Raw genomic sequence first — 227709 nt, 5'->3', positions numbered from 1 at the left:
CTTTAGGGTGAAAATAAATTTATTTTGGGCATAAAAAAAGGCCCGCACGGTGGCGGGCCTCGGACGTTGATGCTAAGAAGTTGCCTACTCGGCAACCACCACGCGGTTCTTGCCGGTCTGCTTGGCCTGGTACATGGCCTTGTCGGCCCGCTGCACCAGCTCGGTCTGGTCTTCGTGCGGGCGGCGCAGCGCCACGCCGGCCGAGAAGGTGATCAGCACTTTCTCGTTGTCGTGCATGAAGAAGTGGCGCGTCAGCTCGCGCTGCAGGCGCGTCATGGTCTGCGAGGCCGCCTCGATGGTGGTCTCGGGCAGCAGGATCAGGAATTCCTCGCCGCCGAAGCGGGCGATCACGTCCATCGAGCGCAGGGTGTCCTTGACGATCTTGACCAGGTGCTTGAGGGCGGCGTCGCCGGCGATGTGGCCGTAGGTGTCGTTGAGCTTCTTGAAGTCGTCCAGGTCCAGCACGGCGATGCACAGCGGCGTGCCGCGCCGGTCGGCGCGCGCGGTTTCGCGCTCGAACACGTCGTCCAGGCCGCGCCGGTTCAGGCTGCCGGTCAGCTGGTCTTCGCGCACCAGCTCGCTCATATGCTGCAGCTTCGCCTCCAGCTGGTGGATGCGGGCCTCGGCGTCCTGCACTTCCTGGCGCGCCATCACCATGTTGTCGCGCGCCTTGAGCGCCTCGCCCTGCACGATGCGGGTTTCCTTGAGCACGTCGTCCAGGATCTGGTTCAGCTCGGTGATGTTCTCGGCCTGGCTGATCTTGGCCGAATAGCCGCCGATCTTTTCGTGGAAGTCGCCGGTCGAGGCGGCCACCTGGCCCAGGCGGTCGATAAAGGTCATCATCATGTTCTTGACGGTGAGCTTGACGTCCGACAGGCTGTGCTTGAGCTGGCTTTGCTTGTAGATCACGTCCTTCAGGCTGCGCGTGGCGTCCTCCAGCGCGCGCTGGTCCAGCGGGCCGGCGATCAGGGACTGCACGGCGTCGATCTGCCCGCGCAGCCAGGAATCGTCGTCCAGCAGTTCGCTGACGTTCTCCAGCAGCAGGCGGAACAGGCGCAGCAGCAGTTCCTGCTGCTCGGCCGTGTCGCCGCTCTTCAGTTCGATCTGGTAGCACAGCTGCTTGAGGCGCAGCGCGATTTCCGACAGCGCCGCCTCGGTGTGGGCTTCCTTGGTGGCCGCGCCCAGCGCCTCGGCTTCGGCCACCAGCGCCGGCGTGCCGCTGAGCAGCGAGGCGACGGCAAAACTCAGCGTGCGGCTCAGCATTTCGCGCAGCGCCCTGGTGTGCTCGCCGTCCGGAATGTCGGCCACGTCGATGCCGCGCCTGGCCGCCAGCGGGCGCTCGGCCAGCTGGGTCAGGGTGCGCGCGTAGCCTTCCCAGTCGCGCGCCTTGACGGCGCGGCTCAGGCGGCGGCCGAAGTCGGCCAGGTCGCCGGGCTGCTCGCCGAGGCGGGCGGCGAACTGGTACAGCATCAGTTCCGGGCCGGCGTCGGCCGGCGCGGCAGTGCCGGCCAGCACCGGGGCCGACGCCGGCGCGCCGGACGGCCGTACCCCGGCGATCTCGTAGTAGATGTCGCGGTAAGCCTCCGGCGTGGGCGCGATGCGGCGCGTGGCCAGACGGCGGAAAGCTTCCCGCGCAATGTCGGCCGGATTCTGCTCCATCGCGGCGGGAGGGGACGATTTACTGGACATGTGACGTGCGGCCTCTTATCTGGGTTTACTGACTGGCTCCATGATAGTTCAGGCCGGTTGCCGCTTATGCGCGGATAAGCGGGCAGAACAGCACTTACTTTTTAGCATGAAACAATATCGAACCAGCAACAATCCTGCGGCGGCCTGCGCCGCCCTGCGCACTATTCGATCAGCTGGTTCTTGATCGCGTAATGGGTCAGTTCCGCGCTGTTCTTCAGCTTCATCTTGGCCAGCAGGCGGGCGCGGTACTCGCTGACCGTCTTCACCGACAGCGACAGTTCCTTGGCGATGGTGCCCACCGTCTTGCCGGAGGCGATCATGGTCAGGGTCTGGTATTCGCGGTCGGACAGCGTCTCGTGCGGCGGCGCCTCGTGGTCGTCGCCCACGTGGTTGGCCAATTCCTGCGCAAGGGCCGGACTGATGTATTTTAACCCGCCTGCGACCTGGCGGATCGCCGTCACTAGCTCTTTAGGAGCGCTTTGTTTGGTCAGGTAGCCGGCCGCGCCGGCTTTCAGCGAGCGGATCGCGTACTGGTCCTCGCGGTGCATGGACAGCATCAGCACGGCCAGCTCGGGCTTGTCCTTCTTGACCTGCTTGAGCACCTCGATGCCGCTGCGGTCGGGCATGGAAATGTCGAGCAGCATCACGTGGCAACCGGACTTGCGGAACAGCTTGACCGCGTCCAGGCCGTTTTCCGCTTCGCCGGCCACCACGATGTCGCGGGTGTCGGCCAGGATTTGCTTCAAGCCTTCGCGCACGATGGCGTGATCGTCGGCGATGAAGACCTTGATGAGGGCTTTGTCTGTCATGGATGCGCTGTGGCGCCGAATTATTTCATTGCGGCAATAAGTATCAAGAACCTATTGTAGCGCTGCCGGGCGCTGCGGGCGAGGGCGGCGCGGCCGTTTCGTGCGCGGCGTGGCGGTTTTCGCGCTTGATACGGATGGCGACCACGGTGCCGCCGCCCGGCGCGTGGCTCAGCGTCAAGGTGCCGCCCAGCGCGCGCGCCCGTTCGGCCATGCCGCGCAGGCCGAAGGATTGCGGCTTGGCGCGGTCGGCCGGCGCGATGCCGCGCCCGTTGTCGCTGATCTTCAGGCTGATGTACTGGCGCGTGCGGCCCAGCTGCAGCGCCACCTTGCTGGCGCGCGCGTGCTTGGCGATATTGTTGAGCGCCTCCTGCACGATGCGGAACAGGGCGCTGGCGCGGTCCGGGTCCAGCTCGATCTCGCCCAGCGCGCTGTCGAACACCACCTCGATGCCGGCCTGGGTGCCGAATTCCTTGGCCTGCCACTCCAGCGCCGCCACCAGGCCGAAGTCCAGGATGGACGGGCGCAGGTCGAGCGAGATGCGGTGCACCGCGTCGATGGTGCGGTCCACCAGCGAGTCCACGTAGGCGGCTTTTTCCTGCAGCGCGGCGTCGTCCTGCGGCAGGCGGCGGCTCAGCATGGCCAGCGCCATCTTGATGGCGGTCAGGTTGCCGCCCAGGTCGTCATGGATTTCGCGCGCGATGCGGGTGCGCTCCTGCTCCTTCACCGTTTCGATGTGGGCGGTCAGCTCGGCCAGGCGGGCGCGGCTCTGGCGCACTTCCAGCTGTTCCAGCTTGCTCTCGGTGATATTGGTCATGATGCCTTCCCAGCGCACCGCGTCGGCGCCGGGCAGCAGGTGGGGCGTGCAGCGCAGGTTGATCCACTTCACGTCCTTCCACGCATCAACCCAGATGCGGCCTTCCCAGTTCCAGCTCCACAGCGAGGCGGCCGAGGCCTGCATGGCGTCCAGGTAGGACTTGCGGTCCTCCTCCAGGATCAGCTCGAAGAAGCGCTCCGGCTGGGCGTGCAGCTCGGCGGCCGGCACGCCCAGCAGGGCCTGGCAGCCGTCGCTCAGGTAGGGGAAGGCCACGCTGCCGTCGGCGCGCCGCTCGAACTGGTACACCAGGCCGGGCGTGTTGCGCACGATGGCGTCGAAGCGCGCCTGCGCCTGCTGCAGCGCCTGCGCGATGGCGGGCGGCGCGGTGCCGGGCGAGGCCGGCGCCGCCGCTGCCGGCGCAGCCTGCTGCGCGTTGGCCATGCTCTTGTCCATGGTGCCCGAGGTGCCCGTGGTGCCCATGGCGCTCATGGCGCGCGGCGGCGCGCGCGCCACTGGGTGACGTAGCGGCGCAGCAGGCGCCACAGGCGGTTGCCGTTGCGCGCGTGCGCGGCCGGATGCAGGCGCGCCCACAACGCATGGCGCCAGGCGCGCGCGGCGGCGGCCAGCGCCGACACTTCCTGCCAGGCGCGGGTGGCGCGCAGGCGCCCGGTCCAGTCTTCCTTGAGCGCCATGAAGCGGCGGTGGCACCAGGCGAACCAGCGCAGGCACAGCAGGGCCGGCAAGGTCAGCGCATAGATGCGCGCCACGGCGGCCGCGCCGGCCAGCTTGGCCGCCACGATGGTGCACACGCCGGTGAACGCGTGGCCTTTGGCGATGGCCAGCAGGGCCAGGATCTTGACCGGGAACAGCAGCAGCCCGGGCAGCACGAACAGGCACAGCGCGGCCAGCGGGCCGAGGTTGGCGATCCAGCGCGCCAGGCGCGGCAGCGGCACCACGCGCGTGACGGCGGCCATGATGCGCGCGCCCACATCCCACAGCCACTCCTCGATCAGCAGGACAATGGCGGCCAGGTAGACCAGGGGCGCCAGCAAACGGCGCCTGAGTGTGTACAATCGCTTCATGAAGGCATGATACGTGAAAGTAGTCAGACAGTTATGAGTAAAGCATTCACCAAAGAAACCGACAACGACGATGACGACGACGCCGCGGCGCTGGCGCTGGCCATCCCGCCCGGCTCCAAGAACTACATCACGCCGGCCGGCTACCAGCGCATCAAGGACGAGCTGCTGCAACTGATCGACGTCGACCGGCCCGAGGTGGTGCGCGTCGTGCACTGGGCCGCCTCCAACGGCGACCGTTCCGAGAACGGCGACTACATCTACGGCAAGAAGCGCCTGCGCGAAATCGACCGCCGCATCCGCTTCCTGACCAAGCGCATGGATCTGGCCGAAGTGGTCAATCCCAGCGTCCATCATGGCAGCGACCAGGTGTTCTTCGGCGCCACCGTGACGTACAGCAACCCCAGCGGCGAGGAACGCACCGTCACCATCGTCGGTATAGATGAGCTCGATCCGCTGAAAGGCAAGATCAGCTGGATCTCGCCGGTGGCGCGCACCCTGACCAAGGCGCGCGAAGGCGATACCGTGACCCTGCACACCCCGAACGGGGTGGAAGAACTCGATATCCTGAAGGTGAGCTATCCTGCGCCTGCGGACGAATAGGCTGCGCCGCGCGCTGGCGGCGGCACTCGGCACGCTGCTGGTGCTGCTGCCCACCCTTGTGCCGGCGCGCGCGCCCGACGTCTACACCATCGACCACAACTTCAGCCGCGCCGACCTGCGCGACCGTTACACCTACCATCTGCTGACGGCGGCGCTGGACGCGTCCAGCGCGCAATACGGCCCCTACGAACTGCGCACCTCGCCGCTGGCCATGGAGCGCGACCGCCTGATGCAGGAAATGGTGCACGGCAAGCTGGTCAACCTGAGCGCGCAGATCACCTCGCCGGAATGGGAGAGCAAGCTGATTCCGATCCGCATCCCGGTCGACAAAGGCTTGTCCGGCTACCGCATCTCGCTGATCGACGGCCGCCGCCAGGCCACCTTCAGCGCGGTGCACACGCTGGAGCAGCTAAAGCGCATCCCGCTGGGCGCGGGGCGGCAATGGAGTTCGGCGGCGGTGTTCCAGGACACCGGCTTTTCGGTCGCGCTGGGCAATTCCACGGCGGGCCTGCACAGCATGCTGGCGGCCGACCGCTTCCAGCATTTCCCGCGCGGAATAGAGGAGGCGCTGTTCGAGCAGGCCGCCTACGCGCCGGCCTTTCCCCAGCTGGCGCTGGAGCGCAGCTTCGTCATCTACATGCCGCTGCCGCGCTATTTCTTCGTGGCGCCGGGCCAGGCGCGGCTGGCCGAACGGCTCGAAGCCGGCCTGCGCGCGCTGATCGCGGACGGCAGCTTCGACCAGATCTTCCACGCCTTTTACGACGAGCTGATCGAAAAGACGGGCTTGCGCAAGCGGCGCGTGTTCCGGCTGGAAAACCGCTTCCTGTCGCCGCAGACGCCGCTGCCCAACAAGGCCTACTGGTACGAGCCGCTGGACGCCAGGTAGGCCGGCGCCGGTCGCCTAGCTGCGCTCGCGCAGGATGCGGTTCACGCCGGCCACGCGGCGCACGTTGCGCAGCAGGCCGGCCAGGTGCACGCGGTCCTTCACCTGGATGGTGAAGCGCAGCTGGTGCAGTACGTGTTCCTTGTCCTCGTCCATGCCGACGAAGGTGATGTTGCCGTCCGATTCGCCGATCTCGGCCGCCACGCGCGCCAGGATGCCTTTTTCATTGTTGATGAGCAGCTTGATGCGGCTGTCGAAGCGGCGGTTGATGTCGGCGCCCCATTTCACGGCGATCCAGCGGTCCGGCTCCTTCTGGCGCTGGCGCTTGGCCAGCGAGCAGTCATTGGTGTGCACCAGCAGGCCCTGGTCGCGCCGCAGCTGGCCGATGATGGCGTCGCCCGGAATCGGCAGGCAGCACTGCGCCAGCTGCACCGACACGCCCTCGCTGCCGCAGATGGTGACCGGGTCCAGCTCGGCGGCGCTGTTGTGGTCCACCGGCGCGGCGGCCGACTCGCCGCCCAGCAGGCCGAAGATGTGGCGCGCCACCAGCGCCGCCATGCGCTTGCCGATGCCGATGTCGGCGTACAGCTCGTCCATGGACTTGGCGCTCGATTCGTTCAGCAGGCGCTCGGCCAGCGGCTCCGGCAGGTCCGGATCGATGCTGACGGCGGCCAGCGCCTGCGACAGCAACTGGCGGCCCAGCGCGATCGACTCGGGCAGGTTGATGGTGCGCAGGTGGTGGCGGATGGCCGAGCGCGCCTTGCCGGTGCGGACGAACGACAGCCAGCTCGGGCTCGGGCGCGACGAGGCGTCCGTGACGATTTCCACGATGTCGCCGTTGCGCAGCTCGCTGCGCAAGGTGGACGGCTCGCCGTTGATGGTGACCGACACCGTGTGGTCGCCGATGCCGGTGTGGATGGCGTAGGCGAAATCGATCGGCGTGGCGCCGCGCGGCAGCGCGATGATCTTCGATTTGGGCGTAAACACGTACACCGAATCGGGGAACAGGTCGACCTTCACGTGTTCCAGGAATTCGGCCGAGTCGCCGGTCTGCTGCTGGATGTCGAGCAGCGACTGCAGCCAGGCGTGGGTGCGCTGCTGCATGTCGCTCAAATTGATGTCGCCGGTCTTGTACAGCCAGTGCGCGGCCACGCCGGACTCGGCGGTGCGGTGCATTTCCTGGGTGCGGATCTGGAATTCCACCGGCGTGCCGTAGGGGCCGATCAGCGTGGTGTGCAGCGACTGGTAGCCGTTCAGCTTGCGGATCGCGATGTAGTCCTTGAACTTGCCCGGCATCGGCTTGTACAGCGAGTGCAGGGTGCCCAGCGCCACGTAGCAGTTGGGGAAGCTGTCGACCACCACGCGGAAGCCGTACACGTCCAGCACCTGCGAGAACGACAGGTGCTTGCTGCGCATTTTCTTGTAGATGCCGTACAGCGTTTTCTCGCGGCCGTACACCTCGGCCTCGATCTCCGCCATCGCCAGCGTGTTCTTGACCGACTCCAGGATTTTCTTGACCACCTCGCGGCGGTTGCCGCGCGCCGCCTTCACGGCCTTGGCCAGCACGTGGTAGCGCAGCGGGTACAGGTGCGAGAAGGAGATCTCCTGCAGCTCGCGGTAGATGTTGTTCAGGCCCAGGCGGTGCGCAATGGGCACGTACACTTCCATGGTCTCGCTGGCGATGCGGCGCTTCTTGGCCGGCGTCATCACGTCCAGCGTGCGCATATTGTGCAGGCGGTCGGCCAGCTTGATCAGGATCACGCGCACGTCGGACGCCATGGCCAGCAGCATCTTGCGGAAGTTCTCCGCCTGCGCCTCGATCTGGCTCTGGAACTCGATCTTCTCCAGCTTGGACAAGCCGTCCACCAGGTTGGCCACCGGCGCGCCGAAGCGCTCGATCAGCTCTTCCTTCTTGACGTCCTGGTCTTCCATCACGTCGTGCAGCAGCGCGGCCATGATGGCTTGCGCGTCCAGCTTCCAGTCGGCGCAGATTTCAGCCACCGCGATGGGGTGCGAGATGTAGGGCTCGCCCGATTTGCGCACCTGGCCCAGGTGCATCTCGTCCGAGAAACGGTAGGCTTCCTTGACCTTTTTCAGGTCGGCCGCCGTCATGTATTCGGACAGTTTTTCGGTCAGGTGGGTGACGGACGCAACGCCCGCCGTCAAAGTTGGAGTAGCGAGTGGCGAAGAGGTCACAGGTGGCGGTGCGGAGGGTGCAGAAGTGGGAACGCCCGGCTCAATCTTGGCCGGGCGCCTGGCCCGGCTGGCGGGCTTGCCTGTAACATCGGTGTCAGTCAGGTCCATACATGTCCAGTGTCGGTGTGCTTGGGCTTAAACCTCGAACTACACTGGGCGGGAAGCGCAGGCTCCCAAATTACATGGGGACCTTTTTCAGCATTTCCAGGCCGACTTTGCCGGCGGCGATTTCACGCAGTGCAACCACGGTCGGCTTGTCCTTGGCTTCCACTTTAGGGGTGTGGCCTTGCAGCAGCTGGCGGGCGCGGTAGGTCGCTGCCAGGGTCAGCTGGAAACGGTTCGGTACATTTTTCAGGCAATCTTCAATCGTGATACGGGCCATCTTAACTCCTAAAAATACGGCTAATGCTGGGTTATTCTGCGTGTTCGGCGTGGATGCCCAACTGGGCGAAGAGTGCTGCGCTGCGGGCCGTCTGTTGCGCAAACCGGCAACGGGCCGCTCTCACAATCGCGCTCAGCTCGGACAGGGCGACCGGAAAATCCTGATTGATAATAACATACTCGAACTCCGGCGCGTGTGCGATTTCGCCGCCGGCCGCCAGCAGGCGGCGCGTGATCACGTGCGGCTCATCCTGGCCGCGCTTGTGCAGGCGTTCTTCCAGCGCCGCGATGGACGGCGGCAGGATGAAGATGCCGAGCGCCTGCGGGAACTGCTTTTTCACCTGGCGCGCGCCCTGCCAGTCGATCTCGAGCAGGATGTCGGTGCCGGTGCGCATCTGTTCTTCCACGAAGATGCGCGAGGTGCCGTAGTAGTTGCCGTGCACTTCGGCCCACTCCAGGAATTCCCCCGCTTGCGCGCGCGCCACGAAGTCTTCCGGCGTGGTGAAGAAGTACTCGCGGCCGTGTTCCTCGCCCGGGCGCGGGGCGCGGGTGGTGGTCGAAATCGACAGCTTGATGGTCGGTTCCTGCGCCAGCAGCGCATTGACCAGCGTCGACTTGCCGGCGCCCGACGGCGCGGCCACCATGAACAGGCTGCCGGAGAAGGCGGTAGTTTGGCTCATGTTGTTCTTTCGAAAACGAATGTGGGGCGCAAGCAAATTCCATCGCCCAAAGGCGTATTCTACCAAGAGCCGTTGCCATCAGTCACCTGCCGCGTTACAGCAGCCCCAGCAGCGCCATCGCCGCGGCCGGGGCGCGCTCCTTGGCGCCGTTGATGAAGTAGATAAACACGTCGCGTCCGGCCGCCAGGGGTTTGGCCGCGCCGGCCGCGCCCGCCTTGTCCGCGTAGGGCAAGCCGTCCGGCTGCGCGCCCGCCTGCCACTGCGCCGCGCGCGCCGCCCACTGCTTGAGCTCCGGCTTGCCGTAGCCGGTGGCGATTTCGCTGCGCGCGCACATCAGCCGCGCGTAGACGAAGTCGGCGGTGGCGTCGGCGTAGGAGGGGTATTTGTCCGAGTCCGTGAACACGGTGGCCACCTTGTGCTTGCGCGCCAGCTTCAGGTAATCCTCGCACATGAAGCTGGCATGCCGCGTGTCGAGCACATGGCGCAGCTTGCGCGTGCCCAGCTTGGCGGGCAGCAACTGGAAGAAGGCCGCCAGCTCGTCCGCATCGAAGCGCTTGGTGGGCGCCAGCTGCCACAGGATGGGTCCCAGCTTGGGTCCCAGCTCGTCCAGGCCGCTGGCCATGAAGCGCTCGATGGACTCGCCGGCCTCGCCCAGCGCCTTGCGGTTGGTGCAGTAGCGGCTGGCCTTGACGGCGAACATGAAATCGTCCGGCGTCTGCGCGGCCCAGCCGGCGAAGTGCGCCGGCTTGGCGTTGCGGTAATACGTGCCGTTGATCTCGATGCTGGTGACCTGGCTGCTGGCGTATTCCAGCGCGCGCTTCTGTGCCAGCCCGGCCGGATAAAACGTCTCGCGCCATGGCGCGAAGTCCCAGCCGCCTATGCCCACCCTGATCTGTTTGCCCATGTGCACCTCCTTGTCTGGATGATAACAACAGATAGCGCTTGACTTCTAGACCGACCGGTCTATAGAATCCCATCATGACGACGCCAGCCCCCCATCCGCCGACCACCCGCGAGCGCCTGATCGGCGCCATGATCCACACCCTGCAGCACACCGGCCTGCACGGCGCCGGCCTGAGCGACATCCTGGCGCAGGCGCAGGCGCCCAAGGGCGTGCTGTACCACCATTTCCCCGGCGGCAAGAATGAGCTGGCCGTGGCCGCGATAGAAAGCACGGTGTCCTATATGTGCGCCATGCTGGACAAGCTGATGCTGAGCGAACCGGACGCGCGCTCTGCCATGAAGGCGTGGATAGGGCGCGCGCTGCGCGGCCTGGACGGCAGCGGCTTCGAGCGCGGCTGTCCGCTGGCGGCGGTGGCGCTGGAGTCGACCGCGGCCGACGTGGCGCTGCGCCAGGCGCTGGCCGAGGGCTTCGCCGCCATCCGCGCCCGCATCGCGGCCGCGCTGGTGGCGGCCGGCCACGGCGAAGCGCGCGCGCAAGGCTTTGCGGCGCTGATGGTGGCCGCCTACGAAGGCGGGCTGCTGCAGGCGCGCGTGGCGCACGACGCCACGCCCATGCTGCAAGCCACCGAAACCCTGCTGTCCCTGCTCGACGCCCAATTCTGACCAGCCCGAGGAATGCCATGAACGCCAAGCCTGCCGTCGCCGTACCGCCCGAACGCCTCACCCTGCACGCCGCCGACGGCTACGCGCTGACCGGGCTGCGCTACCGCAGCCACGGCCCGGAACGCGCGCGCCTGATCGTGGCCGGCGCCACCGGCGTGCCGCAAGGCTTCTACCGCCGCTTTGCCGAATACGCGGCCGCCTACGGCTACACCGTGCTAACGCTGGACTACCGCGGCATCGGCCTGTCCAGGCCGAAGACCCTGCGCGGCTTCCGCATGGATTACCTGGACTGGGGCCGGCTGGACCTGGCGGCGGCGGTCGAAGCGATGTCGGCGGCGGGTGGGGCGGGGCAGCAAGGCGATGCCGCCGGCCCCGGCCAGGCCGTGCCGCTGTACATGGTGGGCCACTCCTACGGCGGCCACGCTTTCGGCCTGCTGCCCAACCACGACAAGGTGGACGGCCTGTACACCTTCGCCACCGGCGCCGGCTGGCATGGCTGGATGCCGCTGCTCGAACGCGTGCGCGTGAAGATCATGTGGAACCTGGTCGGCCCGCTGCTCACGCGCTGGGAAGGCTGCCTGGCATGGAGCAAGCTCGGCATGGGAGAGGACTTGCCGCTGGACGTGTACCGCCAGTGGAAGCACTGGTGCCGCTATCCGCACTACTTCTTCGACGACCCCGCCATGCGCCAGGTGGCAGCCGGCTTCGAGGCCGTGCGCGCGCCCATCATGGCGGTCAACGCGGTGGACGACCTGTGGGCGCCACCCAACTCGCGCGACGCCTTCATGCGCGGCTACCGCAACGCGCCGTGGTTCGGCATCACCATCGACCCGGCCGCGTCCGGCCTCGGCAAGATCGGCCACATGGGCTACTTCCGGCCGCAGGCGCAGGCGCTGTGGGGCGCCGCGCTGGACTGGTTCGAAGGCATAGGCCGCGAGCGCGCCAGGCCGCATCCGCCGGTCTGAGCCGGTTCGGGTTGAACTGGCGGCGCGCATGCGCTACCGTGCAGCCATGAGCACACAATTCAAGGCAGTACACGGCGCCATGCAAGCCTGGGTGGACGCGCAGATCCTCGCGGGCGCCTCGTGCGCGCTGCTGGCCGGCACCCGCGTGGTGGACACGCACTGCGCCGGCTGGGCCGACAAGGAGGCCGGCATCGCGCTGCGCCAGGACCACCTGTTCCGCGTCTTCTCGAACACCAAGCTGGTCACCAGCGTGGCGGTCATGCAGCTGGTGGAGCAGGGCAGGCTGGCGCTGGACGAGCCGGTGGAGCGCTGGCTGCCGGCGCTGGGCGGACGGCGCGTGCTGCGCCCCGGCGCCACGCGGCTGGACGACAGCGAAGCGGCGCGCCGTTCCATCACCGCGCGCCACCTGCTGTGCCACAGCTCCGGCCTGAGCTATGGCTTTCTCGACCCCGGCAGCGTGATCTACCAGGCCTATAGCGCACGCCGCGTGATGCACGCCGACAGTTCGCTGGCAGGCCTGATCGACGCGCTGGCGCCGCTGCCGCTGACTTTCCATCCCGGCGAACAGTGGGAATACTCGATCGCCTCGGACGTGCTGGCGCGGCTGGTGGAAGTGGTGAGCGGCCAGCGTTTCGACCGCTACCTGGAGCAGGCTGTGTTCGCCCCGCTGGGCATGGCGGACACGTATTTCGTCATCCCGCCCGAGAAGCGGGCACGCCTGACCGCCTATTACGCCGGCGCCAGCCGCAACGACCCCACGGTGCCGGGCCTGCGACGCCTGGCCGGCTCGCCTTTCCCGGGCGCCTATCTGACGCCGGTGGCGCGCTATTCCGGCGGCGGCGGGCTGGTGTCCAGCCTGCCGGACATGGTGGCGCTGCTGCGCAGCCTGATGCCGGCTTCGCCCACGGCGCTGCTGCGGCCGGATACGGTGGCGGCCATGATGAGCAACCAGCTGACGGCCGGCGTCAGCATCGGCTTTCCCACCGTGGGCGCCGTGCCCGGCAAGGGCTACGGCCTGGGCGGCGCGGTCATCCTGCGGCCCGGCGCCGATGATCCGCCGGCCAGCGCCGGCGAATTCGAATGGGGCGGCATCGCGGGCACCCAGTGGTGGATCAACCCGCGCCACAACATCGCCGGCGTGCTGATGGCGCAGCGCCAGATGGGTTTCTGGAATCCCTACACCTTCGAGTTCAAGCGCCTGGCGTACCAGGCGCTGCTGGCTTAATAGGCCACGCGCAGCTGCACGTACGCCATGCGCGGCGCGCCCGCCATGCGGCCCAGGTTGCCGTCCACGTTGCGGGTGTAGTAGCGCTTGTCGGCCAGGTTGTTCACGCCGGCCAGCACCTCGTAGCCGGGCTTGCCGGCCAGCTTCCAGTTCACTTGCGCGTTCCACAGGCGGAAGCCGGGAATCCGGCCCACGCCGGCGTTGGCCGCTTCGGCCACGGTGTTGGCCGCGTCCGAGAACTGCTTGCTCTGATGGGTGCTGGACAGGTTCACGGTCCACGCGCCGATGCGGTAGCGCGCGCCCACGGTGTCGGTGTTGCGCGAGTAGAAGGGCACGTCCTTGCCGGCGGTGCTGCCCGACTCCTGGATCGCCTTGGTGTAGCTGTAGTTGGCAAACAGGTTCAGGCCCGCCAGCGCGCCGGCGTCGTCGAAGCTGTAGTCGATGGCCGTTTCCACGCCGTCATGCTTGGTGGCGCCGATGTTCTGGAATACCGGCGGCGTGGAGCCGGGTATCTGGATGATCTGGTTGTCGAACTTCAGGCGGAAGGCGGTCAGTTCGGCGCTCAGGGCGCCGGTCTTCCAGCGCGCGCCCAGTTCGGACGTCTTGGCTTCCTCCGGCTTGAGCGGGTTGGCGGCCGTCTGCGAGTTGAGCTGCGTGTTCTGCACCGAACCGAAGGAAGTCTGGTAGTTGGCGAACACGGTCAGCGCGCGGTTCACCAGGTAGGCCACGTTCAGCGACGGCAAGGCCTTGTCGTTGTCGGTGACGAAGCTGCGCTGGGCGCTCACGTCCAGGCGGTCCGAGCTGATGCGCTCGAAGCGCACGCCCGGGGTCACGCGCCAGGCGCCGTAGGCGATGCGGTCGTCCACATAGAGGGAGTGCGCGTCGGTGGCGTTGACGAAGGTGGAGACGGCGCCGTTGGCGCCGGAGGCCACGGTCTGGAGGTAGTTGTTGTCGTCGCCGCGCTCGCGCAGGTAGCGGTAACCCACGGTCAGGTCGTGCGTCAGGCCGGCGCCGATGTTCTGCGTAAAGCGCTGCGTGTAGCGCGGCTCGATACCCAGCACCTGGTAGTTGCGCGGCTGGTAAGTGATCTGCGTCCTGGCCGCGTTGATCAGCGCGCTGCGCCGGTCGCTTTCGTTGTAATACGCCTTGATCTCGAATTCCTGCGTGGCCGACAGCGCGTTCAGGTAGCCCACGTCCGCGCCCTTGCGCTCGCCGTCCCAGAAGTCGGTGGGGCGGGTGTTCTGGAAGGGATTGGCGTTGTACTGGACCACCGTCAGGCCGCCCGGCGTGAACGATTTCACGTCGAAGTAGCTCAGCTTGCCGTACACCTCGCTGTGCGCATCCAGCTTGTAGCGCAGCTTCAGCGCCACGTCGTTGACCTTCTCGTCGCTGCCGGCGCGCCATTCGCTGCCGTCCATGCCGGAGTACAGCAGGGCCACGCCCAGGCCGTTGTCCAGTTGCGAGCCGACGAAGGCGCTGTACTGCGTGTTATGGCCGCCTTCGCCGAAGTGGTTGTAGCGCACCGAAGCGTCGCCGCTCAGGCCCGGGGTGTCCGGCACGGCGCGGCTGCGGAAGTTGATGATGCCGCCCACGTTCTGCGGGCCATAGCGCACCGCGCCGCCGCCGCGCACCACGTCCACCGATTCGATGTTGTTCAGGCTGACCGGCGCGAACGACAGCTGCGGCTGCCCGTACGGCGCCACCGCCAGCGGGATGCCGTCCAGCAGCACGGTCGAGCGCGGCGAGTAGCGCCCGGTCAGGCCGCGCACGCCGATGTTCAGGGAGATGGTGCTGCCGGCGGTGCCGGAGTTGTCCGTGCTCTGCACGCCCGGGATGCGGCGCAGCACGTCGCCGATGCTGGCCGCGCCGGTGTTGTCGATGTCATCCTTCTGCAGCACGGTGCGCGCGCCGGCGAAGTTCTTCACGCTGTTCTGCAGGCCGGAGCCGAGCCAGCTGCCGGTGATCTGGATGGTTTCCAGCGGCGCCGCGGCGGCATCGCCCGCCTGCTGCGCGTACGCAGCCAGCGGCAGCGACGCCACGGCAGCGGCGATCAGGGAAAGGCGGAAGGGAAACGAGGAAGATGGAAAACGGGGCATGGTCGAAGCCGGCGCGAGCGCTCAAGTTGGCAAATAAATGAGAATGATAACACTTCTCATTTGCAAGCGTCGATTCCCCCGCCACGAAAAATGGGGTCAGGGTTAATTTTCCGGGAAATATTTCCCGGAAAATTAACCCTGACCCCATTTTCGGGGGCGGCTTTGTTACTCGAGGTTCTGGACTTGCTCGCGCATCTGTTCGATGAGCAGCTTCAGTTCCATGGAGGCGTCGGCCAGTTCCTTGACGGAGGCCTTGGCGCCCAGGGTGTTGGCTTCGCGGTTCAGTTCCTGCATCATGAAGTCCAGCCGCTTGCCGACCTGGCCGCCTTTTTTCAGGATGTGGCGCGTTTCGGTCAGGTGCGCCGACAGGCGGCCCAGTTCTTCGGCCACGTCGATGCGGATGCCGTACAGGATCACTTCCTGGCGGATGCGCTCCATCGCGTCCTGGCGCGACAGGCTGGTGTTGGAGCCCTGGCAGGCCAGGCCCAGCGCTTCCTGCATGCGCTCGACGGCTTTCTGCTGGAAGGCGGCCACCACCTGCGGGATCAGCGGCGTGATGCGCTTGACGATGGCTTCCATGGCTTCGATGCGGGAAATCAGCATCGCTTCCAGCGCCGCGCCTTCGCGCTGGCGGCTGGTGACGAAGGCGGCCACGGTGCGCGCGGTGAGCGCGGCCACGTCGGCCTGCAGAGTTTCCTGGCCGACCTGGGCTTCTTCCACCACGCCCGGCCAGCGCAGCAATTCGGCCACACTCATCACCGGGGCAGCGACGAAATGTTTGCCGACTTCCGCTTGCAGGCGGGCCAGTTCTTCCAGCAGCGTCGTGTTCAGGGCGGTGGCGCCGGCGCCGGCAGCCTTGCGGCCGAAGCTCAGGCGCAGCTCGACCTTGCCTCGGGTGATGGCAGCCATGATGGCACTGCGCAAATCGGGTTCCAGCGCGCGCAAATCGTCGTTTATTCGAAACTGCAAGTCAAGAAAAACGCGAATTGACGCTCTTGATTTCTATTGTCAGTGTCCCGGCCGCGCTTTCGCTGGTGGCAACCGCGTAGCCTGTCATGCTGGAAATGCTCAATGGATGTCCCCGATTTAAACTTTACAAAACAGTGATTTATCCACACAATCCGAATGTTGAAGCAAGGAAATCCTATGGCTGCACAGAACAACGCTCCACTGCCGGATGGGCTGGAAATTGCTGGATATCGCATTGTAAAGAAAATTGCGTCCGGTGGGTTCAGTATTGTTTACCTGGCGTATGACGCGGAAGGCAATGCGGTCGCGGTCAAAGAGTACCTGCCGAGCGCGCTGGCGCTGCGCCAGCCCGGAGAATTGGCCCCCTCCATAGCGAAAGCCAATCTGCCCGTGTTCCGCATCGGCCTGAAATGCTTCTTCGAGGAGGGAAGGGCGCTGGCACGGATTTCGCATCCGAATGTTGTAAGAGTGTTGAATTTCTTCCGTGCTAACGACACTGTCTACATGGTAATGGCCTACGAATCGGGCCATTCCTTGCAAGAACATATACAAAGGCAGCGCGCCAAGGGCAGCAAAGCGGGCGAAGCCTTTATCCGCCAGATCTTCACCCAGGTGCTCAAGGGGCTGCGCGAAGTGCACGCCAACCAACTGCTGCACCTGGACCTGAAGCCGGCCAATATCTACCTGCGTACCGACGGCACGCCCATGCTGCTGGACTTCGGCGCGGCGCGCCAGACCGTCAACAGCGACCTGCCCAAGCTGACGCCGATGTACACCCCCGGCTTCGCGCCGCCCGAGCTGTACGCCAAGACCGAGCCGCTGGGGCCGTGGACCGATGTGTACAGCATCGGCGCCTCGATGTTCGCCTGCATGGTCGGTTCGCCGCCGCAACCGGCCGACCAGCGCCGCAAGGAGGATAAAATGGAGGGGCATTTCGCCAAGCTGGACGGTTTGTACACGCCGGAACTGGTGGCGCTGGTGCGCCGCGCGCTGCTGCTGGACCCGCTGGCGCGGCCGCAAAGCCTGTTCGAGATGCAGAAAGTGCTGCAAACGCCGGTGGCGCCGCCGGCCGCGCCGGGCACGCTGGAGCGGCTCGGCGGGCAGGTGCGCGGCCTGCTGGGGCGCTTCGGGCGCAGCAACAAGAACGCGGGCCAGACCACGCAATCCTGACCGACCAGGACCATCCAGGGACCACCATGCAATTCTCCGTATATCAGGAAAGCCACATCGGCGGCCGCAAGGTCAACCAGGACCGCATGGGCTACAGCTTCACGCGCGACGCCCTGCTGCTGGTGCTGGCCGACGGCATGGGCGGCCATTTGCGCGGCGAGGTGGCCGCCACCCTCGCCATGCAGACCATTTCCACCCTGTTCCAGCAGCAGGCCACGCCCTATGTGAAAAAGCCGGAGCGTTTCCTGGAGGAGGCGTTCATGGCCGCGCACCAGGAAATCCACCGCTACAAGGCGCTGCACAACCTGCCCGAAACGCCGCGCACCACCGTGGTGGCCTGCCTGATCCAGCACAACGTCGCGGTCTGGGCGCACTGCGGCGACTCGCGCCTGTACTGGATGCGCGGCGGCCAGGTGCTGGCGCGCACGCGCGACCATTCGCACGTGGAAAACCTGATCGCCAAGGGCCTGGTGCCGGCTGCCGAGCGCGCCACCCATCCGGACCGCAACAAGCTGTACAACTGCCTGGGCGCCACCAGCCTGCCCAAGGTGGAACTGTCGCGCCGCGCCAGCATGCTGCCGGGCGACGTGATGCTGCTGTGCTCGGACGGCCTGTGGTCGGTGCTGGGCGACGCCGCCCTGGCGCAGCGCCTGGCCACGCAGACCGTGGTGCGGGCCGTGCCGGACATGCTGCAGGCGGCGGTGGCCATCGGCGGCCCCAGCGGCGACAACGCCACCGCGCTGGCCATCATGTGGCAGGGCAGTTCGGTGGCGGACGCGGCGCCCACCACGGCGGCCGGCATGTCCAGTATCATCTCGACCGAAATGCTGCCTGAGGACCAGGTCAACACCACCATCAGCCGCGCCGTGCAGCACGATGCCGGGGCGGCGCCGGCGGACGCCTTCGACGACGACGAGATCGAGCGCGCCATCGCCGAGATCCGCGGCGCCATCGAAAAATCGTCCCAACTACTTACACCGAAAGACTGAGCCATGACTTTAGATACCCGCCCCAGCGGCCGCCCCGTCGACGCGCTGCGCGCCATCCGCCTGACGCGCCAGTACACCAAGCACGCCGAAGGGTCGGTGCTGATCGAATGCGGCGACACCAAGGTGATCTGCACCGCCAGCATCGAAGAGAAGGTGCCGGGTTTCCTGAAGGGCAAGGGCCAGGGCTGGCTGACGGCCGAATACGGCATGCTGCCGCGCTCGACCCACAGCCGCATGGACCGCGAAGCGGCGCGCGGCAAGCAAAGCGGCCGCACGCAGGAAATCCAGCGCCTGATCGGGCGCTCGCTGCGCGCCGCCTTCGACCTGCAGGCGTTCGGCGAGCGCACCTTGAACCTGGACTGCGACGTGATCCAGGCCGACGGCGGCACCCGCACCGCCTCCATCACCGGCGCCATGGTGGCCGCCTACGACGCCTTCTCCACGCTGGTGGCGCGCGGCGCGATTCCCGCCGTGCCGGTCAGGCATTTCGTGGCCGCCATTTCGGTCGGCGTCTACAAGGGCGTGCCAGTGCTGGACCTGGACTACTTGGAGGACTCGGACTGCGACACCGACATGAACGTGGTGATGACCGACGCCGGCCACTTCATCGAAGTGCAGGGCACGGCCGAAGGCGCGGCATTCGACCGCGCCGGCATGAACCGCCTGCTGGATCTGGCCGAGGGCGGCATCCAGGAACTGGTCAGGCTGCAAAAGCAGGCCCTCGGCCTGGCCGCCTGACAAGCGGGGCGGCGGCGCCTGCCGCCAAGGCATACAATATAGGCACTATGAAAAAGTGGCTGTCGCTCCTGCTGCCGTGCATCATGATTGCGATGTGCCCGGCGTATGCCAGGGACCTGGACGTGGTCTTCATCCCGAAGTCGCGCGACCAGGATTTCTGGACCTTCATGCGGCAGGGCGTCGACCGGGCCGTGCAGGAGGAGGGCGGCGTCAGGCTGACCTGGCGCGGCCCGGCCCACAACGACGACATCGAGTCGCAGATCCAGATCGTGCGCATCTACAGCCGGCCCGGGGTCGACGCCATCGTCATCGCCTCGACCGACCGCGCGCGGCTGGCCGAACCGGTCAGGCAGGCCGTCGCGCAGGGCATCAAGGTGGTGGCGGTGGACTCGGCGCTGGACGGCAACGCGCACGCCAATTTCGTCACCACCGATAATGTTGCCGCCGGCAGGCTGGCGGCCGAGCGCCTGGCCGGCCTGTTGAACCGGCAGGGCAGCGTGGCGGTGCTGCGCACCGTTCCGGGCAGCGGCTCGACCGACGAGCGGGCCAACGGCTTCATCGACTACCTGAAGAAACACGCGCCGCAGATGACCGTGGTGGACGCCTACGGCGGCGGCACGCGCGGCAAGGCCACCCGCAGCGCGGGCAGGCTGCTGGAGCAATTCCCCCAGCTCGACGGCATTTTCGCCGTCAACGAGTCCAGCACGGACGGCATGCTGCGCGCGCTGCGGCAGGCCGGCCTGGCCGGCAAGAAGAAATTCCTCGGCTTCGACACCACCGATTTCCTGCTCGACGGCCTGCGCAAGCAGGAAATCCACGGCCTGGTGGTGCAGGACCCGCGCCAGATGGGCTACCTGGCGATGAAGGCGGCCGTGGCCGCCGCGCGCGGCACGGCCACCAAGCCGCAGCTGATCCTGACGGAGGCGGTCATGGTCACGCTGGAAAATTACCAGGAGCCGGAGATCCAGGCGCTGCTGATACCGTAGCGGGGAGCGCGGCGCGCAAAAGGATTACAATGGCGCGCTGTCATCAACGCACCGCCAGAATATCCATGACCCAACGCCTAGTCCTCGCCTCCAACAACGCCGGCAAGCTGAAAGAATTCAACGAGCTGCTGTCGACGGTTGGCTACTCCGTCCACGCCCAGGGCGAATTCAACGTCCCGGAAGCGGATGAGCCGCACCACACTTTTGTCGAAAATGCACTGGAAAAGGCGCGCCACGCGGCCCGCCTGACCGGCCTGCCGGCGCTGGCCGACGATTCGGGCGTGTGCGTGACGGCGCTGGGCAACGCGCCCGGCGTGTATTCCGCGCGCTACGCCGGCGAGCCGAAGTCGGACGCCGCCAACAGCGCCAAGCTGATCGCCGACCTGGCCGGCCACGCCGACAAATCGGCGTACTATTACTGCGTGCTGGTGTTCGTGCGCCATGCGGACGATCCGCAGCCGGTGATCGCGGACGGCCGCTGGAACGGCCGGATCATCGCCGAGGCACGCGGCAGCGGCGGCTTCGGCTACGACCCGCATTTCTTCATCCCGGAACTGGGCAAGTGCGCAGCCGAGCTCACCGCCGATGAAAAGAACCAGCTGTCCCACCGTGGCCAGGCCTTGCGCGCACTGGTAGAGAAACTGAAATGATCCCGATCAAGGTCGTCGGCGCCAAGTCCGCCGCAACATTGTCGGCCCCGTCGTCCGCCGCGCCGGGCCACAACGAGGCCGCCGCCGGCACCGCGCTGCATTACCTGCAGCCCGGCGCGCTGAACCTGGCCGCGCTGCCGCCGCTGTCGCTCTACATCCATTTCCCCTGGTGCGTGCGCAAGTGCCCGTACTGCGACTTCAATTCGCACGAGGCCAAGGGCGGCGGCTTCCCGGAAGAGGCATACCTGGCGTCGCTGCGCAGCGACCTGGAAATGGCGCTGCCGCTGATCTGGGGGCGCCGTATCCACACCATCTTCATCGGCGGCGGCACGCCCAGCCTGATGTCGGCGGCGGGCCTGGACCGGCTGCTGTCGGACGTGCGCACCCTGCTGCCGATGGACGCGGACACCGAGATCACGATGGAGGCCAACCCCGGCACCTTCGAGGCCGAGAAGTTCAAGTCCTACCGCGCCAGCGGCATCAACCGCCTGTCGATCGGCATCCAGAGTTTCAACGAGGAGCACCTGAAGGCGCTGGGCCGCATCCACGACGGCGGCGAGGCGCGCCGCGCGGTGGAGATCGCGCTGGCCAACTTCGACAATTTCAACCTGGACCTGATGTACGCGCTGCCGACGCAGACGCTGGAGCAGGCGCGCGAGGACATCGAAACGGCGATGTCCTTCAAGCCGCCGCACCTGTCGCTGTACCACCTGACGATGGAGCCGAACACGCTGTTCGCCAAGTACCCGCCGGTGCTGCCGGACGACGACGCCAGCGCCGACATGCAGGACATGATAGCCGAGATGACCGCCGCCCGAGGCTATGGCCAGTACGAAATCTCGGCCTACGCGCAGCCGGGCCACCGCGCCAAACACAACCTGAACTACTGGCACTTCGGCGACTACCTCGGCATCGGCGCCGGCGCGCATTCGAAGCTCTCCTTCCCGCACCGCATCCTGCGCCAGGCGCGCTACAAGCAGCCCAAGGCCTATATGGAAGCGGTAAAGGCGGGCAATCCGGTGCAGGAGGAATACGAGATCGGGCGCGACGAGATGGGCTTCGAATTCATGCTCAACACGCTGCGCCTGCACGAAGGCTTCGAGCCCAATCTGTTCACCGAGCGCACCGGCCTGTCCATCAGCGCCATCGACAAGCAGCTCAACGCGGCCGAGGCCAAGGGCCTGCTGTACCGCGACTACAAGCTGATCAAGCCGACGGAATTAGGGCAGCGCTTCTTGAACGACCTGCAGCAGATGTTCCTGACATCCTGATGCGTTGACTGCCGCCGTGGCCTTCCTCCAGCTTGAAGGAGGCGGCCACGCTGGCCAGGCTGGCGGCCTGCTCCTGCATGCTGGCCGCGGCGGCGGCAGCCTGTTCCACCAGCGCGGCGTTCTGCTGCGTGACCTGGTCCATCTGCGTGATGGCGCGGTTCACCTGCTCGATGCCGTGGCTTTGCTCGCTGCTCGATGAGCTCATCTCGGCCATGATGTCGTTTACGCGGCGCACGCTGGTCACCACCTCGCCCATGGTGGCGCCGGCCTGCTGGACCAGCGCGGTGCCGGCGTTCACCTGCTGCACCGAGTTGCCGATCAATTCCTTGATTTCCTTGGCCGCTGCCGCGCTGCGCTGCGCCAGTTGCCGCACTTCGGACGCCACCACGGCGAAGCCGCGCCCCTGTTCGCCGGCGCGCGCCGCTTCCACCGCCGCGTTCAGCGCCAGGATGTTGGTCTGGAAGGCAATGCCGTCGATGACGCCGATGATGTCCACGATCTTGCGCGCCGAGGCGTCGATGGCGCCCATGGTGTCGACCACCTGGCCGACGATGGCGCCGCTTTTTACCGCCACCTCGGACGCGGTCTGCGCCAGCCGGTTGGCCTGGCGCGCGCTGTCGGCGTTCTGCCGCACGGTGGCGGTCAGCTCCTCCATCGAGGAGGCGGTTTCTTCCAGCGAGCTGGCCTGCTCTTCGGTGCGGGTGGACAGGTCCATATTGCCGGAAGCGATCTCGCTGGAGGCGCTGGCGATGGCGTTGGTGCCGCTCTGCACCTGGCTCACCACGTTGCGCAGTGCGTCGTTCATGGTGTGCAGGGCCGTCATCAGTTCGCCGATTTCATCGCGCGCCTTGTCCTGGCTGAAGCGCATGGTGAGGTCGCCCTGCGCCACGGTGGCGGCCACCGCCACGGCCGAGCGCAGCGGCTGCGTGATGCTGCGCGAGATGATGTAGGCGGCCACGGCGCCGGCCGTCACCAGCAGCACGCCCATGATGGCCATCAGCGTGGTGCTGCGGCTGTTGGCCGCGTCGATGGCTTTGGCGGTGTCGTCGATGTCCTTGCGCTGGTGCTCCAGCAGGAACAGCACGCGCTTCTGGTAGGCCTCCGCCGCCGGCGTGAACACCTCCTTGAAGGCGCGCTCGGACTCGGCGGCGTTGCCGGCCTTCTTGGCGTCCATCACCTTGTTCTTGGCGTCCTGGTACTGGTTGCGCAGGCCGACGATGGTCTTCATGATTTCGCGCTCTTCGTCGGTGTCGAGCAGGTCCTCGATCTTCTTGATCAGCGCCGAGCCGCGCTTGGTGCTGTCGGCCACCACGTCGGCGAACACCACGGGCAGCTGCTCGTCGGTGGTGCGGGAGAACAGCGCGGTGCGCGCGATGGCCGAGTAGATCAGCACATACCAGTCCGACACCAGGCGCTCGGTGGCCAGCGGGTTGGCCATCATCTGCTTGGTCGCTTCGGCGTTGGCGCGCGCGTTTACCAGCGCGTAGCCGGTGGCCACCACGGACAGCGCCAGCACGATGGTGAAGCCGGCCGCGAGCCGGGTCGCGATCCGCATATTGGACAGAAAATTCATCGCATGCTCTCCCTCGTTCAGTTGCCATCCGGCAGGGATGAGTATGCGCCGACTGGCGGGGGCGGGCAATCGCCGCGCCGCGCGGCGGCGGCCTTTTACAACACTGTGTGAGCTTACTGAAATGATGAAGTTTGTGACAAGTCCGGCTTCTCGCTCCAGCGCGCGAAGGCTTCCGCCATGCGTTCGCTCTCGCCGATGGCGCGGGTCCAGTCGCGGATGCGGGTGTCGTGGTTCTGGCCGTAGAACTTGAAGTCGGCGCGGTCGGGCATTTTCCCGTTCGGCAGCCTGGACAGGAAGGCGGGCGAGGGCGACACCAGGATCACGTTTTCCAGCGCGCCATGTGGGCTGGCGCGGGCGCGGCGCCAGGGCATGGATTTGTCCAGCCAGCCGGGCACGATGTAGTCGCTGAAGTGCGGGTAGAGCACCAGGCCGGGATCGCGCTGGTAGGGCAGGTGCAGGTGGTAGTCGATCAGGCCGCCGTCCCAGTAGGCGCCGCCAGGCGCGCCGGCGATGCCGGACACCGCTTCCAGCACCATGGGGATGGAGCCGGAGGCCAGCAGCGCGTCGCGCAGGTTGTGCTCGGACAGGCCGACGAAGTGGTTGGCGAAGGCGTCGAATTCCTGGCGCAGCCAGTCCTGCCCGTCGCGCGCGTCGTGGAAGATCACGCGTTCCATGGCGCCGGCCAGGCGGCTGCGCGAGACGGCGTTGCCGGCCGCCGCGCGCAGGAAGCCGGCCAGTTCGCGCCAGCGGCTGCCGGCCGCCTGCGCCAGCGGACCGACGCCGCGCGCGGTGATGATGGACAGCGCGTAGTGCGGGTTGGCCAGCGCCTCGGCGCCGCGTCCGTCCAGCAGCTCGTCGAGCAGGGCGCGGCAGGTGTTGCTGACGTAGGCGGCGTCCACCTTGGCCGGATAGCGCTGGTGCGCGTACAGCTGCGCCAGGCGGCGGTGCGTGGTGTCCGGGTCGCGGCAGGCGGCAGCGGCCATGCGCCAGGCGCCGATGGAGGCGCCGATCAGGCGGCGCTGGCGCGGCGCCTGCTTCAGGAAATCGCCGAACAGCCAGCGGTCCAGGCCATGCAGGATCAGGCCTTTCGGCCCGCCGGCTGCAGCCGGGATGATGGCCACGTCGGCCGCCTGCATGCCCTCGGCGGCGATGCGCCGGCGCGCCCGCTGGCCGAGGCGGATGGTGATGGGGGAGGAGGTCATGGGAATATTCTACAGGGCGGCGTGGGGCGGGTCGGGCGCTGCGCACCGTAACCCGCCATGCCGGCGCCGCTACTTCAGCCCGCCGCCCAGCGCCCGGTACAGGTCGATGGCGCTGGTGGTGCGCAGCAGCCGCGCCTGCACCAGCGACTGCTCCGCGCTGAACAGCTCGCGCTGCGCATCGAGCACGTCGAGCGAGCTGGCCACGCCGTTTTCGAAGCGCAGCTGCAGCAGCTTGAGGCGGTCGGCCTGCGCATCCTGCACGGCGCGCTGCGCGGCCACCTGGTCGCCCAGGTAGGTGCGCGCGGCCAGCGCGTCGGCCACTTCGCGGAAGGCGGTCTGGATGGTCTTCTCGTAGTCGGCCACGGCGAGGTTCTTGCGCACCTCGCTCAGGTTCAGGTTGGCGCGGTTGCGGCCGGCGTCGAAGATCGGCAGCACCAGCTGCGGCACGAAGGACCAGCTGCCGGTGCCGCTGTCGAACAGGCCCGAGAAGTCCGGGCTGCTGCTGCCGATGGCGGCCGTCAGGCTGATGCGCGGGAAGAAGGCCGCGCGCGCCGCGCCGATGTTGGCATTGGCCGCCTTCAGGCGCTGCTCGGCGGCGCGGATGTCGGGCCGGCGCGCCAGCAGTTCGGACGGCAAGCCTTCCGGCACCGCGCTCATGGCGTCGATGGCGGCGTCGCTGGCCATGGCGCCGCTGGCGGCGGCGGCCGGCGCCTGGCCCACCAGCAGCGTCAGCGCGTTCTCGGCCTGCGCGCGCTGGCGCGCCAGCGTGAGCGCGGCCACGCGCGCCGTTTCCATCAGCGTTTCGTTCGAGCGCAGGTCCAGGCGCGAGGAGGCACCCACTTCCACGCGCTGCTGAGTGAGCTGGTAGGTGCGGGCGCGCGCTTCATAGGTCTGCTGCGCCAGCCGGTACTGCTCGGCAAAGGCGCGCTCGGTGAAGTAAGCCTTCGCCACTTCGGCCACCACGCTGATCTGCGCCGCCTGGCGCGCTTCGTCGCTGGCCAGGTAGGTGGCCAGGGCGGCCTCGTTCAGGCTCTTCACGCGGCCGAAGAAGTCCAGCTCGAAGGACGAGATGGACAGGCCGGCGTCGAAGCGGGTGCCGGTGATGTCGGCGCCGGTGGTGGACACGGAGCGCGGGGTCTTGGCGCGCGTGCCGCCCAGCGTGCCGTTCAGGTTGGGCAGGCGGTCGGCCGACTGGATGTTGTAGGCCGCGCGCGCTTCCTCGATGCGCAGCGCTGCGGTGCGCAGGTCGCGGTTGTATTCCAGCGCCGTGGCGATCAGCTGCTGCAGGCGCTGGTCGGGGAAGAATTCGCGCCAGCCGGTGTCGGTGGCGGGCTTGCCGGCCGGCGCAACGCCGCCGCTGCCGCCGGCGGCGGCCGGCACGGCGGGGTAGGTTCCCGCGACGGGCGCCTCGGGGCGCTGGTAAGTCGGCGCCATGGTGCAGCCGCCCAGCAGCACCGCTGCGGCGGCCAGCGCGCCGGCCGCCGCGGTGACGCGCGGTGCGCGCGGTGCGCGCGGTGCGCGCCGTGGCGGCGCGCTGTGATCATGCTTGGTCTTCATCATACTTTTTTCTCCGGGAGGTCGAGTTCGTGCGCGGCCAGGCGGCGCTGGCGTTCGCTTCCCTTGAATATCTTGCGCACCACGACAAAGAACACCGGCACCAGGAACACCGCCAGCACCGTGGCGGTGATCATGCCGCCCATCACGCCGGTGCCGATGGCGCGCTGGCTGGCCGAACCGGCGCCGGACGCGACCACCAGCGGCAGCACGCCGAGGATGAAGGCCAGCGAGGTCATGATGATGGGGCGGAAGCGCAGGTGCACCGCTTCCAGCGTGGCTTCGATCAGCCCTTTGCCCTGCGCCTGCAAGTCCTTGGCGAACTCGATGATCAGGATCGCGTTCTTGGCCGACAGGCCGATGATCGCGATCAGGCCCACCTTGAAGTACACGTCGTTGGGCAGGCTGCGGATGGTGGCGCCCAGCAGCGCGCCCAGCACGCCCAGCGGCACCACCAGCAGCACCGCCACCGGGATCGATTCGCTTTCATACAGCGCGGCCAGCACCAGGAAGGCGGCCAGCATGGACAGCGCGAACAGCGCCGGCGCCTGCGAGCCGGAGGTCTTCTCCTCCAGCGACTGGCCGGTCCACTCGATGCCGAAGCCCGGCGGCAGCTGCTGCGCCAGGCGCTCCAGCTCGGCCATCGCTTCGCCGGTGCTGCGGCCGGGGGCCGCGTTGCCGGTCAGCTTGATGGCGGGGTAGCCGTTGTAGCGCACCAGCTGCACCGGACCGTTGATCCAGCGCGAGGTGGCGAAGGACGACATCGGCACCATGGAGCCGGAGGCGGAGCGCACGTTCAGGCGCAGCAGGTCTTCCGGCTGCAGGCGCTGCGGCGCGTCGGCCTGCACCACCACGCGCTGCTGGCGCCCGCTGCTGGTGAAGTCGTTCACGTAGCTGGAGCCGAATGCCACCGACAGCGAACTGTTGATGTCGGCGAAGGCCACGCCCAGGGCGTTGGCCTTGTCGCGGTCGATGTCGATCTGCAGCTGCGGCGCGTCTTCCAGGCCCTCGGGGCGCACGCCCGCCAGGACTTCGCTCTTGCCGGCCAGGCCGAGCAGCTGGTTGCGCGCGGCCACCAGCGCGGCGTGGCCCTGCGAGCTGCGGTCCTGCAGGCGCGCCGTGATGCCGGTGGCGTTGCCCAGTTCGCGGATGGGCGGAGGGCTGAGCGGGAAGATGATGGCGTCGGCGATGCCCGACAGCGCGCCGAACGCGCGCCCTGCGATCTTCTCGGCCGAGTCTTCCGCGCCGCGTTCGCTCCAGTCCTTCAGCGGCACGAACACCAGGCCGGCGTTCTGGCCGTTGCCCGAGAAGCTGAAGCCGGCCACGGCGATGGTGCGCGCCACGCCTGGCTGCTTGGCCATGTATTCCTCGACCTTGTTCAGCACGGCCTCGGTGCGGCTCTTGGAGGCGCCCGGCGGCAGCTGCACGTTGGTGATGATGTAGCCCTGGTCCTCGTTCGGCAGGAAGGACGACGGCAGGCGCGCGTACAGCCAGCCCACCACGCCGCAGATCAGCAGGAAGATGATCATGTAGCGGCCGGTGCGGGTGAGGATCCTGGCTATCACGCCCTGGTAGCCGGTGGCGGTCTTGGCGAAGCCGCGGTTGAACCAGCCGAAGAAGCCTTTCTTCTCGTGGTGGTGGCCCGCTTCGACTGGTTTCAGGATGGTGGCGCACAGCGCCGGCGTGAGCGTCAGCGCCATCAGCGCCGAGAACACCATGGACGACACCATGGACAGCGAGAACTGGCGGTAGATGGCGCCCACGGCCCCGCCGAAGAAGGCCATCGGGATGAACACGGCGATCAGCACCAGCGTAATGCCGATGATGGCGCCGGTGATCTGCGACATGGCCTTGCGCGTCGCTTCGCGCGGCGACAGCCCTTCCTCGCTCATGATGCGCTCGACGTTTTCCACCACCACGATGGCGTCGTCGACCAGGATACCGATCGCCAGCACCATGCCGAACATGGTCAGCACGTTGATGGAGAAGCCGGCCACCTGCATCACGGCGAAGGTGCCCAGCAGGGCCACCGGCACCACGATGGTGGGGATCAGGGTGTAGCGGAAGTTCTGCAGGAACACGTACATCACGATGAACACCAGCAGCACCGCTTCCAGCAGGGTCTTGACCACTTCCTCGATGGAGATCTTGACGAACAGCGAGGTGTCGTACGGCACGGTGTAGCTCAGGCCGGGCGGGAAGAACTTGGACAGCTCTTCCATCTTGTTGCGCACCAGTTCAGCGGTGGCCAGCGCATTGCCGGTCAGCGACTGCTGCACGGCGATGGCGACGAAAGGCTTGCCGTTCAGGCGCGCGCTGATGTTGAAGTTGGCGCCGGCCATTTCGATGCGGGCCACGTCCGCCAGGCGCACGGTGGCGCCGGTGCCGCTGGCGCGCAGCACCACCTTGCCGAATTCCTCGGGCGAGGTGAGCTGGCCCTGCACCACCACGGGCGCGGAATAGGTCTGGAAGCGCGGCGCGGGCAGGTCGCCCAGGGTGCCGGCGGTGACCTGCGCGTTCTGCGCGCGGATGGCGGCGGTGACGTCGGCCATGGTCAGCTTGTAGCCCACCAGCTTGGCCGGGTCGACCCAGACGCGCATGGCGCGCTCGGTGCCGAACAGCTGGGCCTGGCCCACGCCGGGCAGGCGCTTGATTTCATTGACCACGTTGCGGGCCAGGTAGTCGCCGATGGCGGCCGGGTCCATCGAGCCGTCGGTGGACGAGGCGCCCACGAACATCAGGATGTTGGAGCGCGCCTTGTTGACCTGCACGCCCTGCTGCGTGACAGCCTGCGGCAGGCGCGATTCCACGCGCTTGATGCGGTTCTGCACGTCCACGGCGGCCAGGTCGGGGTTGGTGCCGGGCAGGAAGGTGACGGTGATCGTGACCGAGCCGTTGGCTTCGCTCTGCGATTCGACGTACTGCAAGCCGTCGGCGCCGTTCATTTCCTGCTCGATCACGCTGGTGACCGCGTCGTCCAGCACCTGGGCGGTGGCGCCCGGGTAGTTGGCGGTGATGACGATGGACGGCGGCGCGATGGTGGGGTACTGCGCCACCGGCAGCGTGGTAATCGCCAGTGCGCCACCCAGCAGGATGAACAGGGCGATCACCCACGCGAAGACGGGGCGGTCGATGAAGAATTTTGCCATCTGAGCTCCCGGTTACTTGCTGGCGGCGGCCGGGGCCGCCGGCGTTGCAGCGGCGCCGGCGGCGGGCGCTGCGGCAGGGGCGGCGGGGCCTGCGCCGGCCGGCGCCTGGGCGCCCGGCGCGGCTTCGACCGGACCTTTCCACGGCGCCGGGGTGACGGTGCCGCCCGGCTTGGTCTTCTGGAAGCCTTCCACGATCACGCGCTCGCCGCCCTTCAGGCCGGAGCTGACGATCCAGCTGCCGTTCTGCGCCGCGTCGGCTTTCACCGGCACCGCAGTCACCTTGTTGTCCGCGCCCACCACCATCACGGTCGAGCCTTCCGGTCCGCGCACCACGGCCTGCTGCGGCACTTGCAGCGCCGCTTCGTTGACTGCCTGTTCCAGCCGCGCCCGCACATACATGCCCGGCAGCAGGGTGCGGTTCGGGTTCGGGAACTCGGCGCGCATCGCCACCGAACCGGTGGTTTCATCGACCGCCACGTCCGAGAACAGCAGCTTGCCGGACTGCGGATACGGTTGACCGTCCTCGGTCACCAGCGTGACTTTGGCGGCGCCGTTGCCGGCGCCCTTCAGCTTGCCGGCCGCCAGCGCGCGCTGCAGGCGCAACACGTCGGTGGACGACTGGGTGATGGTGACGTAGATCGGATCGAGCGTCTGCACGGTGGCCATCGGCGTCGCCTCGCCCTGGCCCACCAGCGCGCCCTCGGTCACCAGCGCGCGGCCCACGCGGCCGGAGATGGGCGAGGTGACGGTGGCGTAGCCCAGCGTCAGGCCGGCGTTGGTGCGGGCGGCGCGCGTGGTGGCCAGGTCGGCGGCGGCCTGCTTCTGGGCCGTCACCGCGTCGTCGTATTCCTGGTTGCTGACGGCCTGCGCGGCCAGCAGCGGCTTGTAGCGCTTCACTTTCAGCTCGGCCTGCGCCAGGTTGGCTTCGGCCTTGGCCACGGCCGCCTGCGCGCTGTCGTAGGAAGCCTGGAACTGCGCCGGGTCGATGCGGAACAGCACCTCGCCGGCCTTCACGTCCGAGCCCTCCTTGTACACCCGCTGCAGCACGATGCCCGGCGTGCGCGCGCGTACTTGCGCCACGCGCGATGCTTCGAGGCGGCCCGGCAGTTCGGTGGTGAGGGTGACGGTGGCAGGGGCCACGGTGTAGACGGCGACTTGCGGTGGCGGCGGTGCCGAGCCGGCCTTGTCATCTTTCTTTCCGCAGGCAGCCAGCAAGGAGAGGGTGATGATGGCGGCGGCGACGGGAGTGCAGCGTGGGACTGATCTCATAGATGTCTCTGGATTAGTGTTGAGGTTTTCTAGGTGCTTGCCCTTAGCTTGTGTATTACAAAGGCAGTATCGGCCATTGTATAACAGTGTTAAATGTAACGTTTTGTACAGATTTCCGGTCTGAAATTAAAAAAGGCCAGGCGCACGTCGGTGGGCCTGGCCTGGTTCCGCGCGGCGGAAGATCAGCGCATGCCGGAGATGATTTGCTTCAGCTTGCCCGAGTCGGCGCAGAAGGCGCGGATGCCTTCTGCCAGCTTCTCGGTAGCCATCGCGTCTTCGTTCATCATGAAGCGGAAGGTTTTTTCATCCACGGCGATCTTGCCCACGTTGGCGTTGGCGCTGGCGTCCTCGCTCAGCTTGCGCTCCACCGGCGCGTTGCTGTCGGCCAGCGCCTGCAGCAGGTCCGGGCTGATGGTCAGCAGGTCGCAGCCGGCCAGTTCCAGGATCTGGCCGGTGTTGCGGAAGCTCGCGCCCATCACTTCGGTGTCGTAGCCGAACTTGCGGTAGTAGTTGTAGATGCGCTTGACCGATTGCACACCCGGGTCTTCCGCGCCCACGTAGTCGATGCCGGTGCTCTTCTTGAACCAGTCGTAGATACGGCCGACGAAAGGCGAAATCAGCTGGGCGCCCGCTTCGGCGCAGGCGATGGCCTGGCTCAGCGAGAACAGCAGCGTCATGTTGCAGCGGATGCCGTCCTTCTCCAGGATCTCGGCGGCGCGGATGCCTTCCCAGGTCGAGGCGATCTTGATCAGCACGCGTTCGCGCGGAATGCCGGCCTTTTCGTACAGCGCGATCAGCTCGCGGCCCTTGGCCACGTTGCCTTCGGTGTCGAAAGACAGCTTGGCGTCGATCTCGGTGGAGACGCGGCCTGGAATGATCTTCAGGATCTCGGTGCCGAAGGCGATCAGCAGGTGGTCGATGATCTCGCCGGTGGACGCGCCGGGATGGTCGCGCACGGCTTTTTCCAGCAGCGGCTTGTACTCGTCCTTCTGCACGGCCTTCAGGATCAGCGAGGGATTGGTGGTGGCGTCGCGCGGGGTGTAAGCCTTGATCGACTGGAAATCGCCGGTATCGGCAACAACGGTGGTGTATTGCTTGAGCTGTTCGAGTTGGTTCATGGTCGCACGTAAAAGAAGGGCAGAGATAGGGCAGAGGCCGGATAGCAGAACGATACATTGTACACAATCCGCGCGGACCCACCGGCGCGAAGAATGTTAAATAAATTTGGTGAGGATGTGTCAACTTAATGTAAGTGGGGTAATATTGCAGTCCCCTTAACCAGTGCCTTATCCACGAAAGGAGTTTTTTATGATTCACGCACGACTCAACACTTTCCCGATGGGCCTGGCATCACTGCGCGAGCGACTCTGATCCCGTAGTTTCTCCAGTGCCCATTTCCACGAAACATCAAATGGAAATACAGAATGGGCAAATTCATTCGTGTTGTATCCGAGCGCGCCCGCGTGGTCGCGTCGGAGGGCTTGTGGCTTGAGGATGCTGCCTTGCAGCAGCTCGCCATCGCGTCCCAGCTGCCCGGCATGCGCCGCGCAGTGGGCCTGCCCAATTTGCGGGCCGCGCACGGCTATCCTGCCGGCGCCGCCTTTTTCTCCAGCGGCCGTTTCTATCCTGCCCTGTGCGGCGCCGGCATCGGTTGCGGCGTAAGCCTGTGGCAGACCGGCCTGGCCATCAGCCAGGCGCGGGTGGACCTGCTCAGCCAGCAATTGCACCAGGCCGGCGACCTGCGCGCCGCGCCGGAAGCGGACGAGCTGGCACGCCTGCCGGCGCTGGACGCGGCGCTGCCGGCCGAACTGGCCGCGCTGGCGCAGCGCCTGGCGCAAGCCGGGCTGGCGCGCTCCTGGCTACGCGCGCTGGGCGCCGTCGGCGCCGGAACGCATGTGCTGGAATTGCAGGCGGCGGTGCAGGTGGACGAACCGGCCTTGTACGAAGGCGCCGGTCTCCTGGCCAGGCAGTTGCAGCTGGTGGTGGGGGACGGCGCCCAGGCCTTGGGGCAGCATGTGCTGGAGGCGCACCTGGCGGCGCACGGCCATGCCGGCCTGGCGCAGGGCACGCCGCAGGCGCAAGCCTACCTGCGGCAGCATGACGCCGTGCTGGCCTGGGCGCGCTTGCACCGGAAAATGATCGCCCTGCGGGTGGCACTGCGCCTGCGCTGCGAGGTGGCGCCGGTGCTGGACGTGCACTACAACCAGCTTTCCGCCGACTTCATCGACGGCGAAGCCGGCTGGCTGCACCGCCGCGACGCCTATCCGACGGACCAGGGACCGGTGCTGCTGCCCGGCCTGGACGGCGGGCACAGCTACCTGATCCGCCCCTTGCCGGTGGCCGACGGCGTCAGCCTGCAATCGCTGGCGCACGGCAGCCGCAAGGACGCCGTGCTGGACAGCATGGAAGGCGCCGGCCTGGCGCGGGTGATGGCGAAAAGCCGTCCGGTGCTGAGCTATGCAGCAGCCGGGTAACAACCCGGGCGACCACCCGGGTAACAACCCTGGTAACCGCGACAGCGGGGTGGATCAGCCCTGGCGGCGCTGGCGGCGCTGCGCCAGCAGTGCGCCGGCCAGGCCCAGGCCGAACAGCGCGGCAGTGCCCGGTTCCGGCACGTCGCCCACTGCGGGGGCGTTCTGGTCGGGGTTGTTATTGCCGCCGTTGGACACGTCGGCGAACTTCAGGCTGATGGTGGCGTATTCCAGCGTCAGCGCCTTGTTTGCCTGGCTGGGGGCGTTGTAGTTCAGCTGCAGTGCCAGGCTCAGCGTATTGCTGGCAGACCAGGTGCCGCTGGTGTTAAACAGCGGCAGCAGGCTGAACGTCGTCAGTTCCTCGCTGTTGCCGGTGCCAGGCAGCAGGGCGCCCAGTTGCGTGTTGTTCACCTTGATGAAGTCATTGGCGCCGGTCGCCTGGCGCGCGGAGACGATCAGCCAGGCTTCGGTGATGCTGCTGCCGGGCAGGCTGAAGCTTGGGTTGAACAGGAAATCCCAGCTGGCCGTGCCGATATTGTTGAAGTCGTGGTTGCTGGTGTTGAAGGTGGTCGTGCTCAGGTAGGTGGTGCTGGTGGACGTCACCGAGGTGGTGGAGGGGATCGTCACAGCCGATGCCGGCAGGGAGGCGACGAGCGCGGCGGTGGCCAGTATGCTTGCAGTAAATTTTTTCATGTTCCTGTCCATTCACAGTTGTTTAGTACACAGCATGCTAAGCAATCGTCATGCCAGAATTTAATTTGCATTAATAAACAGCAAGTTAAGTTCTCAAAGGGAAATTGCGTCGGCGGCCGCTGTAAGGAAAACCGACAGTCATAGGAGCAATTTTGTTAAAAACACCCGAGCCCCGCGATCCGCTTCTGTGAGCTGGCGCGCAGATGCCGCGCCGCTGCGGCGCTACGCTGTCTTATCCAGTCACGAACATAGGGAGGCGGCTATGACGAGCACGCACAGCGGCGACCCGGACCTCAATCCCGGCGACGAAGCCGCGCCGGGCACGCCGGGCACGGGCGAAGACGTTTGTCCCGCATGCCAGGGCAAAGGGACGTTGGCCAACGGCAATCCTTGCCCCGAATGTGGCGGCAGTGGAAAAATTACCGAAGGCATAGGCGGCGGCTGAGTGCGCCGCCGGCGCGGCGCTTTGCCGGTCAGCCGATGAAGGAGTCGAATTGCAGGTCGAATTCCTGCAGCGCTTTTTGCGCGTTTTGCATCTTCTTGCGGAACTCCGGGCCGCGCTGCAGGGCCAGGCCCACGGCCAGCACGTCGATCACCACCAGGTAGGCCAGGCGCGCCGAGATCGGCGTGTAGGGATCGATGTTGAAGATCAGGTCGATCGGGATCAGCACCGTGGCCAGCTCGGCCAGCGGCGTGCCGGACGGCGCCAGCACGATCACGTCCGCGCCGCCGCGCCGCGCCAGCTTCACCGAGCGCACCAGCGCCGGGCTGTTGCCGCGCTGCGAAATGGCCACCAGCGCGTCGCCGGTGCGCAGCAGGGCGGCGGCGATGCTGTGGATGGACGGGTCGGCGTAGGCCACGGTGGGCACGCCGGAGCGGAAGAATTTGTGCTGCGCGTCCGCCGCCACGATGCCGGAGGTGCCCTGGCCGTAGAACTCGATCTTGTTGGCGCGCTTGAGGATGTCGAGCGCTTGCTGGATCGCTTCCGGTTTCAGGTTGTTGCGCAGGTCCAGCAGGGTGTTGATGGAGCGGCTGCAGATCTTGTTGACCAGGTCCGCCGCCAGGTCATCCTGGGCCGGCTGCTCGTTCAGGCCGGGCAGGGCCAGGGCCAGGCCCTGCGCCAGCTTCAGCTTGAACTCGTGCCAGCCGTCGTAGCCCAGCGTGCGGCAAAAGCGCACCACGGTCGGCTCGGACACCTGCGCGGCGCGCGCCAGCGCGGTGATGTTCTGGTCGACGATCAGGTCCGGATGGTCCAGCACCGCCAGCGCGACCTTGCGCTCCGATTTGGAGAGCGAGTCGAGCTGGGTGCGGATGGAATCGAGTAGCACGGCTTGGTCTTCCTTAGTCTTCGGGCAGAGGTGCGGCAGGGGGTTTCGCGGTGCATTGCACCGCGCCTGCGGAACGGTCTGGCCATGCATGGCCAGACTCCTTGCGCTGTCATTATTAGTCTTCTGGCAGCGCTTCTTCGCGCCACTGCAGGCCGTCGCGGCCTATCAGCGCGCTGGCGGCGGCGGGCCCCCAGGTGCCGGAGGCGTACGGCGTCGGTGCGCTTTCGTCCTGCTCCCAGTGGTTCAGGATGGGTTCCACCCATTCCCATGCCGCTTCCAGTTCGTCGCCGCGCATGAACAGCGTCAGCTGGCCGCGCAACACGTCCAGCAGCAGGCGCTCGTAGGCATCCATGCGGGGCGTCTTGAAGGTTTCGCGGAAGTCCAGCTCCAGCTCGGCCGGTTTCAAGCGCATGCCTTCGCCCGGCGTTTTCGCCATCAGATTCATGCGCAGGCCTTCGTCCGGCTGCAGGCGGATCACCAGGCAGTTGGGCTGGAAGCTGTTGGTCGGCTGGTTGAAGATGGAGTGCGGAATCTGCTTGAAGCGCACCACGATCTCGGCCAGCGAATCGGCCATGCGCTTGCCGGTGCGCAGGTAGAACGGCACGCCGGCCCAGCGCCAGGTGTCGATTTCCGCCTTCATGGCCACGAAGGTCTCGGTGCGCGACTTCTGCGGCGCATCCGGTTCGTCGCGGTAGCCCGGCACGGGCTGGCCGTCCACATGGCCGGCGCGGTACTGGCCGCGCACGATGTTCTGCGCCAGCGTGGCGGGGGTGAACTTCTTCAGCGAGCGCAGCACCTGCAGCTTCTCGTCGCGCACGGCGTCCGGCGCGATCGAGGTCGGCGGCTCCATGGCCACGATGCACAGCAGCTGCAGCAGGTGGTTCTGCAGCATGTCGCGCAGCGCGCCGGAGGTGTCGTAGTAGCCGATGCGGTTGCCCACGCCGAGCTTTTCGGCGATGGTGATCTGCACGTCCGAAATCCATTCGCGGCGCCACAGCGGCTCGAACAGGATGTTGCCGAAGCGCAGGGCCAGCAGGTTCTGCACGGTCTCCTTGCCCAGGTAGTGGTCGATGCGGTAGATCTGCGATTCCTCGAACACCTGGCCCACTTCGGCGTTGATCTGCTTGGCCGAAGCGAGGTCGCGGCCGAGCGGCTTTTCCAGCACCACGCGCGAGTTCTTGGTGACCAGGCCGTTGTCCTTCAGGTTGTCGCAGATCTGCGAGAAGATGGCGGGCGGCGTGGCCAGGTAGTACACGCGGGTGACGGCGGGATCTTCGCGCAGCGACGCCACCAGGCCGCCGTAGGTGCCGGCGTCGGTGGCGTTCAGCGACACGTAGACGATGCGGGCGGTGAAGCGGGACCACGCTTCCGGCGTCACTTCCGGCGATTTGATCAGCGGCTTGGACGTGGTGTTGACCACGTTGATGAACTCTTCCTGGGTCGATTCCTGGCGGCCGACGCAGATGATGCGGGCGGTAGGTGGCAGGTCGCCGCAGACGTCGCGGGAGTACATCGCGGGCAGAAGTTTACGCATCGACAGGTCGCCGCTGCCGCCAAACAGAACCAGGTCAAAATCGGAAAGAGCCATAATATTTGTGTGATCGCAAAAGTTGTGCTGCAGGTTGTGAAAATTTACTACACAAAAAACGATAAATCAAGAAAATTTACTACATTGCGGCGGTTTGGCGGGTTACGCTGCGCTAACCCGCCCTACGGCTTCCCATCTCCCCCGTTTTACCCGCTGTAGGCTGGGGCGGGGAGGCCGGGGACTGCCATCCGCACTTGCAGCACGTGGCCGCTGAGCGGGTGCTGGGCCAGTTCTTCGGCCGGGCGCTTGCTGGCGCTGGTGATGTAGAGCGTTTTCAGGTCGGCGCCGCCGAAGGCCACCATGGTGGGGCAGCGCACCGGCAGCGGGATTTCGTCCAGCAGTTCGCCGGCCGGGGAGAGCTTGGCGATGCGGCCGCCTTCGAACATCGCTACCCAGTAGTTGCCTTCGCTGTCCACTGCCGCGCCGTCGGGACGGCCGCCGTAGTTGTTGGCCTTGTCGGCCGAGAACTGGTGCAGCACACGCGGGTTGGACGGCGTGCCCGTCGACAGGTCGTAGTCGTAGCGCGTGACGCGGTGCGCGGCGGTGTCGGCGTGGTACATGGCGCGGCCGTCCGGGCTGAAGCCCACGCCGTTGGAGTTGGTCATGCCGCCCGACCAGGCGGTGCGCACGGCGCCGCGCTCCAGCACGAACATTTCGGCGGCCTGCTTGTCGCGCGGCTCGTAGATGGTGCCGACCCAGAAGCGGCCGGCCGCGTCCACCTTGCCGTCGTTGAAGCGGGTGGTGGCGGTGTCGTAGGGGGCGGGCGCGATGGCGGTCAGCGTGCCGTCTTCGGTGTCCAGGTGCATGAAGCCGGCGCGCGTGGCGACCGCCAGGCCGCCGCCGGCGTGGATGGCCAGCGCGGAAGGCTCGCTGGCCATGGGCCACTTGCGGTGTTCGCCGGTGGCCGGCTTCTGGCTGTGGATGGCGAAGCCTTCGATGTCCACCCAGTACAGGGTCTGCTCGCCGTGGTGCCAGAGCGGGCTTTCGCCGACCAGCATGGTGCCGGTGCTGAATGCTTCTACGTGGTAGCTCATGGCGTCAACGCAGGTTCTGCGCGGCCTTGGCCAGCGCGATCAGGCCGTTGGTGGAGCTGTCGTGGCGCGCCGGCTGCGGCTCGCCGGTGAGCTCGGACTGGATGTTCTTGGCCAGCACCTTGCCCAGTTCCACGCCCCACTGGTCGAAGCTGTTCACGTCCCACAGCACGCCTTGCACAAAGGTCTTGTGCTCGTACAGCGCAATCAACGCGCCCAGCGCGGCGGGGCTCAGCACGTCGACCAGGATGGTGTTGGACGGGCGGTTGCCGGGGAAGGTCTTGTGCGGCGCCAGTTCGTCGATCTGCTCGGGGCGCATGCCTTGCGCTTTCAGTTCGGCGCGCACTTCGTCTTCGGTCTTGCCGGTCATGAAGGCTTCGGACTGGGCGAAGCAATTGGCCAGCAGCGCGTCGTGGTGGTCCGGCAGGTCATGCGTCGGGCGCAGCGCGGCGATGAAGTCCATCGGCACGATGTCGGTGCCCTGGTGCAGCAGCTGGAAGTAGGCGTGCTGCGCGTTGGTGCCGCACTCGCCCCACACGACCGGGCAGGTTGGCGTGTCGACCGCCGCGCCGTTGCGCGTGACGCGCTTGCCGTTGCTTTCCATGTCGAGCTGCTGCAGGTAGGCCGGGAAGCGGTTCAGGTCCTGGTGGTAGGGCGCGATGGACAGCGAGGCGCAGCCGAGGAACTGGCGGTTCCAGAAGCCGATCAGTGCCAGCAGCACCGGCAGGTTCTGCTCCAGCGGCGCGGTGCGGAAGTGCTCGTCCAGTTCGTGCGCGCCGGCCAGGAAGTCGCTGAAGTAGCCGAAGCCGACGGCCAGCGCCACCGGCAGGCCGATGGCCGACCACACGGAGTAGCGGCCGCCGACCCAGTCCCAGAACGGGAACATATTGTCGGCGTCGATGCCGAAGGCGGTGACGGCCTGCGTGTTGGTGGATACGGCCACGAAATGCTTGGCCAGTGCCGCTTCGGTGCCGTGCCGCAGGAACCAGTTGCGCGCGGTTTGCGCGTTGAGCATGGTCTCGGCGGTGGTGAAGGTCTTGGAGGCGACGATGAACAGCGTGCTGTCCGGGTTCACCTGGGCCAGAGTGGCTTCCATGTCGTGGCCATCCACGTTGGACACGAAGTGCATCTTCAGGCGCGGGTGCGAATAGGAGCGCAGCGCCAGGCAGGCCATTTTCGGGCCCAGATCCGAGCCGCCGATGCCGATGTTGACGATGTCGGTGATGGCCTTGCCGTTGTGGCCCAGCCAGGAGCCGTTGCGCACCTTGTCGGTGAACACGCGGATGCGGTCCAGGACCGCGTGCACGTCGGCCGCCACGTCCTGGCCGGCCACGCTCAAAGCCTTGCCGCGCGGCATACGCAGCGCCGTATGCAGCACGGCGCGCCCTTCGGTAGTATTGATTTTTTCACCGGCAAACATGGCGTCGCGGCGCTGCTCCACGCCGCGCGTGCGGGCCAGGTTGGCCAGCAGGGCGATGGTGTCGGCGGTCAGGCGGTTCTTCGAATAGTCGAGGTACAGGCCGGCGGCGTCCAGCGACATGCTGTCGAAGCGTTTGGGATCGGCAGCGAACAGCTGGCGCAGCGTCTTGTCCTGGATGTCGATGTGGTGGGCGGCGAGGGCCTGGTAGGCGGCGGTCGTGGTGAGGGCGGGCTGGCGCATAATGGTCGGCTCTGGGTTGCTGGGATATTGTCCATAATACAGTAAAAACAGGTAAATTCACTACAAATGTTCAAAAGGACGGGCTGCGGATGGGGATCTGCCGCCATCGCGGCGGGCCCGGGACCGCGCGTTTGGAGAAGAAAGGGCGTGCGCTTTGCTGATTTTGTAGTAAAATTTCAGGCAATTACTTCATAAGGAACGATCATGGCGGTGCATCCTGTACTTGAAACCGTAACTGCACGGATTATTCAGCGCTCCCGGCCTTCGCGCGGCGCTTACCTGGCCCACCTGGAGGCGGCGCGCGTGAAAGGCCCGCAGCGCGGCGTGCTGGCCTGTACCAACCTGGCGCACGGATTCGCCGCCTTCCCGGCCAACGACAAGCTGGCGCTGAAGGAGCTGAAGAAGCCCAGTGTGGCCATCGTCTCGGCCTATAACGACATGCTGTCGGCGCACCAGCCTTTCGAAGGCTTCCCGGCCATCATCAAGGATGCCGTGCGCAAGGCCGGCGCGGTGGCGCAGTTCGCCGGCGGCGTGCCCGCCATGTGCGACGGCGTGACCCAGGGCCAGCCCGGCATGGAGCTGTCGCTGTTCTCGCGCGACGCCATCGCCATGTCGACCGGCATCGCGCTGTCGCACAATATGTTCGACGCCGCCGTCTACCTGGGCGTGTGCGACAAGATCGTGCCGGGCCTGCTGATCGGCGCGCTGCACTTCGGCCACCTGCCTGCGGTGTTCGTGCCGGCCGGCCCGATGACCACCGGCCTGTCCAACAAGGAAAAGGCGTCCATCCGCCAGCGCTACGCGCAAGGCAAGGCCACCCGCGACGAACTGCTGGAAGGCGAATCCCAGTCCTACCACGGCGCCGGCACCTGCACCTTCTACGGCACCGCCAACAGCAACCAGATGCTGATGGAAGTGATGGGCCTGCACCTGCCGGGCGCCGCCTTCATCACGCCGAACACGCCGCTGCGCGATGCGCTGACCGCCGCCGCCGCCCAGCGCGCCGCGCAGATCACCGAGCAGGGCGAGTATCTGCCGGTGGGCCGCATCGTGGACGAGAAATGCATCGTCAACGCCGTGGTGGGCCTGCTGGCCACCGGCGGCTCCACCAACCACACGCTGCACCTGGTGGCCATCGCCAAGGCGGCCGGCATCGTGATCGACTGGAACGACTTCGACGAGCTGTCCAACGTGGTGCCGCTGCTCACGCGCATCTACCCGAACGGCGACGCCGACGTGAACCACTTCCACGCCGCCGGCGGCACCGGCTTCGTGATCCGCGAGCTGCTGGACGCGGGCCTGCTGCACGACGACGTGACCACCATCCTGGGCAAGGGCCTGCGCGCGCACTGCACCGAGCCGTTCCTGGACGAGACCAAGGGTGACGACAAACCCGGCGTGGTGTGGAAAGCCGCCGTGGCCGAATCGGGCGACGAGAAAGTGCTGCGCAAGCACACCAACCCGTTCTCGCCGGACGGCGGCATGGTGCTGGTGCAAGGCAACCTGGGCCGCGCCGTGATGAAGGTGTCGGCCGTGAAGGAGGAACACCGCACGGTGGAAGCGCCGGCGCTGGTGTTCAATTCGCAGGAAGAATTCATGGCCGACTACAAGGCCGGCAAGTTGGACCGCGACTTCGTGGCCGTGCTGCGCTTCCAGGGGCCGCGCGCCAACGGCATGCCGGAACTGCACGCGCTGACCCCGGCGCTGGCCAACCTGCAGGACGCCGGCCGCAAGGTGGCGCTGGTGACGGACGGCCGCATGTCGGGTGCGTCCGGCAAGGTGCCGGCGGCCATCCACGTGTCGCCCGAGATCCTGGCCGGTGGCCCGCTCGGCCTGGTGCGCGACGGCGACATCATCCGCGTGGACGCGTTCACCGGCACGCTGGAAGCGCTGGTGCCGAGCGAAGTATGGCATGCGCGCTCGCTGGCCACGGCCGACCTGTCGCCGAACGGCGTGGGCATGGGCCGCGAGCTGTTCGCCATGTTCCGCAACAGCGTGTGCGAAGCCGAGAAGGGCGCCACCACGTTCTCGCTGCCGTCGCCTATCCCCACCACCGTTTCCCTGCACGACGGGCACACCGTGGGCAACACCGTGCCCGGCTCCGATGAAGATTTCTCGATGAAGAAGGACTGACCATGACCCTGCTGGACATTATGCGCACCTCCGCCGTGATCCCCGTGATTGCGATCGACGATCCCGAGCACGCCGTGCCGCTGGCCAAGGCGCTGGTGGCGGGCGGCATCCGCGTGCTGGAAGTGACCCTGCGCACCAAGCACGGCCTGGGCGCGATCAAGGCCATGTCGGCGGTGGAAGGCGCCATCGTCGGCGTCGGCACCCTGACGCAGCCGGAAGAATTCGCCGCCGCGCGCGACGCGGGCGCCGTGTTCGGCGTGTCGCCGGGCCTGACGCCGGCGCTGATCGCCGCCGCCAAGAGCAGCGGCCTGCCGCTGCTGCCGGGCGTGATGACGCCATCCGAAGTGATGGCCGCGCGCGAGCAGGGCTTCCAGCAACTCAAGCTGTTCCCGGCCGTGCCGGCCGGCGGCGTGGGCATGCTGAACGCGCTGGCCGGGCCGCTGGGCGACATCACCTTCTGCCCCACCGGCGGCATCTCGATCGACACCGCGCCGCAGTTCCTGAAACTGAAGAACGTGGCTTGCGTGGGCGGCTCCTGGCTGACGCCGAAAGACTTGATGCAAGCGGGCGACTGGGCCGGTATCACCGCCCTGGCCAAGGCCGCCAGCGCACTGCGCTGATTTTCATCGTTGAGGTGGCGGGTTACGCCTTCGGCTAACCCGCCCTACGCCGCATGTGCGGCCACGCGGTTGCGGCCGGTGCGCTTGGCGGTGTAGAGGGCGCGGTCGGCCGCGCCGATCAGGGCAGGAACGTCGAACGGGTGCTGGGGGCTGTGCGTGGCCATACCCACGCTGACCGTGACCTGGCGGTTGCCGTCGGCCGCGTAGCGGTGCTCAAGGTCCAGCGCCTGCACCCGTTGGCGCAAGCCTTCCGCCATTAGCGACGCCTGTTCGGCATCCGTGTCCGGCAGGATGATGGCGAACTCCTCGCCGCCGTAGCGTGCCAGCAGGTCGGTCGAGCGGTGCAGCATGGACCCCAGCGCGGCCGAGACCTGGATCAGGCACTGGTCGCCTTGCTGGTGGCCGTAGTGGTCGTTGTAGGCCTTGAAGCAGTCGATGTCTATCATCAGCAGCGACAGGGTGCCGCCGTTGCGCTTGGCGCGCCGCTGCTCCTTGTCGATGGCCACGTCGAAGTGGCGGCGGTTGGCTACGCCGGTCAGGCCGTCGGAGAAGGTCTGCGAGCGCAGCACCATGGCTTGTTCGCGCAATACCTTTTCGCGGTTGGCGGCGATACTCACGTCGGTGATCTGGATCAGGCAGTGGCGCTCGGCGCCCGCCACTTGCACCGGCGTGACCGCGATGGCCTGTTGCAGCCGCTCGCCACGCAGCGCCGCGGCGCGGTCGGCGTGCAGCGGGAAGGGCGACTTGTTCAGCGTCTGCGACAGCAGCGAGGGGAAGTTGCTGGCCAGCGCCTGCTGGATCGCCATGCCGATGCGCTGGCTGCGCATTTCGGGGAACAGCGCGTAGAACTCGCGGCACAGCACCTCGCCGGCCGGCATGGCCGAATACTGCTCCATCCAGCGGTTCCACAGCACGATGCGGCCCGCGCCGTCCAGCACGATGGCGCCGACGTGGATCGCGCCCAGCACGCTTTCCAGCAGGCTGAGGCGGTTCGCTTCCAGTCCCATGGTCAGTTTTCGCCCATCACGCGGCGCAGGTAGAGATTGATCTGCTCCTTCAAGTCCTGCAGCGCCGATACGTCCAGGATGAAAGCGACATAGCCGTGGATTTGGTGCATTTCCAGGATGAAGTCGATGTGCAGCATCATCACCACCGAATTGGCCGCGCTGCCCGAGGCGCTCAGGATGTCTTCGCTGGTGCCCACGTGGTACACCGGCAGCGAGCCTTGCAGCTCCTGCTCGAAGATGTTGGCCAGGGTGCCGATGCAGGAGTTCAGGATGATGTTGCCGATCTCGCTCATGGCCTCCTGTTCCATTTCGGTCAGCTCGGACAGCGGCACCAGCTCGCCCACCATCAGGCGCACGATTTCCAGGCTTTTATCCTCGGGGAACATGAGGATGGCTTCGGTGGTGAACGCGCCCGCGTAGTGCTGGCTCACGCCGCAGATGCGCTGGCGCTGCTCGTCGCGGTGGCCCAGCAGGGCGGCGGCGTCGGCCCGGTTCAGGAAGCTGATCGAGGGCACCGACATCGTCACGGCCTCGTTGACGATGCCGCTCATGGCGGCGGCAGCCTGGCCGACGCCGATGTTGAAGATTTCCACCAGCGCGTCGTGTTCCAGCTCGGTCAGGGCGAAGGGCATGTTCATGCCTCCAGCGGTGCGACCAGCTGGGCGATGCGTGCCTCGGTAACGGGTTTTTCCATGAAACCGACGCCGATCTCGGCCGCGCGGCTGCGCGTGGCGGTCTGCACGTTGGCGGTCAGCAGCGAGATGTGGGCCTGCGGCAGGCGCTGGCGCAGCTGCTCGGCGGCGGCCAGGCCGCCCATGCCGGGCATGTTGACGTCGATCAGGACCAGGGCCGGCGTGAAGGACGCGATCTTCTCCAGCGCCTCCTCGCCCGAGGCGGCTTCTTCGACCACCCAGTCGGCATGCAGGCTGAGGATATATTGGCGCGCCATCAGGCGCGATACGCGGCTGTCATCGACGATCAGTATCTGTTTGACGGGCTCCATGAGCGATCCTGGCGGGCTATTGTCTGGGAGACCATTTTCGCATACCGGGTGGCGTTCTGCGAGTGATAGCGGTGCGATCCGCTAAAATAGCGGCAATCCGATTTTTCCCACTTATTTTTTTATCATGACCCAAGACGAACTGAAACAAGCAGTAGCCCGCGCCGCCATCGCCTACGTGGAAGGCGACATCATCGGCGTCGGTACCGGCTCGACCGCCAATTTCTTCATCGATGAGCTGGCCAAGATCAAGCACCAGATCAAGGGCACCGTGGCCTCGTCCGAAGCGACCGCCGCGCGCCTGGCCGGCCACGGCATTCCGGTGCTGGACCTGAACGACGTGGCCGAAATCGCCGTCTACATCGACGGCGCCGACGAGATCACCGAGCAGGGCGCCATGATCAAGGGCGGCGGCGCGGCGCTGACGCGCGAGAAGATCGTCGCCTCCGTGTCGAAGAAATTCGTCTGCATCGCCGACGGCTCCAAGCTGGTGGACGTGATGGGCGAGTTCCCGCTGCCGGTGGAAGTGCTGCCGATGGCGCGCAACGCCGTGTCGCGCCGGCTGGCCGCGCTGGGCGGCCAGCCCAAGCTGCGCCTGAAGCCGGGTACCGGGGAAGCCTTCGTCACTGACAACGGCGGCAACATCCTGGACGTGGCCGGCCTATCGATCACCGACCCGAAAGGGCTGGAAGCGCAGATCAACCAGATCGTGGGCGTGATCGCCGTCGGCCTGTTCGCCGCGCGCGGCGCCGACGTCTGCCTGCTGGGCACGCCGGACGGCGTGCGCACGCTGACCTACTAATCCTTGCCAGGACATCTATGAAACGCCTGCTGTTGCTGTCCGTGGTGATATTGAGTGCCTGTTCGTACTTGCCGTTCAATCAAAACAAGGACCAGGAAGCCGAAGCGGCGCGCCGCGCGGCATCGGCGCGCAAGCCGGCGGTATCGGCGCTGGCCAGCGACGGCAGCAAGCGCGTGATGGTGGATGGCGTGGAAATCGAGAAGGTGGCCTTCCGGGCCGGCGTCTCCTCAGCCACGGTGGAGCGCATGGCGCGCTTGGCCGGCTGCGAGAGCAACGGCGGCCCCGGCGCCGGGCTGATGTCCGAGCCCGGCCCGGTCGAGGTGTACCGCATGATGTGCAGCAACGGCACCGCCTACCTGGCCAAGTGCGAGCTGCGGCAGTGCAAAGCTTTGCGCTAGTTGTATGATCCATGTCTAGGCCGCGCGGGCATCGCCAGATTTATACTGGGAGCCTGACGCGGGAGGCATGATGGCCGACGTTTCTCGAGAAGAAATGGAAGCGAAGCTGGAGTCTGCTCAAAGCCGTCTCGACGCGCGCGTTGCCGAGGTCAACGCCAACGTCGAGCGGATACTTGCGCACATCGAGTTGTACGAGGAGCGCGCGGCGGCGCGGCACGCCGCCGAAACGGCGCGCATCGAGCATATCAACGCGGAAGCGTGGCAGCGTCTGGAAAAGCGGTCCGCCGACGACAACGCGGAAGCGTGGCAGCGTCTGGAGAAGCGGTCCGCCGACGAGCGCGCCTACCAGCAAGCCGAACTGGCCAGGGTGCAGGCCGAGCACGCCAAGGTGCAGGCCGAGCACGCCAAGGCACAGGTCGAGCTGGAGAAGATGCGTGCCGACCTGGAGAAAGTGCTGGCGGAGAATGCCAGGGCGCAAGCGGAACTGGAAGCGAGGGTGACGCTGGCCAAGGCGCACCAGCAAGCCGAGCATGCCGCCATGCTCGCGCGCCAGCAGGCCGAACACGCCGCCCTCGTCGCCCAGCTTGCGGGGCAGACTGAAGGGCAAAAGGCCGAGCATGCTGCCGCGCTGGCGAAACTACAAGCCGAGCATGCTGCAGCGCTGGCGAAACAGCAAGCCGAACACGCCGCAAATGCTGTCCGGCTTGCCGAGCAGACTGAACGGCAAAAAGCCGAACATGTTGCAGCGCTGGCTCAACAACAGGCCGAACACGCCGCCAACGCCGCGCAGCTTGCCACACAGCTTGCCGAGCAGACTGAGCGGCAAAAAGCGGAACATGTTGCTGCGCTGGCGAAACAGCAAGCCGAGCATGCCGCTGCGGCTGCGCAACAGCAAGCCGAGCATGCCGCTGCGGCCGCGCAACGGCAAGCCGAACATGCGGAGTGGGCTGCTCAGCAGAAAGTCGAGCATGCCGAGCGGGTTGCTCAGCAAAAGGCCGAGCATGCCGCTTTGACGGCCCGGCAAGCGCAGGAGTGGGCGCGGCGCGACGCCGAGCATGCGCGCGCTGTGGAGTCCATCCATGCCATGGCCGCCGCCAGCGATATCCGCGCGCAGGCGTTCAAGGATGATCTGACTTCACATATGAATCTGCTGGGCGAGAAAATGGCCGAGATCCGTGCCGGCTTCCGGTCCATGAAGATTACCTTCATCGTCACGGCGATGGCGTCGGTGCTGAGCATCGTGCTTGGTGTGGCCACGTTCAACGCCACCGTGCTGTCCAATATGCTGGCCGCCTTCGAATCCGGCCAGAACATGACGGCGCAGCAAATGGAGGTGCGCCGGCAGCTCGAGGCGACAGCCACCTTGCTGAGGCAAGTGCAGGAGGAAAACGCCAACAGGCGGCAGCAACAATAAAAAAGGCGCCGACGGCGCCTTTTTGGTCAGAACGGCAACTTATTCCGCTGGCGGCACGTAGCCGGCCGCAGCATCGGCGCCTTCGCCGAAGAAGTGCTTTTCCATTTGCGTGGCCAGGTATTTGCGCGCGCGCTGGTCGGCCAGGTTCAGGCGGTTCTCGTTGACCAGCATGGTCTGGTGCTTGAGCCAGGCGGCCCAGGCTTCTTTCGATACCGACTGATAAATCTTCTTGCCCAGTTCACCCGGGTACGGCGGGAAGTCCAGGCCTTCGGCTTCCTTGTTCAGTTTGATGCAGTGGACGGTGCGGGCCATCTTTGGTGCTCCTAAATGCGGTGGTGAAAGCGTGATTATAAGGTCTTAACCAGAACCTGGGATTTGCGCTGCCAGTTATACATGCGCTGGCGGTCCTTCGGCAGGGCGTCCACCGTGGCCGGCACGAAGCCGCGCTTGATGAACCAGTGCGCGGTGCGGGTGGTCAGCACGAACAGTTTGTTCAGGCCCAGCGCGCGGGCGCGGTTTTCCATGTGCTTGAGGATGCGCTCGCCGTCGCCCTGGGCTTGCACGTCGGGGTTGACGGTCAGGCATGCCATTTCGGCCATTTTCTGTTCCGGGAACGGGTACAGCGCGGCGCAGCCGAAGATCACGCCGTCGTGCTCGATGACGGAGAACAGGTCGATTTCGCGTTCGATCAGCTCGCGGCCGCGCTTGACCAGCGTGCCGTCCGCTTCCAGCGGTTCGATCAGCTTGATAATGCCGCCCACGTCCTCAATTGTGGCCTGGCGCAGCGATTCCAGGTTCTCGTGCGAGATCATGGTGCCCACGCCATCGTGGGTGAACAGTTCCAGCAGCGCCGAGCCGTCCATGGCGAAGGGCACGATGTGGGAACGGTCCACGCCGTTGTTGCAGGCCTTGACGCAGTGCTTCAAGTAGAATGCGGTGGCGTCGGGCAGGAAGCCGGCTTGCAGCACGGCTTCGGCCTGGTGCGAGGACAGCTCGCGGATTTCCACGCCGGCCGCGTCGGTCATCATCTCGGTTTCGGTGATGAAGATCAGCTTGTCGGCGTGCAGGGCGATGGCGGCGCTGCAGGCCACGTCTTCCATGGTCAGGTTGAAGGTTTCCCCGGTGGGCGAGAAGCCCAGCGGCGACAGCAGCACCAGGCCGTCCGAGCCGAGGATGGAGTGGATGGTTTCGGCGTCCACCTTGCGCGTGATGCCGGTCAGTTCCAGGTCCACGCCGTCGATTACGCCCAGCGGGCGGGCGGTGATGAAGTTGCCGGAAATGATGCGGATGGCGGCGTTGGACATCGGCGTGTTGGGCAAACCCTGGCTGAACGCGGCCTCGATATCCAGGCGCAGCTCGCCGGCCGCTTCCTTGGCGCATTCCATGGCGGCGGTGTCGGTAATGCGCACGCCGTTGTGGAAGCGGCCTTCCACGTTGCGCAGCGCGAGCTGTTCGGCCACCTGCGGGCGCGAGCCGTAGACCACGGTCACGTTGATGTCGAGTGCCTGCAGCAGCGACAGATCATGGGCCAGCACCGGCAGGGCGCCAGCCGATACGAGTTCGCCGGGGAAGGCGACCACGAAGGTCTTGCCGCGGAAAGCGTGGACGTAGGGCGCGACGGAGCGCAGCCATTGGACGAATTGGGTAGGGTTTTCCATTTGCCGCATTATAATTCGGTGCGCGGTTTTCGCGCCAAATACTAGTAAAAAACATGTCAGAAGCCAGCAAGAAGTCACCAGTTTCCCCCCCGCAGCAGCCAAGCAACGCTCCCGCCGCCGTTTCCGCCGCCCCGACGGGTGCGACGCCCGGCCAGCCGCGCCCCGCGCAGGCCGGCGAGGGACGCGCACCGAGGGAGGGCGGCGACGCGCGCCGGCCCCGCGCGGAAGGTGCAGCACGCGCACCGCGCGAAGGCGCCGTTGTGCGTCAGCCCCGCCCGGAAGGCGCGCCGCGCGCGCCGCGTACCGGCGGCGAGGCACGTCCGCCGCGTGCGGACGGAGAGCGCGCCGGCCGTGGTCCGCGCCTGACGCCGGAGGAAATCGCTGCGCGCCAGGCCGAGGCGGCGTTCCGCAATCCGATCCCGCCGATCACCTTCCCTGAAGACCTGCCGGTCTCCGGCCGCCGCGCCGAAATCGCCGAGGCGCTGATGAAGCATCAGGTCATCATCGTATCCGGCGAAACCGGCTCGGGCAAGACCACCCAGCTGCCCAAGATCTGCCTGGAACTGGGACGCGGCCGCAACGGCATCATCGGCCACACGCAGCCGCGCCGTATCGCCGCTTCGTCCACCGCCAAGCGCATCGCGCAGGAGCTGGGCACGCCGCTGGGCGAGAACGTGGGCTTCAAGGTGCGTTTCGCCGACACGCTGATGCGCGGCGCCTCGGTCAAGCTGATGACCGACGGTATCCTGCTGGCCGAAACGCAGACCGACCCGCTGCTCAAGGGCTACGACACGATCATCATCGACGAAGCCCATGAACGCAGCCTGAACATCGACTTCCTGCTTGGCTACCTGAAGCAGCTGCTGCCGCGCCGCCCGGACCTGAAGGTCATCATCACCTCGGCCACCATCGACGCCGACCGCTTCTCGCGCCACTTCGGCACGCCGGAGAAGCCGGCGCCGGTGATTGAAGTGTCCGGCCGCCTGTACGCGGTGGAAGTGCGCTATCGCCCGGTGGAGCGCGACCAGGTGCCCATGGGCGGCGCCAACGCCGCCAATCCTTCTCCGCAGCAGGGCAAGGCCGCCGCCGCGCGTGAAAAGCGCGACCTGATGGACGCGGTGATCGACGGCGTGGACGAAGTGTGCCGCATCGGTTCCGGCGACGTGCTGGTGTTCCTGCCCGGCGAGCGCGAGATCCGCGACGCCGCCGAAGCACTGCGCAAGCACCATCCGCCGCACGTGGAGATCCTGCCGCTGTTCGCCCGCCTGTCGGTGGAGGAGCAGGAGCGCGTGTTCCGCACCTCCAACGCGCGCCGCATCGTGCTGGCCACCAACGTGGCCGAGACTTCGCTGACCGTGCCCGGCATCCGCTACGTGGTGGACGCCGGCCTGGCGCGCGTGAAGCGCTACAGCTACCGCAACAAGGTGGAGCAGCTGCAGGTCGAGCCGATCGCCCAATCGGCCGCCAACCAGCGCGCCGGCCGCTGCGGCCGCGTGGCCGACGGCGTCTGCATCCGCCTGTACGACGAGCAGGACTTCCTGCAGCGCCCGAAATTCACCGATCCCGAGATCCTGCGTTCCTCGCTGGCCGCCGTCATCCTGCGCATGAAGTCCCTGCACCTGGCGGACGTGGAAACCTTCCCCTTCATCGAGCCGCCGCTGGCGCGCGCGATCGCGGACGGCTACCAGCTGCTGCAGGAACTGGGCGCGGTCGATGAATACAACCAGCTCACGCCCCTGGGCCGCAAGCTGGCCAAGCTGCCGCTGGACCCGCGCGTGGGCCGCATGATACTGGCCGCGCACGACAACGCCTCGCTGACCGAAGTGCTGATCGTGGCGTCCGCGCTGTCGGTGCAGGACCCGCGCGACCGCCCCGTGGAGCACCAGCAGGCGGCAGATGAGGCGCACAAGAAGTTCGCCGACGAGAAGTCCGAATTCCTCAGCTACATCAAGATCTGGCGCTGGTTCGAGAACGCCATCGAGCACAAGAAGACCAACCGCCAGCTGCAGGAAAACTGCCGCAGCAACTTCCTGTCGCAGGTGCGCCTGCGCGAATGGCGCGACGTGCACTCGCAGCTGCTCACCATCGTCAAGGAGCAGGGCTGGCGCATGAACGAGGCGCCCGCCACCTACGAGAACCTGCACCTGGCGCTGCTGACCGGCTTGCTGGGCAACGTGGGTTTCAAGGGCGAGGACGAGCCGGGCGCCGGTTTCCTCGGCGCGCGCGGCATCAAGTTCCATATCTGGCCGGGCTCCAACCTGCTGAAGAAGCCGGGCAAGTGGATCATGGCGGCCGAGCTGGTGGAGACCACGCGCCTGTACGCGCGCTGCGTGGCCAAGATCGAGCCGGAGTGGCTGGAGAAGGTGGGCGGCCACCTGCTGAAGAAATCGTGGGGCGAGCCGCGCTGGGAAAAGCGCAGCGCGCAAGTGACCGCGTCCGAGCGTGCCACCTTGTACGGCCTGGTGGTGTACAGCCAGCGCCGCATCAATTACGGCGCCTTCAACCCGGTGGAAGCGCGCGAGATCTTCATCCGCGACGCGCTGGTGGGCGGCGACTACGATACCCGTGCGCCGTTCTTCGCCCACAACCACAAGCTGGTGAAAGAAATCGAGAACCTCGAACACAAGTCGCGCCGCCTGGACGTGCTGGTGGACGATGAACTGATCGCGGCCTTCTACGACAAGCTGATTCCGGCCGACGTGGTGAACGGCGCCGGTTTCGAAAAGTGGCACAAGGAGGCCACCGCCGCCGAACCCAAGCTGCTGTACCTGAACCGCGATGAGCTGATGCGCCACGAGGCGGCTGGCGTCACCACGGACCTGTTCCCGAAAACGATGATGGCGGCCGGCCTGGAAATGGCGCTGACCTATCACTTCGAGCCGGGCAGCGTGCGCGACGGCGTGACGCTGGCGGTGCCGCTGTATGCGCTGAACCAGCTCTCGCGCGAGCGCTGCGAGTGGCTGGTGCCGGGCATGCTGAAGGAGAAGGTGCACCTGCTGCTGAAGTCCCTGCCGCAGAAGCTGCGCCGCCATTGCGTGCCGCTGCCGGATTACGCGGCCAAGTTCTGCGAGCGCGTGCAGGCCGCCGGCGCCTTCGGGCGGGGCGACCTGATCGATGCCATCATTGCCGACATCCGCAAGGAAATCACCATCGGCGTGCTGACCACGGACTTCAAGCCGGAAACGCTGCCTGCGCACCACTTCATGAATTTCAAGGTGATCGACGAGCACGGCCGCCAGCTGGACATGGGCCGCAACCTGGCCACGCTGCAGGCGGAATACGGCATGCAGGCGCGCCAGAGCTTCCAGAAGATGGCCGAGGCCACCACGCCGGCCGGCACGCAGCTGCGCGCCGGCGCGCTCGGAGCCGGCGCCGCCACCGCGGGCGGTGCCGCTCGTGCGGCCGGTGCGGCCGGCGCGGGCAAGCTCGCGCACGGCGGCATCGCTGCGGACGCCGCGCGCGGTGCGGTTTCAGCTGCGGCGCCGGGAGCAGGCCAGAGCGCCGCCGGCGGCAAGGGCGGCAAAGGCGGCGCGCAGTCCGGCGCAGCGAACGCTGCGGCCAGTGCCCCGGCCGTGCAGTCGGCCACCACCGGCATCACCGCCTGGACCTTTGGCGAACTGCCCGAGCTGCTGGAGATCGTGCAGGGCAAGCTGACGCTGATCGGCTTCCCCGCGCTGGTGGACAAGGGCACGCACTGCGACCTGGAAGTATTCGACGACCCCACCGTGGCGGCGCGCACGCACCGTGTCGGCCTGCGCCGCCTGTTCGCGCTGCAGATGAAGGACCAGATCAAGTTCGTGGAAAAGAGCATCCCCAACCTGCAGCAGATGGGCATGCAGTTCATGTCCATGGGCACGCAGGAGGAGCTGCGCGACCAGATCATCAACAAGGCGCTCGACATCGCCTGCCTGCAGGACCCGTTGCCGACCGATGCCGCCACCTTCGCCAAGCGCAAGGATGAAGGCAAGTCGCGCCTGGTGCTGCTGGTGAACGAGGTGGCGCGCCTGCTGTCGCAGGTGCTGACCGAGTTCCACGGCCTGCCCAAGCGGCTGCAGGGCATCAACGCGCAAGTGGCGGCGGACATGCAGGCGCAGTTGCAAGGCCTGGTGCACAAGCGCTTTTTGCTGGAAAGCGACTACGCGCAGCTGGCGCATTTCCCGCGCTACCTGAAGGCCATGAACGTGCGCCTGGAAAAGCTGCGCGCCGATCCCGCGCGCGACGCCAAGCTGATGGCCGAGTGGCAGAGCGCCGCAGCGCCTTACCAGCGCCTGATGCGCGACAAGACCGCCGGCCGCAACACCGATCCGAAACTGGTGGAGTTCCGCTGGATGCTGGAGGAGCTGCGCGTGTCGCTGTTCGCGCAGGAACTGCGCACGCCCATGCCGGTCTCGGCCAAGCGCTTGCAAAAGGTGTGGGAGTCCATGCAGCGCTAAGGCGCCGGCATGGTGTAGGGTGCGCGGCAGGGCGGCCAACGCAGTCCCACCTGCCGGCCACCCTGTTTTCCCCGCGCATGGCGGTTACTGCTGCATTCGGTACGGAAGTTTAATCTGCCATCCGGTGCGCTGGCGCACCGATGGGATGTCCTGCGTTCGGTATATTGCACTGCAACATATCGAGCAGGAGTGTCGCATGGCCAAGCCCATCTTTGGCGCACGATTGCTGCGCAGCATTACCCGCGCAGGCAAGTCGCAGCAGAAGTTAATGACCCAATTGTTCGGCGTGCCGGCCGTGAAGCCCAAGCCGAAAAAGGCTGCCGGCCAGGCGCGGCGGGTCGCCTCGGCGCCGGACGGCATGCCGATCCGCCAGCATGCGCGGCCGGATGTCTCGGTGCTGCCGGGACGCTGGCTTGCAGCGCATTTTGCTGCAATGCCGCAGGCCGGACAGGTGCCAAGCCAGCCCATGAGCTATTGGCTTTATCTCCCCCAGAATGTGCCGCAAGCCGCGGCGCGCCATGGCCTGCCGCTGATCGTCATGCTGCACGGCTGCCACCAGAGCGCCACGCAGTTTGCGCAAGGCACGCGCATGAATCGCCTGGCAGAGCAGAAGGGCTATGCGGTGCTCTATCCGCAGCAGCTGGCCAGCACGCAGGTGCACCGCTGCTGGCGCTGGTATGACAAGTCCACGCAGGAAGGCGGCGGCGACACCGCGTTGATCGCCGCCATCATCGGCAAGGTGTGCAGCGACTACGCCATCGACCGCAAGCGCATCTACGCCTGCGGCATTTCGGCCGGCGCGGGCATGGCCAATATCCTGGCGCTGAACCATCCCGAACTGATCGCTGCCGTGGGCCTGCATTCCGGCCCGGCGTATGGCGGCGGCCACAGCACCGTCGGCGCGCTGACCGTGATGCAGCACGGCGCCGGCCAGCAAGCCGCCGCCGCCATCCGGAATGTGCTGCGGCAGCGGCCCGGCTTCCCGGCCATGCCCACCATCCTGATCCAGGGCGAGGGCGACAAGGTGGTGCGCCCTGTCAATCAGGCGCAGCTGGTGCAGCAAAGCCTGCTGCTGAACCGCTTGCCGGCCGGGACCGAGGTGAAGGTGGTGGAGCGCGCGCGGCGCGGGCTCACGCGCAATGCGCATGAAATACGGGACTACAGCGCAAAGGGGAAAGTGCTGCTGCGCGTGGCGCGCATCGCGGACCTGGAGCACGCCTGGAGCGGCGGCGACCCGGCGTTGTCATTCAACGCCAAGGCCGGTCCGGACGCCAGCAAGATGATGCTGGACTTCTTCGCCAAGCACCGGCGCGTGGTGGCATGAGCACGCCGGCCCGGCCTAGCCGTCCGCCGGCTCCGGGCCGTCGCCGCTGCCGCTGCCACTGCTTTCCCCCTTGAGCTTCACGCCCCGGCGCGCCAGTCCCTCGCGCAGCAGGAACTCGATTTCCGCGTTCACGCTGCGCAGGTCGCGCGCCGCCAGGCGCTGGATCTCTTCCCACAGCGCCGGGTCGATCCGCAAGGGATAGGCTTTTTTACCTGGGCTTGCCATGCTGTTCTGCCGCTAGTTGTACAGGGTGCCGGTGTTGATGATGGGCTGGGTCTCCTTGTCCGAACACAGCACCACCAGCAGGTTGCTGACCATGGCCGCCTTGCGCTCGGCGTCCAGCTCCACGATATCGCGTTCGGCCAGGCCTTTCAGCGCGGCTTCCACCATGGTGACGGCGCCGTGCACGATCTTGGAGCGGGCGCTGATGATGGCGTCGGCCTGCTGGCGGCGCAGCATCACCTGCGCGATTTCGGCGGCGTAGGCCAGGTGGGTCAGCTTGGCGTCCAGCGTTTCCACGCCGGCCGCTTCGAAGCGCTCCTGCAGTTCCGTCTTCAGTGCGGTGGCCACCACGTCCATGCCGGCGCGCAGCGTGGTCTCGCCTTCCGTCAGATCCTCGCCATCGTCGTAGGCATATTGCGAAGCCAGGTGGCGCAGCGCCGCTTCGGCCTGCACCGACACGTAGCGCTCGAAGTCGTCCACTTCGAACACGGCCTGCGCGGTGTCGCGCACGCGCCAGACGATGGCGGCGCTGATCTCGACCGGGTTGCCGCGTTTGTCGTTGACCTTCAGCGTGGGGCAGTTGAAGTTACGCGCGCGCACCGACAGCTTGCGCTTGACGTAAAACGGGAAGGCCCAGCGCAGGCCGTCGTTGCGGTCGGTGCCGATGTATTTGCCGAACAGCGTGATGATGGCCGTCTCGTTCGGCTGCAGCATGTACAGCCCGGCGAAAGCGATCAGGCCGAGCAGGCCCGCGGTCACGCACAGGAGCGGATGCAAGCCGCTGCGCGCGCCGAAGCCTGCCAGGGCGATCAGTGCCAGCGCGCCGACCGCCGCCGTATAGCCGCTGACCGAAGAAAACGCCGTTTCACGGCGAATATGTGCTGCGTTCATGCTCGACTCCCTCGTGGTTGTGACATCAAAGTGATATCACTTTAGGATCACTTCGAGTTGAAGTCAAGAAATTTATCAAATAAATATGGTTCTAAATATGGTTCGCCTGCGACGCGGTCTCAGAGGAAAAAGGCCAGCGCCGCCACGGCGGTGGGCGGCAGGGCGCCGAGCAGCAGGCCGACGGCGCCGATGGATTCGTCCTGGAAGCCGCGCCGCAGCAGCGACACGCCGGCCGGGTTGGGCGCGTTGGCGATCACCGTCAGGCCGCCGCCGGCCACCGCGCCGGCCACCAGCATGTACTGCGCCTGTGGCGCCATGCCGTCGATCAGCGAACCGAGGTAAGTCAGGGCGGCGTTGTCGGTGATGGCGGTCAGGCCCAGCGCGCCGAAGAACAGCGCCACCGGCGCCAGGCTGGAGACGATGGGCTGCAGCCACCATTGCTGCATGCCGCCCAGCACCACCAGCCCGGCCAGGAAGAAGCCCACCAGCAAGCCTTCCTTCAGGATCAGCGGCTGCTGGTAGCGCTGGTAGGCTTGCGTGAAGCCAAGGAACAGCAGGAACAGGCCCAGGAACATCACCGGGTGGTGCGCCAGCAGCACCACGGCGGCCAGGAAGCCCAGGTGGATCAGCGATACCAATAGCGGCACCGGCACTGGCACCGGCGTCGGGCCGTTGCCGCCGGCGGCGCTGGCGTTGGCGTCCATGCCGCCTGGCGCGGCTTGCGGTTGCAAGTGGCGCTGGAGCAGGAAGCAGATGGCGGTGGCGTTCACCAGCACCGCCAGCGTGGCTTTCCAGCCGAACTGGCTGGCCATGAAGGCGCTGTCCCAGCCCCAGGTGGCGGCCACCATCAGCACCGGCGGCGCGGCGTAGGAGGTGAGCGTGCCGCCGATCGACACGTTGACGAACAGCACGCCCAGTGCGGCGTATTTCAGCCGTTCCGGCATGCCGTCGCGGAACACCAGCGGCGCCAGCGTGAGCGCGGCCAAGGTCATGGCGGCCGGCTCGGTGATCAGCGAGCCGGCCAGCGGCACCAGCGCCAGGCCCAGCCAGGCCAGCGCCAGTTCGGTGCGCATCGGCGCCAGCCGCGCCAGCGCCTGCAGGGCGCGCTGCACCGCGTTCAGCACCGGCCAGGAGGCCGCCACCACCATCACCACGAATACGAACAGCGGCTCGGTGTACTGGCGCGACTCGGCGTAGGCAATGGCGTTCTGGCCGCCGGCCGCGATGGCGATGGCCACGATCAGGATGGCGGCCCAGAAGCCGAACACCACTTCGACTTCGCCCAGCAGGTGCAGCAGGCCGGCGTGGCGCGGGTGGCGGTGGGCCAGGATCTCGAAGGATTTGGCAGCGAAGGTGTGCACCAGCGCCAGTCCGAACAGGATGGCGCCGATAAGCTGGATGGTGGTCATGGAGGCCCGGAAAGTATGGTGGCAATGTCTATCTTACAGCATGCGCAAGCTTTCCCTTCGGCACAAACCGCAAGTAGTCCTTGCCAAAACCGGGAGTAAATAGTACTGTGTATTTGTACAGTATTTGATTGAAAGCCATGCCCCCCACCGCCACTCCTGAAAGCCTGCATCCGTCGTTGTGGCTGGCCTCGCAGCTGGCGCACTCCGCCACGCGCTGCGTCGATACCGGCTACGCGGCGCTGTCGGCGCAACTGCCGGGCGGCGGCTGGCCGCTGGGCACGCTCACCGAGCTGATGCTGCAACAGCAGGGCATAGGCGAAATCCGCCTGCTGCGCCCGGCGCTGGTGGCGGCCTCGAAACGGCCGGTGGTGCTGCTGGCGCCGCCGCAAATCCCGCAAGGGCTGGCGCTGGCCGCGCTGGGCCTGCCGCCGTCGCAAATGGTGTGGATACGCAATACCGGCAAGAGCGGCGACGCGCTGTGGGCGGCCGAACAGGTGCTGCGCAGCGGCTGCTGCGGCGCGCTGCTGCTGTGGCAGCAGCAGATGCGCAGTGAAAACCTGCGCCGGCTGCACCTGGCGGCGCAAAGCGGCGACACCCTGTTCTGCCTGATGCGCCCGCTGGCCGCCGCGCAGGACGCCTCGCCGGCGCCGCTGCGGCTGGCGCTGCGCCCGGCGCCGGGCGGCATCCACATCGAATTCGTCAAACGCCGGGGACCGCAGCGCGACGCGCCGCTGTTCCTGCCCCTGCCACCTTCTTTGCTACAGCGTCATGCGTCTCTGGATCGGCCTCTACCTGCCACGGCTCCCGCTCGAAGTATTCTGCCCCAGCTGGTCGGAGGATAGCTGCAGCGTGGTGCTGGAGCAGGAGGGCGTGCTGGCGGTGTCGCCGCAGGCCCATGCCGCCGGCGTGCGGCTGGGCATGCGGCGCGGTGGCGCCTTGCTGATGGCGCCGGACGCGCAGCTGCACGAGCGCGCGCCCGGGCGCGAGCAGGAGGCGGTGCACGCCGTGGCCATGGCGCTGCTGCGCTACACGCCGCTGGTGGCGGTGGCCGAAGAAGCCACGTTGCTGATCGATATCGGCGCCAGCCTGCGCCTGTTCGGCGGCATCCGCAAGCTGTGCGCGCTGGTGAAGGACAGCATGCGGGCGCTGGGTTTTACCGCCGTGCTGAGCGTTGCCCCCACCGCGCGCGGCGCCTGGCTGCTGGCGCGCAGCGGGGGCGGGCGTGCCTTGAGCATCGAATCCATGACGCGGCGCCTGGCGCCGCTGCCCGGCAGCCTGCCGCCGCCGGCGCGGCCCTTCCTCAACTGGTTTGAAGGCATGGGCTGTTTGACGCTGGCCGACCTGCGGCGCCTGCCGCGCCCGGGCCTGCAGCGCCGCTGCGGACGCGCGCTGCTGGACATGCTGGACGAGGCGCACGGCGAAGCGCCCGAACTGTACGAGTGGGTGGAAGCGCCGCCCACGTTCAGCGCCAAACTGGAGCTGTTCGACCGCATCGAGCACGCGGACGCGCTGCTGCACGGCGCGCAGCGCCTGCTGCAGCAAATGGTGGGCTGGCTGTGCGCGCGCCAGTTCGCGGTGGAGCGCGTGAAGCTGCTGCTGGAGCATGAGCGCGGCAAGGTGGCGCGCCCGCCCACGGCCATCGAGATCGCGCTGGCCGAGCCGGCGTGGCGCGACGAGCACCTGCTGCGCCTGCTCAAGGAACGTCTGGCCAAGACCGAGCTGGTGGCGCCGGTGATCGGCCTGTGCCTGGAAGCGGCGCAGGTGCAGCCCATGCTGCCGCCCACCGATTCGCTGTTTCCGGAGCCGGGCGGCAGCAAGGAAGACCGCGAGCGCCTGTTCGAGCTGCTGGTGGCGCGGCTGGGGCCGGACAATGTGCTGAAGGCGTCGCCGCAGGCGGACTACCGGCCCGAGCTGGCCAACGCCTGGGTGCCGGTGCACGACAAGCTGCGCCCGGCCGACGTGGATGCGCGCATGCCGCCGCAAAGCCTGCCGCGCCCGGCCTGGCTGCTGCCCAAGCCGATCGCGCTGCTGATGCGCGACCACCGGCCGTTCTACATGTCGCCGCTGCGCATGGTGTCGAACGCCGAACGCATCGAGGCCGGCTGGTGGAGCGAAGGGCAGACGCGCGACTACTTCATCGCCGAAGGCGGCGACCACGCGCACTACTGGGTGTTCCGCGAGCGCCTGGGCGCCAAGGAGGGCGAGGCCGAGCCGCGCTGGTATCTGCACGGCTTGTTCGGCTAGACTGCGGGTATGGCCGTGTTCACGGCAAAACTCACGGAAATACATCATGCGAGCAGAACGACACGAATTCACCGGCGCCAGCGGCCACCGCCTGGCGGCGCGCCTGGACGCGCCGGACGGCGCCATCAAAGCCTACGCGCTGTTCGCGCATTGTTTTACCTGCGGCAAGGACGTGATCGCCGCCAGCCGCATCGCGCAGGCACTGACCGCGCACGGCATTGCCGTGCTGCGGTTCGATTTCACCGGCCTGGGCGCCAGCGAGGGCGAGTTCGAGAACACCAATTTTTCGTCCAACGTGGCCGACCTGGTGGAGGCGGCGGACTTTCTGCGCGAGAAGTTTGCCGCGCCGCACCTGCTGATCGGCCACAGCCTGGGCGGCGCGGCGGTGCTGGCGGCGGCGGTCAGCGTGCCGGAGGCGAAGGCGGTGGTGACCATCGCCGCGCCGGGCGAGCCGGCTTACGTGACCAATATGTTCAGCGCTCACCTGGAGCAGATTGCCGCCGACGGCGAGGCGCAGGTGCAGCTGGCGGGGCGGCCGTTCCGCATCAAGCAGCAGTTCGTGGAGGACGTGGGCGGGCACAGCCTGCGCGAACATATCGCGGGGCTGCGCAAGGCTTTGCTGGTGATGCACGCGCCGGGCGACGATACGGTGGCGGTGCGCAACGCGATGGACATTTTCATGGCGGCACGCCACCCGAAAAGTTTTGTCTCGCTGGATGATGCCGACCACTTGCTGACGCGGCGCGAGGACGCCGTCTACGTGGCCGACCTGATCGCGGCCTGGAGCAGCCGCTACCTGTAGAAATTACTCGTCGAATTCGGACGTCAGGTCCTTGAAGCCCTTGCGCACGGCGAAGGGCAGGAATTCGTCCGGCGTGTCGAGCACGATCAGTTTCTTTTCCTGGATTACCGGGTCGCCCGGCGCCAGGTCCGGCCCGGCGTAGCCCAGGCTGCGCAGGCGGGCGCTGATCTCGGCGATCAGTTTCTTGTCCTTGTGCAAGCCGTCGGATGCTGGCGCGGCCAGGTCCACGTACAGGTCGATGACGCCGTAGCCTTCGTCGAAAATGCGGATGGCTTTGATGTCGATGGCGCGGCCGGCGCCGTCGGTGGCCTTGAACGGGCCGCTGAGCTGGATGTCGGTGTCTTGGTTCATGTCGGCAGCATACACCAATTCGCTGGGCTAAGTGGCCACCCTGTCCCGGCCCTGGTGCTTGGCGCGGTACAGCGCCTGGTCGGCCAGCAGGTAGAGTTCGTCCCGCCCCAGGTCGGCGTCCGGCGCCAGGAAGGCGGCGCCGATCGACAGCGTGACCACGCCGCCGGGCGGATTGGCGCGGTGCGCAATGGCGTGTGCGGCCATGGTGGCGCGGATCTCGCCGGCCAGCGTCAGGCTTTCGCCGGTGCCGCTGCTGGTGTACAGGCAGGCGAACTCGTCGCCGCCGATGCGGAAGCACAGGTCGCCGGCCCGGTGCAGCGCGGCGCGCATGCTGTGCGCCACGGCCTTGAGCACGGCGTCGCCTGCCGGGTGGCCGTAGTAGTCGTTGTATTCCTTGAAGCGGTCCACATCCAGCAGCAGCAAGGTCAGCAGGCGGCCGTCGCGGTGGGCGCGCTGTTGCTCCTCGCCGAAGCGCATGTTGAAGTAGCGCCGGTTCTTCAGGCCGGTCAGCTCGTCGGTCACGCTGCTGTCCTCGGCGGCGCGGGTCTGCGTGATGTCGGTGGAGACGGCGCAGGTGGCATTCACCCGGCCGTGCTCGTCGTACAGCGGGAACTTCACCGTCATGTAAGTGTGCGGCGTCTTGTCGCGGTGGTACACCGTTTCCTCTTCCTGCACCGCGCGCTGCTCCAGCGCGGCGCGGCGGTCGTTGCGCCACAACTGGTCGGCTATCTCGGTCGGAAACAGTTCGAACACGCTGCGGCCGACGAAGTGGCTTTCATCATAGCCGTCCAGTATCTCGAAATAGCGGTTGGCCATGGTGACGCGGCCTTCCAGGTCCTTGGTGGAAATGAGCAGCGGGGCGTGGTCGAGCAGGGAGCGGAAAATACGGTCGCGGCCGCGCAGCGCGGCCAGTTCCTCGCGCAGGCGGCGGTTCTCTTCCAGCAAGGCGGGGCAGTTGACGGGATCGTCCATGGACGGTTTCCAGGCTATCGAGATAAACCCAGTATAACCGCAGTCCGGGACAGCATGAGCGTTGTCCCGGACAAAGTGTGCGCCGGCTTATTTCAGCGGCGACAAGATGGCTTGCAGGCGGTCCGGCGTGCCGGGGATGCGCTCCAGGCGCGGATACTTCAGGCCGCCGTGGTAGTCGAGCAGGATGGTGCGGTATTTCGCGCCCTTCTTGACCAGCAGTTCGATAGGCTTGTCATTGCTCTTGGCGGCGGTGACGGCCGCGCGCAGCACGTCGGGCTTGTAGGCCGTGCCGTTCACGGCCAGCACCGTGGTGCCGCCGCCGATGCCGGCCTTGAAGCCCAGGCCTTCCCATTGCAGCGCTTCGACCTTGCCTTCGCTGTTGAGCGAGAAGCCCAGCGAGTACTGGAAGTCGGCCGACTTGCTGCGCTCTTCCACCGTCTTCAGGTACGGGGTCTGGGTATCGGTGTAGACCAGCTTCCAGCCGGCGCGCGCGTAGCCGTCCAGCGGCGCCGGGCCGGTGCCGTCCAGGCGGGTGCGCAGGAAGGCGGCCCAGTCGAAGGGCTGGATGGCGTTGAGCGCTTTCACCACGTCCTCGAAGGTGTAGTGGTTGGCCGTGTAGGCGCCGTTGTCGATGCCGAAGAAGTTGCGCGCGAAGTTGTCCAGCGACTTGGTGTCGTTCGACATTTCACGGATCTTGGTGTCCACGTCCAGCCAGATCAGCGCGCCTTCGTTGTAGTAGTCCTCGCTGCGCTGCCAGTTGGTCCAGCCCAGCGGGCGGCGGCCGTTGATGATGGGGTCGTTCGTGGTGTCCTGCACCGGGCGCCAGCTGCGCCCTTGCATGTGGTCGTAGCGGGCGGCGTTGGCGGCCATGATGTCGCGCACGCTGTCCATTTTCTGCATGCCCGAGCGCGCCGACAGCACCTGGCCCCAGTACTGGGTCTGGCCTTCGTACACCCACAGCAGGCTGTTCTGCAGCGGCGTGTTGAAGTTGGGCACGTTCTGGTCGGCCGGGCGGCGGAACTTGCCGTTCCACGAGTGCGTGAATTCATGCGGCAGCAGGCCGCGCACGGACTCGGCCTTGTTCCAGTCGGTGAAGTAGTCGAGCTTGACGCCGTTCTCGCTGGACTGGTGGTGCTCGCGGCCCACGCCGCCGAATTCCTCGCTCAGCGCGAGCAGGAAATCGTAGTGCTGGTAGTGCTGCGAGTTGAACAGCTTGTAGGCCTGCTGCACCATGGCGCGGTGCAGTTCCAGCTGCTCCGGCTTGGCTTCCACCGCGTCGGCGGTGTCGGCCACCACGTTCATGTGCACCGGGATTTTCGCGCCCGGGTCGAGGTCGTAGCGCTTGAAGTAGCGGCCGGCGAACAGCGGCGAATCGACCATGGTTTCCAGGTCCAGCGCCTTGAACTGCACGGTGTCGCCCCGGCGTTCCACGGTCTCGAGCGCGCTGCCGTACTGCCAGCCTTCGGGCAGGGTCAGGCTGGGCTGCATCGTGATGCGGCGCGTGGTGTGGCCGGCCGGGTACAGCACCATCGAGTGCCATTGGATGCCCAGGATCTCGCTGGTGATGGTGGTGCGGCCCTGGTTGGGTTCGGTGGGCGACAAATACTGGTATTCCACTTCCACCGCCTTGGCCTCGCGCGGCACCTCGATGTGGAAGGCGTGCACGTTGACGGTGTCGCGCTTCCACGCCAGCGGCTTGCCGTTGGCGGTGAGCTTGAGGCCGGCGAGCTGGTTCAGCGGGCCGCTGGGGCCGTGGTTGGCCGGCACCCACTGCGGGTACAGCAGCGTCAGCTTGCCGGGCTTGGCCGGGATGGTTTCGGTGATGCGGAAAATCTGCTGGGACGTGTTGGACGCGTCCACCTTCAGCACGATGGTGCCGGGGTAGGGCTGGTCCAGCGGGACAGGGATGGTGTCGGCGTGGGCGGCCAGGGCGGTGCTGAGCAGCAGGGCCAGCAGGGTTTTGCGCATCGGAGTCATGGAACGGAACGGTGAGGGCTAAAGGGGCCGAGTGTAGCACGCAGGAAACACCGCTTTGTTTCAAATTGTGTCGCAAAAAAGTTGAAAACAGGCCCTTGAAAGGTCTGGGCGGCAACCGTATATCGGATGCACCGGTTGCCCAGAAGGGGACCGGAAGACCATATCGCTTAACCTTGAAAGGATATCTATCATGCGTACTTTTGACCTGACCCCACTGTATCGTTCCGCTATCGGTTTCGACCGCCTGGCCCAGCTGCTGAACGACGCCCAGCGCGGCGACGCCCAGCCCAGCTATCCTCCGTACAACATCGAGCTGGTCTCGGAAGACCAGTACCGTATCGTGATGGCGCTGGCCGGTTTCAACCGTTCGGAAATCGATATCACCACCGAGCGTGACAGCCTGCACATCGTGGGCCGCAAGCAACGCGACGGCGTGGAGCGCACCTATCTGCACCGCGGCATTGCGGCGCGTGATTTCGAGCAGCGCTTCCAGCTGGCCAACCACGTGAAAGTGACCGGCGCCTCCTTCGACAACGGCATGCTCACCATTGAACTGGTGCGCGAAGTGCCGGAAGCGCTGAAGCCGCGCAAGATCGTGATCGATGGCACTGAAAACGTCGCCGCGCTGGAGCAGCGTCAAGCCGCTTAAGCTGCGCTGCAGTTCAGTAGTACACACTGGCCGGGCAACCCGGCCAGTTGCACGTCTGGCGTGCAAGCCGCAGCGCAGGCTGTAACCGGAAGTAACCGCTCACCATATTAAGCGGCGCCTAAGTCTCTTCCTCCATATTGGATACATCGATTAACCACATTCAATCAGGAGTGCAGAAATGCAAAAACAACCTGTTTCCGTAACCATGAAACGTGGCGTAGCTGCGCTGGCCGTGCTCGGTGCTCTGGGCGCCGGCGGTGCGGTGGTGGTGCAACAGAATAACGCCGGCGCCGTGGCCAACCAGGCGCCGCAGGCTGCCGCGCCCGCTGCCGCCGCGCCCGCCATGCCGGTCGCCGCGCCCATGATTTCCATGCCGGACTTCAGCGTGATTGCCGAACGCAATGGCCCCGCCGTGGTCAACATCAGCGTGACCGGCAGCACCAAGACCGGCTTCGACGGCGTCCAGGGACGCGGCCGCGATCCCTTCGGCGACGATCCCTTCTTCGAATTCTTCCGCCGCTTCCAGCAGCCCGGCCAGCAGCGTGGCGAGCGCTCGGTGCCCACCCATGGCGTCGGCTCCGGTTTCATCATCAGCCCCGACGGCCTGATCCTGACCAACGCCCACGTGGTGCGCGACGCCAGCGAAGTGACGGTGAAGCTGACCGACCGCCGCGAATACCGCGCCAAGGTGCTCGGCTCCGATCCGAAGACCGACGTGGCGGTGCTGAAGATCGACGGCAAGAACCTGCCGGTGGTGCCGCTGGGCCGCACCAAGGACCTGAAGGTGGGTGAATGGGTGCTGGCCATCGGCTCGCCGTACGGCCTGGAAAGCACCGTCACGGCCGGCGTGGTGAGCGCCAAGGGCCGTTCGCTCGGCCCGGAAGACAGCTATGTGCCCTTCATCCAGACCGACGTGGCCGTAAACCCCGGCAACTCGGGCGGCCCGCTGTTCAACACGCGCGGCGAAGTGATCGGCATCAACTCGCAGATCTACAGCCAGACCGGCGGCTACCAGGGCCTGTCGTTCGCGATCCCGATCGACGTGGCGACCAAGATCAAGGACCAGATCGTTACCACCGGCAAGGTGGCGCACGCCAAGCTGGGTGTGACGGTGCAGGAAGTGGACCAGGCTTTCGCCGATTCCTTCAAGCTCGATACGCCGGAAGGCGCGCTGGTGGCCAACGTGGAGCCGGGCGGCCCTGCCGACAAGGCCGGCCTGAAATCGGGCGACGTGATCCGCAAGATCAACGGCCAGAAGATCATTGCCTCGGGCGACCTGCCTGCGGTGGTGGGTGTGGCCATGCCGGGTGATAAAGTGACGCTGGAAGTGTGGCGCCAGGGTAAAGCCATCGAACTGACCGGCAAGCTGGGCAACGCGGCCGACAAGGCGAACGGCAGCTTGGCCGATGCGGCGCGCGCTGATGACGGCGCCAGCAGCAAGGTCAAGCTGGGCTTGCAGTTGCGCCCGCTGGACCCGGTCGAGAAGCGCCAGTCCGGCATCAATTCGGGCCTGCTGATCGAAGGCGCGGGCGGCGCGGCCGCTTACGCCGGCGTGCAGCCGGGCGACGTGCTGCTGTCGGTGAACGGGCGCCCGGTCAACACGGTCGAGCAGGTGCGCGACGTGATGGCCAAGTCCGAGAAGTCGGTGGCCTTGCTGATCCAGCGCGGGGATGAGAAGATCTTCATTCCGGTGCGGATCGGTTAATCAATAACAAAGGAAATACCATGCGGCTGCTGCTGGTGGAAGACGATACGATGATCGGCGAAGTGGTGCTCGACCTGTTGCGGGCCGAGCACTACGCGGTCGACTGGGTCAAGGACGGCGACATGGCCGACACGGCCCTGCAGACGCAGACTTACGACCTGGTGCTGCTGGACCTGGGCCTGCCGCGCAAGGATGGCCTGGAGGTGCTGCGCTCCATGCGCGCGCGCAAGGAAATCACGCCGGTGCTGGTGGCCACGGCGCGCGACGCGGTGGACCAGCGCATCGCCGGCCTGGACGCCGGCGCGGACGACTATGTGCTCAAGCCCTACGACCTGGACGAGCTGCTGGCGCGCATCCGCGCGCTGCTGCGCCGTTCGGCCGGCCGCGCCGATCCCGTGTTCGAGCACAAGGACGTGATGATCAATCCGCAAACCCGCGAAGTGATTGCCAACGGCCAGAACGTGAGCCTGTCCGCGCGCGAGTGGGCGGTGCTGGAGGCGCTCATTGCGCGCCCCGGCATCGTGCTGTCGCGCGCCCAGCTGGAGGAAAAGCTGTACAGCTGGAAGGATGAAGTCAACAGCAACGCGGTGGAAGTGTATATCCACGGCCTGCGCAAGAAGCTGGGCAGCGAGCTGATCCAGAACGTGCGCGGCCTCGGCTACATGGTGCCCAAGGCATGAAAGTCTCTGTCGCGTCGATGTCGCAGTCGGTGAGCAAGTCGGTGTCGCGCTCGGTGTCGCATTCGCTGCGCGCGCGCCTGCTGTGGTTCCTGCTGGCGGCCATCGTGCTGGCCGCGATGGCGCAGGCGCTGATCGCCTACCGCAGCGCGCGCAGCGACGCCGACGAGATCTTCGATTACCACATGCAGCAGATGGCGCTGTCGCTGCGTTCCGGCGCGCCGCTGTCCAACCACGCCAACGATCCTGCCGCCGATCCCGGCAACGACGACATGGTGGTGCAGGTGTGGACCCCGGACGGCGTGCAGGTGTTCCGTTCGCTGTCCCGCGCCGAGCTGCCGCAGCGCGCCGTGCTGGGCTTTTCCAATGTGCGCGTGCGCGGCGCCACCTACCGCATCTTCTCCGTGCAGACCAGCAACCAGACCGTGCAGATCGCGCAGGACATGGCGGTGCGCCAGCGCATGGCCGGCGCGCTGGCGCTGCGCACCGTGGCGCCCATCGCGCTGATGGCGCCGCTCTTGATGCTGGTGGTGTGGTGGGTGGTGAGCGGCTCGCTGGCGCCGGTGTCGCGCGTGCGCAAGCAGGTGGCGGCGCGCCAGGCGGACGACTTGTCGCCCGTGTCCGAGAACGATTTGCCGGACGAGGTGAGGCCGCTGGTGCACGAGCTGAACCTGCTGTTCGGCCGCGTGCGCACCGCCTTCGAGGCGCAGCAGCACTTCGTGGCGGACGCCGCGCACGAGCTGCGCTCGCCGCTGGCCGCGCTCAAGCTGCAGGTGCTGAGCCTGGACCGCGCCGAGGACGCGGCCGCGCGGCGCGGTGGCCGTGGGCCGCCTGACGGCCGGCATCGAGCGCGCCACGCGGCTGGTGGAGCAATTGCTGGTGCTGGCGCGGCAGGAGTCCGGCGGCGCCGAGCAGAAATTCGACAGCGTCAACCTGGCCGACCTGGCCAAGCGCACCCTGGGCGACATGGCCGGCGCGGCGCAGGCGCGCGACATCGACCTGGGCTTGCCGCGCGCCGACGAGGCCAGCGTGGCGGGGCAGGGCGATGCGCTGCTGATCCTGCTGCGCAACCTGATCGACAACGCCATCAAGTACACGCCGCCTGGCGGCACGGTGGACGTGGAAGTCATCCAGGGCGAGCGCGGCCCGGTGCTGTGCGTCGAGGACAGCGGCCCCGGCATTTCGCCGGAGGAGCGCGAGCGCGTGTTCAGCCGCTTTTACCGCGTGCCGGGCAGCGCCGCCGGCGGCAGCGGGCTGGGACTGGCCATCATCAAGGCCATCGCCGAACGGCACGGCGCCGCGCTGGTGCTGGGCCAATCCGGGCGCCTGGGCGGTTTGCAGGTAAAAGTTGAGTTTCCCGCAACAGGAAAGGCTGCGCCCGGCTAGAATGTCGTTTTGACCTCGGCAGTGGAGCGGCGCATGAAGAAAATCGGCTTTTCGGGCACCCTGGACCCGATCACCAACGGGCATATGTGGGTGATAGGGGAGGCGCGCTCCATCGCGGACGAGGTGGTGGTGTTCCTGTCCGAGAACTCCACCAAGCAGCCCAAGTTCTCGGCCGAGCAGCGCAAGGCCATCATCGCCGAGAGCTGCGCCGAGCGCGGCTGGGACAATGTGCAGGTGCAGATCGTGAAAAGCGACTACACGGCGCGCGTGGCCAAGAAGCACGGCATCGACTACCTGGTGCGCGGCATCCGCACCACGGCCGATTTCGACTACGAGAACCTGATCCAGCAAACCAATGTGGACGTGATCGGCGGCGCCAAGACGCTGTTCGTGATGCCGCCGCGCGACCTGGGCTCGGTCAGCTCCAGCTTCGTCAAGGCGCTGGAAGGGCCGGTGGGCTGGAACTGGACCATGAAGAACTTCGTGCCGGCGCCGGCCTACAAGGCGTGGATCATCAGCTGGCTGCGCAAGGAATGGGACGCGCTGTGGCAGTCCGGCGCGGCCGCCGCCGCCCGTGCCGCCAATGCCGACGCCTGGTTCGAACGCCTGACCGGCGCCGGCGCCTACGGCGGCGCCGAGCGCCACTACCACAACCTGGACCACCTGGTGCACGGCCTGGCCGAAATCCGCACCTGGAGCGCCAACGTCGGCCCGTCCAAGCGCGACGCCGACATCGTGCGCGCCGCCTTCTGGTTCCACGACGCGGTGTACGACCACGGCGCCGGCGGCGGCGTCTCCAACGAGGAAGCCAGCGCGCAGCTGTGGCTGTCCAGCGGCCTGGGGCCGGACATCGCGGACGACGTGGCCGCGCTGATACGCTCGACCGACCACTTCCAGAGCGCCGGCGTGGCGCACCCGCTCAAGGAAACCATGCTCAGCGTGGACCTGGCCATCCTGGGCCAGGCGGAGGAGGTCTACCGCCACTACACGCAAGGCATCCGCGCCGAATACCGCCACGTCTCCGACGACCGCTACGCGCTGCAGCGCGGCCAGGTGCTGACCTACCTGCGCCACAAGGCCGAAGCCGGCACCCTGTTCGGCGACCCCTTCTTCGCCGACCAGTACAACGCCCAGGCCATCTTCAACATGAGCGACGAGATTTCAGCGCTGTAATTCGACTGCTTGTTAGCGCCGGGACCGGGGCGACGCGGCGCTGGATCAAGGCGCGGGGCATGAAAAAACGCCCGGCGCATGGCTGCGGCGGGCGTTTCGGGCTAGGCGGGGAGGCTTAGAACTTGACCCACAGGCGGCCGAAGTAGGAGGTGCCGTTCAGGCCGAACTGCACGCTCTCGTACTTGAAGCCGTTGTCGGTTTCGTTCGGGTCCTGCACGCTGGGATGCACGTTGAAGATGTTGCTCGCACCGAAGGTCAGCTTGGTGTTCTTGTTGAAGCTGTAGGTGAAGCCCACATCGGCCGAGGTCTTCGGCGCGTAGTGCTGGTTCGGCACGCCGGCCGCGGTGCCGCTCCAAGTGCCCAGGGTCTGCGGGCCGAAGTGGATGATCTTGAAGTCCGTCTCCAGCGCGCCGGTGGTCAGGTCGAAGCCCAGCGTGGCCTTGCGGCGCGGGCCGCCTTGTTCCAGGAACAGGCGCTCGCGCTCGGACAGCAGCACGTCCTCGTAGCCGTTCAGCGCGGCCGGGGCGTGGATGGCGTCCACTTCGGTTTTGCCGAAGTTCATGGCCAGGAAGGTGGTCAGCTTGTTGCCGGCGATCGCGCCGCGGTGCGAGGCGGTCAGGTCCAGGCCGCGGGTCTTGGTGTCGACCGAGTTGACGAAGAACTGCGCGCCGCCCACGCCCAGCGTGGCCAGCTTGGCCGCCAGCGCAGGGTAGTTGCTCTCGTCGAACAGGCCGGACAGCACGATGCGGTCCTTGATCTTGATCTGGTACAGGTCGGCCGTGACGGACAGGGCGCCGGTCGGCGTCCACGTCGCGCCCAGCGTGAAGCTGCGCGACTTCTCTTCCTTCAGCGGCGGCAGGCCGGCCAGCTGGCCCACGGCGCCCACGGCCGGGGTGATCGAAATATCGGTCGGCTTGCCGCCCACGAAGTCGGTGTAGGTGGACGAGAAGTGCGCCTGCTGCAGCGACGGCGCGCGGAAGCCGGTGCTGGCCGAGCCGCGCAGCAGCATGCCGTCGGCCACGCTGTAGGAACCGGCCAGCTTGCCGGTGACGGTGGAGCCGAAGTCGCTGAACTTCTCGTAGCGCACCGCGCCCTGCAGCTTGGTCTTCTTGTTCAGGTCCGCTTCCAGGTCCAGGTACAGCGCAGTGCTGTGGCGGCTGGAATTGGTGGCGTCGCCCGGCTGGAAGCCGGGGAAGCCCTGGCTGCCGGCATTGCCGCCGCCGGGGCCGTCCGCGTCGATGTAGGAACCCGGCTCGCCGGCGAAGATCTTGTAGGTCTCGCGGCGATATTCGGCGCCGAAGGCCACGTTCATGCCGTCGCCCATCATGCCGTCGAAGTAGCGGCTGGCGTCGGCGTTGGTGGTCAGCTGCTGGAAGGAGAAGCCGCCCGCGTCGAACTGGCTGGGGCTGATGCCCTTGTTGGCCGGCAGGTTGGCGATGGACGCGTTCAGCGTGTTGCTGATGTTGTACTTCAGGCGGTTGTAGCCGTAGGTCTGCGAGATGTCGGTGTTCCACTCGCCCACTTTGCTGCGGTAGCCGATGATGCCGTAGCGGTCGTCCAGGTCGCCGTTGATGAAGGGCACGAAGCCGTTCGGGTACATGGCGGCCGAGTTGCGGCTCGGCACGTCGTCCACGCCGTCGCGCGCCCAGGCGCCGCTGGAGGCGTCGCGCTGCTGCAGGCCGGCCGTGAAGTAGAACTTGCCGCCGGCGCCGGCCGGGATTTCGCCGTTCACATACACGGTCTGGTTTTGCGACTTGGAGTCGCCGATGGTGCGCGGGTTGCCCGGTTCGGCGCGGTTGGAGCGGCCGCGGTCCAGGTATTCGCCGGTGATGCCCACCGTGCCGCCGGCCATGGCGAAGCCGCAGTAGGCCGAGGCCAGCCAGTTCTTGCCGTCGCCGGCCGAGTACTGGCTGTAGCCGACCGACGATTCGCAGCCGACGTTTTTCTTCAGGCCGATGTCCATCACGCCGGCGATCGCGTCCGAGCCGTATTGGGCGGCGGCGCCGTCGCGCAGGATCTGCACGTCCTTGATGGCCATGGTGGGGATGGTGTTCATGTCGGTGCCGGTGCTGCCGCGGTTGCGCGCGCCGAAGATGTTCACCAGCGCGGCCGTGTGGCGGCGCTTGCCGTTGATCAGCACCAGGGTCTGGTCCGAGCTCAGGCCGCGCAGCGCGGCCGAGTCCACCAGGTCGGCGCCGTCGGCGCCGGTCTGGCGGGTGGAGTTGAACGAGGGCGAGATATAGGTCAGCGTCTGCGACAGGTCGAATTGGGCGCCTTGCTCGGCCACCTTGTTCATCGGGATCACGTCGACCGGCACCACGGTGTCGGTGGCGGAGCTGGTGGCGCGGCGCGAGCCGACCACGTTGACGGACTGGATGGGGGCGGCGCTGGCGCTGGTATTGGCCTCGGCGGTCTGGGCATGGGCGGCCGGCGCCATGGTCGCCAGGGCGGCGGTCCCGTACAGGCTGACGAGAACGGCGCGGCGGAGGGCGGTAATTGTGGGCACGTGTTTCTCCAGATGAAAGATTTCGCTGATTTTATAGGTCGGCGAAGCCATCTGAAAGTTACGCGCTGTAACTTGTTTCAATTTTCGCACACATACACTATTTCTATTGTGTTCGGCAAAAAATGGTGTATGTGGCATGTTTTCATGCTGGGACGGGCGGCAGGAAGTCGGCCGCGCCGCCGATTAATATGTGTTCGCCGTCCAGTTCGGTGCGCAGCACGCAGGGCTGGCCGACGTTGGCGCCCTGGTGCAGGGTGATGGCGCGGCCCAGGTGTACCGTCAGCGCGCCGGCCGCCACGCCGGTGGCGCTGTCTTCCAGCGCCGGGTCCAGGTGGTTGAAGTTGCGGCCGTCGAGACTGCCGTCTGCGCGCCGCGCATAGGCGTAGCAACCGCTCACTCCGTGCTGCTGGCTCCAAGCGGCGATGCGCGCCAGGTCGGGCTGCAGCGCCTGCAGGGCGGCGCTGTCGGGCAGTTCCAGCAGCAGCTTGGGGCTGCCGACCGAGGCGATGGCCGGCGGCGACGCCAGCCGCAAGCCCGCGCCCTGGTCCGGGCCTGCCTGGCCGAGCAGGGCGGCCGGCAGTTCCGGTGCGATGGACACCGCCGGCGCCGGCTGGCGCTGCAGGCGTACGAACACGTCCGCGCCGCGCTCGGACAAGTGCAGCAGCTGGCCGCGCATGGCGGTGCGCACTGTCAGCGGCGCGCCGTGTTCGCGCAGCAGCACGCGCGCCGCCGCCAGCGTGGCGTGCAGGCACAGCGGGCTGCGCGTGTGCGGATAAAAATAGTCCAGCACGAACGGCGCCTCGCCGGCTGCTGCGCCGATAAACACGCACGCGCTGCGGTTCTGTTCGCGCGCAAACGCCTGCCGTTCCGCCTCCCCGGACGCGTCCCCCAGCACCACCAGTGCCGCATTCCCCTCGCCGGGGCGGCTGCCAAAGCATGTCAATTCATGGACGGTGCGTTGCATGTTGTAGACCGGAAAGTTGCTGGGCCGAATAGCATAGCCGACCCTGTCCACGCGTGCACGATGCGCGTACAATACTGTGTTTATGTACAGTATGTTTTGAGCCATGCCGCCCCCCAATCCGTCGCCAGCCAGCAGCTTGCCAGCCTATGCGGAGCTGTTTTGCCTGACGAACTTTTCATTTTTGCAAGGCGCCTCGCATGCCGAGGAGCTGGTCGAGCGCGCCTTGCAGCTGGACTATGCCGCGCTGGCGATCACCGACGAGTGTTCGCTGGCGGGCGTGGTGCGGGCGCACGGGGCGGCCAAGCGCGCCACCGGGGAAGAGGCGCCGCCATTCCCGCTGCTGATCGGCAGCCATTTTCATTTAAGCAAGCCGGACGGCTCGCACGGCCTGTCGCTGCTGGCGCTGGCCACCAACCGCAACGGCTACGGCAACCTGTCCGAGCTGATCACGCTGGCGCGCATGCGCGAAGGCGTGGTCAAGGGCAGCTACAAGCTCTACCTGGACGACATCGCCGCGCCGCAGCCGGCCCAGGCGCACCTGAAGGGCTTGCCGGACTGCCTGCTGATCCTGCTGCCGCGCTACCCGTCCGACCAGCCGGAGGACGTGGACACCCTGCACTTGCAGGCGGCCTGGATGGCGGCCCAGTTCCCGGGCCGCGCGTGGATCGGCCTGAACCTGCTGCAGCACGCTTTCGACGAAGCGCACCGCATGAGCATAGACGAGGTGGCCTGGCAGCACGGCTTGCCGGTGACGGCGGTGGGCAATGTGCGCATGCATGTGCGCTCGCGCAAGCCGCTGCTCGACACCCTGACCGCCGTGCGCGTGGGCCGCCCGGTGGGCGAGTGCGGCTACGAGTTGGCGCAGAACGCCGAGCAGCATCTGCGCTCGCGCCTGCGGCTGGCCAACCTGTACCCGCGCGCCGCGCTGGACGAGACCTTGCGCATCGCGTCGAAGTGCACGTTTTCGCTGGACGAGCTGCGCTACGAATACCCGCACGAGCTGGTGCCCGAAGGCCACACGCCGGCCAGCTACCTGCGCCAGGAAACCTATATCAGCGCGCAGACGCGCTACCCGCACGGCATGCCCGAGCCGGTGCAAAAGCAGGTGGAGGAGGAACTGGAGCTGATCGCCGAACTGGGCTACGAGTTCTATTTCCTCACCGTGTACGACATCGTGCGCTATGCCCGCTCGCTGGGCATCCTGTGCCAGGGGCGCGGCTCGGCGGCCAATTCGGCCGTGTGCTACTGCCTGGGCGTGACCGAGGTCGATCCCGCGCACAGCAAGCTGCTGGTGGGCCGCTTCATTTCGCGCGAGCGCGCCGAACCGCCGGATATCGACGTGGACTTCGAGCACCAGCGGCGCGAGGAAGTGATCCAGTACATCTACACCAAGTATGGCCGCCACCGCGCCGCGCTGGCCGCCACCGTCATCTGCTACCGGCCCAAAAGCGCGCTGCGCGACGCCGGCAAGGCGCTGGGCGTGGACCTGGCCATCGTGGAGAAGGTGGCCAAGTCGCACCGCTGGTTCGACAGCAAGCAGGACTTGCTGGCCCGTCTGGGCGAAAGCGGGCTGGACCCGGAATCCAGGCTGGCGCACCAGTGGGCCACGCTGGCCTACCAGTTCCTCGGCATGCCGCGCCACTTGTCGCAGCACGTGGGCGGCTTCGTCATCGCGCAGGACAAGCTGTCGCGCCTGGTGCCCATCGAGAACGCCAGCATGGAAGACCGCAGCGTGATCCAGTGGGACAAGGATGACCTGGAGGAACTGGGGCTGCTGAAGGTGGACGTGCTGGCGCTGGGCATGCTGTCCGCGCTGCGCCGCTCGCTGGACCTGATCGGCGAGCGGCGCGGCATGCTGTTCCGCATGCAGGACATCCCGCGCGAAGACCCGCAGACCTACGACATGATGTGCGAGGCTGACACCATAGGCGTGTTCCAGATCGAGTCGCGCGCGCAGATGAGCATGCTGCCGCGCCTGCGGCCAAGGAAGTTTTACGACCTGGTGGTCGAGGTGGCGCTGGTGCGGCCGGGGCCTATCCAGGGCGGCATGGTCACCCCTATCTGCAGCGCCGCATGGACCCGACGCTGGTCGAGTACCAGCCGCGCCTGGAAGAAGCGCTCAAGCGCACCCTGGGCGTGCCCATTTTCCAGGAGCAGGTGATGCAGATCGCCATGATCGCGGCCGACTTCACGCCGGGCGAGGCGGACCAGCTGCGGCGCGCCATGGCGGCCTGGAAGCGCAAGGGCGACATCGACAAATACCAGAAGAAAATCGTCGAAGGCATGGTGCGGAACAAATACGACAAGGAATTCGCCGAAGCCATCTGCCAGCAGATCCAGGGCTTCGGCGAATACGGTTTCCCCGAATCGCACGCGGCCAGTTTCGCGCTGCTGACCTACGCCAGCTCCTGGGTCAAGTGCCACGAGCCAGCCGCCTTCCTGTGCGCCTTGCTCAACAGCCAGCCGCTGGGCTTCTACGGCCCCTCGCAGCTGGTGCAGGACGCCAAACGCCACGGCGTGATCGTGCGGCCGGTCGATGTCGCCATCAGCTGCTGGGACTCGGCGCTGGAAGAGGAGGCCGGCGCGCGCGGCCAGCCGGCGGTGCGGCTGGGCTTTTCCGTGCTACGCGGCATGCGCCCCGACAGCGCGGAACGGATCGAGCAGGCGCGCGCCGTGCGCGGCTTTGCCAGCGTGGCCGACCTGGCCCGGCGCGCCGACCTGGACCGCCACGACCTGCAGGTGCTGGCGGCCGCCAACGCGCTCGAAGGCCTGTCCGGCAACCGCCGCCAGGCCTTGTGGGAAGCCGCCGGCGCCGTGCCCGACAAGGACTTGCTGCGCCCCACCGAGCCGGACGAGGAAGCGCCGCAGCTGCGCCCGCCCAGCGAAGGCGATGACATCGTCAGCGACTACCGCGCGCAGGGGCTGACCTTGCGCCGCCACCCGCTGGCGCTGCTGCGCCCCACGCTGCTCGATCACCGCTTCATGCCGGCATCCACGCTGAACACCTACCGCAACGGCCAGCTGGCGCGCGGCTGCGGCATCGTCACCGTGCGCCAGCGGCCCGGCACGGCCAAGGGCGTGCTGTTCATCACCATCGAGGATGAAACGGGGAATGTGAACGTCATCATCTGGCCCGCGCTGGTGGAGCAGCAGCGCAAGGAAGTGCTGGGCGCCCAGCTGCTGGGCGTGTACGGCGTGTGGCAGCAGGAAGGCATCGTGCGCCACCTGGTGGCCAAGCGGCTGGTGGACATGAGCCACCTGCTGGGCAGCCTGCCCACCGTGAGCCGCGACTTCTGCTAGCCGTGCTTTCTGCTAACGAGGCGGCCCCACGTCCGCATCCTCGGCCAGCGCATACTCGCCGCGCTCATAGGCCGCCAGCGCCTCGCGCGCCTTGTACATGAATTCGTCCGGCACCAGGATGCGCGCGCCGCCGATAGCCGGCGCCCACAGCAGGTTGGCCTGCACCAGCTGGTCGTCGCACACCACGGCCGGCACCCCGGCCGCCACCAGGCAGCCGCACACCAGGTGCGCCTCGGTTGGAATGAGGAACTGCGCGATGATGCGGTAGTCGTTCTCCATGCTGCCTCCTGGCTGCTTGCGGGATGCCTTCACTATACCGATTCTGGCACAATGCGGCATGGAAAAAATGCTAATGCGTAAAGCAATACGGGAAGACGCCGTGGCCATCAGCGCGCTGATCAATGAGCTGATGCCGTTCATGACCTTGCAGCCCGACGGCGCGGGCGCCGAGCCGTTCATGATGAGCATGTCGCAGGGCGCCATCGAACGCTACGTGATCGGCGAGGAATACCAGTACTGGACCGGCTGGCTGGAAGGCGACCTGGCCGGCGTGGTGGCGCTGCGCCACGGCACGCATCTGTTCCACCTGTACGTGGCCCGGCGCTATCACGGCCAAGGCCTGGGGCGGCAGCTGTGGGAAACCGCGCGCGCGGCGGCGGCCGGGCAGGCGGTGACGGTCAACGCCTCCGTCTATGGCATGCCGATGTACGCGCATTTCGGTTTCACCGCCACCGGCCCGCGCGTCGAGCAGCACGGCATCGCCTACGTGCCGATGCGGCTGGCGCCGTAGGCCGGTCCATGCAAAACGCGCCCGTCAAAGCGGGCGCGTAGCTCAGGGCAGGGTGGCGGCGGGCTTAGCGCGCGGTGGTGCCGTAGTAGTTGTGGATCTCGGTGGCCCAGGCCTGGTTGGCCATGTTGGGCCAGTGGTCGGTGTCGAAGCCGGGCGCGTTGTCGATGCGCTCCTTGTCGATGTTCAGCGTGAAGCGCTTGTTGACCGTGTCCAGCGTCAGCGCTTCCCACGGCACCGCGAACAGGCGCTCGCCGAGCGTGAACACGCCGCCGCTGGCCATCACCGCATAGGCGATCTTGCCGGTGCGCATGTCCAGCATGATTTCCTTGATTTCGCCCAGGTGCTCGTTTTTCAGGTTGTGCACGTGGTCGCCGATCAGCGTGTCGGCGCCCATCAGTTCAGGGCCGGGACCCTTGTGGCCCCGGTCTACATACATGCCGTAGGCATCGCGTTCTTCGTAGCTCATGTCGTCCTCCTGTTGGAAAAATGTCATTATCCTGCAAGCATGCGGACGCCTCTGTACGCTGACCAACACTGGCGGCAATCTTGCCGTTTTGTTCAGGCGGCCCCGGCCGTCGGGGGATATTTCCCGCCGGGATGATGAAGAAATGCGCAATTTGCGCTATAATTTCAATTTCCCGCACGTGCCGTTCGGCACCGACCCGCAATGACCAAATATGTCTTCGTCACCGGTGGCGTTGTGTCTTCCCTTGGTAAAGGGATAGCCGCCGCCTCCCTCGCCGCGATCCTCGAATCGCGCGGCCTCAAAGTCACCATGCTCAAGCTGGACCCTTACATCAACGTCGATCCCGGCACGATGAGCCCCATGCAGCACGGTGAAGTCTTCGTTACCGATGACGGCGCTGAAACCGACCTCGACCTCGGCCACTACGAGCGCTTCATCTCCACCCGCATGAAAAAGGTGAACAACTTCACCACCGGCCAGATCTACGAATCGGTGATCCGCAAGGAACGCCGCGGCGAGTACCTGGGCAAGACCGTGCAGGTGATCCCGCACATCACCAATGAAATCCAGGACTACATCCGCCGTGGCGCGGAAGGCTACGACGTGGCCCTGTGCGAAATCGGCGGCACCGTGGGCGACATCGAGTCGCTGCCCTTCCTGGAAGCGGCACGCCAGCTGAGCCTGCGCGCCGGCCGCAAGAACACCGCCTTCGTGCACCTGACGCTGGTGCCCTACATCGCTTCGGCAGGCGAGCTGAAGACCAAGCCGACCCAGCACTCGGTGCAGAAGCTGCGCGAAATCGGCATCTCGCCGAATGCGCTGCTGTGCCGCGCCGACCGCGCCATTCCGGAAGACGAGCGCGCCAAGATCTCGCTGTTCTCCAACATCGAAGAGCGCGCCGTGATCTCGGTGTGGGACGTGGACACCATCTACAAAGTGCCGCAGATGCTGCACGACCAGGGCCTGGACGCCATCATCTGCGAAGCGCTGGACCTGAACCCGGCCCCGGCCGACCTGTCCATGTGGAGCAAGCTGATCTACACGCTGGAGCACCCGAAAGCGGAAGTGTCGATCGGCATGGTCGGCAAATACGTGGAACTGACCGAGTCGTACAAGTCGCTCACCGAAGCGCTGCGCCACGCCGGCATCCACAACGAATCCAAGGTCAACATCGAGTACATCGACTCGGAAGAGATCGAGACCACCGGCTGCGCCGAACTGGCCAAGTACGACGCCATCCTGGTGCCGGGCGGCTTCGGCAAGCGCGGCGTGGAAGGCAAGATCATGGCGGCCCAGTTCGCCCGTGAAAACAAGATCCCCTACCTGGGCATCTGCCTCGGCATGCAGGTCGCGCTGATCGAATACGCGCGCCACAAGGCCGGCCTGACCAACGCCAACTCCACCGAGTTCGAGCCGACCACCGACCAGCCGGTCGTGGCCCTGATCGACGAGTGGCAGGGCCTGGACGGCAAGGTGGAAAAGCGCGACGAGAAGTCGGACCTGGGCGGCACCATGCGCCTGGGCGCGCAAGCCTGCGCCGTCAAACCGGGCACGCTGGCATCGGAAATCTACGGCAGCGTGGTGACCGAGCGCCACCGCCACCGCTACGAAGCGAACAACCACTACCTGGGCCGCGTGGAAGCGGCCGGCCTGGTGGTGGCGGCACGCACCCCGACCGAAGACCTGTGCGAAATCATGGAACTGCCGCGCAGCGGCGAGAACGCGCACCCATGGTATATGGGCGTGCAGTACCACCCTGAATTCAAATCGACCCCGCGCGACGGCCACCCGCTGTTCACGTCCTATATCAAGGCGGCGCTGGCGCAAAAAGCGTCCAAGGGCCTGCATGCGGTTGAAAACCAGCTCCAAGGAGATGCAGCATGAAACTGTGCGGATTTGACGTAGGCCTCGACCAGCCATTCTTCCTGATCGCCGGCACCTGCGTGATCGAGTCGCGCCAGATGGCGTTCGACGTGGCCGGCGCGCTGAAGGAAATGACCACCGAACTGGGCATCCCCTTCATCTACAAGTCGTCCTTCGACAAGGCGAACCGTTCGTCGGGCACCTCCTACCGTGGCCCGGGCATGGAAAAAGGCCTGGAGATCCTGGGCGACGTCAAGCGCGAGCTGGGCGTGCCGGTGCTCACCGACGTGCACACCATCGAGGAAATCGACGTGGTGTCGTCCGTGGTGGACGTGCTGCAGACCCCGGCCTTCCTGTGTCGCCAGACCGATTTCATCAACGCCTGCGCCGAATCGGGCAAGCCGGTGAACATCAAGAAGGGCCAGTTCCTGGCCCCGGGCGACATGAAGCACGTGATCGCCAAGGCGCGCGCGGCGGCTGCCGCCAAGAACCTGCCTGAAGACAATTTCATGGCCTGCGAACGCGGCGCCTCCTTCGGCTACAACAACCTGGTGTCCGATATGCGCTCGCTGTCCATCATGCGCGAAACCGGCGCCCCGGTGGTATTCGACGCCACCCACTCGGTGCAGCTGCCGGGCGGCAACGGCGCCTCCTCGGGCGGCATGCGCGAGATGGTGCCGGTGCTGTCGCGCGCGGCCGTGGCCGTGGGCGTGGCCGGCCTGTTCATGGAAACCCACCCGACGCCGGCCACCGCGCTGTCGGACGGCCCGAACGCGGTGCCGCTGGGCCGCATGAAGGAACTGCTGTCCGTGCTGATCGAGCTGGACCGCGTGACCAAAAAAGCTGGCTTCCTGGAAACTAGTTTTAACTAAGCTCCACAGGCATGAATACCGGGCGGGCCGGGCGTATAGAACACATACGCCTGGCCCGCTTCCACATCCGGCCGCCGTCTGTTACCCTTGCTGCAATTTTGCGCGGCGAACGCGAGTGCGGGCCGCGCCAGCAACAGTTTTGCTTAAACTTTTGGAGTATGAAATGAGTGCTATCGTAGACATTATCGGCCGCGAAGTGATCGATTCGCGCGGCAATCCAACCGTCGAGTGCGACGTGCTGCTGGAATCGGGCGTGATGGGCCGTGCGGCCGTGCCGTCGGGCGCGTCCACCGGTTCGCGCGAAGCCATCGAGCTGCGCGACGGCGACCCGAAGCGCTACTTCGGCAAGGGCGTGCTGCAAGCCTGCGAAAACATCAACACCGAAATCTCGGAAGCCATCATGGGCCTGGACGCCAATGAGCAAGCTTTCCTGGACCGCACGCTGATCGACCTGGACGGCACCGAGAACAAGTCGCGCCTGGGCGCCAACGCCATGCTGGCCGTGTCCATGGCCGTGGCCAAGGCTGCCGCCGAAGAAGCCGGCCTGCCGCTGTACCGTTACTTCGGCGGTTCGGGCGCCATGCAGATGCCGGTGCCGATGATGAACGTGATCAACGGCGGCGCGCACGCCGACAACAACCTGGACATCCAGGAATTCATGATCATCCCGGTCGGCGCACCGACCTTCAAGGAAGCCATCCGCTACGGCGCCGAAGTGTTCCACACGCTGAAGAAGATCCTGCACAAGAAGGGCCTGAACACCGCCGTGGGCGACGAAGGCGGCTTCGCCCCATCGCTGGCCAACCATGAAGAAGCGATCAAGCTGATCATCCAGGCCATTGAAGAAGCCGGCTACGAGCCGGGCACCCAGATCGCGCTGGGCCTGGACTGCGCTGCCTCCGAGTTCTACAAGGACGGCAAGTACCAGCTGGACGGCGAAGGCATGAGCCTGACCGCCGTCGAGTTCACCAACCTGCTGTCGACCTGGTGCGACAAGTACCCGATCATCTCGATCGAAGACGCGATGCACGAAGGCGACTGGGAAGGCTGGGGCATCCTGACCGCCGCGCTGGGCAAGAAGGTGCAGCTGGTGGGCGACGACCTGTTCGTCACCAACACCAAGATCCTGAAGGAAGGCATCCAGAAAGGCATCGCCAACTCCATCCTGATCAAGATCAACCAGATCGGCACGCTGACCGAGACCTTCGCCGCCATCGAAATGGCCAAGCGCGCCGGCTACACCGCCGTGATCTCGCACCGCTCGGGCGAAACCGAAGACTCGACCATCGCCGACATCGCCGTGGGCCTGAACGCGCTGCAGATCAAGACCGGTTCCATGTCCCGTTCGGACCGCATGGCCAAGTACAACCAGCTGCTGCGCATCGAGGAAGACCTGGGCGACATCGCTTCCTACCCGGGCCGTGACGCGTTCTACAACCTGAAGTAATAGCACGACGCCAGCCAGGCTTGCCCTGGCTGGCTACCACCCTATGCGTTTGATTACCCTTGCACTGGCAGCCTTGCTGCTGTTGATACAGTACCCGCTGTGGCTGGGGAAAGGCGGCTGGCTGCGCGTGGCCGACCTGGAAGACCAGGTTGCCGTGGCCCAGAAAAAAAATGACGAGCTGAAAAGCCGCAACGCCAAGCTCGACTCCGAAGTGCGCGACCTGAAGGACGGCACCGGCGCCGTCGAAGAACGCGCCCGCTTCGAGCTCAGCATGATCAAGCAAAACGAAATCTACATCCAGATCCTCGGCAAAGGCCAGACCCAGCCTGCGGCCGACGCCCCCACGGCCGTCCCGGCCCCGAAATAATCCCGTTACGAAGCCTGCCATGCCCCCTGCCATGAAGCCTGCTATGGCCCTGCTACGCTACACCCTGGTCCTGGCTTGCCTGCTCTTGTCCGGCGTGCTGCCGGCCGGCGCCCGCCAGCTCTCGGACGCCGAGCAGCTTGCCGCAAGGATCGGCAAGACCGTCACCTTGCTCCGCTGCGATGAACGCACCGCGCCCGCCATCATGCGGCGCGCGCTGGACTTCGGTGCGGTGCGCGCGGTCACCGCCAACGAGCACGGTGTCATGGAGCGCACAGGCGTGGCCATGCGCGTGGAGCAAGGCCAGCCCGGAGGCGGCCCGGACAACGCCGCCGGCGGCTATCTGGGCGGCGAAATCGACCTGCGCTTCAACTTCGCCAACTGGCGCTACGCCTTCGCCGTCGAGCAGGCCGAGCCTGGCGGCCCAACCACGCGCAGCCTGCAATTTTTCGATCCCAGCGGCGCCGCCGTGCACCAGCTCTACCTGACGAGCGAAGCGGCGGCAGGCGTGTTCGACAAGCTGGTGGCGGACTTCCGCGCGCCGGACCAGCGCGCACCGCTGGACTTGGCCGGGACGCCGCCGCGCGAGCAGGGCGCGCGCCCTGTGCCGGAGAACATGGTCGCGTCCCTGGCGTCGGCGGCCATGGGCCAGCTGCTGACCCAAGCGGCACAGCAGAAACTGCCCATCATGGTTTTCCTGGGGAATGGTTCGGTGACGCAGATCTTCCGCGGCGCGATCGGCTATCCCGCCGCCGAGGGCGGCTGGCTGGACGTGCAGGATGCGGGCTTCAAACTGCGCCTGCACGAGCGCGCGGTCCAGGGCGGCTATGTGCTGCAGGGCGCGGGCGTGACGTCGGTCGAGTTCTTCGACCGGGACGGCGACCCGGTGGTGAGTTTCTCTAGCGTACGCGAGCGCGCCAAGCCCGAGTCGCCGGCCTGGCTGGCGCTGCTGCGCAGCCTGCCCAAGAACTGAACCGCAGGCCGGGGACGGACCCGATGGGGTGTCCCCGGCCTTGGCCGGTGTTAATGCTTTGCTTCCCCGGCCGGGATCAACACCTCGGCCGGCGCGCTGGTGGCGAACAGCTGGGCGCAGTCCACCTTGTCGTACTCGTAGTGCTGGCCGCAGAAATCGCAGTTGATGGCCACCGTGCCTTGTTCATCGAGTACGCCTTCCACTTCTTCCTGGCCCAGCATCTTCAGCATATTGCCCACCTTCTCGCGCGTGCAGCTGCAGTGGAAGGATGGATGCACCGGGTCGAACACGCGGATGGTCTCTTCCCAGAACAGGCGCTGCATCAGCACGTCGATGGTGGTGCTGAGGATTTCTTCCTGCTTCAGCGTCGAGCCCAGGATCACCGCGCGGTTCCAGGTTTCCAGCGCCTCGTCCTGCGACAGCTGCGCCGTTTCGGCCTTGCCGCCGTGGTGCGGCAGCTTTTGCAGCAGCAGGCCGCGCGCCACGTTGTCGTCGGCCGCCAGCCACAGCTTGGTGTCCAGCTGTTCCGAACGCTGCATGTAGTTTTCAATGACGGTGGCCACGTCGTCGCCGTCCAGCGGCACGATGCCCTGGTAAGGCTGCTGGCCCGGCACCTTGTCGGCCGGATCGAGCGTGATGATGAAACGGCCCTTGCCGTGCGCGTTCAGCAGCTGCATCACGCCGGCGTCGTCGGCGATGGCCGCGTCCGGGTTCAGCTTGGCCGTGGCGCGCAGGCGCAGGTCGGCGTCGCACTCCACCACCAGCAGGCGCACCGGACCGTCGCCGTGGATCTGCATGATGATGGAGCCGTTGAACTTCAGGTTGGCCGACAGCAGGGCGGCGGCCGCCACCATTTCGCCCAGCAGGCGCTTGACCGGCGCCGGGTAGTCGTGGCGCGCCTGCACTTCGCGCCAGGTGGCCGAGATGTCGACCAGCTCGCCGCGCACGGAGGCGTTGTCGAAGATGAATTTCTGCAGGGTGTCCTGGCCGGCGGCCAGTTCTGGGGTGATGCTCATTGTTTATCCTATTTTCTTGAGTTGCGTCGTGTACTGCCGGCCGCGCTGCACGTAGCCGTCGGCCGCGCCGCGCAGCTTGGCCACGTCTTCTTCCGTCAGCGTACGCACGGCCTTGGCGGGCGAGCCGATGATGAGCTGGTGGTCCGGGAATTCCTTTCCCTCGGTGACCAGCGCGCCGGCGCCCACCAGGCAGCCCTTGCCGATCCTGGCGCCGTTCAGGATCACCGCCTGGATGCCGACCAGCGAGCCGTCGCCGATGGTGCAGCCATGCAGCATGGCCTGGTGGCCCACGGTCACGTTCTTGCCCAGGGTCATGGGGAAGCCCATGTCGGTGTGCAGCACGCTGTTTTCCTGGACGTTGCTGTTCTCGCCGATGGTGATGCGCTCGTTGTCGCCGCGTATCGTGGTGCCGAACCATACCGTGGCGTTGGCGTGCAGGGTCACTTTGCCGATCACGGTGGCCGTGTCGGCAACAAAGGCGGTAGCATCGATCTCGGGCGCGTCTTCGCCCAGTTGGTAGATGGTCATGGAAAGCCCAGATGATTGTTTGTGGAAACTGCGGAATGGCGCTATTTTACGCCTGCCAGGCATCGGCTTGCTTCAGGTTTTGCGAACGATCGTGCTAATATCGAGGCTTGCGCCCGATCCAAGGCACCCATATTGCGCTCGCTGCGCTACTTTCAAGGCTGCAATCATCATGAAACCATCCCGATCCGAATTCATCAACGTGCGCGGCAACCGCACCCATATCCGCCACTGGGGCAGGGAAGGGGCGCCCAAGATCTTCATGGTGCATGGCTGGATGGACGTGTCGGCCTCGTTCCAGTTCGTGGTGGACGCGCTGCAGGGCGACTGGCACGTGATCGCGCCGGACTGGCGCGGCTTCGGCCTGACCGAGCGCCCGCGCGTGGATACCTACTGGTTTGTCGACTACCTGGGCGACCTGGACGCCATCCTGCGCCACTACCAGCCGGACAGCCCGGTCAACCTGCTGGGTCACAGCATGGGCGGCAACGTGGTGGGCCTGTACGCCGGCGCGCGGCCCGAGCGCATCCGCCGCCTGATCAACCTGGAGGGCTTCGGCATGAAGTCCACCACGCCGGACCAGGCGCCGGGGCGCTACGCCAAGTGGATGGACGAGCTGCTGGAGCCGCAGGAAATGCGCGGCTACGCCGACCTGGGCGAGGTGGCCAGACGCTTGCAGAAGACCAATCCGCGCCTGTCGGACGAGCGCGCCGCCTTCCTGGCGAGCCACTGGGCCGGGCAGAACGACCAGGGCGAGTGGGAAATCCTGGGCGACCCGGCGCACAAGCGCATCAATCCGCTGCTGTACCATGTGGAGGAGGTGATGGCGTGCTGGCGCGCGATCACGGCGCCGGTGCTGTGGGTGGAGGCCGAGCACACCAATATGTGGCTGTGGATGGGGCCGAAGGAGGAGGCGCGCGTGGAGATTGACCGCCGCCTGGGGCACCTGGCCAACGTCACCGCCAAGATGATGGACAACGCGGGGCATATGCTGCACCACGATCAGCCGGAGCAGCTGGCCGCGATGCTGGAGCAGTTCCTGGCCTAAGCCGTAACCCGCCGCCGCAGCGTACAATAAGGTTTCTATTAGCCCGAACAATACACTCCGCATGAATGTAGATTTGCACTGCCATTCCAACGTTTCCGACGGCGTGCTGCCGCCGGCCAAGGTCGCCAAGGTGGCGCGCGAGGCCGGAGTGGACGCGTGGGCGCTGACCGACCATGACGAGGTGGGCGGCATTCCTGCTGCGCGCGCCGCCGCCGCCGAGCAGGGCATGCGCTTTGTCACCGGCGTGGAAATCTCCATCACCTGGGCCGGCGAGACGGTGCACATCGTCGGCCTGCAGATCGACGAGAACAATGCCGCCCTGGTGCAGGGCCTGGAGCAGACCCGCTCGGGGCGCGACAGCCGCGGCCGCGAGATCGCCGCCCAGCTGGCCAAGGCGGGCATTCCGGACGCCTACGAAGGCGCGCTGAAATACGTCTCCAACCCGAATCTGATGTCGCGCACCCACTTCGCGCGCTACATCGTCGAGATCGGCGCCTGCCGCAACACGTCGGAAGTGTTCAAGAAATACCTGTGCGAGGGCAAGCCCGGCTATGTGGAGCACCGCTGGGCCACCCTGGAGCAGTCGGTGCAGTGGATACGCGGCGCGGGCGGCATTGCCGTCATCGCGCACCCGGGCCGCTACAAGTTCAGCGACACCGCCGAAGGCGTGCTGTTCGACGAGTTCAAGCAAATGGGCGGCGCCGCCATCGAGGTGGTCACCGGCAGCCATACGCCGGACCAGTACCCGGAATACGCGCGCCTGGCCAATGCCTATGGCTTCCTGGCCTCGCGCGGCACGGATTTCCACGCGCCCGGCGAGGCGCGGGTGGACTTCAAGCTGCTGCCGCCGCTGCCGGGCAATGTGACCCCGGTCTGGCACGACTGGTTCTAGGTCCGCGCTAAGCACTTGCAATTCCGGCTACCCGGCCATATCTTATGCTCGGGTAACTCTGCGGAGAAAGCAATATGAAACGTATCGTCCTCTTTATCGCCACCAACCTGGCCGTGATGCTGGTGTTGTCGCTGGTCCTGTCGCTGCTCGGCATCGGCCGTCCCACTGCGGGCGGACAGCTGCAGATGGGTACTTTGCTGGCGTTTTCGCTGGTGGTGGGCTTCACCGGCTCCATCATCTCCCTGCTGATCAGCAAGCCGATGGCCAAGTGGAGCACCGGCGCCCGCGTGATCGACGCGCCGGCCAACTCCACCGAGCAGTGGCTGGTGGCCACCGTGCGCCAGCTGGCCGAGCGCGCCGGCATCGGCATGCCGGAAGTGGCCGTGTACGACGGCGAACCGAACGCCTTCGCCACCGGCGCCTTCAAGAACTCGGCCCTGGTGGCCGTCTCCACCGGCCTGCTGCAGTCGATGAACCGCGACGAAGTGGAAGCCGTGCTGGGCCACGAGGTGGCCCACATCGCCAACGGCGACATGGTGACCATGACCCTGATCCAGGGCGTGGTGAACACCTTTGTGGTGTTCCTGGCCCGCATCGTGGGCTTCTTTGTCGACAATATGCTGCGCAGCAAGGACGACGAGCGCAGCAGCGGCAACGGCATCGGCTACATGGTGACCGTGTTCGTGTGCGAAATCGTGTTCGGCCTGCTGGCCTCCATCATCGTGGCCTGGTTCTCGCGCCAGCGCGAGTTCCGCGCCGACGCCGGCTCGGCCCAACTGCTGGGCAGCAGCGTGCCGATGCAGCACGCACTGGCCCGCCTGGGCGGCCTGGAGCCGGGCGCGCTGCCGCAGAACATGGCCGCTTCCGGCATCACCGGCGGCGGCGGCTGGTCCGCGCTGTTCTCGACCCACCCGCCGATGGAGCAGCGCATCGCGGCCCTGCAGCAACTGCCGCGCTAAGCCGACATGAGCCAATACTTCCAGATCCATCCGGTCAATCCGCAGCTGCGCCTGATCAAGCAGGCGGCGCAGATCATCCACGGCGGCGGCATCGTCGCGCTGCCGACGGATTCCTGCTACGCGCTGGTGTGCCACCTGGACGACAAGGGCGCGGTGGAGCGCCTGCGCCGCATCCGCGGCATCGACGAGAAGCATCACCTGACCCTGCTGTGCCGCGACCTGAGCGAGATCGGCGTGTACGCCCGCGTGGACAACAAGCAGTTCCGCCTGCTCAAGGCGGCCACGCCGGGGCCGTTCACCTTCATTCTGGAAGCCACGCGTTGCGTGCCGCGCCGCCTGAGCCATCCCTCGCGCAAGACCATCGGCCTGCGCGTGCCGGAGAACAGCATCGTCGAGATGCTGCTGGCCGAGCTGCAGCAGCCGCTGCTGGGCACCACCCTGATCCTGCCGGGCGACGACGAGCCGCTGACCGACCCCGAAATGGTGCGCGAGCGCCTGGAAAAGCAGGTCGACCTGATTGTCGACGGCGGCGCCTGCAGCTTCGAACCGACCACCGTCATCGACCTGAGCGGCGCGGAACCGGAACTGGTGCGCCAGGGCCGGGGCGACCCCGCCGTGCTGGGCCTGTAAGCGGCTGCCACCCTTCCCATTCCCCCACGCTCCAGGCCGCTCATCCCGGTCTGGTAGAATTTACCCATGACCGATTTCAACCAAGTAATCCAGACCATCGCCGTCTACGCGATTCCCGTCCTGTTTGCCATCTCCCTGCATGAAGCCGCCCACGGCTACGTGGCGCGCTATTTCGGCGACACCACGGCCGAGCAGCAGGGCCGCCTGAGCCTCAATCCCATCCACCACATCGACTGGTTCGGCACCGTGCTGCTGCCCATCATGCTGGCACTGAGCCCGCTGCACATGGCGTTCGGCTACGCCAAGCCGGTGCCGGTGGACTACAGCCGCCTGCGCAATCCCAAGAAGCAGATGGGCTTCGTGGCCGCCGCCGGCCCGGCCGCCAACTTCGCCATGGGCCTGGCCTGGACCATCGCGCTGGTGCTGATGTACCGCCTGGACGTGCATGAGCCCTTCCTGATCGAAATGGGCAAGGCCGGCATGCTGACCAATGCCGTCATGTGCGTGTTCAACCTGATTCCGGTGCCGCCGCTGGACGGCGGCCGCATCGTGACGGCTTTGCTGCCGAACGACCTGGCGTACAAATTTGCTAAGATAGAGCGCTATGGCCCGTATGTGTTCATCGGCCTGCTGGTGCTGATGTACACCGGCATCCTGAGCCCCATCCTGGCTGTCATGGTGCAGGCCTGCCACTCGCTGTTCATCACGCTGGTGCTGCCGCTTCGAATGTTGCTGGGCTAACTTGTATGTATCCCGATCGCGTCGTTTCCGGTATGCGCCCCACGGGCGCCATGCACCTGGGCCACTACCACGGTGCGCTGACCAACTGGGTCAAAATGCAGGCCGAGCTGCCCTGCCTGTTCTTCGTGGCCGACTGGCACGCGCTCACCACCCATTACGACGATCCCGAGCTGATCGAACGCAGCACCTGGGACATGCTGGTGGACTGGCTGGCGGCCGGCATCGACCCGTCGCAGGCCACGCTGTTCATCCAGTCGCGCGTGCCCGAGCATGCCGAGCTGCACCTGCTGCTGTCCATGGCCACGCCGCTGGGCTGGCTGGAGCGCGTGCCGACCTACAAGGACCAGATCGAGAACCTGGCTTCGAAAGACCTGGCAACGTACGGCTTCCTCGGCTATCCGCTGCTGCAGGCGGCGGACGTGCTGATCTACCGCGCGTCCGAGGTGCCGGTGGGCGAAGACCAGGTGCCGCACATCGAGATGATGCGCGAGATTGCGCGCCGTTTTAATCACTTGTACGGCAAAGAAAAAGGTTTCGAGCAGAAGGCGCAGGACGCGGTGAAAAAGCTGGGCAGCAAGCGCGCCAAGCTGTACAACGAGCTGCGCACGCAATACCAGCGCGATGGCGACGACGAGGCGCTGGAGCAGGCCAAGGCCATGCTGGACGATGCCCACAGTCTGTCGATGATAGACCGCGAACGCCTGTTCGGCTACCTGGAGGGCAGCCGCAAGCTGATCCTGGTGGAGCCGCAGGCCAAGCTGACCGCCTCCGGCCGCCTGCCGGGGCTGGACGGCCGCAAGATGTCCAAGAGTTACGGCAACACCATCGCGCTGCGCGAGGACAAGGACGCCGTGACCAAGAAGGTGCGCACCATGCCGACCGACCCGGCGCGCGTGCGCCGCAGCGACCCGGGCGACCCGGCGCGCTGCCCGGTATGGCAGTTCCACCAGGTCTATTCAGACAACGCCACCCAGGAATGGGTGGTCAAGGGCTGCCAGTCGGCCGGCATCGGCTGCATCGAGTGCAAGCAGCCGGTGATCGACGCCATCATCAAGGAGCAGGAGCCGATGCACGAGCGTGCCCAGCCCTATCTGGACGACCCCTCGCTGGTGCGCGCCATCGTTGCCGACGGCAACGACGTGGCCCGCAAACTGGCGCAAGAAACCATGCGCGATGTGCGCGAAGCAATGGGACTTTCCTATACATGAGTGAACAAGTTTCTTCCTGGGTGCAGCGTTTTGCGCCCCTGGTTCCGGGCGGCGAAGTGCTGGACCTGGCCTGCGGCACCGGCCGCCATGCGCGCCACATGGTGACCCTGGGCCATTCGGTGGTGGCGGTGGACCAGAACGCCGATTCGCTGGCGGCCGCCGCCGGCGACGGCATCGTCACGTCGCAGATTGACCTGGAGGCGGACGGCGCGGTGTGGCCGTTCGGCCCGGACCGTTTTGCCGGCATTCTGGTGACAAACTACTTGCACCGGCCGCTCATTGCGGACATGCTGGGGAGCCTGGCGCCGAACGGCGTGCTGATTTACGAAACCTTCGCGGACGGCAATGCGGAATTCGGCAAGCCGTCCAATCCGGCCTTCCTGCTGGCGCCGGGCGAGCTGCTGGAATGGGCCGCCAGGCATGAGCTGCGCGTGATCGCTTTCGAGGATGGCCGGGTGGAATCTCCAAAACCTGCTCTGGTGCAACGCATCTGCGCGGTGAAGCCGGAATTCCCGCGCGTTGCCGCGCTCTTGCCGTCCGATTGATGACGATTTCAGCGCAATTTAATATAGGATACTGTTCCGGGAAGCACCACAGACCCGGCCTATCGTCTACAATCGTTGTTTTAATTTCTTACTGTTTTGGTTAACTATGATTAAGGGCAGCATAGTAGCAATTGTCACCCCGATGCACGCAGACGGCAGTCTGGACTATCCGGGTTTGAACAAGCTGATCGATTGGCACATCGCCGAAGGTACGGACGGCATCGTCATCGTCGGCACCACCGGCGAATCGGCCACCGTGAGCGTTGAGGAGCACTGCGCCCTGGTCAAGGCCACCGTGGAGCACGCCAAGGGCCGCATCCCCGTCATCGCCGGCGCCGGCGGCAATTCGACCGCCGAGGCGATCGAACTGACCCGCTACGCCAAGGATGCGGGCGCGGACGCCGTGCTGCAGGTTGTGCCGTACTACAACCGTCCTACCCAGGAAGGCATGTACCAGCACTTCAAGGCCATCGCCGAAGCAGTAGACATTCCCGTAATCCTGTACAACGTGCCGGGCCGCACCGTGGCCGACATGTCGAACGAGACCATCGTGCGCCTGGCTGCCATCAAGAACATCATCGGCGTGAAAGACGCCACCGGCAACATCGGCCGCGGCCTGGACCTGCTGCGCCTGGCGCCGAAGGAATTCGCCGTCTATTCCGGCGATGATCCGACCGCAGTGGCCCTGATGCTGGCCGGCGGCAAAGGCAATATCTCGGTGACCGCCAACGTGGCCCCGCGCGCCATGCACGACATGTGCAAGGCCGCCATGGAAGGCGATATCGCCAAGGCCATCGAGATCAACAACAAGGTCTTCCCGCTGCACCAGAAGCTGTTTGTCGAGCCGAACCCGGTGCCTGTGAAATGGGCGCTGGCTGAAATGGGCATGATGCCTGCCGGCATACGCCTGCCGCTGGTGCCGCTGGCAGCCGAGTACCATGAGACCGTGCGCGGCGCGCTGCGCGAAGCCGGCCTGATCAACTAAGCCCCGTAAAACATGACTATTCGCAAGACAGCATCCATTACCCCGCAGCGCGGCCTGGGCTTAGCCGCCATTGCAGCCATGACCGTGACCCTGACCGGCTGCGGCATGATCAGCTCGGTCGTCGGCAATGACAAGGTCGACTACAAGTCGGCCAAGAAGGCCAGCACCCTGGACGTACCGCCGGATTTGACGCAATTGCAGGCGGATAACCGCTATTCGCTGCCGGACAGTACCCGTGGCGTGGCCACCGCATCGAGCTACCAGGCGCAGCGCGCCGGCGGCGGCGTGGCGGCGGCACCGGCCGGCGGCGGCAACCAGGTGGCGTCCACCGGCACCGACAGCGTGAAAGTCATGCGCGCTGGCAATCAGCGCTGGCTGGTGGTCAAGCAGACCCCGGAACAGCTGTGGCCGCAACTGAAGAACTTCTGGGAAGAGTCCGGTTTCACGCTGGCCGTGAACGAGCCCAAGGCCGGCATCCTGGAAACCGAATGGAACGAGAACCGCGCCAAGATCCCGCAGGATTTCGTGCGCAACACCATCGGCAAGGTATTCGATTCGCTGTATTCGAGCGGCGAGCGCGACAAATTCCGCACCCGCCTGGAGCGCCTGCCGGACGGCAGCACCGAGATCTACATCAGCCACCGCGGCGCCGAGGAAGTCATCACCGGCGCCCAGAAGGAAACCACGATGTGGACCGCGCGCCCGAACGACCCCAACCTGGAAGCGCTGTTCATCGCCAAGCTGATGACCAAGCTGGGCGGCGACAAGGATGAAGCCTCCGCGCGCACCGCCGTGGACGGCGCCATCGTGCAGCCGCAGCACGCCACCCTCAAGGGTACGGGCGCAGCGCGCCTGGTGGAAGTGGACGAGGGCTTCGACCGCGCCTGGCGCCGTGTCGGCCTGGCGCTGGACCGCGCCGGCTTCACCGTGGAAGACCGCGACCGCGTGCAAGGCATCTACTTCGTCCGCTATGTGGACCAGGACGCCGGCACCACCAAGGGCTTCTTCTCCAAGCTGTTCAGCTGGGGCTCGTCCGAGAAGGACAAGGAAGCGCAGCGCTACCGGGTGGCCGTCAAGGCCGGCGCGTCCGGCTCGACCAGCGACGTGACCGTGCTGAGCAACGACGGCAAGCCGGAAACCAGCGCCACCGGCGAGAAGATCCTGACCCTGCTGCACGAACAGCTGAAATAAGTTGTTACAATAAAAAAACCGGCTGCGGCCGGTTTTTTTACGCCCGGACCGCCGGCGCGGCTGGCGACAGACAAAAAAAAACCGGCCGAAGCCGGTTTTTCTTTTCCAACTGACTGATTACTTCGCAGCAGCGGATGCAGCAGCCGAAGCAGCCGAAGCAGCAGCCGAAGCAGCCGAAGCGGCAGCCGAAGCGGCGGTAGCGGCAGCAGCAGCAGCGTCAGCGGCTGGAGCAGCAGCTGGAGCGGCAGCGTCAGCAGCTGGAGCAGCTGGAGCTGGTGCTGGAGCAGCAACTTCTGGGGTTGCTACTGGAGCAGCAGGAGCTTCTTCTTTTTTGGAGCAAGCAGCCAGAGCAACAGCCAGCAGGGAGGCGATCAGCAGGGATTTTTTCATGGGTTTTCCTTAATTAATTCAAAAAATAAACAACAATGTTGCGATGAATAATTACCGGTAATTATCGCTCATTAGGGCGTCTTCGTAGGCCTTTCGTACCAAATGGTGCCTGCCAGACAACGGAAACTTCCTAACCGAATATTATAGCGATTTTTGGTGCGTCGCAATAGCATACAAGGCCGAAATCGCAACTATTTTGCGATAACGCAATAAATTGCTTCCTCGGCCATTTGCCTGCATTGGCAGCCATTACCGGCATACCTGTCGAACAGCAGCATTCTACATTGATAAAGCCTAGAGTCCAGTAGTGTCCGCACTCAAGCCGGGCACGGACTCGGCCCATATTCCCGTGAAACGCTCGCTGCAGACTTGCGTATCGGGTGCTGAATCATACACCGCTTCGCCGCGGAAGTGGTCCGAATGATAACGGCGTACCAGGTGTAACTGGTCGGCGATGCAGAAAGAGTCGGTCAACAGGCGCAGCGCCGGGCTGCTGCGGCGGCATTCGATGGCGTGGCTGTAATCGCGCAGCAGGCGCAGGAAGCGGGGCGCGTGGCGCTCCAGTTCCGCATGGCTGTGCGCGATCAGCGCCAGTTTGCCGTGGTTGGCAAGGAAATGGCGCAATAAGCCGTCCATTTCGCTGCTGCCCAGTTCCCAGATCGCGAAATCCGGGTCGAATACCTGCAAGGTCAGCCTGGCCCTGGAAATGCAGACCCGCAATTGCTCCTGGAATCCCGCGCGGGTATCGAAGGGCTGGATCTGCTTTTCCATGGTGGGCTCCTTATTTGCCGTCGGCCAGTTCCAGCCAGCCGTCCGCATACCAGGCGTACAGCGCGTCGATCACATCGTCGGATGCCGCGTCCAATGCGGCCGGGGCCAGCGCGCGGTCGTTGGCCAGCGCCACCAGCGCGGCCTTGTCGGCGCGGCCGATGGCGAACGATTCGCCGTTGATGAAGACGTGCGTGCCGCGGTAGAGCATCTGCGACTTGGCCGACAGCACCACGCCGCCTTTCTTGGCGGCGGCCTGCAGGAAGCGCTCCAGGGTCAGCGGCTTGTCCGGCGCGGTGAAGAACACATTGTGCTTGGGTTCGGACAGGTACTCGCCGAGGAAGATGGTGATGTCGTCCTCGGTGAAGCGCACCTTGTTCAGCTCGTCGATCACCGTGTCCAGCATGTGGCGCGGGATTTCGGCCGGCTTGGCGGTCGCTTCCAGTTCCGGGTCGGCGTAGCGGCCCGGCAGGTCGATGGAGTCCGCCATCCATTGCAGGAAGTTCTCGCCCAGTTCCTGGAAGGAGGGCGAGCGGAAGCCGATCGAGTAGGTCTGGCAGTCGCCGACGGCGGTGCCGTCGTGCGCGTAGTGCGGCGGCAGGTAGAGCATGTCGCCCGGCTCCAGCACGAACTCTTCCTCGGCCTGGAAGTCGGCCAGGATTTTCAGCGGCAGGCCTTCGATCAGGCTCAGATCCTTCTGCGCGCTGATGCGCCAGCGGCGCTGGCCCTGCGCCTGCAGCAGGAACACATCGTAGGAATCGAAGTGCGGGCCGACGCCGCCGCCATCGGTGGCAAAGCTCACCATCAGGTCGTCCAGGCGCGCGTCCGGGATAAAGCGGAACTGGCGCAGCAGGGCGTCGGCGCGGGCGTCGAACAGGTTTACGCCCTGCACCAGCATGGTCCATTCCTTGTCGTCGCGCGCGGGCAGCGCCGCCAGGGGACCGTGCTGCATGTCCCAGTTGCCGTCCACCTTGGTGATCAGGCGGGATTCGACGTAATTCTTGGTGGCCAGCTCGGCCAGCGCGTCCACCGTCAGCAGCGGCGTGAAGCCGGGGATGGCTTGACGGATCAGTAATGGTTTCTTGTGCCAGTAGTCGCGCAGGAATTGCGCGGGCGTGATATCGCCCAGGAGAGGTAATTTTTTCATGCGCCATTATACCAAGCACGCGGATGGGGGAATTCGGGGCAGGGTATAATCTGCCAGCTTAAATCTGAAAGGGAGCCATATGAAGATCGCCAAGAACACCGTCGTGACCGTGAACTACAAACTGTCCGACGCGCAGAACAACCTCATCGAAGACGGTCGCCAGCCTATGGTCTACCTGCACGGCGGGTACGAAAACACTCTGCCGAAAATCGAAGAAGAACTGGACGGCAAAGAGACCGGCTACGCGTCCACCATCCAGATCGAACCGGAAGACGCATTCGGCGACTACGACGCCAGCCTGGTCAAGGTTGAGCCGCGCAATCGCCTGCCGGAGCCGCTGGAAGTGGGCATGCAGTTCGAAGGCATGCCGGACGGCGACGAAGGCGAAGAAGAAGCCATGATTTTCACCGTGACCGAAATCGCCGACGACAAGGTCGTCCTGGACGGCAACCACCCGCTGGCCGGCATGGCCCTGCGCTTTGAACTGGAAGTGGTGGACGTTCGCGCCGCCACCGACGAAGAAATCGCGCACGAACACGTGCACGGCGCACATGGCCACCACCATGGTGAAGAAGATGACGGCGATGAGGGCGACGAGTTCCGCTCGCACCCGATTCACTAAGCCGCATCCGGCGGGTTACGGCGTGCCGCCTAACCCGCCCTACGCGGAGCGGAGATGCCGTGGCCCGTAAGGCGGGTTAGCGCGGAACGCGCGTAACCCGCCGCCGGCGCTACGGCGCAGCGTCCCCGCCCTCGGCCAGCGTAAACAGCGCAGCGCTGCCTGGCTGCACGCGCACCGCCTCCCACTCCACACCCAGTCCCAGATGCCCCAGGTTGCCGCGCCACGTAATGGCAGGCGCCGTCTTGCCGTCGCCCTGGTTATCGATCAGCAGCACCTTGCCTTTGAACTTCTCGGCCAGCGTACGCACCTGCTTGCGCACCTGCGTGAAGCCGTCCTGCTTTTCCGAGAAACCGCTCAGCAGTGAAAAACCTTGCTCCGCGTGCGCGCCCAGGTCGCCGTCCGAAAACAGCACGATGCCTTCCACGCCGCGCCGCTGCGCCAGCGTGAACAGGCGGTGCAGCCAGGCGCGGTTGGCCACCAGCCTGTCCTCGAACTCGCTGTTGCGGCCCGCCTCCAGCAGGAAGTGGTTGTTCTTGGCGGGCAGGTTCAGCGTGGCGAACAACACCGGGCCATATTCCCAGTATGCGTTCTCCGCGTAGCTGCGGAACTTGGCCGTGGCCGACAGCCGCGTCAGCGTCAGCGGCTGCGCGCCCAGCGACTGGTTACCGGGATAAAAGACCTCGCGGATACGGTTCAGGCGCTCGATGGCGTTGGAGCGTCCGGCCGAGTTGCGGCACGCGGTCCAGTCGCTGCCTGCCGGCGACACGATGATGGGGCGCGGCGATTCGTCCAGCACTTCCTTGCGCTGCGCATACAGCTTGTCGCTGCAAGGTTCGCCGGCCGACTTGATGCCGGTGGCGACGATGAACACCGGCTTTTCCTGGTTCACCTCGGCGATGGCGCGCTTGAGCAGCGCTTCGTCGGCGTCCGCCCTGAAAGTGTGGCCGATGGCGCCGAACTGGAAAGCGCGCGGATTCTTCGCCGCCGCGCCGTTATTGCCCGACGCCTTGCCTTCCACCTTGCCCGCAGCCGTGGTCCGTCCCGCCGCCGCGGCGGCGAAAGCCGGCGCGGCGGCCAGGCAGGCCGTCAGCAACAGGGCGGCGCGGCGCATCATGCCAGCGCAGGCTCCGCAAGGCGCTTCAGCTGGTACAGGCGCTCCAGCGCTTCGCGCGGCGTGAGCGCGTCCGGATCGAGGCCGTCCAGCGCGTCGAGCAGCGCGCGCATGGCGGGCGAGTCGGCGGCCTGGGCGCCCTCGGCGCCTGGCGCGTTGTGCGCGGCCTGCGGCTGCGGTGCCTCGTCGTCGTTTGCGTCGGCCGTTGGCGCGGCGAACAGGTCCAGCTGCGGCGTGGCGTCCAGCGCCTGCGCTTCCAGGCGCGCCAGGTGCTTGCGCGCGGCCTTGATCACCGGCTGCGGCACGCCCGCCAGCTGCGCCACCTGCAAGCCGTAGCTCTGCGAGGCCGGGCCGTTCTGCACCGCGTGCAGGAACACGATGGTGTCCTTGTGCTCCACCGCCGACAGGTGCACGTTGGCGGCGGTTGGATGGCTCTCCGGCAGCTGCGTCAGTTCGAAGTAGTGGGTGGCGAACAGCGTGAAGCTGCGGCTGGTGTCGATCAGGTGGCGCGCGATGGCCCAGGCCAGCGCCAGGCCGTCGAAGGTGGAGGTGCCGCGGCCGATTTCATCCATCAGCACCAGCGAATTGTCGGTGGCGCCGTTCAGGATGGCCGCCGCTTCCGTCATCTCCACCATGAAGGTGGAACGGCCGCCGGCCAGGTCGTCGGTGGCGCCGATGCGGGTAAACGCGGGTCGATCGGGCCGATCACGGCGCTGGTGGCGGGCACGTAGCTGCCCACGTAGGCCAGCAGCGTGATCAGCGCCACCTGGCGCATGAAGGTCGATTTACCGCCCATGTTCGGGCCGGTGATCAGCAGCAGGCGGCGGTCGTTGACGAAGCGGCAGTCGTTGGCGATGAAGCGCTCGATCTGGCCTTCCACCACCGGGTGGCGGCCTTCAACGATATTGATGCACGGCTCGGCCACCAGCTGCGGCGCGCACCAGTTGTGGCGCAGCGCGTGGCTGGTGAGGGCGGTCAGCGTGTCGATCTGGGCCAGCGCCTGCGCGATGGTCTGCAAGGTGCCGATGAACGGCGCCAGGTCGGCCAGCAGCTGGTCGTACAGGATCTTCTCGCGCGCCAGCGCGCGGTCCTGCGCCGACAGCGCCTTGTCTTCAAACGCCTTCAGCTCCGGCGTGATGTAGCGCTCGCAGTTCTTCAGCGTCTGGCGGCGGCGGTAGTCGTCCGGCACCTTGTCGGCCTGGCCGTTGGTCACTTCGATGTAGAAGCCGTGCACCTTGTTGTACTCGACGCGCAGGTTGGCGATGCCTGTGCGCGCGCGTTCGCGCGTTTCCAGGTCCACCAGGTACTGGCCGGCGTTCTCGGACAGGCCGCGCAGTTCGTCCAGGTCCGCGTCGAAGCCGCGCGCGATCACGCCGCCGTCGCGCACCATGGTGGCCGGTTCTTCCATCACGGCGCGGGTCAGCAGGTCCAGGCAATCGGACGGCGTGGCCAGCGCGTTGTGGATGGACGCCAGCAGCGTGCCGCTGTCCTGGCCGACGCTGCGCTCCATCGCGTGGCGCAGCATGGGCAGCTGCTTCAGGCCGTCGCGCAGGCTGGCCAGGTCGCGCGGGCGCGCCGACAGCAGCGCGATGCGGGTGGTGATGCGTTCAATGTCCGGCACTTGTGCCAGCGTTTGCGACAGGATGCCGGTGGTGTCGCTCTGCGCCAGCGCCGCGATGGCCTGGTGGCGCGAGCGCGCCACGCCCTGGTCGCGCCTGGCGTGGTGCAGCCAGTAGCGCAGCAGGCGCGAACCCATGGCGGTGCGGCAGTGGTCCAGCAGCGAGAACAGGGTAGGCGATTCCTGGCCGCGGATGGTCTCGGTCAGCTCCAGGTTGCGGCGCGTGGCCGCGTCCAGACCGATGAATTCGGATTCGGTTTCGGTCGACAGGCTGCGCACGTGCTGCAGGCCGCGGCCCTGGGTCGATTGCGCGTAGCGCAGCAGCGCGCCGGCCGCGCCGAAGGCCGCGCCCAGGTTGTCCGCGCCGAAGCCGGTCAGCGTGGCCACGCTCAGCTGGTCCAGCAGCGCCTTGTGGCCGCTCACCACGTCGAAGTGCCATTCCGGCACGCGGTTCACGTGGCAGGTGAAGGCATCGTCGAACAGTTCGGCGTCGTCGCCGCGCAGCACTTCGGCCGGCGAGATGCGCTCCAGTTCCTGCTGCATGCGGATGGCCACGGTGCGGCTGTCGCCCGAGAACTCCATCAGCTTGAGCGCGCCGCTGGCCAGCGACAGCCAGGCCAGGCCAGCCGTGACCACCTTGCGCTGGCTGATCATGCACAGCGCCAGCAGCGGACGCTCGGCCTTCTCCGGCAGCAGGTCCGAATCGGTCAAGGTGCCCGGCGTCACAACACGCATCACCTTGCGCTCGACCGGCCCCTTGCTGGTGGCCGGATCGCCGATCTGTTCGCAGATCGCGCACGACTCGCCAATCTTCACCAGCTTGGCCAGGTAGCCCTCCAGCGAATGGAAAGGCACGCCGGCCATCTTGATCGGCACGCCGTTCGACGAGCCGCGCGCCGTCAGCGTAATGCCCAGCACGCGCGCAGCCTTTTCCGCGTCCTCGTGGAACAGCTCGTAGAAGTCGCCCATACGGTAGAACACCAGCATCGACGGGTACTCCGCCTTGATGCGTAGATATTGCTGCATCATTGGGGTCACTTTTTCAGCAGGGCTGTTCTTGACGGCGGCGGCGTTGATTTCGCTAGGGATGGTGGTCATTGTTTCTTGGTTCGATGTGGCTGCGCGCGACGGGGCGCAATGGGGCAGTAAGGCCGACATTTTACCGCTTTCGCAACAATGTGCAGAGATTCGTGTGGCTTCAGCGGAGAAATGTCCTCCAGCAGTGTGCGCGAGATCGCCCGCAGGCCGGCCTGCCACCGTCGCGTGGGGAGTTAAAGAAAGACAGCGAGGTGCAGGTGCCGGACGACCACTAATCAGGTTTAGGGTAGAAGTCGTCATCCAGCAATTGCTCGACGCTGAAGGGCGGTTGCTGTGGAAATGCGGACGCCGGCAGTCCGGTCTGGCGGATGGCCTGGCGTAGCGCGTGCTGATAGCAGCCAGCCAAATTGCGCTGAACCGCGCTGCGCAGGCTTGGGCTGTCCTCGATGATCAGTTTGATCTGCCTGCGCTGCTCATCCACTGTGTTTTCCCAACTGTGCGTTTTGTGATCCGGCTGGAATTGGCATTTGAGGAGGTGGGCAATCAGCACTTCCAATCTCCGGTTCAGCTCGCGGCGGTCTCGATTGGCCATGGATAGAAGCTCGTCGATGAGGTTTTCGCGGTCCAGCAGCTCGAGGCGACCGGTACGCAGGAACGCGGCTTGCGACTCCAGCCAGAGGATGAAGTCGTCTTCATAGCCGGGAATGGCGTCGTCTTCGATGTCCAGCATGGTGCACCTCCTGTGCGTCACGGTAGCGAAGTCCCGCTGAACGTCCAGCGTACGCCTTTGCACGCGTGGAGGGCGTGCGTTAGGTCAAACTTTTTCGGGGCGGCTCAGCGGGCAGCGTCCTATCCAGCGCCGCCATGTGCGTGCGGCAGTAGGTCTTGTTGACCATGAGCCAGGGGGCGCGGGTGCGCAAGGTGGCGGCCCCGTCGTCGATCTGCATGGCGGCTCGCGCAGCTCGACCGCTTGCCCATGATAACTGTACCTGTCCGGTTCGCATACGACTGTACCGCTCCGGACCGGATCGGCGCGCTTACCATGGATACATGTTTGAGCCCCGTGGAGCCGCTGCAATGATCGTCCGTCCCCCTGTCAACTGGCTGCGTTTGCTGTTCGTGTGGCACGGCTCGGTGCTGCCGGCCATCCTGCCGCAATTGCTGCTGATGTTGTTTGTCAGCACAGTGGCGCTGGAAACGGACGGCCGCATCGCGGGCGCCAAGCTGCCGCTGGACACGGCGGCGTTTCCGCTGCTGGGCGTGAGCCTGGCCATCTTCCTGGCCTTCCGCAACAACGCCAGCTACCAGCGTTTTACCGAGGCGCGCCTGTGCTGGGGACAGCTGCTGATCGCCGCGCGGGCGCTGACGTCGCAGGCGATCAGCTGCTTTCCCGCGTCGCAGGCGTTCAACCACGCGCTGTTCCAGCGCCGCCTGATTGCCGCCATCTACGCGCTCAAGCACCAGCTGCGCGGCACCGACCCCATGCCCGAGCTGGCCCGCTTGCTCGATGAGCAGGAACTGGCGCTGCTGCGCGGCCGCACGTTCCTGCCGATCGCGCTGCTGGACGCGGTGCGCCAGATGCTGGTGCAAGCCGCGCTGCGGCCGCCGGCCAGCGGCGAAATGCTGATGGTACTGGACCGCCAGGTCAATGCGCTGGGTGCCGCGGTGGGCGCCTGCGAGCGCATCAGCTCCACGCCCATCCCGTATGGCTACGGCGTGCTGCTGCACCGCACGGTGTATCTGTACTGCTTCCTGCTGCCGTTCGGCCTGGTGGACGCGATAGGCGCGGCCACGCCGCTGATCACGGTGTTCGTGGCGTACACCTTCTTCGCGCTGGAGGCGATTGCCGAACAGGTGGCCGAGCCGTTCGGCACGGCGCCCAACTGCCTCGCATTGAATGCGCTCACGCGCCAGATCGAACGGTCTTTGTGCGAGCAAAGCGGCCGGCCCATGCCTGCGGCGCTGCAACCGGATGCGGGCTATCGCATCGACTGAATCAGGAGGATCACCATGCTTGAGAAAGAACCTGTCAAAGAAGCTGTTGCGCTGCATTGCGCGGTGCTCACCGTCAGCAACACGCGCGGCGCGGACGACGATACGGCGGGCGATCTGCTGTGCGGCGCGCTGCGCGAGGCGGGCCACCGGCTGGCGCGGCGCGCCATCGTGGCCGATGACGTCTACCAGCTGCGCAAGGCCTTCAGCGACGCCATCGCCGACCCGGAAGTGCAGGTGGTGATCAGCGCCGGCGGCACCGGCTTCGCGCGCCACAACTGCGTGCCCGAGGCGGTGCCGGTGCTGTTCGACCAGCACATCCCCGGCTTCGGCGAGCTGTTCCGGCAGCTGTCGTTTGCCGACGTGGGCAGCGCGGCGATCCAGTCGCGCTGCCTGGCCGGCATTGCCAATGGCACGCTGATCTTCTGCCTGCCCGGTTCGGAGCGCGCCTGCCGGCTGGCGTGGGACGCCATCCTGCGGCCGCAGCTCGACAGCCGCGTCAAGCCGTGCAACTTCGCGCCGCACCTGTGATGGCGGCGCACAGCGGTTATGAGACGCGCCCGGTGCGGCGCCGGCGCGCTGGCAGCGGCGGCCCCGGCACGGACAGCGTGGCGCAGGAGGCGCCGGTGGCGCTGGTGATCAACGGCATCTCGCACGCAGTCATGATGGCCACGCCCACGGACCTGGAACAATTCGCGGCCGGCTTCGTGCTGACCGAGGGCGTGGTCGGCTCGCGTTCCGACATTTACGACATCGAGGTGCGCGAGCATGGCGCGGGCTACGAAGTGGACTTGGTGGTGGCCCAGCAGTGCTTTATGCAGATGAAGGACAAGCGGCGCGCCATGGCCGGTCGCAGCGGCTGCGGCGTATGCGGCATCGAGAGCCTGTCCATGCTGGACCTGGCGCCGGAGCCGGTGGAGGCGCCGTGGCTGGGGCGTGACGTTGCGCCGGCCGTGGCAGCGGCCGCGCGCGAACTGGGCCGGCACCAGGAACTGATGCGCGCCACCGGCGGCGTGCACGCGGCCGCCTGGTGCGCGCCGGACGGGACCATCCAGCGTGTGTACGAGGACGTGGGGCGGCACAATGCGCTCGATAAACTGATCGGCGCGCTGGCCTTGCAGGGGCAGGATATGCGTGACGGTTTCGTTTTCATGTCCAGCCGCGCGAGCTACGAGCTGGCGCGCAAGGCGGCACGCATGGGCATCCCGATGCTGGCGACCATCTCGGCGCCCAGCTCGCTGGCCATCGACATCGCCACCCGGGCCGGCCTCAAGCTGGTGAGCTTCTGCCGCCAGGACGGCTGCGTGGAATACACGCTGTTGAGCGTGGACTAGGAGCCTAGCCACCCGCAGCTGCGCAACGACGAGGCGCATAAAAATAATTTGCACGCTAATGAATTGTGCGCTATAGTTCGATCCATGGCAGCACCGGACACGGGCAAACAGCCATAACAAACATAGTGCACTAACTATTAACGAACTACTTAATTTGGAGATTCACCATGCAAACCACGATCAAATCCGCTCTGCTGGCTTCCGCTGTCCTGTCCGCTTTCGCCGTTGCCGCAGCGCCGGCCCGTGCCGCCCAGCCGGCGCAAGCTGCCGACGACACCACCGTCGTGCTGGTGCACGGCGCCTTCGCCGACGGTTCCAGCTGGGATAAAGTGATCCCGCTGCTGCAGGCCAAGGGCGTGAAAGTGGTGTCGGTGCAGAATCCGCTGTCCTCGCTGGCGGACGACGTGGCAGCCGCGCAGCGCGTGATCGACGCGCAAACCGGCAAGGTGGTGCTGGTGGGACATTCGTGGGGCGGCGCCGTGATCACCCAGGCCGGCACCAGCGACAAGGTGAAGGCGCTGGTGTACGTGGCCGCGTTCGCGCTGTCCGAAGGCGAATCGCTGGCCTCCAGCGGCAAGGGCTACCCAACCCCGGCAGGCGTGCCGACCCTGCAGGAAGGTCCGGCCGGTTACCTGAGCTTGCCGGTGGCATCGTACGCCACCAACTTCGCGCAGGATCTGCCGGCGTCCACCACCAAGGTGCTGGCCGCTACCCAGGGCCTGTTCCCTGCCAAGAACTTCGCCGAGCCAGTGACCGTCGCCGCCTGGAAAAACAAGGCCAACTACTTCATCGTGGCCGGCAAGGACCGCATGATTGATCCTGGCCTGCAGCGCGACTTCGCCAAGAAGATCAACGCTGTCACCACCACCGTGCAAACCAGCCACGTGCCGATGGTGTCGCAGCCGAAGCAGGTTGCCGAGGTGATCCTGGCCGCCGTCAAGCGCTGAGCACCGGAACGGAATGACCCTGGCCCGCTATTCGTAGCGGGCCATGATGCGTTGCCAGGACGGATCGTCGCGCAGCTTGCGGATGACGGGCGCCAGCTGCTGGTACACCGCCGCTTTCCCGTGCGGCACCAGGAAGCGGCGTTCGGTTTGCCTGGAGGGCAGGGCGGTCAGCTGGAAGGCGTCGCCTACCGCGTGCACCTTCATGTAGTAGCGCGCCACGGACTCGGCCACCGCGACGCAGTCGACGCGGCCCAGCCGCAGCTTCTCCAGGTTCACTTCCTCGCCGATGGCGTCGTTGCGGACCAGTCCTTGCTGCTGTATCCAGCCGTCCAGCTCGGGATAGACGTAGCCGAGCACCAGGCCGAGCGAGCGGCCGCTCATGGAGCCGGGCACAGCGGGTGTCAGGCCGGACGCGGTACGCGTCACGGCCACAAAGCGGTCCAGCGCGAACGGCACGGTCCACAGGTATTTTTGCTGGGCAGCGTCGTCGAACCAGTGCGGCATCATGCCGATGACGATGCCGTCCAGGCGGTTCTCCTCCACCATCATTTGCAGCCGCTTGCGCGGCAGGTAGTTCAGCTTGAACCTCAGTTCCGGCAGGTTTTTCCGGTTCAGGTAGGCCACCAGGTCGGCATACACGCCGCCGTCGTCGCCCACCACCAGCGGGGCGAAATTGGCGCTGGTGTAGACCGTGACGGTTTCGGCGCGGGCGTATCCGAACAACATGCCGGCGCCAAGCAATGTCAGGATGAGCAGAATCTTTCTCATGAGATCAGGATATAGCATGCACGCAATTGTGCAAAGCGCGCGCTGGGCCGGCACGCCTGTATAATTTTATGCATGGAAAAACTGAGAGATTACGCCCAGATCGTTGCCGAAGCGCGGCGCGGCCAGCTGGTGTTTCCCACCAGCGTGAACGCGGCACTGCAGCTGCAGCAGGCGCTGGCCGATCCCGATTGCCACGTGGAGGACGCGATCCGCAAGGTGCTGGCCGAGCCGGTGCTGGCGGCGCGCGCGGTGGCGCTGGCCAATTCGGCGGTGTTCAGCCGCCTGGGCGGACCGGTGGTCACCAGTGCGCGCGGCGCCGTGGTGCGGGTGGGCTACCGTAATCTGTATTCGCTGGCGGCGGCCATGGTGGTGCGCCAGTTCGGCGCGCGCATCCGCCATCCGCAGCTGCGCTACCAGGCGGACCAGCTGTGGCAGCACTGCGCGCACGTGGCCTCGCTGTCACACTTGCTGGCGCGGCATCTGACGCGGGTTGATCCGGACACGGCGTTGTTTGCCGGCATCATGCACGAGGTCGGCGGTTTTTATTTGCTGTCGCGCGCGGACGACATGCCGGGCTTGCTGGAAGATCCGGACGCCCGCATTGGCGCGCTGCACGAGATCGTCACGCGCGAGTTGCTCTCCAAGCTGCTGGTGCCGGAGCCGGTGGCCGCGGCGATCGGCTCGCTGCGCGGCGGCGCCATCTCGGTTCCCCCCGGCGGCCTGCGCGACACCTTGCTGCTGGCCAAGCGCCTGGCGCCCCTGCGCTCCCCGCTGCCCTTGGCCGACGACACGGTGCTGGCCCGCACGGCGGCAGTGGACGCTTACCTTGCGGGCAACACGCTGATCGACGAGATCCTGCTTGAGTCGGCCGAAGAAGCCCGCTCCATGAGCGCCGCGCTGCTGGTCTAAGCCCAAGCCTCGCCGTTCAGGATTCGTTCTATCGGATACGGACAGTCTACCGGGAACGTCGGGCGCATGCGCCGCGCGGGGCGGACTCAGGCGGGGAGGGTGGCTTCGAGCAGGCGCACCAGGGACTGGATGCCTTCGGAATCGACCTCGTCGAAGCGGTTCGGCAGCGGACTGTCGAGGTCGAACACGCCGGAGATGGCGCCGTGCGCGAACACCGGCACCACCAGCTCGGAGCGCGAGTTCACGTCGCAGGCGATGTGGCCGGGGAAGGCGTGCACGTCCGCCACGACGATGGCGGCGCCTTTTTCCACGGTGGTGCCGCACACGCCGCGGCCCTTCTTGATGCGGATGCAGGCCGGCTTGCCCTGGAACGGCCCCAGCACCAGCTCATCGCCCTTGAGGAAATAGAAGCCGGCCCAGTTCAGTCCCGGCATGGTATTGAAGACCAGCGAGCTGAAGTTGGCGGTGTTGGCGATCACGTCGGTTTCGCCGGCCAGCAGGCCTTGCAGCTGGGAGCGCAGGTCGGCGTACATGGCGCGCTTCGCGTCCGGGGTGTCGGTGCCGTAAGCGGCGTCGCTGAGGGTAAAAGTCATAAGAGAACGCAAAATGGATGGCTGAGGGACGTTATCTTACGCCCCAGCGCCCATGTTTGCCCAACCATGCGCGGCTGACCGGGAAAAATTGGTAGTATGGAATAAATCTTACCAACTGAAGAATGCCGTCGTGACTGCCGCTATCAACATCCTCGTCGTGGACGACATCCAGCAAAACCTGGCCGCGGTCGAGGCCCTGCTGGCCCGGCCCGGCATATGCCTGCTGAAGGCGGCCTCCGGCGCGGAAGCGCTGGAACTGCTGCTGGTGCACGAGGTGGCGCTGGCGCTGATCGACGTGCAGATGCCCAATATGGACGGCTTCGAGCTGGCCGAGCTGATACGCGGCAGCGAGCGCACCCGCAGCATCCCGCTGATTTTCCTCACCGCCGCCACGCGCGAGCCGAGCTACAGCTTCCGCGGCTACGAGGCCGGCGCGGTCGATTTCATGTTCAAGCCTATCGACGGCCAGGCCTTGGTCAGCAAGGTCAAGGTGTTTGTCGAGCTGTACCAGCAAAAGCAGCAGCTGTCGGCCCAGCTGGAGGAGCTGCAGCGCGCGCTGCGCCTGAACGAGATGTTTACCGCCGTGCTGGGGCACGACTTGCGCACCCCGCTGTCGGTCGTGATGAATGGCGCCATGCTGCTGCCGATGATGACGGACCACCCGAAAGTGGCGGTCACGGCGCAGCGCATCCAGAGCAGCGCGCGGCGCATGGCGCAGATGGTGGACCAGCTGCTGGACCTGGCCCGCATCCGCTCCGGCGACATGCCCTTGCGCCTGGCCGCCGCCGACTACAGCGAGCTGTGCCGCGCGATCGCCGAGGAATTCCACGCCGGCGAGCAGGCGCAGCGCATCGATATCGCCAGCAGCGGCGACACCGCCGGCCAGTGCGATACCGGCATGGTGTCGCAAATCCTGTCGAACCTGCTGGGCAACGCGCTGCTGCACGGCGAGTCCGGCCAGCGCGTGCAGGTGGCGGTGGACGGCAGCGCCGCCGCCCACGTCGTGGTGCGCGTGGCCAATCGGGGCCTGATCGCGGCGCCGCAGCTGGGCTGCCTGTTCGAGCCTTACCAGCAGGGCTGCGACAGCCGGAAAAGCGGCCAGGGCCTCGGCCTGGGCCTGTACACGGCGCGCATGTTTGCGCGCGCCCACGGCGGCGACATCGCAGTACAGTCCGGCGTCGAGCAAGGCACCGTATTCACGCTGACCATGCCGCGTTCGCCACAGCCATCGCCCCCCACGCAGGAGCCGCAGTCCGCATGAATTCCCACAGCCATCCGCTCTCCGGCCAGCCGCCGCACAGCTACCAGCCGCACGGCGGCGGCGCCACCGGCCAGCTGGTGCGCGACTTCGACTGGAGCACCACCGCACTCGGCCCGATGGAGGGCTGGACGCCGGCGCTGCGCACCACGGTCGACATTCTGCTCAACAGCCCGGTTGCCATGGTGCTGATGTGGGGTGCGCAGCACGTGATGATCTACAACGACGCCTACAGCGTGATCGCCGGCGCGCGCCATCCGGCCATCCTGGGCGCCACCGTGCCGGCCTCCTGGCCCGAGCTGTGGGACTGGAACCGCGAGATCCTGGCGGACGGCTTCCGCGGCGAAGTGCGCAGCGTACGCGAAGCGCCGCTGACCGTGCTGCGCAACGGCGCGCCCGAGCAAGTGTGGTTCGACCTGTATTACACCCCGGTGCGCGACAGCTGCGGCGAGGTGGGCGGCGTGCTGTGCACCGTCAACGACGCGACCGCCCAGGTGCAGCAGCGCCTGCAGCTCGAGCGCGACAAGGCCGCCAGCGCCGCCACCGAGGAACGCCTGCGCATGGCGCAGGAAGCGGGCGGAATCGGCAGCTTCGAGTGGTTTCCGGCCAGCGGCGAGCTGATCGTCTCGGCCACCTTCCGCCGCCTGTGGGGGCTGGCCGAGAACCAGCCGGTGACGGCCGAATACCTGGTCGGCCTGGTCGACGAACGCGACCGCGTGGCGCTTGGCCCGGAGCGCATGGCGCAGCTCAATCCGCTGTCCTACGCCGAATACCGCGTGCGACGCCCGGATACGGGCGAGCTGCGCTGGCTGGCGCGCCAGGGCGAGGTGGTGGAAGGCGGCACGGCCGAGCAGCGCCGCTACGTCGGCGTGACCTTCGACGTGACCTTGCGCAAGCAGATGGAGCAGGCCCTGCGCGCCAGCCAGGACCGGCTGGCGGCCATCTTCGGCCAGGCGTCGGTGGGCCTGTCGGAACTGGACCTGAGCGGGCGCTTCCGCCGCGTGAACGGCGCGCTGTGCCACATGCTGGGCCGCAGCGAGGAGGACATCCTCGGCCTGCACATGGACGACATCATCCACCCGCAGGACATGGCCGAGAACCGCGCCCGCGTGGCGCGCCTGCTGGCCGACGGCGTGCCGTTCACGCTGGAAAAGCGCTACCTGAAGCCGGACGGCGACTGGGTCTGGATCTCCAGCAGCATGAGCCGCCTGGACGACGAGGCCGGCCAGCCGCTGGCGCTGATCGCCGTCAAGACCGACATTACCGAGCGGCGCCGCATCGAAGTGGCGCTGCGCGACTTGAACGACACGCTGGAGCAGCGCGTGGGCCGCGAGATCGCCGAGCGCGACAAGGCCGAGGAAGCGCTGCGCCAGTCGCAGAAGATGGAAGCGGTGGGCCAGCTGACCGGCGGCGTGGCGCACGATTTCAACAATGTGCTGCAGATCATCTACGGCAATCTGCACTTGCTGCAGCAGGACGTGCCGGAGGAAGGCCAGGCCCGCAAGCGCCTGGCGATGGCGATCGCCGCGGTCGAGCGCGGCGCCAAGCTGTCCTCGCAACTGCTGGCGTTCGCGCGGCGCCAGCCGCTGCAGCCGGTGGTGTCCAACCTGGGCCGCCTGGTCGGCAATATGGACGAGCTGCTGCGCCGCACCCTGGGCGAGACGGTGGAAGTGGCCACCGTCATCGGCAGCGGCCTGTGGAACACGCTGGTGGACCCGGGCCAGATCGAGAATGTGGTGCTGAACCTGGCCATCAACGCGCGCGACGCCATGCCCGGCGGCGGCAAGCTCACCCTTGAGGTGGGCAACGCGGTGCTGGACGAGTATTACGTGAACAACCTGCTGGACGTGCCGTCCGGCCAGTACGTGATGCTGTCGGTCACCGACACCGGCACCGGCATGCAGCCCGAAGTGCTGCGGCGCGCCTTCGAACCCTTCTTCACCACCAAGCCGGAAGGCGAGGGCACCGGCCTGGGCCTGTCGATGGCGTACGGCTTCGTCAAGCAAAGCCGTGGCCACATCAAGATCTACAGCGAGCCCGGCGAGGGCACCAGCGTCAAGATCTACCTGCCGCGTTCGCTCACCGACGAGACCCAGGAACTGCCCGGCCTGAGCGGCCCGGCGGTGGGCGGCGATGAAACCGTGCTGGTGGTGGAGGACGACCCCGGCGTGCGCGTCGTGGTGGTGGACATGCTGGTCGGCCTGGGCTACCGGGTGCTGCAGGCCGAGAACGGCGAGCAGGCGCTGGCCGTGCTCGAACGCGAGGCGGTCGACCTGCTGTTTACCGACGTGGTGATGCCGGGCGCGCTGCGCAGCCCGGACCTGGCGCTGGCCGCGCGCGGCATCCAGCCGGACATCGCCGTGCTGTTTACGTCGGGCTATCCGCAGAACGCCATCGTGCACGGCGGCCGCCTGGACGCCGGCCTGGAACTGCTGAGCAAGCCCTACCGGCGCGACGAGCTGGCGCGCAAGCTGCGCCACCTGTTCAACAACCGCAGCCAGGAAAAGCTGGCGCGCCAGCGCAAGCTGGAGGCGGCCAGCGACCTGCTGCCGCCGCCGCCGGCCATCGCGCGCAACAGCTCGCTGCGCATCCTGGTGGTGGAAGACAACCTGGATTCGCAGCAGATGGTGTGCGAGCTGATCGGCATGCTGGGCCACACGGTCAGCGGCGTGTGCGACGGCGAGCGCGCCTGGGAGCTGCTGCAGGCGCAGGACTTCGACATCCTGTTCACCGACATCAGCCTGCCCGGCATGTCCGGCATCGACCTGGCACGGCGCATGCTGGCCGAAGGGCGGCCGACCCGCATCATCTTCTCCACCGGCTACGGCAAGGAATCGCTGGAACAGCTGGAGTTCCAGGCCAGCGTGCTGCGCAAGCCGTATGACTTGATGGAGCTCAAGGCCGCGCTCGACAACTCTTAAGGCCGCTCCGCCTTACTCCTACGGATAAGGTAGGCGTCGTCCTATGGCGTCCGCGCCGCGCCCCGCTTACAGTGCTGGTAACCACTGAGAGGCGAAAACACATGGTAACCAGCAACAAGAGCGCCGCCCAGAAGCGGCGCGCGCTGCAACAGGCGGCGGCACGCAGCCGCCTGATCGGCGGCCTGCTGCGCCGCGTGTTCGGCGTGGAGCAGCTGCGCCCCGGCCAGCGCAAAGTGATCGACAGCGTGCTGGAAGGGCATAACACGCTTGCCATCATGCCTACCGGCAGCGGCAAGTCGCTGTGCTACCAGATTCCCGCCTCCATCCTGCCCGGCACGACGGTGGTGGTGTCGCCGCTGATCTCGCTGATGCAGGACCAGCTGGAAAAGCTGGAGGAGATCGGCATCCGCGCCGCGCAGGTCAATAGCAGCCTGCCGCGCGCCGAGGAACTGGAAGCGCTCGAGAGCATCCGCGCGCGCAGCAGCGACATCGTGTTCTGCACGCCGGAGCGGCTCGCCGTGCCGGAGTTCCTGGCCCTGCTGCAGGACACGCAGATCGATCTGGTCGTCATTGACGAGGCGCACTGCATTTCGCAGTGGGGCCACGATTTCCGCCCCGCCTACCTGGGCATAGGCGCCGCCGTGGCGGCGCTGGGGCGGCCGCCGGTACTGGCGCTGACCGCTACCGCCACCGCCGACGTGGTGGCCGACATCGGCCAGCAGCTCGGCGTGGCGGACCTGAACGTCATCAACACCGGCATCTACCGTCCCAACCTGCATTACCGCGTGGAGCAGAGCACCAATCCGGATGAAAAGCAGCAGCAGGCGCTGCAGCTGGTGCAGCGCACGCCCGGCGTGGGCATCGTCTACGCCGCCACCGTGAAGGCGGCCGAGGAAATGCATGCGCTGCTGGAGCGGGCCGGCGAGAGCGTCGCGCTGTACCACGGCAAGCTGGCGGCGCAGCAGCGGCGCGACAACCAGGAACTGTTCATGAGCGGCGAGCGGCGCGTGATGGTGGCCACCAACGCCTTCGGCATGGGCATCGACAAGCCCGACGTGCGCTTCGTCATCCATCTGCAGGTGCCGGCCAACCTGGAGGCCTACTACCAGGAGTCCGGCCGCGCCGGCCGCGACGGCGAGGACGCCGACTGCACGCTGCTGTACAACCAGCAGGACAAGCGGCTGCAGCAGTTCTTCCTGGTCAAGCACTATCCGGAAGCGAACGAACTCAAGGCCGTGTATGACGCGGCCTGCGCCTTGGGCGCCGACGGGCCGTTCAGCTTCGACAAGCTGAAGAGCACGCTGGACGGCGTGGCGGCCGGCAAGCTGCAGGTCTGCCTGAAGCTGCTCAAGGACGGCAAGCTGATGAAGCAGAACCGGCGCATGGCCTGGCAGACGGCGGCGGCGCCGGCGGCCGGCCAGTTCGACCGCCTGGCGCAGCTGTATGCGGACAAGCAGGAGCGCGACCGCGAAGCACTCGAGCAGATGGTGGGCTACGCGCAAAGCGGATACTGCCGCTGGAAGCTGCTGCTCGACTATTTCGACGACGCGGCGCCCGGCTTCGAGCGCTGCTGCCAATGCGACAATTGCCTGGCGCCGCCGCAGGTGGAGCTGGAGCCCGGCGAAGCGTTCGCGCCCGCGCCGGTGCCGGCGCCGGCGCATGACACGCCGCCGCCGGCCCACATCGCCGTGGGCAGCCGCGTCAAGGTGCCCAAGTTCGACATCGGCACCGTGCTGTCCGTGGCGGGCGACCGCGTCACCATCGAATTTCCTGAGAACACCACCAAGACATTCATGGCCGAGTTTGTCGAACCGGCATAGCCAGCCTGGGCCGCCTATGTGCGGAAGCGGACAGAAACGCCGTCAAAAGCTTCGCTACAATGACGCCATTCCGTCACAGGAGCGTAGCGATGTCCGATATGGTGATAGTCCGCAAGGAAGGCCTGTACTGCGTGCCCGGCGAGTTTTACATCGACCCGTGGCGCCCGGTGGCGCGCGCCGTCATTACGCACGCGCACTCTGACCACGCGCGCTACGGCCATGGCCACTACCTGGCCGCCGCACCCGGTGTGAACATCCTCAAATCACGCTTGGGCGACATCAATATCCAGGGCCTGGAATACGGCACCCAGGTGGTGCACAACGGCGTGCATATTTCGCTGCACCCGGCCGGCCACGTGCTCGGCTCGGCGCAGGTGCGCATGGAGCACCGGGGCGAAGTGTGGGTGGCCTCCGGCGACTACAAGGTGGAGGCGGACGCCACTTGCGCGCCGTTCGAGCCGGTACGCTGCGACACCTTCATCACCGAGTCCACTTTCGGTTTGCCGATCTACCGCTGGCAGCCGCAGGCGGAAGTCTATGCCGACATCAACGCCTGGTGGGCGCGCAATGCGGAGCAGGGCAGGGCCAGCATCCTGCTGGGCTATTCCTTCGGCAAGGCGCAACGCATGCTGAGCGGGCTTGACCCTTCCATCGGCGCCATCATCTGCCATGGCGCGGTGGAGCCGCTGAACCGGGTCTACCGCGAAGCCGGCGTGGCGCTGCCGGACACGCGCATGGTGACGGACGTGGCCAAGGCCGATATCCGCCGCGCCATCGTGCTGGCGCCGCCGTCGGCGGCAGGCTCGCCATGGATCAAGCGTTTCGGTGACTACAGCGATGCCTTCGCCAGCGGCTGGATGCTGCTGCGCGGCGCGCGCCGGCGGCGCGGCGTGGATCGCGGTTTCGTGCTGTCGGATCACGCGGACTGGCCGGGACTGATGTCAGCCATCAAGGCCACCGGCGCGCAGCGCGTCATCGTCACGCACGGCTCGATCCCGGTGATGGTGCGCTGGCTGTGCCAGAACGGTCTCGACGCCAGCGGCTTCGATACCGAGTACGGCGACGACGAAGCCGAAGACACGCTGCCGCCGGAGCCCACGGAGGCAGCGGAGGCAGCGAAGGCAGCGGAGGTGCCGCATGCGTGAATTCGCCCGCTTGTACGCCGAACTGGACGAAACCACCGCCACCAGCCGCAAGCTGGAAGCGCTGCAGTCCTACTTCGCCAGTGCGGCGCCGGAGAACGCGGCGTGGGCGGTCTATTTTCTCGCCGGCGGCAAGCCGCGCCAGGCGGTGCCGGTGAAGCTGCTGCGCCAGTACGCCACCGAGTTTGCGGGGCTGGACGAATGGCTGTTCGACGAGTGCTACCACGCCGTGGGCGACCTGGCCGAGACCATCGCCCACATCCTGCCGGCGCCGAACCGGCGCAGCGACGTGGGCCTGGCGGAATGGGTGGAGCAACGCATCGCGCCCTTGCGCGGCGCCGCGCCAGAGACCATACGCGCGGCCCTGTTCAGCTACTGGGATGAACTGGAAACGCGCGAGCGCTTCCTGCTCGCCAAGCTGATCGGCGGCGGCTTCCGCGTCGGCGTCTCGCGCCTGCTGGTGACGCGGGCGCTGAGCGCCATCGCTGCCGTGGACAGCAAGCTGATAGCGCAGCGGCTGATGGGCTGGACCGATGGCCGCGTCAGTCCTACGGCGCAGGGCTTCCTGCAGTTGATCAGCGCGCAGTCGGCGGACGAGCATGCGCAGCGCGGCGGCCAGCCCTATCCCTTTTTCCTCGCGCACCAGCTGCAGGCCGCGCCCGAGTCGCTCGGCGCGCTGGAGGACTGGCAGGTGGAGTGGAAGTACGACGGCATGCGCGCGCAACTGGTGAGCCGGGAAGGCAGGAACTGGCTGTGGTCGCGCGGCGAGGACCTGATCACGGACCGGTTCCCGGAGCTGGCGGCGCTGCGCCTGCCCGAGGGCACGGTCATCGACGGCGAAATCCTGGTGTGGCGCGGCGGCGAGGCGGCGGCCGCCCCGGCGCCGTTCGCGGAACTGCAAAAACGCATCACGCGCAAGTCCGTGTCGGCCAAGATGCAGGGCGAACTGCCGGCGGTGCTGGTGGCGTACGACCTGCTGGAGCTGGACGGCGCGGACCTGCGCGGCATGCCGCAGCGCGAGCGCCGCGCGCTGCTGGAGCGGATGGTGGCCCAGCTGTCGCTGCCGCAGCTGCGCCTGTCGCCGCTGGTGCGCGCGGCGAGCTGGCAGGAACTGGCGGAGATACGCGGCGAATCGCGGGCGCGCGGCGTGGAGGGGCTGATGCTCAAGGCGGCGTCCGCGCAGTATGGCGTGGGGCGCACCAAGGACATGGGCACCTGGTGGAAGTGGAAGATCGATCCCTACTCGGTGGACGCGGTGCTGATCTACGCGCAGGCTGGCCACGGCCGGCGCGCCTCGCTGTACACCGACTACACCTTCGCCGTGTGGGACGGCGAGGGCGGCGCCGAGGGCGAGCGGCAGCTGGTGCCGTTTGCGAAAGCGTATTCGGGCCTCACGGATGCCGAGATCGCGCAGGTGGACAATGCGATCCGCCGCACCACGATAGAGAAGTTCGGGCCGGTGCGCAGTGTCAAGCCCAGCATGGTGTTCGAGATTGGCTTCGAAGGCATCGCGCTGTCGCCGCGCCACAAGTCCGGCATTGCCGTGCGCTTCCCGCGCATCCTGCGCCGGCGCGACGACAAGACCATCGACGACGCCGACACGCTGGAAACGCTCAAGGGCCTGCTCGGCGGCGGCCCCGCATGAACGCCCCGCGACCGCGGCGCCTCCCCCCGCGCCGCCCGCCTGCAGCGGCAGTGCCGCCTGCCGAGGCGCGCCTCGCTTCGGCACGCGAGCCCTTGCCGGCCATGGCGGCGTCAGCGGCGCCAGCGGGGCCGATGAGCGTGGACGCGTGGTTCGCGCAGCGCGGCTGGAGCGTGTTCCCGTTCCAGCGCGAGGTGTGGCGCGCCGCGCTGGCCGGCGAATCGGGCCTGCTGCACGCCACCACCGGCTCCGGCAAAACCTATGCCGTCTGGTTCGCCGCCTTGCAGCGCGCCACCGCCACCGCAAGACCGCAAGCGCGCCGCAAAGCCGGCCTGCGGGTGCTGTGGATCACTCCCATGCGCGCCCTGGCGGCCGACACATTGCGCGCCCTGCAATCGTCCGCCGCCGACCTGGCTCCCGGCTGGGAAATCGACGCCCGCACCGGCGACACCAGCTCCAGCCAGCGCGCGCGCCAGGCCAAGCGCCTGCCGGACGCCCTGGTCACCACGCCGGAAAGCCTGTCCCTCATGCTCAGCAAGCCGGACGCCAGCGAACAGTTCGCGCTGCTGGACATGGTGGTAGTCGACGAGTGGCACGAACTGATGGGCAACAAGCGCGGCGTGCAGGCCCAGCTCGCGCTAGCGCGCCTGCGGCAATGGAATCCCGGCCTGCTGGTATGGGGCCTGTCGGCCACCCTGGGCAACCTGCACCGCGCCAGGGACGTGCTGCTCGGCGAGGGCAGGGGGGCCATCGTCGAAGGCCATATCCGCAAGGACCTCGTCATCGACACCCTGATCCCCGACCATCCCTCGCGCTTCCCCTGGGCCGGCCATCTCGGCATCCAGATGCTGCAACCGGTGATCGCCGAGATCGAGCAGCACGCTACCACCCTGGTGTTCACCAACACCCGCTCGCAATCGGAGCTCTGGTACCAGAACCTGCTGGACGCCCGCCCCGACTGGGCCGGACTGATCGCGCTGCATCACGGCTCGCTGGACCGCGAAGTGCGCGAATGGGTGGAGCAGGGCCTGAAGAGCGGCGCGCTGAAAGCCGTCGTGTGCACTTCCAGCCTGGACCTCGGCGTCGATTTCCTGCCGGTGGAGCGCGTGCTGCAGATCGGCAGTGCCAAAGGCGTGGCGCGCCTGCTGCAGCGCGCCGGCCGCTCCGGGCACGCACCGGGGCGCGCCTCGCGCGTCACGCTGGTGCCCACGCACAGCCTGGAACTGCTGGAAGCGGCCGGCGCCAGGCAGGCCGTGGCCGAACGCCACATCGAATCGCGCAACGCGCCGGACAAGCCGCTGGACGTGCTGGTGCAGCATCTGGTCACCGTGGCGGCGGGCGGCGGCTTCCGCTCCGAAGACCTGCTGGCCGAGGTGCGCAGCGCCTGGTCCTACCGCGCGTTGACGGAAGAGGAATGGGCGTGGGCGCTGGACTTCGTGGCGCGCGGCGGCCAGAGCCTGACGGTCTATCCCGAATACCGGCGCGTGCTGCAGGACGAGGACGGCGTCTACCGCGTGCCCGATGCGGCCATCGCGCGCCGCCACCGCATGGGCATCGGCACCATTGTTTCCGAGACCAGCATCCAGGTGAAATTCATGAGCGGCGGCCGCATCGGCACGGTGGAGGAATCGTTCATCTCGCGCTTGCACAAGGGCGACCACTTCCTGTTCGGCGGGCGCATCCTCGAATTCGTGCGGGTGCACGAAATGACGGCCTACGTGAAGCGCGCCACCGGCGGCAAAGGCGCCGTGCCGCGCTGGCAGGGCGGCAAGATGCCGCTGTCGTCCGAGCTGGCGCACGCGGTGCTGGAGCGCATGCGGCGCGCCACGCAGGGCCATTTCGACGGACCGGAGATGCAGGCCGTGCGGCCGCTGCTGGAAGTGCAGCAGCGCTGGTCGGCCTTGCCGACACCGGAGCGCACCGTGGTGGAAAGCATGCACAGCCGCGAAGGGCAGCATCTGTTCATGTATCCGTTCGCCGGCCGCGCCGTGCACATCGGCCTGGCCTCGCTGCTGGCGTGGCGCATGGCGCGGCTGCAGCCGGTCACGTTCTCCATCGCCGTCAACGACTACGGCTTCGAATTGCTGGCGGCCGATGGCGCAGGCGCCCCGGACTGGCAGGCCGTGTTCGGCGCCGCCGAGGGCAGCGACACGCCGCTGTTCACCACCGAGCACCTGCTGGAAGACGTGCTGGCCAGCCTGAACGCCACCGAGCTGTCGCAGCGCCGCTTCCGCGAAATCGCGCGCATTGCCGGCCTGGTGTTCCAGGGCTATCCCGGCCAGCCGAAAAGCGCGCGCCAGCTGCAGGCGTCGTCCTCGCTGTTCTTCGAAGTATTCCGCAAGCATGACGCCCGCAACCTGCTGCTGACGCAGGCGCAGCGCGAAGTGCTGGAGCAGGAGCTGGAACTGCAGCGGCTGCGCGAGACCTTGCAGGAGCTGCAGGCGCGCAGCGTGTCCTTCCACGCGGTGCAGCGCGCCACGCCGCTGGGCTTTGCGCTGATGGTCGAGCGCTTCCGCGAGAAGCTCACCACCGAGAAACTGTCCGACCGCGTGGCGCGCATGCTGCGCGAGCTGGAAAAGGCGGCCGGGCCGTGAGCGCGGCAGACAAGGCCTGCGCCATCGATCTGGCCGGCGAACGGGTACTGCTGCTGCCGGAGAAGGCGCTGTACTGGCCGCGCCTGCGCGTGCTGGCCGTGGCCGATATCCATTTCGGCAAGGCGGCTTCCTTCCGCGCGCTGGGCGTGCCGGTCCCGCGCGGCACCACGGCGGAAAACCTGGCGCTGCTGGACCTGCTGCTGGCGGCGCACGACGTCGCGCACATCGTCTTCCTGGGCGACTTCCTGCACGCCAAAGCAGCGCATGCGCCCGCCACGCTGGCCGCGCTGGCGCAATGGCGGCTGCGACATCCCGCGCTGCGGCTGACGCTGGTGCGCGGCAACCACGACCTGCGCGCCGGCGACCCGCCGCCGGAACTGGGCCTCGAACTGGCCAACGAGCCATACTTGCTGGCCCCGTTCGCGTTCTGCCACCACCCCGAGTTGCAGGCGGCCGGCTACGTCCTGGCCGGCCACGTGCACCCGGTCTTCCATCTGGCGGCAAGGCGCGATGCGCTGCGCCTGCCCTGCTTCCTGGTTGGCGGGCAACGCGCCATCCTGCCGTCGTTTGGCGCCTTTACCGGCGGCCACGCGGTACGGCCCGCCGCCGGCGAGCGCTTGTTCCTGGTGGCCGGCGACATGGTGCTGGCGCACGCAAAATTGACCCTCGGAAGGTAAGAAAAACTCAGTCACGAAATGCGGGACAGTTCCTACAGGTCCTGCTGCATGCGTCCTATGGGCGGTCCCAGGTCCTTGCACTACCATGAGTTTCCCTATCCATTATCAAGGAGACATATCATGGCTTCATCGAACCAAGGCAAGGATCAGGACAACAAAGGCTCCCAAGGCAGCAACCAGGGCAGCAAGCAAAGCAGCTCGCAATCGAGCAAGCAAAGCGGCGACACCAGCAACCGCGGCTTCGCTTCGATGGACCCGGAGCGCCAGCGTGAAATCGCAGCCGAAGGCGGCCGCGCCGCACATGAGAAAGGCACGGCCCACGAGTTCACTTCGGAAGAGGCGCGCCGCGCCGGCAGCATGAGCCACAAGAACGACCAGAGCAGCCAAAGCAGCTCGGGCAGCTCCGGCTCGCGCAGCGGTAGTGGTGGCGGTAACGAAGGTAGCAACCAGGGCGGCGGCTCGCGCGGCGGCTCTGGCGGCTCCGGCGGCAACCGCTAAGCCTCACGCTCCAGATTCAAGAATTACCTGATCCATACTTAGCCCTGCCTGGCACCGGTTCACCGGCGCCAGGCAGTTCTTTTTTGGGCGATGTAACTGCCGTGCAAAGGAACATATCGTAATGTAACAACTTTGCTACCGAGATTGACTCCGCAAATGATAATCATTATCATTCTCAGTCTCTAATGTCCCTGTCAAGAAAGCATATCAGTGAGCGCACCTTCCAACGCCGGCCGAGCCTTGTGGCTGAAGAACCTGCACCAATGGCATTGGATCAGTTCCGCGCTATGCCTGCTGGGCATGTTTTTGTTCAGCATTACCGGCATCACCCTGAACCACGCCTCGCAGATCGAAGCCAAGCCCAGCGTGGTGCGCAAGCAAGCCGCCGCGCCCGCCGCGCTGACGGCGGAACTGAAGAAGTTCGCCGAAGCGCACGACGGCGCCAAGGCCCCGCTGCCCGACACGGCCGAACGCTGGCTGCGCGCGACCTGGTCCGTCAAGGCGGGCGGGCGCAGCGCCGAATGGTCGGCGGACGAGGTCTACCTGCCGCTGCCGAAAGCGGGCGGCGACGCCTGGGTGCGCATCGGCCTGGAAGACGGGGCCGCCGAATACGAAAATACCGACCGCGGCTGGGTGTCCTGGCTGAACGACGTCCACAAGGGCCGCAACACCGGCACGGCCTGGAACTGGTTCATCGACATCTTCGCCGGCGCCTGCCTGGTGTTCTGCATCACCGGCCTGCTGATCCTCAAATTCCACGCCGCGAACCGGCCGTTCACCTGGCCCATGGTCGGGCTGGGCATCCTGATTCCCTTTGTCATCGCACTGCTGTTCATCCATTAAGAAGGCAACCCATGAAATTACGCTACTCCATCGCTGCCGCCATCCCCCTGCTCAGCGCCCAGGCCATGGCAGCCGACCTGGCGCTCAAGCTGGAAATTCCGCAACTGAACGTGGCGGAATACCACCGCCCCTACATCGCGGCCTGGCTGGAAAACGCGGACCAGAAAGTGGTGGCCAACCTGGCTGTGCTGTACGACACCAAGAAAAAGGACAACGCCGGCACCAAGTGGCTCAAGGACATGCGCCAGTGGTGGCGCAAGAGCGGGCGCGACCTAGCCATGCCGATGGACGGCGTGAGCGGCGCGACCAAGGCGCCGGGCGAACACACGCTGAGCTTCCCGCTGGCCAAGGACGGCCTGGACAAGCTGCCGGCCGGCCAGTACAACCTGCTGGTGGAAGTGGCGCGCGAAGCGGGCGGGCGCGAAGTGGTGAAAGTGCCGCTGACCTGGCCGCTGAAAGGCGCGCAGGTGGCCACCGCCAAGGGCAAGGAAGAAGTCGGCGCCGTTGCCGTTCAACTCAAATAACAAGAGAGCGCTCCATGAAAACAAGCAAACTGCTGCTGGCCGCCGCGCTGGCCGGCCTGGCCCTGAACGCCGCCGCCCACAAGCCGTGGCTGCTGCCGTCGTCCTCCGTGGTGGACGCGAAGGAACCGTGGGTGACGGTGGACGCCGCCATCTCCGAAGGCCTGTTCGACATCGACCACCAGCCGCTGAAGCTGGACGCCATCGTGGTCACCGGCCCGGACGGCGCCCGGGTGGACCTGCAGAACGCGAGCACCGGCCGCCTGCGCAGCACCTTCGATGTCAAGATGAACAAGCCGGGCACCTACAAGATCGCGCTGGTGCAGCAAAACGTCATGGGCAGCTACAAGCTGAACGGCGAGATGAAGCGCTTCCGCGGCACCGAGGAAACGCTGGCCAAGGACGTCCCGGCCGACGCCCAGGAAGTGAAGCTGACCCGCACCGCCAGCCGCCTGGAAACCTTCGTGTCCGCTAACGAAACCGACATGGCCGTCTTCAAGCCCACCGGCGTGGGCCTGGAGCTGGTGCCGGTGACGCACCCGAACGACCTGCGCGCCGGCGAGAAGGCCACCTGGCGCTTCCTGCTGGACGGCAAACCGGCCGCCAACCAGGCCTTCAGCCTGATCCCGGGCGGCGTGAAATACCGCGGCACCCTGGGCGAAGTGCGCCACACCACCGACGCCAAGGGCGAAATCACCTTCACGCTGCCGGAAGCGAATATGTACCTGGTCAGCGCCAGCTGGCCCGCCGCCGCCGCCCCGGCCCCCGGCCAGCCGCCGCAAATGCCGCCGCGCCGCGCCACCTACAGCGCCACCGTCGAAGTGCTGCCGCAGTAAGCCGCCAAGCCGCCTGCCCCCAAGCGGCCTGAGCCGCATTCGGGGTCAGACCCCGAATGCGGCTCAGGCCGCTTATGACCTATGACCTTGTGGCGGCTGCGGGCTGCCGTTTTCCTATGCGCCGTATTTTGTTGCCGCACCAGATCGCCGATCTTGCTCCGCTTGCGGGGAGCGCCGTTCATCGCTTCGGCGGCTTGAGCATGGGGACCAGCTGGTCGGTGCTGGTGGCGGCGCCTGCGGTGCCGCCGGGCTTGCAGGCGCTGCTGCAGCGGCAGCTCGATAGCGTGGTGGGGGAGATGAGCCACTGGGAGCCCGATTCGGACCTGGGGCGCTACAACCGCGCCGCGCCGGGCAGCTGGCAGCAGCTGCTGCCGGCCTTTTTCGATGTGCTGTCGTTTGCCATGGAGGTGGCGCGTCTGTCCGGCGGCGCGTACGACCCGTGCGCGGGCGCCATCGTCAACGCATGGGGCTTCGGTCCGGGCGGCGGGCATGACCAGCCGGGCTTTGCGGCGCCCACTGCGGCGCGCGTTGCCGAACTGCGCGCGCAGCGGGCCGGGCAGCAGGTGCTGCTGGAGGCTGGCCAAGCGCAGGCAGCGGCGCAGCGCGGGATGCAGGACGGCGGGCCGCGCGCGGGCGGCGGACGGGCGTACCAGCCGGGCGGGGTGCAGCTCGATTTGTCGGCCGTGGCCAAGGGCTATGGCGTGGACCGCCTGGCGCATTGCCTGATGGCGCAGGGCTTGCCGCACTTCCTGGTGGAGGTGGGCGGCGAACTGCGCGGCGCCGGCATGAAGCCGGATGGACAGCCGTGGTGGGTAGTGCTGGAGCCGCCGCCTGTGGAGGCCTCTGACGCCGCCGCGCCGGGCGAGATCGCGCTGGCGCTGCACGGCTTGTCGGTGGCCACGTCCGGCGACTACCGGCGTTACTTCCTGCGCGACGGCACGCGCTATGCGCACACCATTGATCCGCGCAGCGCCGCGCCGATCGACAACGGGCTGGCCTCGGTCACCGTGGTGCATCCGCACTGCATGGCGGCCGACGCCTGGTCCACCGCGCTCACCGTGCTGGGCGTGCAGCAGGGCATGGCGCTGGCCGAGCGGCAGGGCCTGGCCGCGCGCTTCGTGCTGCGCGGCGCCGCCGGCGGCTACACGGAACACCTCAGCAGCCCGATGCGGGCCATGCTGGACGATGATGTGAACTGAACATGATATTGACCAACGATCCTCTGCGCCTGGCCCTGACGGCGGCCTGTTTCATCAGTTACGCCCTGGTTTGCCTGGCGCCGTGGCTGCGCCAGCGCCGCAAGCGCCTGGCGCACGCGGCCGGCGACGCGGCGGCCGCGCTGGCACCGGGCTGGATCGTCGCTTACGCCAGCCAGACCGGCAACGCCGAGGAGCTGGCCGGGCAGACCGCCGAAACGCTGCGCCTGGCCGGCATCCCGGTGCGGCTGTGCGAGCTGTCCGGCCTGAAGGAGAAGGACTTGGCGGGCGCCGAACGCATCCTGTTCCTGGTCAGCACTTACGGCGAGGGCGATGCGCCCGACTCGGCTGCCGCCTTCGCCAGCCGCATCATGACGCGCAAGCTGCCGCTGGGCCAGCTGCACTACGCGGTGCTGGCGCTGGGCGACATGTCCTACGTCAACTACTGCGGCTTCGGCCGCGCGCTGGACCAGTGGCTGCGGGAGCAGGGCGCCAGCAGCCTGTTCGAGCGCGTGGAGGTGAACTGCAATGCGGCGCCGGCCATTGCCGCGTGGCGCCAGCAACTGAGCCACCTGGCCGGCACCAGCGACGCGCCGGACTGGGGGGCGCCGGCTTTCGATGGCTGGCGCCTGGCGGCGCGCCGCCAGCTCAACCCCGGCAGCGCCGGGGCGCCCATTTTCCATATCGAACTCGAACCGTTGAGCGGCGCACTGCCGGAGTGGCAGTCCGGCGACCTGGTGCAGGTAGCGGCGCCGTCCGACCCGTCGCGCGCGCGCGAATATTCGATCGCCTCGGTGCCGTCGGATGGCCGGGTGCACCTGCTGGTGCGCTTGCACCTGCATGCGGACGGCAGCCACGGCCACGCCTCGGGCTGGCTGTGCGTGCAGGCCAGGCCGGGCGAGACGGTGCAGCTGCGCGTGCGCCAGCACCGCCGCTTCCGCCTGGAAGGCAATGCCGGTCGGCCGCTGATCCTGATCGGCAACGGCAGCGGCATCGCCGGCTTGCGCGGCCACCTGCGCGCGCGCGCCGTGTCCGGCCAGGCGCGCAACTGGCTGCTGTTCGGTGAGCGCCAGCTGGCCCATGACTTCCATTACCGCGAAGAAATTGTAGCTTGGCAAGCCGCCGGCCAGCTGCCGGCGCTGGACCTGGCCTGGTCGCGCGACGGCGGCCCGCAGCGCTATGTGCAGGACTTGCTGCCGGCGCGGGCCGAACAGCTGCGCGCCTGGCTGGCGGACGGCGCTGCCATCTACGTGTGCGGCAGCCTGGAGGGCATGGCGGCCGGTGTGGACCATGCGCTGGCCACGCTGCTGGGCCGGTCCGCACTGGCGCAGCTGGCAGTGGAAGGACGCTACCGGCGCGACGTCTACTGACGTGATCTCATGCTAACGTTGCGAAAATAAGACAACTTGCGCGTATTTTCGTCAAATTGGCGGAACTTAATTTGGTCCGACCACAAGCAACCTGAATTATCTCCAATTCTCACACTTTTTGTAACTTTTTGGCAATCTTGCTATCATCTTTGCCATGACGTTCATGACAGTTGCATTACATAATCAGGTCTTCCGAGGGCAAGGCGGTTAACTATTTGTAAAAATTGCGTGCGTTTCGCGCGTATCCCTTGCGTTGATCCACGATGACAGGAGTAGTGCATGGTTTTGAAAGAGAAGATAGGCGTGCGTTCGGTACGCTGGGCATTTGCGGTCATGGCGGGTGCCGCCACGCTGGGCGGCAATGCCGTTGCTCAAGAGCAGATCCAGAAGGTGGAAATCACCGGTTCGGCCATTAAGCGCATCGCCGTGGAAGGCGCACTGCCAGTGCAACGCCTGTCGCAGGAACAGATCGCCAAGTCGGGCGCTGCCACCGTGGCCGACCTGATCCAGGCCCTGCCCTCCATGCAAGGCTTCACCATCGACGCCATCGCAGCCGGCACCAACTCCGGCGGCCGCGTGTCCGCATCCATCCACGATATCGGCGAAAGCTACACCCTGGTGCTGCTGAACGGCCGCCGCATCGCGCCGCAAGGCTCGGGCAGCGCCATCAACCTGAACGCCATCCCGATGGGTGCGGTTGAGCGCGTGGAAATCCTGACCGACGGCGCTTCGGCCCTGTACGGCTCGGACGCCATCGCCGGCGTGATCAACTTCATCCTGAAGAAAAACCTGAAGGGCGGCTCGATCGAAGCCACCTACAGCCAGCCGGGCGACAGCAGCCCAGGCTCGCAGTCCAACGTCAGCGCCACCTACGGTTTCGGCGACCTGGAGAAGGACCGTTTCAACGTGATGGCCTCGTTCCGCCATGACGAGCGCAAGCAGGTCAAGGCGCTGGACCGTGACTTTGCCAACACCGCGTACGTGAAGTTTGCCAACAATGGTCAAAACTACATCTACGACCGCACCAGCCCGGCAGCCATTCCTGCCAATGTGTCGGCCACCTTCAATGCGGCCGGCAGCCAGCCGATCGGCTTCAATCCGTACCAGAAGAAAAACGGCACTTGCGCGCCGATGAACCAGCTGGCGCTGAGCAACACCGCGCTGGTGCAGAACTGCGGCTTCGACTTTGTGCAGACCATCGAGATCGTGCCGGAAAACAAGCGCGACAGCTTCTTCGGCAAAGCCACCTTCAAGGCCACCGACGACCTGACCCTGTTCGCCGAAGCGGCCTACTCGCGCCTGGACCTGACCGCCCGCATCGCGCCTAACACCGCCTCCGTGTCGATCGCCAAGAACTCGCCGCTGTACAACAGCTACGTCAAGCCTTACCTGACCGCCGCGCAGGATGCGGACGTCAAGGCAGTGACCGCCAGCTACCGCACCTACGACTGGGGCACCCGCGACAGCCAGACCATCACCGATTCGAAGAACCTGGTGCTGGGCGCGGAAGGCGAATTCGGCGCCTGGACCTTCGGTTCCGGCCTGACCTGGTCGCAGAACGCGATCGACGAGCGCTATGTGGGCGGCTACGTGAAGAACACGGAGTTCCGCGACATGCTGGCCAAGAACCTGTTCAATCCCTTCCTGGGCATCGGCGAACAGACCGACTCCACCAAGCAACTGATCGCCAACTCGGTCTACAAGGGTTCGATCCGCGACGCGTCCACCACGCTGAAAGGCATCGACGCGCGCGCTTCGCGCGAGCTGTTCGCGCTGCCGGGTGGCCCGTCCGCCATCGCGCTGGGCGGCGACTACCGCACCTACCACTACGTGCAGACCCCGCACGCCACCAGCTCGGACATCTTCGGCTTCAGCGCTTCGCCGGCCTACGACCTGGAACGCGCCAACTACGGCGTGTTTGCCGAACTGAGCGCACCGGTGCACAAGACCGTCGAGCTGAGCGCCGCGGCCCGCTACGATACCTTCGACGCGGTCAAGAACGCGATCGCCAAGCGCGACATGGGTTCCAAAGAATCGTCCAGCACCTACAAGGTGTCGGCACGCTGGCAGCCTACCCAGACCTTCCTGGCGCGCGGCTCCTACGGCACCGGCTTCAAGGCGCCTAGCATGCTGGACATCGGCCAGCCGCTGGTGTCGGCCGGCTTCACCTCCTCGTCGTGGGATTGCCCGGCCAACCTGAAGGCCGAGAACGCCGACTATTGCCAGGTAGGCAAGCGCCAGTACAACGTGGTGTCGGGCGGTAACGAGAACCTGAAGCCGGAGAAATCCAAGCAGTTCACCGTAGGCTTCCGCTTCGAGCCGACTTCGTCGTTCTCGGTGCAGGCCGACCTGTGGGACGTGAAGATCCGCGACGCGGTGTCGAGCGTGAGCGAAGCGCAGATCTTTGCCGATCCGGTCAAGTTCCGCAATCTGTTCACCACCTTCGTCGATCCAGGCAACAACCAGACCTACTGGGCCAAGAAGACGCTGTCGATCAACATCGGCCAGACCCACAACCAGGGTATCGACTGGGAGACCACCTACCGTCACCGCTTCGCGATCGGCAACCTGACCACCGTGCTGAACGGCACCTACCTGATCAAGTCGGACTACACCCGTCCAGGTACGGATAACGACTGGGTCAACAGCATGAACTTCTTCGGCATCAACGATGCCGTGTCGTTCCGCCACATCATCCGCCTGGCCACCACGCTGGACACCGGCGCGTTCTCGAACACGCTGACGGCCAACTACCGCAACGGCTACACCGACGCGGAAGCGGAAAGCCGCAACGTGGCGACCAACAAGCTGGAGAAGTTCCGCATGGAAGTGCCGTCGCACCTGACGTTCGACTGGCAGGGCAAGTGGCAAGTGAACAAGCAGATCGGTCTGCGCGCCGGCATCAAGAACATCGCCGACCGCAACCCGCCGTTCTCGCTGCGCGCCTCGTCGGGCCACCAGGTTGGTTTCGACCCGCGCTATGCTGATCCGCTGGGCCGCACCTTCTACATGACCGGCAACTACAGCTTCTAATGGAAGAGCCTGGCCGCGCTGCGGCCAGTGCAAGCCAAGCCCCGCCCGGTGCCAACCGGCGGGGCTAATGAGATGGTCACCCTCCACCCTATAAGTTACTAAGCTTATAGGGTGTTTCATTTCCAGAGGAGATCATCATGGAATCCGTTACCCTCATCGGCATCGACCTTGGCAAACACAACTTTCACGTCCACGGTCAGGACCGGCAAGGCAAAGCGCTGCTGCGCAAGAAGTTCAGCCGCAAGCAACTGATCGAGTTCCTTGCCAATTTTCATCCGTGCACGATTGTCATGGAAGCCTGCGCGGGAGCACATTTCATGGCCCGGCAATTGGCCCGCTTCGGCCATGAGCCCAAGCTGATCTCGCCGCAGTTTGTGCGCCCCTTCGTCAAAAGCAACAAGAACGATTTCATCGACGCGGAGGCAATCTGCGAAGCGGCCAGCCGCCCAGCGATGCGTTTCGTCACACCAAAAAATGAATCCCAGCAAATGCTCTCAGCGCTGCACCGCGTGCGCGAATCGCTGGTGCGCGACAGGGTCAAGGCAAGTAACCAGATCCACGCCTTCCTGCTGGAGTTCGGCATCAGCCTGCCGGTTGGCCACGCAGCGATAAGCGGTTGCCTTCCGTGCTGGCGGAAGAACACCTGCCTGCACGGCTGATGAGGGTGCTGGAGCGGCTGCAAGTCCACTTCAAGTACCTCGATGAACAGAGTGCCGACATCGAGACAGAATTGAATCGTCAACTGGCCGAGGACGATCTGGGCCAGAGGCTCATGACGGTGCCCGGTATCGGACCGATCACGGCCAGCGTCCTCGCGGCTGAAGTCGGCGACGGCAAGCACTACCGCTGCGGTCGGGATTTTGCCGCCGCCGTCGGGCTGGTGCCGCGCCAGTACAGCACTGGCGGCAGAAACAATCTGCTCGGCATCAGCAAGCGCGGCGACAAAGGCTTACGGCGCCTGCTGGTGCAATGCGCCCGGGCTTATATGCAGCGCCTGGAGCGGCAGCGGGGACGGCTGGCGGAATGGGTGCGCTCCATGCTCACACGGCGCCATTCCAACGTGGTGGCCTGTGCCTTGGCGAACAAACTGGCACGTACCGCATGGGCCATCGCTGCCCATCACACGGAATTTGAAATGACAGAGGCCGTCATCGCGAAATGACGGCCTCCCTGGCTCACTTTTTAACGTACACCTACCTGGTTTTGCGACTGCTGACATTGGATGACGTGAACGGCACAACAGCCTGACGGATACCCTGGAATAAAAACCGGCTTGGCAAGGCCGAGGGGCTTTTAAGGACCGACAGGCGCGACTCTCATCGTGGCGCGGGGGTACGCATCCCCAATCAGACGCCGGATAGATTTAAGCAAGCCTACCTACATCATACAAAATCAGCTTGCAAAAAGGAGGGTGACCATAGATTTCTTTGCCCGCCGATCGACGGAGATGCGGACGTTTGCAGTTTTTTCCTTCCGGTTGGCAAAAGGAGTAACCTCCAGGCTGTTGTATTTTTGTATAAATGTAACTGGAAGTCCGTTGCAAATAAGCATCAACGAATGGCGCGCAACGCGCATATGTTTATGAGAACTTTGCTTTTGATGGCACAAAATACGGAATTTTTCGAGCTATTGAAATAAAGTTTCCCAATCCCGGCTTTTGGCGACTTTCGTACGGGAAGCGCGTATTTTTTCTTTCGTTTTGAAAAAAAACGCGCCCCGCAAATTTATTGTCTGTTCATTGACTTTCTTTAGGTCAAATGTTCAGATCGTCCCTTCGAAAAAACATTGAGTCTTTCGAAACAAGCCGTCGGCACAGATGGCAACCGGCATGCAAGCGCCGGCATAGTTCCATCCCCCCACTACAGCGGAGAAACTTTTGAACAATAAATTGGTCCTGAAGCAAAGCGTGATCGCTATTGCCCTGGCGCTGGGCAGCACCCAGTTCGCCATCGCTCAGCAAGCTGCTGAAGCCCCTGTCGCGAAAGTGTTCGTGACCGGTTCGAACATCAAGCGTTCCGACAAGGAAGGCTCCTCGCCGGTGCAAACCGTGTCTGCCAAGCAGATCGCGGCCACCGGCGCCAACACCGTGGCCGAACTGCTGCACTCGATCCCGGCCTTCGGCTCGGGCTCCTCGGTCGACGTGACCGACGGCGGTTTCTCGCGCGGCGCGGCCACCGCCTCGCTGCGCGGCCTGGGCTCGTCCTCGACCCTGGTGCTGCTGAACGGCCGCCGTATCGCGTCGTCCGCCTACGCCGACCCGAACCAGGGCAAATCGGCCGTGTACGACTTGAATTCGATCCCGCTGTCGGCTATCGACCGCGTTGAGATCTTCAAGGATGGCGCCTCGGCCGTGTACGGCTCCGACGCGATCGCGGGCGTGATCAACTTCATCACCAAGACCGATTTCACCGGCGGCGAAGTGTCGGCCAGCGTGTTCTCCAACGGCGACGGCGAATTCGGCCGCAAGACCATCAACGGCGTGATCGGCTTCGGCGACCTGGAGAAGGACCGCTTCAACGGCTTCATCTCCTTCGACCTGGCCAAGCGCGACGCGACCAAGATCGCCGACGCCACCGGCGGCATCGACCAGGCTGCCTACGCCTACATCCAGGGCCGCCTCAACCCGTATTCGAGCTCGCTGACCGATCAGCCGTTCTACTACCGTGAACGCACCCCGAACGGCCGCAATTTCGCCACCACCTACGCGCTGCGCGCCGACGTGATCAACCGCACCAATTGCGATCCGTCGCAGCAGCTGGTGGGCAGCATCGCCGACCACAACCTGACCGCGACCAGCGTGCTGGTGGGCCGCACTTTCTGTAACTTCAACCTGAACGACTTCAACGAAGTCCAGAGCGCCGGCAAGGATGCCAACATCCTGTCGCGCGGCACCTTCAAGGTCAGCGAAGCGGTCACCGCGTTTGCCGAGGCGTCGTACTCGCGCACCGAGCGCACCTACGCCGGTCCTCCGCGCACCGTGTCGAGCACCGCGTCGGTCACCGTATTCTCGGCCGACGGCAAAGCCGCGTCCCAGTTCCAGCCTATCCTGCCAATCGGCCACCCGGACAATCCGTTCACCGCAGCCAACGGCTTCACGCCGTCGCGCGCGGCCGTGGGCTTCCGCATGATGGGTCACCCAGGCGGTACCGAAAACATCAATGAATCGTACCGCGCGCTGGCCGGCCTGAAGGGCACCACCGGCATCTTCGACTGGGAAACCGGCCTGCTGTGGAACCGCAGCGAGCGTACCGAGCATTACTTCAACATGCTGTACCGCCCGGTCGTCGAGCGCCTGGTGACCGAAAACCGCACCATCGCCCAGACCATTGCCGATCCTAACTCGACCCGCAACCTGGAAAACAACGGCTTCTCGCAGGTCACGCAACTGGATGCCAAAGCGTCGACCACGCTGGGCAAGCTGCCTGGCGGCGACATCGGCCTGGCCTTCGGCGGCGAAATCCGCCAGGAAAAAATCGGCCTGACGCCGGACAAGGAAACCCAGGCAGGCAACATCGTCGGCCTGGCCAACTCGCTGGCGGACGGCCAGCGCAACGTGAAGTCCGCCTTCATCGAACTGCGCACGCCGTTCTTGAAGAACTTCGAGATGGACTTCGCCGGCCGCTACGACAAGTATCCAAGCGAATCGAGCTTCGTACCTAAAGTCGGCAGCAAGTGGACCGTGAGCGAGCAGATCGCCCTGCGCGGTTCCTACGCGCGCGGCTTCCGCGCTCCGGCGCTGACCCAGGTGTCGCCAGGCGGCGTGCAGTCCTTCCAGACCGTGACCGACACGGTGCGCTGCCCGGACGGCGTGCACCCGCTGGGCAACGCTACCACCGCCGATTGCGCGAAGAGCATTTCCAGCCTGTCGGCAGCCAATCCGCAGCTGAAGCCTGAAAAGTCGAAGTCCGCTTCGCTGGGCCTGATCCTGCAGCCGACCAAGAACCTGGACGTGCTGGTCGACTTCTACCATATCAAGCTGCGCGACGAGACCGTTCTGCTGAGCGCGCAAGGCGTGGTTGACCATCCTAGCCAGTACCCAGGCGCGACCGTGGTGCGCGACACCAGCGCCGCCAACCAGCTGGTACTGGAAAACGGTACCGTGGTGCCGAATTCCGGTCCTATCCTGCAGGTGAACCGTTCCTACATCAACCAGGGCAGCACCGAAGTCGGCGGCGTGGATCTGGAAGTTACCCTGCGCAACTCGCTGGGCGACTGGGGCCGCCTGAGCAGCACCCTGAACTGGAGCTACCTGAACACCTACAAGCGCGCCATGCTGCCTGGCGACACCGCGCATAACACCGCCGGTTCGAATGGCGGCCTGTCGGACTGGGCGATTACGGCTGGCGACAACCCGCGCAACCGCGCGTCGTTCTCGACCAACTGGACCTACGGCGTGCATAGCCTGACCGGCCTGATCGATTTCGTCGACCACGTGTCGCTGCTGCGCCGCTACGACAATGCCGACGTGTATGCAGTGCCGTACTGCCACTACGGCGTGGGCCAGCCGTCCTCCGCTTACCAGCTGGGCGGCCTGCCGAAATACACCAGCTCGAACTGCGAAGTGGCTAGCTGGACCACCTTCGGCGTGAACTACTCGTACTCCGGTATCAAGAACCTGACCCTGTCCCTGAACATCAAGAACCTCCTGGACAAGCAGGCTCCGTACGATCCACGCTACGGCACCGCCACGCAGTTTGAAGGCTACAACACCCAGCTGCACAACGGCATGGGCCGTACCTTCCGCGTCACCGCGAAGTACGCCTTCAAGTAATCCTGTCCGCAGGAACTTAAAACCCCCGCCGGTGCGAGCCGGCGGGGGTTTTTTTATGCAAGGTCGGCTTCTGCCAGCCCGCGCGCCAGGCTGGAGGCGCTGGGGTTGTCGATGAACACGCAGCGCTTGCCGGTGCGCTTGCAGAAGTCCTTCACGCGCCAGTAGGCGCTGTGGCTGATGCAGCCGGTCTGGCAGATCACCAGGTCGGCGGCGGCCAGGCTGGCTTCGAGCTTGTTGGCGCTGTCTTCCAGGCCGCCGTCGTGGTGTGCGAACTGCGCGCCCACGCGCTCGATCAGCGCGCGGTAGGTGGCCACGTTGCCGGTGCGGCCGCCCACGCACAGGATGCTGCGGTCGGCCAGGCGTGCGGGCATGCGGATCACGTGTTCCGTCACGCCGGCCTCGCCGCCGGGCAGTGCGACGCTGCCGCCCGCGTGCTGGCTGCCATGGGCTGCTGGAGGCGCCTGCCCGGCCTGCGCAGGCTGGACCGGCTGGACAGGCAGCGTCGCCAAAGCGGCCTGCGCGCGCGCCAGTTCCTGCTTCAGTTCGGCCACCTGGTTGCGCAGCGTGCGCTCGCGCTCGTCCACCTGGCTCAGGCGCTGCGCCAGGCGGTCGCGCGTGTCCAGGCCGGGGATGGAAGCGCGCAGCTGTTCGAGTTCGTGGCGCAGCGAGTCGGCCAGGCTGTCGCGGCCCACCAGCTGGGCGCGCAGCTGCATCAGCTGGCTGGCGTGCTGGTCGAGTTCGGCGTTGCGCTCCAGCTGCATGGCGGCGTTGCGCTGCTGCAGCCGCGCCAGTTCGCGCGTCATGCGCGAGTTTTCCTCCAGCACCGCGTGGAAGCGCGTGATGTCTGCGCGCGCGCAGGCGCCGGCCTGGTGCTGCACCATGTGCAGGTCGCGGCACATCTGTTCTTCCAGCTCGGGCGTGCAGCGCGCGTGCGTCAGGCCGGCCCAGAAGGCGCCGGCCACGTCGCCGTTGGCCACGGCGGCGCGCCACAGGGCCGCCACGGCCCCGCTATCCTTGGCGCTCTTGAAGCGCAGCAGCACGCCGGCGTAGCGCCGCTCCAGTTCTTTCTGCAGCGCTTCGGACAGGCGGTTGCGCGTGCCGCACTCGGTCACCACGCCCACGTGCACTTCGTAGTCGTCCGCCACCACGGTGCCGCCGGTGACCTTGCCCACCAGCTTGCGCAGCGCGGCCAGCGGCATGCCCACCCCCACCAGCGGGCAGTGGCAGGCGTGGCCCAGTTCCCACAGGCGGCGCCGGCGCGAGGCGTGCGCGGCCGGCCTGGCCAGATGTTGATCGCACATGGCCCCGCCTCACGCCGCCTGTTCGCCGCTGCGCGTGCGGGCCATCAGGCGTTCCAGGAAGTTGTGCTTTGCCGGCGCCGGCATGGCGCGCTCGACGACGCCGGCCCATTGCTCGGACAGCTGCTGGCAGGTGGCGCTGAGCACCGGCGCCAGTTCCGGCAGGCTGGCCAGCGCCTTCAGGTGGCGCTCGATGACGGAGGCCAGCTTCAGGCAGGCGCCGCTCTCGCCGGCGTTGGCCGTGTAGTGCGACATCAGGTGCAGCACCGCCGACAGCATCAGCTCGGGGCGCTGGCCGCTGTGGTGGGTGGTCAGGAAGATTGGATCGGTACGGTCGATGATAGCCATCAGGCACTCCTCGCAAGGTCAGGGTGGCTGGCTACCGCGCGCTGCGGATGGCTGGCGGGGAAAGAATGGGGCAGGCGGTCAGGCGGTCAGGATCAGCTTGCCAAGCTGGGTGATGCGCAGGCGGTAGATTTTATTGCCGTGTTCGATTTCGACTTCGCGCTGATCCTGCATCAGGCCGGCACTAGTCAGGCGGCGGATGGCGGGCGCGGGGCTGCGGGCTGGAGCGGGAAGGGCGGCGCCGGCCGGGGCCAGGCTGGATTTCTCTGCATGCATATTGGACACTCCATTAAATGAGAACGATTCGCATTTGCATTATTGTTCAAGGCTGCTTAATTTGCAAGAACAATTTGCATGGCGTGCGCGCATGAAAAAAGGCCCGCACGCGGCGGGCCAAACTGGGGTAATGCCTGGGGAAATCGTCAGACGGCGGCGTACAGCGGCTGGCTGGCCGGCGCGGCGGACAACGGGGCCGGGGCCGGGGCGGGCGCCGCCGCAGCCACGGCCTGCTTGGCGCGCGTGCCGGGCTGGCGGCCGCGCGCGCGCGACGGCGGCAGGCGGCGCAGGTTCTTCAGCGCTTCCGGGTCCTTGATGCCGATGGTGCGCTGGTCCACGCTGATCAGGCCGACTTCGTTGAAAGCCGACAGCGTGCGGCTGACCGTCTCCAGCGTCAGTCCCAGGTAGCTGCCGATTTCGTGGCGCGTCATGCGCAGGTTGAACAGCTTGCTGGAATAGCCCATCTGCGCGAAGCGGTCCGACAGCGCCACCAGGAAGCGCGCCACGCGGGCCTCGGCGCTCAGGGCGCCCAGCATGCCTATCATGGCCTGCTCGCGCACCAGTTCCCGGCTCATCACGCCGTACATCATGTTTTCCAGCTCGATATGCACGCGGCCCAGCGCGGCCAGCTTGCGGAAAGGCAGCAGGATCAGGTCGCAGTCCGACAGCGCCACCGCCTCGGACGAGTAATGGCGGGTGTGGATGCCGTCCACGCCCATCATGTCGCCCTTCATGGGGAAGCTGAGCACCTGTTCGTTGCCGAACTCGTCGATCAGGACGGTTTTCAGGAAACCCGAGTTGACGATGTACAGCATGTCAAAGGGCTGGCCTATGGTGTGGATGCGCTGGCCGGTCTTGAACTGCACGTGCTGGAACAGCAGTTCTTCCGAGTGGGCGATGTTGACTGGAGGGATGTGCAGCAGTTCGCAGACTTCCTTCAGGTTCGACCACAGCCGGCCCTGGCGCTGGCGCCCGGCTTCCAGGCCGGACGGTGGCACCGCCGGCGCGCCGGGGCGAAATTCGGTGCTTTGCGTAGACTGCATGCTTTTCTCCTTGTAGCAGTTATGACCATCTGGCAACTTCTGATGTGTGATTTCAGTATGCCAACATGGTCTTGCCATAGATATCAGCCGAGGCTGATTGTGGGCGTAGGAGTAAGCGCCCAGCCGTAGGAGTAATCCTACGTTTTGAAGGGGGACAGCAGCCGGTGCGCGACCGCGTACTGCACCATCTCCGAGAGGGAATTCATGCCCATTTTCTGCATGATGCGGGTCTTGTGGGTGCTGACGGTCTTGACGCTCAGGTGCAGGCCGTTGGCGATATCGGTAATGGATTTGCCCGCCACCAGTAGCGAAAAAACCTCGAATTCGCGGTCCGACAGCTGTTTATGCAACAGGCTTTCGTTCGGCATCATGATGTTCAGGGCCAGCTGTTCGGCCACTTCGGTGCTGATGTAGGGGCGGCCGGCGGCCACGCGGCGGATGGCGCCCAGCAGCTGGGTGCCAGCGCTTTCCTTGGTCAGGTAGCCTTGCGCGCCGGCGCGGATGGCGCGCACCGCGTACTGTTCTTCCTCGTGCATGGTGAGGATGAGGATGGCCAGCTTGGGCGCCTCGCTCTTGATCTGGCGGATCAGCTCGACGCCGCTGCGGCCCGGCATCGACAGGTCCAGCAGCAGCAGGTCGAAGCCGCCCTGGCGGATGTGGTTCAGCACGTCGAAGCCGTCGACGGCTTCGCCTACGATATCGATGTCGGGGGCTCCGTCGAGAATGCGCTTGAGGCCTTCGCGCATGATGGTGTGGTCGTCGGCTATGACAATTCTGATCATGGATTGCGGTGGTGTTGGTGCATAAGGAATAGAAAACCGGGGTGGCGCGCGGCGCCACCCGCGGGCGGCGCTCAGTCGGGCAGCGGCTCTTTCAGCAGGCGGTGTACCAGCACCGGCAGCTTCGAGTGCGATAGCACCTTGTTGGTGACGCTGCCCAGCAGCAGCTGTCCCCAGCCGCTGCGGCCGTGCGAACCCATGAAGATCAGGTCGCAACCTTGCTGGGCCGCCACGTCAACGATCTTCAGCGCGGTGCTTTCGGCAAAGGCCGTCATGCCCTGGCACTCCAGGCCTTTCTTGCGGCACGCGTCGAGGATGGGCTGGACGTGCTCGGCCCCGGCGCGCTGCATGGCGGCGCGGTATTCCTCTTCGCTGGGATAGCTGGGAGGGATGATTTCGACGTAGATCGGATACTGGTACTCCGGCGCGACGAACAGGGCCAGCACTTCGGCGCCCATTTGCTGGGCGAACGACACGCCGGCGCAGGCCGTCATCTTGGAGACGGCCGACCCATCGGTGGTTATCAGGATTTTGCGGTACATATGCAGCTCCTTTTCTGTGAAATCCGCATCGCTACACGGTGCCCATGCTTCATTGTAGCCCCGATTCCGTCCATTATTAGGATGGAAAGACTTGATATTTATCAAGAAACAGGCGCTCCCACAGGGAAACGACCTGCTGTCCTGGACGGATATTTTTCGCCAGAGGGCGGTATTTGTTCCTCTGGGGCATATCCGGCCAGCCCCTGGCGATGTTAGTATCTCCAAATACATCCAAATACAACAGTAAACTTCGTTTTCGCGATACTGCGGAGCAGGGCGGCGCAGCCCGCGATTGAACAACCGGGCAGCGCCCTGCTACACTCGCGTAAGCGGACTGAATATTGCCGGACGTCATCACAAAGGACGCCATGGCGCGCAGCATGCAGCAATTTGACAAATTATGGAGAAGCAGGGATATGACCAACGCCGCTGATGATTTCGACGCACTATTTGATGAAGTGTCCGCGCAACGCGCTACAGAACCTGCACCCGCATCCGCACCTGCAACGACTGCCGCTCCCGCCGCGTCCGCCGAAGACGACCTGGAGAGCCTGTTCGACCAAGTCTCCGCTGCCGCCGCCGCCCCGGCGGCCCCCGTGGCGGCCCCGGTCGTGTCTGCGGCCGCCGAGCCGGCCGCCGCCGTCGACCACGGCGACAATCCGATGTTTGAGCGCCTGGGCGGCATCGTGCGCCTGCTGCACGATTCGCTGCGCGAACTGGGCTACGACAAGGCCTTGACCGAAGCGTCGGCCCAGATCGGCGACGCGCAGGACCGCCTGGAATACGTGGCCACCCTGACCGAACAGGCCGCCAACAAGGTGCTCAACACGCTGGACGACGGCATGCCGGCGCAGGACGTGCTGTCCAAGCAATCCAGGCAAATGGAAGACCGCTGGGCCGCGCTGTTCGAGGGCAAGCTCAGCCTGGACGAATTCAAGACCCTGGCCGGCGATTCGCGCGCCTTCGCGCAGGCCGTGTCGGCCGCCACCGAGGCGGAAAAAGCCCGCCTGCTGGAAATCATGATGGCGCAGGACTTCCAGGACATCACCGGCCAGCTGATCAAGAAAGTGGTGGGCATCACCAAGACCGTGGAAGCCGAGCTGGCGCAGCTGCTGAAAGACAATGCGCCGACCGAAGTGCGCGAAAAGATTGCGCAAAAAGAGGTGTCGCTGATGTCCGGCCCCTCCGCCCCGGCGGTGGCGCTGAACCAGGACAGTGTCGATGACCTTCTTGCCGATCTGGGATTCTAATGGACGATATGCTCAAGGAGTTCGTCGTCGAGGCGATGGACCTGGCTGTAAATGTTGAAGAAAACCTGCTGCGCCTCGAACGCGACCCGGAAAACAAGGAAACGCTGAACGCCGTCTTCCGCGCCTTCCACACCATCAAGGGCGGCGCCGGCTTCATGAGCCTGGGCGCGCTGGTGTCGGCCTGCCACCTGACGGAAAACCTGTTCGACGCGCTGCGCACCGGCGCCGCGCCGGTGACCCCGCTGGCGATCGAGGCGGCGCTGATGGCGTCCGGCTTCGTGGCCGACCAGCTGACCGAACTGAACAACGGCGGTGCGCCGGAAGACCTGCCGGCCATGCCGGCCGACCTGGAGGCGATCCTGAAGGACGCCATCGAGGGCAAGGCCGGCGCGCCGGCCAAGGCCGCCCCGGCCGCCGCTGCTGCCCCGGCGCCAGCCGCCGCGCCTGCTGCAGCCGCTGTGGCCGCAGTCGCCGCCGCCCCGGCCGGCGCCGCGTCGGCGGACGGCCTGGACTGGGAAGGCATGTATATCTCCGTGGTGCCGGAAGGCACGTACACGCGCAGCGCGCCGGCCCCGGCTGCCGCAGCGGCCGTGTCCGAAGGCGTGGCTGCCGCCATCGCCGCCGCCGGCGGCACGCCGCCCGCGGTACTGGCCGAAGTGCACGCCGAAGCCGCGCCCGCCGCCGCCCGCGCCCGTCCGGAGCGCGACGACAAGGTGCACGCCGCGCCGGCCAAGGAAGAAAGCATCCGTATCGACGCGGTCAAGCTGGACGCGCTGCTGGAAGTGGCCGGCGAGTCGGTGCAGGCGGCCAACCAGGCCGCCGTGCTGCTGGAGCGCCTGCAGCAATTCAAATTCGAAGGCCAGGCCGCCAGCCTGATGTCGGCGCTGACCGAAACGCTGGAACGCGCTTCGCGCTATTCCAGCGAGCTGCAGCGCGCCACCCTGGCCACCCGCATGCAGCCGGTGGGCCGCCTGTTCCAGAAATTCCCGCGCCTGGTGCGCGAGCTGGCCAAGGACCTGGGCAAGGAAGTCGAACTGACCATCGAAGGCGCGGAGACCGAAGTCGACCGCGTGGTGGTGGACAGCCTGTACGATCCGCTGGTGCACATGCTGCGCAACGCGCTGGACCACGGCGTGGAATCGCCGGACGTGCGCGTGGCCGCCGGCAAGCCGTCCAAGGCCTACATCTCGCTGAAAGCATGGCAGGAAGCTAACAGCGTCATGATCGTGCTGCAGGACGACGGCAAGGGCATGGACCCGATCGCGCTGCGTAAAAAAGCGGCGGAGAAGGGCTTGATCTCGCCATCTGCTAACATGACGGACGACGAATCGTACCAGCTGGTGTTCCTGCCGGGCTTTTCGACCAAGGAAGTGGCGTCCAGCGTATCCGGCCGCGGCGTCGGCATGGACGTGGTGAAGACCGCCGTGGAAAAGAACCGCGGCGCCATCCACATCGAGTCGGCGCTGGGCAAGGGCACCAAGTTCGCCATCCGCCTGCCGATCGAGCTGTCCATCGTGCCGACCATGCTGGTGTCGACCTCGGGCGCGCTGCTGGCGCTGCCGATGGCCGTGGTGCAGCGCGTGGTCGAACTGCCGGAAGAGTTCATGGAAGTGGGCGGCGCGCCGGTGCTGAAGGACCAGGGCCGTCCGCTGCCGGTGCGCACGCTGGCCGGCGCGCTGGGCTACGCGCCCGCGTCGGAACGCGTGGGCATCGTGGTCAACGCGCCGCAGCCTTACATCCTGGCCGTGGAAGCGGTCGATGGCACGGCCGACCTGGTCATTAAACCGATGACTGCGATTTCCGTCGAAGGCATTACCGGCACCGCGCGTTCCGCAGAGGGCGAGCTGGTGCTAGTAGTAGGCCTATCGTTCCTGATGGACGGATGCAGGGGTAGTGTACGCATGGCGGCTTAAAAAACCGCCGGCAGCAAGAAAACACAAAAGCCTGCGAGATCCGCAGGCTTTTTTTTCAAAGGGCGTCATACAAGGTGGATCGGAACCTGAAGCCGCATCGGCTCACGAGGCGGACAGACGGGCTTGGTTTTGCATTGCACAAATATGGCATAATCAAAGTGAAATTCTCACACGGGCAGTAGCAGCAATCATGAAGACGCTTTACGACAAACTCTGGGAATCCCATGTGGTGCGCACCGAAGATGACGGTACGTCCATCCTCTATATCGACCGCCACCTGGTGCACGAAGTAACCAGCCCGCAGGCATTCGACGGCCTGCGCGCCGCCGGCCGCCAGCCGTGGCGCATCTCGGCCAACCTGGCCGTGGCCGACCACAACGTGCCGACCACCGACCGTTCGCACGGCATTGAAGACCCGGTCTCGCGCCTGCAGGTCGAAACGCTGGACAACAACACCAAGTCGGTCGGCATGACCTACTTCAACATGAACGACAAGCGCCAGGGCATCGTGCACGTGATCGGGCCGGAGCAGGGCGCCACCCTGCCGGGCATGACGGTGGTGTGCGGCGACTCGCACACCTCCACCCACGGCGCTTTCGGCGCACTGGCGCACGGCATCGGCACCTCGGAAGTGGAGCATGTGCTGGCCACCCAGACCCTGCTGCAGAAGAAATCCAAGGCCATGCTGGTGCAGGTGGACGGCGCGCTGCCGGCCGGCGTCACCTCCAAGGACATCGTGCTGGCCATTATCGGCAAGATCGGCACGGCCGGCGGCAACGGCTACGCCATCGAGTTCGGCGGCTCCACCATCCGCGCGCTGTCGATGGAAGGCCGCATGACGGTCTGCAACATGGCGATCGAGGCTGGCGCGCGCGCCGGCATGGTGGCCGTGGACGACACCACCATCAACTACGTCAAGGGCCGTCCCTATTCGCCCGTCGGCCCGCACTGGGACCGCGCGGTGGCCTACTGGCGCACCCTGCATTCGGACCCGGGCGCGAAATTCGACCTGGTGGTCACGCTCAACGCGGCCGAGATCAAGCCGCAGGTCACCTGGGGCACCTCGCCCGAGCAGGTGGTGTCCATCGACGGCCGCGTGCCGGACCCGGACCACGAAAAAGACGCCGTCAAGCGCGACGCCATGGAAAAAGCCCTGGTGTACATGAACCTCAAGCCCAACACGGCCATCGAGGACATCCGCATCGACAAGGTCTTCATCGGCTCCTGCACCAATTCGCGCATCGAGGACTTGCGCGCGGCCGCCGCCGTGGTGCGCGGCAAGCAGCGCGCCTCCAACGTCAAGCTGGCGCTGGTGGTGCCGGGCTCCGGCCTGGTCAAGGAACAAGCCGAGCGCGAAGGCCTGGACCGCATCTTCCGCGACGCCGGCTTCGAGTGGCGCGAGCCGGGCTGCTCCATGTGCCTGGCCATGAACGCCGACCGCCTGGAGCCGGGCGAGCGCTGCGCTTCCACCTCCAACCGCAACTTCGAAGGCCGCCAGGGCCAGGGCGGACGCACCCACCTGGTGTCGCCCGCCATGGCGGCGGCAGCCGGCATCGCCGGCCACTTCGTCGACGTGCGCAAGGTGCACTGAACTTTTTTACTTTTTTAGACTACGAGAATCCCACCATGAAAACGCTAACCACCCTGATCCTTGCCACCCTCGTGCTGACCGGCTGCAACACCATTTCCGGCATCGGCAGGGACGTACAAAAGGCCGGCCAGGTCGTGACCAGCGCCGGCGGGAAATAACAGCCGCATGCCGGCGCAGCGCGCACGCGCGCCGGTCTGCACTATGCAGAAAACATCATGGAAAAATTTACGATCTACGAAGGACTGGTGGCGCCCCTGGATCGGGCCAACGTCGATACCGACGCCATCATCCCGAAGCAATTCCTGAAGTCCATCCACCGCACCGGCTTCGGCCCCAACCTGTTTGACGAGTGGCGCTACCTGGACCATGGCGAACCCGGCATGGACAACAGCAAGCGTCCGCTGAACCCGGACTTCGTGCTGAACGAGCCGCGCTACCAGGGCGCCTCCATCCTGCTGGCGCGCAAGAACTTCGGCTGCGGCTCCTCGCGCGAGCACGCGCCGTGGGCGCTGGACCAGTACGGCTTCCGCGCCATCGTGGCGCCCAGCTTCGCCGACATCTTTTTCAATAACTGCTACAAAAGCGGCTTGCTGCCCATCGTATTGAGCGAGCAACAGATCGATCATCTGTTCAATGAAGTCAAGGCCTTCCCCGGTTATCGCCTGGTGGTGGATCTTGAGCAGCAGCGTATTTCCACCAGCAACGGCAGCGTCTCCTACCCCTTCGAGATCGACGCCTTCCGCAAATACTGCCTGATGAACGGACTTGACGATATCGGCCTGACGCTGCGCCACGCAGACGACATCCGCGCCTTCGAAGAGCGTCATCTGGCGAACCAGCCCTGGCTGGCCAACGTCATCTAAGAACTCATATGAAAATTGCTATCCTCCCGGGCGACGGCATCGGCCCGGAAATCGTGGCGCAGGCAGTCAAGGTACTGAATGTGCTGGACGAGAAGTTCGAACTGGAAACCGCCCCGGTCGGCGGCGCCGGCTATGCCGCGCACGGCCATCCGCTGCCGGAAGACACGCTGGCGCTGGCCAAGGCGGCCGACGCGGTGCTGTTCGGCGCCGTCGGCGACTACCAGTACGACAGCCTGGAGCGCGCGCTGCGCCCGGAGCAGGCCATTCTGGGCCTGCGCAGAACCTCGGCCTGTTCGCCAACCTGCGTCCCGCCATCCTGTACCCGGAACTGGCCGGCGCCTCCACGCTCAAGCCTGAAGTGGTCTCCGGGCTGGATATCCTGATCATCCGCGAACTGACCGGCGACATCTACTTCGGCCAGCCGCGCGGCGTGCGCGAGTGCCCGGACGGTCCCTTCAAGGGCCAGCGCGAAGGCTACGACACCATGCGCTACGCCGAAGGCGAAATCCGCCGCATCGCCCACGTGGCCTTCCAGGCTGCGCAAAAGCGCGGCAAGCGCCTGACCAGCGTGGACAAGGCCAATGTGCTGGAAACCTTCCAGTTCTGGAAAGACATCGTCATCGACGTCCACCAGGAATACCCGGACGTGGCGCTGGAGCACATGTACGTCGACAACGCCGCCATGCAACTGGTGCGCGCGCCGAAGAAGTTCGACGTCATCGTCACCGGCAATATGTTCGGCGACATCCTGTCGGACGCGGCCGCCATGCTGACCGGTTCGATCGGCATGCTGCCGTCGGCCTCGCTGGACGCCAACAACAAGGGCCTGTATGAGCCGTCGCATGGTTCCGCGCCGGACATCGCAGGCAAGGGCATCGCCAATCCGCTGGCGACCATTCTGTCCGCAGCCATGATGCTGCGCTTCTCGCTGAACCGCGCCGAGCAGGCCGACCGCATCGAGAACGCCGTCAAGAAGGTGCTGTCGCAAGGCTTGCGCACCGTGGACATCTATGAAGCCGGCACCACGAAGGTCGGCACGGAACAAATGGGCGATGCAGTGGTTGCAGCGCTGTCTCAATAAATTCAAGGGAAAGCAAAATGAAACTCGTAGGTCTGGTAGGTTGGCGCGGCATGGTCGGTTCGGTCCTGATGCAGCGCATGCAGGAAGAGGGCGATTTCGCCCACATCGAACCGGTGTTCTTCACCACCTCGAACACTGGCGGCAAGGCGCCGGCCATGGCGAAGAATGAAACCGTGCTGAAGGACGCCACCAATATCGACGAACTGAAGCGCTGCGAGATCATCATCTCCTGCCAGGGCGGCGACTACACCTCGGAAGTGTTTCCGAAACTGCGCGCGGCCGGCTGGAACGGCTACTGGATCGACGCCGCTTCCACGCTGCGCATGGAAAAGGACGCCGTCATCGTGCTGGACCCGGTCAACCTGAACGTCATCAAGGACGCGATGGCCAAGGGTGTGAAGAACTTTGTCGGCGGCAACTGCACCGTGTCCTGCATGCTGATGGGCCTGGGCGGCCTGTTCAAGCACGACCTGGTGGAATGGATGACCTCCATGACCTACCAGGCGGCCTCGGGCGGTGGCGCGCAGCACATGCGCGAACTGCTGACCCAGTTCGGCACCATCAACGCCGCCGTGCGTCCGCTGCTGGACAATCCCGCTTCGGCCATCCTGGAAATCGACCGCCAGGTGCTGGCCACCCAGCACGGCTACTCGCCGGACGAGATCAAGCAGTTCGGCGCCCCGCTGGCCGGCAACCTGATCCCGTGGATCGACAAGGACCTGGGCAACGGCCAGTCCAAGGAAGAGTGGAAGGGCGGCGCCGAGACCAACAAGATCCTGGGCCGCGGCCTGGACTTCGGCAGCGCGCCGATTCCTGTCGATGGCCTGTGCGTGCGCATCGGCGCCATGCGCTGCCACTCGCAGGCGCTGACCATCAAGCTGAAGAAGGACGTGCCGCTCGATGAAGTGAACGACATCATCGGCAGCGACAACCAGTGGGTCAAGTTCGTGCCGAACACGCGCGAAGCGTCGGTGCGCGACCTGTCGCCGGCCGCCGTGACCGGCAGCCTGACCATCCCGGTCGGCCGCGTGCGCAAGATGAGCATGGGCGGCGAATACCTGTCGGCCTTCACTGTGGGCGACCAGCTGCTGTGGGGTGCGGCCGAACCGCTGCGCCGCATGCTGCGCATCGTACTCGACAAGTAAGCTTCCGCACCGCGTTCAAAAGGGCAATTTCATAGGGAAATTGCCCTTTTTTCTTTGCATCAAACTATGAATTCAGCGCGGAGGTGACAGAAGCGGCGGCAAAGCTTGCATGCTCCTGTGCATGGTGATATGTTGGTATATCTCGGAAAGCAACTTTTCCGCTCACTTAGACGCCATCGACACTATGCATGTAAATCGCCGCCCCAAGACCGTTACGTTCGCGTTGAAAACACTCGCCAGTGCTGTTGTCTGTGCGGTGCTGCTGTCCCCGGCAGCCAACGCGGCCGGACTGGGCAAGCTGACCGTGCTGTCGTCGCTGGGGCAGCCGCTGCGCGCCGAAATCGAGCTGACCTCGGTCGGCGCCGACGAGGCGGCCGGCCTGGCCGCCAAGCTGGCCCCGGCGGACGCCTTCCGCCTGGCCAATATCGAATTCAACCCGGCCCTGCTGTCGCTGCGCTTCGAAGTGGACCAGCGCGGCGGGCGCCAGTTCATCCGCGTCACCTCCAGCCAGCCGGTCAATGAACCCTTCGTGGACATGCTGCTGGAACTGAGCTGGACCGGCGGCCGCCTGGTGCGCGAATACACCTTCCTGCTGGACCCGGCCGAGCTGCGCAGCACCCAGCCGGCCCAGGTGGCCGCGCCGGTCGACGTGCCGGGCCGCGCCGCCGCTGCCGCTGCCGCTGCCACGCCGTCGCCGGCCGCGCTGGCCGCCGCCGCGCGCGCGCAGGCCCAGCAGCAGGCAGCACAACAGAGCCAGCCGCAGGCCGCCGCGCCGGCACCGCGCCCGGCGCCCGCGCCGCGCGAACCGTCCACCGACGGCGAGAAGGAATACCGCGTCAAGCAGGGCGACACGTTGGGCCGCATCGCCGCCCGCCTGAAGCCGGCCGACGTGTCGCTGGACATGATGCTGGTGGCGTTGTACCGCGCCAATCCCGAAGCCTTTGTCGGCAACAATATGAACCGCCTGAAGTCGGGCCAGATCCTGGCGGTGCCAGACTCGGACGCCATCAAGGGCGGCGCTAATGAGGGCGAGGCGCACGGCGTGGTGATCGCCCACGCGGCCGACTTCAACGCCTACCGCAGCAAGCTGGCGGGGCAGGTGTCGGCCAGCACGCCGGCCAAGGCGCCGGAAAGCAGCCAGAGTGCGGCCGGCAAGATCACCGCCAAGGTCGAGGAGCGCCCGACCGCCGTCACCGAATCGAAAGACCAGCTGAAACTGTCCAAGGCCGCCGGCGTGCCGGCGGCCGGCAAGACCGCCGTGGCGGGCGAGGAAGACAAGATCGCGCGCGAGAAGCAGGTGGCCGAAGCGAACGCGCGCGTCAAGGAGCTGGAAAAGAACGTCGCCGACCTCGAAAAACTGATGGCGGTGAAGAACAAGGCCATGGCCGAGAAGCAGCACGCGGCAGGCGCGCCGGCCGCGTCCGCCGCCGCGCCTGCCGCCTCGGCGCCTGCCGTGGCCGCTACGCAGGCCCCAGGCGCGCCCGCGCCCAAGGCCAAGCCGAAGGCGCTCGTGGCGCCGCCGCCGGTCGCCGAGCCGGGCGTGATGGACATCATCATGGACAATATCCAGGCCATCGGCATCGCGCTGGCGGCCTTGCTGGCCGGCGCGGGCTACATCCTGGCGCGCCGCCGCAAGCAGGAACAGACGAGCGTGCTGGGCAGCCGGCCGGAAATCAGCGTGCTGGGCGACCCGGGCGCGCAGGCGCAGCCGCTGATCGCCGAAACCGGCGGCCAGAGCGTGGACACCAACAACAGCGTGTTCAATTCCAATTTCGCCCCGTCTGCCAGCCAGCTGGACACCAACGAAGTCGATCCGGTGGCCGAAGCGGACGTGTACATCGCCTACGGCCGCGACGCGCAAGCCGAGGAAATCCTGAAGGAAGCGCTGCGCACCCATCCCGAGCGCCACGCCGTGCGCCTGAAGCTGATGGAGATCTACGCCAACCGCAAGGATGCGCGTTCGTTTGAAGCCCAGGCCAGCGAGCTGTACGCCATGACCAAGGGCGAGGGCGAAGAGTGGGCGCAGGCAGCACTGCTGGGCCTGGCGATCGATCCGCAGAATCCGCTGTACGCCAGCGCCTCGGGTTCCGGCGCCGGTGCCGCAGGCGCGGCCGCAGCGGCCGGTGCTGCCGGCATGGCCGGCGCTGCCTTTGCCGCCGCCGGCGAGCCCACCGCCGACGACTTCGCCAGCATGTTCGCCGAGCCGCCAGCAGCCGCGCCAGCCACGCAAGCGCCATCGGCTGCCGATTTCAGCGGCCTGGACCTGGATCTGAGCCTGGACGCGCCCACCGCCGCGCCAGCCACGGCAGCAGCGGAAGCGGCGGCCGAATCGAACCTGATGGACTTCGACCTGGACCGTGACGCCACCGCGCTGCCGGATTTCGACGCGCCGGCCACCACGGCGCCGACGCCCGCCTCGGTCGCTGCCGCCGCCGACGCCGACCACTTCCTGGACTTCGACCTGGGCGGCCTGAGCTTTGAGCCGGTAGCCGCCGCCACCGCGCCAGCCATCGAAATGCCGGCTCCGGCCGAAGAACCGGCCATCGTGGCCGAAGCGCTGGAACCGAAAACCGAGGACAGCGCCGCCGAGCCGTTCGATTTTGCCTTCGACCTGGAACCGCCGGCCGCCAAGGCCGCGCCGGAACCGGCTGCGGACAAGGCCGCAGGGCTGGCAGCCCCGGCCGCGCTGTCGGCCGATGATTTCAGCATGGACTTCGGCCTGGACTTGCCGGCCTCGGCCAGCGCCCCCACCCCAGCCCCGGCGCCAGCGCCGGACCCGCTGGCCGAACTGGACATGATGGACTTCAAGCTGCCTGACGAGCCGGCCCCAGCCCCGGCACCGGCCCCGGCCAGCGCCGAACTGTCCATGGACGACTTCGACATACCCGGCCTGGGCGACGCCACCGCCACCCCGGCGCCGGCCGTCGCGCCGTCCGCCCCTGCGGCGCCCGAGTTCGACTTGTCCGGCATCGACCTGGACCTGCTGGGCAGCGCGGCAGCCAAGGCGCCGGCCGGCGGCGACGATGAAATGTCGGCCATGCACATGGAAATGGACACCAAGCTGGACCTGGCGATCGCTTACCAGGAAATCGGCGACAAGGAAGGCGCGCGCGAGCTGCTCGATGAAGTCATCCGCGGCGGCAGCGACGACCAGGTGGCCCGCGCCAGCTCCATGCGCGCCTTGCTGGGCTAAGGGGCAGGGCAGCCGCCCCTTGCCCCGGCGGGTATAATGCGCCGAGGCACACAACATACAGAGCAGCAATTGAAACGCATCGCATTAGGAGTCCAGTACGACGGCACCGCCTGGCAAGGCTACCAGACCCAACCCTGCGGCAACACCGTGCAGGACCAGCTGGAAAAGGCGATCGAGCGTTTCGCCACCGTGCCGCTGGCCACCACCTGCGCCGGCCGCACCGACGCCGGCGTGCACGCGCTGGGCCAGGTGGTGCACTTCGATACCGAGCTGAACCGCGAAATGCACGCCTGGGTGCGTGGCATCAATGCCTTCCTGCCCGATTCCATCGGCGTGCGCTGGGCCAGGGAGCTGCACGAGGTGGTGCCGTACGACCCTGCGGCGGAGGCGGGCAACCCGCCGCTGCACACCGCGCAGGACTTCCACGCCCGCTTCAGCGCGCGTTCCCGCACCTACCACTACCTGCTGCACAACCACCAGGTGCGCTCGCCGCTGCTGGCCGGCCGCGCCGGCTTCACGCACCGCCCGCTGGACGTGGAGCGCATGCGCGCCGCCGTGCCCGCGCTGATCGGCGAGCACGACTTCACCACCTTCCGCGCCGCGCACTGCCAGGCCAAGACCCCGGTCAAGCAGATGCACGAAATCCGCATCGAGCGGCATGGCGACCTGATCGTGTTCACCTTGCGCGCCAGCGCCTTCCTGCACCACATGGTGCGCAACCTGGTCGGTTCGCTGGTCTACATCGGCGCCGGGCGCGAGGAGCCGGAGTGGCTGGGCCAGCTGCTGGCGCTGAAGGACCGCTCGAAAGCCGCGCCCACCTTCATGCCGGACGGCCTGTACCTGGCCGACATCGAATACGACCCCAAGTGGGACTTGCCGCAGGAAAGCGCGCGCCCGCTGCCGTGGTTCTGAAAGGATAAAGCCATGCACCGCACCCGCATCAAGATCTGCGGCCTGACCCGCGAAGAAGACCTGGCCGCCGTGGTGGCTGCCGGGGCGGACGCCGCCGGCTTCGTGTTCTACGACAAAAGCCCGCGCTACGTCACGCCGCAGCGCGCCGCCGAGCTGATCGCGGGCCTGCCGCCCTTCGTCACGGCTACTGGCCTGTTCGTCAACGCGACGCCGGAGCAGGTGGCCGAGACGGTGCGCATCGCCCCGGTGGGGCTGCTGCAATTCCACGGCGACGAGACGGCCGAGCAGTGCGCGGCGGCCGCCGAACTGGCCAACCGCCCTTATTTGCGGGTATTTCGCGTCAAACCCGACACTACGCCGGACGATTTGCTAGAATATGAAACACAATGCCGTGCATCCAGCAGGCTGTTTTCGGGCCTGTTGCTCGATACCTGGGTGGATGCCTACGGCGGCGCTGGAAAGGTTTTCGATTGGTCACTCGTTCCAAAAGATCTCGCGCATCGGGCCGTTTTGAGTGGTGGCTTGAGCGTACTCAACGCGACTGGCGCGGTGGCTCAGCTACGCCCCTACGCGGTTGACATCAGCAGTGGTGTCGAAGCGTCCAAGGGCATAAAAGACGCCCACAAGATCGCCGCCTTCGTGCGCGCGGTGCGTGCGGCCGATGCCACCATTGAGAGAGATCCGCACCATGAAAGACCAAGTCCCTAATTCGCTGTTCCACGCCTCCGAATACCACCTGCCGGACGCCAGGGGCCATTTCGGCCCCTACGGCGGCGCCTTCGCCGCCGAAACCCTGACCTTTGCGCTGGCCGAGCTGAACGCCGCCTACGAGCACTACAGCAAAGATCCGATCTTCCTGGACGAATTCCGCTACGAACTGAAGCACTTCGTCGGCCGCCCCTCGCCGATCTACCACGCCAAGCGCTGGTCCGAGCAGGCCGGCGGCGCGCAGATCTATTTCAAGCGCGAAGACCTGAACCACACCGGCGCGCACAAGATCAACAACGTGATCGGCCAGGCCCTGCTGGCGCGCCGCATGGGCAAGAAGCGCATCATCGCCGAGACCGGCGCCGGCCAGCACGGCGTGGCCACGGCCACCATCTGCGCCCGTTTCGGCCTCGAATGCGTGGTCTACATGGGCAGCGAGGACGTCAAGCGCCAGGCGCAGAATGTGTACCGCATGAAGCTGCTGGGCGCCACCGTGGTGCCGGTGGAGTCCGGCTCCAAGACGCTGAAGGACGCGCTCAACGAGGCCATGCGCGACTGGGTGACCAATATTGAAAACACCTTCTACATCATCGGCACCGTGGCCGGCCCGCACCCGTACCCGATGCTGGTGCGCGACTTCCAGTCGGTGATCGGCGAGGAATGCCTGGTGCAGATGCCGGAAATGACCGGCCGCCAGCCGGACTACGTGGTGGCCTGCATCGGCGGCGGCTCCAACGCCATGGGCATTTTCTATCCCTATATCGACCAGAAAAGCGTGCAGCTGGTGGGGGTGGAAGCGGCGGGCGAGGGCCTGGACAGCGGCAAGCACGCAGCCTCGCTGACCAAGGGCTACCCGGGCGTCTTGCACGGCAACCGCACCTACCTGCTGCAGGACGACAACGGCCAGATCATCGAGACGCATTCGGTATCGGCCGGCCTGGACTATCCGGGCGTGGGGCCGGAGCACGCTTACCTGAAGGACAGCGGGCGCGCGCAGTACGTGTCCATCACGGACGAGGAAGCGCTGCAAGCCTTCCACGACTGCTGCCACATCGAGGGCATCATTCCTGCGCTGGAGTCGTCGCACGCGCTGGCCTACGCGGCCAAGCTGGCGGCCACGCTGCCGAAGGACAAGATCGTGCTGGCCAACCTGTCGGGCCGTGGTGACAAGGACATGCATACGGTAGCGGAGCGCATGGGGCTCAAGTTCGGCTGATGCCGGATCGCCCCACGCACGCCCACTACTTATAAGGAAATAATTATGTCCCGTATTGCCCCAACTTTCGCCGCCCTGAAAGAACAGAAAAAAACCGCCCTGGTCACCTTCATCACCGCAGGCGACCCCGGCCCCGAGCAGACCGTTCCGCTGATGCACGCGCTGGTGGCGGGCGGCGCCGACATCCTGGAACTCGGCGTGCCGTTCTCCGACCCCATGGCCGAAGGCCCGGTGATCCAGCGCGCCTGCGAACGCGCGCTGGCGTTCGGCGTCGGCATCCGCGACTGCTTCAACTACGTGCGCGAATTCCGCAAGACCAACCAGGCCACGCCGGTGGTGCTGATGGGTTACGCCAACCCGATCGAACGCATCGGCCAGCAAGCGTTCATCGCCTCCGCGCTGGAAGCGGGCGCCGACGGCGCCATCGTGGTCGACTACCCGCCCGAGGAGTGCGAGGAGTTCTCCGCGCAGATGCGGACGGCCGGCCTGGACCTGATCTTCCTGCTGGCGCCCACCTCGACCGAGGAGCGCATCGCCCAGGTGGCCAAGGTGGGCGGCGGCTTCAGCTACTACGTGTCGCTAAAAGGCGTGACCGGCGCCGGCAATATCGACACCGTGGAAGTGGCCGAGCGCCTGAAAGGCATCCGCAAGCACGTGCAGCTGCCGATCGGCGTGGGCTTCGGCATCCGCGACGGCGCCACCGCCCGCGCGGTGGCCGAGGTGGCGGACGCCGTGGTGATCGGCAGCCGCATCATCCAGGAGATTGAAAACGCGCCGAAAGGCGGCGCGGCGACGGCCGTGCAGGCCTTTGTGTCGGGCATCCGCAGCGCGCTGGACGCCTGAAAATCTCACGGTCGTGCGTAAAGTTGTCCGAGTGTAAAGTTCGACAGTGGCGGCTAAAACGGCTACACTGCCGCCACTGAATTGTGCATTAGGAGAAATTTATGAGCTGGTTGGAAAAATTGCTGCCACCGCGCATCCAGCGTTCCGAAGCTGCCGCACGCAAGACCATGCCAGAAGGCCTGTGGGTCAAATGCCCGTCGTGCGAAGCCGTTTTGTACCGTACCGACCTGGAATCGAACCTGCACGTCTGCCCCAAGTGCGACCACCATATGCGCATCCGCGCGCGCGAGCGGCTGGACGGCCTGCTGGACGCCGGCGGCCGCTATGAAATCGGCCAGGAAACCCTGCCGGTCGACACGCTGAAGTTCAAGGACAGCAAGAAATACCCGGACCGCCTGAAACAGGCCATGGAAGCGACCGGCGAGACCGATGCGCTGATCGTCATGGGCGGCGCCATCATGAGCCTGCCGGTAGTCGTGGCCTGCTTCGAATTCGAGTTCATGGGCGGCTCCATGGGTTCCGTGGTCGGCGAGCGCTTTGCGCGCGGCGCCCAGGTGGCCCTGGAACAGAAAGTGCCGTTCATCTGCATCACCGCCACCGGCGGCGCGCGCATGCAGGAAGGCCTGCTGTCGCTGATGCAGATGGCCAAGACCACCTCCATGCTGACCAAGCTGTCCGAGAAGAAGCTGCCATTCATCTCGGTGCTGACCGATCCGACCATGGGCGGCGTGTCCGCCTCGTTCGCCTTCATGGGCGACGTGGTGATTGCCGAACCGAAAGCGCTGATCGGCTTTGCCGGCCCGCGCGTGATCGAGAACACCGTGCGCGAGAAGCTGCCCGAAGGCTTCCAGCGCGCCGAGTTCCTGGTGCAGAAAGGCGCCGTCGACATGATCGTCGACCGCCGCAAGATGCGCGAAGAAATCGCCCGCCTGCTGGCGCTGCTGCAAAGCCAGGCCGTCGAAGTCCTGGCCTAAGCGCTCATGTAACACCCCCGGGGTCAGTTCCGGCATCAAGACACGAGCTGTGCCGTAGCCGCATGCTACAGCCGAGTTCGTGGCAGAATGCCGGATCTGACCCCGCTGTTTTTCGCCTGGAAGTCCTGCCTGATGTCTACTCTCCCGACTACTTTGCCCGAATGGCTTGCGCTGATCGAATCGCGCCACGCCGTCACTGAAATCAACATGGGCCTGGACCGCGTGCGCGCGGTCAAGGAACGCATGGCGCTGGCCTTCAGCTGCCCGGTCATCATGGTGGCCGGCACCAATGGCAAGGGCTCGACCTGCGCCATGCTGGAATCGATCCTGCTGCGCGCCGGCTACAAGACGGGCTTGTACATCAAGCCGCACTTCCTGGACTTTAACGAGCGCGCGCGCGTCAATGGCGACCTGGCCAGCGACGAAGCGCTGGTGGCCAGCTTCAACGTGGTGGAAGCGGCGCGCGGCGAGACCATGCTGACGTATTTCGAGTTCACCACGCTGGCCATCATGCACTTGCTGGCCAACGCGGGGCTGCAGGTCGTGATCCTGGAAGTGGGCCTGGGCGGCCGCCTCGATGCGGTCAACGTGATCGACGCCGACGTGTCCATCGTCACCAGCGTGGATATCGACCATACCGATTACCTGGGCGACAACCGCGAGCAGATCGGCTACGAGAAGGCCGGCATTTTCCGCTCCGGCAAGCCGGCCATCTGCAGCGATCCGGTGCCGCCCAAGTCGCTGATCGACTACGCCGAGGGCATCGGCGCCGACCTGTGGCTGATGGGCCGCGATTTCAACTACTCCGGCGACAAGCAGCAGTGGAACTACGGCGGCCGTTCGCAGCGCCGCAATTCGCTGGCTTACCCCAGCCTGCGTGGCGCCAACCAGCTGCTGAACGCGTCGGCCGTGCTGGCCGCGCTGGAAGCGCTGAAGATCGAACTGCCGGTGGGCGCGCAGGAAGTGCGCACCGGCCTGGTGACGGTGGAACTGCCGGGCCGCTTCCAAGTGCTGCCGGGCCGCCCGACCGTGATCCTGGACGTGGCGCACAATCCGCACGCGGCGTCCGCGCTGAACCAGAACCTGGGCAATATGGGCTACCACCCGTACACCTTCGCGGTATTCGGCTCCATGCACGACAAGGATATCGACGGCGTCATCAAGGCCATGTCCGAGCACGTGGACCACTGGTGCCTGGCCACGCTGCCGTCGCCGCGCTCGGCCAGCGCATCGGAACTGGCCGCCAAGGTGCAGCTGATCCAGGAAGACAAGCCGGAACGCACCGTGAATATATTCGACGATCCGGCACAAGCTTTTGCAAATGCGATGAGCCGTGCCAGCGAGAATGATAGAATTGTGGTCTTCGGATCTTTCCTGACCGTTGCCGGCGTCATGGCAGCGCGAAAATCCGCACTTCACTGACACCACCGACTGAAAATCACGCATGGGCTTGTTCTCGAAACTCAGTAAAAACAAGCAGGAAGCCGCTGGCCAGGACAGCGGCTATTACACCAGCGCAGCCGACACCGCCGCGCTGGAGCGGGCCAAATCCAAGCGTGCCAGCGCCGCCGACCGCAATGGCGACGGCGCGCGCCGCACCCGCGCCCAGGATACGGCGGCCGATCCCGTCTTGCCGGAAAAGAAACGCGCGCGCCGGCGCCTGGTGGGCGCCATTTTCCTGGCGCTGACCGTGGCCGTCGGCCTGCCGATGCTGCTGGACTCCGAGCCCAAGCCGCTGGCGTCCGATATCGCCATCCAGATCCCTTCCAAAGACAAGCCGGCCGCCGCTGCGCCGGTTGCCGCACAGCCGTCGCGGGTGGACGCGGCCGATGCGCTCGACAAGAGCGAGGAAATTGTCAAGGATGTGCCCGTTGCCAAGCCGGCCACACCGGCCGCACCCGCGGCGCATGCCGCCACCCCGGCGGCACTGCCGGCCGCCGCCCCGGTGGCCGCGCCGCAAGTGGCCGAGCTGAAACTGCACGCCGACCCGGCCAAGCCGAAGGACAGCGTCAAGGAAAGCCTGAAGGAAAGCAGCCGCGCCGCCGACGCCAAGCTGGAAGCCGAGGCCAAAGCCAAGGCGCGCGCCGAGGAAATCAAGCACGCCAAGGCCGAGGCGGACGCCAAGGCGGAAGCGAAGGCCAAGGCCGACGCCAAGGCCAAAGCCGAGCAGGAAGCCAAAAAGCTGGCCGAGGCCAAGCACACCGAGGCCAAGCCCAAGACCGAAGACGCCGCGCGCGCCATGGCCATCCTGGAAGACAAGCCGTCGGATACCAAGTACCTGGTGCAGGTGGCCGCGGTGGCCACCCAGGAAAAGGTGGACGAGCTGCAAGGCAAGCTGAAGGAAGCGGGCATCAAGTCCTTTACGCAGAAGGTGACGACGGCCAGCGGCGCCTTGACCCGCATCCGCGTCGGCCCGTTCCCGAACAAGGAAGAAGCTGAAAAAGTGCGCGCCAAGCTGAGCAAGATCGGCCTGAGCAGCAGCCTGGCTACTTCCTGACCCTGACCGCAGGCCTGTGCTGACGTGACGCTATTCGATTACCTGGTGATATTCGTGCTGATCGCCTCCGTTGTCATCAGCACCATGCGCGGCCTGGTCAAGGAAATGATTTCACTGGCCAGCTGGATTGTCGCCTTCGTGGTGGCCAACGCCTACGGCGCCGAGCTGGCGAAGCTGCTGCCGGCCATGGTGCCGGGCGAGGTGGTGCGGCTGATCCTGGCGTTCATCGTCTTGTTTATCGGCGTGCGCATCCTGATGGGACTGCTGGGCGTGGCAGTCGATGCGCTGATCAAAGCGGGTGGCCTGAGCCTGGCGGACCGGGGCCTGGGCGGCCTGTTCGGCCTGGGGCGCGGCCTTGTAATTGTGCTGGCCGCCGTCATATTGTGCGGGATGACCACGATACCGCAGCAGGATTTCTGGAAGAATGCGCTATTGAGTCCGCTTGCGGAGACCGGAGCGCGCACCGTGAAACCTTTCCTGCCCGCTGCCTTCGCGCAGCATGTGCAATTTTAGAATTCTTTAAATCCGCAGTACCAGTCCAGGAGCACTACCATGTGTGGCATCGTCGGCGTCGTATCCCATCAACCCGTCAACCAAATGCTGTATGACGCCTTGCTGCTGTTGCAGCATCGCGGTCAGGACGCGGCAGGCATCGCGACCAATCACAGCAGCATGTTTTCCATGCACAAGGCCAACGGCCTGGTGCGTGACGTCTTCCGCACGCGCAATATGCGTTCGCTGCAGGGCAACTCGGGCATCGGCCACTGCCGCTACCCGACCGCCGGCTCGTCCAGCGAAGAGGAAGCGCAGCCGTTCTACGTCAACGCGCCGTTCGGCATCACGCTGGCGCACAACGGCAACCTGACCAACTGGGAACAGCTGAAGCAGGAAATGTTCAAGAACGACCGCCGCCACATCAACACGGACTCCGACTCGGAAGTGCTGCTGAACGTGCTGGCGCATGAAATCCAGACCGCCACCACCGGCCTGAACCTGGACCCGGACGCCATCTTCAAGGCCGTCACCGTGCTGCACCGCCGCGTCAAGGGCGGCTACGCCGCCGTGGCGCAGATTGCCGGCGTCGGCTTGCTGGCCTTCCGCGACCCGAACGGCATCCGTCCGCTGTGCCTGGGCATCAATGAAACGCCGGAAGGCACGGAGTACCTGATCGCCTCCGAATCGGTGGCGCTGGAAGGCATGGGCTTCCGCTTCGTGCGCGACGTGGAGCCGGGCGAAGCGATCTTCATCGACGCCGACAAGAAACTGCACGCGCGCCAGTGCGCCGACAATCCGCAGCTCAATCCTTGCGTGTTCGAATTCGTCTACCTGGCCCGTCCGGATTCCGTGATCGACGGCGCATCCGTGTACGCCACCCGCCTGAAAATGGGCGAGTACCTGGCCGACAAGATCAAGCGCGAAATCCCGGACGGCGAAATCGACGTGGTGATGCCGATTCCGGACTCCTCGCGTCCTGCGGCCATCCAGCTGGCGCTGCGCCTGGGCGTGGAATACCGCGAAGGCTTCATCAAGAACCGCTATATCGGCCGCACCTTCATCATGCCGGGCCAGGCGGCGCGCAAGAAATCCGTGCGCCAGAAGCTGAACGCGATTCCACACGAGTTCAAGGGCAAGAACGTGCTGCTGGTGGACGATTCCATCGTGCGCGGCACCACCTCGCGCGAGATCGTGCAGATGGCGCGCGATTCCGGCGCCAAGAAAGTGATCTTCGCGTCCGCCGCGCCGCCGGTGATCTACCCGAACGTGTACGGCATCGACATGCCGACGCGCGACGAGCTGATTGCCTACGGCCGCACCACCGAGGAAGTGTGCAAGGAAATCACGGCCGACTACCTGGTGTACCAGGACATCGACGCGCTGAAGCAGTCCATCACCGACGTCAATCCCAAGCTGACCAAGTTCGAGGCCTCCTGCTTCGACGGCATCTACGTCACCGGCGACGTGTCGCCGGACTACCTGGACAAGCTGGAATACAACCGCCACAACCCGAAGCCGGCAGCGGCGGAGGATACCGGCCGGACTCAGTTGAATTTGAACGCAGCGACCGCCGAAGGCTGATGTCGCAGCCCGGTGCCTGACGGCGCCGGGCTTTTTTTTGACCCGAGATCATGACAGAAAAGAAAAATTACGGTTTCACCACCACCATCCTGCACAACGACCGCCAGAAGGGCATCGAGCACGGCTCGCTGCACAAGCCGGTGCACACCTCGGTGGCCTTCGGCTACGGCGACGCGCGCCAGCTGGCATCGGTATTCCAGGGCAAGGAGCCGGGCTTCCGCTACGGCCGCCAAGGCAATCCGACCGTCTCCGCGCTGGAAGACAAGGTGAACAAGATGGAGCAGGGCGTGGCGACGCTGTGCTTCGCCACCGGCATGGGCGCCATCGGCGCCGTGTTCCAGGCGCTGCTGCGCGCGGGCGACCACGTGGTGTCGTCGTCCTTCCTGTTCGGGAACACCAACTCGCTGTGGCAGACCGTGGCCGGGCAGGGCGTGGCGGTCGATTTCGTCGACGCCACCGAGGTGGCCAACGTGGCGGCGGCCATCCGGCCGAATACCCGCATCGTGTTCGTTGAAACCATCGCCAACCCGCGCACGCAGGTGGCGGACCTGAAGCGGATCGGCGAGCTGTGCAAGGAGCGCGGCATCCTCTACATCGTGGACAACACGATGACCACGCCTTACCTGTTCCAGCCCAAGGCGGTCAATGCCGGCCTTGTCGTCAACGCGCTGACCAAGTCGATCTGCGGCCACGGCAACGCCCTGGGCGGCAGCCTGACCGACACCGGCGCCTACGACTGGACTCAGTTCCCCAACATCTTCGAGAACTACAAGAAGGCGGCGCCGGCGCAATGGGGGATCACGCAGATCCGCGCCAAGGGCTTGCGCGACTTCGGCGCGTCGCTGGGGCCGGAGGCGGCGCACCACATCGCGGTGGGCGCCGAGACGCTGGCGCTGCGCATGGAGCGCACCTGCGCCAACGCCAAGGCGCTGGCAGAGCTGCTGGAATCGGACGAGCGGGTGGCGGCAGTGTACTACCCGGGCCTGGAGTCGCACCCGCAGCACGCCATCTCGGCGGAACTGTTCCGCGCGCACGGCTCGCTGCTGAGTTTCGAGCTGAAGGACGGCATCGACTGCTTCGATTTCCTGAACCGCCTGAAGCTGGCGATTCCGGCGTCGAACCTGGGGGATACGCGCACGCTGATCATCCCGGTGGCGCACACCATCTTCTACGAGATGGGCGCGGAGCGCCGCGCCTCGATGGGGATTGCGGAGTCGCTGATACGCGTGTCGGTCGGCATTGAAGACACGGCGGATCTGCTGGAAGACTTCGGCTGCGCGCTGGAAGCCTGCTAATTAGTTTCTTTTTGGTTGTGTTTGTTGGTGGTGCGTATATGATGTCTTTTTCCAAACTTCTTGGAGCGGACGGATGAAGAGATACGTATTGGGCGTCATGTTCGCCGCGCTGGCGGCCGCTGCGTTGGCGGACCCGCTGGCGGACGCCAACAAGCTGCTGGAAGCCAAGTTGTATGCCCAGGCGCTGAAGCTGTACACGGAGCTGGCCGCCACCGGCAACAGCGAGGCTCAGTTCCATCTGGGTGAAATGTATTGGTATGGCGAGGGCGTTCCCGCCAGCGACGCCACGGCGGGGACATGGTTCGCCAAAGCGGCCGGCGCCGGCCACCAGGGCGCGGCGGCGGCGCTGGGCGTCATGAAAGAGCGCGTGCTGCGCAAGGCGGACATCGAGTATTACGTCAACAAGTACGACGGCGCCGACTTGGCGCTGGACAAATTCCATTGCGTGGACCCCGTCATCCCCGCCGTCTCGACCACCAATGCCGACATCAAGGCGGTTTCCGGCAGCATTGCCAGCTGGATGGAGTGCTACAACGGCTTTGTGCAGAACATGAGCGCCATGCAGCCGCCGGGCAAGGCTATTCCTGCCGATGTGGCCAAGCTGATGAATGAAACTGAATGGAGCGAGGCCAGTGCGCGCATGGACCAGGCTTACGGCACGGTGATTGCCGCCGCCAAAGGCAAGGCGGACGGCATCGTTGCCGCCAACGCGGCGTGGACCGACAAAACCAGTGAGTTCGTCAAGCAGGAATCGGCGCGCCAGAAGGAGCAGCGTGCCAAGTTCGACCAGATGGAACGGGACCGCATGCGCAATATGTACGAGTCGGACATGGGCCGCACGCGTTCCACGACAACTTCGCTGCCGGGCAAGTAATTACCAGGGTTGTGCGCTTTCCATCTTGTAGGGATGGCGCCAGCCTGGCAGGGCTGCGATGCGGTCCAGCCAGGCCTGCACGCGCGGCGGGTAGCTGACGTTGGCCTGCTCGGGCCAGTACATATAGCCGCAGATGGAAAAGTCGGCCATGCTGACGTGATCGTCGAGCAGGAAGGCGCGGCCGTCGGACAGTTCGTCGTCCAGGCGTTCGATATCGGCGTTGAAACGGTTGCGGAACCAGGGCAGCACGGTGCCGGCATAGGCTGCCGGATCGAACTTCTGGCCGTAGCGCAGGTGCGCCATCGAAAATCCGATGCGGTTCGCTTCCCAGAACAGCCATTCGCGCACGCGCTCCAGGCGCTGACGGCTCTCTCCGCCGAACGCCTGCAGGTGTTCCGCCAGGTGCAGCAGGATGGCGTTCGATTGCACATAGGGCTGGCCGTCATGCACCAGCAGCGGCACTTCGCCGTATTTGGCCAGGCTGCGGAACGGTTCGGGGCGCTCGGCGCGCTCCAGGCGCAGATCAATCTCTTCATACGCATGCGGCACCTGGGCCACTTCCATGGCCAGTTTCACCTTGTAGCTGTGGCCAGACTCGCAGTTTCCGTAGAGTTTGAATACGCCCATGCCGTTCTCCGCGCTCAGTGCCAGCTGCGCAGCAGTCCAACCGCCAGGCCTTCCAGCGCGAACTCTTCCGCTTCCGGATCGACGGTGATTACTTTGAAATCCGGATTTTCAGGAAACAACTCGATGGTCGAGCCGGTCTTCTTGTAGCGCTTGACCGTTACTTCGCTGCCGATGCGGGCCACGACGATCTGGCCGTTCTTTGCGCTGTCGACTTTTTTCACGGCCAGCAGGTCGCCGTCCATGATGCCGACGTCGCGCATCGATTCGCCGCGCACCTTCAGCAGGAAGTCGGGTTTGGCCGAGAACAGGGCAGGGTCCACGCTGTAGCTGGTTTCCAGGTTTTCCTGGGCCAGGATGGGGGAACCGGCGGCGACGCGGCCGATCAGCGGCAGCGACATCATATTGGACGCGGCGGCAGCGGCCGCTTGCGCGACCTTGGTGGCCGCCGATTCGGCGTGCGCGCCCAGCAGGCGAATGCCGCGCGAGGTGCCGGCCGCGATTTCGATGGCGCCCTTGCGCGCCAGCGCTTGCAGGTGCTCCTCGGCGGCATTGGCCGACTTGAAGCCCAGCTCGTTGGCGATCTCGGCGCGGGTGGGCGGGAAGCCGGTATTGTCGATGGCATCCTTGATCAGATTAAGGATTTGTTCCTGGCGTGCGGTGAGCTTGATCATGGTGCTTTTTCGCTCTGAGAGCTGTGGATATAGACAGACTGTATTTTTGTACAGTGTGAGCGCTAATGCAAGGGATTTTGTTGAAGTGAGCGAAATATTTTCAGTGTTTCGGTTGAATCAGCTCGCCCAGGCTGGCTGCCAGCAGAATTTTGTCTTCCAGGGCCGTTAATTCCGCCGGCTGTGCCTGGGCGAGGAATTGTTCCGCGTGCTGCGGAAGCGGCCCGAATCGCAGCTGCAGCAATTTGTGCACGACCGCGCGCCGGCCTTCCTCCCGGCCTTGCTCCCGGCCTTCCTCCCGGCCTTCCTGCAGCCCCTCTTTGCGGGCCTTTTCCCTGGCCATCTTCATCATGAGGTTTTCAAATGGCATTTCCTTACTCCTGTTCAGTTCATCGATCCGTTCGGCCAGCCGGTCTTGCAGGTGGCCGGGGATCTTCATCATCCAGTCTAGTACATTGAATAAATCGAGCACGCGCTGCGCGTTCCAGTCCCGCTCGTACAGCAGGGCGGTCAGCATGGCCTTGAATTCGAAGCGCTGTTGGTCCTGTCCGCGCGTGCGCAGCGTCATCAAATGGGCGGCCGTCAGCAGGGCAAAAACATTGTGACTGGTCAATAACCGGTCCAGATGCGGCCAGAAGTCCAGCAGCTTGACGACGGGGAAGATGATGCTGGTCTCGCATCCGTGGGTATCGTAGCGGTAGCAATCGGGCCGCCAGCCCGGATTCGGATCAGCCAGGATGACCAGCGTGCTGACAGGGCTGTGGAATCGGTCGTAGAGCCGGTAGTGGTAGGTGAAAATACGCTCGGCAAAATCTCGTTCCCGGCTGCGCTGGATCTCGATGTGGATGTACAGAGTCCTGGCTTCGCCATCCCTGCCGGTCACACGCACCAGCTTGTCCAGCCGGCGCCGGCCGAGGCGGGCGTCGCGCACTACCTGCGCCAATTCCTGGTCAAGGAAGCTGGGCGGCTGGCGCCAGTCGATGGTGTCGTGGGCCTGCGGAAAGTAAAACGCCATGAATTCGCGGAAATAGCGCATCACGGCGTCTTTCCATGGCGTGTCGTAGTCGTCGGCGGGCTGGTCCATGGACTGTAGCATGCCCGCGGCCGGGGCGGGCGGCTTTGCGGCGGATCAAGGCGGGCTGTTGCTTGATTTTTCAGCGGAAAGGCGCTATAGTCGCGGGCTTACCTCTTCCCACACCCGTCTTGACGCCGGGGTGGGCTATATTCACAGTCCTTAAGGGAGTTTTCATGCGTCACTATGAAATCGTATTTATCGTCCATCCGGACCAAAGCGAGCAAGTGCCCGCGATGATCGAACGTTACAAAGCCAGCGTGACCTCGCGCGGCGGTAACGTACATCGCGTGGAAGATTGGGGCCGCCGTCAAATGGCTTACTCGATCCAGAAACTGGCTAAAGCACACTACATCTGCATGAACATCGAGTGCGACAACGAGACCCTGGTCGAGCTGGAAACCGCATTCAAATTCAATGATGCCGTGCTGCGTCACCTGACCGTGAAAATGAAGAAAGCGGAAACCGCTCCTTCGCCGATGATGAAGTCGGTACAACGTGAAGACGCGGCCAAGAGCCATCGCGCCGAAGCCCAAGCAGCTGCAGCGGCCTAATCGCCCTGTTGAGTATTGACCAGGATCTGAACTGAACCAGCTACAGGTAACCGCCCTCATCACCGAACGGGACACCATCAGGTACACCCCGGCCGGCATGCCGATTGTCACTGCAGTCTTGCAGCACAGTTCGCAGCAGATGGAGGCAGGCATTGCCCGCCTCACCGAATTCGAAGTCCCGGCCCTCGCGGCAGGCGACCTGGCAAAACGGTTCGAAGCGGCGCCACTGGGCGGTGTCTATCAGTTCACAGGATTCCTGGCCAGGAAAAACCGCAATAGCAGAAGCCTGGTGTTTCACATCATTGATTTTAGTTTATTAGATACAGGAGCCTAAAATGGCATTCGGTAAAAAGTTCGACAAAAACAAGCTCAAGCTGAAAGAAAAGCGCAAGCAACAGAACCCACTGTTCAAACGTAAGAAGTTCTGCCGCTTCACCGCTGCAAACGTTGAGCAAGTGGACTACAAAGACGTAGACACGCTGAAAGATTTCGTCCAGGAAAACGGCAAGATCATGCCAGCACGCCTGACCGGTACCAAGGCGCACTACCAGCGTCAAGTTGACACCGCGATCAAGCGCGCTCGCTACCTGGCCCTGCTGCCGTACACCGATCTGCACCACGCTTAATTAGCGCCGTCAGATTAGAAACTGGAGAGAACTATGCAAATCATTCTGTTGGAAAAAGTTGTTAACGTCGGCAACCTGGGCGACGTGGTTAAGGTCAAGGACGGCTACGCACGTAACTTCCTGATCCCGCAAAAGCTGGCCCGCCGCGCCACCACCGCCGCTGTGGCTGAATTCGAAGCCAAGCGCGCTGAACTGGAAAAAGCTGCTGCCGTTAAGCTGGCTGCTGCTCAAGCCCAAGGCGAGAAACTGAACGGCATGACCGTGACCGTTTCGCAAAAAGCTGGCGTGGACGGCCGTCTGTTCGGCTCCGTGACCAACTTCGACATCGCCGAAGCGCTGACCAAAGCTGGTTTCGCTGTTGAAAAGGCTGCCGTGCGCATGCCTAACGGCCCGCTGAAAGTCACCGGCGAGCACGCCGTTTCGGTATCGCTGCACACCGACGTCGTGGTCGACGTGACCGTTGCCGTCGTTGGCGAAGCTGCCTAAGTTTTGTTGTAGAGAAATCTACAGCTAGACTGTTGTACATATAAAAAAGCCGGGCTTGCCCGGCTTTTTTATTTTTTGCCCTTGCACCGAAGCAGGTATAATTCGCGCCATGAACACCCCCTCCGATCCACAGGTAGATTCGCTACGCATTCCGCCGCATTCCATCGAAGCAGAACAGTCCGTCATCGGCGGCCTGCTGCGCGACAATGCCGCGTTCGACCGTATCGCGGATTTCATGAATCCCGACGACTTCTACCGCTATGATCACCGCATCATCTTCGAACAGATCGTCCGCCTGATCAACGGCTCCAAGCCGGCCGACGTGCTGACCGTGTTCGAAGCGCTGTCCATGCTGGGCAAGGCGGACGAGGTGGGCGGCATGGCCTATCTGAACGCCATGGCGCAAAACACGCCATCGGCCGCCAACATCCGCCGCTACGCCGAGATCGTGCGCGACCGCGGCATCCTGCGCCAGCTCATCACCGTGGCCGACGAGATTTCCGGCCAGGCCTTCAGCCCGCAGGGCAAGGAGGTCAAGCAGATGCTGGACGAGGCCGAGTCGAAGATTTTCGCCATCGCCGAACAGGGCGCGCGCGGCGCGCAGGGCTGGCTCGCGGTGCAGCCGCTGCTGACCCAGGTGGTCGAGCGCATCGACGAACTGTATTCGCGCGACAACCAGAGCGAAATCACCGGCGTGCCGACCGGCTTCATCGACCTGGACCGCATGACCTCCGGCCTGCAGCCAGGCGACCTGGTCATCGTGGCCGGCCGTCCGTCCATGGGCAAGACCGCGTTCTCGGTCAACATCGGCGAGAACGTGGCGGTCGACGCCGGCCTGCCGGTGGCCATCTTCTCGATGGAGATGGGCGGCACCCAGCTGGCCATGCGTATGCTGGGTTCGGTGGGCATGCTGGACCAGCACCGCCTGCGGACCGGCAAGCTGAACGACGAGGACTGGCCGCGCCTGACCAACGCCATCCAGAAAATGAACGACGCCCAGGTGTTCATCGACGAAACGCCGGCGCTGAACCCGATCGAGATGCGCGCCCGCGCGCGCCGTTTGTCGCGCCAGTGCGGCAAGCTGGGCCTGATCATCGTCGACTACCTGCAGCTGATGCAGGGCAGCAAGCCGGGCGACAACCGCGCCTCCGAGATTTCCGAAATCTCGCGCTCGCTCAAGGGCCTGGCCAAGGAACTGCACTGTCCCGTCATCGCGCTGTCGCAGCTGAACCGCTCGCTGGAACAGCGCCCCAACAAGCGCCCCGTGATGTCGGACTTGCGCGAGTCCGGCGCTATCGAGCAGGATGCGGACGTCATCATCTTCCTGTACCGCGACGAGGTCTACAACCCCGACTCACCCGAAAAAGGCACGGCCGAGATCATTATCGGCAAGCAGCGTAACGGCCCGATCGGCGCAATACGTTTGACCTGGATGGGGATGTACACCAAGTTCGGCAACTACAGCGGTGCGCTGACGACCTACCAGGGCGACTAAGTTTTACTTTCCCGCAGTACCCGCAATAATTTCTGAGGCCGCCGCCTGGCGGCTGCCTGCAGTAACGATGAATCATGATTGGAGAATGATATGTTTGGACGCTTGATGCCCACCGAGGGCAAATTTTTTGACCTGTTCAACCAGCACGCTGAACTGTGCGTCAAAGGCGCCAAGGAAATGCTGGCCCTGATGACCAACTTCGACGACCTGGAAAACCGCGTGCACGCCATCGAAGGCATCGAGAAACAGGCCGACAAGATCACCTACGCCACGGTGGACCTGCTGCACAAGACCTTCATCACCCCGATCGACCGCGACGACATCCACAAGCTGATCACCAAGATGGACGACATCCTGGACCTGATGGAAGACGCCGGCCAGACCGTGTCGCTGTACGACCTGCACTCGGTGACCCCGGAAGCGAAGCGCCTGGCCGAACTGGTGCTGGCCTGCACCGAGAAGGTCAAGGATGCCGTGGCCCTGCTGCACAACATGGACAACTCGCGCCAGATCGTCGCCATCTGCGAAGAGATCGACCGCCTGGAGTCGGACGCCGACCACGTGATGCGCGCCGCCATGTCCAAGCTGTTCCGCGACGAACCGGACGTGCGCAACCTGATCAAGATGAAGGCCATCTACGAAATCCTGGAAACGGTGACCGACCGTTGCGAAGATGTGGCCAACATCATCGAAGGCATCATCGTCGAAAACGCGTAATCGCCACCAAGAAAAAGAACAATCCATGAATAGCGTACAAATGAGCATCTACGTGCTGGGAGTGCTGATCTTCCTGGCGCTGGTGTTTGACTTCATGAATGGCTTCCACGATGCGGCCAACGCCATCGCCACCGTGGTCTCCACCGGCGTGCTCAAGCCGCAGACCGCCGTCGCCATGGCCGCCTGCTTCAACTTCATCGCCATCTTCGTGTTCCACCAGCTGACCGTGGCCGCCACGGTGGGCAAGGGCACCATCGATCCTGGCGTGGTCGACCAGTACGTCATCTTCGGCGCGCTGATGGGCGCCATCGTGTGGAACCTGGTCACCTGGTACTACGGCATTCCTTCCTCGTCCTCGCACGCGCTGATCGGCGGCCTGGTGGGCGCGGCGGTGGCCAAGTCCGGCACCGGCGCGCTGGTGTCGGCCGGCCTGATCAAGACCGTGCTGTTCATCGTGCTCTCGCCGCTGCTGGGCTTCATCTTCGGTTCGCTGATGATGCTGCTGGTGTCGTGGATCTTCGTGCGCACCACGCCGCGCAAGGTCGACACCTGGTTCCGCCGCCTGCAGCTGGCCTCGGCCGCCGCCTACTCGCTGGGCCACGGCGGCAACGATGCGCAAAAGACCATCGGCATCATCTGGATGCTGCTGATCGCGGCCGGCTACTCGGCGTCCACCGACGTGTCGCCGCCGCTGTGGGTGATCGTGTCCTGCTACACGGCGATCAGCTTCGGCACGCTGTTCGGCGGCTGGCGCATCGTCAAGACCATGGGCCAGAAGATCACCAAGCTCAAACCGGTGGGCGGCTTCTGCGCCGAAACCGGCGGCGCCATCACGCTGTTCACCGCCACCGCCCTGGGCGTGCCGGTGTCCACCACCCACACCATCACCGGCGCCATCGTCGGCGTCGGCTCGGCGCAGAAGATGTCGGCCGTGCGCTGGGGCGTCGCGGGCAACATCGTGTGGGCCTGGATCTTCACCATTCCCGCGTCGGCCTTCGTGGCGGCGATCTCCTGGTGGATCGGCAAGCACATTCTGTGACGTTCGACAGGGAGCTTCGGCTCCCTTTTTTTTCGGCTGTTAAAATACGGCCATGTCTTCCATCCCCGCACTGCTGCGCCGCCTCCGGCCCGATAACTTCACGCTTGCCCTGCTGCTCACGGTAGCCATCGCCAGCATCCTTCCTTCCACCGGCCGCGTGGCCGCAGGTTTCAGCGCCGTCACCACGGTCGCCATCGGCGCGCTGTTCTTCCTGCACGGCGCCAAGCTGCCACGCGAAGCCATCGTGGCCGGCATGACGCACTGGCGCCTGCACCTGCTGGTGCTGTGCTGCACCTTCGTGCTGTTCCCGCTGCTCGGCCTGCTGCTCAAGCCGCTGGCGCTGACCATGCTCACGCCCGACCTGTACATCGGCATGCTGTTCCTGTGCATGCTGCCGTCCACGGTGCAGTCGTCGATCGCCTTTACCGCTGTGGGGCGCGGCAACGTGGCCGCCGCCGTGTGCAGCGCCTCGGCCTCCAATTTCCTCGGCATCTTCCTCACGCCGCTGCTGGTAAGCGCGCTGGTGGTGCACGGCCCGGCGGGCAAGTCGTCGATGGATGCGGTGCTGTCCATTATCCTGCAGCTGCTGCTGCCGTTTATCGCCGGGCAGCTGATGCGGCGCTGGATAGGCGCGTGGGTGGACCGCCACAAGCCGATGCTCAAATACGTGGACCAGGGTTCCATCCTGCTGGTGGTGTACACCGCCTTCAGCAAGGCGGTCAGCGAAGGGCTGTGGCTGAAGGTGGGCGTGCCGGCGCTGCTGGCGCTGACCGTGATGTGCTGCGTGCTGCTGGCCGTGGTGCTGACCCTGACCGGCTGGCTGAGCCGCCGTTTCGGCTTTTGCAAGGAAGACGAAGTGACCATCGTGTTCTGCGGCTCGAAAAAGAGCCTGGCCAGCGGCGTGCCGATGGCCAAGGTGCTGTTCGCCACGTCGTCGCTGGGCGTGGTGATCCTGCCGCTGATGCTGTTCCACCAGATCCAGCTGATGGTGTGCGCGGTGCTGGCGCAGCGCTTCGCGCAGCGCGCGGACAAGGCTGCCGCCCGATGAGCGGCCCGGCAATCGCCGCGGTGCGGGTGCAAGCCTGCGATCCGGGCGCGCCGGAGGCGCAGCTGCTGATGGCGGAGTTGTCGGCGGTGCTGGCCGCCATCACGGGCGACAGCGGGCAATCGTCGTTCGATGCGGACGACGTGCGCGGGCCGCTGGCGTGTTTCGCGGTGGCGCGCAACGCGCGAGGCGAGGCGGTGGGCTGCGGCGCGTTCCGGCCGCTGGAGGAGGGCATCGCGGAGATCAAGCGCATGTACGCGCGGCGCGGCCACGCAGGCGCAGGTGAAGGTGAAGGTGCAGGCGGGGGCATAGGCACTGCCGTGCTGGCGTTCCTGGAAAAAGAAGCCGCAGCGCGGGGCTATGTCGCGCTGCGGCTTTCAACACGCCGCGTCAACGCCCTGGCGGTTGCGTTCTACGCGGCGCGCGGCTACACGGTCATTTCCAACTTCGGCCGCTACGCCGTCAAGCCCGAGTCAGTCTGCTTCGAAAAGCAGCTCTGACCCGGGGCGTGCTCCATCAGTTGATGGTGATGTTGCCTATCGAGGTAGTGCCCCCCGGCGTGATTACAGTCACCGTCAGCTTGCCCCGCGACGTAAGCGAGGGGCAGCCAACTGTGATTAGATAGGATGGAGGGATGATGTTGCCACCCACTGGCCGCACGACGTTCGGGATTTTCAGGCTGCTTGGTGAGACGGGGGCTCCGGTAATGCCGAACAAGGCTGCCATGCTTACGTTGGTACCGGCCGGCATGATGTTGCCCATCACATCTTTTACAGTAACCATGATGTCGGCGGTCAGGTTAGCGTTGCACACTGGCGCGGCCGGGAAAACACGATATTTGCCTCGCTGCCGGAGAAAATCTCGCCGAGTTGCGCCGATATATATTGCACTTGCGCGCTGGGCGTGCGCGGCGAGCGCAACACGCCGTTGTACACGCCATCGCCGGGGGAGCTGCACTTTCCATTCAGGTTCGGCCCGATGCATGGCTCGCCGGGCGTCCACAGGTTGTTCTCGTCGTCGTCGCGGAATATGTCGAGGCTGAGGTCGGTGAAGCTGTCCCCGTTGTCATACATATTGTTGCCATTCGCATCGAACAGCGTTTCCTCTCCCAATGCATAGGCAAGCACGACGAGTTTGCCGCTCGGATTGCGCGGTGCGCCGGAGCGGAGTTCGACGGTACAAGTACCCGACCCGGGACCGACGCGGGAGTTGGTGGTTTGCGAGGTGCCGGGCGAAACGCCAGGCACGACGTTATCGGGCGTGGCGCCCGGCGGCGGCAGCGAACCGGTGACGCACGACGCGCCTATGGTGCCGTTGTTTGTCGTGAAATTGACAGCGGTGCCGTCCGGTGCTGGATTGCCGAAATGGTCTCCCAGCGCGGCCGTGATGAAGGTGCAATGCTGGTCGATGTCTCTGCCTTCGCAATTGCCGGTGGAGGTGGACAGGGAGATGTGCTTCTGGTCGGGTACGCCGGTGGAAATTACTAGGATGTTGGACAGCGTGGTGATCGTCGTGCCGCGCACGGTGGCGACTACGCGTATCGAAGTGGGGATGGTGCCGGCGGTGACCAGCGTGGTGACCGTGCCGTCCGCCGCCGAGGTGGCCGATGAGGGGCTCAAGGTCAGGCCGCCGACCGTATCCGTTCTCATCGTGTCGGCGAATAGAAAGTCGATCTGCTTGCCGGACACGGGATTGCCGGTCACGTCCATCACCTGGAAGGTGAGCGTGGAGAATTCCTGGCGCCCGAAGCCGCCGGTTCCCTTCAGCGAGATATTGGTCGTGTTGGCAGTGAGGAACTTTAGCGAGCCGGCAGCGGCGGGCAGTACCGTCAGAGTACCGGTCTTGGTGACAGTGGTGCCGCCTAGCGTCACGCTGGCGGTAATCACGTCGGCCACGCCGCAGCCGCGATCCGAGTAGCTGGCCGTGGCCACGCCGTTTTGCGTCAGCACCGGCGAGCCGATGACGGCTTTGCCTGCAGTGACGCACGGGGAGGTGAAGGCGACCGGCAGCACCGGCTGGTAAGGTGCGCCGTCACTGAGCACCGTCACCGTGACGCTGGCGTTGCCGCCAGCCGACAGCGTGGACGGTGTCGTGGACATGGTGCTGAGCGAGAGCGCCTTGAACGCGACGCTGTAATTCAGCGTGGCCGACGACGGCACGCTGCCCAGGTTGGCGGCGGCCTGCGCCGTGTAAGCACCCGCTTGGGTGCCGGCCAGCAGGCCGACCTTGGCCACGCCGCTGGCGTTGGTCAGCGCGGTGCCTGAGGGCGGGTCCATCACAGCGGTCTTGTCTCCGCTGGTAAAGGTGACAGCGACGTTCGGCTGCGGTACGCCAGTATTATCCTTGACGGTGGCTGTCAGCACGCCGCTGCGCTCTGGCGAGATCGAGGTGGTGGCAGCGCCGGCCGTGTCGGCCAGGGTAAGCGCGACCAAACTGGCCGGTGCGCTGACGGCGTAGCTGAGCTGCGCGGTCAGGGTTCCGGTGCCAAGAGCGGCGGTCGCGGTGGCGGTGAAGGCGCCTGCCTGGGAACCGGCGTTCAGGCCGATCTTGGCGACGCCGCTGGCGTCAGTGAGCGCGCTGCCGGCTGCGGGGCTGAGCACAGCCGACTTGTCGGTGGTGGTGACGGTGATTGTGACGTTGGGCACGGCGACGCCGCGCGCGTCTTTCAGCGTCAGCACCAGGGTGCCGCTGCGCTGCTGCGAAATGGAGGTGATGGCGGTGCCGCCCGAGTCGGCCAGCGCCATGGTCAGCGTGGAGGCGGTGCTCGGCGTGGCGCTGGTGGTGCCGCCGCAGGACGGCAGCGCGGGGTCGCGTCCGGCGTCCAGGTTGACGCAGCCCCCGCCAGGGCCGCCACCGCCGCCGCCGCAGGCGGTCAACACGCTTGCCAGGACGGCGGCAAGCAGGAATTGTGCTGGTCGTATATACCTCGTTAGGTCTCGCATGTGCCACCCCGATGTGGTTGGAATTGTGGTTGTGGTGTTGGTTGCTGTTGCCGTTAGCCGCTGTTGTTATCCGTCGCTGTTGCCGCTACTCGCCGCTGCCGGCGCCGAGCGCGGCCAGCAGCGTGGCGGCGTCTTCTGCGCTGGCCAGCTGGGCTGGCGCGTCCTTGCCCAGCACCAGGCGCAGTTCGCTGCGCGTGCGCGGCCCGGCGTCCTGCAGCGTGGCCCGGCCGTGCAGCGCGGCTTGCAGGTCGGCCGCTTGCTGGCGGTAGCCGGGACGGTATTCGATGACGGTGGCTTGCTGGCGGTAGGGCTTCTCGTTGCTCAGGCGTCCGACCGGGATGCCCAGCTGCGCCAGGGCGCGGCGGAAGCGCTTGGCCAGGCCGGGCGCGCCGTTGCCGTTGGCGATCTCGATCTGGGCCAGCACAGGCGCGCCGGTGGTTCGCGTCGCGGGCAGGGGAGCTGGAGGCAGGGCGGCAGGTGCCGGAGTCGGGGCGGGGGCAGGCAGCGGATGGGCGGCCAGGTTGCTGGCGGCGGCCTCGGCTGCCGCTTTCGCGGCGGCGGCAGCTTCGCTGGCAGCATGGCGCAGCTGAAGTTCGCGCAGTTGTTGCTGGACCTGGCGCAGCTCGGCGCGGGTGGGAGGTGCCAGGCTGGCCTCGGCTGCTTCGGCGGCCGGCGACCGGGCGTTCACGGCCAGGGCAGGCACGGCAGACGCGGCAGGCACGGCAGGCGCGGCAGGCACGGCAGGCACGGCAGACACGGCAGGCACCGCAGACGCGGCAGGCAGGGCGGATACGGCAGGCACGGTGGACAGGGCAGGCGCGGCAGGCGTGACGGGGGCTGCGGCCAGCTGCGCGCTGCGGGCGCCGGCGGCGGCAGCCGCTTCGGCCAGGCGCAGGTTGTCCTGCGCGCGGGTGCTGGCCGCGTCCAGCGCCAGCGCGCGGCGCAGCATGGCGATGGCGGCTTGCTGGTCGCCCATCAGGTGGTAGACATAGCCCAGGTTGTTGCTCAGCTGCGCTTGCGCCGGATAGTCTTCCACCAGCGCCAGCAGGGCGTCGCGCGCTTCGGCCAGGCGGCCCTGGCGCGCGTCGATGGCGGCCACCGCCATGCGCGCGTCAAGCTGGCGCCCGTCCATTGCCAGCGACTGGGCATAGGCGCCCATCGCCAGGCCGATTTGCCCGCGCTCCTGGTGGTACTTGCCGAGCCGGTACCAGGCGGCCGCGCTCTGGTCGCTGCTCTGCTGCATGCGCAGCAGCGGCTGCACCGCCATCGGCATCGGCTGCGGCGGCGATGCGCAGCCCAGCAGCAGTACGGCGCCGCAGCTGGCCAGCAGCGGGGTGTGGAGGTAGGAAGTGCGCATGGCGCGCGGGGCAGACGGAGTGCGGACTGGGCAAGACATGGAAGACTCCTTTTATTGGCTGCTCATGCCGGGCAGTAGCACCCGGTAGATCTGGATGAATGCCGGCCCCATCAATACCACCAGCAGGGAGGGGAAAATAAAGAAAATCAGCGGGAACAGCAGCTTCAGCGCGATCTTGGCGGCCGCTTCCTCGGCGCGCTGGCGGCGCTTGGTGCGCAGCGTTTCGGACTGCACCCGCAGCGAATCGGCCACGCTGGTGCCGAAGCGCTCGGCCTGGATCAGCATGGCCACCAGCGCGTCCACGTCGTCCACGCCAGTGCGCAGCGCCAGGTTGCGCAGCGCGCGGTCTTTCGGATTGCCGGCCCGCAGTTCCAACGTCACCAGCTTCAATTCCTCGCTCAGCACGGTGCTGCGCAGGCTGATTTCCTGCGCCACCCGGCCCAGCGCGGCGTCGATCGCCAGGCCCGCTTCCACGCACACCGTCATCAGGTCCAGCGCGTCCGGGAAGCTTTCGAAGATCTCGCGCTGGCGCTGCTTGACGCGGCCGCGCAGCAGCTGGTTGGGCAGGTAGTAGCCGGCGGCGGCAGCAACGAGCAGCCACATCAGCAGCGAGTTGCCCTCCAGCCGGCCGGCGCCCACGTTCAGCCCCAGGTACAGCGCCAGTGGCAGCGCGATGGCCAGCGCCGTCTTGGCCGCGAAATACAGCGTGGGCGCGGTCGGATGGCGCAGGCCGGCGTTCATGAAGCGGGTGCGGATGGCCGAATTTTCCCAGCTGTTTTCCGGCGCCGACAGCTGGCCCAGCGCGGCCGCCCAGCGCGTCACGCGGGCGCTCCACGGACCCGGCGCGCGCCGTTTGCGCTCGACCGTGTCGCCGACTTCGGCCAGGCGCTGCTGCACCGGGTTGCGCGACAGCCGGCTCAGCACCAGCAGCACGCCGCCGAACACGGCCACGAACAGCAGGGCCAGGGTGGCTAATTGAAATGGACTCATGGCGGGCTCCCGGTTCTACACTCGGATATGGATCATCTTGCGCATGACGAAAAAGCCCAGCAGCATCTGGCCGCCTGCAAAGCCCAGCATCATGCGCCCGGCCGGGTCGGTGAACAGCACGTTCAGGAAGGCCGGATTGGCCACCTGTATCATGGCGGCCGCGCCGAAGGGCAGCAGGCCCAGCACCCAGGCCGACATGCGCCCCTCGGCCGACAGCACGCGCACCTGGCCGAGCAGCTTGATGCGCTCGCGGATGATGTTGCTGATGTTGTCGAGCAGCTCGGCCAGGTTGCCGCCGGTCTCGCGCTGGATGGTGACGGCGATGACGAAGTAGCGCAGGTCGGTGCTGGGCACGCGGGTGGCCAGGTTCATCAGCGCGTCCTGCATGGCGATGCCGAAGTTGACCTCGTCGAAGGCGGTGGCGAACTCGCCGGCGATCGGGTCGCGCATCTCGTTGCCCACCATGTTCAGCGCGGTGGGGAAGGCGTGGCCGGCGCGCAGCGCGCGGCCGATCAGGTCCAGCGCGTCCGGCAGCTGCTGGTCGATTTGCTGCAGGCGGCGGCGCTTGCGGCGCGCCACATACTGCAGCGGCAGCAGGCAGCCGGCCGCGCCTGCGGCCAGCGCCAGCATGAGCGGCAGCCCCAGCCACAGCGCCGCGCCCGCCACCGGCAGCACGCACAAGCCCATCATGGCCAGCAGGCGCGACACGCTCCAGCTCAGGCCGGACTGTTCCAGCAGCCGGTCGAGCTGGTGCGCGCGCGGCATGCCCATCAGCAGGCGCTGCATGAACGGCGATTGGCTCAGCAGGCGCTGCTTGATCATCGAGCTGCCCTGGCCGTTGGCGCCGGCCGACATCATGCGCAGGCGCCGCGCGATGCGCTCGGCTTCCGGGCCGCGGGTGGCGTTCCAGCCCAGGAACAGGCCTTCCACCGCCAGCACCACGGCGATGAAGATCAGGATGCCGAAGATGTAATAAAGATAGTCCATGATGTCCCCTCAGGTTGCCGTACGGCGGCTCAGCCCAGATCGCGGCTGGGATCGAACAGTGCCTCGTCCACTTCCACACCGAAGCTTTTCAGGCGCTCGCAAAAGCGCGGCCGCACGCCGCTGGCGCGAAAGGCGCCGAGCACCTTGCCGCCCTGGTCCACGCCGCTCTGCTTGAAGCTGAACACTTCCTGCATGGTGATGACTTCGCCCTCCATGCCGGTAATCTCGGCGATCGACAGCACCTTGCGCTTACCGTCGGTCAGGCGCGCCACTTGCACCACCACGCCGATGGCCGAGCTGATCTGCTGGCGCATGGCTTTCACCGGCAGGGTGGCGGCGGCCATGCTGATCATGTTCTCCAGCCGGGTGAGCGCCTCGCGCGGGTTGTTGGCGTGGATGGTGGCCATGGAGCCTTCGTGGCCGGTGTTCATGGCCTGCAGCATGTCGAGCGCCTCGCCGCCGCGCACCTCGCCCAGGATGATGCGGTCCGGCCGCATGCGCAGCGCGTTGCGCACCAGCGCGCGCTGCGTCACCTCGCCCTTGCCTTCGATATTGGGCGGACGCGTTTCGAGCCGCACGATGTGGGGCTGCTGCAGCTGCAGCTCGGCCGCATCCTCCACCGTGATGATGCGTTCGGTGTGGCTGATGAAGCCGGAAATCACGTTCAGCATGGTGGTCTTGCCGCTGCCGGTGCCGCCGGAAATGAGGATGTTGACCTTGGCCCTGCCCAGCCCCTGCAGGATGGTGGCCATGCCGCCGGTCAGGCTCTGGAATTCCACCAGGTCGGCCAGGCGCAGCGGCTCGGCGGCGAAGCGCCGGATCGACATGATGGGGCCGTCGATCGCCAGCGGCGGAATGATGGCATTGACGCGCGAGCCGTCCGGCAGGCGCGCATCGACCATGGGGCTGGACTCGTCGATGCGGCGCCCCACGCGCGAGACGATCTTGTCGATGATCTTCATCAGGTGGGCGTCGTCGGTGAAGCGCACCTCGCTCAGCTCGAGGCGCCCGCCGCGCTCCACGTAGACCTGGCTGTGCGTGTTGACCAGGATGTCCGACACCGTGGGGTCGCTCAGCAGCGGTTCCAGCGGGCCGAAGCCGAGCACCTCGTACTGGATGTCGCGCGTCAGCGCGCGCCGCTCGGCGTCGTTGATGACCACGGTGTCCTCGTCCAGCAGGCGGCTCACCAGCACCGCCAGTTCGTCGCGGATCTGGCCCTTGCTCAGTTGCTGCATGCCCTCCAGGTCCACCCGGTCCAGCAAGGCCTGGTGGGTGCGGTGCTTCAGCGCTTGATAGGTGTTGCTGTCCACGCCGCCCCCCTTGGGCAGGGCGTAGGGCGTGCTGCTGCCGAAGGCCGAGCCGCCGTTGGTGAGGCGATCGCGCAGCGATTGCGATTCAGTGGTCATGGTGGGCTTCTCCTGTCGTGGGCGATGGAATTCGGGGCGGCTGGGGCTCAGGTTCAGGCGCGCTTGAGCATGCGCGAGAGCCAGCTGCGCGATTCCTCGGTGTTATCGCCCACCAGGGTGCGCGCCATTTCCAGCAGCGCGCGCGAGACCGGGCTGGTGCGCGCCAGCTGCAGGATGGGCACGCCCTGGTTGACCGAGGCGGCGGCCGCCTCGTAGTGGTTGGGCACGGTCTTGTACATGGGCGAGCCGAACGCCTCCTCGCAGTCGCTCAGGCGGATCTCGCCGCTGGCGGCATAGCGGTTGACGATCAGGTGGATCTTGTCGCGGCTGTAGTCGAGCGAGCGGAACAGGCCCAGCAGGCGCTTGCCGTCGCGGATGTAGGGCAGGGTCAGCTGCAGGATGGGGAAGATCATGTCGGCGTGGTCAAGCGCCCGCACGCTCACCGCGTCCAGGCTGCGGCCGATGTCGAGCAGCACGAAGTCGTAGTGCAGGCGCGCCAGCTGCAGCAGCTGCTCGGCGTGCTCCGGCTTGACGTCGTTGGCCTGGGCCGGGTCGTCCGGCGCGGCCAGCACGTGGAAGTTGGGGCACACCTGCACCATGGAGGCGGCCAGGAAGGACGCGTCCAGGCGGTGGATCTGCTGCGCCACGTGCGACAGCGTGGCCAGCGGCTTGCGGTCGGACACGAACAGCGAGGCGTCGCCGAACTGCAGGTTCATGTCCAGCAGCGCCACGCGCTTGTTCTCCTGCGTGGCCAGCGCGTAGCCCAGGTTGGTGCCCAGGAAGGTGGCGCCGCTGCCGCCCTTGCAGGAGATGAAGGCCAGCACCTTGCCCAGCGAGCGGTTGCTGGCGCTCAGCTTGTCCTCGATGCGGCGCATGGCCGCCTGCAGCTGGGACGGATCGAGCGGCGCGGCCAGCACTTCGCGCACGCCGCTGCGCATGGCGCGCAGCAGGAATTCGGCCGGCTGCGGCTGGCACACCAGCACGATGGCCATGGCCGGGTTGCGGCTGCTGAGCACTTCCAGCTGCTCCAGGTCGGCCGAGTCCAGCGTGGCCTGGTGCAGCAGCAGCACGGCCGCGCCGCGCGGCTCCTGCAGCCGGCCCAGCGTGCCGGCCACCACGTCGATTTCGTCGGCCGCGCTGCGCTCGCGCAGCAGCCGGGCGATTTCCAGCAGATGTTTTTCCGCTTGTGACACTACGATGATACGCATGATGCTACTCCTTCCGTGGGGGAAGCCCCCCTCAATCGCACATCGGGTTGGCGATGCCATCGATGGTGCTGCGCATGCTTTCGCGCGGCAGCGTGGTGCTGAACGCCGGCAGCGTGAGCGCCAGCGGGACAAAGGGGATGTAGGTGGCCACCGAGGTGCCCGGCAGCACGCTGACCGTGACGCTGGTGCAGGTGTTCAGGTTGCAGCCGCCCGGCTCGTACACCACGCTGACGCTGGCCGCGGGCAGCAGGCCGAGTATGTCCTGCATGCGCGTCTTGACGGCGCTGTCGTCGACGTCGCACACGGCCGCCACGCGCGCGCCCAGGCGGGTCGCCTCGGCCGCCGCGTTCCAGTAGTACAGCACGCGGCCCATTTCCATCATGCCCAGCAGCATGACCAAAAAGATCGCCACCACGATGGCGAATTCGACTGCGGTGGCGCCGCGCTGGCGGACGCTGGAGTTGGGCGTTTTCATAGGATCTGCCGCATGGTGGTGCTGATGTCGCTGAACGTCAGCGTGCTGCCGCTCAGGTTGGTAAAGATGGGCAGCGGCACCACCGGGGTGAAGGTGTAGCCGGTGATGGTGACGGTGACCAGGTTGATCACGCCGCTGCCGGTGGCCTGGTTGGCGTGCGTGCCGGCGCAGCTGACGCTGTCGCACACGGTCACCATGGCCGTGGTCAGGCCGGGCAGCAGCGTGGTGCCGCTGCAGGTGCGCTTGCCGTACACGGCGAGGCACTGGGCGATGGCGATGTCGGTGGCGTCGCCCGGCGCCTGGCCGGACAGGTAGCGCGCCGCGTCGCGGGAGGCCTTGATCAGCGAGTTGTACTGGTAGATGGCGCGGCCCAGTTCGGTCACGCCCAGGGTCAGCGGCACCAGCACCGTGGCCAGGATGGCCAGTTCGATGGCGGCCGTGCCGGCCTGGCGGCGCAGCGTGCGGGAGCGGGCAAGTATGCGCATGGCCGCTCCTATTGCACCAGGGCCGGCACCAGCGGCCCCATGCTGGTCGGCCCGCCCACGGCGCCGGAAGTGGCGCAGGGGCTGGTCAGGTCGGTGGACTTGCCGCGGTACTCGAGGTAGACCTCGTCGTCGTCCTTGCCCATGGGGGCCAGCATCAGCACGCAGGCGTAGCCCAGCACGGGCACCTGCTGCGAGCCGGTGCCGCCGGCCCAGGCCGCGCAGTTGACCACGGGTGCGGTCACCAGGCGGCGGTCGGCGCCGTACTGCTGGTGGTTGGCCGCGCTGGTGGCGGTCGGGTTGCCGGTGATGTTGATGCCGGCCGCGCTGTCGCCCTGGTAGGGCTTGAACTGCGCGCGCGCGGTCTGGAAGTTGGCCGTGGTGCCGCTGGTGCCGGCGTAGGCGTTGGACTTGGATGGCCAGGTCGTGGGCGTGTAGGCGAAGCCGGTGAAATCCGGCGCGGCGCTGGTCACGCTTTCGCTGCCCTGGTACAGGCCGAAGCGCGTGTTCCAGGCCTTGGCCAGGCTGGCCTTGTTGCCCTGCTCGCCCACATTGCTGGAGCCGGACGTGCTGCATTGGCCGGTGCCCTTGAGCAGGTCGGCCAGTTCGCTGGCGCCGCCGCCCGGCGGCGTGAAGTCGATCCAGTCGAAGCTGCCGGTGGCCGAGGAGCTCAGCTTGCTGGTCACCCACTGGCCCACGCTTAGCCCGTTAAAAGGATTGCCGGAGGTGCCGGTACTGGTCATGCACATGCCGATCGGGATGGCGCAATTGGACTGGGCCGGCGTCAGCGTGGCCACCGCCGAGGCGTTGATCGCTTGCGCGCCCACGCCCAGCACCTGCATGAACCAGGGCAGCACGCCGGTCTGGTGCGGCTGGCAGCGCACATACTTGGAGGCGGCGCTGGCGCCGGCCGCGCGCGACAGGTAGGACGAGGCCGGCCCGTAGGTGGTGCTGAACTGGATGTCGGCGGCGGTCAGCTGGGCCGAGCCGAGCGGACCGCCCTGGAAGTCGATGCGGTTGCGCCCGGCCACGGCCAGTCCGGCGTTTTCCGCGTTGATGAGGAAACTGGCGGCGCAGGCGCCGGCCGTCGGGTCGCAGGTCAGTTCGCGCGAGGCGGCCAGCGCGCAGGCGTCGGCCGCGTTCTGCAGCTCGGTCTTTTGCATGTACAGCCGGCCGCCGTCCAGCGCCAGGCCGGCAAAGCCGATCAGGATGGGCAGGGCGATGGCGGCGATGACCGCCACGGCGCCGCGCTGGCGCCGCCGGACTGGGAGCAGGAAGGGAGCCATGGCTGCACCTATTTGCCTTTGGCCGTGCCGCCGCCGATGCCGATGGTGAACGCTTGCGGCTGCGGTTCCGGCGCCTGGAAGGACTTCTGGTACTGGGCGTAGGCGCTGGCGGCGGCGCGCCCGTCGATGCCGTCCGGCGGCGGCGCGTTGCGGGCGGCGCCCGGATTGCGCACCTGCTGCACGGTGAGCAGGCGCACGGCCTGTTCCATCTGGGCGTCGGTGCGCGGCGACTGCTGCGCGCAGGCGGCCAGCAGCGGCGCGAGCGCGGCCAGCAGGGCCAGGCGGAGCGTGGTGGACTGGTTCATGATGGACTCCTATTTGAGGTCGAAGCCGCCGGGGGCGGCCGCGGTGGCGGAGGGCGAGAGCGCGGCGGGCGGCGCCTTGCCTTCCAGCTTGCCCTGCAGGAAGAACTCGCCCCGGCTGGGCTGGATGTAGCCGTCGGTGGGCAGCTTGTAGTCGACCGGCAGCGGCTGCACCAGGCGCGGCGTGATGACGAACACCAGCTCGCTGCGGTCGGTCTGGAAGTCGCTGCTGCGGAACAGCGCGCCCAGCACCGGGATCTCGCCCAGCACCGGGAAGGCCTTGACGTTGGTGGTCACGTTGTTCTTGATCAGGCCGCCGATCGCGAAGCTCTGGCCGTCGCGCAGCTGCACCGTGGTGGTGGCGCGGCGCGTGGTGAACGAGGGCAGGATGGCGGTGGTGTTGACGCCGGTGGCGGTGATGCCCACGCCTTCCTTGTTCAGGTCGGACACCTCGGGCGCCACCTTCAGGTTGATCAGGCCGCCGGCCAGCACGGTGGGCGTGAACTTGACCGCCACCCCGAACTCCTTCTCCTCCAGCGTGATGGTCTGCTGGCCGCCGTTGTTGTTCTGCGCCACCGGGATGAAGATCTTGCCGCCGGCCAGGAAGCTGGCCTCCTGGCCGCTGATGGCCATGATGGTGGGCTCGGCCAGCACCTTGATCAGGCCGTCGCGCTTTTGCGCGTCCAGCGTCAGGAAGTTGCCGTTGCGGTTGTTGAAGCCGTCCACCACGGCCGGATTGTTGCTCAGCAAATTGGTCAGCATGGTGTAGGTCCAGGAACCGATGGTGCGGCTCATGCCCAGGCTGGCGCCGAGCTGGTCCACCAGCGTCTTGGACACCTCGGCCACCTTCACCTCCAGCATCACCTGCTGCGGCGCGGCGATGTTGAGCATGTTGACCACCTTGGGCACGGTGCCCTGGCCCTGGCCTTCGCCCTGGCCACCCTGGCCGCCCTGGCCGCGCCCGCGCTGCAAGTGGGCGTTGGCCAGCGCCAGCACCTGCTCGGCCTGCACCACATCGGTCACGGTGCCGGACACGATGATGGTGTCGCCGGCCGGCGTGATGCGCAGCGACTCGCCCACTTTTTCCGGCAGCATGGCGTAGCTGGCCTTGAGCACGGACGTGTCCATGGCCACCGTCACGTCCAGGATGCTGGCGTCGCCCTGCTGGTTCCACATGATGACGTTGGCCGCGCCGGGACGCTTGCCGATCAGGTAGAGCTGGTTGGGCTGGATGTATTTGGCGTCCAGCACGCAGGGATCGCTGACGAACAGGCGCGCCACCGGCCCGTCGAGCGGGCGCAGCACCGAGCGTCCCTCGGCCAGCGCCACCGCCGTGGTGAGCGCCGGGCCTTTCGCCGGCGGCAGGCGGCGCGGCGCCTCCTGCGCCTTGCCCGCCTCGGGCGGGGTGGTCACGCCTTCGCAGCCGGCGGCGGCGGCGGCCAGGGCGGCCGGGCAGGCCGCCGACAGGATGGCCGCCAGGCAGGCGGCGCCGGCCAGTTGGTGCCTGCGCGCGGCGGGCGTCCTCGGGCTGTTGGGTTTCATGTGATGGTCTCCTGTGGCTGGCCGAAAGGGCTGCTCAAATGCGTTCAAGGACGTTCAAGGACGTTCAAGGAAGTTCAATAGCGTTCATAGCTGACTGCGGTGCCGCGCATGACTTCCACCATGTCGCTGCGTTCCAGCGGCTGCGCCGGACGCGGCCGGGCCTGCGCCACGGCCCGCACCGCGGCCGGCGCTGCGGCCGGCATGACGGCCATTTTCGCGTCCAGCAGGCTGGCCTTGGTGGCGCCGTCGGTGCGCACCGGGTCGGGGTCGGCCTGGTTGCGCAGCACCAGCGACAGGGTGCCCACGCTGCGTGCCAGGTCCAGCCGTTCGGCCTGCTGCGGCGACAGTTCCAGCGTCACCGCGTTGACCACCTTGGGCTTGGTTTCATCGCGCCCGGCTTCCTGGGCGATGGCCAGCACCAGTATCCGTTCCAGCACGATCTTGGATATGCTGGCGTCCTTCGCCCCGGCGTTGCGCGGCCCGTCTTCCTGGGTGTTGACCAGCACATCGACGAAGTTGCCGGGCAGCGCGAAGCCGGCCACGCCCACCACGTCGTTGACCCGCACCGTCATGGCGCGCTTGCCTTCGGCCACCACCGCCGACAGCCCGCCCTGCGTGCCGGGCGGCGCCAGCTTGCCCTCCATCAGCGGCTCGCCGCGCTGCAGGCTGCTGCGCGTGACGCGCGAGGCCAGCAGCTTGGGGTCGCTGATGGCACCGGGCGGCATGGCGTTGGCCGGCCAGTCCACCAGCCGCACCATGTCCGGGTTCAGGCGCGAGCCGAGCGCGATGTCGACCAGCGCCACCGCCACCTTGCCGGTGCCGGCCGTGGCCGCCTGGCCGTTGATCCAGCGGGCCGCTACCAGCACGGCGCCGCCGGCCAGGATGATGGCGATCAGCATCATCACCAGTGCGCGAGTGTTTCTCATGGTTGTCTCCTCTGCCTTGCGGGCGTTGCGCCGGGTTCAGGCGCCAGTGAAATAATTGTTCCAGGCCCAGTCCAGCACCTGCGGTCCAAGCTGCGGCGCGCAGCCCTGGTAGCGCGCCAGGTCGAGTACCTGGCCCAGGATGTCGCGCGGATAGCAGGCCATCAGCGGGCGCTGCTGCGGGCCGTGCAGCTGCTCCAGCAGATAGCGGAAGTGCTCCTCGGCGTAGGGGATGGCCAGCTGCTCGCACTGCTGCTGGAACACCCGCCGGTACTGCGGTTCGGTCAGTGCGCCGACATGGATCTTGTAGCCGAGCCGGCGCAGGAAGGCTGCGTCGGCCAGATCGGCCGGCGCCAGGTTGGACGAGAACACCACCGTCACGTCGAACGGGATGGGGAACTTGTAGCCGCTTTGCAGCGCCAGGAAATCGAGGTGGCGGTCCATCGGCACGATCCAGCGGTTCATCAGTTCGCTGGGCGAGCAGCGCTGGCGGCCCAGGTCGTCGATGATGAACACGCCGCCGTTGGCCTTCAGGTGCGGCGGCGCCAGGTACAGGCGCGAGCCGGTGTCGAAGCGCAGGTCCAGCATGTCCAGCGTCAGCTCGCCGCCGGTCAGCACCGCCGGGCGGGCGCTGCGCAGCCAGCGCTGGTCGCGCGGCGCGCGGCGGTCGAACATGCCGGGCGGCGGCAGGCCTTCCTCTATCATGCTGTGCACCAGCGGGTCGTACAGCGCGATCACGGCGCCGTCCACCATCAGCGCGTAGGGCAGCGTGATCTCGCCCTGCAGCAGCAGGCGCAGGCGCTCGGCCAGGTAGGTCTTGCCGCTGCCGGCCGGGCCGTGCACGAACATGGCGCGCCCGGAGTTGAGCGCGGCGCCCAGCTGGCCCAGCAGCTCGGGGCTGATCACCAGCTGGCCCATGACGTCGTGCATGCGTTCGCGCGTGATGCCGATGTGGCGCACGCTGTCGAGCTGGACCTGGGTCGCGTAGTCGGCCAGCGTGACCGGGGCCGGGCCGGCGTAGGCATCGCGCCGCAGCACGTCCAGCGCGCGCAGGCGGCCCGCTTCGGTCAGGTTGTAGTACAGGTCGGCGTCGGTGCCGCTGGCGCCGCGGCGGCCGGCGTCGACCAGTTTTTCAGTGCGCATAAAGGTCAGCAGCGGGTCCAGCACGCTGGGCGGCAGCTTGCTCAGCGCGGCCAGTTCGGCCAGCCGCAGCTGGCCGCGCAGCGCCAGCATCTTGCCCAGCAGTTCGGTCAGGAACAGGAAGGGCAGGCCGGTTTCCTCCACCGTGCGCGGCGCCGGCTTGCGCGGCGCGGCCTTGGGCTGCAGCGGCCGCGCTGGCTCGGCATGGACGGCTTGGTCGTTTTCGGCTGGCATGGCGCACCTCGTCTCAGAACAGCAGGGGAATCAGGCGATACTTGACCCGGTCCATATAGCCCAGGTACTGCACGTCGCGCGCCAGGAATCGTTCTTCGCGCACGATGCGGGCCATCAGCAGCGCCACGCCCAGCAGCACCAGCAGGCCGTTGGCCAGGCTGGTATTGACCAGCAGATAGCCGGCGTACATCAGCAGGTAGCTGGCGTACAGCGGGTGGCGCACCACGCGGTACAGGCCGCCGGTCTTGACGGTGCGGCGCGCCGCCACCAGGCCGAAGCTGCGGTTCAGCGACAGCAGGCCGGCGATCTGCAGCACGACGCCGGCGGCGATGAGCGCCGCGCCGGCCGGCAGCAGGCCGCTGCCCACCGGCGTGAACAGCATCGGAGTGGCGGTGCCGGCCAGGGCCAGCAGCCAGTCCAGCGGCGCGTCCGACACGGCGGCCGGACGGTCGCGCAGCAGGAACAGCATGGCCACCAGCGATTCGGAGGCGGCGAACAGCAGGTAGCTGAATTCGCCGTCGTGCTGCCAGGCCAGCAGGTGGCTGTAGCAGAACATGATCCACACGCTGGCCAGCAGCAGGGCGCCGGCGGCGTGCAGCAGGCGCGAGGTGCGCAGGGTGCGCAAGGTCGAGGTCGTGGTTTTCATAGCAGGTCGCGCCAGGCAGGGACATCGGCCAGCAGCAGTTGCAGCGCGGTGCCGGCCGCAATGGCGATGGCATACGGCAGCTGGCCGGTGGGGGTGGGAGGGGCGTCCACGCTGACGCGGCCGCCGCCGATGCGGCGCAGCACGGTCGACAGCAGCATGGTGCGCAGATTGTTCCAGACGCGGGCCAGGTCGCCGCGCTGCATGGCCACGGCCAGGCCCAGCACGCCGCCAGCCAGCAGCGCCAGCAGGCCGGCGCCCAGCACCTGCTGCGGACCGAGGAAGGCGCCGGCCATGGACAGCAGCTTGACGTCGCCGGCGCCCATGGTGCCCAGCATATACATGGGCAGCAGCATGGCCAGGCCGAGCGCCATGCCGGCCAGGCCGGCCAGCACGCCGAGCGCGCCGAAGGGCGTGGCGTACAGGCCGGCGCCGGCCGGCAGCACCCCTTGCAGCGCCAGCCCGGCCAGTGCGCCGGGCAGCACCAGGGCGTTGGGGATGCGGCGTGCGCGCACGTCGTGCCAGACGGCGGCGGCCATCAGGCCGAGCAGCAACGCCAGCGGCAACAGGGCGCGCGGATCGGCCGCCAGCCTGGCGCCGATCTCGGTGGCATGGTGTGCCATGGCGCTGGTCCAGGTATCAGCCATGGCCAGGCTCCCCTGCAGGCAGCGCCCGCTGCAGCCAGCCGCTCAGCTTCCACAGCAGCACCGCGCCGATGGCGCCCACATAGCCGTCCACCGCGTAGTGCCAGCCGAGGTGCACCGAGCCGGCCATGATGAGCAGCGCGAACAGCGTCAGCGCGAGGCCGGCGGCGCGGTTCAGGCGCCAGCCCGCCAGCGCCATCAGCACCGAGCTGGCCACGTGCATGCTGGGCATGGCCGAGATCGCCATGCCGGAGATATTGCTGCCCTGGCGGTAGTCCTGCCACAGCATTTCCTGCACCCGCAGCGCCAGCATCGGCAGCTCGCGGTCGGCCTGGTACAGATACTGCATCTGGGCCGCGTAAGGGTTGGCGCCGTCCAGCACGTAGCCGTAGTAGCACGGGCCGGCCGAGGACATCAGCACCGCCAGCACATTGCCCAGCAGGGTCCAGGACAGCACGAAGCTGAACAGGAACTGCATGCGCAGCGCGGCGCGTTCGATGCTGAAGATCAGCCAGTACATCAGCGCGAACATGATGAAGAACCACAGGTGGTAGGCCAGGTTCAGCGCGGCCGTCAGCAGCGGGTGGCCGAACACGGCCTGCAGCCAGACCCAGGGCGCGGTGCCGCCGTGCAGCAGCAGGTCCAGTTCGGCCAGGCGGCGGTCCAGCGCGAACGGCTGGATCAGCGTGACGGCGGCCTTCAATTCGGTGAAGCTGCCCGCGAACAACGACAGCAGCAGCATGGCCGGCAGCGCGAACAGCACGCGCTCGCGGCTCAGATAGCCGCGCAGCTCCTGGCCCAGGTGGCGCAGCAGTTGGCGGGGACGGATGAACAGCATGACGTACAGCGCATAGCCGGCCAGCGCGAACAGCGGGCCGACCAGCAGCGAGGAGGCGTAGCCGGCCAGCAGCGTGCCCAGCCCGGCGCCGCTGTGGTAGCGCGTCCGGACGGCGGCGGCGGCCAGCGCATGCACGGCCACGGCCAGCGCCAGCCAGCGGTGCGCGCGCAGCGCGGGGGCCAGCTCCTGCCGCAGTGCGCGGACGGGCTGTGCCTGCCTTGCAGCCGGCGCCGGTGTGGTTTGGAGGCTCATTGCAGGGCAAGGACAATCAAGTCCCTGGCGTAGATGTACATTTGGCCGAGCGCATCGCCGAAGGCGGTGGCGCCCACGATGACCACGCCGGCAATCAGGGAGGCCAGCAGCGCGTATTCGATTGCGGTGACAGCCGAGTCGCTTTGGAAGAAGCGGAGGATGCGGCGTTTCATGATGGTCCTCGCTGTGTCTGGTATCTGGTGGGGAACACTGGTGCGGCGCCAGCCGCGCCGGGAACGGGCGGACCCGTTCCGGGCCGTGGTCTCTGCTCAGCTCGCTGGCGTGACGCCGTTGATCTTGGTGCTGATGTTGGTGAACATCGTGTTCAGCTTGGTGCCCACCGCAGTGACGCCAACAATGATGGCAACCGCGATCAGCGCGGCAATCAGGCCGTATTCGATCGCGGTGACACCGTCTTCTTGCTGGATGAACTTTTGGATCGCTTGCATGATGACTCTCCCTAGGTTGATGAAATGCACCCCGATGTGAAACCCTCTGGAACCGTGGTGCGCCGGTTCAGATCCCCTTGCCCAGCGCCAGCAGCACGATGATGCAGACCACGCTCACCAGTGCCGCCAGCAGTACTGCTTCGTAGAAGGTGGCGCCGTGTTCGCTGCCGAGGAAGCCCCGCGTGGAGACTGGCTGACTGTCTGGTGCGTGCATGCTGTTCTCCTTGCGGGGCTCGCTGATGTCGCCGCCATGGAAACAATATATTCCTGGGGGCATTGAGCTACATCAGACGAATGTCCTTTTTCGCGCATGACACACTGCCTATTTAAATTTCCAACAGGCAGGACATTTGTCATGGAAGCACGTAACGGTGCGGCTTTCAGGCCGATAGCCTGAGAATGAAAACGTGAAATTTCACGCGCTTTGCCGTGACAATGTGTGAGAAAGTGGCGAAAAACAACAGTCGCGCAGCGCGCTGTGTCAACCGTCGTGGCGGCCGTGCGGCGGGGTGGTGAGGAAGATGTACAAGTCGAGGCGGTTGGTCACGCCCAGCTTGTGGTAAATCGCGGTCAGATGGTTGCGCAGCGTGTGTTCGGAGATGTAGAGCTGCTCGGCCAGCGCCTTGTTGACGGCGCCGCCGCCCTCGGCCAGCAGTTGGCAGATCTTGCGCTCCTTGAGGGTCAGGCTGGCCAGGCGGTCGACCTCCTGCGGCGCGTGGTGGGCCGGGTTGCGCATCTCCTCGAAGATGCGTCCCAGCATGCCGTGTTCCAGCCACAGCTCGCCCTCGTGCACCTTGCGGATGGCTTTCAGCATGATTTCCGGCGCGGCGTCCTTGCCCACCACGCCGCGCGCGCCGCGCAGCACGGCCTGGTCAAGCTGTTCGCGGTCGCGCGTGCCGCTCAGCACCAGCACCCGCGTGCCGGGTGCGGCCGCCAGCGTGGGCAGGATTTCCAGCGAATTGCTGCCGTTCAGGTCCAGGTCCAGCACCACCACGTCCGGCGCCAGCTGCGCCGTCAGCGCCAGCGCGCCGGCGATGTCGGAGGCCGCGCCCACCACTTCCATGCCGTCCGCCTCGCTGCCCACCAGCCGGTCCAGGCCCCACAAGATGGTCTTGTGGTCGTCGACCAGCAGCACGCGGATGCGCGCTGGGGAGGGAGGCGGGGCGGGGGCTGTCATGGGCGCTTACACCGGGATGACGACTTCGATCGCCGTGCGGCGGCCGGCGCCGGCGTGCACGCGCGTGCTGCCGCCCAGCGCGAAAGCGCGTTCGGCGATCGATTGCGGCAGGAAGTCGGGCTGGGTCACGCTGCGGCAATCGTTCTCGATGCGCACCCGCAGCTCGCCCTTGACGCAGGCCAGCGTGACGGCGCCGTTGCGCGCCTCGGTGTGCTTGCGGATATTGCTCATGCCCTCGTTGACGATCTGGAACACCTCGGCCGCCAGGCGGTCGTTGACGGCCAGCTGGCCGGTGCTGTCGACCGTGATGTCGATGCCGTAGAACTGCTTGACCTGGCTGGCCTGGCGCCGCAGCGCCACCAGCAGTTCCGGCTCGCGCGGCGCCTCGCCGCTGCGGAAGGTTTGCGCGTAGCGGCGCAGGTCGACGATGACCTGGCCCATCATCTCGAGCAGCGCATCCAAGTCCGGCAGCAGCGGGTTGTCCGGCGTGGCGCGCTTGCGCATGGCGCTCACGCCGTGGCGCAGGCCGATATACGGCTGGATGGTGCTGTCGTGGATGTCGCGGGCGATGCGCTCGCGTTCGCGCAGCACCGCCTCGGACGCCATGCGGTCGAGCAGGGCGATGTTTTCGATGATGGGGAAGGCCTGGCCGGCGATCTGCAGCAGGAACAGCGCGTCCTGCTGGCTGTGGTCGCGCCGGGAGGCGATCATCAGCCAGCCTTCGCCCTGGCGCAGCGGCACTTGCACTGCAATCAGCGAGATGGCGTCCAGCAGCTCGGCCAAGCGGCCGGCCGGGCCGGGATCGACGCGGCTCCAGTTGCGCGTGATGCGCTGGCATTCGTGCGCTTCGTGGCCGCGCCGCAGCCAGCGCCACAGCGGACGCTGGTACAGCAGCACCTGGCCGCTGCGCACGCACAGCAGCGGCTCGGCCGCCTCCGCGCCCAGGCGCTTGGCGTGCAGCGCGTGGTCCGGCGCGGCGGCGGTGGCGGTGCGCAGCATCCACTCGTTGGTGTCGGTGTCGCGCAGCAGCAACAAGCAGGTATCGGCGCCGTAGAAGCGGCAGGTCTTGTCCAGCACCGAGGCCACCGTATGGTCGACACCGAAGCGCGGGTTGGACTGCTGGCTGACCTCGTGCAGCAGTTCCAGGCGGCGCCGCTGCGACACCACCATGCCGCCCCAGTGCGAAATCATATAGCCCAGCGCCAGCATGAAGGTCGAGCGCAGCAGCACCCGCGCCAGCTCGGCGTCGCTGGAGGCGAAGGCGGCGGTGCTCGCGATCAGTACCGTAGACGCGATGGTGATGCGGGCGCCGGCGGCCAGGCCGAAGGTGAAGGCCGCGCTCAGGATGCCGAAGAAGAAGAAGGGATAGAAAAAGCTGCTGGTACCGCCCGTGCTGAGCACGATCAGGTAGAACCATGCCACGTCGGCCCAGGCCACGATGCGCGCCCAGCGGCGCGCCCGGCTGTAGTCCAGCGCCAGGCTGTAGACCAGAAACGCCGCAAACACCGGCGCCGTGTAGCGGCTGGTGTAGCCCATGGCGATCGGATCAACGTATAGGGTCAACAGGCAGGACGCCGAGAGCAGCGAGCGCATCCGGTTGACCATGGACGCGTCGGCAGGGTCCTGCCAGGACTGGATAGCACTTTCTTCGCTCACTGGAAACCCCCGTGCATGTGCAAACCAGGCGATGCGGCAGTACGACTCGGGTTCAGTGTAGCGTTGCGCCGGACGCTTGTCCATTCGCAAATGCTATTTTCGCAACAGGCGCTACAACTCCACTTCCAGTCCCTCGTACGCCAGCACCACCTGCAAACCTTGCGGCAGCGGCGCGCGGCGCGCCATCACTTCGGCGAACACCGCTTCCAGTTCGTCGTCGCTGCGGGTCGGTTCATGATGGGTGCAGTACAGCTGCTTGGCGCCGGCCTTGATGGCCATGTCGAAGGCCGAATCGAAGGTGCCGTGGCCCCAGCCCTGCTTGGCCGGATATTCCTCGCGCGTATAGGAGCAGTCCACGATCAGCGCGGTCACGCCGCGGATCTTGTCTTCCAGCGCGCGCGCGCGTTCCTCGATGTGCTGCTGGTAGGCCGCGTGCTCGGGGTGGCTTTCCGGATAGATGTTGTAGTGCGGCTCGTGGTCGCCGGTGAAGAACACCGACTTGTCCTTGCAGTCGATGCGGTAGCCCAGGTCGATCACCGGGTGGTTCATCACCACGTTCGACACCACCGCGTCGCCCACTTCGATGGCTTCGCCCACCGCCAGTGTGCGGTATTCGATGGTGGCGTCCATCTGCGTTTCGCTGACCGGGAAATAGCTGTTCTGCAGCTGCACGCCCATCACGTGCTCGATGCCGTTGCCGGTGTCCGGGTCGGTGGTGCCGTGCAGGCGCACGCGGCTGCCCTTGATGAACAGCGGCGTGAAGAAGGGCAGGCCGTGGATGTGGTCCCAGTGGCTGTGGGTGATGAAGATATTGGCCTGTACCGGGGTTTTCTTTTGGGCGATCAGCGATTGCGCCAGCGCGAACAGGCCGGTACCGCCGTCGATGATGATCAGCGTATCGTCGTCGCTGCGCACTTCGATGCAGGTGGTGTTGCCGCCGTAGCGCGTGGTGCGCGGACCCGGGGACGGGATGGAACCGCGTACCCCCCAAAATTTGAATTTCATGCTCTCTACCCTTAACTCGGCCCGCTCTCGTTCTGTCACTGCCGCCCTTCTGTTGACTATTCAATACGTACCATGATTGAACAGGCAAGTGGCGATCCCATTCGGATGATAGCCTTTTTTTCATCAATTCTGGGCCAAAAGTTGTGAAATTGAGCGATGCGCGGGACGCTGCGGCGCGGCGCGGGGATTTCGGCGCATTTCCAATGTACAGGCGCTTGCGCTGCGGCTACACTTCCACTACCCGTCCGTGCTTTAAAAAGATTATAAAAATTACCATGCAAGAGCTGAACCACATACAAATCGCGCAAAGGCTGGATCAGCTGACCGAACTGAGCGTGGCCCTCGGCGCCAGCCATGAAACGGACGAGCTGCTGGAGCGCATCCTGATGGTGGCCAAGGCCCTGACGCACGCCGACGGCGGCACCTTGTACCGCCCCAGCGCCGACGGCACCAGCCTGTGCTTCCATATCTCCATCAACGACACGCTGGGCATCCGCCAGGGCGGCGCCGACGGCGACCGCATCGACATCCCGGCCGTGCCGCTGTTCGACGAGCAGGGCGACAAGAACCTGTCCTCGGTGGCGGCATACTCGGCCAACTTCCGCCTCTCGGTCAACATCGAGGACGTGTACCAGGCCGACGTGTTCAACTTCTCCGGCATGCGCTCCTTCGACCAGTTGCGCGGCTACCACTCGAAGTCCTTCCTGACGGTGCCGATGACCGACCACGAAGGCGAACTGGTGGGCGTGCTGCAGCTGGTGAACGCGAAAGACCCGGCCACCGGCGCCATCCGCGCCTTCTCGCCCACCGACCAGCGCTTCATCGAGGCGCTCGCCGCGCAGGGCGCGGTGGCGCTGACCAACCAGCGCCTGATCCAGCAACTGGAAGACTTGCTGGAAGCGCTGGTCAACCTGATCAACATCGGCATCGACGAAAAATCGCCCTACACCGGCCGCCACTGCCAGTTCGTGCCCGAGCTGACCATGATGCTGGCCGAGGCGGTGCACAACACCGAATCCGGCCCGCTGGCCGATTTCCGCATGAACGACGGCGACCGCAAGGAGCTGTGGCTGGCCGGCCTGCTGCACGACTGCGGCAAGATCACCACGCCGGTGCACGTGGTGGACAAGGGCACCAAGCTGGAAACCATCTTCGACCGCATCCACATGGTGTCGACCCGCTTCGAAGTGCTGATGCGCGACGCGGAAATCCGCGCGCTGAAGGCCAAGCTGGCCGGCGGCGACGCGGCGGACCACGCCGCCATCGATGCCGCGCTGGCCGAGGAGCTAGCGCAGCTGGAAGCGGAGCGCCAGTTCCTGCGCGCGGCCAATGTGGGCGGCGAGGGCATGAAGCCGGAAGACCAGGACCGCGTGCGCAGCATTGCCGGCCGCCGCTGGACCGGCCCGCGCGTGTTCAAGAAGGAGCCGGGCGCGGAGGAGCCGCCTTTCGTGCGCGAGGAGCAGGACTTCCTCACCGCCGAGGAAGTGGAAAACCTGAACATCCGCTTCGGCACCCTGACCGAGCCGGAACGCAAGGAAATCAACAACCACATCGCCGTCACGATACGCATGCTGGAATCGCTGCCGTGGCCCAAGCACTTGCAGAACGTGCCGGAATATGCCGGCGGCCACCACGAGCGCATGGACGGCAAGGGCTATCCGCGCGGGCTGACCAAGGACCAGATGTCGGTGCAGGCGCGCATTATGGCCATCGCCGACATCTTCGAGGCGCTCACCGCGCGCGACCGGCCGTACAAGAAAGGCAAGCCGCTGTCCGAGTCGCTGCGCATCCTGGGCAATTTCAGCCTGAACGGCCATATCGATCCGGACCTGTTCGACATCTTCATCCGCTCCAAGGTCTACCTGGAGTTCGCGCGCAAGAACGTCGACGCGCGCCAGCTCGATGAGGTGGACGAGTCGAAAATCCCCGGCTACACCCCGTAGCCGTGCGCAAGCTCCTGCTCAAGTACGGCGCGCGCTGGGTCCTCGGCCTGCTGCTGTGCGCACTGGCCATCCTGCACACGGCCAACGTGCTGCACGTGGACACGCTGGAGCGCATGGACACGTTCATCTCCGGCCTGCGCATGCGGCTGGAAAAGCCGGTGCTCGATCCGCGCGTGGTGATTGTCGACATCGACGAGAAAAGCCTGGCCGAAGTGGGGCGCTTCCCGTGGAGCCGCAACGTGATGGCCAGGCTGGTCGAGCAGCTCACCGTCAAGTATGAAGTGGCGGCGGTCGGCTTCGACGTCTCCTTCCCCGAGCCGGACACCAGTTCCGGCTACGACGTGCTCAGGCAGCTGGCGCAGGGCGAACTGCAGCAGGTACCCGGCTTGCAGGGACAGCTGGCGCGCCTGCAGCCGCAGCTTGATTACGACGGCCTGCTGGCGCAGGCGATCGAAGGCCAGCCTGTGGTGCTGGGTTACAGCCTGTCCGGCACGCAGGCCAAGGGCAAGCTGCCCAAGCCGGCCTTCACCGAGGACAGCCTGAACGGACGCACCCTGAACGCCTACGAGGTGGCCGGCTATGAAGGCAATATCGCACGCCTGCAGGACGCGGCGGTCAGCGCCGGCATCTTCACCGCCATGCCGGACCGCGACGGCGTGGTGCGCTCCACCGCGCTGCTGCAAAAGATCGGCAAGGGCTACTATCCCACGCTGTCGCTGGCCACCGCCGCCGTGGCGCTGCGCGCGCGCTCGATCGCGCCGCTGTTCGAAGGCACGGTGGACACGCTGTCCGACGCCGAGCGCGCCAACGGCGGCCTGGACGCCATCGCCCTGTTCCACCAGGAAGGCAATATCCGCATCCCGGTGGGCGAGGGGCTCACCACCACGGTGCAGTACCGCGGCCCGGGCGGCCCGCACGGCGGCGGCTACCGCTATGTGTCGGCGGCCGACGTGCTGCGCGGCGCGGTGCCGGCCGAACTGCTGTCCGGCGCCATCGCCCTGGTCGGCACCACCGCGCCCGGCCTGAACGACTTGCGGGCCACGCCGGTCAACGCCCAGTATCCCGGGGTGGAAATCCACGCCAACATGATCAGCTCCATCCTGGACGGCAGCTTCAAGTTCCGGCCGGACTACGCGTCCGGCGTGGAAGTAGGGCAGCTGGTGGTGCTGGGCGTGCTGCTCACGCTGGCGCTGCCGGTGCTGGCGCCGGCCTGGTCCATCCTGCTGTCGCTGCTGGCCATAGCCGCTGCCGGAGCCGTCAACTTCTACTTCTACAGCGCGCACGACCTGGTGTTCAACGTGTCGTCCATGCTGGTGCTGGCGCTGGCGCTGTTCATCCTGAACGTGGCCTGGGGCTATTTCTTCGAAGTGCGGCGCGGCCGCGCGCTGGTGTCGCGCTTCGGCGAATACGTGGCGCCCGAGCTGGTGGCCGAGATGGCCGAGAACCCCGAAAAATACAATATGGACGGCGAAAGCCGCGAGCTGTCCGTCATGTTCGTGGACGTGCGCGGCTTCACCACCATCTCCGAGGGCCTGACCCCGAAAGCGCTGCGCGAGTACATCAATCTGTACCTGACGGCCATGTCGACCGACATCCGCGACAGCCACCGCGGCACGCTGGACAAATACATCGGCGACGCCGTGATGGCTTTCTGGGGCGCGCCGGTGGCCTTCCCCGACCACGCCAGCCGGGCCGTGGCCACGGCGCTGCTGATGCAGGCCAGCGCACAACGCCTGAATCAGGATTTCCTGCAGCGCGGCTGGCCCGAGCTGAAAATCGGCATCGGCGTGAACACCGGCCAGATGCACGTGGCGACATGGGGTCGCAGATCCGGCGTGCCTATACCGTCATGGGCGATGCGGTCAACCTGGGTTCGCGCCTGGAGGGCATCACCAAGGTGTACGGCGTGGGCATTGCCGTGGGCGCGGCCACGCGCGCCGAAGCGCCCGAATTCGCCTACCGCGAGCTGGACCTGGTGCGGGTCAAGGGCAAGAACGAGCCGGTCGCCATCTTTGAGCCGCTGGCGCGCGAGGCGGAACTGGGCGAGGCGGCGCGCGCGGAACTGGCGCGCTGGCATGCGGCGCTGGCACTGGTGCGCAGCCAGCAGTGGGACGCGGCGCAGGCTGCGCTGGAGGCCCTGCAGGCGGCCTCGCAGCACGGCCTGTACCAGCTTTATCTGGAGCGCATCGCTTACTTCCGTGTGCATCCGCCGGCAGAGGATTGGGATGGCGTAACGACCTTTGACACAAAATAATATTGATACAAAGTATCTGTGCGGAAATGCATCAGATCGTTAAAAAAAGCGGACGAACGCCACAATTCGGACTAAACTGAGAGTAACAATTATTTCTCTCGTGTCAAGTCCGGGCGGAGGCCATCATGCGATGCCGCGTCGTGCAACTGCTTGCCGGAGCGGCCATGGCCGCTGCCGCGGGCGCGGCTTTTGCCGGCGGGCAGAGTACGATGGACGGCGCGGCGGAGAAACCGGCGGACAAGGCCGGCCTGAGCGCTTCCGTCAGCCTGGACAACAGCGGCAACGGCCCGGACGGCCGGCTGCGCGGCGGCGTGCGGCTGGACTACCGGCTGCCGGCGTCTGCCCAGGGCGACACGCTGGACCTGTACGGCGGCTACAACCAGACCGACTATGGATGGCGGGACCGGGCCTGGCCCGAGGGCGGCAAGGGCGCCATGCTGGGGGCGCGCTACAGCCAGCTGCTGGCCAAGGGGGACGGCCATGAATCGCGCCTGAACTTCGGCGCCGGCATCAAGGCTTTCCGCGCCGACGGCTGGCAGCAGGATAGCGAGCCTGGCAACGACGTCACCGTGCACCCGCTCAGCCTGAATTACAGCGGCAACTGGCTGTTCGACCGCGGCGAAGTGAACGGCTCGGTAACGGTGTTGCGCAACCTGGCCGGCGGCCCGCGCGGCGGACAGGACGATTTCACCCGGGCGCGTCCCGGTGCGGAAGCGGGCTACAGCATCGTGCGGCTGGCGGCCAGCCTGACGCGGCAGCTGCCGCGCGACTTCCAGGTGCGCGCGTCGGTGAACGGCCAGTACACGCGCGACGTGCTGGTGCCGGGCGAGCAGGTCGGCGTGGGCGGCGGCGCGCAGGTGCGCGGCTTCAGCGCCCGCGACCTGGCCAATGACAGCGGACTGACCGCCAATGTCGAGCTATACTCGCCTCAGTTGTGCGGCACGGCGCGCTGGCAGTGCCGGGCGCTGGTGTTTTATGACAAAGGGCTGGTCAAGCTGAACCGCGAGCAGAACGGCGAGCTGCGCACCAAGTCGATCGGCAGCGTGGGCGTGGGCATACGTGTCAACATCTCGCGCGACGTGGATATGCAAGTGGATTACGGCCATGTGCTGCGTTCCAGCCAGATGCCGCAACAGGATAAAAATCGCCTGCACGTCAGGGTAGACCTGAGCTGGTGACTCGCAAACGCACAATGAGGTATGCACGATGATGACAGGTCCGGTTCACCAGGGAATGCGGCGCAAGCTGCTGGCGGTGTTGGTAGCAGCATGCTACGGTTCCGCATACGGCAACCCCAGCGCGCCGCAAGTGGTGGCAGGGCAGGCCAGCTTCCTCCAGCAAGGTAATCTGTTCACGATTACCAACACCCCGAACACCATCATCAACTGGCAGAATTTCTCGGTCAACGCGAACGAGATCACGCGCTTCATCCAGCAAAGCGGCGACAGCAAGGTCCTGAACCGCATCGTCGGCCAGGACCCGACCCAGATCCTGGGCGCGCTACAGTCGAACGGCAAGGTCTTCCTGATCAACCCGAACGGGGTCTTGTTCGGCAAGGACGCGCGCATTGACGTGAACGGCCTGGTGGCCTCCAGCCTGGCCATCAGCAATAGCGACTTCCTGGCCGGGAAGCACAGCTTCAGCGGCGACGGGGCGGGCAAGGTCGTCAACCAGGGCAGCATCACCACGCCCGGCGGCGGCCAGGTCTACCTGATCGGCTCGAGCGTGGAAAACAGCGGCGTGATCACCTCGCCGCAGGGCGACGTGGTGCTGGCGGCGGGCAAGAGCGTGCAACTGGTGGACTCGGCCAACCCGGACGTGCACGTGGTGGTGTCGGCGCCGGCGGACCAGGCGCTGAACCTGGGCCAGGTGCTGGCGGCCGGCGGCAAGGTCGGCATCTATGGCGCGCTGGTGAACCAGCGCGGACGCGTGAACGCGGACAGCGCGGTGGTCGGCGCGAACGGCAAGATCGTACTGAAAGCCAGCGGCACCACGCTGCTCGAAGCGGGCAGCCGCACCAGCGCCAACAACAGCGCAGGCCAGGGCGGCGAGATCCAGCTGCTGGGCGAGCGCGTGGGCCTGACGGGCGACGCGGCGGTGGACGCCAGCGGCGCGGCCGGCGGCGGCACGGTGCTGATCGGCGGCGACTATCAGGGCAAGAACGCGGCCGTGCAGAAAGCGCAGCAAACCCACATCGCGGCTGGCGCCAGCGTGCGCGCCGACGCGACCGCGTCCGGTGACGGCGGCAAGATCATCGCCTGGAGTGACGGCGCCACCCGCGTGTTCGGCAGCCTGTCGGCGCGCGGCGGCGCGCAGGGCGGCAACGGCGGCCTGGTGGAGACCTCCGGCCACTACCTGGACATGCAGGGCAAGGTCGATACCCGCGCGCAGGCGCCGGGCGGCAAGACCGGCACCTTGCTGCTGGACCCGAGCGACATCTACATCGCCTACGATTCCCTCGCGGCGTTTTACGGCGGCATGCTGAACGGCGCGCCTGAACTGGGCGACGCGGCTGGCCTGTTCCTGCCGTCCGGCGCCGTGCACGATTCGCTGCTGACGACTGGTGCGCTGCAAACCGCACTGCTGACCAATAACGTCACCATCAAGACAGCCAATGCCGCCGGCACCGGCGACGGCTCCATCCACGTGATCAGCCCGCTGGCCTGGGCCACCAACCGCAGCCTGACCCTGGAGGCCGACCGGGACATCCGCCTGAAAGCGGCCATTGCGGCGCCTGATGCCGCCATCAGCCTGAAGGCGGGCGGCACCATCGTCCAGACCACCAGCCCGGCCGATGGCATGACTGCAAAAAGCCTGGGCGCGCTGGCGGCCGGCGACATCGTGCTGGACAACGGCGGCAACACCATTTCCGGGGCCGCCACGCTGGCCTCCGGCGGCGGCAACGTCACGCTGAGCGGCGCCAGCATCAACCTGGGCAACAGCAGCGCCAGCGGCACGCTGACGGCCAGCGCAGCCAACGGCAACCTGGCCGTCACCGGCACCGTCAACGCCGGTGGCAACGTGGTGCTGTCCACGCAGCGCAGCGGCGACTACCGCATCACCAACACCGGCAGCGTCACGTCCGGCGCCGGCATCGAACTCAAAAGCGGCAAGATGACGCTGGCCGGCGGTTCGCTGACGGCGCAGTCGGTGCTGCTGGAGTCGGGCAACGGCATCAACCTGGGCGCCACTGGCAATCCGGCCGACACGCTGGCGCTGACAGGTTCCGACCTGGCTTCGGTGCACGCGGGCCAGCTGCAAGTTGCGGTCGCCGCCAACCACATCGGCGACGGCGACATCGTGGCCAGCGCGCCCGTCTCGTTTGCCGGCACGCTGGCGCTGACCGCGCAACGCAATATCGACCTGCAGGCAGGCATCGCCACCGGCGGCCTGACACTGAGCGCGCCGAATTCCATCAGCGCCGGCGGCGCTGTCGCAGTCGACGGCACCTTCAACCTGCTTAGCGGCCAGTGGAGCCAGAGCATAGCCACGCTGCCGTCGTTCAGCGCCAAGGACTTCCGCCTGAGTGGCGGCTCCTTCCTGCGCACGCGCGGAGGCAACGGCAGCGGCGATACGCCGTTCGCGCTGGTGGACATCTACGGCCTGCAAGGCATCGCCACCCTGGCAGCGTCCAATTCCTATGCACTGGACAACAACATCGACGCCAGCGGCACCAGCCTGTGGAACGGCGGCGCCGGCTTCAAGCCGATCGGCAACAGTGACTACACTTACACCGGCGCCTTCAAAGGCAACGGCAACACCGTCACCGGCCTGGTGATCAACCGGCCCGACATCGACAATGTCGGCCTGTTCGGCTACTTCGCCGGCAGCGTCAGCGACCTGAAGCTGTCCGGCGGCAGCGTGCGCGGGCGCATGAACGTGGGCGCGCTCGTGGGCAGCACCAACGGCGCCGACGGTTACATTTCCAATGTGCAGACCAGCGTGCCGGTGTCCGGCATCGGCAACGTGGGCGGCCTGGCCGGCTATAGCGGCGCGCAGATCGTCAGCGCCAGCAGCAGCGGCGCTGTGACGGCCGGCTTCGCGGTGGAGAGCGCCTCCAATATCGGCGGCTTGGTGGGCTACAACTTCGGCAGCATCAGCGGCTCGCATTCGAGCGCCAGCGTCACCACGACGGGCCAGGGCTATGCCGGCGGCCTGGTGGGCGCCAACTACTCCGTCGCAAGCGGCAGGGGCAGCATCGACGGCTCCTACGCCATCGGCAACGTCAGCTCCAGCGGGGAAATCATCGGTGGACTGGTGGGCGACAACGTGGGCGGCGCGATCAGCGAGTCCTATGCGTCCGGCAGCGTGCAGGGCGGGCGCAACGTGGGCGGCCTGGTGGGACGCAACACGTCCGGCTACGCCGGCGGCGGCACCCTGCAAGACGTGTACGCCAGCGGCGCAGTCAGCGCGCACGCCAACCCCGATCAGGCGCTGCAACACGCGAACATGGGCGGCCTGCTGGGTGAAAACTTCAGCGGTACCGTGGTGAATGCCTTCAGCAGCAGCACCATCAACGGCAGCGGCTTCAGCAGTGTCTATGGCCTGATCGGCTCGGCTACCGGCGGCACCGTCACGCATGGCTACTTTGATTCGGTCAAGGCCGGCACCAGCAGCGACGCCGGGGGGCTCGCCGGCGGCAAGCCGCTGACGACGGCGCAGACCATGCAGCAGTCCAGCTTCGAGGGCTTCAGCTTCACCACCTCGCCGGTATGGCGCATCTACGAAGGCCACACCACGCCACTGCTGAAAGGCTTGCTGAAACCGCTCACGGTTGCCGTGACCGGCAGCGGCGCCACCAAGGTCTATGACGGCAACAGCGCGGCCTTCACCGGTAGCGGCGCCTACACCGGCCTGCTGGACGGCGACACGGCCGCCAGCGGCACGCTGGGCTGGGACGGCGCCAGGAACGTCGGCACCTACGGCATTGGCGGCCTGTGGTCGACCAAGTACGACATCAGCTACACCGGCAGCGCGCCGCTGACCATCACGCCGCGCACCGTCACCGCGCAAGTGGGCGGCAGCAAGGTCTACGACGGCAACACCACGCTGAGCGTGGCCAAGCAGTCGGTGACGTTCGCCAACGCCATCACCGGCGACGACCTCGGCGCGACCTTCACGGCGCTGTTCGCGGACAAGAACGCAGGGAGCGGCAAGCCGCTCACCGTCAGCAACGGCGCGCTGACCGGCGCCAGCGCCGGCAACTACGTGCTGGGCGGCGCCACCAGCGCCGGCGCCGAGATCACGCGCGCGCCGTTGACGGTCAGCGGCATCAGCGGCGTCACGCGCGTCTACGACGCCACCGTGGCCGCCAGCATCAGCGGCACACTGGTCGCCAGCGGCGTCAGCGGCGATGACATCGGCGCCGCCCTGGCCGGCAACTACACTTTCAACAACAAGAACGCGGGCGAAGGCAAGGCAATCAATGTTCCGCTGACCCTGAGCGGCGGCGACGCAGGCAACTACCTGCCCTACACCACGGCTCACGGCAGTATCACGCCGGCCATGCTGGGCATCACGTCGATCAGCGGCGTGAGCCGGGTCTACAACGGCACCGACACTGCCCAGGTGGCCAATGCCGTGTTCAGCGGCGTGTACAGCGGCGACACCGTGCAAGCAGGCACCGCCAACGCCAGCTTCAACAACAAGAACGTAGGCACCGGCAAAACCATCACCTTGTACTCCATGTCGCTCGGCGGCGCGGATGGCGGCAACTACTTCGTGAACACCGAGTCGGCACCGGCCATCACGGCCAGCATCACGCCGGCCGCGCTGACGGTGGGCGGCATCAGCGCCAACTCGCGCACCTACAACGGCGGCACGGGCGCCTCGCTGTCATTCATGGAAGGCGGCTACCTGGTCGGCGCTTTCAACGGCGACTCGGTGGCGCTCAATGCCGGCAGTGCCAGCGGCGCCTTCGCCGACAAGAACGTCGGCACCGGCAAGTCCGTCACGGTCTCCGGGCTGGCACTGACCGGTACCGACGCGGGCAACTACACGGTTGCCGCACCGGCCCTCAGCGCTGACATTTCGCAACTCAATTCGGTGAGCTGGATAGGCGGCGCCACCGGCCTGTGGAGCGACGGCGCCAACTGGTACGGCGGCGCCGTGCCGGACGGCGGCAACGTGCTGAACGTGATCCTTGGCGGCGGCAGCGGCAGCGTGGTCACCTACGATGGCGGCACCACCCTCCTGCGCAGCCTGACGGCCAGCAACGGCCAGGGCCTGACGATCGCCGGCGGCGCGCTCACGCTGGGCAAGCAGAGCGGCGACGCATCCGCCGTGTCCGGCACGGTCAGCTTGAACAGCGGCAGCCTGAACCTGGCCGGCTCGCTGGGCGCGGGCAGCTACGTGCAAAGCGGTGGCGCGCTGGGCGGCAGCGGCAACCTGGCGGCCAGTGCCTTCAACATGAGCGGCGGCACCATAGCCGGCCTGGGCACGCTGGCCGTGGCCACCCAGTACACGCAGACCGGCGGCACGATCGCCACGCCGGGCAATATCATCATCAGCCAGGCCAGCGGCAACCTGTCGGTGGGCGCCATCTCGGCGCTGGAAGCGATTTCGCTCACCGCGCAAGGCGGCGCCATTACGCAGACCGGTGCACTGAGCACCAACAGCCTGCACACGGTATCGGCCAGCGGCACGGCGCTGGACAACAGCGCCAATCATGTGCGCAACTTCAGCGGCAGCAACGGCGCCAGCGGCGGCATCAGCCTGCATAATGTGCTGAGCGGCAGCGACGAGCTGGGCGTCGGCAACCTGAATACGGTGGGCGGCGGCATCGGCATCGACAACGTGGGCGGCATCCACACCACGGGCGACCTGCGTGCGCTGGGCGGCGCTGTCTCGCTGGCGGCGCATAGCCCGGTCCTGGTCAGCCATGAAATTGCCGCCGACAGCATCAACCTGTCGGCCAGCACCGGCATCACCCTGGCCGGTTCGTCCGAACTGCTGGCCACGCATGATATCGGGCTGAGCGCGGGCACCGGCGTGCAATTGGGCGGCGTGCTGTCCAGCACGGCCGGCAGCATCGGCGTGACCACGCAAAGCGGCAATATTACGGCAGCCAGCGGCACCTCTGTGTCTAGCAGCGGTCCGGTGCGCCTGACGTCGCTGACCGGCAGTGTCAGCGTGTCCAGCAGCGCGTTCGCAGCCGGCACCGTGCCCACGATTTACGACGGCGCCGCAGCGGCGGCGGAAGCAGCGGCCAAGGCGGCTGCCGAAGCAGCAGCTAAGGCAGCAGCCGAAGCGGCAGCCAAGGCGGCAGCCGAAGCAGCGGCTAAGGCGGCGGCCGAAGCGGCAGCCAAGGCAGCGGCGGAAGCGGCGGCCAAGGCGGCGGCCGAAGCGGCAGCCAAGGCGGCGGCGGAAGCGGCAGCAAAGGCGGCAGCCGAAGCGGCGGCCAAGGCGGCGGCGGAAGCGGCAGCCAAGGCAGCGGCGGATGCGGCGGCCAAGGCGGCGGCAGATGCGGCAGCCAAAGCGGCGGCCGATGCGGCAGCGGAAGCGGCAGCCAAGGCAGCGGCGGATGCGGCGGCCAAGGCGGCGGCAGATGCGGCAGCCAAAGCGGCAGCCGATGCCGCGGCGGAAGCGGCGGCCAAGGCAGCAGCGGAAGCGGCGGCGAAAGCAGCGGCGGACGCGGCTGCCAAGGCGGCGGCAGATGCAGCAGCCAAGGCGGCAGCGGATGCCGCGGCCAAGGCAGCGGCGGATGCGGCGGCGGCCGCAGCGCAGAACAACCCCACCCAGCCGGTGGGCCAGGCGATCAATTCCACGGTCAACATCATCAACGCGTCCACCTCGGGCACCAGCGCCTCCAACTCGGCGCCGCCGCTCCCGGCCAGCACGGCGACTGACAAAACCAGTTCGAGTTCCGGCGGCACGGCGACAACTCAAGCCGGCGAGAGCAAGAAGGATGACGGCAAGAAGGAGGAGGGCAAGGATAGTTCCGCGCTTGTCACCGCCCAGAAAGAGCCTGCCAAGAAAATGTATTGCAACTAAACATACTGCAGAAACCATGGCAGCCCACACTCGCCGGCGCGCGGCGCGATGTTTCGGCCGGATCGCGCCCCGCGCGCTGCTCGCCGCCGTTGCCGCGCTGGCTGCCGCATACGGGGCGCCGTCCGCGATGGCCGGTCCTGTCGCAGGCACAGTGGTGCAGCTGAGCGGCGCCATGGTGGCGCAAAAGCCGGATGGCACGCTCAAGCCGCTGGCGGTCAAGTCCGAGGTGGAAAGCGGCGACACCCTGCGCACCCAGGCCGGCGCCTACGCGCTGCTGCGCCTGATCGATAGCAGCGAGATCACGCTCAAGCCATCCACCGCGCTGGTGGTCGAGCAGTTCGCTTTCGCGCGCGGCAAGCAGGCCGACGACCAGGCCAGCTTCCAGCTGCTGAAAGGGGGCATGCGCTCGGTGACTGGCCTGCTGGGCAAGCGCAGCAAGGAAAAATTCTTCATCAAGACCCCCAGCGCCGAGATCGGCATCCGCGGCACGGACTTCATACTGGAATACCTGGACGGCACCGAGCAGCAGCAGGCCGCCCCGGCGGGCGCCGGCATCGCGCTGGTTCCCTCCGCGCCGCTGCCGCCCGGCGGATTGCCACCCGGCTTGCACGTCTATGTGAGCGAAGGCGGCATTTCCCTGGTCAACCGCAGCGGCCAATACCAGTACGACCCCGGCCAGTTCGGCTACATCAAGGACGACAATACCAAGCCGGTCAAGATGAGCAGCAATCCCGGCATGCAGTTCACCGTGCCGGCCTCCTTCGCGCCGCCGCCGGCGCCCCCGGTCGATACATATTGAAAGCAATATTTGTTTCAATAGAGCATTAAGTTGCCAAACCGTGCTAGCATTTCGGCATCCGCGCACGGGATGTGTCATCTGGAACAAAAAAATCTTGATTTTGTTGCAAAATCAGGAGGGAAAGCTTTGGTCCTGGGTAATAATCGCAAGTGCGCAGCGCCATGCCGGGAGACCCGGGCCGCACAGCACCAGACCAGCATCAGCACCAGAACAACTCCAAGAGCCTATATGACATTGAAATTAGCGCGCTTTTTTGCGGGCACCCTGTTAGCCGCCGCCGTCAGCACCGCCTGGGCCCAGGAGGCCAACGGCGACATCCGATTCGAGATCAGCCGCTTCGACGTGAAGGGCAACACCCTGCTGCCCCAGACCGAAGTGGAACGCCTGCTGGCCCCGTTCGCCGGCCAGCGGCGCGACTTCGGCGATGTGCAGCGCGCGCTCGAGGCGCTGGAAGCGGCCTATCACGCGCGCGGCTACAACGTGGTGACGGTGGAGCTGCCTGAGCAGGAGCTGAACCAGGGCGTGGTGCTGCTGAAAGTGGTGGAGGTCAAGATCGGCCGCGTCAAGGTGCAGAACAACCGCTACTTCGACGAAGCCAACATCCGCCGCAGCCTGCCTGCCCTGCAGGAGGGCCGCACGCCCAACCTGAACGAGGTGTCCAACAACCTGCGCCTGGCCAACGAGAATCCCTCCAAGAAGGTCAACCTGAAGCTGCAAAGCAGCGACACGGACGGCGAAGTGGACGCCAGGCTCGAGGTGGCTGACGAGAGCGCGTGGAAAGCCATGCTCAATGCCGACAACACCGGCACCGGGCAGACCGGCAAGACCCACTTGGGCTTCGTGCTGCAAAATGCCAACCTGTGGGGGCGCGACCACGTGGCCAGTCTGCAGTACACCACCACCGCCGAGGAACCGGGCCGCGTGAAGGTGTACGGCGTGGGCTACCACATTCCGCTGTACAGCCTGGGCGATTCGATTGACTTCTTCGGCAGCTATTCCAACGTCGATTCCGGCACCGTATCGGCCGGCATCTTCGACCTGGCGGTGAGCGGCAAGGGCGCCGTGTTCGGCGCGCGCTACACGCAGGGCCTGGCCAAGCGCGGCAAGCTGGAATCGCGCCTGGTGTACGGCGTCGATCACAAGGCCTTCAAGAACAGCGTGGTGCTGTTGGGCGCGGAACTGGGCAACGACGTGACGGTGCATCCGCTGAGTGTGAACTACTTGGCCAACTGGAGCAGCGAGATCGGCGAACTGGGCGGCTCGGTCACGCTGGTGCATAACGTGTCGGGCGGCGCACGCGGCAGCCGGGCCGACTTCACGCTGTCCCGCATTGGCGCCAAGCCCGATTACAACCTGCTGCGCCTGTCGGGCAGCTACAGCCGCAGCCTGCCGCAGGACTGGCAGTTGCGCGCCATCGTCAACGGCCAGTACACGCCGGATGCGCTGATACCGGGCGAGCAATTCGGCGCCGGCGGTGCCAGTTCGGTGCGTGGCTTCTCGGAGCGCGAAATCTCCAACGACAAGGGCGTGGGCGGCAATCTCGAGCTGTACACGCCGAATTTCTGCGGCAGCGAGCGCTGGCAGTGCCGCGCCCTGGCTTTCTACGACACCGCTTACGTGAAGCGCAACCATCCGCTGCCCAGCGAACTGGTCAGCACCGCCATCGGCAGCACCGGACTCGGCCTGCGCGTGCTGATGGCGACCTCCCTTAACCTGCAGCTCGACTACGGCCATGTGGTCCAGGCGGGCGCAACAGGGCGCGGCAGCGCCAACCGGCTGCACGTGCGGCTGGGACTGTCTTACTGAACGAGTCGAACGATGCGAGATTTTCCAAGCCACTTGAACCTGAAGCGCAAGCTGCTGGCCGCCACCGTTGCCGCCTGCTTTGGCGCAGCCGCGCACGCCTCGCCTTCGTCGCCGCAAGTGGTGGCGGGCCAGGCGCAGTTCAGCCAGCAGGGCAATGTGTTCTCGATCACGAACACGCCCAACACCATCATCAACTGGCAGAGCTTCTCCATCCAGGCCGCCGAGATCACGCGCTTCATCCAGCAGAGCGGCGACAGCAAGGTCCTGAACCGCATCGTCGGCCAGGACCCGACCCAGATCCTGGGCGCGCTGCAATCGAACGGCAAGGTCTTCCTGATCAACCCGAACGGGGTCTTGTTCGGCAAGGATGCGCGCATCGACGTGAACGGCCTGGTGGCCTCCAGCCTGGCCATCAGCAATAGCGACTTCCTGGCCGGCAAGCACAGCTTCAGCGGCGAGGGCGCCGGCAAGGTCGTCAACCAGGGCAGCATCACCACGCCAGGCGGCGGCCAGGTCTACCTGATCGGCTCGAGCGTGGAAAACAGCGGCGTGATCACCTCGCCGCAGGGCGAGGTGGTGCTGGCGGCGGGCAAGAGCGTGCAGCTGGTGGACTCGGCCAATCCGGACGTGCACGTGGTGGTGTCGGCTCCGGCGGACCAGGCGCTGAACCTGGGCCAGGTGCTGGCGGCCGGCGGCAAGGTTGGCATCTACGGCGCGCTGGTGAACCAGCGCGGGCGCGTGAACGCGGACAGCGCGGTACTGGGTGCGGACGGCAAGATCGTACTGAAAGCCAGCGGCACCACGCTGCTGGAAGCGGGCAGCCGGACCAGCGCCACCAACAGCGCAGGCCAGGGCGGCGACATCCAGCTGCTGGGCGAGCGCGTGGGCCTGACGGGCGACGCGGCGGTGGACGCCAGCGGCGCGGCCGGCGGCGGCACGGTGCTGATCGGCGGCGACTTCCAGGGCAAGCACGCGGCCGTGCAGAACGCGCAGTTCAGCTTTGTCGGCAAGGACGCCGCCATTTCGGCCGACGCCACGGCGTCCGGCAACGGCGGCAAGATCATCGTCTGGGGCGACCAGGCGGCGCGCGCGCACGGCACGCTGTCGGCGCGCGGCGGCCAGGGCGGCAACGGCGGCCTGGTGGAAACATCGGGCCATTTCCTGGACGTGGACGGCGTGCGCGTGGATACGCGCGCGCAGGGCGGCAAGGCCGGCCTGTGGCTGCTGGACCCCGAGTACATCACCATCGCCACCGGCGGCACCGCCAGCCGCGAGGATGTGGCCAATTTCGGCGCCGGCGCGGCCAGCGGCATCACGTCGATTTCCCCGGAGACCATCAATGCCGCCACCACCCATGTGGCGCTGCAGGCGCGCCGCGACATCACCTTCGTGGATGCGGTCAGCATCGCGGCGCAAGGTGTGGGCGTGTCGGCGCAGGCGGGCGGCAGCATCAACGTCAACGCGGCGCTGACCACCAATGGCGGCCCGGTTATCCTGCAGGCCAACCTGGGCGACACCGCCACCGGCTCCGGCGCGGTGAATGTGAACAGCGCCTTGAACACCAACGGCGGCAACCTGGTGCTGAGCGGCGCCGGCGTGGCGCTGAACGCGGCCGTGCGTGTCGGCCTGGGCGACGCGGACCTGCGCGTGAACAAGGCCGGCGGCAGCATCGCCATCGGTGCGAACGGCAGCCTGGCCGGCAGCTCGGACGCCAGCTATTCGCCGCTGTTCTCCTTCATGGCGGACAATGTCAGCCTGTTGGGCAATGTGGACGGCGGCGGTGCGGGCGAGGGCACCTCGGTATCCTTCGTGCCGTTCTCGGCGGACCGCGCCATCCTGGTGTCGAACACGCAGGACGCGGGCAAGCTGACGCTGGCCCCGGCCGACCTGGGGCGCGTGTCGGCGCTGAACCTGAACATCGGCAGCAGCGGCGCCAGCGGCGTGGCCGTGGCCGACGCGCTGGAGCTGGGCAAGGTGCGCAACGTCTTCTTCGAAAGCGCGGGCGACATCGGCATTAACAATACGGTGCAGGCCAGCAGCACCAATGGCACGATTTCTCTGGGCACTTACGGCAGCGCGGCGGGCATCGTGTTCGGCAGTGGCGGCAAGCTGGCTGCCCACGATGTGCTGCTGCGCTCGGACAATATGGCACTGGGCAGCACCGCAGGCGCCATTACCGCCACCGGCCTGGCCAGCCTGGCCAGCTACAGCGATACCGCCGGCATCCGGCTAGGCGGCAGCAGCAGCGCCACCGGCGCGCTCGCGCTGTCGGCTGCGGAACTGGCTGCCATCCAGGCCGACAGGCTGCAGCTGGCCACGGCGCAGGATGTTTCGGTGGCGGGCGACGTGCTGTCCGGCGCCGGCACGCTGGTGCTGAAGGCTGCCAATATCGTCAACGGCGGCGGCAAGATCACCGCCAACGCGCTGGACATGACTGCCAGCGGCAGCATCGGCATGGCGGACAAGGCGCTGTCGACGGTGGTGTCGCAACTGTCCGCGCAGAGCACGGCCACCGGCGGCAACCAGTCCATCTCCATCAGCAACGTCAATTACGCTGCCAATCCGGTGACGTCGCAGGCCGGCCAGCTGACCATCAAGAAGCTCGTGCTGGCCAGCGGCAATGGCGGCGCCATCACCTTGAACAATACGGGTGCCACGGTGCTGGACGCGCAGGGCGTGGTGAGTTCGGATACCGGCAAGGTCACGCTGGCCGCGCACAGCCCGCTGACCATTAACGGCGCGGTGCGCACGGTGTCGGGCGATATCGAACTGGTGGCCGGTTCCAGCGGCTCCGCCGGCGACGTGCTGAGTTTCGGCAGCGGCGCCCTGGTGAGTTCTGCCAGCGGCAACGTCACGCTGGCTGCCGGCGCGTCCATCCAGGGCCTGGGCAGCGGCACGGTGCAGGCAGCGCCGGGCAAGCTTGTGACGCAACCGAATCAGAATCCGCCGGTGACGCCGCCGGTAACGCCGCCGGTGGAGCCGCCGGTGACTCCGCCCGTTACGCCTCCTGTGACGCCGCCGGTCGAACCGCCGGTCACGCCGCCCGTAACGCCGCCAGTGACGCCACCCGTGACGCCGCCAGTCGAACCGCCCGTGACGCCGCCGGTGACGCCCCCAGTGACCCCGCCGGTCGAACCGCCGGTCACGCCGCCCGTAACGCCGCCAGTGACGCCACCCGTGACGCCGCCAGTCGAACCGCCCGTGACGCCGCCCGTGACGCCGCCGGTGACGCCCCCAGTGACCCCGCCGGTCGAACCGCCGGTGACGCCTCCCGTCACGCCACCCGTGACCCCGCCGGTTGAGCCTCCGGTGACGCCGCCTGTTACGCCCCCGGTGACGCCGCCGGTCGAACCTCCGGTGACGCCGCCTGTTACCCCGCCCGTCACACCGCCTGTCACCCCGCCGCCGAGCGCGGACATTTGCACCATCGCGCCGAATTCGGCGCTGTGCCAGGTGCTGTCGCCGCCGACCGCGAGCGAACCGGTGAAACCGGTGCAGTTGGCAAGCAATGAAGTCATCAAGACCGTCAACGCCACTGCGCCGCGTTCTGACGCCGGCGGCCCCGCGTCCACCAGCTCCACGCCGGGCGACGCAAAAGACAAGACGGACACCAAAGAACTCGCCTCAAACGACAAACCGGGAACGAAAAATGAGCCAGCTAAAAAAATGTACTGCAACTAAAGCCTTGCTGCTGCTGGTCTTGTGGTGCAGCTGCGCCCTGGCGCTGGCGGCGCAAGTGGCAGGCACCGTGGTGCAGCTGAGCGGCCCGCTGATGGCGCGGAAGGCCAGCGGCGCGGTCAAGATCCTGTCGCTCAAGTCCGAAGTCGAGAGCGGCGACACCCTGGTGACCGAGAAGAACACCTACGCGCTGGTGCGTTTCATCGACAACAGCGAGATGACGCTCAAGCCGTCCACTACGATGAAGATCGATAACTACGCCTTCGACAACGCCAAGCCGGACGGCGACGCTGCCAATTTTAGCCTGGTCAAGGGCGGATTGCGTTCGGTGACCGGCCTGCTGGGCAAGCGCAACAAGGAAAAGTTCGAGCTGAAGACGCCAAGCGCCACCATCGGCATTCGCGGTACCACCTTTATCGCCGAGTACGTCCCGGCGGAGGAAGAGCGCGCCCTGGCGTCGCTGCAAGCCTGGCTCAACGCCAGCACCGCCGCGTTGGGCGACAGTGTGATGCCGATCGCGCCGCTGCAGCTGGCGCAGATTCCGGGGCCTAAGCCCCTGTCGCCGCCGCCGGGCCTGATGCCGGGCTTGTACGTGCATGTGATCGACGGCCTGATTCATGTCACCAACCCGGCCGGCACCAGCAACTTCAGCCCGGGCCAGTTCGGCTTCACGCCGAGCCCCACGACGCCGCCGGTCATCATTCCGCGCAATCCTGCCTTGCAGTTCACGCCGCCGGCGTCCTTCAGCAGCCCGCCGCAAAGCTCGCAGGCGGGACCGGGCAAGTCCAACGTGATCGAGTGCGAAGTCCGGTAAAGCATGAATATCGGCCAAGCCGCGCAGGCATCGGGCGTCACCGCCAAGATGATCCGCTACTATGAAAGCATAGGGCTGGTCAGCCAGAGCCGGCGCAGCGAGGCCGGCTACCGCATCTACGGCGAAAAGGATTTGCACGCGCTGCGCTTCATCAAGCGCGCGCGCAAGCTGGGTTTTTCGCTGGAGCAGATCCGCGACTTGCTGTCGCTATGGCAGGACAGCGGCCGCGCCAGCGCGGACGTGAAGAAGATCGCGCTGGCGCACGTGGACGAACTCAATCAGCGCATCCGCGAACTGACCGAAATGCGCGACACGCTGGCCACGCTGGCAGCCTGCTGCCAAGGCGACCAGCGGCCCGACTGCCCCATCCTCAAAACGCTCAGCGAATAAACATCCACACGGTCAGCGCCGCGCCGACCGCCACCACGAAGCCCCGCATCAGCCTTTCCGGCATGCGGTGGATCAGCCACGAACCGCACAAGCCGCCCGCAATGCCGCCCGCGCACAGCGCCAGCGCGGCCGGCCAGCTGATCATGCCGGAAAAGGCAAAGATGGCCGCGGCCGAGGCGTTCATGGCCATCGCCAGCATGTTCTTGGTGGCCGTCGCCATGCGGATCTGCTGGCCGGCGATGGTGAGCGCGGCCAGCATCAGGAAGCCGATGCCGCCGCCGAAATAGCCGCCGTAGACCGCGATGCAGCTCTGGATTGCCACCAGTGCGCCGGTGGGCAGGCCGCTCACCGCGTGCAGCGGCTGGGTGCGGAAACTGCCCCACGCGAATACCGAAGTGGCGAACAGCACCAGCCAGGGCACCAGCCTGGAAAAGAAGGTTGGCGGCGTCACCATCAGCAGGATGGCGCCGATCACGCCGCCGCCCACGCTAATGGCGAACAGCTGCTGGAAACTCAGCCCGCCCACGCCGCCCACCAGTTTGCGGCCCGCGATGGCGGAAGTGGTCTGGCTGGGGAACATGGCGATGGTGGAGGTCATGTTCGCGGCCACCGGGTTCAGGCCCGCCAGCAGCAGGGTGGGGAAGGTGATGAAGGAGCCGCCGCCGGCGAGCGCGTTCTGCACGCCGGCAAACAAGCCGGCGGCAGCGATCAGGAGGACGGTGTGGAGTTCGAGTGGCGGGACGGGAGACATGCCCGATTATAGCCGGGCGCGCCGCGCGGCGTAATTCGGGCATCATGGGCGCATCGTTACCTGCGGGAGAGCGCGCGATGGAATATGAACTGTATTACTGGCCCACCATCCAGGGCCGTGGCGAGTTCGTGCGGCTGGCGTTGGAGGAGGCGGGCGCCGCCTACAAGGACGTGGCGCGCGGCAAAGGCGGCATGAAGCCCACCGAGGCCAGCATCGATCCCGGCTCCGAGCTGCGCGCCGCGTTCGCTCCGCCGGTGCTGCGCGCGGGCGAACTGCTGATCGGCCAGACCGCCAATATCCTGCTGTACCTGGGCCGCCGGCATGGCCTGGCGCCGCGCGCCGAGGCGGGCTGGCTGTGGGCGCACCAGCTGCAGCTCACCATCGCCGACATCGTCAACGAAGCGCACGACACGCACCATCCCGTGTCCACCAATCTGTACTACGAAGACCAGAAAAAGGAAGCGAAGAAGCGCGCCGCCGATTTCACGGCCGAACGCATCCCCAAGTTCCTGGGCTACTTCGAGCGGATCCTGCAGAACAACGGCGGCCGCTTCATGGTGGGCAAGCGCCTGAGTTATGTTGACCTTTCGATCTTTCAGCTGATCGAAGGCCTGCGCTACGCTTTTCCCAAGGCGATGGCGAAACTGGAGCCGGGCTGGCCCGGCCTGGCGGCGCTGCACGACATGGTGGCGCAGCGCCCCCACGTCGCCGCCTATCTTGCCTCGAAGCGCCGCATCCCCTTCAACGAGGACGGCATCTTCCGCCACTACCCCGAGCTGGAATAAGGCTTACTGCGATAAGGCTTACTGCGCCGCGCTGACCGGGAAGCCCGCGTCCGCGATGGCCGCCGTCACGGCCTCCAGGGGCACGCCGGACTGCACCTTCACCTGCTTGGACGCCAGGTCCACCTCCACGCTCGCCTGCGCATCGAGCGCCTTCACGGCCTTCGTTACGCTAGCCACGCAATGCCCGCAACTCATATCTTCCACTTGCAGCTGATACATATCGACCTCCTTGTTATGATGCCTTCACTGTATTCCTTCCCACGATGGGAAGGTCAAGGCAAAAAAGGGGTCAGGGTTAATTAATTTGGAAATATTTCCAAATTAATTAACCCTGACCCCTTTTTGTACTGCGGTGGCGTTGTTACAGCACGTCGCTGGCGTGGTCGGCCAGGCGCGAGCGTTCGCCGCGCGCCAGGGTCACGTGGCCGCTGTGCGACCAGCCCTTGAAGCGGTCCACCACGTAGGTCAGGCCGCTCGAACCCTCAGTCAGGTAAGGCGTGTCGATCTGCGCGATGTTGCCCAGGCAGAGGATCTTGGTGCCCGGACCGGCGCGCGTCACCAGGGTCTTGACCTGCTTGGGCGTCAGGTTCTGCGCCTCGTCGATGATCAGGAACTTGTTGACGAAGGTGCGGCCGCGCATGAAGTTGAGCGACTTGATCTTGATGCGCGAGCGGATCAGGTCTTGCGTCGCCGCGCGGCCCCATTCGCCGCCATCGCTGTCGGACTTGTTCAGCACTTCCAGGTTGTCGTCGAAGGCGCCCATCCACGGCGACATCTTCTCTTCCTCGGTGCCTGGCAGGAAGCCGATGTCCTCGCCCACCGGCACCGTGACGCGGGTGACGATGATCTCGTTGTACAGCTTGGTCTCCAGCACCTGCGCCAGGCCTGCGGCCAGCGCCAGCAGGGTCTTGCCGGTACCGGCCTGGCCCAGCAGCGTGACGAAGTCGCACTCGGGGTTCATCAGCAGGTTCAGCGCGAAGTTCTGCTCGCGGTTGCGCGCGGTCACGCCCCACACGCTGTTCTTGTTGTGGCTGTAGTCGCGCAGGGTTTGCAGCACGGCGGTCTTGCCATTGATCTGCTTGACCTGGCCGTAGAACGGCGCCTCGCCATTGGCCGGCTCCAGGAACACGAACTGGTTCACCAGCAGGGTAGGGATGACCGGGCCGGTAACGCGGTAGAACGTGGCGCTCTGGCCGTTCTTGTTTTCCTGCCAGGACTCCATGTCCTTGCCGTGCTTGTTCCAGAAGTCGTCCGGCAGCTGGACGATGCCCGAGTACAGCAGGTCGGTGTCTTCCAGCACGTGGTCGTTGAAGTAGTCTTCCGCCGGCAGGCCCAGCGCGCGCGCCTTGATGCGCATGTTGATGTCTTTCGACACCAGCACCACGGCGCGGCCCGGCTGCTCGTCTTCCAGCGAACGCACCACGCCCAGTATCTGGTTGTCGGCTTTGCCTTGCGGCAGGCTCGATGGCAGTTCGGCGATCTGCAGCTTGGTCTGGAAGAACAGACGGCCCTTGGCGTCCTTGTTGCCCAGCTTGGACAGCGGGATGCCGCTTTCGATGGCGTCGTCGTCGGTGCTGCCAACCAGCGCGTCCAGCGTGCGCGAGACCTGGCGTGCGTTGCGCGCCACTTCCGTCATGCCTTTCTTGTGGTTGTCCAGCTCTTCCAGCGTCATCATCGGCAGGTAGACGTCGTGCTCCTCGAAGCGGAACAGCGACGATGGATCGTGCATCAGCACGTTGGTGTCGAGCACGAACAGCTTGGTGCTGCCTTCCTGGTCGGCATGGCGGCTGGTGGAGGACTTGATGGTCACTTCCACCGGCTTGTGCTTGGCGGGATGCGGCGCTTCCACCAGCACCGGCGCGGACTTGCCGCGCGGCGCCTTGGCTTTCGGCGCGGCCGGTGCGGCAGCAGGAGCGGCAACGGGTGCCGGGGCAGGCGCGGCCTGCAGCAGCGCGGCTTTCTTCGCAACCGGTTTCGCGGCGGCGGTCTTGGCGGGCGCCTTGGCGGCCGGTGCCACGGCGATCGGTGCAGCGGGAGCGGCGGGCACGGCGACGGGCTTGGCGGCCTTGGCCGCAGGCGCCGGCTTGGCAGCTTTTTTCGGCGCCGCGGCAGGCGCCAGTTCAACAACGGGCAAAGGCTGTGGACGAACGCCGCTGGCCTTCGGGTAATCTTTTGCGAGCAACAGGGTTGCTGGCTTGGTAGGCAGTTTTGGCAGTGGCATCAGGATCTCGATCTAAAAAATGCTGGAAGGGTCCGCCCATTGGACACGCCGCGCAGATAGCGGCGCATGGGGTGGATGCTGACGAAAAGAAATATAAGAACTGCCGCGGGCGGGTAACGCCCGTTGAATGTACCGGTTGGTGGCCGCAGCCACCTGGTACAGTTGGTGGGAGAACTTTGCAGACTCAAAATCGAATGTTGGTGCGTCAGTTTGGTGCGCTCTAGGATTTAACAAATTCCAGTACTTCATCGACGTGACCAGGAACCTTCACGCCTCTCCATTCTTTCACCAATCGGCCGCTACCGTCAATGACAAACGTGCTGCGCTCGATGCCGCGCACGGTCTTGCCGTACATCTGCTTCATCTTCATGACGCCGAAGGCCTGGCACACCGCCTCGTCCGGGTCGGAGATCAGCTCGAAGGGCAGGCCCAGCTTGGCCTTGAAGTTCTCGTGCGACTTCAGCGAATCGCGGCTGACGCCGTACACCTCGGCGCCGGCGGCCTGGAACTGCTCGTGCAGGTCGCGGAAGGCCATATTTTCCGTCGTGCAACCAGGTGTGTTGTCCTTGGGATAGAAAAACAGCACGGTGTGCCGGGCCGGGCGGCCGGACAGCTGGAAGGTCTGGCCGCTGGTCATGGCGGCGGAAAAGTCGGCGATGGTTGCTACGGATGGGCTATCAGCCACAGGTGCTCTCCTGGACGGTGGCGCTGGTGCGTGGGCATGGTGGATGCTGGCAGCGTACCCAGCGGCGTTTAGGTGGGGACGAAAGTTTGTTATTCAAGCTATTTTTCGATGATCAGCGCCAGCGTCACCTTGCGGCCTTCGGCCATCAGGATGTTGTAGGTGCGGCAGGCGGCGTTGGTGTCCATGCACTCGACGCCGATGTGCTTGCCCATCAGCGGGGCGGTCAGCCTGGGGTGCACGAAGCGCTGGCGCTCGCCGGTGCCGAGGATAACCACGTCCGGCGCATCGGCCAGCAGTTGCTCGAAATGTTCAACGGTCAGTTGCTCGAAGCTGGCCACCGGCCAGGCGCGCGGCGGGGTTTCCGGCAGCACGATCAGGCTGTAGTCGAAAGGCTGGGCGTTGATTTCCACGCCGCCGGCGAAGTAGCCGGTGACGGTCTGGTAAGCCTGGGTGCTGTTGGGGTGGAGCTTCATAATAAAGTTTATGCGTAAGTATCTGTACGTAAAGTGGCGTAAAGGGACGCGATTCAGACCGTTATTGTAACGTTTTCCCTTGATCTGCGGCCCGCGAAGGTTGATTTAATGAAGCGACTTCGGCAGAATGGGTCTTTTCGCAATGCACCATTTGCGCGCCATGCCCGCCACGGGCTCCGTTATCTCGATAGGATTAGATTTTGCGACCGATTAACAAGTCGAACAAGCTGGCCGAAGTTTGCTATGAAATCCGCGGTCCCGTGCCGGAGAAGGCGCGGCAGATGGAAGAGGAAGGCCACAAGATTACCAAACTGAACATCGGCAACCTGGCGGTGTTCGGCTTCGATCCGCCCGACGAAATCGTCCACGACATGATGGTCAACCTGCATGGCGCGGCCGGCTACACCGATTCCAAGGGCATGTTCGCGCCGCGCAAGGCGGTGATGCACTACACGCAGGGCAAGAACATCGCCGGCGTGGGCATCGACGACATCTACCTGGGCAACGGCGCCTCGGAACTGATCGTCATGTCGATGAACGCGCTGCTCAACACCGGCGACGAGGTGCTGGTGCCGGCGCCCGACTACCCGCTGTGGACCGCCGCCGTGAGCCTGTCCGGCGGCACCCCGGTGCACTATGTGTGCGACGAGCAGCAGGACTGGTTCCCGGACATCGAGGACATGCGCCGCAAGATCACCAGCAACACCAAGGCCATCGTCGTCATCAACCCGAACAACCCCACCGGCGCGCTGTACCCGGTGGAGGTGCTGCAGCAGATCATCGAACTGGCGCGCCAGCACCAGCTCATCATCTACGCCGACGAAATCTACGACAAGGTGCTGTACGACGAAGCCCAGCACACCTCGATCGCCTCGCTGGCGGACGACGTGCTGATGGTCACCTTCAACGGCCTGTCGAAGAACTACCGCGCCTGCGGCTACCGCGCCGGCTGGATGGTGGTGTCGGGCGAGAAACGCCATGCAAAAGATTACATCGAGGGCCTGAACATGCTGGCCTCGATGCGTTTGTGCGCAAACGCGCCGGGCCAGTTTGCCATCCAGACTGCGCTTGGCGGCTACCAGAGCATACAAGACCTGGTCGGCCCCGGCGGGCGCCTGTTGAAGCAACGCGATCTGGCCTACAAGCTGCTGACCGATATCCCGGGCGTCACTTGCGTCAAGCCGAAAGCGGCGCTCTACATGTTCCCGCGTCTTGATCCGAAGATCTACCCGATCGCGGACGACCAGCAATTCGCCTACGACTTGCTGGCAGAAACCAAAGTACTGATAGTCCAGGGCACCGGATTCAACTGGATTGCGCCCGACCACTTCCGCGTCGTGTTCCTGCCGAACACGGACGACATGACGGAAGCGTTCGGACGCATCGCGCGCTTCATGGAAGGCTATCGCAAGCGCCACGGCAGCCCCATCTGATAATCACAGCGCCGCGCCGGCGCCGCCGGCCGCGCTGCAAGGAACTCACCAAATATGAAACCCATCAAAGTAGGCCTGTTAGGTGTCGGCAACGTCGGCTCCGGCACGTTCAACGTACTGGAACGCAACCAGGAAGAAATTCGCCGCCGCGCCGGACGCGGCATTGAAGTGGTGGCCGTCTCGGCCCGCAACCTGGAACGCGCCAAACAGCGCACTGGCGGCAAAGTGAAAGTGGTCGCCAATCCGTTCGACATCGTCAACGATCCGGAAATCGATATCGTCGTCGAGCTGATCGGCGGCTACGACGAAGCCAAGGCGCTGGTGCTGCAAGCCATCGCCAATGGCAAGCACGTGGTCACCGCCAACAAGGCGCTGCTGGCCGTGCACGGCAACGAGATCTTTGCGGCGGCCCAGGACAAGGGCGTGATGGTGGCGTTCGAAGCGGCCGTGGCCGGCGGCATCCCCATCATCAAGGCGCTGCGCGAAGGCCTGACCGCCAACCGCATCGACTGGTTCGCCGGCATCATCAACGGCACCACCAACTTCATCCTGTCCGAGATGCGCGACAAGGGCCTGGACTTCGGCACCGTGCTGAAGCAGGCGCAGGAACTGGGCTACGCCGAAGCCGACCCCACCTTCGATATCGAAGGCGTGGACGCGGCGCACAAGGCCACCATCATGTCCGCCATCGCCTTCGGCATCCCGGTGCAGTTCGACAAGGCGCACGTGGAAGGCATCTCCAAGCTGAACGCGGTGGACATCAAGTACGCCGAGCAGCTGGGCTACCGCATCAAGCTGCTGGGCATCGCCAAGCGCGCCAAGGTCAACGGCACCGAAGGCATCGAGCTGCGCGTGCACCCGACCCTGATCCCGGCCAAGCGCCTGATCGCCAACGTGGAAGGCGCGATGAACGCCGTGCTGGTGCAGGGCGACGCCGTCGGCGCCACGCTGTACTACGGCAAGGGCGCCGGCGCCGAGCCGACCGCCTCGGCCGTGATTGCCGACCTGGTCGACATCACCCGCCTGGCCACGGCCGATCCGGAACACCGCGTGCCGCACCTGGCTTTCCAGCCGAACGCGATGACCGACATCCAGATTTTGCCGATGGCCGAAATCACCACCAGCTACTACCTGCGCCTGAACGTGGTGGACCAGCCGGGTGTGCTGGCTGACCTGACCCGCATCCTGGCCGACGGCGCCATCTCGATCGACGCCATGCTGCAGAAGGAGCCGGCCGAGAACGAAACCCGCACCGACATCATCATCCTGACCCACCAGACCCAGGAGAAGAACGTCAACGCGGCCATCGCCAAGATGGAAGGCCTGTCCACCGTGGTGGGCAGCGTCACCAAGATCCGCCTGGAAAACCTGAGCTGATTCCCGGGCGGCGCTGCGGCGGATTACGCACTGCGTGCTAATCCGCCCTACGGAGGCAAGCGACGCAACGACGGCAACAGGTAGGGCGGGTTAGCGCCAACGGCGCGTAACCCGCCGCGCCACCAAGCAATAATCAGCAACTCGATCATCGGCCGCCCGCCGCCGATGCTACTCTTGGCGCTCTCACCGGAGTCCGCCTTGAAGCCCATCATCCTCGCCCTGCTTGCCGCCGGCCACGCCAGCGCCGCCACCTATTACGTCTCCCCCACCGGCAGCGACGCCGCCAGCGGCACCCAAAGCGCCCCCTGGCAATCGATCGCCCGCGCGCAAAAAGCCGCCGCGCCCGGCGACACCGTCTACTTCCGAGGCGGCCGCTACGCCTACACCGTCGCCGCTACCGCCTGCGCCAGCCGCACCGCCGTGGTGGATGCCATCACTCTCAACAAAAGCGGTAGCGAAGGCGCCCCCATCCGCTACTGGGCCTATCCGGGCGAAACGCCGGTGTTCGACTTCTCCGCCATGAAAGACGACTGCCGCGTCAAAGGCATCAACGTCTCCGCCCACTGGCTGCACCTGAAAGGCCTGGAAATCACCGGCGCGCCGCAGCAGCCGGAAAACCGACTCAACCACGAATCCTGGGGCTTGTGGATCAAGGGCAGCCACAACGTGTTCGAGCAGCTCAACGCCCACCACAACATGGGTCCCGGCGTGTTCATCGCCGACGGCAGCCACAACCTCGTGCTCAACAGCGATTCCCACCACAACTACGACCCCTACACCTCCAACGGCGCAGGGCAGAGCGCGGACGGCTTTGGCGCCCACATCAAGGCCAACCAGCCCGGCAACGTGTTCCGCGGCTGCCGCGCCTGGGCCAACACCGACGACGGCTTCGACCTCATCAAGGCCTACTCGCCCGTCACCATCGAATACTCGTGGGCCTGGCAGCACGGCTATTTGCCCGGCACCACGACGCCGCTGGCGGCGGGCAACGGCAACGGCATCAAGGCCGGCGGCTACGGCGGCGTGTACGCGGCCAACGCGGTCAAGCACACGGTGCGCTTCTCGGTCGCCTTCAACAACAAGGCCGCCGGCTTCTACGCCAACCACCACCCGCTGGCGCTCGACTTCACCAACAACACCGCCTTCGGCAACGGCGCCGACTACGACATGCGCGGCATCGCCCCGGACGGCGCGCCGGCCAGCTTCGGCACCCTGCGCAACAATATAGGCCGCACCGTCCGCAACGCCGCCGGCGCCGACCAGGCTCACAACAGCTGGACCCTGCCGCTCACGGTCCGCGACAGCGATTTCGACAGCGTCTCCGCCGAGGGCTGGGATGCGCCGCGCCAGGCCGACGGCAGCTTGCCCGTGCTGCCCAACTACCGTCCGCGCGCCGGCAGCGCGCTGGCCGGCCTGGGCGCGCTTGAACCCGCCGCGCAGGCAAAAACGCAGGCAAAAAAATAGCCGGGCTACGCAACACGCGGCCCGGCGAAAAGGTCTTACTCTGGGTAGGTACTACAACATCAACTGCGGGTGCTACAAAAACGGATTACTTGCTGGCGACGGTCAGTTCGCTTTTCACTTCCTTCACGCCTTCAACGGCGGAAGCGGCCTGGATGGCTTTGGTGCCGATGTCGGTGTTGGCAACCTGGCCGGTCAGCGTGACCACGCCCTGGGCTGCGGTGACGCCCACGCCTTTGTAGTCGGACAGCGCAGCCTGGACTTTCTTGCTCAGCGCGCTATCGGTAGCGGTGGCGGCAGTGCCGACACCCGCCATGGCGCCTTCTTGCTGTGGCACGGCGTAGGCGGCGGTCATCGAAGCGGCGGTCAGGGTTGCGGCGGCCAGCAGGCGGGAGATCATTTTGGTATTCGTCATGTTTGCTACTCCATAAAAGTTTTCTAAGGTTTCTAACGGAACGCCTTGTGACGTTATCCTCCCTATTGCAAGCGGTGTGCCAGCTTCAGAAAATCCAATAAAATCAATGGCTTGGAGATTTCACTCAGATTAACTTTCCGACAAGCAGCAATTTGAGACAAGTTTTGTCGTGATATGGCGACACGATTCGCGTCTCATTTGCCAAGTCACTGAAAACACAGGGTTTTTTTCTGTCGCCTTGTGACGACATGCCAACATGAGCTGCAAGCAGCTACTCGGCAGCGCCGTCGGCGCGGAACTGCGCGGCGTTGAGGTCGTATTTCTGCAGCAGGCGGTAAAACTCGGTGCGGTTGCGGTCCGCCAGCCGCGCTGCGTCGGCCACGTTGCCGTCGGTGAGCTTGAGCAGTTGCACCAGGTAGTTGCGCTCGAAGCGCTGCTTGGCCTCGGTATAGCTGAGCACTTCCAGCGACGGCACGCGCAGTGCGCGCTGCACCAGCGTCAGCGGCACCAGCGGCGCTGTGGCCAGCGCACACACGTGCTCCACCACGTTGTACAGCTGCCGCACGTTGCCGGGCCATGACGCGCGCGTGAGCGCCTCCAGCGCGCCGGGCGCAAAGCCGCTTACTGTCTTCTGGTACTTGGCCGCCAGCGCATGCAGGAAGCGCGTGGCCAGCAGCGCCACGTCCTCGCGCCGCTCCGACAGCGGCGGCAAGGTCAGCGTGATGACGTTCAGCCGGTAGTACAAGTCTTCCCTGAACTGGCCTTCCAGCATGGCCGCGTCCAGGTCGCGGTGCGTGGCCGACAGGATGCGCACATCCACCGGCCGGCCCTGGTCGGAGCCAAGCTGGCGCACCACGCGCTCCTGCAGCACGCGCAGCAGCTTCACCTGCAGCAGCAGCGGCATGTCGCCGATCTCGTCGAGGAACAGCGTGCCGCCGTCGGCTGCCTGCACCAGGCCTTCGCGGCTGCTCACCGCGCCCGTGTACGCGCCTTTCACGTGGCCGAACAGTTCGGACTCCAGCAGCTGCTCCGGGATCGCGCCGCAGTTGACGGCAATGAAGGGCGCTTTCGCGCGCCGGCTGGCGCGGTGGATGGCGCGCGCCAGCAGCTCCTTGCCGGTGCCGCTCTCGCCGCGTATCAGCACGCTCGCGTCGGACGCCGCCACCAGCTTGGCCTCGGCCAGCAGTTCGGCCATGGCCTGGCTGCGGCTGATGATTTCGGCGCGCCAGCTGTCGTCGCCGCCGCCGTGCACCGGCGCGGGCGCCGTCAGGCTCAGCGCCTGCTCGATGCGCTCCAGCAGCACCTTGGCGTCGAACGGCTTGGTGAGGTAGGCGTAGGCGCCCAGCGTGGTTGCCTCCACCGCGTCCGGGATGGTGCCGTGCGCGGTCAGCAGGATCACCGGCAGCGCCGGGTACTGCGAGCGGATTTCCTGGAACAGCGCCATGCCGTCGCGGTCGGGCAGGCGGATGTCGCTCACCACCAGCTGCGGCAGCTCGATCGACAGCCGCGCCAGCGCCGCTTCCGCGCTGCCTACCGCCGTCACGCGGTAGCCGTTCGCCGTCAGGCGCAGCGACAGCAGGCGCAGCAGGTCCGGGTCGTCGTCGACCAGCAGGAGGTGGGCGCCGGCCATCAGCGGCCTCCCTGCGAAGACGACTGCGGCGGCGGCCGCACCGGCAGGTTGCGCTCGATGGCCTTCAAGCCTTCCAGCATGTCGTTCAGCTGATCGGTCTTGCGCTGGTTTTCCTTCAGCTGCGCGATCAGCTTCTCGTTGTGCTCGGACAGCCGGCGCGCCTCCGCGCAATGGCTAGACAGCAGCTGCGCCAGCGGCTTGAGCGACTGCGCGGCCTGCTCGCTGGAGCTGGCCACGCTGTCGAACTGCGCCTGCGCGCGCGCCAGGTCGCCGCTGCCGCGCGTGAGCATCAGGATCATGCCGATCTGCAGCGACAGCTTGGGCGTGGACTGCTGCAGGCTCAAGCCGCTCAGCTCCTTGAGCAACTCGCCCTGCTGCATGCGGCGCAGGCTCTGGTGGTAAGCCAGCAGCGGCGCCGCCTCGTCCTGTGGCGACACGTGCGTGAGCGGCGTCTGCGCCAGCGGCGCGACCGGGGGCGCCGGCATCACGGCCGGCTGCGGTGGAGGCGGCGTCGGCGTCATGCACGCGCCCAGCAACAGGGCGGGCAGTACCGGCAGCAGGGACAGCAATCTAGTGGTCATAAGGCAGTTCAATCCGAAAATGGGCTCCCGCCTGGGAGGGAAGCAATTGCAGGCTGCCGCCGTGCGCTTGCACGTATTCGCGCACGATGGACAGGCCGATGCCGTTGCCGCGCCGTGCGCCCGGCGGCTGGCGTTCGCCTTGGTAGAAAGGCTCGAAGACGCGCTCGGCGTCCTCCGCCGCCACGCCTGGCCCCTGGTCGCTGCAGTCGATGCGCAGCATGCCCTGGTGCTCGTCCAGCGCGAAGCGCAGCGTGCCGCCGTGCGGACTGAAGCGCAGCGCGTTCGACAGCAGGTTGCCCAGCGCGACGGCCATCTTGTCATGATCCATCGGCAGCGCGCGCGGCGCGCCCTCGACCAGCACCACCAGGCCGCGTGCCTGCAACTGCAGCTGCTGGTTGGCGATCACCTCGCGCAGCAGCGCGGCCGGCTCGCACGGCGCGCGCAGCAGGTGCTGGGCATCGAAATTGGCCGCGTTGTAGCGCAGCAGATCCTCGATCTGGTTCTGCAGCGAGGCCGTGTTCTGGCGCAGGATGGCCGCGATCTCGCGCTGCTGCGGCGAGAGCGCGCCCAGCACCTGGTCCTCCAGCAGCGCCACCCCTTCCACCAGCGCCGCCAGCGGCGTTTTCAGCTCGTGCGAAATATGGCGCAGGAAACGCGACTTGTCCGCCTCCAGGTCGGACAGGCGCTGGCGCAGCCAGTTCAGCTGCTGGCCCAGGCGGCGCAAATCGTTCGGCCCCTCGACGGCGATGGCGTCGCCGTAGCGGTTCTCGCCCAGGCGGTGGATGGCTTGCTCGATCTGCTTGAGCGGGCGCGACACCCAGGCGCCGAAGCCTACCGCCAGCAGCGCCGCCACGGCAATGGCGGCCGCCACCTGGCCGGTCAGCACGCCGCGCCGCTGGTCCAGCTCATCGAGCAGCAGCTGGTTGCGGCGCTCCACCTCGCGCTTGACCTCATCCTCCAGCGCCTGGCTGATGGCGGGCAGTCCCGTCAGCGCCTGGTTGAGCGCCTGCTGGCGGTTGATGCGGCGCCCACGCGGGCTTTGCAGCACGGTCCAGGCCGCCTCGCTGCGCTGGTTCCAGTCGGCAAAGGTTTGCGGCGGCGCGCCGGGCAGGCCGGCGGCCACGGCGGCCAGCGCCGCCTGCGCATCGCGCCAGGCCTCGGCATAGCGTTCGCGGAAGGCGGGATCGTCCAGCACCAGGAACTGGCGTGCGCTGCGCTCCATGGCCACGCTGCGCTCGGCCAGGCGCTGCGCATTCTCCGTCAGCGCGATGGCGTGCTGGCCCGCCTCGCGGCTATGGGCGGCAAGGCGGTCCAGGGTCAGCAGGGCATGCACCGACGTCGCGCTCAGCAGCACGGCGATCAGCAAGAACACGCCCAGCAGCAAATGGCGGAATGACAGCTTGGGAAACATAGGAAAAGAGGGGCCGGACGGCTCAGCAACGTACCCGCGCATCATAGGGGAAAAGCAGGAAACTCCGCGTCCGATTGGCCGTCCCCGCCCGAAGCAGCCTGAGCCGCATTCGGGGACTCGGCGTCCCCGTCAGACCCCGAATGCGGCTCAGGCTGCTTCTTGGCGGAATCAGGCGGGGAAGGCGACGCTGACGTGCAGGCCCTGGTTGCGGGCGCCGTGGCCGAGGGTGATGGTGGCGCCGTGCAGGGCGGCAATGTCGCGCACGATGGCCAGGCCCAGGCCGGCGCCGCCGGGGTTGCGCTGCATGGAGGCGGCGGCGCGGTAGAAGGGGGAGAACACGCGCTCGCGCTCGCTTTCCGGGATGCCGGGGCCGCTGTCTTCCACTTCCAGCACGGGGCCGCGCCCGGCCAGGCCCGGGCGCACGCGCACGGTGACGCTGCCGCCGTCGGGCGTGTAGCGCAGCGCGTTGTCGACCAGGTTGGCCACCATTTCATGCAGCAGCAGCGCCTGGCCGGGCACCAGCGCGTCGTGCTCGGCTTCCAGCGCCAGGTCGATATTGCGGCTCACGGCGGGCACCGCCAGCTCCAGCGCCACCTGCTGGGCCAGCGCGCGCAGCTCGACCGGCACCGGTTCGGCGCCGCCGCTGTGCTCGATGCGCGCCAGCATCAGCAGGCGGTTGGCCAGGTGCACCGCCGAGTCGGTGGTGTTGGCGATGCTTTGCACCATGCTGCGCAGCGCCGCCGCGTCGCAGGCATCGCGGCCGGCTTCGCGCAACGCCAGCTCGGACTGGGTCTTGAGCACCGTGAGCGGCGTGCGCAGCTGGTGCGAGGCGTCGGCGATGAAGCGGCGCTGGCTGGCGATCAGGCCCTGGATGCGCGACATCGAGCCGTTCATCGCTTCCACCAGCGGCCGCACTTCCTTGTGCACCAGCGCGGGGTCGACGTCGGACAGGTCGGACACGCTGCGCGTTTCGACTTCTTCCTTCAGCCGCATCAGCGGCTTGAGCACCAGCCGCACGGCGAACCACACCAGCAGGCCGGTGGCCAAGATCAGGCCGGCCTGCCACAGCAGCGTGTCGAGCAGGATCTGGTTGGACAGGCCGCGCCGCGCGTCCAGCGTTTCGGCCACCTGGATCAGGGCGATGCCGCGCATGCTGTCGTCGTACACGGGCTGCAGCAGCGCGGCGATGCGCACCGGCTGGCCGTTGTACTTGGCGTGATAGAAACGCACCAGCGCGGGGTAGGCTTCCGAGCGCGGCACGTTGGGCGGCACCGGCGGCAGGTCGTCGAAGCCGGACACGGTCTCGCCGTTGATGCCGCTGACCTTGTAGAAGATGCGCCCCAGCGTGTCGGTCTCGAAGCTGTCCAGCGCCACGTAGGGCACATCGGCCACCACTTTGCCGTCCTGTACCGAGACGCGCTCGGCCAGCGCGCGCGTGGAGGCCAGCAGCGAGCGGTCATAGGCCATGTCGGCCGCGTCCAGCGCGTTGCGGTAGACGGAGACCGCGTCCAGCGCCATCAGGCAGATCAGCGGCACCAGCAGCCAGCGCAGCAACTGGCCGCGCAGGCTGCCCAGCGGGGCGCCGGGCGCGCCGTTTGCTGCGTGGTCCGGCGCGGGTTCCATCAGGCGGCCGGTTCGCGCGGCTGCAGCAGGTAGCCGATGCCGCGCAGCGTGGTGATGGCGGCGGCGCCGGGCTGGTTGCTTTCCAGCTTTTTGCGCACGCGGTGGATGTACAGGTCGATGGCGTCCAGGTTGGCGTCGTCGGCCAGCGCGAACACTTCGTCGAACAGCTTGTCCTTGGAGACGGCGCGCCCGCTGCGGCTGATCAGCGCCTCCAGCACGGCGTGCTCGCGCGGGGTGAGCGCCAGCGCGGCGCCGTGGTAGCTGAACATGCGGGTGATGGTGTCGAAACTGAGCGCGCCGCAGGTGTGCACCAGGGCTTCGTTGCCCACGCTGCGGCGCAGCAGCGCTTTCACGCGCGCTTCCAGTTCGGCCAGCTCGAAGGGCTTGGCCAGGTAGTCGTCCGCGCCCAGGTTCAGGCCTTGCACGCGTTCTTCCAGGCCGCCGCGCGCGGTCAGGATCAGCACCGGCGTCTTGCCGCGCGGGCCGCCGCGCGCGCGCAGGCGCTTGAGCACCTCCAGCCCATCCATGCGCGGCAGGGTGAGATCGAGGATGACCAGGGCGTAGTCCTGGGTGTGCAGCAGGGCGTCGGCGTCGGCGCCGTTGTCCGCGCATTCCACCGTCAGGTGGGAGTCGCGCAGGGCCTTGGCCAGCCAGTGCTGCAGTTCGGTGTGGTCTTCGACGAGGAGGATGCGCATGATTTTCGTGTTGCCAGGTGTATGCTCAGGCCTGCATCTTCCTCGCCGCGCCGCCAAAAGTAAATCTTTGTGGTGACATGGCGACAAGATTGCCGGTGAAAGCGCAGTGAAAGAGAATTGAAAGGAAGTGAAACCTATAGTGGAGGCCTGATTTCAGTGATCAGGCATATCACCAACAATTATATCTATAGGAGACACCCATGAAGAAGTCCACTTTGACGATGGCAGTATCGGCTGCAATGGCGGCATGCGCGCTGGGCGGCGCGGCCCATGCGCAGTCGAACGTGCAGGTCTATGGCCTGATCGACGCCGGCGTCGAAAGCGCTTCCCACGCCACGCCTGGCGGTGGTTCGAAGACCAGCGTGATCTCCGGCGGTATGAACACTTCGCGCTGGGGCCTGCGCGGCACCGAGGACCTGGGCGGCGGCCTGAAAGCCGTCTTCCAGCTGGAAGGCGGCATCCTGCTCGACACCGGCGCCCAGGACGGCCCGCTGTTCAAGCGCCAGGCCAACGTCGGCCTGGAAGGCAGCTTCGGCCGCCTGGTGCTGGGCCGTTCCTTTACCACCGTGTACGACACCGTGATCTCCTACGATCCGATGGGCTTCGCACCGTATTACTCCTGGGCAACCAGCGGTCCTGCCACCGGCCCGAGCAAGTACGGCTTCACCACCGCCTTCGACAACCTGATCAAGTACTCCGGCAGCACCGGCGACTTCAAGTATGGCGCCACCTACGGCATGGGCGAGCAGACCACCGGCCAGTCCGACAGCCGCAAGATGGCGGGCAACGTGGCCTACGCCGCCAATGGCCTGGGCCTGATGGCGACCTGGGAGCGCATCAACGGCAACACCGTGGCCGCCACCGGCAACCGCGACGAGAACACCGTCTACCACCTGGGCGCCACCTACGAAACCGGCCCGCTCAAGTTCTACGGCGTGGTGCGCGACTACAAGCTGGTGGCCGGCAAGGCCGCCACGCCGGACGTGAAAGCGACCACCTGGTGGGCCGGCGTGGCCTACAAGGGCATTCCGAACACCACCCTCACCGGCGCCGTGTACCGCATCAACGTGAAGAACGTCCTGGCCGGCAAGGACGCCGACCCCACGCTGTACGTGGCGCGCTACCGCTACGCGCTGTCCAAGCGCACCGACGTGTATGTGGCCGCCGCCTACGCCAAGTCCAAGAACGGCCAGCTGACCGGCCTGTCGCGCGATGACGCCGGCTTCGACACCAACCAGCGCGGCGTGGTCACCGGCATTCAGCACCGCTTCTAAGCACGACTAAGCACGAGCAACCGCCATGAAAGCCCTGCCAACCTTACTGTTCCCGCTTGCCATGCTGCTGGCGGCGCCGGCGGCGACTGCCGCGCCGGCTGCGGCGGGCCGGGTCGAGTGCATTGTGCCGTCCAAACCGGGCGGCGCGATGGACCTGACCTGCAAGCTGGCGCAGAAGGGGCTGCAGGCGCTGTCGGGCGGCGCGCCGCGCGACGTGCATATCAGCTACGTGCCCGGCGGCATAGGCGCGGTGGCCTGGCATTCGCTGATGACGCAGCGCCGCGCCGACCCGAACACCCTGGTGGTGTTCTCCGGCGGCTCGCTGCTCAATCTGGCGCAGGGCAAGTTCGGCAAGGCCAAGGCGGACGACGTGCGCTGGGTGGCGGCGCTGGGCGCGGACTACGGCATGATCGCCGTGCGTTCCGATTCGGCCTACAAGACCCTGGGCGACCTGGTGGCGGCGCTGAAAAAGCATCCTGAAAAAGTGCTGATCGGCGTGTCCGGCACCATCGGCAGCCAGGACTGGCTGAAGATCGCGCTGGTGATGCGTACCGCCGGCGTGGACCCGAAAGTGCTGCGCTTCGTGGCGCTGGAAGGCGGCGGCGAAGCCTTCACCGCCATGGACGCGGGCTATGTGCACGTGGTGTCGGGCGACGCGTCCGAGGCCACGCTGTACGCGGCCAACGGCAAGACGCGCGTGCTGGCGGTGCTGTCCGAACAGCGCCTGCCCGGCGTGCTGGCGGCCGTGCCCACCGCCCGCGAGCAGGGCGTGGACGTGGTGTGGCCCATCATCCGCGGCGTGTGGATGGGGCCGCACGTGCCCGAGGCGGACTACCGCCAGTGGGTGGGCGTGTTCGAGCGCATGATGGCGACACCGCAATTTGCCCAGGCCCGCGCAGCCTATGGCCTTTATCCCTTTGCATTGACCGGCGACGCGCTCGCCGACTACGTACGCAAGGCCGTGGACGACTACGGCAGGCGCGCCAGCGAATTCGGCCTGGTGCGCTAAAACAAGCTACAAAAAACGCTACTTAACTGGAGACTTACATGTTCATCAAATCGACCCTGGCCGTCGCGGCCGCCCTCGTTGCGTCCGCAGCTCTTGCCCAAGTACCGGCCGGCTATCCAGCCGACTACCAGAAGCTGATCGACGGCGCCAAGAAAGAGGGCAAGCTGGTGGTCTACGGCGCTACCGACAGCAAGGCGACCCAGCCCCTGATCAAGGAGTTCAACGCCATCTACCCCGGCATCACGGTTGAGTACAACGACATGAATTCCACCGAGGTGTACAACCGCTTCATCTCGGAAGCGGCGGCCGGCGGCAATACCGCCGACGTGATGTGGTCTTCCGCGATGGACCTGCAAATGCGCCTGGCTTCGGACGGCCACGCGCTGAAATACAAATCGGTGGAAGCGTCCAAGATCCCCGGCTGGGCGATCTGGGACGACCAGGCTTACGGCACCACCTTCGAGCCGGCCGCCATCGTCTACAACAAGCGCCTGGTGGACGCCAAGGAAGTGCCACAGACCCACGCCGACTTCACCAAGCTGATCCAGCAGCCGAAGTTCAAGGACAAGGTCACCACCTACGACATCGAAAAATCCGGCGTCGGCTTCATGTTCATGACGCAGGACGCGAAGGAGAATCCGAAGTTCATCGACATGGAAAACGCCTTCGGCGTGGCCAAGGTGCGCGTGCAGTCGTCCACCGGCACCATGATGGAGCGCATCTCGTCCGGCGAGAACCTGATCGGCTACAACGTGCTGGGCTCCTACGCGCTGGTGCGCGCCAAGACCGATCCGTCCATCGGCGTGGTGCTGCCCAAGGATTACACGCTGATCCTGTCGCGCGTGATGTTCATCAACAAGGCCGCCAAGAACGTCAACGCGGCCAAGCTGTGGCTGGACTTCATGCTGTCGCACCGCGGCCAGACCGTGATCGCCAACGAATCGAAGCTGTACGCGATCCGCGCCGACGTCACCGGCGAGACCACCTCGGCGGACCTGATCAAGCAGATCGGCAAGGACAACGTCAAGCCAGTGCCGGTGCACCCCATCGTGCTGCAATTCCTGGGACCTGCCAAGCGCATGGCCTTCCTGAAGCAGTGGAAAGAAACCGCAGGCAAGAAGTAAGGCGGATGGCGGGGCACGCTGCGCGAACCCGCCCTACATGCTGGGCCGCCGTAGGGCGGGTTAGCGCAGCGTAACCCGCCAAGCCGCAGCCAACCGTTGAATCGAGAATCGACCATGCAAACACTGACCCTACCCTCAAGCGGCCGCAGAAGCCTGAACTGGCCGCGCGGAGTGGTGGTGACGCTGACCGCGATCGCCATCTTCCTGCCGCTGTTCCTGATCTTCTACCAGAGCTTCCTGTCGGCCCCGTTCTTCATGCCGGTCAAGGAACTGGGACTGGACGCCTACCGTTTCATCATCGACGACCCGGACTTCGCGCAGGCGTTCTGGAATGGCTTGATCCTGGCCTCCGGCCTGGCGGCCATCGCCGTGCCGCTGGGCGGCGCGCTGGCCTTCCTGATGATACGCACCGACCTGCCGGGCCGCGGCTGGATCGCGCCGCTGCTGCTGGTGCCGATCTTCGTCTCGCCGATGGTGATGGGCTTCGGCTACGTCGTCTCGATGGGGCCGGTGGGCTTCTACTCGATCTGGGCCAAGGAGCTGCTCGGCTTCATCCCCTGGAACATCTATTCCTTCACCAGCATCGTCATCATCGCCGGCCTGACCCACGTGCCGCACGTCTACCTGTACGCCTCGTCCGCGCTGAAAAGCCTGGGCTCGGACGTGGAAGAGGCGGCCCGCGTGGCCGGCGCCTCGCCATGGCAGGTGATGATGAACGTGTCGCTGCCGATGATCCTGCCGGCGCTGTCGTATGCCGGCGTGCTGGTGTTCTTCCTCGGCTTCGAGGTGTTCGGCCTGGTGCTGGTGCTGGGCGACCCGGAAGGCCACCTGGTGCTGGCCACCTATCTGTACAAGCTGACCAACAAGCTGGGCACGCCGTCCTACCACCTGATGGCCGCCGTCGCCGTCTGCCTGGTGATGGTGACCTTGCCGCTGGTGATGCTGCAACGCTGGCTGCTCAAGTCGGCTAACAAATACGTGTCCATCAAGGGCAAGGGCGCGCGCACCAAGGCCATGCCGCTGGGTAAGTGGAAGTGGGTCGCCTTCGGCCTGCTGTTCGCCTGGCTGCTGTTCACCATCGTCCTGCCGCTGACCGGCATCGTGCTGCGCTCCTTCGTGCAGTACTGGGGCGAGGGCGTGAAGCTGGCCGACGTGCTGACCCTGCAGCACTTCCGCGACATCTTCGAGCAGCACTCGCTGATGCGCGGCATCCTGAACACGGTGCTGATCGGCGTGATCGGCGGCGCCCTGGCCGTGGCCTGCTACTGCGCCATCGCGCTGGCCATGCACCGCAAGCAGGACGGCATCACCCGCCTGCTGGACTACAGCGTGCTGGTGCCGCGCGCCGTGCCTGGCCTGCTGGCCGGCCTGGCCTTCCTGTGGGTGTTCCTGTTCGTGCCGTCCTGGCTGGACGGCATGCTGAAGGGCATGGACAACGGCCTGGCCCTGTGGCTCAGCGAACACCTGGTGCCGGCGCTGCGCTCGCTGCGCTCGACCATCTTCGCCGTGTGGCTGGCGTACTCGGTGGTGTGGCTTGCCTACGGCATGCGCTTGATCTCGACCGCGCTGCTGCAAGTGGGGCCGGAACTGGAAGAAGCGGCGCGCGCCGTGGGCGCCAAGCGCGGCCAGGTGACGCGCGACGTGACGCTGCCGCTGATCAAATACGGCCTGCTGGGCGCGTGGCTGATGGTGTTCCTGATCTTCGAGCGCGAATACTCGACCGGCGTGTACCTGCTGTCGCCGGGCACCGAAGTGATCGGCGCCATGCTGGTGTCGCTGTGGGCGGGCGGTTCGACCGACCTGGTGGCGGCGCTGTCCTTCATCAATATATCGCTGGTGGCCGTGGGCCTGGGCATTGCGCTGCGCTTCGGCGTGAAGTTGCACAACTAACTGCACAACTAAGCGCACAACTGAGAGAACTATCATGAAACGAGAC

At 66.3% G+C, this 227709-nt stretch carries 194 protein-coding genes and 7 pseudogenes; 111 read left to right on the top strand and 90 right to left on the bottom strand.

Translation table 11 applies throughout. The features are described from left to right. Nucleotides 1-84: 84 nt before the first annotated feature. The 4 genes from ACFJI2_RS19860 to ACFJI2_RS19845 form a co-directional block, all read right to left on the bottom strand. Nucleotides 85-1689 carry a GGDEF domain-containing protein gene (locus tag ACFJI2_RS19860; RefSeq protein ID WP_377701547.1) on the bottom strand — a complete coding sequence of 535 codons (1605 nt, stop codon included), beginning with the start codon at nucleotides 1687-1689 and terminating at the stop codon, nucleotides 85-87. 161 nt (nucleotides 1690-1850) lie between these two features. Next, nucleotides 1851-2498 (bottom strand): response regulator, encoded by a 648-nt coding sequence (locus ACFJI2_RS19855; RefSeq protein WP_377701545.1) that lies wholly within the window; start codon nucleotides 2496-2498, stop codon nucleotides 1851-1853. 43 nt (nucleotides 2499-2541) lie between these two features. After that, nucleotides 2542-3801, bottom strand: a complete 1260-nt coding sequence (locus ACFJI2_RS19850) for a histidine kinase (RefSeq protein ID WP_377701544.1) — start codon at nucleotides 3799-3801, stop codon at nucleotides 2542-2544. Beyond that, the gene (locus tag ACFJI2_RS19845; protein WP_377701543.1) at nucleotides 3798-4394 is read right to left on the bottom strand and encodes a hypothetical protein; all 597 of its coding nucleotides are present in this window, start codon (nucleotides 4392-4394) and stop codon (nucleotides 3798-3800) included. Before ACFJI2_RS19845 ends, ACFJI2_RS19850 begins: the two co-directional genes overlap by 4 nt. 33 nt (nucleotides 4395-4427) lie before the next feature. Between ACFJI2_RS19845 and greB the strand changes: the two genes are divergently transcribed. Continuing rightward, nucleotides 4428-4994, top strand: a complete 567-nt coding sequence (gene greB, locus ACFJI2_RS19840) for a transcription elongation factor GreB (RefSeq protein WP_056394007.1) — start codon at nucleotides 4428-4430, stop codon at nucleotides 4992-4994. Nucleotides 4995-5034: 40 nt separating this feature from the next. Beyond that, nucleotides 5035-5880 (top strand): hypothetical protein, encoded by an 846-nt coding sequence (locus ACFJI2_RS19835; RefSeq protein WP_377701542.1) that lies wholly within the window; start codon nucleotides 5035-5037, stop codon nucleotides 5878-5880. Nucleotides 5881-5895: 15 nt separating this feature from the next. On the opposite strand, the gene ACFJI2_RS19830 is transcribed toward ACFJI2_RS19835, so the two are convergent. The 4 genes from ACFJI2_RS19830 to ACFJI2_RS19815 all read right to left on the bottom strand — a co-directional run bounded on the left by ACFJI2_RS19830 (nucleotide 5896) and on the right by ACFJI2_RS19815 (nucleotide 10038). Beyond that, on the bottom strand, nucleotides 5896-8181 hold the full coding sequence (locus ACFJI2_RS19830; RefSeq protein WP_107872678.1) for a bifunctional (p)ppGpp synthetase/guanosine-3',5'-bis(diphosphate) 3'-pyrophosphohydrolase: 2286 nt from the start codon (nucleotides 8179-8181) through the stop codon (nucleotides 5896-5898). Between the two features lie 70 nt (nucleotides 8182-8251). Continuing rightward, entirely contained in the window at nucleotides 8252-8455 is a 204-nt protein-coding gene (gene rpoZ / locus ACFJI2_RS19825; RefSeq protein WP_005665923.1) for a DNA-directed RNA polymerase subunit omega, read from the bottom strand. A gap of 31 nt (nucleotides 8456-8486) precedes the next feature. Further along, the gene (gene gmk / locus ACFJI2_RS19820; protein ID WP_107872676.1) at nucleotides 8487-9134 is read right to left on the bottom strand and encodes a guanylate kinase; all 648 of its coding nucleotides are present in this window, start codon (nucleotides 9132-9134) and stop codon (nucleotides 8487-8489) included. A 94-nt stretch (nucleotides 9135-9228) separates the two neighbouring features. Continuing rightward, a complete protein-coding gene (locus ACFJI2_RS19815; RefSeq protein ID WP_377701540.1) occupies nucleotides 9229-10038 on the bottom strand; it encodes a DUF72 domain-containing protein in 810 nt (269 codons plus the stop codon). 74 nt (nucleotides 10039-10112) lie between these two features. Here ACFJI2_RS19815 and ACFJI2_RS19810 point away from each other — a divergent pair, with 74 nt between their 5' ends. The 3 genes from ACFJI2_RS19810 to ACFJI2_RS19800 are packed head-to-tail and all read left to right on the top strand — an operon-like array spanning nucleotide 10113 to nucleotide 12890. Continuing rightward, on the top strand, nucleotides 10113-10700 hold the full coding sequence (locus ACFJI2_RS19810; RefSeq protein WP_377701539.1) for a TetR/AcrR family transcriptional regulator: 588 nt from the start codon (nucleotides 10113-10115) through the stop codon (nucleotides 10698-10700). Between the two features lie 17 nt (nucleotides 10701-10717). Then, a complete protein-coding gene (locus ACFJI2_RS19805) occupies nucleotides 10718-11665 on the top strand; it encodes a serine aminopeptidase domain-containing protein (protein WP_377701538.1) in 948 nt (315 codons plus the stop codon). Between the two features lie 46 nt (nucleotides 11666-11711). After that, entirely contained in the window at nucleotides 11712-12890 is a 1179-nt protein-coding gene (locus tag ACFJI2_RS19800; protein ID WP_377701537.1) for a serine hydrolase domain-containing protein, read from the top strand. On the opposite strand, the gene ACFJI2_RS19795 is transcribed toward ACFJI2_RS19800, so the two are convergent. Further along, complete coding sequence (locus tag ACFJI2_RS19795) at nucleotides 12887-14986, bottom strand: TonB-dependent receptor family protein (protein WP_377701536.1); 2100 nt, start codon at nucleotides 14984-14986, stop codon at nucleotides 12887-12889. The genes ACFJI2_RS19800 and ACFJI2_RS19795 overlap by 4 nt on opposite strands. A 165-nt stretch (nucleotides 14987-15151) precedes the next feature. Then, nucleotides 15152-16043: pseudogene (locus ACFJI2_RS19790) on the bottom strand (YicC/YloC family endoribonuclease). 89 nt (nucleotides 16044-16132) lie between these two features. Here ACFJI2_RS19790 and ACFJI2_RS19785 point away from each other — a divergent pair. From ACFJI2_RS19785 to hemW, 6 genes are all read left to right on the top strand, one after another. Continuing rightward, nucleotides 16133-17125: a serine/threonine-protein kinase gene (locus ACFJI2_RS19785; protein WP_107981361.1), complete on the top strand. Its 993-nt coding sequence runs from the start codon at nucleotides 16133-16135 to the stop codon at nucleotides 17123-17125. Between the two features lie 26 nt (nucleotides 17126-17151). Beyond that, on the top strand, nucleotides 17152-18114 hold the full coding sequence (locus ACFJI2_RS19780; RefSeq protein WP_377701535.1) for a PP2C family protein-serine/threonine phosphatase: 963 nt from the start codon (nucleotides 17152-17154) through the stop codon (nucleotides 18112-18114). A 3-nt stretch (nucleotides 18115-18117) separates the two neighbouring features. Next, nucleotides 18118-18852, top strand: a complete 735-nt coding sequence (gene rph, locus ACFJI2_RS19775; RefSeq protein ID WP_377701534.1) for a ribonuclease PH — start codon at nucleotides 18118-18120, stop codon at nucleotides 18850-18852. A gap of 47 nt (nucleotides 18853-18899) precedes the next feature. Next, entirely contained in the window at nucleotides 18900-19838 is a 939-nt protein-coding gene (locus ACFJI2_RS19770; protein WP_377701532.1) for a substrate-binding domain-containing protein, read from the top strand. 65 nt (nucleotides 19839-19903) lie between these two features. Beyond that, nucleotides 19904-20488, top strand: a complete 585-nt coding sequence (rdgB, locus tag ACFJI2_RS19765) for an RdgB/HAM1 family non-canonical purine NTP pyrophosphatase (protein ID WP_377701531.1) — start codon at nucleotides 19904-19906, stop codon at nucleotides 20486-20488. After that, nucleotides 20485-21759, top strand: a complete 1275-nt coding sequence (gene hemW / locus ACFJI2_RS19760) for a radical SAM family heme chaperone HemW (RefSeq protein WP_377701530.1) — start codon at nucleotides 20485-20487, stop codon at nucleotides 21757-21759. Before rdgB ends, hemW begins: the two co-directional genes overlap by 4 nt. Here hemW and ACFJI2_RS19755 read toward each other — a convergent pair. The 6 genes from ACFJI2_RS19755 to tal all read right to left on the bottom strand — a co-directional run bounded on the left by ACFJI2_RS19755 (nucleotide 21695) and on the right by tal (nucleotide 31624). Beyond that, nucleotides 21695-23332 (bottom strand): methyl-accepting chemotaxis protein, encoded by a 1638-nt coding sequence (locus tag ACFJI2_RS19755; protein ID WP_377701529.1) that lies wholly within the window; start codon nucleotides 23330-23332, stop codon nucleotides 21695-21697. The two genes, hemW and ACFJI2_RS19755, sit on opposite strands and share 65 nt — an antisense overlap. 113 nt (nucleotides 23333-23445) lie before the next feature. Next, complete coding sequence (locus ACFJI2_RS19750; protein ID WP_377701527.1) at nucleotides 23446-24534, bottom strand: patatin-like phospholipase family protein; 1089 nt, start codon at nucleotides 24532-24534, stop codon at nucleotides 23446-23448. 69 nt (nucleotides 24535-24603) lie between these two features. After that, nucleotides 24604-26091: an efflux transporter outer membrane subunit gene (locus tag ACFJI2_RS19745; RefSeq protein ID WP_377705875.1), complete on the bottom strand. Its 1488-nt coding sequence runs from the start codon at nucleotides 26089-26091 to the stop codon at nucleotides 24604-24606. Then, nucleotides 26091-29237: an efflux RND transporter permease subunit gene (locus ACFJI2_RS19740; RefSeq protein ID WP_377701526.1), complete on the bottom strand. Its 3147-nt coding sequence runs from the start codon at nucleotides 29235-29237 to the stop codon at nucleotides 26091-26093. The genes ACFJI2_RS19745 and ACFJI2_RS19740 overlap by 1 nt, the downstream gene beginning before the upstream one ends. Before the next feature lie 12 nt (nucleotides 29238-29249). Continuing rightward, the gene (locus ACFJI2_RS19735; protein WP_377701525.1) at nucleotides 29250-30506 is read right to left on the bottom strand and encodes an efflux RND transporter periplasmic adaptor subunit; all 1257 of its coding nucleotides are present in this window, start codon (nucleotides 30504-30506) and stop codon (nucleotides 29250-29252) included. 182 nt (nucleotides 30507-30688) lie between these two features. Further along, the gene (tal, locus tag ACFJI2_RS19730) at nucleotides 30689-31624 is read right to left on the bottom strand and encodes a transaldolase (protein WP_377701524.1); all 936 of its coding nucleotides are present in this window, start codon (nucleotides 31622-31624) and stop codon (nucleotides 30689-30691) included. Nucleotides 31625-31930: 306 nt separating this feature from the next. On the opposite strand from tal, the gene ACFJI2_RS19725 reads away from it, so the two are divergent. Further along, nucleotides 31931-32980, top strand: coding sequence for an RtcB family protein (locus ACFJI2_RS19725; protein WP_377701523.1), 1050 nt, complete (start codon nucleotides 31931-31933; stop codon nucleotides 32978-32980). 54 nt (nucleotides 32981-33034) lie between these two features. Here the strand turns inward: ACFJI2_RS19725 and ACFJI2_RS19720 are convergent, their stop codons facing one another. Further along, a complete protein-coding gene (locus ACFJI2_RS19720; protein WP_377701522.1) occupies nucleotides 33035-33670 on the bottom strand; it encodes a PEP-CTERM sorting domain-containing protein in 636 nt (211 codons plus the stop codon). A 262-nt stretch (nucleotides 33671-33932) separates the two neighbouring features. Between ACFJI2_RS19720 and ACFJI2_RS19715 the strand changes: the two genes are divergently transcribed. Continuing rightward, on the top strand, nucleotides 33933-34115 hold the full coding sequence (locus ACFJI2_RS19715) for a hypothetical protein (RefSeq protein ID WP_377701521.1): 183 nt from the start codon (nucleotides 33933-33935) through the stop codon (nucleotides 34113-34115). Between the two features lie 28 nt (nucleotides 34116-34143). Here the strand turns inward: ACFJI2_RS19715 and ACFJI2_RS19710 are convergent, their stop codons facing one another. The 4 genes from ACFJI2_RS19710 to pgi form a co-directional block, all read right to left on the bottom strand. Beyond that, on the bottom strand, nucleotides 34144-34998 hold the full coding sequence (locus ACFJI2_RS19710; protein ID WP_056394058.1) for an SIS domain-containing protein: 855 nt from the start codon (nucleotides 34996-34998) through the stop codon (nucleotides 34144-34146). A gap of 115 nt (nucleotides 34999-35113) precedes the next feature. After that, nucleotides 35114-36586 (bottom strand): glucose-6-phosphate dehydrogenase, encoded by a 1473-nt coding sequence (gene zwf / locus ACFJI2_RS19705; RefSeq protein ID WP_377701520.1) that lies wholly within the window; start codon nucleotides 36584-36586, stop codon nucleotides 35114-35116. A 146-nt stretch (nucleotides 36587-36732) separates the two neighbouring features. Continuing rightward, complete coding sequence (locus ACFJI2_RS19700) at nucleotides 36733-37620, bottom strand: SMP-30/gluconolactonase/LRE family protein (protein WP_377701519.1); 888 nt, start codon at nucleotides 37618-37620, stop codon at nucleotides 36733-36735. 4 nt (nucleotides 37621-37624) lie between these two features. Beyond that, a complete protein-coding gene (pgi, locus tag ACFJI2_RS19695) occupies nucleotides 37625-39277 on the bottom strand; it encodes a glucose-6-phosphate isomerase (RefSeq protein WP_377701518.1) in 1653 nt (550 codons plus the stop codon). A gap of 204 nt (nucleotides 39278-39481) precedes the next feature. Here pgi and edd point away from each other — a divergent pair, with 204 nt between their 5' ends. Continuing rightward, nucleotides 39482-41410, top strand: a complete 1929-nt coding sequence (gene edd, locus ACFJI2_RS19690; RefSeq protein WP_377701517.1) for a phosphogluconate dehydratase — start codon at nucleotides 39482-39484, stop codon at nucleotides 41408-41410. A 2-nt stretch (nucleotides 41411-41412) separates the two neighbouring features. Then, nucleotides 41413-42030, top strand: a complete 618-nt coding sequence (eda, locus tag ACFJI2_RS19685; protein WP_181259920.1) for a bifunctional 4-hydroxy-2-oxoglutarate aldolase/2-dehydro-3-deoxy-phosphogluconate aldolase — start codon at nucleotides 41413-41415, stop codon at nucleotides 42028-42030. 44 nt (nucleotides 42031-42074) lie between these two features. On the opposite strand, the gene ACFJI2_RS19680 is transcribed toward eda, so the two are convergent. Genes ACFJI2_RS19680 through ACFJI2_RS19670 form a run of 3 tightly spaced genes read right to left on the bottom strand, consistent with a single transcriptional unit; the run spans nucleotide 42075 to nucleotide 44040 of the window. Next, nucleotides 42075-43037: a diguanylate cyclase domain-containing protein gene (locus tag ACFJI2_RS19680; RefSeq protein WP_377701516.1), complete on the bottom strand. Its 963-nt coding sequence runs from the start codon at nucleotides 43035-43037 to the stop codon at nucleotides 42075-42077. Nucleotides 43038-43039: 2 nt separating this feature from the next. Next, the gene (locus ACFJI2_RS19675; protein ID WP_377701515.1) at nucleotides 43040-43675 is read right to left on the bottom strand and encodes a chemotaxis protein CheC; all 636 of its coding nucleotides are present in this window, start codon (nucleotides 43673-43675) and stop codon (nucleotides 43040-43042) included. After that, nucleotides 43672-44040 carry a response regulator gene (locus tag ACFJI2_RS19670; RefSeq protein WP_107872621.1) on the bottom strand — a complete coding sequence of 123 codons (369 nt, stop codon included), beginning with the start codon at nucleotides 44038-44040 and terminating at the stop codon, nucleotides 43672-43674. Before ACFJI2_RS19670 ends, ACFJI2_RS19675 begins: the two co-directional genes overlap by 4 nt. Nucleotides 44041-44164: 124 nt before the next feature. Here ACFJI2_RS19670 and rpiA point away from each other — a divergent pair, with 124 nt between their 5' ends. The 3 genes from rpiA (at nucleotide 44165) to ACFJI2_RS19655 (ending at nucleotide 46651) form a co-directional block, all read left to right on the top strand. After that, entirely contained in the window at nucleotides 44165-44839 is a 675-nt protein-coding gene (gene rpiA, locus ACFJI2_RS19665) for a ribose-5-phosphate isomerase RpiA (RefSeq protein ID WP_377701514.1), read from the top strand. A 17-nt stretch (nucleotides 44840-44856) separates the two neighbouring features. Beyond that, nucleotides 44857-45237: a hypothetical protein gene (locus ACFJI2_RS19660; RefSeq protein WP_377701513.1), complete on the top strand. Its 381-nt coding sequence runs from the start codon at nucleotides 44857-44859 to the stop codon at nucleotides 45235-45237. Between the two features lie 67 nt (nucleotides 45238-45304). Next, the gene (locus ACFJI2_RS19655) at nucleotides 45305-46651 is read left to right on the top strand and encodes a hypothetical protein (RefSeq protein ID WP_377701512.1); all 1347 of its coding nucleotides are present in this window, start codon (nucleotides 45305-45307) and stop codon (nucleotides 46649-46651) included. 39 nt (nucleotides 46652-46690) lie between these two features. Here ACFJI2_RS19655 and ACFJI2_RS19650 read toward each other — a convergent pair whose 3' ends face one another. Both ACFJI2_RS19650 and argA read right to left on the bottom strand, forming a co-directional pair. After that, nucleotides 46691-46963 (bottom strand): oxidative damage protection protein, encoded by a 273-nt coding sequence (locus tag ACFJI2_RS19650; protein WP_229432286.1) that lies wholly within the window; start codon nucleotides 46961-46963, stop codon nucleotides 46691-46693. A gap of 35 nt (nucleotides 46964-46998) precedes the next feature. Continuing rightward, on the bottom strand, nucleotides 46999-48309 hold the full coding sequence (gene argA / locus ACFJI2_RS19645) for an amino-acid N-acetyltransferase (protein ID WP_107872607.1): 1311 nt from the start codon (nucleotides 48307-48309) through the stop codon (nucleotides 46999-47001). 53 nt (nucleotides 48310-48362) lie between these two features. Here argA and hrpA point away from each other — a divergent pair, with 53 nt between their 5' ends. Together hrpA and ACFJI2_RS19635 are read left to right on the top strand one after the other, a co-directional pair. Beyond that, nucleotides 48363-52742, top strand: a complete 4380-nt coding sequence (gene hrpA / locus ACFJI2_RS19640) for an ATP-dependent RNA helicase HrpA (RefSeq protein WP_377701511.1) — start codon at nucleotides 48363-48365, stop codon at nucleotides 52740-52742. A gap of 196 nt (nucleotides 52743-52938) precedes the next feature. After that, on the top strand, nucleotides 52939-54066 hold the full coding sequence (locus ACFJI2_RS19635; protein ID WP_377701510.1) for an alpha/beta hydrolase family esterase: 1128 nt from the start codon (nucleotides 52939-52941) through the stop codon (nucleotides 54064-54066). A gap of 15 nt (nucleotides 54067-54081) precedes the next feature. Here ACFJI2_RS19635 and ACFJI2_RS19630 read toward each other — a convergent pair whose 3' ends face one another. From ACFJI2_RS19630 to ACFJI2_RS19620, 3 genes are all read right to left on the bottom strand, one after another. Beyond that, on the bottom strand, nucleotides 54082-54291 hold the full coding sequence (locus tag ACFJI2_RS19630) for a hypothetical protein (RefSeq protein WP_377701509.1): 210 nt from the start codon (nucleotides 54289-54291) through the stop codon (nucleotides 54082-54084). A 12-nt stretch (nucleotides 54292-54303) separates the two neighbouring features. Further along, nucleotides 54304-55179, bottom strand: coding sequence for an SPFH domain-containing protein (locus tag ACFJI2_RS19625; RefSeq protein WP_377701508.1), 876 nt, complete (start codon nucleotides 55177-55179; stop codon nucleotides 54304-54306). 119 nt (nucleotides 55180-55298) lie between these two features. Continuing rightward, on the bottom strand, nucleotides 55299-56588 hold the full coding sequence (locus ACFJI2_RS19620) for a putative Na+/H+ antiporter (protein WP_377701507.1): 1290 nt from the start codon (nucleotides 56586-56588) through the stop codon (nucleotides 55299-55301). A 137-nt stretch (nucleotides 56589-56725) separates the two neighbouring features. Between ACFJI2_RS19620 and imuA the strand changes: the two genes are divergently transcribed. Genes imuA through ACFJI2_RS19605 form a run of 3 tightly spaced genes read left to right on the top strand, consistent with a single transcriptional unit; the run spans nucleotide 56726 to nucleotide 59634 of the window. Further along, a complete protein-coding gene (gene imuA / locus ACFJI2_RS19615; RefSeq protein WP_377701506.1) occupies nucleotides 56726-57430 on the top strand; it encodes a translesion DNA synthesis-associated protein ImuA in 705 nt (234 codons plus the stop codon). Beyond that, on the top strand, nucleotides 57357-58832 hold the full coding sequence (locus ACFJI2_RS19610) for a Y-family DNA polymerase (RefSeq protein ID WP_377701505.1): 1476 nt from the start codon (nucleotides 57357-57359) through the stop codon (nucleotides 58830-58832). Before imuA ends, ACFJI2_RS19610 begins: the two co-directional genes overlap by 74 nt. Nucleotides 58833-58878: 46 nt before the next feature. Beyond that, nucleotides 58879-59634 (top strand): alpha/beta hydrolase family protein, encoded by a 756-nt coding sequence (locus ACFJI2_RS19605; protein ID WP_377701504.1) that lies wholly within the window; start codon nucleotides 58879-58881, stop codon nucleotides 59632-59634. A gap of 3 nt (nucleotides 59635-59637) precedes the next feature. On the opposite strand, the gene ACFJI2_RS19600 is transcribed toward ACFJI2_RS19605, so the two are convergent. The 3 genes from ACFJI2_RS19600 to ACFJI2_RS19590 form a co-directional block, all read right to left on the bottom strand. Further along, complete coding sequence (locus tag ACFJI2_RS19600; protein ID WP_107873261.1) at nucleotides 59638-59985, bottom strand: hypothetical protein; 348 nt, start codon at nucleotides 59983-59985, stop codon at nucleotides 59638-59640. 27 nt (nucleotides 59986-60012) lie between these two features. Then, a complete protein-coding gene (locus ACFJI2_RS19595; protein WP_377701503.1) occupies nucleotides 60013-60957 on the bottom strand; it encodes a sensor domain-containing diguanylate cyclase in 945 nt (314 codons plus the stop codon). Between the two features lie 87 nt (nucleotides 60958-61044). After that, nucleotides 61045-62925 (bottom strand): M61 family metallopeptidase, encoded by a 1881-nt coding sequence (locus ACFJI2_RS19590; RefSeq protein ID WP_377701502.1) that lies wholly within the window; start codon nucleotides 62923-62925, stop codon nucleotides 61045-61047. A gap of 199 nt (nucleotides 62926-63124) precedes the next feature. On the opposite strand from ACFJI2_RS19590, the gene ACFJI2_RS19585 reads away from it, so the two are divergent. The 5 genes and pseudogenes from ACFJI2_RS19585 to coaD all read left to right on the top strand — a co-directional run bounded on the left by ACFJI2_RS19585 (nucleotide 63125) and on the right by coaD (nucleotide 68524). Further along, nucleotides 63125-63583 (top strand): Hsp20 family protein, encoded by a 459-nt coding sequence (locus ACFJI2_RS19585; protein WP_056394131.1) that lies wholly within the window; start codon nucleotides 63125-63127, stop codon nucleotides 63581-63583. A gap of 178 nt (nucleotides 63584-63761) precedes the next feature. Beyond that, entirely contained in the window at nucleotides 63762-65288 is a 1527-nt protein-coding gene (locus ACFJI2_RS19580; RefSeq protein WP_377701501.1) for a Do family serine endopeptidase, read from the top strand. Between the two features lie 20 nt (nucleotides 65289-65308). After that, nucleotides 65309-65968: a response regulator transcription factor gene (locus ACFJI2_RS19575; protein ID WP_057157625.1), complete on the top strand. Its 660-nt coding sequence runs from the start codon at nucleotides 65309-65311 to the stop codon at nucleotides 65966-65968. Nucleotides 65969-65985: 17 nt separating this feature from the next. After that, nucleotides 65986-67351, top strand: a pseudogene (locus tag ACFJI2_RS19570) (ATP-binding protein). Between the two features lie 33 nt (nucleotides 67352-67384). After that, nucleotides 67385-68524 carry a pantetheine-phosphate adenylyltransferase gene (coaD, locus tag ACFJI2_RS19565; RefSeq protein ID WP_377701500.1) on the top strand — a complete coding sequence of 380 codons (1140 nt, stop codon included), beginning with the start codon at nucleotides 67385-67387 and terminating at the stop codon, nucleotides 68522-68524. Between the two features lie 115 nt (nucleotides 68525-68639). On the opposite strand, the gene ACFJI2_RS19560 is transcribed toward coaD, so the two are convergent. After that, on the bottom strand, nucleotides 68640-71030 hold the full coding sequence (locus ACFJI2_RS19560; RefSeq protein WP_377701499.1) for a TonB-dependent receptor plug domain-containing protein: 2391 nt from the start codon (nucleotides 71028-71030) through the stop codon (nucleotides 68640-68642). Between the two features lie 142 nt (nucleotides 71031-71172). Then, the gene (locus tag ACFJI2_RS19555) at nucleotides 71173-71994 is read right to left on the bottom strand and encodes a PhzF family phenazine biosynthesis protein (protein WP_377701498.1); all 822 of its coding nucleotides are present in this window, start codon (nucleotides 71992-71994) and stop codon (nucleotides 71173-71175) included. 103 nt (nucleotides 71995-72097) lie between these two features. Between ACFJI2_RS19555 and ACFJI2_RS19550 the strand changes: the two are divergent. Further along, nucleotides 72098-75294, top strand: a pseudogene (locus tag ACFJI2_RS19550) (error-prone DNA polymerase). A 12-nt stretch (nucleotides 75295-75306) separates the two neighbouring features. On the opposite strand, the gene ACFJI2_RS19545 reads toward ACFJI2_RS19550, so the two are convergent. Beyond that, nucleotides 75307-75573, bottom strand: a complete 267-nt coding sequence (locus ACFJI2_RS19545) for a putative signal transducing protein (RefSeq protein WP_107872572.1) — start codon at nucleotides 75571-75573, stop codon at nucleotides 75307-75309. A 73-nt stretch (nucleotides 75574-75646) separates the two neighbouring features. On the opposite strand from ACFJI2_RS19545, the gene ACFJI2_RS19540 reads away from it, so the two are divergent. Further along, on the top strand, nucleotides 75647-76084 hold the full coding sequence (locus ACFJI2_RS19540; protein ID WP_377701497.1) for a GNAT family N-acetyltransferase: 438 nt from the start codon (nucleotides 75647-75649) through the stop codon (nucleotides 76082-76084). A 64-nt stretch (nucleotides 76085-76148) separates the two neighbouring features. Here the strand turns inward: ACFJI2_RS19540 and ACFJI2_RS19535 are convergent, their stop codons facing one another. Then, nucleotides 76149-76550 carry a PRC-barrel domain-containing protein gene (locus ACFJI2_RS19535; RefSeq protein WP_107873254.1) on the bottom strand — a complete coding sequence of 134 codons (402 nt, stop codon included), beginning with the start codon at nucleotides 76548-76550 and terminating at the stop codon, nucleotides 76149-76151. A gap of 201 nt (nucleotides 76551-76751) precedes the next feature. Between ACFJI2_RS19535 and ACFJI2_RS19530 the strand changes: the two genes are divergently transcribed. The 5 genes from ACFJI2_RS19530 (at nucleotide 76752) to ACFJI2_RS19510 (ending at nucleotide 82069) form a co-directional block, all read left to right on the top strand. After that, nucleotides 76752-78434 carry a CTP synthase gene (locus ACFJI2_RS19530; protein ID WP_377701496.1) on the top strand — a complete coding sequence of 561 codons (1683 nt, stop codon included), beginning with the start codon at nucleotides 76752-76754 and terminating at the stop codon, nucleotides 78432-78434. Further along, nucleotides 78431-79285, top strand: coding sequence for a 3-deoxy-8-phosphooctulonate synthase (gene kdsA / locus ACFJI2_RS19525; protein WP_132138876.1), 855 nt, complete (start codon nucleotides 78431-78433; stop codon nucleotides 79283-79285). The genes ACFJI2_RS19530 and kdsA overlap by 4 nt, the downstream gene beginning before the upstream one ends. Nucleotides 79286-79448: 163 nt before the next feature. Further along, the gene (eno, locus tag ACFJI2_RS19520) at nucleotides 79449-80732 is read left to right on the top strand and encodes a phosphopyruvate hydratase (protein ID WP_107872567.1); all 1284 of its coding nucleotides are present in this window, start codon (nucleotides 79449-79451) and stop codon (nucleotides 80730-80732) included. Between the two features lie 43 nt (nucleotides 80733-80775). Continuing rightward, a complete protein-coding gene (gene ftsB, locus ACFJI2_RS19515) occupies nucleotides 80776-81099 on the top strand; it encodes a cell division protein FtsB (RefSeq protein ID WP_377701495.1) in 324 nt (107 codons plus the stop codon). A 43-nt stretch (nucleotides 81100-81142) separates the two neighbouring features. Beyond that, nucleotides 81143-82069, top strand: a complete 927-nt coding sequence (locus tag ACFJI2_RS19510; protein ID WP_377701494.1) for a ChuX/HutX family heme-like substrate-binding protein — start codon at nucleotides 81143-81145, stop codon at nucleotides 82067-82069. A 50-nt stretch (nucleotides 82070-82119) separates the two neighbouring features. Here the strand turns inward: ACFJI2_RS19510 and hslO are convergent, their stop codons facing one another. Continuing rightward, entirely contained in the window at nucleotides 82120-83085 is a 966-nt protein-coding gene (gene hslO, locus ACFJI2_RS19505; protein WP_377701493.1) for an Hsp33 family molecular chaperone HslO, read from the bottom strand. 3 nt (nucleotides 83086-83088) lie between these two features. Further along, nucleotides 83089-83613 carry a gamma carbonic anhydrase family protein gene (locus tag ACFJI2_RS19500; protein WP_377701492.1) on the bottom strand — a complete coding sequence of 175 codons (525 nt, stop codon included), beginning with the start codon at nucleotides 83611-83613 and terminating at the stop codon, nucleotides 83089-83091. Nucleotides 83614-83782: 169 nt separating this feature from the next. On the opposite strand from ACFJI2_RS19500, the gene ACFJI2_RS19495 reads away from it, so the two are divergent. From ACFJI2_RS19495 to bamC, 9 genes are all read left to right on the top strand, one after another. Beyond that, nucleotides 83783-84658 (top strand): alpha/beta fold hydrolase, encoded by an 876-nt coding sequence (locus ACFJI2_RS19495; RefSeq protein ID WP_377701491.1) that lies wholly within the window; start codon nucleotides 83783-83785, stop codon nucleotides 84656-84658. A 61-nt stretch (nucleotides 84659-84719) separates the two neighbouring features. Beyond that, nucleotides 84720-85550: a 3',5'-nucleoside bisphosphate phosphatase gene (locus ACFJI2_RS19490; protein WP_377701490.1), complete on the top strand. Its 831-nt coding sequence runs from the start codon at nucleotides 84720-84722 to the stop codon at nucleotides 85548-85550. A gap of 74 nt (nucleotides 85551-85624) precedes the next feature. Further along, entirely contained in the window at nucleotides 85625-86509 is an 885-nt protein-coding gene (htpX, locus tag ACFJI2_RS19485) for a protease HtpX (protein ID WP_107872553.1), read from the top strand. Between the two features lie 6 nt (nucleotides 86510-86515). After that, nucleotides 86516-87139: an L-threonylcarbamoyladenylate synthase gene (locus ACFJI2_RS19480; protein ID WP_377701489.1), complete on the top strand. Its 624-nt coding sequence runs from the start codon at nucleotides 86516-86518 to the stop codon at nucleotides 87137-87139. Nucleotides 87140-87205: 66 nt separating this feature from the next. Further along, nucleotides 87206-87880, top strand: a complete 675-nt coding sequence (locus ACFJI2_RS19475) for a site-2 protease family protein (RefSeq protein WP_377701488.1) — start codon at nucleotides 87206-87208, stop codon at nucleotides 87878-87880. A gap of 5 nt (nucleotides 87881-87885) precedes the next feature. Then, nucleotides 87886-89088: a tryptophan--tRNA ligase gene (locus ACFJI2_RS19470; RefSeq protein ID WP_377701487.1), complete on the top strand. Its 1203-nt coding sequence runs from the start codon at nucleotides 87886-87888 to the stop codon at nucleotides 89086-89088. Further along, nucleotides 89085-89633 (top strand): class I SAM-dependent methyltransferase, encoded by a 549-nt coding sequence (locus tag ACFJI2_RS19465; protein ID WP_377701486.1) that lies wholly within the window; start codon nucleotides 89085-89087, stop codon nucleotides 89631-89633. Before ACFJI2_RS19470 ends, ACFJI2_RS19465 begins: the two co-directional genes overlap by 4 nt. A 106-nt stretch (nucleotides 89634-89739) precedes the next feature. Continuing rightward, nucleotides 89740-90618, top strand: coding sequence for a 4-hydroxy-tetrahydrodipicolinate synthase (dapA, locus tag ACFJI2_RS19460; RefSeq protein WP_107872543.1), 879 nt, complete (start codon nucleotides 89740-89742; stop codon nucleotides 90616-90618). A 12-nt stretch (nucleotides 90619-90630) separates the two neighbouring features. Beyond that, entirely contained in the window at nucleotides 90631-91809 is a 1179-nt protein-coding gene (bamC, locus tag ACFJI2_RS19455) for an outer membrane protein assembly factor BamC (RefSeq protein ID WP_377701485.1), read from the top strand. A gap of 117 nt (nucleotides 91810-91926) precedes the next feature. Here the strand turns inward: bamC and ACFJI2_RS19450 are convergent, their stop codons facing one another. From ACFJI2_RS19450 to ACFJI2_RS19440, 3 genes are all read right to left on the bottom strand, one after another. Beyond that, complete coding sequence (locus ACFJI2_RS19450) at nucleotides 91927-92199, bottom strand: hypothetical protein (protein WP_082616395.1); 273 nt, start codon at nucleotides 92197-92199, stop codon at nucleotides 91927-91929. Between the two features lie 294 nt (nucleotides 92200-92493). Next, nucleotides 92494-92970 (bottom strand): hypothetical protein, encoded by a 477-nt coding sequence (locus ACFJI2_RS19445; RefSeq protein ID WP_377701484.1) that lies wholly within the window; start codon nucleotides 92968-92970, stop codon nucleotides 92494-92496. A 10-nt stretch (nucleotides 92971-92980) separates the two neighbouring features. Further along, nucleotides 92981-94114 carry a JmjC domain-containing protein gene (locus ACFJI2_RS19440; protein ID WP_377701483.1) on the bottom strand — a complete coding sequence of 378 codons (1134 nt, stop codon included), beginning with the start codon at nucleotides 94112-94114 and terminating at the stop codon, nucleotides 92981-92983. 79 nt (nucleotides 94115-94193) lie between these two features. Between ACFJI2_RS19440 and ACFJI2_RS19435 the strand changes: the two genes are divergently transcribed. Next, nucleotides 94194-94736 (top strand): peptidylprolyl isomerase, encoded by a 543-nt coding sequence (locus ACFJI2_RS19435; RefSeq protein ID WP_377701482.1) that lies wholly within the window; start codon nucleotides 94194-94196, stop codon nucleotides 94734-94736. Nucleotides 94737-94845: 109 nt separating this feature from the next. On the opposite strand, the gene ACFJI2_RS19430 is transcribed toward ACFJI2_RS19435, so the two are convergent. The 4 genes and pseudogenes from ACFJI2_RS19430 to ACFJI2_RS19415 form a co-directional block, all read right to left on the bottom strand. Next, complete coding sequence (locus tag ACFJI2_RS19430) at nucleotides 94846-95850, bottom strand: hypothetical protein (RefSeq protein ID WP_377701481.1); 1005 nt, start codon at nucleotides 95848-95850, stop codon at nucleotides 94846-94848. After that, nucleotides 95847-98563 (bottom strand): annotated as a pseudogene (gene mutS / locus ACFJI2_RS19425) (DNA mismatch repair protein MutS). The gene ACFJI2_RS19430 and the pseudogene mutS overlap by 4 nt, the downstream one beginning before the upstream one ends. 211 nt (nucleotides 98564-98774) lie before the next feature. Further along, the gene (locus tag ACFJI2_RS19420; protein ID WP_377701480.1) at nucleotides 98775-99233 is read right to left on the bottom strand and encodes a DUF29 domain-containing protein; all 459 of its coding nucleotides are present in this window, start codon (nucleotides 99231-99233) and stop codon (nucleotides 98775-98777) included. A gap of 79 nt (nucleotides 99234-99312) precedes the next feature. Continuing rightward, complete coding sequence (locus tag ACFJI2_RS19415; RefSeq protein WP_377701479.1) at nucleotides 99313-99450, bottom strand: hypothetical protein; 138 nt, start codon at nucleotides 99448-99450, stop codon at nucleotides 99313-99315. Nucleotides 99451-99580: 130 nt separating this feature from the next. Between ACFJI2_RS19415 and ACFJI2_RS19410 the strand changes: the two genes are divergently transcribed. The 4 genes from ACFJI2_RS19410 (at nucleotide 99581) to ACFJI2_RS19395 (ending at nucleotide 102776) form a co-directional block, all read left to right on the top strand. Next, nucleotides 99581-100498 (top strand): bestrophin family protein, encoded by a 918-nt coding sequence (locus ACFJI2_RS19410; RefSeq protein ID WP_132138314.1) that lies wholly within the window; start codon nucleotides 99581-99583, stop codon nucleotides 100496-100498. Nucleotides 100499-100513: 15 nt separating this feature from the next. After that, nucleotides 100514-101026, top strand: coding sequence for a molybdenum cofactor biosynthesis protein B (moaB, locus tag ACFJI2_RS19405; RefSeq protein ID WP_377701478.1), 513 nt, complete (start codon nucleotides 100514-100516; stop codon nucleotides 101024-101026). Next, entirely contained in the window at nucleotides 101026-101829 is an 804-nt protein-coding gene (fdhD, locus tag ACFJI2_RS19400; protein ID WP_377705874.1) for a formate dehydrogenase accessory sulfurtransferase FdhD, read from the top strand. The genes moaB and fdhD overlap by 1 nt, the downstream gene beginning before the upstream one ends. 167 nt (nucleotides 101830-101996) lie before the next feature. Further along, nucleotides 101997-102776, top strand: a complete 780-nt coding sequence (locus ACFJI2_RS19395) for an alpha/beta fold hydrolase (protein WP_377701477.1) — start codon at nucleotides 101997-101999, stop codon at nucleotides 102774-102776. Nucleotides 102777-102803: 27 nt separating this feature from the next. Here the strand turns inward: ACFJI2_RS19395 and ACFJI2_RS19390 are convergent, their stop codons facing one another. Further along, nucleotides 102804-103502 carry a substrate-binding periplasmic protein gene (locus ACFJI2_RS19390; protein ID WP_377701476.1) on the bottom strand — a complete coding sequence of 233 codons (699 nt, stop codon included), beginning with the start codon at nucleotides 103500-103502 and terminating at the stop codon, nucleotides 102804-102806. A gap of 114 nt (nucleotides 103503-103616) precedes the next feature. Between ACFJI2_RS19390 and ACFJI2_RS19385 the strand changes: the two genes are divergently transcribed. Continuing rightward, entirely contained in the window at nucleotides 103617-104453 is an 837-nt protein-coding gene (locus tag ACFJI2_RS19385; protein WP_377701475.1) for an HDOD domain-containing protein, read from the top strand. 86 nt (nucleotides 104454-104539) lie between these two features. Here the strand turns inward: ACFJI2_RS19385 and ACFJI2_RS19380 are convergent, their stop codons facing one another. Further along, nucleotides 104540-105046 (bottom strand): GAF domain-containing protein, encoded by a 507-nt coding sequence (locus ACFJI2_RS19380; RefSeq protein WP_377701474.1) that lies wholly within the window; start codon nucleotides 105044-105046, stop codon nucleotides 104540-104542. 130 nt (nucleotides 105047-105176) lie between these two features. Here ACFJI2_RS19380 and ACFJI2_RS19375 point away from each other — a divergent pair, with 130 nt between their 5' ends. From ACFJI2_RS19375 to ACFJI2_RS19300, 16 genes and pseudogenes are all read left to right on the top strand, one after another. After that, nucleotides 105177-106307, top strand: coding sequence for a response regulator (locus ACFJI2_RS19375; RefSeq protein ID WP_377701473.1), 1131 nt, complete (start codon nucleotides 105177-105179; stop codon nucleotides 106305-106307). After that, nucleotides 106304-109225: a PAS domain S-box protein gene (locus ACFJI2_RS19370; protein WP_377701472.1), complete on the top strand. Its 2922-nt coding sequence runs from the start codon at nucleotides 106304-106306 to the stop codon at nucleotides 109223-109225. Before ACFJI2_RS19375 ends, ACFJI2_RS19370 begins: the two co-directional genes overlap by 4 nt. Nucleotides 109226-109326: 101 nt before the next feature. Continuing rightward, the gene (locus ACFJI2_RS19365; RefSeq protein WP_377701470.1) at nucleotides 109327-111045 is read left to right on the top strand and encodes a RecQ family ATP-dependent DNA helicase; all 1719 of its coding nucleotides are present in this window, start codon (nucleotides 109327-109329) and stop codon (nucleotides 111043-111045) included. Between the two features lie 89 nt (nucleotides 111046-111134). Beyond that, complete coding sequence (locus ACFJI2_RS19360) at nucleotides 111135-112190, top strand: ligase-associated DNA damage response exonuclease (protein ID WP_377701468.1); 1056 nt, start codon at nucleotides 111135-111137, stop codon at nucleotides 112188-112190. Beyond that, nucleotides 112183-113832, top strand: a complete 1650-nt coding sequence (locus ACFJI2_RS19355; RefSeq protein ID WP_377701467.1) for an ATP-dependent DNA ligase — start codon at nucleotides 112183-112185, stop codon at nucleotides 113830-113832. Before ACFJI2_RS19360 ends, ACFJI2_RS19355 begins: the two co-directional genes overlap by 8 nt. Before the next feature lie 101 nt (nucleotides 113833-113933). Next, the gene (locus tag ACFJI2_RS19350) at nucleotides 113934-116423 is read left to right on the top strand and encodes a ligase-associated DNA damage response DEXH box helicase (RefSeq protein ID WP_377705873.1); all 2490 of its coding nucleotides are present in this window, start codon (nucleotides 113934-113936) and stop codon (nucleotides 116421-116423) included. Further along, nucleotides 116420-117100, top strand: coding sequence for a ligase-associated DNA damage response endonuclease PdeM (gene pdeM / locus ACFJI2_RS19345; RefSeq protein WP_377701466.1), 681 nt, complete (start codon nucleotides 116420-116422; stop codon nucleotides 117098-117100). Before ACFJI2_RS19350 ends, pdeM begins: the two co-directional genes overlap by 4 nt. A gap of 120 nt (nucleotides 117101-117220) precedes the next feature. Continuing rightward, nucleotides 117221-117598: a KGG domain-containing protein gene (locus ACFJI2_RS19340; RefSeq protein ID WP_377701465.1), complete on the top strand. Its 378-nt coding sequence runs from the start codon at nucleotides 117221-117223 to the stop codon at nucleotides 117596-117598. 204 nt (nucleotides 117599-117802) lie between these two features. Further along, nucleotides 117803-118441, top strand: coding sequence for a PepSY-associated TM helix domain-containing protein (locus ACFJI2_RS19335; protein WP_377705872.1), 639 nt, complete (start codon nucleotides 117803-117805; stop codon nucleotides 118439-118441). A gap of 11 nt (nucleotides 118442-118452) precedes the next feature. Continuing rightward, complete coding sequence (locus ACFJI2_RS19330; RefSeq protein ID WP_107872495.1) at nucleotides 118453-118965, top strand: DUF2271 domain-containing protein; 513 nt, start codon at nucleotides 118453-118455, stop codon at nucleotides 118963-118965. Between the two features lie 14 nt (nucleotides 118966-118979). After that, on the top strand, nucleotides 118980-119798 hold the full coding sequence (locus ACFJI2_RS19325; RefSeq protein WP_377701464.1) for a DUF4198 domain-containing protein: 819 nt from the start codon (nucleotides 118980-118982) through the stop codon (nucleotides 119796-119798). Nucleotides 119799-119914: 116 nt separating this feature from the next. Then, nucleotides 119915-120997: an FAD:protein FMN transferase gene (locus ACFJI2_RS19320; RefSeq protein ID WP_377701463.1), complete on the top strand. Its 1083-nt coding sequence runs from the start codon at nucleotides 119915-119917 to the stop codon at nucleotides 120995-120997. A 2-nt stretch (nucleotides 120998-120999) separates the two neighbouring features. After that, nucleotides 121000-122364, top strand: a complete 1365-nt coding sequence (locus tag ACFJI2_RS19315; RefSeq protein WP_377701462.1) for a sulfite reductase subunit alpha — start codon at nucleotides 121000-121002, stop codon at nucleotides 122362-122364. Nucleotides 122365-122643: 279 nt separating this feature from the next. After that, nucleotides 122644-125397, top strand: coding sequence for a TonB-dependent receptor (locus tag ACFJI2_RS19310; protein ID WP_377701461.1), 2754 nt, complete (start codon nucleotides 122644-122646; stop codon nucleotides 125395-125397). A 137-nt stretch (nucleotides 125398-125534) separates the two neighbouring features. After that, a pseudogene (locus tag ACFJI2_RS19305) lies at nucleotides 125535-126463 on the top strand (IS110 family transposase); the annotation flags it as partial. 810 nt (nucleotides 126464-127273) lie between these two features. Continuing rightward, nucleotides 127274-130168, top strand: coding sequence for a TonB-dependent receptor (locus ACFJI2_RS19300; RefSeq protein ID WP_377701460.1), 2895 nt, complete (start codon nucleotides 127274-127276; stop codon nucleotides 130166-130168). Between the two features lie 53 nt (nucleotides 130169-130221). On the opposite strand, the gene ACFJI2_RS19295 is transcribed toward ACFJI2_RS19300, so the two are convergent. From ACFJI2_RS19295 to ACFJI2_RS19270, 6 genes are all read right to left on the bottom strand, one after another. Further along, complete coding sequence (locus ACFJI2_RS19295) at nucleotides 130222-131469, bottom strand: DUF2325 domain-containing protein (RefSeq protein WP_377701459.1); 1248 nt, start codon at nucleotides 131467-131469, stop codon at nucleotides 130222-130224. A gap of 9 nt (nucleotides 131470-131478) precedes the next feature. Then, complete coding sequence (locus ACFJI2_RS19290; protein ID WP_377701458.1) at nucleotides 131479-131814, bottom strand: hypothetical protein; 336 nt, start codon at nucleotides 131812-131814, stop codon at nucleotides 131479-131481. A gap of 78 nt (nucleotides 131815-131892) precedes the next feature. Next, complete coding sequence (gene hemP / locus ACFJI2_RS19285; protein ID WP_377701457.1) at nucleotides 131893-132087, bottom strand: hemin uptake protein HemP; 195 nt, start codon at nucleotides 132085-132087, stop codon at nucleotides 131893-131895. Between the two features lie 146 nt (nucleotides 132088-132233). Next, entirely contained in the window at nucleotides 132234-133130 is an 897-nt protein-coding gene (locus ACFJI2_RS19280; RefSeq protein WP_377701456.1) for a Crp/Fnr family transcriptional regulator, read from the bottom strand. A gap of 137 nt (nucleotides 133131-133267) precedes the next feature. Continuing rightward, on the bottom strand, nucleotides 133268-133912 hold the full coding sequence (locus ACFJI2_RS19275) for a response regulator transcription factor (RefSeq protein ID WP_107877557.1): 645 nt from the start codon (nucleotides 133910-133912) through the stop codon (nucleotides 133268-133270). A 71-nt stretch (nucleotides 133913-133983) separates the two neighbouring features. After that, on the bottom strand, nucleotides 133984-134451 hold the full coding sequence (locus tag ACFJI2_RS19270) for a universal stress protein (RefSeq protein ID WP_107877555.1): 468 nt from the start codon (nucleotides 134449-134451) through the stop codon (nucleotides 133984-133986). A 416-nt stretch (nucleotides 134452-134867) separates the two neighbouring features. Between ACFJI2_RS19270 and ACFJI2_RS19265 the strand changes: the two genes are divergently transcribed. The 19 genes and pseudogenes from ACFJI2_RS19265 (at nucleotide 134868) to ACFJI2_RS19175 (ending at nucleotide 156882) form a co-directional block, all read left to right on the top strand. Beyond that, the gene (locus ACFJI2_RS19265; protein WP_377701455.1) at nucleotides 134868-135701 is read left to right on the top strand and encodes a protein phosphatase CheZ; all 834 of its coding nucleotides are present in this window, start codon (nucleotides 134868-134870) and stop codon (nucleotides 135699-135701) included. After that, nucleotides 135701-137614: a chemotaxis protein CheA gene (locus ACFJI2_RS19260; protein ID WP_377701454.1), complete on the top strand. Its 1914-nt coding sequence runs from the start codon at nucleotides 135701-135703 to the stop codon at nucleotides 137612-137614. Before ACFJI2_RS19265 ends, ACFJI2_RS19260 begins: the two co-directional genes overlap by 1 nt. Before the next feature lie 187 nt (nucleotides 137615-137801). Then, nucleotides 137802-139205, top strand: coding sequence for a 3-isopropylmalate dehydratase large subunit (gene leuC / locus ACFJI2_RS19255; protein WP_377705871.1), 1404 nt, complete (start codon nucleotides 137802-137804; stop codon nucleotides 139203-139205). A gap of 35 nt (nucleotides 139206-139240) precedes the next feature. Beyond that, on the top strand, nucleotides 139241-139363 hold the full coding sequence (locus ACFJI2_RS19250; protein WP_132138349.1) for an entericidin A/B family lipoprotein: 123 nt from the start codon (nucleotides 139241-139243) through the stop codon (nucleotides 139361-139363). Between the two features lie 57 nt (nucleotides 139364-139420). After that, the gene (gene leuD / locus ACFJI2_RS19245) at nucleotides 139421-140068 is read left to right on the top strand and encodes a 3-isopropylmalate dehydratase small subunit (RefSeq protein WP_107877549.1); all 648 of its coding nucleotides are present in this window, start codon (nucleotides 139421-139423) and stop codon (nucleotides 140066-140068) included. An 8-nt stretch (nucleotides 140069-140076) separates the two neighbouring features. Beyond that, a pseudogene (leuB, locus tag ACFJI2_RS19240) lies at nucleotides 140077-141149 on the top strand (3-isopropylmalate dehydrogenase). 17 nt (nucleotides 141150-141166) lie between these two features. After that, the gene (asd, locus tag ACFJI2_RS19235) at nucleotides 141167-142294 is read left to right on the top strand and encodes an aspartate-semialdehyde dehydrogenase (RefSeq protein ID WP_107877545.1); all 1128 of its coding nucleotides are present in this window, start codon (nucleotides 141167-141169) and stop codon (nucleotides 142292-142294) included. A gap of 223 nt (nucleotides 142295-142517) precedes the next feature. Beyond that, nucleotides 142518-145487, top strand: coding sequence for a FimV/HubP family polar landmark protein (locus ACFJI2_RS19230; RefSeq protein WP_377701452.1), 2970 nt, complete (start codon nucleotides 142518-142520; stop codon nucleotides 145485-145487). 69 nt (nucleotides 145488-145556) lie between these two features. Next, complete coding sequence (locus ACFJI2_RS19225; RefSeq protein WP_377701451.1) at nucleotides 145557-146399, top strand: tRNA pseudouridine synthase A; 843 nt, start codon at nucleotides 145557-145559, stop codon at nucleotides 146397-146399. Between the two features lie 12 nt (nucleotides 146400-146411). Next, nucleotides 146412-147107: a phosphoribosylanthranilate isomerase gene (locus tag ACFJI2_RS19220; RefSeq protein WP_107877539.1), complete on the top strand. Its 696-nt coding sequence runs from the start codon at nucleotides 146412-146414 to the stop codon at nucleotides 147105-147107. Further along, nucleotides 147088-148323 (top strand): tryptophan synthase subunit beta, encoded by a 1236-nt coding sequence (trpB, locus tag ACFJI2_RS19215; protein WP_377701450.1) that lies wholly within the window; start codon nucleotides 147088-147090, stop codon nucleotides 148321-148323. The genes ACFJI2_RS19220 and trpB overlap by 20 nt, the downstream gene beginning before the upstream one ends. Before the next feature lie 45 nt (nucleotides 148324-148368). Continuing rightward, the gene (trpA, locus tag ACFJI2_RS19210) at nucleotides 148369-149166 is read left to right on the top strand and encodes a tryptophan synthase subunit alpha (protein ID WP_377701449.1); all 798 of its coding nucleotides are present in this window, start codon (nucleotides 148369-148371) and stop codon (nucleotides 149164-149166) included. A 101-nt stretch (nucleotides 149167-149267) separates the two neighbouring features. Next, nucleotides 149268-150140: an acetyl-CoA carboxylase, carboxyltransferase subunit beta gene (gene accD, locus ACFJI2_RS19205; protein ID WP_056394440.1), complete on the top strand. Its 873-nt coding sequence runs from the start codon at nucleotides 149268-149270 to the stop codon at nucleotides 150138-150140. 132 nt (nucleotides 150141-150272) lie between these two features. Beyond that, nucleotides 150273-151562, top strand: coding sequence for a bifunctional tetrahydrofolate synthase/dihydrofolate synthase (gene folC, locus ACFJI2_RS19200; RefSeq protein WP_107981371.1), 1290 nt, complete (start codon nucleotides 150273-150275; stop codon nucleotides 151560-151562). Nucleotides 151563-151584: 22 nt separating this feature from the next. After that, nucleotides 151585-152637 (top strand): SPOR domain-containing protein, encoded by a 1053-nt coding sequence (locus ACFJI2_RS19195; protein ID WP_377701448.1) that lies wholly within the window; start codon nucleotides 151585-151587, stop codon nucleotides 152635-152637. Nucleotides 152638-152661: 24 nt separating this feature from the next. Then, on the top strand, nucleotides 152662-153150 hold the full coding sequence (locus ACFJI2_RS19190) for a CvpA family protein (protein WP_377701447.1): 489 nt from the start codon (nucleotides 152662-152664) through the stop codon (nucleotides 153148-153150). A 39-nt stretch (nucleotides 153151-153189) separates the two neighbouring features. Beyond that, nucleotides 153190-154713, top strand: coding sequence for an amidophosphoribosyltransferase (gene purF / locus ACFJI2_RS19185; protein ID WP_107877529.1), 1524 nt, complete (start codon nucleotides 153190-153192; stop codon nucleotides 154711-154713). A 50-nt stretch (nucleotides 154714-154763) separates the two neighbouring features. Then, nucleotides 154764-156008, top strand: a complete 1245-nt coding sequence (locus ACFJI2_RS19180; RefSeq protein WP_377701446.1) for a cystathionine gamma-synthase family protein — start codon at nucleotides 154764-154766, stop codon at nucleotides 156006-156008. Between the two features lie 73 nt (nucleotides 156009-156081). Next, entirely contained in the window at nucleotides 156082-156882 is an 801-nt protein-coding gene (locus ACFJI2_RS19175) for a sel1 repeat family protein (RefSeq protein ID WP_377701445.1), read from the top strand. Here ACFJI2_RS19175 and ACFJI2_RS19170 read toward each other — a convergent pair whose 3' ends face one another. The 3 genes from ACFJI2_RS19170 to ACFJI2_RS19160 form a co-directional block, all read right to left on the bottom strand. Beyond that, a complete protein-coding gene (locus ACFJI2_RS19170; RefSeq protein WP_377701444.1) occupies nucleotides 156883-157509 on the bottom strand; it encodes a glutathione S-transferase family protein in 627 nt (208 codons plus the stop codon). Between the two features lie 14 nt (nucleotides 157510-157523). Next, a complete protein-coding gene (gene lexA / locus ACFJI2_RS19165; RefSeq protein ID WP_107877521.1) occupies nucleotides 157524-158180 on the bottom strand; it encodes a transcriptional repressor LexA in 657 nt (218 codons plus the stop codon). Nucleotides 158181-158280: 100 nt separating this feature from the next. Next, on the bottom strand, nucleotides 158281-159261 hold the full coding sequence (locus ACFJI2_RS19160; protein WP_377701442.1) for a DUF4351 domain-containing protein: 981 nt from the start codon (nucleotides 159259-159261) through the stop codon (nucleotides 158281-158283). Between the two features lie 164 nt (nucleotides 159262-159425). Between ACFJI2_RS19160 and rpsF the strand changes: the two genes are divergently transcribed. From rpsF to ACFJI2_RS19115, 9 genes are all read left to right on the top strand, one after another. After that, nucleotides 159426-159803 carry a 30S ribosomal protein S6 gene (gene rpsF / locus ACFJI2_RS19155; RefSeq protein ID WP_056394461.1) on the top strand — a complete coding sequence of 126 codons (378 nt, stop codon included), beginning with the start codon at nucleotides 159426-159428 and terminating at the stop codon, nucleotides 159801-159803. Between the two features lie 31 nt (nucleotides 159804-159834). After that, nucleotides 159835-160137 (top strand): primosomal replication protein N, encoded by a 303-nt coding sequence (priB, locus tag ACFJI2_RS19150; RefSeq protein ID WP_107877518.1) that lies wholly within the window; start codon nucleotides 159835-159837, stop codon nucleotides 160135-160137. Between the two features lies 1 nt (nucleotide 160138). Beyond that, nucleotides 160139-160429 (top strand): 30S ribosomal protein S18, encoded by a 291-nt coding sequence (rpsR, locus tag ACFJI2_RS19145; RefSeq protein ID WP_008450941.1) that lies wholly within the window; start codon nucleotides 160139-160141, stop codon nucleotides 160427-160429. Between the two features lie 33 nt (nucleotides 160430-160462). Further along, a complete protein-coding gene (gene rplI / locus ACFJI2_RS19140) occupies nucleotides 160463-160915 on the top strand; it encodes a 50S ribosomal protein L9 (protein WP_057157699.1) in 453 nt (150 codons plus the stop codon). 109 nt (nucleotides 160916-161024) lie between these two features. After that, nucleotides 161025-162410, top strand: coding sequence for a replicative DNA helicase (locus tag ACFJI2_RS19135; protein WP_056394469.1), 1386 nt, complete (start codon nucleotides 161025-161027; stop codon nucleotides 162408-162410). A 90-nt stretch (nucleotides 162411-162500) separates the two neighbouring features. Next, nucleotides 162501-163127, top strand: a complete 627-nt coding sequence (locus ACFJI2_RS19130; protein ID WP_056394474.1) for a DUF47 domain-containing protein — start codon at nucleotides 162501-162503, stop codon at nucleotides 163125-163127. A gap of 25 nt (nucleotides 163128-163152) precedes the next feature. Next, complete coding sequence (locus ACFJI2_RS19125; protein ID WP_107877516.1) at nucleotides 163153-164166, top strand: inorganic phosphate transporter; 1014 nt, start codon at nucleotides 163153-163155, stop codon at nucleotides 164164-164166. A 52-nt stretch (nucleotides 164167-164218) separates the two neighbouring features. Beyond that, a complete protein-coding gene (locus ACFJI2_RS19120) occupies nucleotides 164219-165214 on the top strand; it encodes a bile acid:sodium symporter family protein (RefSeq protein WP_377701441.1) in 996 nt (331 codons plus the stop codon). Beyond that, nucleotides 165211-165711, top strand: coding sequence for a GNAT family N-acetyltransferase (locus ACFJI2_RS19115; protein ID WP_377701440.1), 501 nt, complete (start codon nucleotides 165211-165213; stop codon nucleotides 165709-165711). Before ACFJI2_RS19120 ends, ACFJI2_RS19115 begins: the two co-directional genes overlap by 4 nt. Nucleotides 165712-165727: 16 nt before the next feature. Here ACFJI2_RS19115 and ACFJI2_RS19110 read toward each other — a convergent pair whose 3' ends face one another. From ACFJI2_RS19110 to ACFJI2_RS19000, 23 genes are all read right to left on the bottom strand, one after another. Further along, nucleotides 165728-165994: a hypothetical protein gene (locus ACFJI2_RS19110; RefSeq protein ID WP_377701439.1), complete on the bottom strand. Its 267-nt coding sequence runs from the start codon at nucleotides 165992-165994 to the stop codon at nucleotides 165728-165730. A gap of 11 nt (nucleotides 165995-166005) precedes the next feature. Then, nucleotides 166006-168087, bottom strand: coding sequence for a hypothetical protein (locus tag ACFJI2_RS19105; protein WP_377701437.1), 2082 nt, complete (start codon nucleotides 168085-168087; stop codon nucleotides 166006-166008). A 151-nt stretch (nucleotides 168088-168238) separates the two neighbouring features. Beyond that, complete coding sequence (locus tag ACFJI2_RS19100; RefSeq protein WP_377701436.1) at nucleotides 168239-169549, bottom strand: LytR C-terminal domain-containing protein; 1311 nt, start codon at nucleotides 169547-169549, stop codon at nucleotides 168239-168241. A gap of 12 nt (nucleotides 169550-169561) precedes the next feature. Further along, nucleotides 169562-170500, bottom strand: coding sequence for a type II secretion system F family protein (locus ACFJI2_RS19095; RefSeq protein ID WP_377701435.1), 939 nt, complete (start codon nucleotides 170498-170500; stop codon nucleotides 169562-169564). A 15-nt stretch (nucleotides 170501-170515) separates the two neighbouring features. After that, complete coding sequence (locus ACFJI2_RS19090; RefSeq protein WP_377701434.1) at nucleotides 170516-171487, bottom strand: type II secretion system F family protein; 972 nt, start codon at nucleotides 171485-171487, stop codon at nucleotides 170516-170518. A gap of 29 nt (nucleotides 171488-171516) precedes the next feature. Beyond that, complete coding sequence (locus ACFJI2_RS19085; protein WP_377701433.1) at nucleotides 171517-172893, bottom strand: CpaF family protein; 1377 nt, start codon at nucleotides 172891-172893, stop codon at nucleotides 171517-171519. Nucleotides 172894-172946: 53 nt separating this feature from the next. After that, nucleotides 172947-174101, bottom strand: a complete 1155-nt coding sequence (locus ACFJI2_RS19080; protein WP_107877500.1) for an AAA family ATPase — start codon at nucleotides 174099-174101, stop codon at nucleotides 172947-172949. Nucleotides 174102-174132: 31 nt separating this feature from the next. Continuing rightward, nucleotides 174133-174576, bottom strand: coding sequence for a TadE/TadG family type IV pilus assembly protein (locus ACFJI2_RS19075; protein ID WP_377701432.1), 444 nt, complete (start codon nucleotides 174574-174576; stop codon nucleotides 174133-174135). Further along, the gene (locus ACFJI2_RS19070) at nucleotides 174573-175061 is read right to left on the bottom strand and encodes a TadE/TadG family type IV pilus assembly protein (protein ID WP_377701431.1); all 489 of its coding nucleotides are present in this window, start codon (nucleotides 175059-175061) and stop codon (nucleotides 174573-174575) included. The genes ACFJI2_RS19075 and ACFJI2_RS19070 overlap by 4 nt, the downstream gene beginning before the upstream one ends. 8 nt (nucleotides 175062-175069) lie before the next feature. After that, the gene (locus ACFJI2_RS19065; protein WP_377701430.1) at nucleotides 175070-176344 is read right to left on the bottom strand and encodes a pilus assembly protein TadG-related protein; all 1275 of its coding nucleotides are present in this window, start codon (nucleotides 176342-176344) and stop codon (nucleotides 175070-175072) included. An 8-nt stretch (nucleotides 176345-176352) separates the two neighbouring features. Beyond that, a complete protein-coding gene (locus tag ACFJI2_RS19060; protein ID WP_107877492.1) occupies nucleotides 176353-176649 on the bottom strand; it encodes a hypothetical protein in 297 nt (98 codons plus the stop codon). Nucleotides 176650-176658: 9 nt separating this feature from the next. Continuing rightward, nucleotides 176659-178188 (bottom strand): type II and III secretion system protein family protein, encoded by a 1530-nt coding sequence (locus tag ACFJI2_RS19055; RefSeq protein ID WP_377701429.1) that lies wholly within the window; start codon nucleotides 178186-178188, stop codon nucleotides 176659-176661. Nucleotides 178189-178262: 74 nt separating this feature from the next. Beyond that, nucleotides 178263-179114 (bottom strand): Flp pilus assembly protein CpaB, encoded by an 852-nt coding sequence (cpaB, locus tag ACFJI2_RS19050; RefSeq protein ID WP_377701428.1) that lies wholly within the window; start codon nucleotides 179112-179114, stop codon nucleotides 178263-178265. A gap of 36 nt (nucleotides 179115-179150) precedes the next feature. Beyond that, a complete protein-coding gene (locus tag ACFJI2_RS19045) occupies nucleotides 179151-180485 on the bottom strand; it encodes an ATP-binding protein (protein WP_377701427.1) in 1335 nt (444 codons plus the stop codon). Between the two features lie 13 nt (nucleotides 180486-180498). Then, nucleotides 180499-181131 carry a methyltransferase family protein gene (locus ACFJI2_RS19040; RefSeq protein ID WP_377701426.1) on the bottom strand — a complete coding sequence of 211 codons (633 nt, stop codon included), beginning with the start codon at nucleotides 181129-181131 and terminating at the stop codon, nucleotides 180499-180501. Beyond that, the gene (locus ACFJI2_RS19035; RefSeq protein WP_377701425.1) at nucleotides 181128-181775 is read right to left on the bottom strand and encodes a prepilin peptidase; all 648 of its coding nucleotides are present in this window, start codon (nucleotides 181773-181775) and stop codon (nucleotides 181128-181130) included. Before ACFJI2_RS19035 ends, ACFJI2_RS19040 begins: the two co-directional genes overlap by 4 nt. Beyond that, nucleotides 181768-182862: a phosphatase PAP2 family protein gene (locus ACFJI2_RS19030; RefSeq protein ID WP_377701424.1), complete on the bottom strand. Its 1095-nt coding sequence runs from the start codon at nucleotides 182860-182862 to the stop codon at nucleotides 181768-181770. The genes ACFJI2_RS19035 and ACFJI2_RS19030 overlap by 8 nt, the downstream gene beginning before the upstream one ends. After that, nucleotides 182859-183035 (bottom strand): Flp family type IVb pilin, encoded by a 177-nt coding sequence (locus ACFJI2_RS19025; RefSeq protein WP_107877480.1) that lies wholly within the window; start codon nucleotides 183033-183035, stop codon nucleotides 182859-182861. Before ACFJI2_RS19025 ends, ACFJI2_RS19030 begins: the two co-directional genes overlap by 4 nt. A gap of 96 nt (nucleotides 183036-183131) precedes the next feature. Continuing rightward, the gene (locus ACFJI2_RS19020; RefSeq protein WP_377701422.1) at nucleotides 183132-183311 is read right to left on the bottom strand and encodes a Flp family type IVb pilin; all 180 of its coding nucleotides are present in this window, start codon (nucleotides 183309-183311) and stop codon (nucleotides 183132-183134) included. Nucleotides 183312-183378: 67 nt separating this feature from the next. Further along, a complete protein-coding gene (locus ACFJI2_RS19015; RefSeq protein WP_377701421.1) occupies nucleotides 183379-183525 on the bottom strand; it encodes a Flp family type IVb pilin in 147 nt (48 codons plus the stop codon). A 267-nt stretch (nucleotides 183526-183792) separates the two neighbouring features. Then, nucleotides 183793-184488: a response regulator gene (locus ACFJI2_RS19010; protein ID WP_377701420.1), complete on the bottom strand. Its 696-nt coding sequence runs from the start codon at nucleotides 184486-184488 to the stop codon at nucleotides 183793-183795. A 6-nt stretch (nucleotides 184489-184494) separates the two neighbouring features. Then, nucleotides 184495-186144, bottom strand: coding sequence for a sensor histidine kinase (locus tag ACFJI2_RS19005; protein ID WP_377701419.1), 1650 nt, complete (start codon nucleotides 186142-186144; stop codon nucleotides 184495-184497). A 111-nt stretch (nucleotides 186145-186255) separates the two neighbouring features. Beyond that, entirely contained in the window at nucleotides 186256-187149 is an 894-nt protein-coding gene (locus ACFJI2_RS19000) for an MBL fold metallo-hydrolase (protein WP_377701418.1), read from the bottom strand. Nucleotides 187150-187424: 275 nt separating this feature from the next. On the opposite strand from ACFJI2_RS19000, the gene ACFJI2_RS18995 reads away from it, so the two are divergent. The 9 genes and pseudogenes from ACFJI2_RS18995 (at nucleotide 187425) to cueR (ending at nucleotide 206825) form a co-directional block, all read left to right on the top strand. Next, nucleotides 187425-189092 carry an HD domain-containing phosphohydrolase gene (locus tag ACFJI2_RS18995; RefSeq protein WP_377701417.1) on the top strand — a complete coding sequence of 556 codons (1668 nt, stop codon included), beginning with the start codon at nucleotides 187425-187427 and terminating at the stop codon, nucleotides 189090-189092. 2 nt (nucleotides 189093-189094) lie between these two features. Then, nucleotides 189095-191346, top strand: a pseudogene (locus ACFJI2_RS18990) (CHASE2 domain-containing protein). 164 nt (nucleotides 191347-191510) lie between these two features. Next, a complete protein-coding gene (locus tag ACFJI2_RS18985) occupies nucleotides 191511-192524 on the top strand; it encodes a ShlB/FhaC/HecB family hemolysin secretion/activation protein (RefSeq protein ID WP_377701416.1) in 1014 nt (337 codons plus the stop codon). A 28-nt stretch (nucleotides 192525-192552) separates the two neighbouring features. After that, nucleotides 192553-199338 (top strand): YDG domain-containing protein, encoded by a 6786-nt coding sequence (locus tag ACFJI2_RS18980; protein ID WP_377701415.1) that lies wholly within the window; start codon nucleotides 192553-192555, stop codon nucleotides 199336-199338. Between the two features lie 16 nt (nucleotides 199339-199354). Beyond that, nucleotides 199355-200137 carry a FecR domain-containing protein gene (locus ACFJI2_RS18975; protein ID WP_377701414.1) on the top strand — a complete coding sequence of 261 codons (783 nt, stop codon included), beginning with the start codon at nucleotides 199355-199357 and terminating at the stop codon, nucleotides 200135-200137. Between the two features lie 228 nt (nucleotides 200138-200365). Further along, complete coding sequence (locus tag ACFJI2_RS18970) at nucleotides 200366-201943, top strand: ShlB/FhaC/HecB family hemolysin secretion/activation protein (protein WP_377701413.1); 1578 nt, start codon at nucleotides 200366-200368, stop codon at nucleotides 201941-201943. Nucleotides 201944-201955: 12 nt separating this feature from the next. Next, nucleotides 201956-205624 (top strand): filamentous hemagglutinin N-terminal domain-containing protein, encoded by a 3669-nt coding sequence (locus tag ACFJI2_RS18965; protein WP_377701412.1) that lies wholly within the window; start codon nucleotides 201956-201958, stop codon nucleotides 205622-205624. Next, on the top strand, nucleotides 205593-206435 hold the full coding sequence (locus ACFJI2_RS18960; RefSeq protein ID WP_377701411.1) for a FecR domain-containing protein: 843 nt from the start codon (nucleotides 205593-205595) through the stop codon (nucleotides 206433-206435). The genes ACFJI2_RS18965 and ACFJI2_RS18960 overlap by 32 nt, the downstream gene beginning before the upstream one ends. Nucleotides 206436-206438: 3 nt before the next feature. Beyond that, the gene (cueR, locus tag ACFJI2_RS18955; protein WP_377701409.1) at nucleotides 206439-206825 is read left to right on the top strand and encodes a Cu(I)-responsive transcriptional regulator; all 387 of its coding nucleotides are present in this window, start codon (nucleotides 206439-206441) and stop codon (nucleotides 206823-206825) included. Here cueR and ACFJI2_RS18950 read toward each other — a convergent pair. Next, nucleotides 206815-207576, bottom strand: a complete 762-nt coding sequence (locus ACFJI2_RS18950) for a sulfite exporter TauE/SafE family protein (protein ID WP_377701408.1) — start codon at nucleotides 207574-207576, stop codon at nucleotides 206815-206817. The two genes, cueR and ACFJI2_RS18950, sit on opposite strands and share 11 nt — an antisense overlap. A gap of 77 nt (nucleotides 207577-207653) precedes the next feature. On the opposite strand from ACFJI2_RS18950, the gene ACFJI2_RS18945 reads away from it, so the two are divergent. Next, complete coding sequence (locus ACFJI2_RS18945) at nucleotides 207654-208361, top strand: glutathione S-transferase (protein ID WP_377701406.1); 708 nt, start codon at nucleotides 207654-207656, stop codon at nucleotides 208359-208361. 18 nt (nucleotides 208362-208379) lie between these two features. Here ACFJI2_RS18945 and ACFJI2_RS18940 read toward each other — a convergent pair whose 3' ends face one another. The 4 genes from ACFJI2_RS18940 to ACFJI2_RS18925 all read right to left on the bottom strand — a co-directional run bounded on the left by ACFJI2_RS18940 (nucleotide 208380) and on the right by ACFJI2_RS18925 (nucleotide 211740). Further along, a complete protein-coding gene (locus ACFJI2_RS18940; RefSeq protein WP_107981306.1) occupies nucleotides 208380-208580 on the bottom strand; it encodes a heavy-metal-associated domain-containing protein in 201 nt (66 codons plus the stop codon). A 142-nt stretch (nucleotides 208581-208722) separates the two neighbouring features. Beyond that, on the bottom strand, nucleotides 208723-210582 hold the full coding sequence (locus tag ACFJI2_RS18935; protein ID WP_377701405.1) for a PhoH family protein: 1860 nt from the start codon (nucleotides 210580-210582) through the stop codon (nucleotides 208723-208725). Nucleotides 210583-210802: 220 nt separating this feature from the next. Further along, nucleotides 210803-211267: a peroxiredoxin gene (locus tag ACFJI2_RS18930; RefSeq protein ID WP_377701403.1), complete on the bottom strand. Its 465-nt coding sequence runs from the start codon at nucleotides 211265-211267 to the stop codon at nucleotides 210803-210805. A gap of 98 nt (nucleotides 211268-211365) precedes the next feature. Further along, nucleotides 211366-211740, bottom strand: a complete 375-nt coding sequence (locus ACFJI2_RS18925) for an Mth938-like domain-containing protein (protein WP_377701402.1) — start codon at nucleotides 211738-211740, stop codon at nucleotides 211366-211368. 200 nt (nucleotides 211741-211940) lie between these two features. On the opposite strand from ACFJI2_RS18925, the gene ACFJI2_RS18920 reads away from it, so the two are divergent. The 3 genes from ACFJI2_RS18920 to ACFJI2_RS18910 all read left to right on the top strand — a co-directional run bounded on the left by ACFJI2_RS18920 (nucleotide 211941) and on the right by ACFJI2_RS18910 (nucleotide 216014). Continuing rightward, the gene (locus ACFJI2_RS18920) at nucleotides 211941-213173 is read left to right on the top strand and encodes a pyridoxal phosphate-dependent aminotransferase (protein WP_028833659.1); all 1233 of its coding nucleotides are present in this window, start codon (nucleotides 211941-211943) and stop codon (nucleotides 213171-213173) included. Nucleotides 213174-213227: 54 nt separating this feature from the next. After that, entirely contained in the window at nucleotides 213228-214550 is a 1323-nt protein-coding gene (locus ACFJI2_RS18915) for a homoserine dehydrogenase (protein ID WP_028833658.1), read from the top strand. Between the two features lie 198 nt (nucleotides 214551-214748). Then, nucleotides 214749-216014 (top strand): right-handed parallel beta-helix repeat-containing protein, encoded by a 1266-nt coding sequence (locus tag ACFJI2_RS18910; RefSeq protein ID WP_377701400.1) that lies wholly within the window; start codon nucleotides 214749-214751, stop codon nucleotides 216012-216014. Nucleotides 216015-216099: 85 nt separating this feature from the next. On the opposite strand, the gene ACFJI2_RS18905 is transcribed toward ACFJI2_RS18910, so the two are convergent. The 6 genes from ACFJI2_RS18905 to ACFJI2_RS18880 form a co-directional block, all read right to left on the bottom strand. Then, nucleotides 216100-216426: a BON domain-containing protein gene (locus ACFJI2_RS18905; RefSeq protein WP_028833657.1), complete on the bottom strand. Its 327-nt coding sequence runs from the start codon at nucleotides 216424-216426 to the stop codon at nucleotides 216100-216102. Between the two features lie 271 nt (nucleotides 216427-216697). Beyond that, nucleotides 216698-218056, bottom strand: coding sequence for a sigma 54-interacting transcriptional regulator (locus tag ACFJI2_RS18900; RefSeq protein WP_377701399.1), 1359 nt, complete (start codon nucleotides 218054-218056; stop codon nucleotides 216698-216700). Next, a complete protein-coding gene (locus tag ACFJI2_RS18895; protein ID WP_377701398.1) occupies nucleotides 218056-218637 on the bottom strand; it encodes a hypothetical protein in 582 nt (193 codons plus the stop codon). Before ACFJI2_RS18895 ends, ACFJI2_RS18900 begins: the two co-directional genes overlap by 1 nt. Beyond that, entirely contained in the window at nucleotides 218627-220048 is a 1422-nt protein-coding gene (locus ACFJI2_RS18890; RefSeq protein WP_377701397.1) for a sensor histidine kinase, read from the bottom strand. The genes ACFJI2_RS18895 and ACFJI2_RS18890 overlap by 11 nt, the downstream gene beginning before the upstream one ends. A gap of 168 nt (nucleotides 220049-220216) precedes the next feature. Further along, nucleotides 220217-221671, bottom strand: coding sequence for a sensor histidine kinase (locus tag ACFJI2_RS18885; protein WP_377701396.1), 1455 nt, complete (start codon nucleotides 221669-221671; stop codon nucleotides 220217-220219). Next, complete coding sequence (locus ACFJI2_RS18880) at nucleotides 221671-222366, bottom strand: response regulator (protein WP_377701395.1); 696 nt, start codon at nucleotides 222364-222366, stop codon at nucleotides 221671-221673. Before ACFJI2_RS18880 ends, ACFJI2_RS18885 begins: the two co-directional genes overlap by 1 nt. Before the next feature lie 200 nt (nucleotides 222367-222566). On the opposite strand from ACFJI2_RS18880, the gene ACFJI2_RS18875 reads away from it, so the two are divergent. From ACFJI2_RS18875 to ACFJI2_RS18860, 4 genes are all read left to right on the top strand, one after another. Further along, complete coding sequence (locus tag ACFJI2_RS18875; protein ID WP_377701394.1) at nucleotides 222567-223640, top strand: porin; 1074 nt, start codon at nucleotides 222567-222569, stop codon at nucleotides 223638-223640. Between the two features lie 61 nt (nucleotides 223641-223701). Next, a complete protein-coding gene (locus tag ACFJI2_RS18870; protein WP_377705870.1) occupies nucleotides 223702-224649 on the top strand; it encodes a tripartite tricarboxylate transporter substrate binding protein in 948 nt (315 codons plus the stop codon). A gap of 38 nt (nucleotides 224650-224687) precedes the next feature. After that, nucleotides 224688-225773 (top strand): ABC transporter substrate-binding protein, encoded by a 1086-nt coding sequence (locus tag ACFJI2_RS18865; RefSeq protein WP_377701393.1) that lies wholly within the window; start codon nucleotides 224688-224690, stop codon nucleotides 225771-225773. 114 nt (nucleotides 225774-225887) lie between these two features. Beyond that, nucleotides 225888-227663 carry an ABC transporter permease gene (locus ACFJI2_RS18860; protein ID WP_377701392.1) on the top strand — a complete coding sequence of 592 codons (1776 nt, stop codon included), beginning with the start codon at nucleotides 225888-225890 and terminating at the stop codon, nucleotides 227661-227663. The last annotated feature ends 46 nt before the right edge of the window (nucleotides 227664-227709 follow it).

The sequence above is a fragment of the Pseudoduganella sp. UC29_71 genome (genome assembly GCF_042693265.1).
Taxonomy (GTDB): domain Bacteria; phylum Pseudomonadota; class Gammaproteobacteria; order Burkholderiales; family Burkholderiaceae_D; genus Rugamonas.
Note: the sequence above shows the minus strand (reverse complement) of the source record. Positions and strands in the feature narration are given on the sequence as shown.

Bases quoted from the DNA above. Each gene is read 5' to 3' on its own strand.
- ACFJI2_RS19860 (WP_377701547.1), bottom strand. From the start codon at position 1,689: ATGTCCAGTAAATCGTCCCCTCCCGCCGCGATGGAGCAGAATCCGGCC.
- ACFJI2_RS19855 (WP_377701545.1), bottom strand. From the start codon at position 2,498: ATGACAGACAAAGCCCTCATCAAGGTCTTCATCGCCGACGATCACGCC.
- ACFJI2_RS19850 (WP_377701544.1), bottom strand. From the start codon at position 3,801: ATGAGCGCCATGGGCACCACGGGCACCTCGGGCACCATGGACAAGAGC.
- ACFJI2_RS19845 (WP_377701543.1), bottom strand. From the start codon at position 4,394: ATGAAGCGATTGTACACACTCAGGCGCCGTTTGCTGGCGCCCCTGGTC.
- greB (WP_056394007.1), top strand. From the start codon at position 4,428: ATGAGTAAAGCATTCACCAAAGAAACCGACAACGACGATGACGACGAC.
- ACFJI2_RS19830 (WP_107872678.1), bottom strand. From the start codon at position 8,181: ATGGACCTGACTGACACCGATGTTACAGGCAAGCCCGCCAGCCGGGCC.
- rpoZ (WP_005665923.1), bottom strand. From the start codon at position 8,455: ATGGCCCGTATCACGATTGAAGATTGCCTGAAAAATGTACCGAACCGT.
- gmk (WP_107872676.1), bottom strand. From the start codon at position 9,134: ATGAGCCAAACTACCGCCTTCTCCGGCAGCCTGTTCATGGTGGCCGCG.
- ACFJI2_RS19815 (WP_377701540.1), bottom strand. From the start codon at position 10,038: ATGGGCAAACAGATCAGGGTGGGCATAGGCGGCTGGGACTTCGCGCCA.
- ACFJI2_RS19810 (WP_377701539.1), top strand. From the start codon at position 10,113: ATGACGACGCCAGCCCCCCATCCGCCGACCACCCGCGAGCGCCTGATC.
- ACFJI2_RS19805 (WP_377701538.1), top strand. From the start codon at position 10,718: ATGAACGCCAAGCCTGCCGTCGCCGTACCGCCCGAACGCCTCACCCTG.
- ACFJI2_RS19800 (WP_377701537.1), top strand. From the start codon at position 11,712: ATGAGCACACAATTCAAGGCAGTACACGGCGCCATGCAAGCCTGGGTG.
- ACFJI2_RS19795 (WP_377701536.1), bottom strand. From the start codon at position 14,986: ATGCCCCGTTTTCCATCTTCCTCGTTTCCCTTCCGCCTTTCCCTGATC.
- ACFJI2_RS19785 (WP_107981361.1), top strand. From the start codon at position 16,133: ATGGCTGCACAGAACAACGCTCCACTGCCGGATGGGCTGGAAATTGCT.
- ACFJI2_RS19780 (WP_377701535.1), top strand. From the start codon at position 17,152: ATGCAATTCTCCGTATATCAGGAAAGCCACATCGGCGGCCGCAAGGTC.
- rph (WP_377701534.1), top strand. From the start codon at position 18,118: ATGACTTTAGATACCCGCCCCAGCGGCCGCCCCGTCGACGCGCTGCGC.
- ACFJI2_RS19770 (WP_377701532.1), top strand. From the start codon at position 18,900: ATGAAAAAGTGGCTGTCGCTCCTGCTGCCGTGCATCATGATTGCGATG.
- rdgB (WP_377701531.1), top strand. From the start codon at position 19,904: ATGACCCAACGCCTAGTCCTCGCCTCCAACAACGCCGGCAAGCTGAAA.
- hemW (WP_377701530.1), top strand. From the start codon at position 20,485: ATGATCCCGATCAAGGTCGTCGGCGCCAAGTCCGCCGCAACATTGTCG.
- ACFJI2_RS19755 (WP_377701529.1), bottom strand. From the start codon at position 23,332: ATGAATTTTCTGTCCAATATGCGGATCGCGACCCGGCTCGCGGCCGGC.
- ACFJI2_RS19750 (WP_377701527.1), bottom strand. From the start codon at position 24,534: ATGACCTCCTCCCCCATCACCATCCGCCTCGGCCAGCGGGCGCGCCGG.
- ACFJI2_RS19745 (WP_377705875.1), bottom strand. From the start codon at position 26,091: ATGAAGACCAAGCATGATCACAGCGCGCCGCCACGGCGCGCACCGCGC.
- ACFJI2_RS19740 (WP_377701526.1), bottom strand. From the start codon at position 29,237: ATGGCAAAATTCTTCATCGACCGCCCCGTCTTCGCGTGGGTGATCGCC.
- ACFJI2_RS19735 (WP_377701525.1), bottom strand. From the start codon at position 30,506: ATGAGATCAGTCCCACGCTGCACTCCCGTCGCCGCCGCCATCATCACC.
- tal (WP_377701524.1), bottom strand. From the start codon at position 31,624: ATGAACCAACTCGAACAGCTCAAGCAATACACCACCGTTGTTGCCGAT.
- ACFJI2_RS19725 (WP_377701523.1), top strand. From the start codon at position 31,931: ATGGGCAAATTCATTCGTGTTGTATCCGAGCGCGCCCGCGTGGTCGCG.
- ACFJI2_RS19720 (WP_377701522.1), bottom strand. From the start codon at position 33,670: ATGAAAAAATTTACTGCAAGCATACTGGCCACCGCCGCGCTCGTCGCC.
- ACFJI2_RS19715 (WP_377701521.1), top strand. From the start codon at position 33,933: ATGACGAGCACGCACAGCGGCGACCCGGACCTCAATCCCGGCGACGAA.
- zwf (WP_377701520.1), bottom strand. From the start codon at position 36,586: ATGGCTCTTTCCGATTTTGACCTGGTTCTGTTTGGCGGCAGCGGCGAC.
- ACFJI2_RS19700 (WP_377701519.1), bottom strand. From the start codon at position 37,620: ATGAGCTACCACGTAGAAGCATTCAGCACCGGCACCATGCTGGTCGGC.
- pgi (WP_377701518.1), bottom strand. From the start codon at position 39,277: ATGCGCCAGCCCGCCCTCACCACGACCGCCGCCTACCAGGCCCTCGCC.
- edd (WP_377701517.1), top strand. From the start codon at position 39,482: ATGGCGGTGCATCCTGTACTTGAAACCGTAACTGCACGGATTATTCAG.
- eda (WP_181259920.1), top strand. From the start codon at position 41,413: ATGACCCTGCTGGACATTATGCGCACCTCCGCCGTGATCCCCGTGATT.
- ACFJI2_RS19680 (WP_377701516.1), bottom strand. From the start codon at position 43,037: ATGGGACTGGAAGCGAACCGCCTCAGCCTGCTGGAAAGCGTGCTGGGC.
- ACFJI2_RS19675 (WP_377701515.1), bottom strand. From the start codon at position 43,675: ATGAACATGCCCTTCGCCCTGACCGAGCTGGAACACGACGCGCTGGTG.
- ACFJI2_RS19670 (WP_107872621.1), bottom strand. From the start codon at position 44,040: ATGGAGCCCGTCAAACAGATACTGATCGTCGATGACAGCCGCGTATCG.
- rpiA (WP_377701514.1), top strand. From the start codon at position 44,165: ATGACCCAAGACGAACTGAAACAAGCAGTAGCCCGCGCCGCCATCGCC.
- ACFJI2_RS19660 (WP_377701513.1), top strand. From the start codon at position 44,857: ATGAAACGCCTGCTGTTGCTGTCCGTGGTGATATTGAGTGCCTGTTCG.
- ACFJI2_RS19655 (WP_377701512.1), top strand. From the start codon at position 45,305: ATGATGGCCGACGTTTCTCGAGAAGAAATGGAAGCGAAGCTGGAGTCT.
- ACFJI2_RS19650 (WP_229432286.1), bottom strand. From the start codon at position 46,963: ATGGCCCGCACCGTCCACTGCATCAAACTGAACAAGGAAGCCGAAGGC.
- argA (WP_107872607.1), bottom strand. From the start codon at position 48,309: ATGGAAAACCCTACCCAATTCGTCCAATGGCTGCGCTCCGTCGCGCCC.
- hrpA (WP_377701511.1), top strand. From the start codon at position 48,363: ATGTCAGAAGCCAGCAAGAAGTCACCAGTTTCCCCCCCGCAGCAGCCA.
- ACFJI2_RS19635 (WP_377701510.1), top strand. From the start codon at position 52,939: ATGGCCAAGCCCATCTTTGGCGCACGATTGCTGCGCAGCATTACCCGC.
- ACFJI2_RS19630 (WP_377701509.1), bottom strand. From the start codon at position 54,291: ATGGCAAGCCCAGGTAAAAAAGCCTATCCCTTGCGGATCGACCCGGCG.
- ACFJI2_RS19625 (WP_377701508.1), bottom strand. From the start codon at position 55,179: ATGAACGCAGCACATATTCGCCGTGAAACGGCGTTTTCTTCGGTCAGC.
- ACFJI2_RS19620 (WP_377701507.1), bottom strand. From the start codon at position 56,588: ATGACCACCATCCAGCTTATCGGCGCCATCCTGTTCGGACTGGCGCTG.
- imuA (WP_377701506.1), top strand. From the start codon at position 56,726: ATGCCCCCCACCGCCACTCCTGAAAGCCTGCATCCGTCGTTGTGGCTG.
- ACFJI2_RS19610 (WP_377701505.1), top strand. From the start codon at position 57,357: ATGCGTCTCTGGATCGGCCTCTACCTGCCACGGCTCCCGCTCGAAGTA.
- ACFJI2_RS19605 (WP_377701504.1), top strand. From the start codon at position 58,879: ATGCGAGCAGAACGACACGAATTCACCGGCGCCAGCGGCCACCGCCTG.
- ACFJI2_RS19600 (WP_107873261.1), bottom strand. From the start codon at position 59,985: ATGAACCAAGACACCGACATCCAGCTCAGCGGCCCGTTCAAGGCCACC.
- ACFJI2_RS19595 (WP_377701503.1), bottom strand. From the start codon at position 60,957: ATGGACGATCCCGTCAACTGCCCCGCCTTGCTGGAAGAGAACCGCCGC.
- ACFJI2_RS19590 (WP_377701502.1), bottom strand. From the start codon at position 62,925: ATGCGCAAAACCCTGCTGGCCCTGCTGCTCAGCACCGCCCTGGCCGCC.
- ACFJI2_RS19585 (WP_056394131.1), top strand. From the start codon at position 63,125: ATGCGTACTTTTGACCTGACCCCACTGTATCGTTCCGCTATCGGTTTC.
- ACFJI2_RS19580 (WP_377701501.1), top strand. From the start codon at position 63,762: ATGCAAAAACAACCTGTTTCCGTAACCATGAAACGTGGCGTAGCTGCG.
- ACFJI2_RS19575 (WP_057157625.1), top strand. From the start codon at position 65,309: ATGCGGCTGCTGCTGGTGGAAGACGATACGATGATCGGCGAAGTGGTG.
- coaD (WP_377701500.1), top strand. From the start codon at position 67,385: ATGAAGAAAATCGGCTTTTCGGGCACCCTGGACCCGATCACCAACGGG.
- ACFJI2_RS19555 (WP_377701498.1), bottom strand. From the start codon at position 71,994: ATGCAACGCACCGTCCATGAATTGACATGCTTTGGCAGCCGCCCCGGC.
- ACFJI2_RS19545 (WP_107872572.1), bottom strand. From the start codon at position 75,573: ATGGAGAACGACTACCGCATCATCGCGCAGTTCCTCATTCCAACCGAG.
- ACFJI2_RS19540 (WP_377701497.1), top strand. From the start codon at position 75,647: ATGCGTAAAGCAATACGGGAAGACGCCGTGGCCATCAGCGCGCTGATC.
- ACFJI2_RS19535 (WP_107873254.1), bottom strand. From the start codon at position 76,550: ATGAGCTACGAAGAACGCGATGCCTACGGCATGTATGTAGACCGGGGC.
- ACFJI2_RS19530 (WP_377701496.1), top strand. From the start codon at position 76,752: ATGACCAAATATGTCTTCGTCACCGGTGGCGTTGTGTCTTCCCTTGGT.
- kdsA (WP_132138876.1), top strand. From the start codon at position 78,431: ATGAAACTGTGCGGATTTGACGTAGGCCTCGACCAGCCATTCTTCCTG.
- eno (WP_107872567.1), top strand. From the start codon at position 79,449: ATGAGTGCTATCGTAGACATTATCGGCCGCGAAGTGATCGATTCGCGC.
- ftsB (WP_377701495.1), top strand. From the start codon at position 80,776: ATGCGTTTGATTACCCTTGCACTGGCAGCCTTGCTGCTGTTGATACAG.
- ACFJI2_RS19510 (WP_377701494.1), top strand. From the start codon at position 81,143: ATGGCCCTGCTACGCTACACCCTGGTCCTGGCTTGCCTGCTCTTGTCC.
- hslO (WP_377701493.1), bottom strand. From the start codon at position 83,085: ATGAGCATCACCCCAGAACTGGCCGCCGGCCAGGACACCCTGCAGAAA.
- ACFJI2_RS19500 (WP_377701492.1), bottom strand. From the start codon at position 83,613: ATGACCATCTACCAACTGGGCGAAGACGCGCCCGAGATCGATGCTACC.
- ACFJI2_RS19495 (WP_377701491.1), top strand. From the start codon at position 83,783: ATGAAACCATCCCGATCCGAATTCATCAACGTGCGCGGCAACCGCACC.
- ACFJI2_RS19490 (WP_377701490.1), top strand. From the start codon at position 84,720: ATGAATGTAGATTTGCACTGCCATTCCAACGTTTCCGACGGCGTGCTG.
- htpX (WP_107872553.1), top strand. From the start codon at position 85,625: ATGAAACGTATCGTCCTCTTTATCGCCACCAACCTGGCCGTGATGCTG.
- ACFJI2_RS19480 (WP_377701489.1), top strand. From the start codon at position 86,516: ATGAGCCAATACTTCCAGATCCATCCGGTCAATCCGCAGCTGCGCCTG.
- ACFJI2_RS19475 (WP_377701488.1), top strand. From the start codon at position 87,206: ATGACCGATTTCAACCAAGTAATCCAGACCATCGCCGTCTACGCGATT.
- ACFJI2_RS19470 (WP_377701487.1), top strand. From the start codon at position 87,886: ATGTATCCCGATCGCGTCGTTTCCGGTATGCGCCCCACGGGCGCCATG.
- ACFJI2_RS19465 (WP_377701486.1), top strand. From the start codon at position 89,085: ATGAGTGAACAAGTTTCTTCCTGGGTGCAGCGTTTTGCGCCCCTGGTT.
- dapA (WP_107872543.1), top strand. From the start codon at position 89,740: ATGATTAAGGGCAGCATAGTAGCAATTGTCACCCCGATGCACGCAGAC.
- bamC (WP_377701485.1), top strand. From the start codon at position 90,631: ATGACTATTCGCAAGACAGCATCCATTACCCCGCAGCGCGGCCTGGGC.
- ACFJI2_RS19450 (WP_082616395.1), bottom strand. From the start codon at position 92,199: ATGAAAAAATCCCTGCTGATCGCCTCCCTGCTGGCTGTTGCTCTGGCT.
- ACFJI2_RS19445 (WP_377701484.1), bottom strand. From the start codon at position 92,970: ATGGAAAAGCAGATCCAGCCCTTCGATACCCGCGCGGGATTCCAGGAG.
- ACFJI2_RS19440 (WP_377701483.1), bottom strand. From the start codon at position 94,114: ATGAAAAAATTACCTCTCCTGGGCGATATCACGCCCGCGCAATTCCTG.
- ACFJI2_RS19435 (WP_377701482.1), top strand. From the start codon at position 94,194: ATGAAGATCGCCAAGAACACCGTCGTGACCGTGAACTACAAACTGTCC.
- ACFJI2_RS19430 (WP_377701481.1), bottom strand. From the start codon at position 95,850: ATGATGCGCCGCGCCGCCCTGTTGCTGACGGCCTGCCTGGCCGCCGCG.
- ACFJI2_RS19420 (WP_377701480.1), bottom strand. From the start codon at position 99,233: ATGCTGGACATCGAAGACGACGCCATTCCCGGCTATGAAGACGACTTC.
- ACFJI2_RS19415 (WP_377701479.1), bottom strand. From the start codon at position 99,450: ATGCAGATCGACGACGGGGCCGCCACCTTGCGCACCCGCGCCCCCTGG.
- ACFJI2_RS19410 (WP_132138314.1), top strand. From the start codon at position 99,581: ATGATCGTCCGTCCCCCTGTCAACTGGCTGCGTTTGCTGTTCGTGTGG.
- moaB (WP_377701478.1), top strand. From the start codon at position 100,514: ATGCTTGAGAAAGAACCTGTCAAAGAAGCTGTTGCGCTGCATTGCGCG.
- fdhD (WP_377705874.1), top strand. From the start codon at position 101,026: ATGGCGGCGCACAGCGGTTATGAGACGCGCCCGGTGCGGCGCCGGCGC.
- ACFJI2_RS19395 (WP_377701477.1), top strand. From the start codon at position 101,997: ATGCAAACCACGATCAAATCCGCTCTGCTGGCTTCCGCTGTCCTGTCC.
- ACFJI2_RS19390 (WP_377701476.1), bottom strand. From the start codon at position 103,502: ATGTTGTTCGGATACGCCCGCGCCGAAACCGTCACGGTCTACACCAGC.
- ACFJI2_RS19385 (WP_377701475.1), top strand. From the start codon at position 103,617: ATGGAAAAACTGAGAGATTACGCCCAGATCGTTGCCGAAGCGCGGCGC.
- ACFJI2_RS19380 (WP_377701474.1), bottom strand. From the start codon at position 105,046: ATGACTTTTACCCTCAGCGACGCCGCTTACGGCACCGACACCCCGGAC.
- ACFJI2_RS19370 (WP_377701472.1), top strand. From the start codon at position 106,304: ATGAATTCCCACAGCCATCCGCTCTCCGGCCAGCCGCCGCACAGCTAC.
- ACFJI2_RS19365 (WP_377701470.1), top strand. From the start codon at position 109,327: ATGGTAACCAGCAACAAGAGCGCCGCCCAGAAGCGGCGCGCGCTGCAA.
- ACFJI2_RS19360 (WP_377701468.1), top strand. From the start codon at position 111,135: ATGTCCGATATGGTGATAGTCCGCAAGGAAGGCCTGTACTGCGTGCCC.
- ACFJI2_RS19355 (WP_377701467.1), top strand. From the start codon at position 112,183: ATGCGTGAATTCGCCCGCTTGTACGCCGAACTGGACGAAACCACCGCC.
- ACFJI2_RS19350 (WP_377705873.1), top strand. From the start codon at position 113,934: ATGGCGGCGTCAGCGGCGCCAGCGGGGCCGATGAGCGTGGACGCGTGG.
- ACFJI2_RS19340 (WP_377701465.1), top strand. From the start codon at position 117,221: ATGGCTTCATCGAACCAAGGCAAGGATCAGGACAACAAAGGCTCCCAA.
- ACFJI2_RS19330 (WP_107872495.1), top strand. From the start codon at position 118,453: ATGAAATTACGCTACTCCATCGCTGCCGCCATCCCCCTGCTCAGCGCC.
- ACFJI2_RS19325 (WP_377701464.1), top strand. From the start codon at position 118,980: ATGAAAACAAGCAAACTGCTGCTGGCCGCCGCGCTGGCCGGCCTGGCC.
- ACFJI2_RS19320 (WP_377701463.1), top strand. From the start codon at position 119,915: ATGCGCCGTATTTTGTTGCCGCACCAGATCGCCGATCTTGCTCCGCTT.
- ACFJI2_RS19315 (WP_377701462.1), top strand. From the start codon at position 121,000: ATGATATTGACCAACGATCCTCTGCGCCTGGCCCTGACGGCGGCCTGT.
- ACFJI2_RS19310 (WP_377701461.1), top strand. From the start codon at position 122,644: ATGGTTTTGAAAGAGAAGATAGGCGTGCGTTCGGTACGCTGGGCATTT.
- ACFJI2_RS19295 (WP_377701459.1), bottom strand. From the start codon at position 131,469: ATGTGCGATCAACATCTGGCCAGGCCGGCCGCGCACGCCTCGCGCCGG.
- ACFJI2_RS19290 (WP_377701458.1), bottom strand. From the start codon at position 131,814: ATGGCTATCATCGACCGTACCGATCCAATCTTCCTGACCACCCACCAC.
- hemP (WP_377701457.1), bottom strand. From the start codon at position 132,087: ATGCATGCAGAGAAATCCAGCCTGGCCCCGGCCGGCGCCGCCCTTCCC.
- ACFJI2_RS19280 (WP_377701456.1), bottom strand. From the start codon at position 133,130: ATGCAGTCTACGCAAAGCACCGAATTTCGCCCCGGCGCGCCGGCGGTG.
- ACFJI2_RS19275 (WP_107877557.1), bottom strand. From the start codon at position 133,912: ATGATCAGAATTGTCATAGCCGACGACCACACCATCATGCGCGAAGGC.
- ACFJI2_RS19270 (WP_107877555.1), bottom strand. From the start codon at position 134,451: ATGTACCGCAAAATCCTGATAACCACCGATGGGTCGGCCGTCTCCAAG.
- ACFJI2_RS19265 (WP_377701455.1), top strand. From the start codon at position 134,868: ATGACCAACGCCGCTGATGATTTCGACGCACTATTTGATGAAGTGTCC.
- ACFJI2_RS19260 (WP_377701454.1), top strand. From the start codon at position 135,701: ATGGACGATATGCTCAAGGAGTTCGTCGTCGAGGCGATGGACCTGGCT.
- ACFJI2_RS19250 (WP_132138349.1), top strand. From the start codon at position 139,241: ATGAAAACGCTAACCACCCTGATCCTTGCCACCCTCGTGCTGACCGGC.
- leuD (WP_107877549.1), top strand. From the start codon at position 139,421: ATGGAAAAATTTACGATCTACGAAGGACTGGTGGCGCCCCTGGATCGG.
- asd (WP_107877545.1), top strand. From the start codon at position 141,167: ATGAAACTCGTAGGTCTGGTAGGTTGGCGCGGCATGGTCGGTTCGGTC.
- ACFJI2_RS19220 (WP_107877539.1), top strand. From the start codon at position 146,412: ATGCACCGCACCCGCATCAAGATCTGCGGCCTGACCCGCGAAGAAGAC.
- trpB (WP_377701450.1), top strand. From the start codon at position 147,088: ATGAAAGACCAAGTCCCTAATTCGCTGTTCCACGCCTCCGAATACCAC.
- trpA (WP_377701449.1), top strand. From the start codon at position 148,369: ATGTCCCGTATTGCCCCAACTTTCGCCGCCCTGAAAGAACAGAAAAAA.
- accD (WP_056394440.1), top strand. From the start codon at position 149,268: ATGAGCTGGTTGGAAAAATTGCTGCCACCGCGCATCCAGCGTTCCGAA.
- folC (WP_107981371.1), top strand. From the start codon at position 150,273: ATGTCTACTCTCCCGACTACTTTGCCCGAATGGCTTGCGCTGATCGAA.
- ACFJI2_RS19195 (WP_377701448.1), top strand. From the start codon at position 151,585: ATGGGCTTGTTCTCGAAACTCAGTAAAAACAAGCAGGAAGCCGCTGGC.
- purF (WP_107877529.1), top strand. From the start codon at position 153,190: ATGTGTGGCATCGTCGGCGTCGTATCCCATCAACCCGTCAACCAAATG.
- ACFJI2_RS19180 (WP_377701446.1), top strand. From the start codon at position 154,764: ATGACAGAAAAGAAAAATTACGGTTTCACCACCACCATCCTGCACAAC.
- ACFJI2_RS19175 (WP_377701445.1), top strand. From the start codon at position 156,082: ATGAAGAGATACGTATTGGGCGTCATGTTCGCCGCGCTGGCGGCCGCT.
- ACFJI2_RS19170 (WP_377701444.1), bottom strand. From the start codon at position 157,509: ATGGGCGTATTCAAACTCTACGGAAACTGCGAGTCTGGCCACAGCTAC.
- lexA (WP_107877521.1), bottom strand. From the start codon at position 158,180: ATGATCAAGCTCACCGCACGCCAGGAACAAATCCTTAATCTGATCAAG.
- ACFJI2_RS19160 (WP_377701442.1), bottom strand. From the start codon at position 159,261: ATGGACCAGCCCGCCGACGACTACGACACGCCATGGAAAGACGCCGTG.
- rpsF (WP_056394461.1), top strand. From the start codon at position 159,426: ATGCGTCACTATGAAATCGTATTTATCGTCCATCCGGACCAAAGCGAG.
- rpsR (WP_008450941.1), top strand. From the start codon at position 160,139: ATGGCATTCGGTAAAAAGTTCGACAAAAACAAGCTCAAGCTGAAAGAA.
- rplI (WP_057157699.1), top strand. From the start codon at position 160,463: ATGCAAATCATTCTGTTGGAAAAAGTTGTTAACGTCGGCAACCTGGGC.
- ACFJI2_RS19135 (WP_056394469.1), top strand. From the start codon at position 161,025: ATGAACACCCCCTCCGATCCACAGGTAGATTCGCTACGCATTCCGCCG.
- ACFJI2_RS19130 (WP_056394474.1), top strand. From the start codon at position 162,501: ATGTTTGGACGCTTGATGCCCACCGAGGGCAAATTTTTTGACCTGTTC.
- ACFJI2_RS19125 (WP_107877516.1), top strand. From the start codon at position 163,153: ATGAATAGCGTACAAATGAGCATCTACGTGCTGGGAGTGCTGATCTTC.
- ACFJI2_RS19120 (WP_377701441.1), top strand. From the start codon at position 164,219: ATGTCTTCCATCCCCGCACTGCTGCGCCGCCTCCGGCCCGATAACTTC.
- ACFJI2_RS19115 (WP_377701440.1), top strand. From the start codon at position 165,211: ATGAGCGGCCCGGCAATCGCCGCGGTGCGGGTGCAAGCCTGCGATCCG.
- ACFJI2_RS19110 (WP_377701439.1), bottom strand. From the start codon at position 165,994: ATGGTTACTGTAAAAGATGTGATGGGCAACATCATGCCGGCCGGTACC.
- ACFJI2_RS19100 (WP_377701436.1), bottom strand. From the start codon at position 169,549: ATGTCTTGCCCAGTCCGCACTCCGTCTGCCCCGCGCGCCATGCGCACT.
- ACFJI2_RS19095 (WP_377701435.1), bottom strand. From the start codon at position 170,500: ATGAGTCCATTTCAATTAGCCACCCTGGCCCTGCTGTTCGTGGCCGTG.
- ACFJI2_RS19090 (WP_377701434.1), bottom strand. From the start codon at position 171,487: ATGGACTATCTTTATTACATCTTCGGCATCCTGATCTTCATCGCCGTG.
- ACFJI2_RS19085 (WP_377701433.1), bottom strand. From the start codon at position 172,893: ATGACCACTGAATCGCAATCGCTGCGCGATCGCCTCACCAACGGCGGC.
- ACFJI2_RS19080 (WP_107877500.1), bottom strand. From the start codon at position 174,101: ATGCGTATCATCGTAGTGTCACAAGCGGAAAAACATCTGCTGGAAATC.
- ACFJI2_RS19075 (WP_377701432.1), bottom strand. From the start codon at position 174,576: ATGAAAACGCCCAACTCCAGCGTCCGCCAGCGCGGCGCCACCGCAGTC.
- ACFJI2_RS19070 (WP_377701431.1), bottom strand. From the start codon at position 175,061: ATGCGCATACTTGCCCGCTCCCGCACGCTGCGCCGCCAGGCCGGCACG.
- ACFJI2_RS19065 (WP_377701430.1), bottom strand. From the start codon at position 176,344: ATGGCTCCCTTCCTGCTCCCAGTCCGGCGGCGCCAGCGCGGCGCCGTG.
- ACFJI2_RS19060 (WP_107877492.1), bottom strand. From the start codon at position 176,649: ATGAACCAGTCCACCACGCTCCGCCTGGCCCTGCTGGCCGCGCTCGCG.
- ACFJI2_RS19055 (WP_377701429.1), bottom strand. From the start codon at position 178,188: ATGAAACCCAACAGCCCGAGGACGCCCGCCGCGCGCAGGCACCAACTG.
- cpaB (WP_377701428.1), bottom strand. From the start codon at position 179,114: ATGAGAAACACTCGCGCACTGGTGATGATGCTGATCGCCATCATCCTG.
- ACFJI2_RS19045 (WP_377701427.1), bottom strand. From the start codon at position 180,485: ATGCCAGCCGAAAACGACCAAGCCGTCCATGCCGAGCCAGCGCGGCCG.
- ACFJI2_RS19040 (WP_377701426.1), bottom strand. From the start codon at position 181,131: ATGAAAACCACGACCTCGACCTTGCGCACCCTGCGCACCTCGCGCCTG.
- ACFJI2_RS19035 (WP_377701425.1), bottom strand. From the start codon at position 181,775: ATGGCTGATACCTGGACCAGCGCCATGGCACACCATGCCACCGAGATC.
- ACFJI2_RS19030 (WP_377701424.1), bottom strand. From the start codon at position 182,862: ATGAGCCTCCAAACCACACCGGCGCCGGCTGCAAGGCAGGCACAGCCC.
- ACFJI2_RS19025 (WP_107877480.1), bottom strand. From the start codon at position 183,035: ATGAAACGCCGCATCCTCCGCTTCTTCCAAAGCGACTCGGCTGTCACC.
- ACFJI2_RS19020 (WP_377701422.1), bottom strand. From the start codon at position 183,311: ATGCAAGCGATCCAAAAGTTCATCCAGCAAGAAGACGGTGTCACCGCG.
- ACFJI2_RS19015 (WP_377701421.1), bottom strand. From the start codon at position 183,525: ATGCACGCACCAGACAGTCAGCCAGTCTCCACGCGGGGCTTCCTCGGC.
- ACFJI2_RS19010 (WP_377701420.1), bottom strand. From the start codon at position 184,488: ATGACAGCCCCCGCCCCGCCTCCCTCCCCAGCGCGCATCCGCGTGCTG.
- ACFJI2_RS19000 (WP_377701418.1), bottom strand. From the start codon at position 187,149: ATGAAATTCAAATTTTGGGGGGTACGCGGTTCCATCCCGTCCCCGGGT.
- ACFJI2_RS18995 (WP_377701417.1), top strand. From the start codon at position 187,425: ATGCAAGAGCTGAACCACATACAAATCGCGCAAAGGCTGGATCAGCTG.
- ACFJI2_RS18985 (WP_377701416.1), top strand. From the start codon at position 191,511: ATGGCCGCTGCCGCGGGCGCGGCTTTTGCCGGCGGGCAGAGTACGATG.
- ACFJI2_RS18980 (WP_377701415.1), top strand. From the start codon at position 192,553: ATGATGACAGGTCCGGTTCACCAGGGAATGCGGCGCAAGCTGCTGGCG.
- ACFJI2_RS18975 (WP_377701414.1), top strand. From the start codon at position 199,355: ATGGCAGCCCACACTCGCCGGCGCGCGGCGCGATGTTTCGGCCGGATC.
- ACFJI2_RS18970 (WP_377701413.1), top strand. From the start codon at position 200,366: ATGACATTGAAATTAGCGCGCTTTTTTGCGGGCACCCTGTTAGCCGCC.
- ACFJI2_RS18965 (WP_377701412.1), top strand. From the start codon at position 201,956: ATGCGAGATTTTCCAAGCCACTTGAACCTGAAGCGCAAGCTGCTGGCC.
- ACFJI2_RS18960 (WP_377701411.1), top strand. From the start codon at position 205,593: ATGAGCCAGCTAAAAAAATGTACTGCAACTAAAGCCTTGCTGCTGCTG.
- cueR (WP_377701409.1), top strand. From the start codon at position 206,439: ATGAATATCGGCCAAGCCGCGCAGGCATCGGGCGTCACCGCCAAGATG.
- ACFJI2_RS18950 (WP_377701408.1), bottom strand. From the start codon at position 207,576: ATGTCTCCCGTCCCGCCACTCGAACTCCACACCGTCCTCCTGATCGCT.
- ACFJI2_RS18945 (WP_377701406.1), top strand. From the start codon at position 207,654: ATGGAATATGAACTGTATTACTGGCCCACCATCCAGGGCCGTGGCGAG.
- ACFJI2_RS18940 (WP_107981306.1), bottom strand. From the start codon at position 208,580: ATGTATCAGCTGCAAGTGGAAGATATGAGTTGCGGGCATTGCGTGGCT.
- ACFJI2_RS18935 (WP_377701405.1), bottom strand. From the start codon at position 210,582: ATGCCACTGCCAAAACTGCCTACCAAGCCAGCAACCCTGTTGCTCGCA.
- ACFJI2_RS18925 (WP_377701402.1), bottom strand. From the start codon at position 211,740: ATGAAGCTCCACCCCAACAGCACCCAGGCTTACCAGACCGTCACCGGC.
- ACFJI2_RS18915 (WP_028833658.1), top strand. From the start codon at position 213,228: ATGAAACCCATCAAAGTAGGCCTGTTAGGTGTCGGCAACGTCGGCTCC.
- ACFJI2_RS18905 (WP_028833657.1), bottom strand. From the start codon at position 216,426: ATGACGAATACCAAAATGATCTCCCGCCTGCTGGCCGCCGCAACCCTG.
- ACFJI2_RS18900 (WP_377701399.1), bottom strand. From the start codon at position 218,056: ATGGCCGGCGCCCACCTCCTGCTGGTCGACGACGACCCGGACCTGCTG.
- ACFJI2_RS18895 (WP_377701398.1), bottom strand. From the start codon at position 218,637: ATGACCACTAGATTGCTGTCCCTGCTGCCGGTACTGCCCGCCCTGTTG.
- ACFJI2_RS18890 (WP_377701397.1), bottom strand. From the start codon at position 220,048: ATGTTTCCCAAGCTGTCATTCCGCCATTTGCTGCTGGGCGTGTTCTTG.
- ACFJI2_RS18885 (WP_377701396.1), bottom strand. From the start codon at position 221,671: ATGGAACCCGCGCCGGACCACGCAGCAAACGGCGCGCCCGGCGCCCCG.
- ACFJI2_RS18880 (WP_377701395.1), bottom strand. From the start codon at position 222,366: ATGCGCATCCTCCTCGTCGAAGACCACACCGAACTGCAGCACTGGCTG.
- ACFJI2_RS18875 (WP_377701394.1), top strand. From the start codon at position 222,567: ATGAAGAAGTCCACTTTGACGATGGCAGTATCGGCTGCAATGGCGGCA.
- ACFJI2_RS18870 (WP_377705870.1), top strand. From the start codon at position 223,702: ATGCTGCTGGCGGCGCCGGCGGCGACTGCCGCGCCGGCTGCGGCGGGC.
- ACFJI2_RS18865 (WP_377701393.1), top strand. From the start codon at position 224,688: ATGTTCATCAAATCGACCCTGGCCGTCGCGGCCGCCCTCGTTGCGTCC.
- ACFJI2_RS18860 (WP_377701392.1), top strand. From the start codon at position 225,888: ATGCAAACACTGACCCTACCCTCAAGCGGCCGCAGAAGCCTGAACTGG.